We start from the raw sequence: 230,686 nt of genomic DNA, 5'->3' as shown, positions 1-230,686 counted from the left end.
GACGGCGCAGACTGACGCCAAGCTTCTCGTACGCAACCTCCGCGAATACCAGAAGATGCCGGGTATCCTGAAGATACGCCCGGTAAAACTCGTCCATAGCCGGATCGGTTTCGGTGTTCAGCTGCTCCAGAGAATGATGGTTTAAGAACAGCTCCATCTTGGCGGTGGCTTCCTTGAGCTTAACCCGGGTGGTCTCGCATAAATTCTTTACGTTGTCATTGGGCATAACAAAATGTCCTCCTAAATGGTAATCCGTCAATACTGCCAAGACTCGGCGAGGCAGCGCGTCTTCCAGCTCTATCGTACCACAAACGGCAGGGAATCGGAATCCGAAAAGCCGCGTTCTGCATAAAAAGCACCTCCGGTTCCAACCCTAAGTCTGGACTTCAACAAACCTACGGCCGTGCCCATGCTGGCGCAACGTTTAAGGAGGAATAGCATTGAGGAGGCAAATTGTAACCATTGCTGCGCTGGCTCTGCTGGCGGTGCTGCTGACCCCCCGTGACGGGGACAAAGGAACCAGACAGCAGCAGTTGGACGAGGGCAATGTTTCCCCGGCACATGAGCTGAACATCAAGCAGCTGCAGGTGGCGGATGATGTAGAGGCAACCAACATCCTGTGCCGGAAGCAGTGTGCCGTGGACCTGCGCAAGGCGGCGGCGGAGCTGGCGGCGGCCGGTCCCCGTGCTGCCGGAGCCCATTTGGCTGCCTTGCAGGCAGAGCATCCCCATATGGCAAGATTGTATGTCACGCTGGGCCCGGAAGATGTTCACATGGATGGTATGCTGGCAGGCGAGGTCGCCCCGGAGATTTTGGAGAAGGCCCAGCCCGAGCTGGATAAGGCCCTTCATATGGCGGCTATGGGCGGGGAATACCAATCTCCGGCCATTACCACCTCCGACGGAACCTATTTCGTCATGTCCGGCATGGATCCCGGCGGCAGCCGTTCGGTTGTGACCGCGCTGGTCCGCCAGAGCATCCTGGGCAAGGTGAAAGAACACCAAATCCGAAATCTGCGGGTGGTTCCGTATCCGGCAGAAGGCAACTGGAAGATCGAATCCGTAGATACGGATACGCTCACGGACGTTACCGTGGATCATCCGGAGGAAAATGAAGGCACCAGCCACTACCATAAGAATCAGGTGGTGGTGAAATTCGCCACACCTCCCACGGAGGAGGAGCTGAAGCGCATCGCCCGGGAGCTTCATGCGGGGCCTGCCCAAAAGCTGGGCTACACCTATGTGTTCGAATCCTCCGATATGGAGGCCCAGCAGATGATGGCCTATTTCAAGGGCTGGAATGTGGAATATGCGGAGCCCCATTATCTTTATTTGACCAATGACAGACTGCGCTTTACTAAATCCGCTGAGGTTACAGAGGGCGGCCGGAACAACGCCATGGACATGAACGGCGGCGTGCCCAATGACGCTCTCTATTCCCGTTACCAATGGAATCTGCCGCTAATTGAAACCCTTCAGGGCTGGAACATCGGCAGGGGCAGCCAGGACGTGAAGGTAGCGGTTGTGGATACGGGTGTGGACCTGAACCATCCGGATTTGAAGGAAAATCTGCTGGGGGGAACCAACATCGTGTCCCAAGGAACCACTCCGCCCCAGGACGACGTTGGGCATGGCACTCACGTCGCCGGGATTATCTCGGCTCTGGTCAATAACAACGAAGGGGTAGCGGGTATGACTTGGTTTAACCCCATTCTGCCCATCAAGGTCCTGGACGCCTCCGGCTCCGGCAGCACCTATGCGGTAGCCCAGGGTATTATCTGGGCGGCGGATCACGGAGCCAAGGTGATTAATTTAAGCCTAGGCAATTACGCCGACGCACAGTTTTTGCATGACGCCATCAAATACGCCTACGACAAAGACGTTGTGCTGATTGCCGCCAGCGGCAACGACAATACGGAGCGTCCGGGATATCCCGCCGCGTATGAGGAAGTATTTGCGGTGGCAGCCACCGACGCCAAGAAGAACAAAGCCAGCTTCTCCAATTACGGCAATTACATTGATGTGGCCGCTCCCGGCGTCAGCATTCCCAGCACCTATCCCGACAACCAGTATGCGGCGTTATCCGGCACCTCCATGGCCAGCCCTCATGTGTCCGCGCTGGCTGCGCTTATCCGCTCGGCCAACCCGCTGCTGAAAAACACCGAGGTTATGGAAATTATGCGCAAGTCGGCTTCGGATATCGGGGAACCGGGCAGAGACAAATATTTCGGCTACGGCTTGATCGATGTGGTTAAAGCGCTGGAAATGGCCGATACCAGCCGGAATTCCCTGAGCTATATGCCGGAATGGCTGTCCCGTCAGCTGGAACGCTGGGCAGGGGAGCAGCCGGTCCGGTAAAATCCGGAACCACCCCCTTCCTAATACCACTAAAGCCGCTTCCCGCCTGATGTAAGGAATCAGGTAAAGGAAGCGGCTTTTTGGGGCGGAAACTATGGGATTACTCCTTCACCCTCCGTACGGCCCCGTACGCCGCGGAGGAGGAGCTTGATGCATACAGACGAAGCAGCTTGCTGGCCTCTTGCCTGATAAACTCCAGATGTTTGGCCCGCTCCGCCAGCTCCTCCTCGGAAACCTCCAGATGGATTAGGCGCTTCTGGACGTCAATCACCACAGTATCCCCGTCACGGACCAGTGCGATAACCCCACCGTCTGCGGCCTCAGGGCTGGCATAGCCGATGGACAACCCTGCGCTGGCGCCGGAGAAACGTCCGTCTGTGACAAGCGCCACCCGCTTGAACTTGCCCAGAATCTCCGTACATCGGTGAAGCTCACGCATGCCGGGTCCGCCGCGGGGGCCTTCGTAACGGATGATCACCGCGTCACCCTCCTGGATTTTGCCTTCGTCATAGGCGTGGTCGAACTCCTCCTCGGAGTTGAATACCCGGGCAGGGCCGCTGAACTCGCGGAGCTCGGGGGCAACGGCAGACTGCTTGATGAGACAGCCGTCGGCCGCCAGATTCCCCGTCAGCACGGCGATACCGCCTTCGTTATCAATCGGCGAATCGATAAAATGGATTACATCGCGGTCCGTTACCTCGGCCTCCGCAATATTGCCGCTCATGGTGTGCCCTGTAACGGTAAGGGCCTCCCCGCGGATCAGTCCGCCAAGCTCCTTCATCAGCGCCGGCAGCCCGCCTGCTCGCTGCAGGTCATTGGTGGTGTATTCCTGGTTGTTCGGGGTAACTCCGGCCAGGAAGGGCACTCTGCGGCTGATCTCGTCAAACAGATCCAGAGGCAGGGACAAACCCAGCTCATGGGCAATCGCCGGCAGATGCAAGCAAGCATTCAGGGAGCCGCCCATGGCCAGCAGCACCGAAATCGCATTTTCGAAGGCAGCCTGAGTCATGATCTGGCTGGGGGTAATCCCCTGGCGCACTAGTTGGACCGCCTGGCGGCCCGCCTCCTCGGCGGCATCCAGCTGCTCGTCGGACAGCGCCTGCATCCATGAGGTGTAAGGAAGTGACATGCCGAGTGCCTCGGACATGCCCTGCATAGTATTGGCCGTACCCAGGAAGGGGCAGGCGCCGGGGCCGGGGTAATACTGGTTGGTGACCTCCACCAAACCTTGCTCATCCAGCTTGCCGTCCAAAAAAGCCCGCCGTGCGGCTTTGGATTCCTTGGGCTTGATGTGGTTGGGCATAACGCCTCCCAGCACCACTACGCTGGGCAGATTCAGCCGGGCAGCCGCCATCAGCATGCCGGGGACAATTTTATCGCAGGAGCTCAGCACTACCATACCGTCGAAGATCCCGTGACCGTTCACCATAATTTCCACACTGTCGGCGATGGTTTCCCGGCTGGGCAAGGAATATTTCATGCCTTGATGACCCTGGGCAATGCCGTCGCACACGGCGATGGTGTTGAATTCAAGAGCAACGCCTCCCGCCGCCTCCACGCCCTGCTTCACACGGTCTGCCAGCTGGCGCAGATGTACATGGCCGGGCACAATTTCATTCCAGGAGTTGGCGATGGCAATCACAGGCTTATCCAGACTTTTATAGTCGACTCCGCAGGAGCACAGATGCGCCTTCAGTATGGCGCGGGTGAAAGGAGCAATTTCCGAAATGCGGTTTTTCACAGCTTCTCCTCCTCGTGAAATTTTTCTCTTACTGCCATAATAAAAAAAATTTTTTCATTTTACAACAGCTAAAATGTGAATTTTTTTCTTTTTTCACACCTCCGGAAAGCACACAAAAAAACGCCTGTTAGCTTACAGGCGTTTCGTGGAGATAACCTCCCGGATTTTTTGCAGGTTGCCCAGCGTCTCCTCCTGCCTGGCCAGGGACAGCCCCACGTAGAGGCTATCGATGATACACAGCTGGGCGATTCGCGCGGAGATGGCTTCCGTCCGGAAGGAGGTTTCGCGGGTGGAACTGTACAGCTTCACGTCCGCCAGCTGAGCCAGGGAGGATTTGGTGTAGCTGGTGATGACGATGGTTTTGGCACCGGTTTTGCCAGCCGCCTTCACCACTTCGATGAGGTCCTTGCTGCTGCCCGAGTGGGAGATGGCCAGCACCACACTTTCCGGCCCCAACAATGCGGCTGTTGTCAGCTGCAGATGAGGATCGGAGTGCATGACGCAGCTGATGCCGGCCCGGATGAATTTGTTGTAGGCATCCATAGCGATAGGCGCCGAACCGCCTACGGCATAGATGCACACGTTGCGGGCGCTGTTCAAAAGCTGCACCGCCGCGATTAAGGACTGTGTGTCCAGAAGCTGGAGAGTATCCGTAATCCCGATAATATTGGAGGTGAACACCTTGCGGGCCACCTGGGCCATATCGTCCTCCGGCAGGACCTCCTCGTGGATATTCTGCACCGGCTGCTCCACCATTTCGCCGGCCAGGGAAATCTTGAGCTCTTGGTAGCCCTTCATGCCGATCAGGCGGCACAGCCGGAATATCGTGGCCTCTGCGCAGCGGGTAACCTCCGCCAGCTGGGTAATGGACAGGTGGACCACATCCTGAGGCTGGGCCAGAATATGGTCGGCCACTGTTTTGACCTTAGGCGGAAGATCTTTGTACACAGCCTGTATCCGGGCCAGGCCGCTGTTTGGGGTACGGGCTTTCACAGTCTTCACCGCCTACTATTATAGGAATAAGTTTTTTGTACCGTTGAGGATCATTATAAAAAAAATTTTTTCTTTCAGCAATATGGGAGTCTTCTATTCCTGTTCCTGCCGCAAAAAAGAAAACGGCTCCCGGCTGCAAATCGCCGAAAACCGTTTCCGAGATTCTCACATCAATGGAAAGCTTGCCGTAAGCCGGGTTCTGTACCTCGGGTGGTGATAACGGGGGTTAGCCCTCCCACCAATGAGGCGACAATCATCTATCTAGGCCGTACATTGCTGCATGGCTCAAGCGACCAACCCGAACGCGCCTCGGGCTAAGGCTGGGGCGCGAAGCCCCTGCGTTCCTCTAGGTCTTGCTCCGGATGGGGTTTACCAGGCGCTATGTCACCATAGCCCCTCGTGGTCTCTTACACCACGGTTCCACCCTTGCCTGTGCGCCATCCGCTTTACGAGAAAGCGGCTGCGCCATCGGCGGTCCGTTTCTGTGGCACTATCCTTCAACTCGCGCTGACTGGACGTTATCCAGCATCCTGCCCTATGGAGCCCGGACTTTCCTCCCGCGGCTTACGCCGCCGGCGATTGTCTGTCAAACTTTCCGTTGCATTCTGTAGTATACAGGCTTAGCCGCCGAAATTCAACCCGCAGAATTATGAAGCTGCGGGCACAGCAATTCGGAAGACATGCTCCGACAAGTATCCGGCCTTGCTCTCCGCTATCCCGGCCAATCTAACGGAAGCCACAGCCCTTATTTGGCCAAAAAGCCGCTTTTCAAAAATCTAACGGAAGTGAGCGCCGCTATTTGCCGCAACAATGGCCGGTTCAGGTCCATTTGCCGGAAATAACGGCCGCAGCCGCCGTTAGAAATCCGGCAGAGCCCTTTGAGGAGAAATAACGCCTCTCACCGCCGTTAGAATCCCCGCAGACCCACGGCCTTCGCCGGACTTGAAAATAAGGCTGCAAGGTCACTCCTGCAGCTTGCTGCCCCCTCCGGACGTTGTATCCCGGATATGGTCCAGCTCCTCCTTGGCATCCCGGACGATACACTTCAGCCCGATCCCCAGCACCACTGAAAACACCGAAGACAAAAAGAACATGGTGAACCAGATTCCGTTCCGTACATAGTTGCCGTTGCTGAACTCAAAAATCTGGTCTCCTACCGAACCCTTGAACAAAATCCCCAGAGAAATAACAAACAACAGCCCGCCGGCAATAAACAGAACATGGGCCATCCGGTTGGTCCGTTCAAAATACCGCATAGACATTCCCTCCCTAAGAGTTAATCTACACGAACCGGAACACCTCGGTGTCAACGGACGAGGCAACGGCCACCGTTTCCCACTTCTTCTCCTGAAAACGCCGGTTCAGAAAATCCGCCACACCCGGCTTCATAATCTTCTCCACGTTGTGGCCGGGATCAATTACAGCAAGCCCCGCCGCCAATGCGTCATGAGCCGCGTGGTAATCCACATCTCCCGTGATCAGCACATCAGCGCCCGCAAACAGCGCGTGGCGGATATACCGTCCGCCGCTGCCTCCAAGCACCGCAACCTTGCGGATTTCACGCTCAGGGTCTCCTACAAGCCGCAGCGCGGACACGCCGAACGCCTGCTTCACCCGCTCTGCCAGCTCACCCAGGGTGCAGCTATCCGGGAGTTTGCCCACCCGGCCCAAGCCGAAGGCACGTCCCTTCAGATCCATCGGATACAGATCGTAAGCCACTTCCTCATACGGATGAGCCTTGAGCATAGCGGTGACCACCCGCTTTTCCACCGTTTCGGGGACGATGGTTTCCAGCCGGATTTCCTCCACCTGCTCCAGCTTGCCTGCCTCCCCGATAAAGGGGTCCGCACCGTCCCGGGGCACGAAGGTACCCTGGCCTTCAATATTAAAAGAGCAATTGCTGTATTTGCCGATCCAGCCGGCTCCTGCACCGAACACCGCCTGCTGGACCTTCCCATGGTGATCCTTCGGGACAAATACCACCAGCTTTTTGAGCTTCTCCGTGTGGACCTCCTCCAGATGGGTAAGTCCCGTAAGCCCAAGAGCCTCTGCCAGCAGATCATTCACTCCGCCTTCCGCCACATCCAGATTGGTGTGCGCGATATACACAGCAATGTCATGCTTGATCAGCTTGGCATACAAGCTTCCCGCTGGCGTATCCGTGCGCAGATGGGCGATAGGCCTGAATATGATGGCATGATGGGCAATAATCAGCTCCGCTCCCTCACGGATGGCCTCGTCCACCACCTCGTGGGTCACATCCAGCGCCACCAGCACCTTGCGGATCTCCTTCTGCAATGTGCCCAATTGCAGTCCGATGCTGTCATTGGGCTGGGCATAATGCTTGGGCGCCAGCTCTTCCATCAGTTGAATAACGGTTTGTCCTTTTGCAAGCATGCCATCAGCTCCTTCAACCGGTTGATGTCCTCCAAGACCTTCAATCGCTTCAGGCGGGCCTCCTCCAGCTCCGAGCTTTCCATCGAACGGGCCACCCGCTCCAGCTTGGCGGTTTCCCGCCGCCATTTCTCCAGGAACACCGGCTCCGCCTGCTTCATCAGATACGGACCGAAGGCCAGCCAATCCGCCTCGCCCAGCACACCGAAACCCGCCAGCTCCCGCTCACGGTACAATTCCGCCTCCGCGGCGGCTCCGCCTTCAGTCTCATCCGCAGGGCATGCGGACAGAATCTCATATATTTTACCGTCTTCCTCCAAAATCTCCTCACCCAGCAGCAGCCACCCGTGCCGGCGAAGCCAGACGCGCACCTGCATCTCGCCTACATTGGGCTGCAGCAGCAGATGGCGTACGCCGGCCAGCTTGCCCTTCACACGGCCCGCCTCCAGAATCTCGGCGATCAGCGCTCCGCCCATTCCGGCGATGGTGACCGTATCCGCCTCCCCCGGCTCCAGCACATCCAGGCCGTTGCCCTGCCGCACCTCCACAACCGCGCCAAGACCCGCTGCGGCTATCTGGCGTTTGGCAGCTTCAAAAGGGCCTTTATTCAGCTCCCCAGCAATCCCACGGGCAATTCTGCCGCTTTGGGCAAGATGCGCCGGCAGCAGCGCATGGTCCGAGCCGATATCCGCCAGGCGGCAGCCCGGCTTCACCTGGGCGGCAATAGCCCCCAGGCGTTTTGACAGAAGTATCATCTACATAACCCACTCTACCCATTTTTTTCGCAAAGCGAACAGCACACCGCCGCCGACGGCCAGCTTTGCGCCCAGCAGGAGCTGCAGGACGTCCTTATCCAGACCGGTCCATACAAACCCGTACAGCTCCCCTCCAAACCAGCACAGCACACCGGTCAGGAAAAATACGGCGGAAATCTGCTTATTCACATGGTGCAGCAGCCATGCAAGCCAGCACAGCACCAAGCTTAGGGGGACCCAGGAGAGCTCCACCCCGATCCAATCGATATCCGTTATATTGTGCCGCAAAACAAAGGCATAAATCAAGAGCAGCAGCAGCCACCCGGCAAAATGGAACACCGGGAATTTGGCGGCGATGCCCGTCAAAATCCAGATCATCCCGCATAAAGCCACCACAAACACCAGAGGCACCGTGCCTGCTTCCCGCAAATGGAGAAGATAGATGCCGCCCAAGAGCAAAATGCCCGATGCACCGCCGAAGCAAAGGCAGGAAACCAGAGGCTGCTTGACCCGCTGTGCGGCCCCTACCAGATACAGGGTTACTGCCAGCACAGCCAGAACCCCGGTTTGCATCCAGAACGAAAAAGATGTAAAATGAAGACCAATAAAGGAAATGATTCCCGTAATTGCAATAATCGACATCCATGTTTTCCAGTTGCTGTTACTGACCGCCTTTTGTGAGATGCCCAGTACCGACGGGCCTTCCACCTCACGCTCATCCATATACAAATTCATAAGGAAATCACAATAATGCTCTGGCAGCAGCTTGCTTCTCCGCCACTTGTCGATTTCCGCCACAATGATCTGAACCTTGTCCTGATCCATCTCCCGTCACCTCAGCCGATTCCTGATACAATCCTTACCTTATATCGGCTCCTGCAGGCATTTTTTTTACAAAGAAAGCCCCGCCGCTTCAGGCAGGGCTAACATACACGAAAGAATATTGGTTTCACACCGGGGACAATTCTACTCCAGGAAGTCCTTCAGGCGTTTGCTGCGGCTGGGATGGCGAAGCTTGCGGAGAGCCTTGGCTTCAATCTGGCGGATCCGTTCCCGGGTTACGCCAAAGACCTTGCCCACTTCCTCCAGCGTCCGGGTCCGTCCGTCATCCAGGCCGAAACGAAGGCGGAGCACATTCTCCTCACGTTCGGTCAGGGTGTCCAGCACATCCTCCAGCTGCTCCTTCAAGAGCTCGTAAGCGGCAGCGTCCGCCGGCGCCAGAGCCTCCTGATCCTCAATGAAATCCCCCAGATGGGAATCATCTTCCTCACCGATGGGCGTTTCCAGGGATACCGGCTCCTGGGCGATTTTCATAATCTCCCGGACCTTATCCGTGGACAGCTCCATCTCCTTGGCGATTTCCTCTGGAGTCGGCTCACGTCCCAGCTCCTGCAGAAGCTGGCGGGAGACACGGATCAGCTTGTTGATGGTCTCCACCATATGTACCGGTATCCGGATGGTTCTTGCCTGGTCTGCGATGGCCCGGGTAATCGCTTGGCGGATCCACCAGGTGGCGTAGGTGCTGAACTTGTACCCCTTGGTATGGTCAAACTTCTCCACGGCTTTGATCAAGCCCATGTTCCCTTCCTGAATGAGGTCCAGAAACAGCATACCGCGGCCGACATAACGTTTGGCAATGCTGACTACCAGCCGGAGATTGGCTTCCGCCAGCCGGCGCTTGGCTTCCTCGTCGCCGTTCTCGATCCGTTTGGCCAACCCTACCTCATCTTCTGCGGAGAGCAGCGGCACGCGGCCGATTTCCTTCAGATACATCCGGACAGGGTCATTGATCTTGATGCCCGGGGGAAGGGACAGGTCATCGTCGAAATTAAATTCATCATGCTCCTGATCGTCGTGGGACATTGCCGGCATATCGTCCTCTTCGGATTCATTGCCTACCTCTATGCCCAGTTCGGAGAGCTGCTCGAAGAATTCGTCTATTTGTTCCGGGTCCTGATCGAAGGGCGACAGGCGCTCCATGATGTCCTTATACGTAAGTGATGAGCGCTTTTTGCCCAGTTCAATCAGTTGTTCCTTCACCTGGTCCAAGGTTAGTTCTGACTCGAGCTCTGTGTGTTGATCGTTCGCCATTTCTCCTACTCCCTCCTCCCTAGAATCATTCGCGTCAATAACCTTTGAACGAGTTCAATTGCTTTTCTAGGGCCTGAATATCTTTTTTCACTCTTGCGATTTCTTGCGCAATCCCGCCCAGCCTGCGTGCCGCCTCCAGAGGGTCATGCATGCTTTCGGCTTCCAGGCGTTCTTTCTCTAATTGCTTCAGACGCGGATAAAGCTTCAGATAACCGATATAATCAGGAAGCGCCCGCAGCGCAGGCTGCGAGTCGGTCATGGATAACGACGCTGCCGCGCGTTCCAGCGTCTCGTCCTCCAGGCCCGCCATAAACTTGCTGATGTCCGGCTCATTGCCTTGCGCATAATAGGCATATAAATAAGCGGCAAGAGCCGCGTGAAGCTCTGTGGAAAACCCGTCCCCCAGCTCCTCCTGGACCTGCTGGGCCGCCTCCCGGTCATTAAGCATAGCCGCAAGAATCGAAATCTCCGCATGCTCATGGGCGGGAAGAACAGACACTTTATTCCTGTTGTTTCCATTATTCCTAATATTATTCCACGATTGTTCCGGATTATCCCCAGGCTCCCGTTTTTTCAACAGATCCTGGCGGTATCCGTTCATCTGCTGGGTCAGATTGTCCGCTGCATAGGGGAATTCCGACGCCAGCTCCTGGATGTAGTGCTCACGCTGGTAAGGGGCATCCAGCTCCGCTACCAGCTTCAGGGCGGACTCTATGTATCGGAAACGTCCGTCCACATCCGTCAGATTGAAGTTTTTGCGGATGTATTGAAGCTTGAACTTGGTGGAGGTCAGCGCTCCTTCAATAATCTCCCGGCGGAAGCGCTCCCCGCCAAACTGGGTAATGAATTCGTCCGGGTCCTGCCCACCGGGCAGCCAGGCCACCTTCACGTGAAAACCTTCCTTCTCCAAAAGCTCAATGCTCTTGAAGGCCGCATTCTGTCCGGCCGGGTCTCCGTCATAACAAAGCAAGGCTTCATCGGCATTCCGGCGCAGCAGCAGGGCATGTTCACGGGTCAGGGCCGTTCCCATGGACGCCACACCGTTCTGAATACCCGCCTCCCATACCTTGATGGCATCCACATATCCCTCCAGCAGCACCACCGTGCGGGACTTGCGGATTTGGGGCCGGGCCTGGTGGAAATTGTACAAATTGCGGCTTTTATTGAAGAGCGGGGATTCCGGACTGTTCATGTACTTAGGCTGAATGTCCCCCATCGCCCGTCCGCCGAAGGCGATAATCCGCCCCTTCTGGTCATGGATGGGAAACATAATCCGGTCACGGAATTTGTCATAATAGCCCGAACCCTCACGGTGCGAAAGAAGGCCGCCCTTCTCCATCAGTGCCAGGTCGAAGCCGCGTTTCCCGAGAATCTCCGCCAGCTTGTCCCGCATATTGGGCGAGTAGCCCAGCTGGAAGGTCTCTATGATCCGGTCATTCATTCCCCGGCTCCGCAAGTAATCCAATGCGGGCCTGCCCTGCTCCGTATTCAGCATGATGTAATTATAGAACTTCGCTGTGAACTCATAGGCGTCATATAGTGCCTTGGCTTCCGCCTGCTCCTTGGTCTGCTCCGGCGTTACCGGAGCCCAATCCACCGGAATATGCGCTTCCTCCGCCATCTGACGGACCGCTTCGCCAAAGCTCAAACCCTCCACTCCCATGATGAAATGGATGGCATTGCCTCCCGCGTGGCAACCGAAGCAGTGATAAATCTGCTTCTCCGGCGTGACGGTAAAGGACGGGGATTTCTCCGAATGGAACGGGCACAGACCCTTGAGATAATGGCCCTGCTTCGACAAATGCACATGACGGCCTACTACATCCACAATATCGTAAGCCTTCAGAACAGCCTCGATCACCTCATCGGGGATACGTCGGTTCAAAGCATAACCACCTTCATTCCAATTGACAAGTATAACTTATTCGCGCTCCCCGTTAATTTTCCTGCAAGGATTGCAAAAGTTTTGTCAAAGAATGTAGAAATCGTTCCCGGTCTTCTGCGGTAAAAGGCTTAGGTCCTTTGCCGTAATGCCCGTTTCTGCGCTGTTTGGCGTGTTCATGCCGGGTTTCCAGCAGAAAATCAATGTTGCCGTTGGTGTATTCCTGCCCCCGGTTGGACAGCACATACGCGCGTTTCGCCAAGCCGATCGTCGCCAACCCAAAATCCTGTGTCACCAGAATGTTGCCCGGAGCCAGATGATTGGCAATATACAAATCTGCCGACTGATCAGACCGGTCTACCTGCACAACAGTTACGCCGGGCTCCTCCGTGAGCCGGTGATCCAGGGACGCCACCATCAGCACTTGCGCGTGAAACTGGCGGGCTGCCTTGATAATCTCCGGTTTGACGGGGCATGCGTCGGCGTCAACAATAATGGCAAGCGGCTTCGTCAATTCTCTCACCGCCCTTGTTACGGATTGGCAATACTTCCGTAATATTATATACGATGGGGAAATAAAAAATCCTGCCTATTCCGCAAAAAAAGCTTGACTAACGGAGCGGAATTTGTTCCATGATGATTCCCGCCGTTTCCTCCACCGCTTTATTGGACACGTCAATCACCAAACAGCCCAGCTTCTTCATAATCGTCTGAGCATGGGCCAATTCCTCGTTTATCCGCTGCACCTTGGCATAAATCGCCTCTTCCCCCAACCCCAGCGCCTTCAGCCGCTCCTTGCGGATTTCGTTGAGCTTGTCGGGATTAATAGTCAGGCCGATAATTTTGGCGGGATTCACGGTAAACAGCTCCCGGGGCGGAACCAGCTCCGGCACCAGGGGAACGTTGGCGACCTTATAGCTTTTGTGGGCCAAAAACATGGACAAGGGAGTTTTGGAGGTGCGGGATACTCCGGCCAGCACAATATCCGCCTTGATGACGCCGGTGGCATCTCTTCCGTCATCATACCGGACAGCGAATTCCACTGCCTCCACCTTGCGGAAATAATGCTCATCCAGCTTATGGATGATTCCCGGCTCGTGGCGGGAGCGCTGGTTGAGCGCTTTTTCCAGGCTGGCGATAATCGGCCCCAACAGATCGATGCAGATGACCTGATTTTCGGTGGCCCGTTCCAAGAGGTAATCCCGGAGCTGGGGAATCACCAAGGTGAACACGATTACGCCTCCGCAGGCAGCCGCATCCTTGATAATCCGGTCAATGCCTTCGGTTGTATGTATGAAGGGTCTGCGCTTTAATTCAATGGCTGCCGGCAAAAATTGGACAATCGCCGCTCGGACGACGGATTCTCCCGTTTCCCCCGCCGAGTCTGACACCACGTACACATACTGGATCTTTTTCCTGTCGGGCAATGGAAATCACCCTTCCTTTCCACATTCATCCTTTTTTCTCAGCCAAAAAAGGCTCCTGTTCCTGCGTCTGCCAGCAAGCTGCCAAGCACAGGAATAAGAGCCCGTTGTCTCACGGTTCCACCCTTATTTTGAAGAAAAAGCGGCATCGGCCAAGATCGTAACAAATTCCCGGTTTCCTGTCAAACTCCTTTATTCCATCCCGTACTTCTCCATTTGGTCAAGGAAGCTCCGGGATTTCCATTTGGTTTCCATGTACATGTCCATCATGCCGCGCATACATCGCTTTAATTGAGCCTGAGTTACGGGTTTGACGTCAATCTCCCCCAACCGCCGCAAATCCATGGTACGGAACAGACGGAGCAGCTTCAATGTTCCCGCTCCCAGCACAATTCCCTGGGGATCCTTAAGTCTACAGCGCGGACAAAGAATGCCTCCCGCCGCAATGCTCAACGCCATTTCCCCTTCCTTGCTGCCGCAGGATACACATTGGTCCAGCTCCGGCATGTAACCGGACAGCACCAGCATATGCATTTCCATAATGTGGGCAATGATATGGGGCGGCTTGTCTCCGGCAATTCCCTTCAAGGCGGCCAGCAGCTGTTCAAAAAGCGGTGCATTGGGCTCCATTTCTCCGGTGAGCTTCTCCACCATTTCTACTATATATGCCGCGTAAGCCCCTTTCATGAGATCTTCCCGCAGCTTATGGAAGGAGTCCGTTATTTCCGCAGCATTCAGTGTTCCCATGTGGGCGTTTTTGTAGATCACAAATTCCCCGTATGTAAAAAGCTGCGTGACGGCCCCGTGGCGGCTTTTCAGCTTTTTGGCCCCCCTGACCATCACGCTCATTTTCCCCGCTTCGCGGGTGTATACGGATATGATTTTATGCCCTTCCCCGTAGTCCATGCTCCGGGTGACAATTCCTTCAACCTTATACAGCATGGGCATCTACTCCTCACGAGCTGTCGGGAAACATTCGCGACAGTCTCTAACGCTTGGCTGCCCGTATTAGACCACCGCTTCTCCCTCTTCCTGCTCCTGCAGCTCCTCTGTCGGCGCCGCGGTTTCCTCAGGTGTCAGGCTCTCCTTGTACAGCAGGTACGCATTCACATCTCCCGTTTTCGAAAAATAGTTCCACGAGAAGTCTCTCATCTGTACCATCCTCTCCTACCGTCTGTGAATTGCCCACAGTTGTAGGATTGGAGAAAAGCGGTGAGTCTATCCGAAGCAAGTATTGGGTATTCGAATCCCCCCTTCCCCCTTTGGCCAAAGGGGGAGACTTGGGCGCTGCCGCCCCAAGACCTCGGCAAGGGTTTTCGGAGTGTCGCGGGTGGGCCGTCTTCGATGGGGGTGTGGGCGGGAGGAGCGCTTCCGTTCCCGTTTGGTAAGGTTTGCCCGCCCATGGGTTGGGGCGGGCAAATCTTACTTGGGCGGGAACACGCTGGAAGTTGGCGTTCTTCCGCGGCGTTTTGCCCGTGGGGGGTGCAGCGGCAGGCGGGTGGGAGGGGCGGTGGAGGAGGGAGCCGCCTCACGCTGCCGCGTGACGCTCAGGGGTTTAGACCCTTAAAACCCTAAAACCTTAAAATTCAAACCCTTTTCGCTCACATCGTTTTGCTGGTTCGCTCTCCGGCTGCTCCCCGCTCCGCTCTTGGCCGGACCTCAAACCCCTTAAACCCTAAACCCCAAACCCCAAACCCTAAACCCTAAACCCTAAACCCTAAACCCTAAACCCTAAACCCTAAACCCTAAACCCTAAACCCTAAACCCCAAACCCCAAACCCACAAACCTTAAACCTTTCGCTCACATCGCTTTGCTGGTTCGCTCACCGCCTTTTCCTAACGGCGGTGAGAGACGCTATTTGCCCCAAAACTTGGGGTTGCGAAATCTAACGGAAGCAGGAGCCTTTATTGGGCCAATAATGGGCTTGCGACGCGGCTTTCGGCCCATATAACGGCTGTGGCCGCCGTTAGATTTTCTCAAACGACATTTTCGCCTAAATAAAGGCTTTCACCGCCGTTAGATGCGGCCGATAGACTCACGCCCATCACCAGCAAGGAAAAGCCGGGGACAGACGTCGCCCGTCGCCCGTCGCCCGCTGCTCCCCTGTTCCGCCCGGTCCCCCGCTTCCGCCCTGCGGCCTCTCCACTGCTTCGGCTCTGGCCGGTCGCTTTAGCTCATATCGCCACCACTGCTTCGGCCTCCGGCCGGTCGCTATCGCGCCTACCGACATCACCGTCTGTCCTTTGGCCAATTCGGCAAAAGCCGCCGCTTCGGTTACTCTTTAATCACAGGGTACCAAAGCTCATACGTATATTTTTCTTTGGGGAAATCATAATCAAAATACACTTCCACATCCGGAATGGAGTTATCCGCACGCCTGTAGCCGGAGGAGGGAAACCATTCCTGCCATACACGGTTTACCAGCTCCATCAATCCGCCTTCGGCCTCGAAGATGGCCCAGGTCGCCTCAGGGATTTCTATTGTCTCCAAGTCCCCAACATTGTCATTGACCGTTGAGACGGCGATGTAATAATTGAACTGGTGCCCCCCATCGAAATCGGCGCACAACCCCATCATCCCCTCTGGTTTACCGCCGGATTGGGCAATGATTTTGTTGTACGTTTCCCGGGGAAGCTCCCCCCAAAAAGCAGGAACCCGATTTTCCACTGCATTCGTTTGGAATGTCTTCTTTACCCCTGCAACCTTAAACGCCGGCTTCTTTTCAATCCTGCACTTCATATTAATCTCTCCCTTAATAGTAATTTGGAAGGAGATTCGCGGATAGGCAGCAATAAAGATGTTCCGGCTTCTTGCATATTGGGGGGACGCTTTATGTTGATTTTGAAAAGCACGGTTAAATGCTGTTGGCGAAGAATAGCCGTATTTCATGCCAATGTCGATGATTTTCTCATTGCTGGTCTGCAGCTCCAGAGCCGCCAGCGAAAGACGCCGACGTCTGATGTATTCGTTGAGCGTAATTCCGGCCACAATGCTGAACATGCCTGACAAATCATTACGGCTGCAAAACGCCAGCTTAGCCGCTTGATCCAGATCCATGTCCTGATCCAGATGCATCTCAATATAATCAATGGCCCGATTCAACCGAATGCTCCAATCCACTCCTCTCACCTCCTGATTACAATTTTAGGAAAGTGAGGATGGAATGTCCTCTCCTCTGCCACTTAAAAAAGAGAGGATTCCGGTGTATCCGTTCGCTGGCTTTAATCGTGTCGGAAGCCCAAATCCTTCAGCACCCGGTCCTGGTTGCGCCAATCCTTTTTCACCTTGACCCAAAGCTCCAGGAAGCATTTGTTGCCCAGCAGCTTCTCGATATCCAGACGGGCCAGCTTGCCGATTTCCTTCAACAAAGCGCCGTTTTTGCCGATGATGATGCCCTTCTGGGAGTCCCGTTCCACGAAGATAACCGCGGAGATATGAACCAGTCCGTTGTCCTGCACCTTCATATCCTCAATGGTGACGGCGATGGAGTGAGGGATTTCCTCACGGGTCAGGTTGAGAATTTTTTCCCGTACCAGCTCGGCGCACACGAACTGCTCCGGATGATCGGTAACCTGGTCTGCGGGGTAATACATCGGCCCTTCATCCAGATAACGCGTTGCCTGCTCCAACAGGATGTTGACGCTGGTGCCCTGTTTGGCGGAAATCGGCACGATTTCGGTAAAGGGATAAAGATCCTTGTACTGCACGATAATGGGCAGCAGTTCTTCGGGCTGCACCTTGTCGATTTTGTTCATCACGAGGATAACAGGGGTTTTGACCTGCTTCAGCCGTTCGATAATGTACCGGTCTCCGCCGCCCAATCCTTCGCTTACATCCACCAGGAAAAGAATGGCGTCCACCTCATTTAAGGTGCCCTCCGCGACCTGCATCATATAGTTGCCCAGCTTGGACTGGGGCTTGTGGATACCCGGCGTGTCCAGGAACACGATCTGGGCAGTGTCGGTGGTATACACACCGTGAATTTTGTTGCGGGTAGTTTGAGGTTTGTCCGACATGATGGCAACCTTCTGTCCCACCACCCGGTTCAACAGGGTGGATTTGCCCACGTTGGGGCGCCCGATAATAGCGACAAACCCGGATTTAAAGCCTTTTGGCATATATTTGATTCCTCTCATGGTGAAATTTCGGTGTATGGTGTAACAGGTGAAACAGCTTTCTTACTCGGCTTCCTTAAAGTCGCGGGAGGTGAAGGCACCTGGCAGCAGCGCCGCCACGGTGGTCTCCTGGATGTCACCCTTCAAATTGGTGAGATATACGGGCATATCCGGCCCGCACAGCTCACTCATCACTTGGCGGCAAATGCCGCAGGGGGACACCGGGTCCTCCGTATCCGCAATGACGGCTATAGCCTTGAAGCTGCGCGGGGCATGCCCGTCGGCCACCGCCCGGAAAACCGCCGTGCGTTCCGCACAGTTGGTGGGACCATATGCGGCATTTTCGATGTTGCAGCCATGATGAATATGTCCGTCTGCATCCAGCAGTGCCGCCCCCACCCCAAAGTGTGAATATGGGACGTATGCTTTTTTGCGGGCCGCCGCCGCTTCTTCAATAAGCTTGTGCACAAACTCAGGAACTGCCATATCTTCATCCCTCCGTCATTGGTTTATTGCTTATCAGCTATCCGAAATGCAAATCTGCAGTTATTTTCTCCCGGAATCTCCGTTTTGTCCATTCATCCTGCAAATCTGCAGTTATTTTCGTTCTTATGGCCTACAACAAGGGTTTTTGCGGAAAATAACTGCACTTTTGCAGGATAGGCAGCTCCAGCCGCGCCATATCGGTTACCGGACTGCACTTATGCATTTGGGGCGCCACGCACCATCCTATCCCCCCAGAAAAAAGGCCAGCACCGTCAGCACCGCTCCCAGCAGCCCGCCTGCCAGAATTCCGGCCAGGGAGCGCCCCTGTTTTTCATAAAGCATCACCAGGAACATGCCGCACATCACCAGGGCCAGCAATCCCACCAGGGTGTCCCCGCTTTTGAGGGTAATCAGGGTGCCCAGGGATACCGCCAGGGCCATCCACAGGCTGGGCTTCAGCTGTCCGCTGGCCCGGAAGCGGGTGCGCACCACGATCACTGCCAAGGCTACCAGCGCCAGATACAGCCAGACGGAGCCGATGGACAGCGGCACATCGGGATGTTCCCGGTGCCGCACCCACCGCTCCACCGGGGAGTAGAATACCGCCACTCCCACAGCGGCGGCAAAAACCGCCGTCACCAGCACCGCGGCGGCTGCCACATCCTTGGCAATTTTGGCCAGGGGGTGCAGGTCGGGCATGGCGAGATCGACGGTTTTTTCGATTCCGGTATTAATCAGCTCAGTCACAATAACAAGAGTGATAGCCAACAGCAGCAGCAGCACATCGGTCCGCGGCAGCCGGAAAAACAAGGCCGACACCAGCACGGCAAAGGACGCAAAAAAGTGGAACTTCATATTGGGCTGCGTCGACAGGGCGTACTGGATGCCCTCGTAGGCATGGCGCATGCTTTTTAACCAGCGGACCAAAGGATTCAACGGGTGATCCCTGCCTTCGCCAGAATCTCTTCCTGCTTTCCGAACATGATTTTTTCGTCTTCCTCGGTCATATGGTCATAGCCGATGAGATGCAGGAAACCGTGGACGAACAAAAATCCGATTTCCCGCTCTGCCGAATGTCCATACTCCTCCGCCTGGGCCAACGCTTTCGGAATGGAGATAACAATGTCACCCAGGGGTTCGGCCAGCAGATTCTCCGGCTCCTCCTCAAACTCCTCCAGCGTCTCCTTCCCGCCGTCGAGAAGCCCCAGCTCCGACATTTCCTGCAGCTGCTCCAGCTCTACATCCTCGAGGTTCTCATCGTCATAATAGATGGGAAGCTCATCCTCTGTGGATTCGGTCATGGCGAAGGACAGCACGTCCGTAGCCTTGTCGATGCCCCGGTAATCCTTATTCAGCTGGCGGATGGTTTCATCGTCCACAAAGGACAGCGCCACCTCGCCGGAATCCACCTGCTCCAACTCCCCCGCCAACCGGAGCAGCTCATTCAGCATATCCATTAAAGCAGGTGTAATCTCATAGGCTTCCTGATCATTGTTGCATTCCAGATATAGGTTCAAGGGTATCATCCTTTTTCTCTAAATGTTCTTTATGTTAGCCAGCCCTTAATGGGGGCTCCCCCAAAAGTAATCGGAATACGCTACAAAGCAAAACGTCACTTTTGGGGGTAATTTATCGGGGGCTCCCCCAAAAGTAATCGGAATACGCTACAAAGCATCACGTCACTTTTGGGGGACTATTTGGAATGTCCGCCGGATACTCAATACGGGAGTGGAAAATGCCCAGCAGCGTTTCGTTCAGGGCCTTCGCTACCGTATCCAGCTCCTTCAAGGTCATATCGCACTCATTAAACTGGCCGTCATCCAGCCGGCTTTTGATGATTTTCTGGACCAGGGAATCGATCTGCTCCACCGTCGGGTTGCGCAAGGACCGCACGGCAGCCTCCACACTGTCGGCAATGCCCACAATCGCCGATTCCTTGGACTGGGCCTTAGGGCCGGGATAGCGGAAATCCTCCTCGCGGATTTTGGCCTTTCCTTCCTCATCCGCCTGCTGCATGGCTTTATGGTAAAAGTATTTCAGCAGGGTCGTACCGTGGTGCTGCTCGGCGATATCCCGGATCTGCTTGGGCATCTTATGCTCCTTCAGCATTTCCACCCCGTCCCGCGCATGGGCCACAATGATGGAGGTGCTTAAGGATGGCGCGATGCTGTCATGGGGATTCTCGATATTCTGCTGGTTCTCAATGAAATAGCTGGGCCGTTTGGTTTTGCCGATATCATGATAATACGAGCCTACCCGGCACAGCAGTCCGTCGGCCTTGACCGCCTCGGCTGCCGCTTCCGCCAGATTGCCCACCATAATGCTGTGATGGTAGGTGCCCGGTGTTTCCGTCAGCAGCTTCCGCAGAAGCGGGTGGTTCGGATTGGACAGCTCCACCAGCTTCAGGGGCGACAGAATGCCAAAGGCCGTTTCGAACACCGGCATCAGCCCGATAACGAAGATGGCCGTAATCAGGCCACCCGCAATGGTGAAGGCACTGGCAAAGGCGATATCCTTCACCGTATAATGGCTGTCCAGCAGGAACAGGATCAGCATCCCCACCAGTCCGAAGAGGGAAACAATCGTACCCGCCTTCAGAATGGAGGAGCGCTGGCTGGCCTTATGCAGGGAATAAACGGCTGCAAAACAGATCACAATGGACAAAAACCCGTACCGGAAATCAAACAGAAACTCCGGCTGGTTGTTGAAGATCACACTGGCGACGATACTGGTCAGAATGGAAACCACAAAAGCCAGACGGTCGTTCATCAACAGCACCAGCAGCATGGTTCCCAGAGATACCGGCGCCAGGAAGCCGATAAACGGATAATCCAGGGTTTGCCCCAGCGCAACCAGCTTCATGACCAGATAATTGACAAACATGATGGCACCCAGCATCAGAAGCTGCGCATTGTTGCGGCCTGCCAAAGAGCCTGTGTGCTCCAGGTATGCGTACAACCCCACCATAATCAGGGCGACCATAAGCCAAAGTCCGATTTGCGGCCAATGGGTTCCCTTATCCTTCAACAAATCCAGCTTGGCCAGACGCTGGTAGATCTCCTCGGATATCATATCCCCCTCGGCCACAATCACATTCCCCTTCTCAATCACAACCTGGGGAGTGGCTTCTCTGGCCTCTGCCTTGGCCTTATCCGTGGCATCCGCATCAAAGAAGGAATTTGGGGTGATAGAAAAGCGGGCGATCTCCTGGACCAGTTCCCGCTGTGTATTCTTCGTCAGGTTAGAGGAATTGACCAGCTCCGTTACCTTGGAGCGTGCTGTAGCCGCATCCAAAATTTGTTCGTTCATCAGCTTCTGAACGATTTCCAGGGTAACCGGCTGCATGGCGGCCAGATCCTCTTTGGACAGAAGAGGCAGCTTGTAATACGCCTCCTCGGGAATTTTGTAGATCTGCTCCTTCATTTTGGCGCCGGTTTCCTCCTGGAGCTTGGCGCCGTACAGGCTGTTGCGGCCCATGCCGCTTACGGTCTGCTGGATAAAATCGCTCATCACCGATGGAAACACATCCTTATACAGGCTGGTTTTGGTTTCCTGGGCTAAGCTGGAATTGGCATTGTTGGCGATCAGCTTCTCGTACAGCGCATCGATCAGCGTGTCATTGCGCAGGGAAATCATTTTGTAGACGGGCGTCACCTTGGCCGCCGCCTCGTCCCTGGCTTTTTGGGTTTCCTTCTCCAACGGGAACTGCTGGGGCGCCCGGATAGTGCTGCTTGCCGGGGTATTGGGCACGATATCATAGGTTTTGGGCACCAGCTTGTCGGCCAAAATCAGATACAAAAGCACCGCAAACAACGCGAACAGCAGGAAGCGCACGCTTCCCGCCTGCTTCCACCCTCCCGGGCGGCTGCTGAAATTCGCCTTGGCTTTCATACTGTTACGCATCATGAATAGTGTCATTCCCTTCCTTATCGAAGAAGTCCTTGAAGCAGGGCAAGGCCCGCTTCAAGGCTTCCGGAACATGACCCGACCCAGTTTTAGGGCGCGTTTTTTTCCGCATCCTCCGTGTAAGCGACGATGATCTTCTGCACCAGCGAGTGGCGCACTACATCCTGCTCGTCAAAATAGATAAACCCGATCTCCTCCACCTGCTTCAATATCCGGTCCGCTTCCATCAGGCCGGACTTCTTGCCACGGGGAAGGTCGATCTGGGTTACGTCCCCTGTTATTACCATCTTGGACCCGAAACCTAACCGGGTCAAGAACATTTTCATCTGCTCGGGAGTGGAGTTCTGGGCCTCATCCATAATGATGAACGAATCGTCCAGAGTCCGTCCCCGCATGTACGCCAAGGGGGCAATTTCGATGGTTCCCCGCTCCAGGGACTTGGCCACCTGCTCGGGTCCGAGAACATCGTTTAACGCATCGTACAAGGGGCGCAGATAGGGGTCCACCTTCTCCTGAAGATCCCCGGGCAGGAAGCCCAGATTTTCACCGGCCTCCACCGCAGGACGGGTCAGCACGATCCGCTTCACGGAGCCTTCCTTCAGAGCCACCACCGCCAGCACCACAGCCAGATAGGTTTTGCCTGTACCGGCAGGGCCGATGCCGAAGACGATGTCCCGTTTTTTGATCAGATTCACATACTTCTTCTGGCCGATGGTTTTGACACGGATGGGCTTGCCCCGGTGGGTCACCGTAATTTCACCCTTGAACAGCTCCAGAAGCTGATCGGCCATCATCTGCTTGGACAATTCCACCGCGTAGGAGACATCCCGCTCTGTCACGGCATAATTGTTGCGGACCAAAGCAAGCAGCACCTCGAACAGCTGCCGAAGGGACTCCAGCTCCTTCACCGGCCCTTGAATGGTAATCTCCGCCTCCCGGGAGAAAATCCGGGCGTTGGTTTCCTGCTCGATAATATGAAGAAATTTATCCTGGGGCCCGAACAGGGCCAATGCCTCTTGAGCATCCTTTACCTGAATTCTAATGGTGTCTTCCTGCTTGTTGTGTTCTGTCAAATGTCTCATTCTCCTTGGACGATAGCTAATTCTTCCGAAATGGTTTCCTCCACCTGGAAAAGCACATTCATATACACTTTACCATTGTCGGTCTTCTCTTGCAAAACATTGTAAGAAACGAACCGGGCATCCTTGCCGGCATGCATTAAAATATCTGCCTTGGCCCGTTCCATTCCTGCCGCCCTGGCCGCTTCAGGCCCTTGTGTCCCGCCGTCCACACGGGTTTCCAGAACCTTCTCCTTGATCCAGCCGAAGGGCAGGCTGTAGCTTTTCCACCCCAGCGCCGTACGGGCCTCCCGCTTGTCCGACGACGCATAATCCTCCTTGCCGTAGCCGGTGAGCTGGAGGGCCCGTCCACCCAGAACCAGATAGAAGCGGCTGAAGCTCTCTCCGGTGTACACCATATATTGCGGGGCAATAGGAATCTCCAGCTTGGATTCGTACCATACAATGCCGCGGACGCTGCCCTCCGCCGGCACCACCTGCCGGTTCACCTCGTCGCCGATGATCCCGGAGATGAGGATGTCCCCTTTTTTCACATAGCGGTTGGGCTCCACAACGGGTTTGCCCTTGGTGGAACGCACCTCGGTCACCACAGCACTTTTGGACGCCACCAGATGGCGCGGGCTTAAGAGCTCATGCTTTTCCGGCTTGGCGGCCTCCACCACCTTAATGACAATGCGGGTGCCCTGCCGTTCGATCCCGATCCAGGAGATATCCGGCAGCTCTCTGTGCAGGTCCCGGGCCATTTCGTCCATGGGCGGGAGCCGGAAGGTCCATTGGTACGGTTTGATGCCCTGGAGCTTGGCAGCCTGCAGAATTTCATAGGTGGGCACGGTGTCATTGCCCTCCACCTCCACCTGCCACACCAGGGAGGACAGCAGGTAGATGCCAATGAAGAAGCCGATAATCCCCACTGCAAAAAATTTCCGCCTCTCCAGGCGCCCCAGCATAAAGGGCACACCCTCCCGCTTTTCTACGTGAACCCGGCAGCCTGTCTCCTTCAGAAGCGGCCGCATTCGAAAAAAATCCTTCAACACCAGATTAGCGGTGGCCGTCCGGGGGCCAGTGAGGCGGATATCCCAGATCTGGAATTCCAACCCTGCCGCTTTGTTCAGGAAGAGCTCAATCTCCCCTCCTCTGATGGTAACCCTCACATAACCGCGAAGCTTTCGGATAAAAAGCGGCTGCATGTCTCACACAACTCCTTACGTTTAGGGAATGTATTCCAACCCGCGGATGATGCCCTCCACCAGCACTTCCTCCGCCATAATGGTCCGGATGCTCAAGTTGCTCCCGGTGATTTCCACCTTTCCCCGGGACAGGGCCAACAGCAGGCGATCTTCGGAAAAATGAAGCACACCCCGGTGATTCTCGATTAGCAGTCTGAGATTACCGATCATGGTCAAGCGGGGTATATCCTGGGCGATATCCTCCGGAATATCCAGGATTCCGGCGGTCCATTGATCAAGCTTTTTGCGGATGCGGCGCATGGGCGTGGTTCTCCCTCCTAAGCTGGTGCAGCTGTCTCGTAAACACAATCGTATCGTTACAGCCTATGCGCGGTCCCGCGGGATTATGAAGCCCGGGGCCTGTCCGGGCAATCTATCGGCGAAGGTGTTTTTCAAGGAGGGGAGGCTGGCGGTTCACAATGGTTGGAATGCAAAACGCTCACCAGTGGGATGGGAAGTGGCCGCAATGCAGAAGAACGGAGTTGTGGAGGTGGCGTATTGAATTATGAAGAGTGGAGTTGTGGCGGTGGGGAGAGCGACAGTGTGAGTGACGGTAGAGAGTGACGGTGGGGAGTCATGGAGGGTGCCCGTGGGCAGTGGCGGAGGTATAAAGCCTAACGGACTATGGTTCCGCTATTTGGCGGAAAATCGGTATTTCCCGACGCAAACGGACAGAGAATCCGCTATTTGGCCAACAACAGGCTTTTTCCTAGCCCGCTTGGTCAAATAAAGGCTCCTCTGTCCGATAAGTCTGCAAAAAAGCAAATATGGGCAAAATAGCGGAACGTGTGTCCGTAACGCCCGCCCTGGCTCCAGAACGCGGGTAGGCAGAGCTGCCGGATACTGCCAGCCCGAAACAGGCTGCGGCAGCGCTCCTAGGCGCGCGAGATCTCACCAGTTGGCAGCAGGCAGCCGCAAAAGCCTTACACCCAGCCGAACAGCCTTGCCGCTGTGGCGGTGAGGAACGTGACCCCGATGGCAATAGCCAGGGGAAGCGCGGCGGACACGAAGGTCCATTTTTTGCTCTTGGTTTCTTTGTAAATATTGTACAGCGTGGTGCCGCACGGGTAGTGGAGCAGGGAAAACAGCATCATATTCAGCGCCGTCAGCCAGGTCCAGCCATGCTGCAGCAGAATGTCCTTGATATTGCCGATGCCGTCGGCATCCACCATAGCCCCCGAGGAGAGATACCCCATCAGCAGAATGGGGATCACCACTTCATTGGCGGGCAGGCCCAGAATGAAGGCCATTACAATGAAGCCGTCCATTCCCAGCAGCTGGGCAAAAGGGTCAAAAAACGCCGCCATATGGTCCAACACGCTGGTTCCGCCCACGAACACATTGCCAAGAATCCAGGTGATGACACCTGCAGGTGCTGCCACCACCAAAGCGCGGGTCAGCACGTTCAGGGATTTATCCCGAGAGCTCAGCAGGATGGTTTTCCAAATTTGCGGTCTGCGGTAAGGCGGCAGCTCCAGCGTGTAGTGGGAGGGCACACCCTTCAGCGCTGTTTTGGACAAGGCCCACGACACGGTCAGCGTAATGGCGATGCCGAACAGCACCATGCCCATCACCACCATCGCGGTGGCCAGGGATTGCAGCCCGCTTGCCGCCCCCGCCGCCATAAATAAGGAGGACAGCAGGATCAGCGTCGGCCAACGCCCGTTACAGGGCACAAAATTATTGGTCAGAATAGCCAGCATCCGCTCCCGGGGCGATTCGATAATCCGGGTGGACATAATTGCCGCTGCGTTGCAGCCGAAGCCCATGGACATGGTCAGGGCCTGCTTGCCGTGGCCGCCGGATTTTTTGAAGAGACGGTCCATGTTGAAGGCCACCCGGGGCAAATATCCGAAGTTCTCCAACAGGGCGAACACCGGGAAGAAAATAGCCATCGGAGGAAGCATCACGCTGACCACCCAGGAGGAACCGCGGAAGAAGCCCAATACCAAGAGACCATGCAGCCATTCAGGTGCATGCACCGCCTGGAAGCCCCGGGTCAGATACCCTTCGATCCAACCGAAGAAATCCGCCAGAAGCCCGGAGGGAACATTGGCCCCGGCAATAGTGATCCAGAACACCAGGCCCAGCATGGCGAACATGATGGGATAACCCCAGAGCTTGGAGGTGACGATCCGGTCCAGCTTATAGGTGCTTTGCAGCTTTTTCTTATCCTCGTAGCGGACCGTCTCACCAACCAGCTCTTTGGTGGTCCGGTAGATATCGCTGACGATGGCGTCCCGGACAGGCTCCCCGCCAGAGACAGACCGGGCCAGCTTAACAAGACCGTCCAGCGGGTCAGGCGAGGTTATGGCATGCGGATCGGCCATGGTTGACATCTCCTTTGCGCGGGACAAACTCCCCGCCTTTCATTTTTTGCCGAAGTGTTTCGAGAAGTCCTGTGTCCTCATCCAGCAGCCGCAGGGCCAGCCATCTGGAGGAAAACCGCAGCCCCAGGGTATCCCGTACAACAGGCTCCAGCACCGCCAGCTTGCGCTCCAGCTCCTCCTGATACCTTACTCGGACCGGCTCCGGGACAATCTCACCTGTGGCCACCGACGCCACCATGGACAGAAGTCCGGATATGCCGATTTTGTTGCGGGCGGAAATGGCCGCTACCGGGACGCCCAGCTTGCGGCTGAGCAGCGCCGTATCCACATGGATGCCGAGACGCTTGGCTTCGTCGATGAGATTGATGCAGACCACCACCCGGTTGGTCATTTCCAGCACCTGCAGCGCCAGATTCATGTTCCGTTCCAGCGAAGTGGCGTCCAGTACCACAATGGTCACATCGGGTTCCTCGAATACAATGAAGTCCCTGGTGACCTCCTCGTCCTTGGAGTTGGAGAACAACGAATAAGTGCCGGGCAGATCAATCATGCGGAATTCATGCCCATTGTGGGTAAAATCCCCTTGAGCCAGGTCAACGGTTTTGCCCGCCCAGTTGCCAGTATGCTGCCGGAGGCCCGTAAGCAGGTTGAATAAGGTGCTTTTGCCTGTATTGGGATTGCCGGCCAATGCCACAGTGTAAACCGCCATTATTCCCCACCTCCCGTAATGGTTCCGTAAATCAGCGAGCTTTCTTCTTTCCGGAGGGCGATTGTGGTGTTGTTGACACGGAAGGCGATAGGATCGCCCAATGGGCTTCTCTGCAGCACCTCCACCTCATTTTCGGGGACGAATCCCAAATCGAGAAGTCTTCTGCGCATTACGCCCTGAACCTCTATCCGCGTCAAAAGCAGGATGCTGCCCGTTTTTGCCTCTGACAGTGGTATGTTTGTTGTTGTCATGCCAATTCCTCACTTTCCGCTGGGACAAAGAGTTTGCCTCGTGCAACATTTATGATAAAAAAAACCGGACTTGAAATTGGTATTTGCATACACGGCCTAAAAAAGGCTACCAGCAGTATATGATCTACCCCGATTATATGCCACACTTTTGTTTTCCGCAACTAAAAAACTTGCCTATGCGCAATATTTGAATAACTTTTATAATCTAGGCTTGTCTACAAATTAAATGAAAGCGGTGCCACTAAAAAGCCCTTGGCAGTGTGCGCCAAAACCGCAAAAACCACTGGACAGAACAAGGTACTTCGGCGTATGCTTGTGCTGTGAAAAAAATAACAACATACAAGATCTTCGGGGTGAGGTGAAATTCCTGACCGGCGGTAAAGGCTCCTTCAAAGCCCAAGCCCGCGACTCCCGGCGGTTCGGCAGACGGACCACGGGACTGATCTGGTGCAATTCCAGAGCCGACGGTAAAGTCCGGATGGAAGAGGATCAAAGAGAAACACGCTTGGCGAAGCTTGAGCCGGCCCTTATTAAGGGATGGACTCTTGACGTATGCGCGGTTCAGCCCACCCCCTTTTGGCCTGTCTCAGGCAAACGGGGGTTTTTTGATCTTGTTTCGGAGTATGAAACACCTTCTAAGGATTTTGGAAAAGGAGCTTACAATGAGCACTGTTTTTGCTTCTCTGTCAGGCAAATCCTTCCGCGGCGGTTTCTGGCTGGTATTGCTGGGAGCGGCGCTGTGGGGCGTGGATCCGCTGTTCCGGATCATTCTGCTGAAGTCTATGACCTCCTCCCAGATTGTGCTGCTGGAGCATGCCGTATTGTTCCTGGCGGCCGCACCGGTGCTGTGGAAGCGCCGTTCGGAGCTCCGGGCCCTCCGGCTCCGGCATATAGGGGCCCTGCTGGTGGTTTCCTGGGGCGGTTCGGCTGTAGCCACGATTCTGTTCACCAAGGCTCTGGTCTCCGGCGATCTGAACATGGTACTGCTGCTGCAGAAGCTGCAGCCGCTGTTCGCCATCGGCTTGGCTGCGGTAGTTCTGAAGGAACGCCTTCCGCGGAACTTCGGATTCCTGCTCTTGGTGGCACTGGTGGGCACCTATCTGCTTACCTTTGGCTGGACGCTGCCCCTTGGGCACACCGGTACCTTCATCGGCTGGAGCAGCCTGATGGCCTTGGGCGCCGCCGCTTTATGGGGAGGCTCCACCGTAATGGGCCGGTATCTGCTGGGGACACTGCAATATGAAACGGTCACCTCCCTGCGCTTCGTTATGGCACTGCCCCTCCTGTTTGTTATTGCCCAGGTTGAAGCGCAGCCTTGGCAGTTGAACAACGGCTACGGCGGCTGGGGACTGGTAGCGCTGAATCTGCTCCTGCAGGCCCTGCTGCCCGGATTACTCAGCATGCTGCTGTATTACAAGGGTCTGGAGACCACCAAGGCCTCCTATGCCACTCTGGCCGAGCTCAGTTTCCCCATGACCGGCGTATTGATCAACTGGGTGGTCTACAGCCAGGTAATTACGCCCGCCCAGCTGCTGGGCTTCATCCTGATTTGGGTGACGCTGTTCATCATATCCAATCAGCGGAACCAGTTGGAGCTGCCGGCCAAGGTGCAAACCAAAGCCGCCTAAACCTTTAGCGCTTCTTCTCTGGTGCAAAACAAAAAACCGGGCCTGCGCCTTGCGGCGGCAGCTGCCCGGTTTTTTATTTTACAGTTCCTTGTCTTGCCATCATGTCTCTTATGGAATCATCCCGTTATCTGCCGTAAGGCCGTTTCGATCTGGGCGCACCCAGAATTTCCGACCACACCACTGCTTTGGCAAGATCCTCACCCTCCGGCGTCCATCCATCCGCTGTTTTGGCAATTGTTGTTTCCCTGACGCCGATCTTGCGGGAATCGGATTGGGGAATCAGACGGGTGCCTGCCGTGCTGCCTGCTCCTGTTGACTGGAAGGGGCTGCTCCGTTTGGAAGCAGGTTTTTGCTGTCCAGCACCCGAAGCCGCGAAGGCTCTCCGGGAGGATTCTTCTTCCTCCCACTGGGCTTTACGCTCAGCCTCGGCGCGTTCCTCCCGGCGCCATTCCACCTGCTCGCGTTCCAGCTCCTCCTGCCGCCTTTTCAGCTCATGATCCGCTTCCCACGGATTAGGCGCCGCTTTGCGGACAGTCTTCTTCATCTCGCCCGGCCCGCCGCCGAAGGTCGGCATCCGGTTTAACGGTCTAGGCTGCCCAGGTTTCTTCTGCTGGGGACCAGCCGGAGTGCTGAACTTTTTGAACAAGGAGAAAAGCCCTGCCAGTACGACAATTAGAAACGGCAGATTGCCTGCAAGAGTTGACAAAAAGTCCATGTCCCCACCTCACTTCCCGGCCTCATCTTACTCCTTCTCCGGCTTGGAGGAATCATTGACCTTGCCAATGGAACTCCTCATCTGGGTATCTGCATCCAGGTTCTTCAGGTTCATGTAATCCATAACACCCAGTTTACCGCTTTTTAGGGCATCCGCCATGGCAAGGGGCACCTGGGACTCGGATTCCACCACCCGGGCCCGCATTTCCACAACCTTAGCCCGCATCTCCTGCTCCTGGGCCACCGCCATAGCCCGGCGTTCTTCTGCTTTAGCCTGGGCAATTTGCTTATCTGCTTCCGCCTGCTCCGTTTGCAACTGCGCACCGATATTCTTGCCGATATCCACGTCCGCAATATCGATGGACAGAATTTCAAAGGCCGTTCCCGCATCCAGACCCTTGCCCAATACGGTTCTCGAGATCATATCGGGATTTTCCAGAACATCCTTATGGGAATTGGAGGAGCCGACAGTTGTTACAATCCCTTCGCCGACACGGGCGATAATGGTTTCCTCGCCGGCGCCGCCCACCAGACGGTCGATGTTGGCGCGCACCGTTACCCGTGCCTTTACTTTTACTTCAATGCCATCCTTTGCGACAGCAGCCACAATCGGGGTTTCAATAACCCGGGGGTTAACGCTCATCTGTACTGCCTGGAGCACGTCCCGGCCTGCCAGGTCGATGGCTGCCGCCCGTTCGAAGCCAAGGGGAATATCGGCCCGCTGGGCCGCAATCAGGGCGTTGACTACCCGATCCACGTTACCGCCCGCCAGATAATGGCTTTCCAACTGGTTAATGTTCAGTCCCAAACCTGCCTTGTTGGCTTTAATCTGGGGATTGACGATCCGGCTGGGGGTAACCCGTCGCAGACGCATGGCGACCAGGGTGAAAATCCCCACCCGGACTCCCGACGCCAGCGCCGAAATCCACAGCATAAAGGGGAAAAAGCTGAAAAACACGGAAAGCACGATAATGGCCAGTGCAATGACCACAACACTCATTACCATTGGATCCAGACCCATAAGGTAAAGCCTCCTAAATTGTATGTTTTTTGAGAATGCTCTGTACGACGTTTTTTCATTCGGGGGACTCTACTCTTCCTTCCCGCTGACCACAATACGCCCGCCTTCCACCAGAACCACCTTCACCAATTGGCCCTGTTGGATGAATTCTCCGGCGGTAACCACATCCACCCGTTCGCCGTCAAAAACAGCTGTTCCTGCTGGGCGAAGCGAAGTCATAGCCTTGCCTGTTTTGCCAAGAAGATATTCCTTCACGGGCTGGGATACATACCCGAGCTCCGTCTTCAGCTCATCCTTCAGGATAAACTTGTTCCAGATCCCCCGTTTCCTGAAGGCGTAAATGACAAAGCCCGCCAGCACCATAGCCAGAATAAAGCCGATTCCCAGCGAAAGAGCTGCTGCAGACGAATCATACGCGGCCATAATCACCCCGCTCATCAGACAGATGATGCCGATGATGGCCCATATTCCGAAGCCTGGGACGAATATTTCGATCACCAGCAGGATGATCCCGATGATAAACAGCACCACATCCTCCACCCCCGCAAAGCCTGCCACATATTGGCCGAAAAAGTACAATACAAAGCTGGCTGCGCCGATAAAGCCAGGAATGCCAAAGCCCGGTACGAACAGCTCAATGGCAATTCCCGCCAGCCCCAGGATAAACAGGATGGTGGTCACAACAGGATTAAGCAGAAAACGCGCCAAATTTTCCGAGAAGGAAGGATTAAACACCTCCACTTGAGCGCCTTCCAGTCCCAGTGCCTTCAGCACCTCTTCCTGGCTGCCGGCGATCCCTTCCGCATACCCTACCTTCAGAGCTTCCTCGGAGGTCAGGGAAATCAGCTCCCCCTGACGGAACTCCTTGTTCAGCTGAGGCACCGCCAAGGTCCGGTTTTTGTTGACCATTCCTTCGGCGATAGCGGGGTTGCGGCCGTTCTGCTCGGCCGCGGAGCGCATGGCGCTGGACCAGGCTGCCACCGTTTTGGCGTTGGTGTCCAGCTCCTCCCCCGTCCCATCCACAACCGCTGCGGCACCGATGGTGCTTCCCGGCTCCATGTAAATTTGTTTGGCGTTTAAGGCGATGAAGCTTCCCGCCGAGAATGCTTTGCCGCGGACGAAGGCGGCTGTCGGCACCTTGCTGTTTTTAATCAGCTCGCCGATCTCCATAGCCGCATCCACCCGGCCGCCCAGGGTATTCACATCAAGCACGATGTAGCTGGCCTGATGCTCCTCCGCATCCTTATAGGCGCGCTGCAGGAAACGCTGAAGCCCGCTTTCGATGGTTCGTTCAGCGGGTATGTAATACACCAGCTTGGCGCCGTTCTGGGTCTCTCCAGCCGCCTTGACGCTGCCTGCGGCCGTTATCCCCGCCGGGATCAGCATCAGCACCGCCAATAACCCCATAAGCCATGCCTTCAACCGGATGTTCGTGTTCACCAACCCCTTTCTATTCCTTTAGCTTACCATGAATACGCAAAATTATGGAAAGCGTTTCAAAAAATTCGCAACAGATGCACAACAAAAAACACCCCGGCTCGGTTACCCGAGATCCGGAGTGTTTATTGAAAAGAGGCAACGGCCTTCTTAAGCCAGTAGCTGCGAAACGATCTGATTGACGAGCTTGCCGTCGGCCAGCCCTTTCACTTTAGGCATTAATGCGCCCATAACCTTACCCATATCTGCTTTTGAGGAAGCACCGACTTCTTGGATGGTCTGTTGTACAATCACTTTGACTTCATCTTCACTCAATTGCTTGGGCATGTATGCGGAGAGGATATCCAGCTCTTGCTTTAACTGGTCAACCAAATCCTGCCGGCCTGCTTTTTCGAATTCCTGGAGGGAATCTCTACGCTGCTTGATTTCACGATTCAGTACGTCAAGGACATCCTGATCATCCAAAGTCTTTCGTTGATCGATTTCTATATTCTTGATCGACGAACGAACCATCCGGATCACGGAAAGTCTGAACTTATCCTGGCTCCTCATCGCCTGCTTCATATCTTCGTTCAATCGGTCGTTTAAGGTCATGAGTTTAGGCTCCTCCTAGAACTTCCGCTTGCGAGCAGCCTCGGATTTCAACTTCCGCTTAACGCTAGGCTTCTCATAGTGCTTGCGCTTCTTAACTTCCGCCAATACGCCATCCTTCGCGATGGATTTCTTAAAGCGGCGAAGTGCTGCATCGATTGTTTCATTCTTACGTACTCGAGTTTCTGACACCAGATTTCCCTCCCTCCGAACAGACCGTGTCCAAAAAACAGACGGTTATCAAACTACATTATAGGGTAAAGGGAAAGGGTGTGTCAACCCGTGATTACATCTATCTGCAATCCTCGCGCCAATCGCTTACACAGCCTGTCAGCCTTAGCCCACATAACCTTCCGCAAGACCCTATTACTTAGCAAACAGCGGACCCAATTTGGAGCCGCCCATGAGATGGTAATGAAGGTGGAATACCTCCTGCCCGCCGTCCTTGTTGCAGTTGTTGGAGAGGCGGTAGCCGCTTTGGGCAATGCCGGTTTCTTGAGCCACCTGCTGGGCCGCGGCATGGATCTCCCCGATCACCTGCAGATCCTCGGCCGTAACATCGTTCATGGTCGGAATATGCTTTTTGGGAATCAGCAGCACATGGACCGGCGCACCCGGATTGATATCGTGGAAAGCCAGCACATGCTCGTTTTCGAAAGCCTTTTTGGAGGGGATATCCCCCTTCACAATTTTGCAGAAAATACAGTCTTCCATTTTGCGCTACCTCCGTTAATGGATAAGAATTACATTCATCATACCAAAAAAACGGTGCCCGTCCAATTCGGGCTTGCGTCTGTATCTCCTTTACCCGCGGTAACGGAACTTTAACGCTCTTAGCGGGCAAAAATAGATGTTCTTACTTTGTTACGGAACTAAGAGGTCCTTACAAGGGGGCGGGCAGCCTGGAACTGGCTTTTTCGGCGGCTAACGGTCTCACAGTTCCGTTATTCCGGGGAATATTCGGAAATCGACCTCTAAGGGACTCACAGTTCCGTTATGGCCGCCCCTCCGCCTTACCACCTCCATCTGGCCGCCCTCACTCCCAGAAAAAAAACCGGCTCCTCAGGGAGCCGGCACAGCCGTTTTAGATCCAGTACGGAAACAGGGACAATGCGGCCAGACCCGCCAGAGGCAGCCCATAACGGCGGAAACGGGGATACGGCCAGTACCCGGGGCCAAACCATGGGCCGGGGCCTACCCACGGTCCAGGGCCCCACGGACCGGGTCCCCATGGTCCGGGACCCCAAGGACCCGGTCTGGGACCCGGACCCCAAGGGCCGGGTCCGCCGAATCCCGGGCCGCCAGGACCAAAGCCCGGTCCTCCAGGGCCAACTCCCCCGCCGATACCAGGATAAGGCGCCCGCATAGCCTCCTCTTCCTCCATCACCGGAGCCGCAATATACACATGCTCCTCGTCCACCTTTTCGATGATGCCGTCATACACTGCCCCGTCCTGCATGTGCAGGCGGACGTACTTGTTCATGTGCTCCTGGCACAGGTTAAAGGCCTCATGATGCTGCATGCCGCATTCCTCCCGTTGATTGCCGGCTGCAGGAAGGCTCCCCTCCACCGCACCGGCTGGTCATAGAGCATGATATGCGCCCGGTTCCTGGGCGGACACCCGGTATGCATAAAATAGGCGGTTGCCCAGAGCACTCCACCCCCTTTTACCCAAATTAGACTGATAGTCTATTTTCGGCTGGACGGATGCTTGCCGGAGTTTTATAATAGAGATGGAATAAGCTGATGGGTGTGATGACCATTACGTTCATGAGGGAATCCACGCGAAAGAAGCGGGAGGCGGTTATCGAAGCCGCTCTGAATCTGTTCATGCAAAAAGGGTACGAGAATGTCTCGGTTGACGAGATCATCGCGGCCACCCATACCTCCAAGGGCACCTTCTACCATTACTTCAAGGGGAAAGAGGAAATTTTGCTGGAGGTGGGACGCCGCCAGGAAGACCTGATTAAAGCTTGGGCCCGGACGCCTGTCCTTCAGGTAACATCGCTGGAGGCGCATATCAACCGGTTGTTTCTGGAGCTAGCCGCCAATATCGGCAAGTACCGGGTGCTGATCCGCTCCATTACCACCGTATCCCAAGAAACCGATCCGGTTTTATCCATGCTTCAGCCTTTTGATCTGCTGCACAAGCAGCTTCTGGTTTGGCTTCCCGAGCCGGAGAAGGTCAATGCGCTGGTGACCATCTACGTGGGCACCGTGATCGGCTGGAGCGTCAAGGACGACGCGGAGCTGCTTCCCCTTTTGGAGAACAATCTGTCCATTGTCTGGAACGGCATCCGCCATGAAACCGGCAGCACCGCCCCCAAGCAGCTTGCCCCGTATACTAAACATATGCTTCCGCGAAGCAAACAGGAGGAGACCACAATGAGAGTAGCCATTATTGGAGGAGGCCTGGCGGGTTTGACCGCCGCCGCATATCTGTCCGAAACCGAGCATATCGAGGGTGTTCTTTTCGAGCGCAGCCCGCAGCTGGGCGGACGTGCCTTTACCTACGAGAAGGAAGGCTTTACGCTGAACTACGGTGCCCACGCCATCTACGGCATCGACCGCCACAACATCACCACCATGGAAAAAGAGCTGGGCATGTCCTTCAGCAGCAAGCAGGTGGATAAGCGCAAGGTGGTCTACTCCAAAAACGGCCAGCTGACTCCGGCTCCTCTGGATTTTGTCAATATCGTCAAGACCGACCTGCTGACTGCCGTGCAGAAGGTGCGTTTTGTCGGCGAGGTTGCCGCTATCATCGCGCAGATCCATACCATCAAAAACTACGACACGCTGGGCGACTATCTGGACCAGTCGGATGCCGACGACGATCTGAAGGAGCTGTGGGAGCATCTGGTGTGCTCCAACTTCTTCATCTCTCCGGAGGATGCACGCAAGGTATCCGGCTCCGTCGTCAGCGAATATTACCATAACCTGTTCCTCTCCAGCCGTCCGGTAAACTACGTGCTGGGAAGCTGGGCAGTCATCACCAACCAGCTGCATGACAAGATCTCCGGCTCGGGCCGTTGGGAAGTGGCCATGCAGGAGGGCGTGGATGAAATCCGCTACGAAAACCGCAAGTTTGTCCTGAAAACCAAAAAACGTGAGGAAGCCTTCGACAATGTAGTGTTCGCCATGCCGGTGCAGCAGGTCGTCAAGCTCCTCCGCGGCACACCGTGGGAGCCGTTTATGGATAAATACCAGGACAGCAAACCCACCGAGGTTATGGTGTACGACATCGGCCTGAACCAAGTGGTGGCCCGTCCGTTCAGCTATATCAGTGACATGGACCAAAAGATGTTCATCACCGATGTTTCTGCTACCGACCATACCCTGGTGCCGGACAACGGCCAGCTCCTGCAGGGAGTCGCGTATCTGAACGATGAGTTCGAAAGCGATCAAAGCCGCAAGCTTTATCTGGACCAGAAGCAGGAAGCCATGGAATCCCTCTTCGACAAGCATTATCCGGGCTGGCGCGATGCCTTGACCGTCAAGCGTGTGTCCAAGAAGGCTATGGTGTCCAGTGTCAAGAACATTGAAGGCAACGAGCTGCTCCCCAACCGGGTGGAAAATGTGCCCTTCTACTTCTGCGGAGACGGCTGTGTCGGCAAAGGGGAATTGGCGGAGCGCTCCTTCTCCAGCGCCCGCAATGTAGCCCGTCTGCTCCAACAGGAAACACGGGTGCTCCAACAAAAATAAGCCGCCCTTCAGCAAGCGGCCAAACGCAAAAAAGCTCCTTTGTCTGCACCTGGCAGGCAAAGGAGCTTTTTTCGCATATCCGATTTTGTATACGGGAAGCGGAACGGGCCGAGCATTGGAATTTATTTGGCTACGCGGACGTCGCGAGCAGCAGCAGCGGGTTTGACAGCAGCAGGCTTCACTTCAGCAGCCTCTTGGCTCTTTTTCAGATAAGCCATAAAATAGATGCCCGCTACGAAGATGGCGCCGCCAACCAGATTGCCCAGCCAAACCGGGAAGAAATTGTGGAAATAATCGCCCCAGGTCAGGTGGCCGGCGAAGATGGCTGCCGGGATGAGGAACATGTTGGCTACAACGTGCTGGAAGCCGATGGCGACGAAGGCCATTGTGGGGAACCAGATGCCCAGAATCTTGCCGCCGATATCCTTGGCCCCGTAGGAAAGCCATACGGCCAGGGCAACCAGCCAGTTACAGCCGATACCGGAAACGAAGGCCTGCAGGAAGGTGTCATGGACCTTATGCTCGGCCATATCCACTGTTTTGGCCAGGAATGCGCCGGTTTCCGTCAAGCCTACTACGTGACCGAAGAAATATGCGACGAAGATCGCACCGGCGAAGTTGCTCAATGTAATCAGGATCAGATTGCGGATGGCCTGCCAGGTGGTAATTCTTCCTGCATAACGGGCCAAGGGAACAGCCATCATGTTGCCGGTCAACAGTTCACCGCCGCCGATCAGAACCAGAATCAGCCCAACGGGGAACACCGCGGCTCCGATGAAGGTCGCGAAGCTTCCCCATGCGGCAGGGGCACTTGCGGTAACGCGGATCGCTAGCAAAAACCCGAGAGATATGAAAGCCCCCGCTGCAAAGCCCAGTGTAAGCACGGTCAGCAAGGGCGAGGTTGCTTTTTTGTAGCCGGATTCGATGGTGTATTCGGCAATTTCTTTTGGAGTCAAATATGACGCCATTGGTATAGCCTCCTTCAGGATTTCTTGAATGTGGTTGTCTTCTTGTTGTTCCGCCAACAAAATGGACATTCTGTCTTGCAATGATTCTAATTAGGCTATAACTCATTTTACCTTCATGTCCGTCCGGGGGGTAGTGAACATTTCTTTAACATAGCCAGTAATCGTTTCCAATTTACAGACAATGTTCACAAAATCGTTAAACCTGGCTCCACAAACAGGAAAAACCCCCGGGAGGTTCCATCCCCGGGGTTGAAGACAGCTTATTAGTCCCACTATAAAGTTTCATATACGATGCGGCTGCCCGCACCCGCCGCTTCCGCCGGATGAACCACAAGCCGCCGGGGAAGTCTGGACTTCAGCTCCGGCACGTGGCTGATCACCCCTACCGTAAGCTGCTCCATATGAAGCTTCTCCAGGGCATGGACCACCGTTTCCAGCAGCTCCGGATCCAGCGTTCCAAAGCCTTCATCCAGGAAGAAAAACTCCAAGGGATGGGTGCCGTTCAGCTGAATCTGGGCGGATAGAGCCAAGGCCAACGATAGGGAGGTCAGGAAGGTTTCCCCGCCGGACAGGGTGCTCACCGGTCTGCGCAATCCCCCGTTGGCATCGTCCCGGATAATGAAGCCGCCTGTGGAATCCGTTTCCAGGGCATACCGGCGCCGCGTCAGCTGGCTCAGCCGTTCGGACGCCGCCCGGCTTACCTGGAGCAGCTGCTCCATGGCCATAAATTCCACGAAGGCATTGCCCCGGAGCACGGTCTGCAGCTTTTGGAGATTCCGCAGACGCCCCAATGCCCCTTGGCGTTCTTCCTCGATAGCCAGCCAACGGGCATGGCGCCGGTTCAGCTCCTCCATGTCGCGGACGGCCCTCGCTTTTTGCTCCAAGGCCGCTTCATCCGCCTGCCTGGCCTCTGCAAGTGCCGCCTCGCACTGCTCCCACTCCGCTTCCGTCATCTGACGCTCGCCGATTTGTGCATTCAGCGTATCGATGGCGCTTTTGAGCTTCAGCTGCGCTTCCTTGTAACCAGTTATGCGGGCCTCCAGTGTCCGGATAGCTTCATCGGACAGGATAGCGGCTGATGCCTGCTCTGCGGTTGCAAATCCAGAGGAGGCCAGCTCCCGCTCGCCGTGGCTTTGGGCTCTGTCCAAGGCGGAATCAGCGGAAAGCCTGGCTTGGCGGGCGCCGGCCAGCCTGCGGTCGGCTTCGTTCAGCTCGGCTTGGCGCAGCTCCAGCTCCCGGCGCAGCTCCGCCTCCCGCTCCTTCATCTGCCGGAGCCGGGCGGTCAGGCTGTCCAGCAGCTCTGCGGTTTCCTGGCGGCTCTGCTCTACTCCCAGCAGTTGGAGCAGCTTCGCCCGTTTTTCCTCCGTGCCGGAGACAAAACCCTGTACGCGGGCAGCGGCGGCGATTCGCTCGCGTTCATGTCCCGCCGCTTCCTCCTGCAGCCGCTTGAGCTTCGCGGCCATCTCCTCCAGCACCGGGTCCGCCTTGGCCAGACGGGCCATCAGCTCCTCCTGCAGCCGCAGCCCCTCCTGGAGCTGGTCCCATAGGGCTTGCGCCTCCTCCGGATGCAGCTCCGGGAAGGACAAACGCCAGCTGTGTTCTTCCTCCGCCACAAGCTTACGCAATGTGTCCACTCTTCCAGATACCGTCTCCGCGGCACTTGCTGCAGCAGTCTGGCGCGCCAGCTCCTCCGCCAGGGCGGTTTCTTTCTGGCGAAGGAGGGCTGCAGCACTCCGCAGGTCTTGGCTCCACCGCTCCGTCTCTTGCTGGAGCCGGGCTATTCCACCGCGGCAGCTGCCCACCCGTTCTTCCATTTCTTTGAGCGGAGGGACCAGGGTAGAGGCGATTTGAAGCTGGATCGCAGCGGCTACCTCAGTTTGCGTCTTGCTTACATCCGCTGTGGAATCGGCAGTATGCTGATCCAGCTCTGCCTGAAGTGTTTCGCTTTTGGCATGTGCGGAGAGCCCCAAATCCTTGGCCTCCATCAGCAAGCTGCGCCAACGGGCAGCTTCTGCACCGGAGGATTTCCCATCGTCTTGAGCAGATGCGGAAGAAGCGTCCGCTTCCTGCCCCGTGGAAGCATGGACCGGATGGGATATGGAGCCGCATACCGGGCAAGGCTCCCCGTCCTTCAGATCCCGGGCCAGCTGCCCGGCCAGATTCCGCCGGAGCTCAGCAAGTCCTCGCTGCTGCTCCTCTTCCTCCCCGGCGGCAGCCAGCCGCCCCAGCTCATCTGCAGCGGAGGCCAGCTCCGCCAAACGGCGGATCAGCACAGCACCTTGACCGGTCAGCTCCGCCAGCCGGCGGCGGCTTTGATCCAGCGCCTCCCGTGCATGATGTCCCGCTTGAAGAAGTGTCTCGCTTCGTTGCTTGGCAGCTTGAAGCTCCTCTTCTGCTGAGGCGGTTTGCTTTTTGGCATTCTCCAGCTTGTGCACGGCCAGGACCGCCTGCTGCAGCTGCTCCCGCCGTCCAGGCGGGATAGAGAGCCCGGCCAGCTTGGCCTTCAGCTCCTGCTGCAGCGCCAGTGCCTTGCCGTACCGTTCCTGATCCCGGTCCAGCAGCTCCGCCGCCTCTTGTTCCTTTCGGGCCAATTCGGCGGCAGTCCGGGCTGCCTCCTCCAAGCTCTGTTTCACCGCGGCCAGCTCCCCATGGAGGGTTAGAGCCTGCCGGACATTGGACATCCGTTCCGCCAAAGGGCCTTCCTCTTCGGCCAGACGTTTTTGCGCTGCTGCATAATCCTCCCGGATCAAGGCGCAGCGCTCCGTCTTTAGGGCGTGCTGCCGCTCCGCCTCCTCCAGCATCCGAACGGTCTGCTCCCGCTCCTTGGCCGCTTCCGACCATTCCTTCAGAAAATGGGAGACCCGCCGGGCCTGCACCGCCAGCTGGAGCCGCGCTTCCTCGGCTTCCATAACGCTCCCGTCAAAGGATAAGCGCCGGGTCTCCTGCTCCAGTCCCTCCCGTTCCTGCAGAAGCTTCCACAAGGCCCGTTTGTCATTGGCTTCCCGCTCCGCAGATTGGAGGGAGATACGGGCTGAAGCACTGCCGGCTTCTGCCTGTGCCAGGTTTAGGGCAGCTTCCTTCAATGCCTCCTCCGAGGCATTCCCCAGACCCAGCTGCTCCGCTTCCGCCTGCTTTACCGCCATATCCGCTTCCCGGACGCCCGCTCCCACGCGGGCGCCAAGGGCATCGCCATATTGCTCCAGGTGAAACAGCCGCTCCAGCATATGCCGCCGCTCCACACCCTTCAGGGACAGAAATTCTGCAAACTTGCCCTGAGGCAGCACCACCGCCCTAGTAAAATCCTGCATGGACAACCCCAGAATTTGCTGAATCCGGGCATCCACCTCCTTGGCCTTATCGGCCAGCACAACGGGACCGGAAGCCTCCACCTGCACCAGCCGCGTGATGCTCTGGGTGACCGAAGCGTCGCCGGAGCGTTTGTACGTGCGCTCCACCCGGTAACGGTCCGTCCGGCCCGCACCCGACAGCTCGAAGGTAAAGGTTACGCTGCAGGACGCTTCCATTTGGTTAATAATTCCCAGCGTACCGCCGGGTGCCCGCTCCACCTTACCGTAGAGAGCCAGCGTCATGGCATCCAGAATAGAGGATTTGCCGCTGCCGGTAGGTCCGAAAATTCCAAAAACCCCCGCGTCCGACAGTTTGGCGAAATCCACCTCCTGCTTCTCTCTGTAGCTTTGCAGTCCCGCCAGGGACAAATACACCGGCCTCATGACGGCTCCTCCCCGGCTGCGGCGGCCTCACTGGGCCCCTGCTGCTGCAGCATGGACAGGAACAGCCGCACCAGCTCCTCGTCGGGCTGGGCGCCTCCCGTCTGCCTGCTGTAGAACCGCCGGAACAGCTCATCCACCGGCAGTCTGCGGTCCATCTCCTCTTCCTCCCGCTGCATCTCCGGATAAACAGGCCGGATATGGATGATGCCCTCATGAGCCTTGCGCAAATGCTGCAGTTGGTCCATGGAAAGCGCCTCATCCATGTACAGGGTCAGATCAATCCAGGCCCGGGCGTCCCGGCATTCCTCCAGCCACTCATATACCTGGGCCAGCCCCCCCTTGGCTGTCCACTCCGCAAGAGGTCTGCCCGAGGATAGGGGCAGCTCCGTAATCACCGGCTTACAACCAGGGGTAATATCCGCGATGGTGACCGACTTGGCCTGGCCTGCTTCGGAGAAGCTGTAGGCCAGGGGCGAGCCGGAGTAACGGACAGGCGCCGGAGCTTTTATGTACTGCGGGCGGTGCAGATGCCCTAATGCGATATAATCGGCTCCGGCGCATAAAGCAGCGGCATCCACGGTATAAGCACCGCCTACCTGGATGGGACGTTCCGAACCTTCGGATTCGGCGCCGCCCAGCACATACAGATGGCTCATCAGCAGGTTTACCGTGTCCTTGCGGAATTCACTGCAGGCCTGCCGGACCAGCGCGCCGATCCGCTCCGAATACGCTCTGCGGAGAACGGTTTCCTCCGCCTCCTGGCTCAACAGCTCCCCTAACCGCGATTCCGATGGGTAGGGGAGGGCATATAGCACCACCTCCTCCCCTGTGGAGGGGATACCCAGCCGGAGTGAGGCATTCGCCGGAAGCCCCCGGAGGACAATACCCTGGCGGGAAGCCAGCGGTTCTGCCGCCGCCAGGCGCTCAGGACTGTCATGGTTACCGGCGATTACCGCCACATAGCGTCGCCCGCCCTCAGCCAGCCTGGACAAGGCATCGTAAAACAGTTTTTCCGCTGCGGACGGCGGATTGACACTGTCATACACATCTCCCGCAATCAGCACCAGATCTACGGCTTCCTGACGGACAATGGATACCAGCTCATCCACAAAAGCCTCCTGTTCCGCTTGGCGGCTCCGGCCCTCCAGCGTCCGGCCCAAATGCCAGTCCGCCGTATGCAATATTCGCACAATCATTTCCTCCCTACGTTTGGCCTTGCGGATAAGCCAGCCTCACCTTAAAATTGCCTATCGTCGGCGGAAGCGCGGGCTGTTTCTCCCACCCCGCCACGATCAACCCAAAGCAGTATCGGCCGTCCCGGTGGTGGAGCCAGGCTAACGGAAGCCACAGCCGTTATTCCGCAAAAACAGCCCCTTCCAAAATCTAACGGCGGCCAGCGCCACTATTCGGCCCATTTTGCCCAGCTGCCGCATCATTGGGGCAAAATAACGACCGCTGCTTCCGTTAGAATTTCAGCAGGGGCATTTTACCCGAAATAGCGGCTCCTGCCGCCGTTAGATTCGCAACAGGGTGCAATCGAGTGGAAGTAGGTTTGCACCTTGAAACGTCGAACTATTGCTTAGCTACCCGCCAGCACCCTGCTTCCCAGCTCATGCCTTCTACAGCCGGATCAGCCGGGACTCGTCGAAAAAATACACTGCCAGCTCATCTGGCTTCCGGCCCCATATATCCGTCACCGCCCGTTCGTACAGCTTCAGCTGTACCCGGTAGCGCTCCGCCAGCTCCTTGTTGGTCCGGCCTTTGGTGCGGTCCGTCTTGTAATCCAGAAGCACCAGGCGGCCGTCGCCGTCCTCGAATAAACAGTCAATAATCCCTTGGAGCAGCACCAGCTCCCCTGCCGCCTCCGGCGCACAATCCGGGTAGAGCTCCCCCGCTGCCATCCCCAGGGTAAAAGCCAGCTCCCGCCGGACCTCCTTGGACAAGGACAGCCTGCGGCCAACATCCGTAGCGAAGAAGGCAGCGATAACGCCTCCGTCCAGCACCTCCCGGTCGGAGGGGGTGATAAAACCCGCCTCCGCCAAACGGTTAAGCTCCCCCTCGATGTCCGGAGGCGGCCCTGAGCCGTCCAACGGCATATGCTGCATGGCCGTATGATACAAGACACCCGTCTCTGCTGCAGACAGCTTGCGGGATTTGCGGAAGCGCGGGGTCCGGTACAGAAGTGACTCCCCGCTGCCGGTTTCCACACCAGTTCCACCAGCAGGCGCCCATCCCCCGCCCTCTTGCAGCGGAAGCCACAGACCTAAGCCGGCGGCCCCCTCCTCCGCATCCGTTATACTAAGAATTCTCTTCGCCTCCAGCCGCTTCAGTTCGGTCACAGAGGTTTTGGTGAGTATCGATCCGGCAGCCGGGTTAGGGTATTTCCATTCCAGCCGGCGTCCAAGTTCCTCACGCAAGGCCCCATCCGGCACTGGCACCGGCATCGGCTCCAGCGTCCGCACAGCCTCCATCAGCTTGTCTGCAAACCCGCCTGCAGTTTCGTCCACAGCCGCATGAGTACCGCTCAAGGTCTCCGCATGAACCGCTGAAATCCTCCAGGGAGCGATAACCGCTCCCCCAGTCACAACAGCGGGCAGCACCCAATCGAGATAGGAGCGTGCGGACGCCAGCACATAATCCGACAATGGAGGGATGACACCGGCTGATGCATCAATCTCCCCATTCGCCCCCGGTAATCCAACATCTTCCCCGCCAACCATCAAGCCGCCTACGGCTTCAAGTCGCTTGGACGCAGAAGGCACCGTGCCCACCAGCACCAGCTTTTCCTTGGCCCGGGTCAGGGCCACATACAGCACACGCATTTCCTCCGCCAGTGTTTCCATGCGCAGCCGTCTGCGGATGGCTAGCTGGGGCAGAGTAGGATAGACCGCCTGCAGCTCCTCATCCTTATAGCGCGGGCCAAAACCCAGCTCCTTATGGATCAGGAAAGCCCCGTTCAGATCCATCATGTTAAAACCCTTGGCCGTACCTCCCACAAACACCACCGGAAATTCCAGGCCTTTGCTTTTGTGGATGGACATAATCCGGACAATATCCTCCTGCTCGCCAAGGGTCCGGGCCGTACCCAAATCCCCGCCGCTTTCCCGCATCCGCTCCACAAAACGAAGGAAACGGAACAGGCCGCGGAAGGAGGTTTTTTCATACTGCCTTGCCCGGTCGTACAGCGCCCGGAGATTGGCCTGGCGCTGGGTGCCTCCCGGCAGGCCTCCTACGTAATCAAAATAGCCGGTTTCCCGGTAAATGTCTGCGATCAGTGCAGACAGCTCCCCCTGCACCGCATCCCGGCGCCAGACGGAGAGGCGTTTGCGGAACTGCTCCAGCTTCCCTAACAGCCCCTCCATATTCCGGCGCTCCGTGGCAGAAGCGGCCGTTTCCCGATAGGCCGTCCCGCCTGCGGATACACCGTAGGGCAGCAGGATGGGTGAAGGCGCGGACCTTTCATCCGCCGCCTGGGACCGGTGCTCTTCTTCCTCCACCTGCTTGAACCAAGCCTCCATCGCCCCGTAATAATCTCCCTGCCGCTCAGCCAGCCGGACTTGCGCCAGCTCGTCTGCCGACAGCCCTACCATGGGAGAACGGAGCACCGCCGCCAGAGGGATATCCTGCCTGGGGTTGTCGATCACCTTCAGCAGAGACAGCATGGTCTCCACTTCAGTAGCGGAAAAATAGCCGGTATCAATATCCGCGTAAGCGGGAATCCCCATCAGGGCCAGTTCCTCCATAAACACCGGAGCCCAGCCCCGGGTAGCCCGCAGCAAAATTACCACATCCCGGAAGCGGGTGGGCCTGCGGCTCCCGTCCCGCTCCGCCACGGAAAAGGTCGCTCCGCCGTCCATTCCCGTCAGCGCCCGGATCCGGCTGCCTATGTAACGCGCCTCCAGTTGGGCCGTCTCCAGCTCCTCCCGTTCGGTTTCCCAGGGATTCCTGGCTGCACCGCCGTCCGTTCCTTCTCCTCCCGCGGCACCTCCGGAAAAATCTTCCTCCCCGTCGCTAAACGAATCGGCCTCCATATTCCCGCCGGCGGCACCTTCCGCTGCAGGCCCGGACTTGTCCACCAGAACCAGCTCCGCAGCATAATCCGGGCGGGCTGCACCAGCCAATAAACCGGCTGAAGTCTCCTCATGCTCGGCAAAGCCTGCGCCGTACACCAGCTCGGCGTCCCGGTCATAATCCATCTCTGCCACAGCAGCCCGCATCATCCGGCGGAACAGCACATTCACCCCATCCACCACCTGCCGGCGGCTGCGGAAATTCCGGGCCAGATCAATCCGCTCCCCTGGAGCGGACGCTTCCGTCTCTCCCGAACGGTATTCCTTATACTTGGCCAGGAATAATCCGGGCTCCGCCAAGCGGAAGCGGTAGATGCTCTGCTTCACGTCTCCTACCATAAACCGGTTGCCCGGCAGCGGGCGGCTGATCAGCCCGACGATAGTTTCCTGCACAAGATTGGTATCCTGGTACTCGTCCAGCATCACTTCCACAAACTGTTCTCTATAGGCCAGCGCAGCAGCCGTAGGAATCAATTCTGCGCCATCCCCGTCTGCCGGTTTCCCCAAAATAGAAAGACACATATGCTCCAGGTCGGCGAAATCCAGCAGTCCCTTTTCCCGCTTAGCCGCACTGTACCGCTCCGCAAACTCCGTGGTCAGCTTGCACAACTCCTCCACCACGGGAGCCAGCCGCACCAGCTCAGCCATATACTCCTGCGGCATACGTACAAAAAGCTCCTCCCGCAGCCGCTGGAGCTTATCCTTGGCAGCGCTGCGCAGCTCCTTGACCCGCTCCTGAAGCTCCTTGTCCACCATGTCTCCCTTAACAGGCTTCAGCCGGCCAAAGGCTACCGCACCGAAGGCTTCGTACAACGCCGTCCAGCCCTCCTGCCCGGCAGCAGCCGCAGCCGAAACCATCCGCAGCTCCTCCTCCAGATTGGAGGCATATGGGCCGGGACCGCCGGACTGCCCGCACAGCTCCAAGGCTTCCCCCAGCAAGGCCGCCGCCCCATCAAGCTCCAAGGCCACGTCTTTCAGAAGGGAGACAAACCATGGATGTCCCTCCAGCCTCTCCAGCCCCTCTTCATCGCTCTTCCCGCCTGTCTTTACGCTATCCCTGTCCCCGGTCATAGCACCGCTCTCCGCCCGGAACATGCCGCACATATCCGCCAACCAGCGGTCCGGGAAGGGATGGCTGCGGGAAGCCTCATAGAGCCTCTCCACCAATGCCAAAAGTGCCGCGTCGCTGCGGTCCCCCCCATACCAATCCGCCAGCGTCCAAAAGGGATGTCCCTCCGGCGCTTCCCCGTACCGCTCCTCCAGAAGCGATTCCAGCTCCTCCTGGCGTATCAAGGCGGCCTCCGTATCATCCGCTACCCGGAAACCCGGGTCCAGATTAATGGTATGGAAGTACCGCCGGATCACCTCCATGCAGAAGGAGTGCAAGGTGGTAATGGATGCCCTGTTCAACAGGGACAGCTGGCGCTTCAGGTGGGCGGAATCAGGCATGCCGTAAAGAGCCTTCTCCAGCGCCTCACCGATCCGCTGCCGCATTTCCGCCGCTGCCGCCTTGGTGAAGGTAGCTACGAGAAGCCGGTCCACATCTACCGGATCCTCCTCATCGGACACCCGGCGGATGATCCGTTCCACCAGCACCGCCGTTTTGCCGGAGCCGGCCGCCGCCGCTACCAGCAGGTTCCGCCCCCGTCTGACCACAGCCCGCCATTGGCTGTCCGTCCATTTGCTGCCGGGAGGTTTCTCCGGGAGCCCGGTGAGAGCCTCCGGGAGGCTGCCGCCCGCCGCAAGGCCCTTATTTGCCGAATCCGTCATGGGTGCCCCCTCCTTTCCCGTTTCCTTGTTCCCCTGGAGCCGTTTCCTCCAGAGCCAGCCAGATATCGTTTTTGCCGTATTGGCGCATAGTCCGTTCTTTATTACCCGACAGCTGCGGGTCAAAGCTGCAAACCGGACGGTACGGGCAAAAGGCGCAGGCGGTTTTTTTGCCCAGACGGTAAGGCTCCGCCTCCACTCTTCCTCCGAGAATATCCGTGCCGATCTGCCGCACGGCTCCCCGCACATGGGTGCGCAGCTTCTCCCAGCCCGCTTCCGTGGCTACCGAGGCGCTTTTGTAGAAGGTGCCGTCGGCTTTCATGGCTACGGGGATAAGGTCGGAATGCCCGCCCTTTTCCTTTAAGCTTTTGTCCATGAGAAATACCGTTTCTGCATCGGCCGTAACCAGGCCACGGGTCTTATACTGCTTGCGTGCCGCCGCTTGGGCTTCCCCCTGCTCCGGCTTGTTCCGGCAGGCCAAAAGCGGGTTATGCACATGAAAATACAGCACCCCCGCCGGATGGGCAGGCTCTCCTAACCACATGGGGGCATGGGTCAGCACCACATCCAGATAGGTCAGCATCTGCAGGGACAGCCCGTGATACACCTCCGGCAGCCGGAGCATGGTGGGGCTTGACTTGTAGTCCATAATCCGCAGCAGCAATCCCTTGTCGCTGTAGGCCCGGTCCACCCGGTCGATGCGTCCCACCAGCTCCATGGCATGTCCTCCGGGCAGAGGCAGCACCAGCGCCGGCAGCTCTTCCCCGGGTCCGAAGCCCACCTCCAGCCCCACCGGCACAAACGCGCCCCTGCGGGCATGCTCAGCCAGAGCCGAGGAGGTTTTGGACAAAATCCCTTTGAGGCGGTGGGCCATATACTTGTAACGGGAGGTGCTGGACAAAATTTCGTTCTGCAGCTTGGGGGATAAAAAGTCCACCAGCCCGTTGACCCGGAGGATAATTTCCTCCTCCGTCAGCGAGCCCCAGTCCAGCTGCTCCGCAGAGAGCTGCCGGGCAAAGCCGCTTAAGGCCGCATGGTACAGCTGCCCGATATCGGGTGCCTCCAGCCGGTAAATCTTCCGCTCCCGCAGCCTCAGTCCATACGCCGCAAAATGGGAAAACGGACAGGCGGCAAACCGCTCCATCCGCGACACGCTAGCCCGGAGATTGTCACCGAACAGAAGCAGGGATGTATCTGCAGAAAGCGGCTCCTCCCGGTTGAAATAAAACAGTGAACGGGAGGACGTATGGAGCTTGCTCCTCCATTCCCGGCGGCCCAAAAGCCAGTTGTACGCCAATACCCACACGGGGGATACGTTCTTCCCCTGTTTGGCCTCCCGCAGCTGGGCCACAGCATCCGCAACCGCCTTGCCGGGCGTTGCCACAAACTCCAGCTGCTCGGCGTCCGTCATAGCCGCATGGGGCCGTGCTTCCGCCAGGACCGGCTTAACCGTCGGCAGCAGCCATCCGATCTGCTTCACCACCTCGGAGGGAAGCAGGGTTTTGCCCTCTTCGTCAGCCAGGGCATAGCTCAGATACAACAGGTCCGCAGGAGCGCACAGCACCGTATAGATGAGATACTGCTCGTCCAACAGCCGCCTGCGCCCGCTGTCGGCCATGGGCACACCCTGGTTCAGCAGGAACTCCCGCTCATTTTCGGCAATAATGCCATCGTCGTTGATCTTTTGGGGAAGCACGCCGTCATTGGCTCCCAGCACAAACACCGCTTTTACCTGGGAGGAGCGGGTGCGGTCGATGGTCCCCACCAGCACCTGATCCACCGCCGGCGGAACCAGGCCCATACGCAGGCTGTCCAGCCCTGTCTCCACAAGACGGGCAAACAGCTGCGGCTTCATGGTCTCCTGATCCAAAAGCTCTGCCAGCTGGTCCAGCACATCCATACACAGCTCCCAAATCTGGGAATGCTCCCTGGCCTTCTCCGGACGGCCGTCAGCCACCGCCTGCTGCATCCACAGCTCCAGGCGTTCCGGCACACGCAGCTCCTCCAGCAGTTGGAACAAGGCCTCCGCCATTTCCGGCGCACCTCCGGCCTTCTCCAGTCGCTTTTGCAGCCGTTCCAGGGGCTCGATCGCCCTATGGGCACAAGCCGCAATCACCGGATCAGCCTGTCCGGCTTCCTCCCCCGCAGCCTCTCCGCCAGCCTCGTCAGCAGCCTCCGGTACGGTATCCTCCAAGGGAGCCAGCTTCCGGAGCCTCCAGCTCCGTTCATCGGTAAACCGCCTGCCGTGTATACCATACATCAGCACATAATTCTCGAAGGCATCCCAATCCTCTTGGCACGGGGCATCGTCCTCTCCCGGCAGCGGAAGGAAAAACCCGGTTTTGATGCACCGGAACACCGCCTCGTACGGCCAATAGCCGTTCACCGCCTCCAGGGAGGAGCGGATCAGCTCCACAAGAGGATGATGCAGCACCTGGCGCTTATGGTCCATAAAATACGGAATCCCATATTCGGAAAATACCGTCTCCAGCAGATCCGCATATACCTCCAGACTGCGCAGCCGGAGCGCTATATCCTGCCAGCGGTAGCCCTTATCCCGCACCAGCGCGACCATCTGCCGGGCAGCCACTTCCACCTCTGCCCGGCGGTTCACCGCCGCACGGACAACAACCTGCGGGGCAGCGGACGGCACCGGTGCATAAGTCCTCCTGGCAGAGGACAGCCGGTGCTCATACTGCCGCTCCAGATGAGCCAGCATGGGGCTATGGGTAAACCGGGACGGCACCTGTTTATCCAAAACCTGCACATCCGCACCGTGAACCCCTTTTTCCTCCAAGGCTTCCTGAAGCTTGCGCATAGCGCTGGCGGCCGGATGGAACAGGTCCAGCTCACCGGGGAACTCCCCTGCCGAATACGGCCGGTCCAGGGTAAGGGTCAGAGTCACATTCCGGCTGTGTTGGGCCAAAACCGCAACCGCTGTCCGCTCCTGGGGGGTAAATCCATTAAAGCCGTCGATCCAGATTTCCGCCTCCGCTAACCAGCCGCATTGCCCGGCACGCTCCGCCAGACGGGTCAGAAATGAATCCCCATCCAGATATCCCCGCGCCAACTCAGCTTCATAATGCTTATAGACCAGGATGAGATCATGCAGCTTATTATCCAAAGCGGCTGCCGAATCGGGAAGGCTTTTGCCGATGCGGCGGTAATACCCCTCGAGATCCTCCGGGGTGAGATTATGCCGCTTCCATTCCCCTACCAGACCGTGAAGCTGGTCCACAAAACCCGTTTTATCATATGCCTGCCGGAACAGGCGCAGCTCTTGATTATATTTATGTAAAAGCTTATGCAGCAGCATTTTTTTGCCGAGGTCATCAATGGGGGTCCCTGCGGTCCCTCCGGTTTCCTGCATGACCCGCCACCCCAGGCGGCGGAAGCTCAGAATCTGCGCCCGGATCAGCCCCTTTACACCCGGTGCGGAAACCAAGGCCTGCTCCGTTTGAAAGGTAGCCTGCTCCGGCACCAGCAGCACCAGGGGATGCCCGTCCGGGCTCTCCTGCAGCCTGCTTTTGATCTCCTCCAGACATAGGGTGCTTTTCCCGCTGCCCGCTCTGCCGATCACAAACCGCATGCCCATGCTTCAACGCTCCTTTAGCCGTAACATCTCCCCCCATTGTACCACATCTGTCACCATGGGAACATATGTGTGGAATCTGCCAATATTTTTCAGCCGGAAACATCTTGACTTTCAGGAAAGTCATGGTACACTGCTTTTTGAAATGCGGAGGCCTGATTCAGGCTTTCCGCATTCTTTTTTTATTTCAAAAAGGAGCGTGATCCTGATGTCCCAATCTCTCCCTTTCGCCCCCGAAGCCATCCGGCTGATCATTCATGCCGATGACTGGGGACACCACCCGGCGGTGAACCGCGCCATTCACTCCCTGATCCGGCTGGACGCCATTACCTCTGCTTCTCTCTTGGCAGGGGGCCAGGCCGTTGAGGAAGCCTGCCGATTTGCCGCCGTACATCCCAGCTTCTGCACAGGCGCCCATTTGTCGTTGTCTAATGGTCATTCCCCTCTCGCCTCCACCCGGTCGATTATTAGCCTTATCGGTGGAGAAGAAACCTTTTTAAGCTCATTGTCCGTTTTGGAAAAGGAGGGGGAGCCCGCTGACATTCTGCTGGAGACAAGCGCACAAATCCGGTTTCTTCTGGCCGCCGGCATTCGGCTGACTCATGTGGATACCCACCAAGGCTGTCTGCTGGGTATCCACTCGGGGGATGAACGTCTTTTCCCCGTTATCCGGCAGCTATGCCTGGAGTACCGTTTGCCCTTCAAGCTGCCCCGGCAAATCAAATATGCCCCTGGTCTTCCTCCTGAGGCGCGGACGCAGCTGGCAAACTTGGTGGAATGGCTGGAGCTGCAGGACATTCCCCTGATCGACGACCTGATTGTTCCCGACTACAGCATGGTTCCCGGCGAGGACTATTCCTTGTTTAAAAACCGCATCCTTGACGCACTGTCCGCGCTAAAGCCTGGGACTACAACCGAGCTAACCCTCCATCCCGCTTTGCCCGGCGGGCAGCTGAAGGTGGCCGGAAGCCATTGGATCAAACGGGAATGGGAATACCATCTCCCGCTGGACCCGGATTTCCGCGAGATGCTGCGGAGTCGGAGCATCGTCCTAACCTCCTGGAGAGATCTGCTTCCCTCAAGGCAGCATGAGTAATGGACTTGTTGGTTAGAGGGAGGGGCTGGACTCGGTAAAGAGCGGGGGGCAACCGGGGCGGTTCGCGAAGGTAGGTGGAGCATTGGACTACAGGAGAGAGTGGCGGGGACGGCGGACTAAGCGAGCTTGGACAGCAGGGTTGAATAGCTGGATGAGATGGGCGTCCAGCGGCGAGATTGGACAGCAAGAACGGCGACTGGAGCGAAATCACGGTTTAATGACAATGGTGCGTTCAGCGGGGACAGTCAGCGGATTGCGGTAAGTTTAAGCTGCCGGTAATGAAATCAACGGTAAAGCCGGAGCGGGATCGGTTGACGGAGTTGGGCAGTTGTTTACAAAAAGTTGGTTGCGGGGGGTGCAGTTGGTGAGCACAGCGCTAACGGAACTCAGCGACTCTTAGAAGCCACATTCGTCACTTTTGGCGCGCTAACGGAACTGAGACGCTCTTAGCGGGCAAAACCAGACTAATTAACTGTAATTCCATCCGCTAACGGTCGCTGAGTTCCGTTAAAATTGGCACACCCCCATTTTTGACCTGTAAGTGTCGCGGAGTTCCGTTAGAGCTCCGGGCTCATCAGTCCGGCTCCATTATCCGGTAAATTACACTCGAGCGCGTGCATTCAGAACGGTGTTTTTTTCCCTGATGCCCAAAAGCTCTAATTTGTTCACAAGTTCTCCCCCATTCCAACTCCTGCCCCTTTCCCGCTGCCTCCTGAGTGAAAGGGATAATGGACGACAAGGGGCCGCAAACTCATATCTCACCCCTCGCACCGTCATACTTTAACGCGATAAACCATTAAAAAAGAAACAACCCTCCGCCAATATAGCGAAGGGCTGTCCCCGTTCTATCCGTTTATGCAGCCTTGAGTCAGGAATTAGGCATTGGCCGGGGGAGTGAATACCCGTGTGGCCAGCTCCTGCTCCAAGGCATAAAAAGCGCTGCTGTCCTTGTCGATGCGCTTCAGCTTTTGGATCAGTTTCTCGAAGGTGTCCTCTTCCTCCACCTGCTCGTCAATAAACCACTTCAGGAAACCAATGGTCGCATGCTCCCGCTCCTCCATGGCAATATCCATGAGCTTGTAGAAGCGCCGGGTGTTTTCCTTCTCATGCTTCAGGCCCTTCTTGTAGCAGTCCAGGACCGATTCATACCCGTTGAAAACGTCGCCCATCCCGCTGATGGTGGCTCTCGCCCCCACTGCATTGATGTAGTTGTAGATCTTCATGGCATGGAACCGTTCTTCCTCCGCCTGGACAAGGAAGAAGTTGGCAAAGCCGTCCAGATTCTCCGACGAACAGTAGGCGGCCATGGCCACATACACGTGTGCGGAGTAAAACTCGAAATTCAACTGCTCATTCAATTCCTTCAACAGATTGTCGCTAACCATTTTCCATTCCCCTTTCAAAAAATGAATTTTAAATTTGGGGTTCTTTTTCTACTTCCAATGATGAACCAACTCGTCTGTTTTTGTCAAATTGAACACCCAACTTTATCCTTCGCCTGGTCAGTTGCCGCTTAAACCAGCCGCTCCCGGCTGCTACCGGCCGCTTCCATCCGCCGCACCGGCCTTCATCCTACTTCCGGCTGTGCACCTGAAAAATGGCGAACTTCAGATAATTGCCCTCGTCCACCCCGAGAATCTGGGGATGGTCCTTGCCTGCGCCGCGGAACTCCAGAAGCCGCAGCACCTTGCCTGCATCCTTGGCTGCTTCGTGGATGGTCTCCAGAAACAGGTCCGGCCGGACATGGTAGCTGCAGCTGGCCGTAACCAAAAACCCGCCTTCATTGACCAGCTTTAGCCCATGCAGGTTAATATCCTTATACCCGCGGCAGGCACCTTCAACCGCATTCCGGGTTTTGGCAAAGGCCGGAGGATCAAGGATCACCACATCCCAGGTCCGGCCCCCTTGTGCCAGCTTGGCGGAGGTATCCACCTTCTTTTCTGCCGCAGCGGCACGCTCCTTGCGGTCGTCAAGCCCCTTCACCTGGGCCCGCAAATATTCGAATGCATCGGCCACCACGAATTCCACCCGGTCCTGAAAGCCGTTCAGCTCCACATTCCGCCGTGCAGACTCCACCGCCAGCTCCGATATATCCAGGCAGGTGACCTTCTTCGCTCCGAATTTGCAGGCATTCAGTGTAAAGCTCCCCGTATGGGAAAAACATTCCAGCACCGTGGCTCCGTCCCAGTAGGGGAAGGTAACCACCTTGCCGTTGGGGTTAACAGGGACGGTTTCCCTGCCGTTCTCCGTCTCCCGCTCCTCCAGGCGGATGCCGCTTCTGGCTCCCCAGCCCTTCACCAATGGAGCGAGCAGAGCCCGGTTAGCTTGCTGGTCGAAGAAATACCCCGTTTTTTGGCCGTGGACAATGTCCACCTCCAGCAGCAGGCCGTTTTCCGTAATCTGCACCTTTTCCGGGCAATCCCCGTACAGGACGCCCGTGCGCTGGCTCAATCCTTCCAGCTCGCGGACAGACACATCGCTGCGCTCATAAATCCCCGCCGGCCCAAACACCTCAACCAGCGCGTCCACAATGAGCTCCCGGCGCAAATCCATACCCAAGGTGAGGATCTGTACTACCAGGATATCGCCGAAGCGGTCCACCACCAGCCCCGGCAGGAAATCCGCTTCTCCGTACACTGCCCGATATGCGGACGCCTCAGGCAGAAACCGCTCCCGCAGCTCCCGGCAGCGGAGCAGCCGTTCCGTCAGAAGCTCACGGGTCAGCTCCTCCATGGGCTCGTATCCCACTACCCGGACCCGGATCTGCGAGGCTTCGTTATAATAGCCTGAAGCCAGGAATTGCCCCGCATGGCTGCGCACATGGACAATCTCTCCCGGTGCCGGCTCCCCTTCCACCCGCTCAATCTCGTTGGCGAATATCCAGGGATGCCCTTCCTCCAGCCGCTTCTTGCGTTTCCGTATCAAAAAAACAGACGCAACCATCCAAACCTCTCCTGTCCCTTGTTCCAATTTATGTACCAACGGCGGACAAACCAACATGTCCGGCCCCGGCTTGTCATACATATACAATACATCTTCCATCACCTGAAGCAATCAGGCAGAAAGGAGCAGGATTCCGTTGTTCTCACTCATTATTCTGCCGATGGCGGCGGGGCTGGCGATTTTCCTCTTTGGCATGAAGGCCATGGAATGGGCCTTGCACAGCTGGGCCGGGCGCTACCTTCAGGTGATTCTGGAACGCTTCACCCGGACTCCCGCCAGGGGACTTGTGGCCGCAACGGGAATAACGGCCGTTCTGCAGAGCAGCACCGCCGTCACCGTCATCACCATCGGTCTGGTCAACGCCGGGGTAATGAGATTCCCCCAGACCCTGGGCATTATTCTGGGCAGCAATATCGGCACCTGCATGACCACCGAGCTGGTCGGCCTGGATTTGACCCGGCTGGCGCTACCGATCCTGCTGGGAGCCGCCGTGCTGTGGTTCACGGCCCTTAGCCTGCCGGACAGCAGCTACCCTGCCCGCAAGCTCCGCTCCCTGCGGCTGGTTCCTATCGCCGTCATGGGTTTTGCCTGTGTGCTGCTTGGGATGCAGGTGATGCAGAGCATCACACCCGCCCTGCAATCCATGGGCATGCTGGGCTGGTTCGTCCAGAAGGCCCAGGAGAGCCTGTTCTGGGGTGTGATGGCCGGCGCCGCCGTTACCGCCCTTCTTCACAGCGGAGCCGTCACCATCGCCATGACCATGGGGCTGGCCTCCATCCAGGCCATCACCCCGGAGCTGGGCATCGCCATCGTCATCGGCGCCAACATCGGTACCTGCGTCACCGCATTGATCGCCAGCATCGGCGGCTCCCGCTTCGGCCTCTACGTGGCCTGGGCGCATATCCTGCTGAACGCGGGAGGCGCGCTATTATTCTTCCCCCTCACCGGTGTCCTGGAGCAGATGACCGCCATTATCACCACCGACCCGGGCGCCCAAATTGCCCATGCCCAGACCATTTTCAACATCGTCTGCTCCCTGGTGGCACTGCCGCTTTGTTACCTGCCCGGCTTGCGCCGCATCCAGCTTGACGCTTCGTAACAGTGCCGCAGCTCCTTAATAACCGCTGCCGCCTGCTGCACCCGATACAATCGCCACACCGGAGCTGGTACCCAGACGGGTTGCACCCGCTTCGATCATCAGGAGGGCTGCCGCTCTATCCCGCACGCCGCCTGACGCCTTCACGCCGATATGGGGCGAAACGGAGGCACGCATCAGACGGATATCCTCCACTGTCGCTCCTCCCGGACCGAAGCCGGTGGAGGTTTTTACGTAATGGGCCCCGGCCTGCTCCGAAAGCCGGCAAGCCGTTTCCTTTTGCTTATCATTGAGGAAGCCCGTTTCGAAGATTACCTTCACGATGGCGCTTCCTTCCACAGCCTTCACCACCTGGCGGATATCATCCTCCACCTGGTCCAGACGCCCCTCCAGCAGCTGGCCGATCTGCAGCACCATGTCAATTTCATTGGCGCCGTTCTCCACGGCATCCGCCGCCTCCGCTGCTTTGGCTTTGGGTGTGTTCGCTCCAAGTGGGAATCCGCACACCACACTGATTTTAACCTCCGAACCCTTCAGAAGCTCCTTGCAGTACGGCACCCAAACCCCGTTGACGCAAACGCTGTAAAATTGATGCTCCACCGCTTCCCGGCACAGCTTCTCGATAGCCTGCGACGTAGCATCCGCCTTTAACAGCGTATGGTCGATAAATCCGCCCAAATTAATGGTTTCCATCGTTTCGCTTCATCCCCTTCTCGTCATATCCCAATTCCCACAACGCCTTGTGCAGGATGGAATCATTATTGGCATAGCCGTTTTTGCGCTGTCGGTAAGCCGCATCCGGCACCTCCAGCCATTCCACTCCCCGGATTTCCTCCACCTGGGGCTTAAGCGTTCCGCCTTCCGCCTCTACCAGATAATAATGGACCTCCTTGTGGACAAGCCCCACCCGCGGAAGATGATATTGGTAACGGATCACATCCAGCGGCTTGATAATGCGCCCCGTAATCCCCGTCTCCTCCCGGATTTCCCGGAGCGCGGTTTCCTTGACGGTTTCACCGGTCTCCATCTTTCCTTTGGGAAGCGTAATTTTTCCGTACCGGTCCTGAATCAGCTGAATTTGCTGCCGTCCTTCGAAGTTCCGGTACACCACTCCTCCGGCGGATATTTCCTTCACGCTTTTATTCATCCCCTTACTGAAGACTTTAAAACCTGCTCTTAACGGGAAAACCCGGACATTACTGTCTCATTGAGCCTAACACCCCGGCAATAGGGGACTCCCGCCTCTGTCATACGAACCTGAACCATCCGCCCTGCCAGCTCCTTGGGTCCGGAGAAGGCAATATGCAGATAATTGTCCGAATGTCCGATCAGCTCCACATCCCCGTCGCCTTCGTAGGCGCCCATCTCCGGGATGACCTCCAGGATCTGTCCGGCGAAGCGCTTGGAATACTCCAGCCGCATCCGGGAGGACAGCTCCATCAGCAGGCTGACCCGGCGGTTCTTCTCCTCCTCCGGAATCTGCCCGTCCATCCTGGCGGCAGGTGTGCCCGTCCGTTTCGAATAAGGGAAGATATGCATATCCGCAAACTGCATCCGTTCCATAAAATGCAGGCCGCTCTCAAACATCTCCACGGTTTCGCCGGGAAAACCGGTAATCACATCCGTGGTTACCGCCACATCCGGCATGGTTCTGTGGATCAGTTCCAGCTTGCGGCCAAATTCCGCCGTGGTATACTTCCGGCGCATGGCAGCCAGCACCGTATCATCCCCGGCCTGCAGGGGAATGTGCAAATGGCGGCACATTTTGGAGGAGGAGCCCAGCACGTCCAGAATCTGCTCGTCAATTTGGCTGGCTTCAATGGAGCTGATGCGGATTCGCTTGAGACCGTCCACCTTGTCCAAATCCCGCAGCAGCATGGCCAGATTGTAGCCGTCCAGATCCTCCCCGTACCCGCCGGTATGAATACCCGCCAGCACAATTTCCTCATAGCCTGTCTCCACCAGCTGTCTGGCCTGGGCCAGCACACTTTCCGGCTTGCGGCTGCGGATAAGCCCTCTGGACCAAGGAATGATGCAGAAGGTGCAGAAGTTATTGCAGCCCTCCTGGATTTTCAGGAACGCCCGGGTATGGCCGGTAAATTCGGGAACATCCAGCTCCTCGAATTCCCGGGTTTTCATGATATTGCGGACGGCGTTGATTGGCGCTCTTTCCGCCTGATACTTGTGGACCAGGTCCATCATCTTGTCCCGGTCCTGGGTGCCGATGACAATATCCACGCCGGGGATGGCGGCAATCTCCGCAGGCGCAGTCTGGGCATAACATCCGGTAACGGCAATAATCGCCTCCGGATTGCGGCGGATGGCGCGGCGGATAGCCTGGCGGCTTTTTTTGTCCCCTGTATTGGTGACCGTGCAGGTGTTAATCACATACACATCCGCCTTTTCTTCAAACTCCGCCTTTTCGTAGCCCTCGTTGCGGAAGAGCTGCCAGATCCCTTCCGTCTCATAAAAATTCACCTTGCAGCCCAAGGTATGAAACGCAACCCTTGCCATCAGCTCTTCCCTCCCATTTCTCCCGATTCATACATAATGCAAGCCAACGCCGCCATTGCGGCAGTTTCCGTACGCAAAATCCGTTTGCCTAGACTGATGCTCCTGCAGCCGGCAGCCTCCGCCTCCAGGGCCTCCTGCTCCGTAAAGCCCCCTTCCGGGCCTACCAGAACCAGGATTCTCGGGCGGCGCCCGTCAGCCGCAGGGGAGCTCAATTGCTCCGCCAGCCGCTCCCGCAGGGTGAGCCCGCTTTCCAGCTCATAACAGAACAAGGCCAGATCCGTTTCCTTCACCAGCTCCAAAAGCCGCTTCCAGCTTACCGGTGTTTCCACAGCCGGAACCCGGTTCCGGTGCGCCTGCTCCGCCGCTTCCTTGGCAATTTTGGACCAACGCTCCACACGTTTGGCCTCTTTTTTGTCATCATATTGCACAACCGTCCGTTTGGACAAAAAGGGAATAAACCGGTCTGCCCCAAGCTCCGTACACTTCTGGATGACCGTCTCCAGCTTGTCCCCCTTGGGCAGGCTTTGGGCGATCCACACCTCTACGGTCGCCTCTTTATCCATCGGAAGCTCCCGGACTACCTCCGCCTCTACCAGCCCTTTGCCGATGTCAGACACCCGGGCCAGCACCTCCCGGTCCAAGCCGTTGCTTATAATAATTTCCTCGCCGGGTTCAGCGCGCATCACCTTCACCAGATGATGGGCGTCGTCGCCAGTTAACCTCGCCAGATTGCCTTCCAATTGCTCCGGCGGCACAAAATAACGTTGCATGGCCTACGCCAACCTTTCTTGTTGAGAGCTTACGGCCATCTGCAGGCCTGCAATAACGATGTACTCCTTCTACCCGCCAAAAACGCCTCGAAGTTAAGCCCGGTTGAACGGCCCCGGCTAACGGCGCCATTTCCAACGGACTTAACTCCCGGAGCGACTCTACAGCATCAGAATCCCGATTTTGGACAGCTGCTCGTGACTCCCGAACAGCATAACAAACAGCTGGTTAATCCCCCGCAGCAGATCCCACCGCAAATCCAGGACCGGTCCCAGGGTCACACTATACAGCGGATGAATCAGCACAATCACAAGAAAAACCAAAACCGCATACTGTTCAAAGGTCCGCATCCGCTCCCGCCATTGCACCGGGAGGAATTCATAAATAATCCGGTAACCGTCCAAGGGCGGCAGCGGCAGAAGATTAAAGATAAACAACCCCAAATTCAAGAGAATATGCATTTGCAAAAAGATGGAAACCGCCCGGAACACCCCAACCGACATTGCCTCGTAGGCATTGAAGTGGGACAGCAGAAAAGCCGTCAATACCCCCACCACAGCCAGAACCAGGTTGGACAAGGGTCCCGCTACAGAAACCAGCACACTCATCAGCCGCGGCTTTTTGAAGAAGCTGGAGCGGATCAGAACCGGACGCGCCCAGCCGAAACCTGCCAGAAAGACTAACAGAATGCCCATGATATCAATATGAACACGAGGATTCAAGGTCAGTCGGCCCATGGACCGGGGAGTGGGATCGCCGAAGCGGTCCGCCACATAGGCATGGGCAAATTCATGCAACGTAAACGCCAACACTATTACAATCAGATAGAACGGCAATACATCAAACTGAATGCCGAACAGATTATTCATGCATCACCTATGGCTTTCTGGCAACAATCGCCACCCAATCTGTCTCCTCGTAACGGTCTTCCACCCGGAAGCCGGCCTCGGTTAAGGCCCGTTCCACCTCCGCCTGCTTTTGCTTGATGATGCCCGACGCGATATAGGTGCCTCCGCTTTGCAGCGCTTCGAACACATCGGCGACGAACAGAAGAATAATTTCAGCCAGAATATTGGCGACTACGACCTGTACCGGAAGGGTAACTCCCAACCCCTCTTTTCCTTCGGCCTGAGTCCGGATGGCCTTCAGCAGATCGCTTTCCACAACTGTAATTGTCTCTTCCAGGCCGTTCAAACGGGTATTCTCCGTGGCGCTGGAGACGGCTACCGGGTCCAAATCCAGGGCAAGCACATGGCTTGCGCCCAGCTTGGCGGCGGCAATGGACAGAATGCCTGAGCCGGTGCCCACATCAATGACCTCATCCCCAAGCTTCACAACACTCTCCAAGGTGCGCAGACAAAGGGCGGTTGTGGCATGGGTGCCGGTGCCGAAGGCCATACCCGGATCCAGCTCCAGAATGATTTCCTCCGGGCCTGCCTCGTACTCCTCCCAGGTCGGTTTGATGGTGAGGCGGTCAGACACGCGCAATGGCTTAAAATACTGCTTCCAGGCTGTGGCCCAATCCTCCTCGTCCACTTCCTTCATGCTGAACTGGGGATTGCCCGTATCGATGTCATAGTCCGAAAGCTCCGCCACCGATTCCTTCAGCTGAGCCAGAATGTCATCCATTCCGGTGCCCTGGGGAAAATACCCCTGAATCACCGCGCGGCCTTCGGGAATATCGTTCAACGGTTTTTCGTACCATTGGCCGAGTGATGTGTCCCGCTGCTTGTTCAGCGTGCCCGATTCCTCGATGGTGACGCCGCCTGCGCCCAGCTCATGGAGAAAGTTGGAGATCATTTCAATTGCTTCTTCCGTGGTGTGAACCGTAATTTCGTACCAACGCATATCCGTAAATCCTCCCGGTCGATTCTCATAGGTAAAGCGGCAATTTGGCCGCACGTCCCTCTATTCTACTACAACCGAAACGATATAGGCAAAATTCGCGTATTTAACAAGAGAAACAAATTGAACGGAGGATGGCCGATGTTTGAGGAATGGAACCGGAGACATGCAGAGTGCAAGGAAAACATCCGCAACAAAGAAAGGTGGGAGCAGCAGCTTTCAGCTGTGAATAAACGCTGCCGGGATTTGGAGAAGCAAACCTTTTTATGGCGGGCAGTGGTTGCGCAGGAGGAGGAGGATGTGGAGCGCCTTTTGTCCATGAGTGTTTCCAATCTATGGTACACCCTTACCGGACAGAAGGACGAGAAGCTGGGCCAGGAGGAAAAGGAGGTGCTGGAGGCCCGGCTCAAATATGATCAGGCCGCGGCATTGCTGGAGGAGGCTGAGCTTGAGAAGGCCGAGCTTAAGGAAAAGCTGCTGGCCACCGGCTCTGCGGAAATGCTTCTTGCTGAGCTGATGCGGGAAAAGGAGCAGCTGATACACCGGTTCAAGCCTGAGCTCGCAGGAGAGCTGGTCCGGCTATCCGAGGAGATGTCCGATGCCAGGACCAGGCTGACGGAGCTTAAGGAAGCGGCAGCAGCGGGACGGGATGCTCTGGCCGCATTGGAGATTGCCGATTCCAGTTTGAACTCCGCGGAAAACTGGAGCACCTTCGATATTCTCGGCGGGGGCTTCATTGCCACACATATGAAGCACAGCCGGCTTCAAGCCGCTCAAACCTATGCAAAGGAAGCCGGCAAGAAGCTGCTGCGGCTGCGCGATGAGCTGGACGATGTCAAGATGCAGCTGACCGCCTTTGATACAGATATCAGCGATACGCTGCGTTTGGGCGATTATTTTATGGACGGCTGGATTACCGACTTTCTTGTCCAGGAGCGGATTGAGAAGGCGGACCAGAAGCTGCACAGCTATATCCGCCAGGTTGACGGAATCACCCACGCCCTGGAGCAGCAGGCTTCGGAAACGGAGATTCAATGGCGCAGACTGAAAGACCAGTGCGATTCTTTAGTGGAGAACGCCTAAGCCTAATCAAAAGCAAAAAGCAGGAGCCCTTTTGGACGGGAACTCCTGCTTTTCTTTTACACCATTCCACCCGCCTGCTCCACCAGATGAAGCACCTGATGATGGATGGACTCGTTCACGATGGCAGTTAAGAGAATATCCCTGCCGGTCACACCGTTGCCGCCTCCGTCGCTTAGCCCGCTGGCGGCAGGGTCGGCAGCCATCAGAACGCCGGCATCACGGGAGTTTACCTCTGCCTCCTGGGTCAGTTCACCCAGACTGGAGACATTGCCGGTAGCCGGATTAATCTGGATTTCCCGGGCCTCCTGGGGATACTTGGCCACATGGTCAATCCGGGCGTCCTCCACCCGGAGCGCCTTCAGCTTGTTCAGCACTTCCTGCGCTTCATCCCGCGTTTTGAAATAAGCCAATACGTTCTTTTCCATCAGAATTCATTCTGCCGCTTCTCCGCGGCCTCAGCACGCTCCATAGCCTCCAGATCTTCCGCATCCGCCTCGTCCATGGAAAACTCCACATCCTGAGCTTTTACAATGGGGAGCCGCTTAGCGGTTTTGGGCAAGGAGAAATTCTTTTTATCCATGTGATAGGCCTCCTTATTTGAGAACACTTTGCTGGAAAAAGGGATTTTTGGGGACACCTGCTACAAATCGGAACCGGCATCCGTCATATAAACACAAGGGTAACGGCGGCACCCATAGGTTAAGCCGGGGCGGCGATTCTTATGCAGCGTTTGATTTACTATCCTTGTCCCTAGCGTATATAATGGGGGTTGCACGCGCCGCGGTACCGTATCCCGCAATTTTACTCTATCAAAAGGAAGATGCTACAATGACAAGTTTGGATTGGCTGGAGCTTTTGAAAGTGATTTTTCTCGGTATTGTCCAGGGAATAACCGAATGGCTGCCCATCAGCAGTACCGGGCACATGATTCTGGTGGACGAATTTCTGTCCCTGCATGCCAGCGCCGCATTTATGGAGATGTTCCTGGTAGTGATCCAGTTCGGCTCCATACTGGCGGTTGTAGTCATCTATTGGAGCAAGCTGGTCCCGTTTACGTTCAAGGGCGGGCTGACGGTGAAGAAGGATGTTCTCTCCATGTGGCCCAAAATTGTCGTTGGCTGTATTCCGGCCGGGATTTATGCCGTCACTCTGGATGACAAACTGAATCCCATCTTTTACAACTACGGGACCGTTGCCGTGATGCTGGTTCTGGTGGGCATTCTGTTTATCATCATCGAAAACAACAACAAGGGCCGCATTGCCTCCGTCACCGATATCGGCGGGCTGACCTACCGGATTGTGTTCCTGATCGGGATTTTCCAGCTTATCGCCGCCATTTTCCCCGGCACCTCCCGTTCGGGAGCAACCATCGTGGGAGCATTGGTGCTGGGCGTTTCGCGGACCATTGCGGCAGAGTTCACCTTTTTCCTGGCGGTGCCCACCATGCTTGGGGCAAGCCTGCTGAAGCTGATGAAATTCGGCTTTAACTTCTCGTCTGAGGAGCTGGTCTGGCTGATCGTCGGGATGGCCGTAGCGTTTGTGGTATCGTTGGTCATTATCCGTTTCCTGATGAATTACATCCGGAAGCATGACTTTAAGGTATTCGGCTGGTACCGGATTATACTGGGTTTGCTGGTGCTCGTTATCTTTTGGCTCCGGTAAATAAGTACATAGCCTGATTCGCTTGGCTCATTGGCTGCGTCCGCAGCCGCCATTATCACTGCCTCTTATACCGCCAAAAAAGCCGGCTTCCCCTTTGGGAAACCGGCTTTTTGCTTGTTGAAAACAGCTGCTGCTATTCGCCTAAAAATGCTTTTTTCATCCGCTCGAACAAGGACTGCTGCTTCTCATGCATAAACTCCCCGTTGAGACCGGAGAACTGGCGGAGGAGCTCCTTCTGCTCGTCAGTGAGGTTGGAGGGGGTTACCACCACCACCTTCACGTGCTGGTCCCCTTGGCCGTAACCCCGGAGGCGCGGCACTCCTTTTCCTTTGAGCCGGAAGAAGGTGCCGGTTTGAGTGCCGGCGGGAATCTTCAGCTTCACCTTTTCGGTCAGCGTAGGAATTTCGATTTCATCCCCCAGAGCAGCCTGGGCAAAGGTGAGAGGCACCTCGCAGTAGATATCGTCACCTTCGCGCTCGAAGAAATCATGGGATTTCACACGGATGACGATGTACAGATCGCCGGAGGGGCCGCCCTTGGTGCCGGCTTCCCCTTCGCCGGATACCCGCAGCTGGGCTCCGTCATCTACACCTGCGGGAATCTTCACATGAATCTTCCGCTGTTTCTTCACCTTGCCGGTGCCGTGGCAATCATTACACTTATCCTTGATCAGCGTGCCTTGGCCGTTACACGCGGAGCAAACTCTGCGGTTGACAATCCGGCCGAAAGCGGTGTTCTGCACCACTTCCTGCTGGCCGCTGCCTTTGCAGACATTACAGGTTTCCGCTTTGGTGCCGGGTTTTGCCCCGTTGCCGTGGCAGGTTTCGCAGGTTTCCGTCCGGGGAATGGTAATATCCATTTCCTTGCCGAACACCGCTTCCTTAAACTCTATGGTCATGGAATATTGCAGGTCGTTGCCCCGTTGGGGCGCATTGGGATTGCGGCGCTGGCCGCCTCCCCCGCCGAAAAACATATCGAAAATATCGCCGAAGCCGCCGAAGTCCTGGCCGTTGAAGCCGCCTCCGCCGCCCATACCCTGGTTCGGGTCCACATGGCCATACCGGTCATAGGTGGCGCGCTTCTGGTCGTCGCTCAGCACGTCGTATGCTTCCTTCGCTTCCTTGAACTTCTCTTCCGCGTCGGCGGCTTTGTTCACGTCCGGATGATACTGGCGTGCCGCCTTGCGGAAAGCCTTCTTGATATCCTCCGCATTGGCGCCCTTTTCCACGCCAAGCACCTCGTAATAATCCCGCTTGCTCACTGTTCCACCGCCTTATTCATTTCCCCACAAAGTGAAGCCTGCCCTCGAAGCAGATTCCGGGTACTTTGCGGGGACCCCAAAATATACAAACCACTTCCGGTCCCGGATATGTTATGGAGCCTCGAAATTGGCACAGCCAATTTGAGGGCTATCTACATTTCCCCAAATTACTATATCATGTCTGGCCGCTGTCTGACAGCAGGTCAAACTGTTAAAAAGCCCCACCGGCATTCTAACGGAAGTGAGAGCCGTTGTTTGGCCTACAATCCGCATTTGCAAAATCTAACGGAAGCCAGCGCCGTTATTTCGGCCAATTCAGCCGGATTCCGCCTGCCGTACGGCAAATAGCGACTCTCACCGCCGTTAGAATCAAACCGGCGTCTCCAGAAGGCAAATAGCGGCTTCTACCGCCGTTAGCTTCCACGGCAGGCAGCTGGCGGGTAAGCAGGGACGCAAGGATGCAACAACCTGCATCTCGTTGTCCTCGTACTCCCACATGTACCGCCTCCACCATCGCAGAAGCGTTGCCGCAGCTTCGTTAACGCCAAGCCGCAGCACCCGTCACCATTAACACCGCCGCGGACCTCACGCCGGCATCAGCCACCGGCCCCGCCTTCCGGCGAGTCCCCATCCGCGTCCAGCGCAAAGCCAAAGCCGGTAAAAACCGGCTTTGGCCCGCCTGCACTGTATATTGCCTGCTCTTTTATCAGCAGCTTATTTCTTGTCTTCGTCCACTACCGTGTAGTCGGCGTCGACCACATTGTCGGCCTTCGGACCAGCGTTGCCGGCAGCTTCGCCTGCGCCTTCAGCTTGCTGCTGGGCTGCCATTTGCTCATACATCTTCACGGACAGCTGCTGCACAACCTCGGACAGCTCGTCAGTAGCCTTCTTGATGGCGTCCACGTCATCGCCTTCCAGAGCCTGCTTAACGGCTTCCTTGGCGGCGTTGGCCTTTTCCACTTCACCGGCGTCTACCTTGTCGCCAAGATCCTTAATGGTCTTCTCGACGGTGTAAACCAGTTGGTCCGCATTGTTCTTGGCTTCCACCAGCTCCTTGCGCTTGCGGTCTTCCTCAGCGTGAGCCTCGGCATCCTTCATCATGCGGTCAATCTCTTCGTCGGACAGGCCGCTTGAGGAGGTGATGGTGATCTTTTGGCTTTTGCCTGTACCCTTATCGGTTGCGGACACGTTGACAATACCGTTGGAGTCAATGTTGAAGGTAACCTCAATTTGCGGTACGCCGCGGGGTGCCGGGGGAATATCATTCAGCATAAACCGGCCCAGCGTTTTGTTGCCGTTAGCCATCGCACGCTCGCCCTGAAGCACGTGGATTTCCACGCTGGTTTGCATGTCGGCATAGGTGGAGTACACCTGCGACTTGCTGGTGGGGATCGTAGTGTTACGGTCGATCATCTTGGTGAATACGCCGCCTGCAGTTTCGATACCCAGGGACAGCGGAGTAACGTCCAGCAGGACAACGTCCTTCACGTCACCGGTCAATACGCCGGCTTGGATAGCGGCGCCCAAAGCAACCACTTCGTCAGGGTTAACGCCCTTGTGGGGTTCCTTGCCCAGGAGCTTCTTGATGGCTTCTTGAACGGCAGGGATACGGGTGGAGCCGCCTACCAGGACCACCTTGTTGATTTCGCTGATGGACAGTCCGGAGTCGCTCAGCGCTTGACGGGTCGGACCCATGGTGCGCTCTACCAGATCAGCAGTGAGCTCTTCGAACTTGGCGCGGGTCAGGTTCAGCTCCAAATGCTGCGGTACGCCGTCAGCCATGGTGATAAACGGCAGGGAGATGGTGGTGGTCAGTACGCCGGAAAGCTCCTTCTTGGCTTTTTCCGCGGCATCCTTCAGACGTTGTACGGCAGCCTTGTCCTTGGACAGGTCCACACCTTGCTCCTTCTTGAATTCAGCAACCAGCCAGTCGATGATCTTCTGGTCGAAGTCGTCGCCGCCCAGACGGTTGTCGCCGCTTGTGGCCAGCACTTGGAAGGTGCCGTCGCCCAATTCCAGAATGGATACGTCAAAGGTACCGCCGCCAAGGTCATAAACCAGGATGGTTTCGTCGCTGTCTTTTTCCAGACCGTATGCCAAAGCGGCAGCCGTCGGCTCGTTGACGATCCGCAGCACTTCAAGGCCTGCGATTTGGCCGGCATCCTTGGTGGCTTGACGCTGGCTATCGTTGAAATAAGCTGGAACGGTAATAACGGCTTGGGTAACGGGCTGGCCCAGATAGGCTTCCGCGTCGGCCTTCAGCTTCTGAAGAATCATCGCCGAAATTTCCTGCGGGGTATAGTTGTTGTCGTCGATCTTTTCCTTATGGTTCGTGCCCATATGGCGCTTGATGGAGATAATAGTGCGCTCCGGATTGGTGATGGCTTGGCGCTTGGCGGTTTCGCCGACGATACGCTCGCCGTCCTTCTTGAAGCCTACAACGGAGGGAGTGGTGCGCGCTCCTTCCGGATTGGGGATTACAACCGCTTCGCCGCCTTCCATAACGGCTACGCAGGAGTTGGTGGTACCCAGGTCAATACCGATTACTTTACCCATGATTATGGTTCCTCCCATATCGAATATATTCTTACTTGGACACCTTCACCATCGCCGGGCGAAGCACTTTGTCCTTAAACACATAACCCTTCTGCAGCTCTTCAACCACAATGCCCTCTTCATGCTCGTCGGACTCCACCTGCATAACCGCTTGATGGAAATCCGGATTAAAAGCCTCGCCTACAGCTTCCATCGCCTTGAGGCCTTCCTGCTCCAACGTCTGCCCAAGCTGTCGCTGGATCATGTCAATTCCCTTCAGAAGGGAATCTAAATCCTTGGAATCCTTGCTGGCCGCAACGGCCCGCTCGAAATTGTCCAGTACGGGCAACAACTGCTCCACCAGCTTGGAGGAGGCGTACTTGGCGAAGTCCTCCTTCTCAACCCGGGAACGGCGTCTGAAGTTATCGAAATCCGCTTGGGTACGCAGGTACCTCTCCTGGGCTTCCTCCGCTTGTCTGCGCAATGCGTCAAGCTCTGCGGCAGCCTCCCCTTCCGGAGCCGCGTGCTCTTCACCAATGCCTTCGGCTTCTGTATATGTAGCGGTCTCTTCCGCCGTTTGTTCATTCAAGTCCTGCTTTTCTGTCTGTTCACTCACCTGAATATCACCTCCTTGATAGAATAACCCTCCGCCCGGATTCCCCACATGTAGAATCACCGCATACCAGGCTTCTTACCCAGACCCAAAAGCGGCGCAATGGCCGCTTTCGGCTCCGCAATGCATATTGTATGGCTTACTTGTACCAGCGCTGCATAATTTGGGTCATGTCCTGTGAAAAATGGTTCAGAATACCGATGACCTTGCCGTATTCCATCCGGGTGGGCCCCAATATGCCGATGGTGCCCAGCGTCTTGCCGTCCACAGCGTAGGTTGCCGTGATCAGACTGCAATTATTGATGGCGGCTATCGTATTTTCGCTGCCGATCCGTACCTGCAGCCCCTCCGGCGCCGAGCCGATAATCTTGAACAGGGTGGGCGTTTCCTCCAGCAGATCCAGGAAGCTCTTAACCCGCTCCACATCCTTAAACTCCGGCTGCACCAGAAGATTAGTCGAACCCGCCAGGAAAATCCGGTCCTGCTTGTCGCTGACCACCACTTCCTCGAACACCTTCAAAAGATCGTCATAGCCGCTGACATGCTTGGACAGCTCCTCGCTAATCTCCGTATAAATCTTGGAGCGGAGCTGGAACAGCGGAACTCCCTTCAGGCGTTCATTCAGAATGCGGACGAATTTCTCAATTTCCTCCATCCGCACGCCCGGGGGAATCCGGAACACCTTGTTTTCCACCTGGCCGGTGCTGGTGACGATAATAGCCACGGCACTGACCTCATCCAGCGGCACCACTTGAATCATCCGCAGGGTTGTATTAAAAACCTCCGGCCCCAGAACAATGGAGGTATAGTTGGTCAATCCGGACAGCATGGAAGCCACCTGCTGGATCACCTGCTCCATCTCCTGCAGCCTTTCGGCGAAAAACGTCTTCATCAGGTTTAAATCCGGCCGGGTGACGGCCCCTTGGGCAAGCAGATGGTCCACATAATAGCGGTACCCCTTCTCCGAGGGAATCCGTCCTGCCGAGGTATGGGGCTGCTCCAGGTAGCCAAGCTCCTCCAGATCGGACATTTCGTTGCGGATGGTGGCGGGACTGAAGGCCACATCCCCCCGTTTGGAAATACTGCGGGAGCCCACCGGCTCAGCCGAACGGATATAATCATCTACTATAGCGCTCAAAATCATCTTCTGACGTTCCGATAACATCCTTGCCCGACCTCCCCTATAACCTCCCGTCCGCAGGAACGGGGTATCTTCTTTCCGTGAATCGTTAGCACTCATTCGAGACGAGTGCTAACCGTTATTACAAAAATATCAAAGAAAAACGCCTGTGTCAAGTGATCACAGGCGTCTTTGGACGGCTATTTCGTCGCAGCAATGCTGCTTTTTGCAATGGATGCAGTCTCTCCAGACCTTCTCCGGAAAAATCTCCTTGGGCACGACCTCAAAGCCGTTCTTCTCGAAGAACTTCACCTCGTAGGTTAATGCCATAATGGTGGGGATGCCTTGTTTCTTCGCTTCCTCCACCAGCATACCCACGATCAGGGACCCGATTCCCTGACCCTTGTAGCCTTCTGTCATTCCCAGAGAGCGGATCTCCACCAGATCCTTGCCCAGCTTGCTTAAGGAGCCGCAGCCGATCAGCTTGCCATCCGCCTCCGCGATCACGAAGGTGTCGATGATGGCCCGCAGGGTTTCCCGGGTCCGGTACAGCATAATTCCCTTCTCCGCATATCCCTTGATTAACGTGTACAGGGCTTCAACGTCTTGCTCCGCCGCCCTTCTGCAGGTTACCGCCATGGTTGCCATCAACATCCCACCCATATCATTTGATATGAATAAATATACAACATGACGTATAATGTTACAAGTGAAATTTATACGGTAAGGTGCCCAATAAATGCGCCGAATACAACATTGCCGTACATAACGGCTTGCTGGGGCAGCTTATAGCCCTCTGCTGTTTTATCCAAAAGCTTGTCTCCGATCAGCTTCTCCAGCACCGGACCGAAGGCCTCTTCAATGGAAGTGCCGAATTGCTGTATAAAGTCCCGGCTTCTCACACCCTCCAGCAGCCGGAGCCCTACCATCATAAAGTCCTCCATAGCCTCCTCCCGTGTGACGGGATCGGTGGAGAGCCGTGGCAGCCCGGTTTTGCAGGCTTCGATATAAGGACGGATGCCCTTCAGGTTCATATGCCTCTCCCGGTTGGTATAACCATGCGCCCCCGCACCCAGCCCGTAATAGGCCCGGTTCCGCCAATACATGGAGTTGTGGCGGCTTTCGAAGCCCGGCTTGGCGAAATTGCTGATTTCGTACTGCCGGAAGCCCTCCTGCTCCAGCCGGCGCATGATGATCCGGAACATCTCCGCCTCCGTTTCCTCCTCGGGCAGGAGCAGCTGGTTCTTCATATAAAGGCTGTGGAACAGCGTGTTCTCCTCCACCTTCAGACCGTAGATGGAATAATGCTGCAGGGATAACGCCAGCGCTTTGTCCAGAGTATCCTCCAGCATATGCAGCGTTTGGCCCGGCAGGCCGAACATCAGGTCAATGGTGAGATTCCGGAACCCCGCTTGTTTTGCATATTCCAGACTCCGGTATACATCGTCGGTCTGATGGATCCGCCCGATGCCGGATAGGAGGCCGTTGTCGAAGGACTGTACGCCGAAGCTCACCCGGTTAACTCCCCCCGCCTTCATCACAGCCAGCTTGTCGGGGTCGGTGGTGCCGGGGTTGGCCTCCATGGTGAACTCCAGGTCTTCTGCCCGGTCCGGAAAGTAATCCCGGGTCATCCGCAGGAACCGCTCCATCTGCGGGGGCGTAAGCACCGTAGGTGTGCCGCCTCCCACAAAGATGGTTTCTACCCGGGGTGGTACCAGCAGCGACACTGTGCGCTCCATCTCCCGCTCCAAGGCATCCAGATATTCATCCACCGGCTGGCCTTGGACCACGTAGGAGGTAAAGTCGCAATAATGGCATTTGTTCGAGCAAAACGGGATATGAATATACACCGCCGTTGGCGGGTCCAACCGATAGTCCGTCATAAGCGGCTCCTTTCTGTATGGAAAATAGTTTCTACCCTACCCCAGCATCTCTTCCTGCAAAAGTGCATCTATTTCCCAGCCTTAAGCTATCCAGCCTGCCCATCCTGCAAAAGTGCAGTTATTTCAGCCCTTGAGCGGACTGAAGGGTACTTTCCCGAGAAATTAACTGCACTTTTGCAGGGAAACCGGGCCAAACTGCACTTTTGCCGGAAAATAACTGCACTTTTGCATTTAGGCTAAGCGGCGCGGGCGGTGGGCGGCGACCGAAGACTTTCCCCACCTCACTCCACCCGCTAACAAAAACAGCAGCCATTGTTGGAAACGGCTACTGTTTGATCACTTAGAGACTGCGGCGCAGTCCTTTATTCGTCGATTTTTAGGACGGCCATGAAGGCTTCTTGAGGAACCTCCACGCTGCCAACCTGCTTCATGCGCTTTTTGCCTTCCTTTTGCTTCTCCAGGAGCTTCCGCTTCCGGGAGATGTCCCCGCCGTAGCACTTGGCAAGCACGTTTTTCCGCATGGCCTTGATGGTTTCCCGGGAAATAATCTTCTGCCCGATGGCTGCCTGGATCGGCACCTCGAACATTTGCTGGGGAATGATCTCCTTCAGCTTTTCGCAGATCGCCTTGCCGCGGGCATAGGCCCGGTCTCTATGGACAATCACGGATAATGCATCCACTTGCTCGCTGTTCAGAAGAATATCCATTTTGACCAAATTGGATTGTTTGTAGCCCGACATCTCGTAGTCGAAGGAAGCATAACCCCGCGTGCTGGACTTCAATTGGTCGAAAAAGTCATACACAATCTCGGACAGCGGCATTTCGTAGGTAAGCGTGACCCGGTTGGCGTCCAGATATTCCATATTCACAAAGTCGCCGCGTTTGTTCTGGCACAGCTCCATCACTACGCCTACATAATCCTTGGGCACAATGATGCCAGCCTTCACATACGGCTCTTCCACATAATCGATCTTGCCCACCTCCGGATAGTTGGAGGGGTTGTCGATGGTCAGCACGTCGCCGTTGGTCAAGGTCACCTTGAACACAACGCTGGGGGCGGTGGTGATCAGGGCAATATTAAATTCCCGTTCGATCCGTTCCTGGATGATCTCCATGTGCAGGAGGCCCAGGAAGCCGCAGCGGAAGCCGAAGCCCAAGGCAGTGGAGGACTCTGGCTCGAACTTCAGGGAAGCGTCATTCAGCACCAGCTTCTCCAGGGCGTCCCGCAAATCATTGTATTCCGTGGATTCAATCGGGTATAACCCGCAGTAAACCATGGGGTTGATCTTCCGATAGCCGGGTAGCGGTTCAGTGGCCGGGTTGCGGGCATCCGTCACCGTATCGCCCACGCGGGTATCCTTCACGTTTTTGATGCCGGCCACAATAAAGCCTACATCGCCCACCTGAAGCTCGTCCACAATCCCCATCCGGGGCATAAACGCACCCACCTCGATAACCTCGAAAACAGCGCCTGTAGCCATAAACTTGATTTTGGAGCCTGAACGGATGGAGCCGTCCACCACCCGCACGTACACAATAACCCCTTTGTACGGATCATAATGGGAGTCAAAAATCAGCGCCTTCAAGGGCTGCTCCGGATTGCCTGTAGGTGCCGGCACATTGCGCACCACCTGCTCCAGTATCTCCTTGATGCCGATGCCCGCCTTAGCGGAGGCCAGCACCGCATTGCTGCAGTCCAGGCCGATGACGTCCTCGATCTCCTGCTTCACCCGTTCCGGCTCCGCACTGGGCAGATCGATTTTGTTGATGACCGGGACGATCTCCAGGTTGTTATCCAACGCCAGGTACACATTGGCCAGCGTCTGCGCCTCAATGCCCTGGGCGGCGTCCACCACCAGCAAGGCGCCTTCGCAGGCCGCCAGGCTCCGGGATACCTCATAGGTAAAATCCACGTGTCCCGGGGTGTCAATCAGATTGAGGATATACATTTCCCCGTCGTCTGCGCGGTATTGCAGTCGGACCGCCTGGAGCTTGATGGTGATGCCCCGTTCCCGCTCCAGGTCCATTTGGTCCAGCACCTGCTCCTGCATTTCCCGTTGGGAGAGCGCCCCTGTATATTCAAGTATCCGATCCGCCAACGTGGACTTGCCGTGGTCGATGTGGGCGATAATCGAAAAGTTGCGGATTTTTTCCTGCCTAGCCTGTACGTCCTTCATGAGTCCCTCCCGAGTAAATACAACTGAACAATAGATCAATTATAGCAGTTAGGAGGGGCCGCATCAATGGAGGCGGGGCTTTGGACAGTGCAATCAGGAAATCAGCGAGTTAAAAAGGGAGACGATCATGCTCATCAGCCCTCTGGCCAGATTGCGCAAAGCATCACCCAGGCGGTTGGATAGGTGGTTCATGAAGGATTCCTTGACCTTTGCCGGAGGTGCGGCTTGTTCGGTGCCGGCGGCCTCGGCGGTTTTGGCTCCTGCCGGGACGGCGCCATTCTTGGCGCCGGCAGCTCCCGCCGCGGGACTTGCCTTCGCTGCTGCCGGAACCGCCTGCCGGCTGTTGTCAGCCCCCGCCTTTACGGGAGCTGAAGCTGCCGGTTTGACGGCGGCTGCCGCAGGCTTCACCGCAGCCACAGGCGGCTCCGCTGCCGGGACGGCACTGCTCCGGCTCACCAGATCGATGCCGAAGAACAGGCAAAACCCCAGTACAAATATGGTCAACAACACCCTGCCCGGGCGGATTCTTCCCATGTGTGCTCCCCTTTCCTTCTCGTAGCTTAGTTACGGCTGCCTGCCGATGCCGCCGGCGCATCCACCTTGGCCGCATCCCAATATAGATCCGCAATGACCTCAGCAAGCACACCGGCTGTCCGCTTGCATTCCTCCAGCGTGTTATACACCCCGCCGATTTCGATCAGCACGCTGTTGGGGGACAAGGACTGGTTATATTCCGCGTTACCGTCATGCGCTTCCTTGGCCCAAATTCCCCGTGACAGTCCGGGAACCTTTTTCTCCAGCTTCTCCTGGATTTGCGAGGCGAACTTTTCGTTCTGCTGCCACTTGGGATTCTTTTGGCCCAGGATCAGGAATACCTTGGCATAATTTTTCCCGTCCACGGTCAAAGTGGATTTTTCCTTGGAGGAATCATCCCGGTGAAGGTCAAACACGAACTTGATCTCCGGATTGGCCGCAAAGGCCTCCTTCACCGTTTTGTTGGAATATTTATACGAATAATACCAATTGTACTTTTCGACGCTGCTGGCATAATCCGTTGCGTAATGGACCGCTCCTACACCCTTGTCCTCCAGACGATCAGCAAGCTCCTTGCCAACCAGGGTGATATTCGTCTTGGCATCCTGGGCCAGATTGGCGTCCTTGGCGGACAGTCCCAGCTCCGGTACCCACGATTCCCGGTTGTGGGAGTGGTAGATCAGCACCACCTTGTCCCCGTTTGTTGAAGGATGCCCGATGGTCGGCTGCGGTGTGGGTGCCGCACTGGTTGACGGAGCAGCTGGAGAGGCGGAGGGCGCCGTTACAGGCTGGCTGTCCGGCCCCCCGGAACCGGAGGGAGTGCCGCCATCAGAAGGCGCATTGCCCGGCGGATACTCCAGCGGGCCGGCAATTTGTTGGGAGCCGGGAGGCTTGCGGATCAGGTACGAGGTGTCCAGGCCCATGCCGGGGAGCTCCCGGGCCAGAAGGGTTTTGGGGTCCCGCGGATTAATATCGGTAATGAACCGGAAGATAAAACTCAGCACATTTTCCTGTGAAAAGGTGGAGGGCACCTGACGGGCTTCCGCCAGATGAGGCACCTCCAGGCCCAGCATATCCATAAAAAACCCATCGGAGACGGAAGCGGCCAGTCCCTTCATTGAGGATACAGGGGTCATGCCCGGCCGCTGGTGGCCGAAGCCGATGAACCCTACCAGAACGAAAATCAGAAAGGTGCAGCCAGTCAGCACCAAGTAGGTTTTGGCGAAAAAGCCTGCGGTTTGGGACAGCTTGCGGAGTTTGCTCAGGTCCAGTGTGAACATCGACCGTTTCATCATCCATTCCTCCATTCGAAGATGCTCTCTTGCAGGGGTTGTTTTACTACCAATCTATGAATGGAGGTAGAAGACTAGAACCAAAAAAAGAAGCCCCGCGAATAAAATCGCGAGACTTCTTTGGTAGGTTGCTAGGAAGGAGGTTGCATCAGCTGGCGGCGCTTTCGATGGAGCGGGCGATGGCATCCGGCACGGATTCCAGCGTGGGCAGCTCCAGGAACAGTCCCTTGGGCGTTTCGTTGATTTCCACAATGTTATACTCCCACTCCGTAATGGCCGGGATGTGGATACAGTTAATGCCTGCCCGTAGAGCAGGGACAATATCCGTCCGGATGGAGTTGCCGATCATCCAGGTGCGGGAACGGTCAAAGCCGTTTTGCTGCAGGATTTCCTCCAGCGCTTCCGCGGTTTTGTGTTGGCGTACGAACACCTGCTCACCGAAGAAACGGTCCAGCTTGACGGAACGGATTTTCTTCTGCTGGTGGGTGACGATGCCGCCTGTATATAAATAAAGATCGTGGCCGTCCGCCTTCAGGCGTTCGAGGGTAGCCTCCATGTCGGGATACGGCTCCACCTGCAATTCGTACACGGATTTGCCCAGCTCGATCAGTTCCTCTTCCTCCATGACCGAGGTGGCCCGGCCGAACAAATCGGAGAAATACCGGTACGTATCTACCAGAGAAGCGGGGAAGTGGTCCATGGAAAACCCATGAATATGTACCCCGGCGATATCAATCTCAAGCTGCTTCATCTTAACGGTTTCGTCTGTCAAAGGATAAGCCGCGAACCAGGTCCGCAGCAGATCCGAAAACTGCTCCAGTACGATATCAAAATATTTATTGCAGTGAATTAAGGTATCATCCAGATCAAATAGAATGATTTGCGGTTTTGGTTGATTCATAGAGCTCTCCTCCCGTTCTGGCTATAGTCTGGCGCCCGCGGAGCCTTAGCGCGTCATCTGGCAATGGAACCGGATATGAAATATGATAGCGCATTTGGCGCGGATTGTAAAAAAACTGTTATATTGATGAACATTCGATGAAGCGGATTCGTCCTTTAGGTGAAGCGGGTTCGTTCCTCCGCGGAAGCTTTTATGGGCTGTATATGATTTTTCGAGTATAATCTTCCGGTTCAGCCCATTTTTACGCGTTAAGTATGAAATTTCATATATAATCCCATCCTAAACTCTCATCCACTAGATTCATATATGAAATTTCATATACAACACCCTCCTGAAGCACTTTCCCGAAATTAAAGCTGATTTTTCGCATACACCCACCGTTCCCAGCCTCCCTCTCAGGATCCACAAGAAAGAAGCTTCCGGTCAAGCGCCGGCAAACACACGCCTCAACCGGAAGCCCGGCAAACCTCCTATTAGGGCCTGTCTGAAAACCCGTTTGAGGGCATCTTATCCCGTTTTTTCGCCCATGCTGCGTTACTTTTGCTTGATGACCCCCGGTACGCCTTCACAAAAGTGCCTTGCCTGGAACGAAATTTCAGGATAATCTGCTTCCCTCGGAGTTTTCAGACACACCCTAGTGGGTATACGCCCCTGCATTATCCGGCTCCACTGCTTCGTGCAGCGCAGAATTCAGACCGCTGGCGATAATGTTGGCGATGTCCTCAATAAACTGGTCGATCTCCTTCGGCGTCACCAGAAGATCATGTCCCACCGGATTAAGCACCTCCTTCACCAGCTCCAGCCGCTCCTGCTCCTGCAGATTGTCCAAGAGCCCCATAATTTCCTTGGTATTGGAGGTTTGCCGGGAGAAGTGGTGATGCATCAGGTCGATGGCATTGTTTACAATGGTCGAGGCATATACAACCGTCGGCACACCGATGGCAATCACAGGCACACCCAGAATTTCCTTGGTTAGCCCCTTGCGCTTATTGCCGATCCCCGAGCCGGGATGGATACCCGTATCGGCAATCTGGATGGTAGAGTTCACCCGGTCCAGGGAACGGGAGGCGAGGGCGTCTATGGCGATAACCAGATCCGGCTTGGACTTCTCCACAATGCCTTGGACAATCTCGCTGCTTTCAATCCCCGTGGTGCCCAATACTCCGGGAGCCACAGCGCTGACCTGCCGGTAGCCGGGGCTGACATGATCGGGCATCAACTCAAAATAATGCCGGGTTACCATCACATTTTCCACCACAATCGGGCCCAGCGCATCAGGTGTCACATTCCAGTTGCCCAGGCCGATGACCAGCACCTTGGCGTCCTTGGCGATACCGGCATCAGCGAGAAAATCCTCGAACACCTCGGCGAATTTACCGGCTACCCGGTCCTGGAGCTGCGAGTCCTTATGGCGGAGACCGGGTACTTCGATAGTGATATAGTTACCGGGCAGTTTGCCGATTTGCCGTCCAGCCTCAGCGTTTTCAACCCGGATGCGGGTAATCTTGATTTCGCCGTCTTCCTCCACATGGCTGAGCAAACCCTCTATTCCATGTCCGCCCGTTTCCTTCGACGCCAGATCCCGCGCCTCCAGCGCCAGGTCTGCGTGGGATGCAGACAGCAGGTTATCGTTAAATTGTTCCTCCACATCGAAATCTGTTGCCCGCCGGCGCATATCCATGCGTCTCTCCATTGATTCCGCTCCCTTCCTTCACAGATTGCCGCTATAGTTTGCCAAGAAAGGCAATGGCTTATGCGTTTCCCCTTGATGGAAGGCCGCTTGAGATTTTCATCCCGCAGTCCCCGGTAAGCTCTTGCAATTTCAAAATTGCCGTGATAGAATGTTTAAAGTTGTCTATAATAGACGCAGCCCGGAAGGTTCTGCCAACGGCACGAACCGGCAGGATGTACAGTAGTGTAGGAGGTGAACGATATGCCGAATATTAAGTCCGCAATCAAGCGCGTGAAGGTCAGCGAAAAGCGTCGTCTGCAAAACGCTTCCCAAAAATCCGCACTTCGCACCGCGGTCAAATCCGCAGAGAGTGCTCTGAATAATCAAAACGTTGATTCTGCGAAGGAATTGCTGCTTGTTGCTACCAAGAAGCTGGACAAGGCCGCTACCAAGGGTCTGATCCACAAGAACGCAGCAAACCGCAAAAAGTCCCGTTTGGCCAAAAAGCTGAACGCGCTGACCAAAGCCTAAGATGATGAAACAAAGCCCGGAGCGTACATCCGTAAGGATGCGCCTCCGGGCTTTTGACGTTTAAAGCGGCCGGCCGCTACACAGCCAGCTTCAGAATGAAAAGCTCCATCCCCAGCGTTTTCTCCACCCGGCCTGTTTTCATGCCATAATCCAGATCGGCCAGGCTTGCCAGAATAGACGCCAGCTGCTCGAAGCTGAAGCGTTTTCCCTGCTCGGACGCAATTTTGATGCCGTAGGGATGGCCGCCCAGCTGGGAAGCCATCTGCTGCTGGGAATAACCCTGGCGCTCCAGCTCCTTCACCTGCAGCAGCATACGGAACTGCCGCGTCATCAAAGCGGCAATCTTGATAGGCTCTTCTTTTTTGAGGAGAAGCTCGTGGAACACGGTCATGGCCTTTTCCTTGCGCAGCCGGACAATGTGGTCGATGAGCATAAACACATCCTGCTCCGTGGTCCGGGCCACCATACCGTCCACATCCTCCACGGACACCGTGCCGCCGCTTCCGGCATATAGCGACAGCTTCTCCAGCTCGGACCGGAGAGCCTGGAGGTCCGTGCCTGCAGACAGCAGCAGCGCCTCCGCTGCCCCTGTGCCCAACCGGAAGGAAAAGGCATCCGCCTGGCGCTTCACCCATTGCAGCAGATCGTCCGCCGACAGAGGGACAAAAGGAGCCATGCTCCCGTTGTCCTTCAGCAGCTTGACGATTTTTTTGCGTTCATCCAGCTTGTCCGCATCCACGGTGAGAATCACAACGGAAAAATCCGCGGGAGACTTCATATAATCGAGAAGCCGCTCAGGCCGGTGCTCCACCTTGGTGCTTTCCTTGGCACCGGTCAAAAAGGCCGCATTGGAGGCGAGAATCACCTTGCGCTCCGCCATAAACGGCATGGTTAAAGCATCCTCCAGCACATCGTCCAGGGACGTTTCACTCAAATCGTATTTGGTCACCGCAAATTCCCGCAGGTCATCTGGCACACATTTGCGGAACACATAGTCAATAAACTCCCGCATCCGGTATTTCTCCGGACCATAACAAATATATAACGGCCGGACGGTTCCCTTGTCCAGCTCCTTCATCCACGTTCTGGCATCCATCTGTCAACACCTCGGTTACCATCTTACCAGACCCCCGGCCAAAAAACAAAAAGACAAGTGCACAAGGCATCTTGTCTTTTTGTCCGGCAATCCAAATCGGTATATGTGAACGCTGGGGCAAGGGCTCTAGAAACCTCCACCCGGGCGGCATACCCTTGAAGCCGATTCATAGGTCTACCCTTCTATTCTATGCCTGCGGGGCAAAACTTGTTCCAGTCGAAATCCGGCTTATTTCTTCCATTCTTTTCCTTGGACAGCCGAGATGACATAGACGGTTTCCGTGCCGGAAACAGTCTTGACGGCGTAGGAGAAGGTATGCGCATCCGTCCATTCCACAAACCTCACCTGCACCTCCGGACCAAGATGGATGGATGAGACAAACACAGCTTTGCCATCCTTATCCGTGATGGTCACCTTGCCCTCCGCCACGGAGGCGGTATACATCCCGTCCGGGGAAGGCAGCGGCTGCGGAGCCCCGCCGGCCGTCGGGCCTGCAAGCGTGAATCCCATCTGCTTGGCATCTCCCACCGGTGGAAGGGAAGCTGCCCCTCCCCTTTGATCCACTTCAGGGGATGCTGCACTGTCCCCGGCCTTTTCCATGATGGCTAAAGGAAGATGGCCTTCCTCCTGCGTCCCATCAGGCTGGCTCTCCACAGCGGAACCGGCAGCCGCCTCTGGACTTTGATCTGCCTGCTTCTGATAGGCATCTGCAGCTTCGCCAGACGGTCCGGAGGCTGTTTCCTGGTCCTCTGCCGTTGATGTCCTCAGAGCCGTCCCGAACTGGTCCTTCACAGAGGAATCCGTCGGCGAGGCCATGGTAACCCGTCCGGAAATATCCTTCTGCTCGGCGCTCCCTTCCGGGGCTGCCGCCGGTGTTGACGGCGGAACCGCTGAAGTTGTTCCGGCCGCACCCGTTTGGGTGGGCACCACGAACAGATCTTGAGTGGCGCTGTCCGCCGCAGACTGGTCCTGCTTGCCTTTAGCTCCAGTAGAGGCTCCCAAATTGGAAGCAGCTTGGGGCGCGCTCATCCGGTTCTGCATAGCAGCGCTCTCCGATGCGGTCTTGTTCATGTGAAGGTTGTCCTGATTGGACATGAACAACCCGATAATAATGCCGGCAGCCGCCACCCCGGAGAAAATCTTCCATGAAATCAGACCGCGCCTGTTATTGCGGGCTTTTGCCGGAGGGAATGCAACCACCTGCTCCTTGGCAGCGGCAGAGGTTTCGGGGCCTTCAGCGGAATCCGCATTCCACAACGGGATCTCCTCCAGCTGCGGCAGAATGGCATCCACAATACTGTAAGCGGGCTTCACCTTGGGAAGCTGAGCCAATTCGTCATGGAGCAGCTTCAGCCGGACATACAGGTCAGAACAGCCGGGGCATTGCTTGAGATGAGCCAGCATCACAAGCTCCTCTTCGGCCGTCAAATCCTGATCCAGGCTTTGTTGCATCAGATTCATCATCTCCTCGCATTTCATCCCCGCACCCCTCCTTTCTGATAGTCCGCTAGCATTCCCTGAAGCTGGTGTCTGGCCCGAAACAGGTACGATTTCACCGTGTTGATGGGAAGATTAAGGGTATCGGCAATCTCATTGTACGAAAAATCATTCAAATAACGCAGTACAACCACTGCCCGGTGATGCTCCGGCAGCCGTTCGATGGCTTCGTGAATGTCCTTGGCCGCATCCTTGCGGAGAACGGCAGCTTCCACATCCTGCTCCGAGGCAAAAACCATCTCATGCTCATCGATAGACACCGAGGGTTTGGTTCTTCTGAACTTGTCGATACAGATGTTAGTGACAATCCGCTGAACCCAGGTTTTGAACAACGCTTTCTCCTCGTATGATGTAATTTTGGTATAAATCCGAATCAGTGCTTCCTGTGAGGCGTCCATTGCATCCTGCTCATTGCCCAGAATATAATAGGCCGTCCGGTACACATGTGATTCTATATCTCGCAAAAGGGCAATTAAGGCCTCACGGTCCCCTGCTTGGGCAGCCTTAATGGTTTCGATCGATACCACGGGAACCCCCTTTCTTGCAACCTTATAAACGGTCCAGGCTGCAGAAATGTTGCATAGCTCTCAAGAAAAGTTTATACGCCGGGACTGGGTAAAAGTTCCGTACACCGTTTTAGGGGCTGTCTTCAAACTCCGAGGGGAGCAGATTTTGCCGGATTTTCGTTCCAGGCAAGGCACTTTTGTGCAGGCGTACCGGGGGTACGTCAAGCGAAAGTAACGAAGCAAGGGACGAAAAGATGGTGAAAGCCTGCCCTTAAGTGGGTTTGAAGACAGGTCCTAGACAAGCTCTGTAATTTGACGGCGCTTTCCTTCATTATGTTCATTTTATAGCAAATCGGCTTTAACTTCATCCCCCAACCCAAACTTTCTACTATTTCCCATAACGTCCAGTTAATCTGGTCCTGACAAACAGGCTGTTTCGGCGCACGGAAAACTCCACCTCGCCCTGAAGGTCCGTCCTGTAAACGGACGTATCCGTTTCCGCCAGGCGCTCCAGCGTCAAGGGGCTGGGGTGTCCGTAGCTGTTATTCTTACCTGAGGAAATCACAGCGAGCCGCGGGCTCCAGTACCATAACCAGTCTCCGGAGGAGGAATACCGGCTGCCGTGGTGGGCCACCTTCATCACATCCAGGGTGGGTGCATCCTCTTCTTCAGATAAACGGGACAGCAGCACCTTCTCCTGCTCTCCGCTGATGTCCCCCGTAAATAAAAACCGCTTCCCCAGCATGGTTAAGAGCATGACCACCGATTCATCATTTTGCTCCTCCAAAAGGCGAACTTGAGCCCCTCTCTCCTCCTGCAGCGGGGACAGAACGGACCACACGGCAGAACGGCCCACGGTATATATATCTCCCTGCTGTACCGGAATAAGCGGAATACCGCGATCCAACGCTGTTTGAAAAAGCTTCACCGCCCCCGGGCTGGATTTCAGCGTGCCGTTGAACAGGATCCGGCCTACTTGCATTTCCTCCAGCACCGCCTGCAATCCCCCGATATGATCCGTGTCCGCATGGGAAATAATGAGGGTATCCAGCTTATGGACCCCCCGTTTTTTGAGCAGCGGCACAACGGTTTTCCGTCCCACCTCAAAAGGCTCCCGCCGCTCCTTCCATTCCTCCCCGGCCTTGCGGAAGGAAACCGTACCTCCGCCGTCGATCAGAATATGTTTGCCATCCGGTGTCCGCACCCAGGCACAATCCCCTTGCCCTACATCCAAAAAAGAGACCGTTCCCGTGTCCCGTTCCGTCCAGATAGCCGGAGCATAACCGTACAGAAGGCAGCCTGCCCACAGAACGGCGGCAAGCGCCGTCATCCTGACACCTCTGCGGCGGAAGCCTGCCCCATCCGGAACCAGGTAAATCCGCTGCCGCTCCAGCTCCCGGTGCTGCTTCAACACACCCGCCTGCAGGAGGATCCAGGCCAACAGAATATAATAGGCCGCTATCCACAAAAATGTGGGCGTAGGCCAGCTGAGATGCATGGAGGGAAGCCATTCCGACAAATCGATGGTGTAGAAGGTGAAACGGTTGAGGAATGAAATGAAAGCTGCCGCCCCTTTGGCTGCCCAGGGCCAGAGAAAGGAAAGCAGCAAAGCCCCATAACCCAGGGGAGTCACCACAAAGCTGATCAGGGGTACCAGCAGGAGATTGGCAGGCAGGGAAAGCAGGGAAAATTGGTTGAAATAATAGACCGAAACGGGGAAGGATACCAGCTGCGCCGTCAGAGCTACGGCAATGCTGCTTTTCCAGAGGGGATGAATGCCCTGCAGGAGTCTGGTAATAGCAGGCACCCCCGCCAACAAACCTGCGGTGACGAGAAAGGACAGCTGAAAGCCTACATCGGTGATAAAAAGAGGGTTCCACAGCAGCATCCCCAACAGGGCCAAAGCAAGCAAAGACAGGCCGTCCTTCAGCCAGCCCTTGCGCGCTGCGTACAGCCCCGCCATAGCCGTTAATCCGGAGCGCACCACCGACGGCGAGGATCCGGTAAATACCACGTACAGGGGAATGGTCCAAAAGCCCAACCGCGCCGCCGATTCCCTGGTGACGCCCAGCCGCCGGCACAATGCTGTGACCGCCCACAAAAAAACACCTACATGCAGACCGGATATGGCCAGAATATGGGTCAAGCCCAAACGGGAAAAATTCCGGAAACGCTCCGGGTCCAAATCCTCGCGGAGCCCGATGAGAAGCCCCTTCATATAACCCGCCTCGTCCCCGGGAAAAAGCGACGCCAGCCGGCTCCCCGCCCCTTCCCGGATATGATCGTTCCAGCGGAGGAGTCTGGCCGCATCCCATCGGCCGGGCGGGGATACCCGCACGGCGGAGGCGCCTTTGACGGTAACCATCCAGTGCACATCCTTCTTCCGCAGGTATTCGCGGAAATCGAAGCCCCCGAAGTTCCGGGCGGGTTCAGGCGTTTTGACCGTACCCGTTAATTGCACCCGGTCCCCTCTTCTCCAGGTTGCCGCTACCTCCTGCTCCGGCTGCTCCCGAAGACGGACGGTCACATAAACCCGCTCCCCCTCAGGCCGGACCGCTGCTCCATCCGCCCAGCTCCATTCCTCCGTCTGCATATAAAATACCGCCCGGTCCCCGTCCACCTCCACAGGGGTGTCCAGCCGGCCGGAGAGCTCCGCTCCTGCTTCGTCCGCAGCCGGATTCCAATTGGCTGAAGGCGGGGCCACCACACTGGCCAGCCGGGCATCCGCCCAGGCGTAGCAGCCGTTGCCCGCAAGGAGAGCCAGGCTCAGCCAAACCAGCTGAAGAGCCATTCTTCTGCGCCCCGCCAAAACCGCACTGATCCATATCAGCCCGATTACAGCCCAGCCCCAAAAATACGGCCGGTACCCGGCTGCCGCCAGCCCGGCCCCCGCCGTAAACAAAGCTGCCGTTAGTATCGCTGTTCTGTTCATCACACTGCCCCTTCAAAAGTTATAAAAAAAGCACCCCGCCACGCCGGTTTGGCGCAGCAGAGTGCTCCCCTGCTTTCAATTATTCGGTTAGTTTTGAACCGGCTCCACACACCCGCCGGGCGGTTCATATGCTTCCAGACTGCGGAAGACCAGCCCCCGCTCCTGCAGCAGCTTGGCTACCTTGGCGGTGTCCTTGGGATAAGGGCGGTGGTACACAATCTCCTTCACCCCGCTGTTGGCCAGCATATTGGCGCAGGTCCAGCACGGCTCATCCGTTACATATACCGTTGAGCCCTCCCGGTCCTTACGGTCGGTGAAGAGAATCAGGTTCTGTTCGGCATGGATGGTGCGGATGCAGCGCTGCTTTCGGACCAGCTCCTCCTTGCCGTCCACCACCCGGGCTTCGAATTCTTCTACAATCATACAGCCTGCTTCGCCGCAATCGGCCACTCCCATTGGCGCCCCGTTGTAGGCGCTGCCCAGAAGTTTTTTGCCCTGCACCAGAACGGCTCCTACATGCCTTCTGGAGCATTGGGAGCGGGTGGAGGCCATATAGGCAATGTCCATAAAATAGGTATCCCAGTCCTTGCGAATGCTCATGGTAACGCGGCTGTGCCGCCCTCGCTTTCCCGGCGTGACACGGTGGTCCCGTATCTCCGTTGGTTATGGCCTACATTATATCACCGGCTCCCGTATTCGCCAATGCCCCGTGTCCGGGTGCAGCTTCGGCCACCGGCGCCCTTCAGCCTGCCTTAAGGCGCCACGGATGCCGTAATCCGGTCCTTTAAGCCGTCATAGGTTTTCTGGCCGATGCCCTTCACATTCTTCAGGTCCTCCGGGGTGCGGAAGGGGCCTTTCGACTGCCTGTACTCCACAATGGCCTGGGCCTTGCCCGGCCCGATGCCCGGCAGCTCATCCAGGCGTGAGGCCGACGCCGTATTAATGTCAATCAAGCCTTTTGCTGCGGCTGTTCCCGCCGGGGACTGGGCGGGTGCTGCGGTAGCCTCTGCCTGCACCGGAGCAGTTGCTGATGGTGCCGGCAGTGTTGGCGCACCCGGGACTGCTTCCTGAGCTGTGGCCTGATCCTTCGGCTGTGCGGAAGCACCTTGCCCGGATGAGGAAGCCTGAGTTGTGCCCCCGTTCCGCCCGGAGGCATTCAACAGGGACTGCACCTCCCCGTTCACTTCGCTCCATTCCGACGTGACCCGCTCCTCCACTGCCTTGCGTACAAATCCAAATCCAGCCGCCCCCAGCAGCAGTGCCACAAACATAAGCTTTTTCCAATGAAGCCGAAGCCAGTTGGCCATCACTTGATTCTCCTTTAAGGGTGCGGCTCTTCTCCACAACAAAAAACCGCCGTCACATAGCCTTCCGGCTTGTAAACGGCGGTGCTTCCGCGCCCATGTTCAGTTGTGCCCATTATAGCGCAAACGGCCGGCTGCGGGCAAGAGCTTCTCTGCGCTTGTCCGGCATAATCAGCAGTACTTCGGCATATACATGCACAAAACGTCCCTGGGCTTAAGCCTAGAGGACCTTCACCTACCCGAAAGCGAGGAGGAGAGCTTCATGAAGGTCGGCTTTATCGGAACCGGCAGTATGGGCAGCATTTTGATCGAAGCCCTGATCCGGTCCGGCGCTTTGGCCCCCTCTGCCATCATTGCCGCCAACCGTACCCGTGAGAAGGTATTGGCCCTGGCCGAAAGGCACCCCGGTCTCTTGGCTGCCCGTTCCAATATTGAAGTAGTTTTGGAGGCGGACCTGATCTTTATCTGCGTCAAACCTGCCGAATACAAGCGGGTGCTGGACGAAATCAGGAAGCTCACCATGCCGGAGCAAATCATCGTCTCCATCACTTCCCCCGTGCTGATCCGCCACCTGGAGGAGCAGCTGAATTGCAAAATCGCCAAGGTTATTCCCAGCATCACCAACTTCGTCCAAAACGGCGCAGCCTTGTGCATGTACGGAACTCGGATGGAGGAAGAGGATAAAACAGCCCTGGAGGAGCTTCTGGCCCCCATCAGCGAGCCTATCCGCATTGACGAAAAACACACACGGATCACCTCGGATCTGTCCAGCTGCGGACCGGCTTTTTTTGCGCTGCTGGTTCAGCGGTTTGTGGATGCTGCTGCGGTGGAAACGGGCATCCCCTACGAGGAAGCCACCCGCATGGCGTCCCGGATGCTCTTGGGCACCGGCCTTCTGTTAACGGAAGGCGGCTTTACCCCGGAGACGCTGCAAAAGCGGGTGGCGGTGCCAGGAGGCATTACAGCAGAAGGCCTGAAACTCATGGACCATGAGCTGGACGGCATGTTCAATCGGCTGATTCGCATCACCCACGCCAAATTTTATGAGGACCTGGCCAAGGTGGACGCAGCTTTTCTGAACGCCATTGAATAGAGGCGGGAATAAAAAAGAGGGCGTTACGCCCTCTTTTTTGCGTGGCAGGAAACGGATAAGCCTCCCCAGCCCCAGCTCGTGTCAGCAGGCAAGACCGTTCTGCTGCAAATAACGGAGCACCGACTCCCGCTCTGCCTGCTCCTCCCGGCGCAGCTCACCCAGCCGTGCCGCAGCCGTCACCATCAGCCAGCCCGACAGCTCCTCCCGGGTTACGCCCATTTGGTCTAGATACAGATCAGCGGCTCTCTTCTTCAGCTGCAGCAAAAACTCCGTTTGATCCCCTGCCTCAGCCGGCACCGGAGTCATTTCGGTCAAATACACGGTTCTGGCAATATCTCCATATGTATGCCCGCGGCAGATGTTCATATAATCGATGACCGTATGCCCTTGCGGTCCCGCCATAACATTGCCGAAGTGAAAGTCCCCATGGCAAAAATAGTCCCCCTCCGGCAGCTCCTCCAACAAAACGAGCAGCTTCTCTTTGTGGGCATCGTCCAGGTCCTTGCTCCGGCCAATATACTGCCGCAGGATCTCCTTCAGGCTCAAGGCCTCCGGCAGCCGGCAGGCCAGCATCGTCCGGTGCAGGGCCGCCAGGGCGGACACGCCTGATTCCAGCCTGGAAGGATCCGCCATGAGCGAATCCAGCAGCGAGTCGCCCTCTACCCGGTCATAAATGATCCCGTGGCGTTCCCCGTGCTGCACCATTCCGTAGCTATGCGCCACCGGAAGCCCAAGGCCATGGAGCAGCCGGGAATTTTCGTACTCCTTCATCATGCTCGACTCCGGGTACCCCTTTACAAACAGCTTGACCACCCTGCCCTGGCCCGCCTCAAAAATCTCAGCTGTGTTGCCGATGCCGATCCGTGCCCCAAGCTCCATCTGTTTATTGCTCCTCTCGGGAAAATAAAACCCGGGAACCTGAAACGTCCCCGGGTCTCCAAAAGCAGACCGTTTATTGGAGAAACGGTCTGAACCTTATCCTTAATTGGCTACGATATTGACCAGCTTGCCTTTTACCCGGATCACCTTGCGTACGGTTTTGCCCTCGATGGCCGCCTGCACCTTTTCCAAAGCACGGGCTGCTTCCTCCATGGCCTCCTCGGACAAGTCGGCTGCAATCTTCAAGCGCTCCACAATCTTGCCGTTGACCTGCACCACGATTTCCACCTCGCTGTCCACCGTCCAGGCTTCATCCGCCTGCGGCCAAGCCGCGTAAGTGATGCCTTCGGAGCCGCCGAGGCGCTCCCACAGCTCCTCGGCAATATGCGGTGCAATGGGCGCCATCAGTTGGGCGAACTCCCGCATGGCCTGAAGCGGCAGCACATCGGTTTTGTACGCTTCGTTGACGAAGATCATCATTTGGCTGATGGCGGTGTTGAAGCGCAGCCCCTCATAGTCCTCGCCGATTTTCTTGATGGACTTGTGCCACACCTTTTTGAACGCGTCGGTGGTTTCGCCGTCCTTCACGATCTTCTCCTGAAGCTGTCCGTTCTCGCCGATGAACAAGCGCCATACCCGGTTCAGGAAGCGGTAGATGCCCTCCACGCCGGTGATGCTCCAGGGCTTAGTCGCCTCCAGCGGGCCCATGAACATTTCGTACATGCGCAGGGTATCCGCACCGAACTGGCCTACAATATCGTCAGGGTTCACCACGTTGCCTCTGGACTTGGACATCTTCTCATTGTTCTCGCCCAGGATCATGCCCTGGTTGACCAGCTTGTAGAAGGGCTCCTTGGTAGGCACCACGCCCAGATCGTACAGCACTTTGTGCCAGAAGCGGGCATACAGCAGGTGAAGCACCGCATGCTCGGCGCCGCCGATGTAGAGGTCCACAGGCAGCCATTTGTCAGCCAGCTCCTTGGAAATCAGGGCGTCGCTGTTCTTCGGGTCGATATAACGCAGGTAGTACCAGCAGCTGCCTGCCCATTGGGGCATGGTGTTGGTTTCCCGGCGGGCCTTCAAGCCTGTTTCCGGATCTACGGTATTTACCCAGTCCTCCAGGTTGGCCAAGGGGGATTCTCCTGTGCCTGAGGGGCGGATGGCATCCGTGTGGGGCAGCACCAGCGGCAGCTCCGACTCGGGAACCGGCTTCATGGTGCCGTCCTCCAGATGCAGGATCGGGATCGGTTCGCCCCAATACCGCTGACGGCTGAACAGCCAATCCCGCAGGCGGTAGGTAACCTTGCCCTTGCCTTTGCCGTTCTCCTCCAGCCAACTGATCATCTTGGCGATAGCCGCTTCGTTGGCCAGGCCGTCCAGGAAGCCGGAGTTCACATGGGCGCCGTCCCCAGCGTAGGCCGCTTCCTCCAGGCTGCCGCCCTGTACCACTTCCACAATGGGCAGGCCGAACTGCTTGGCGAAGGCGTAGTCCCGCTCATCATGGCCAGGAACCGCCATAATGGCGCCGGTGCCGTAGCCGGCCAGCACGTAGTCGGCAATCCAGACGGGCACCTTGCGTCCGTCTGCCGGGTTAACGGCATAGGCGCCGGTGAACACGCCGGTTTTGTCCTTGGCCAGATCCGTCCGCTCCAGATCGCTTTTGCGGGCGGCCTTGTCCTGGTACTCCTTCACCGCTGCTTCCTGCGACGGTGTGGTAATCCTGGCAACCAGCTCATGCTCGGGAGCCAGCACACAATAGGTGGCGCCGAACAGGGTATCCGGGCGGGTGGTGAAGACCGTCAGCTCGGCACCGGCCACGTCGTCGATAGCAAACCGCACCTCGGCTCCCTTGGACTTGCCGATCCAGTTGCGCTGCATGTCCTTGATGCTTTCCGTCCAGTCCAGCTCCTCCAGATCCTCCAGGAGACGCTCCGCGTAGGCGGTAATACGCAGCACCCATTGGCGCATGGGCTTGCGGATGACCGGGTGGCCGCCACGTTCGCTTTTGCCGTCGATGACCTCCTCGTTGGCCAGCACCGTGCCCAAGGCAGGGCACCAGTTTACAGGCACTTCGTCTACATAGGCCAGGCCCATCTTATACAGTTGGATAAAGATCCACTGGGTCCACTTGTAGTAATCCGGATCGGTGGTGCTGATTTCCCGGTCCCAGTCGTAGGAGAAGCCCAGGGACTTGATCTGCCGCTTGAAGGTTTCGATATTCTTCTTGGTGAAATCCCGGGGGTCGTTCCCCGTGTCCAGCGCATATTGCTCCGCCGGCAAACCGAAGGCGTCCCAGCCCATGGGATGGAGCACGTTGAAGCCCTTCATCCGCTTGTAGCGGGAAACGATGTCGGTAGCCGTGTATCCTTCCGGATGGCCCACATGCAGCCCGGCTCCGGACGGATAGGGGAACATATCCAGCGCATAAAATTTTGGCTTAGGGCTGTTCTCCAGCACCTTGAAGGTTTTTTCCTGATCCCACTTCGCCTGCCACTTGGGCTCCAGCACCTGGGGGTTATATCCCGTTTCCTTGCTCTCTTTCACTTCTTCTGCCATAGCCAACTTCCTCCCGCTTTTCATTCCGTGGACAATCCTTGTTTTCAACCATTCTTGCGCAAAAAAGCCCCCGCCTCCAGCATAAAAAACCTGCTAGGGACGAGAGCATCGGCTTCCCGCGGTACCACCCTGCTTGATGGGCCCGGCTGTCGGCTTATCCGCCGCAAACCCTTGCCCACCCACTTCATCAGCCCTTAACGCGGGCTTACTTCGGTCGGACTTAAGGCGCCGGACAACAAACAATCTGTCGTTAGCCGTTCCCCTCATCCTCCAGGCTCCAAGGCGAGTTCGCCAGAGGCGCGACATGCCGGATTCCACCGCTTCCGGCTCTCTGTAATGTCTCCCCGTACGCTACTATTCCTTTTCCAAGCCTTTTTTTCAGCAAATTGTGCATATATGGTGAAATTATATGATTGTTGGACCATCATTGTCAAGAAGCAGGGCGCACGTCACCCCCCGTGCAGCTCTGCCAGCCTCGCAGCCTTGACGGCGATGTCCCGCACAAGCTCCGCCGGCTCCACCGCCCTCACCGCCCCTTGCAGGCCCAACACAATGGAGGCGGCAGATTCCATTGTGTTGAACTCCACCTGCGCCAGGAGCCGCCCGCCCTCAGCAGCCTCCGTCCGCAGAAGCCGGACATAGCGGGTTTCCCCAAGCTGCCGGATGCCCTCCGGCTCCCCCTCCACAACGGCGGGATATACCGGAAGCTGCTCCCGGAACCGCACCAGGGAGGCCTCCCAATAGGCGGCCAGGTTAAAATCCGGCGGAATCTCCGCCGCGGCCCGCTCCGTCATACGAACCTCCCGGATGCGGGACACCCGGTATGTGCGCAGTGACTCTGCAGCCACAGGGCCGCCCTGACCTTCACCGCCAACGCCCTCGCTGCCCCTATCATCCCCAGCCTGCTCCGGTGCGGCTACCAGGTACCAGACGGTGCCTTTAACCACCAGGCCGCAGGGGCTGACGATCCGGTCCGCCATCTCTTCCCCACCGCCAGTGGCTCCATAGCGGAACGATGTCTTTTTGCCGGCCCACAAAGCATCCTGCAGAACGGCAAGCACGGCTTCCTGGGCATCGGGGGTCCGGGCATACCAGCCTGCGCCGTCTACCAGAATCCGGCGCCTGACCAGCTCCGCCTGCTCCCTCCAGCCTTGCGGCAGCGCCATCAGCAGCTTTTGGGATACCCGCCGGAACGCCTCCCCCCACCGGGAGTCTCCCCCTCTTGCCGCAAGCTCCGGCATAAGCAGCACCTCAATGTCGCTGCGGCTCATCCCCGTTAAGAGACTTCTGTAGCCCTCCTGCAGGTACCATCCGCCGTTGGCGCCACGGTCCGCCAATACAGGAAAGCCTGCCATCGACAAAGCCTCCATATCCCGCTGCACCGTACGCTCGGAAACCTCCAGTTTGACTGCCAGCTCCTTGGCCGTCCATTTCCCTGATTGCTGGAGAAGCACCAGCAGCTGAATCAACCGGTCTGCCCGCATAGAATGAACCTCCCGCCATCCGCACATGATTTCCTTTAAGGATACCACATTAATATGACAAAGGATGTCTTAATTGGTGTGGTAGCATAAACTTCGAAGGTACCAACAAAGGAAAGGATTGGATCCGAATGGGCACATTAGAGGGAAAAATTGCAGTAGTAGCCGGAGGCACCCGCGGCGCAGGACGCGCCATCGCCTTGGCGTTAGGGGAGCAAGGAGCCACCGTATATGTGGCAGGCAGAAGCACCAGAGGGAATCCATCCCCCATGCAGCGGCCGGAGACCATTGAGGAAACGGCGGAGGGGGTTACCGCCCGGGGCGGGCTTGGCATTCCGGTGCGGGTCGACCTTACAGTGCCTGAGGAAACGCAAGCCTTGTTCGCCAGGGTGAAGCAGGAGCAGTTCGGGCGGCTGGATATCCTTATCAATGATATTTGGGGCGGTGATATGCTGATGGAATGGAGCAGACCCTTCTGGGAGCAAAGCCTGACTCATGGGCTCCAAATGCAGAAGCAAGCCGTTTCCGCACACCTGATATCCGCCTATTACGGCGCCCCTTTGTTGGCTGCAGCAGGCAGCGGGCTGCTGATCGAAATTACAGATGGCGTAGGCTACAAATTCCGGGGCAGCCTCTTTTACAGCCTGGCCAAAATTTCCGGCGTCCACATTGCCGAAGGGCTGGCGGAAGAGCTGAAGCCCTACGGAGTAACAGCACTCTCCCTTACCCCGGGCTTCCTGCGCTCCGAGGCCATGCTGGACCATTTTGGCGTCACGGAAGCCAACTGGCGGGATGCGGCCGCCCAGGACCCTCATTTTATCGCCTCGGAAACTCCGGCGTATATCGGCAGGGCAGTGGCCGCGTTAGCCTCCGATCCCCAGGTTGCCCGGAAAAACGGCCGCTCCTTAAGCACCTGGGAGCTGTCGGAGGAATACGATTTTACCGATGCCGACGGCAGCCGCCCCCACTGGGGCCGTTATTTCGCCGCTGCTTTCCCGGACCAGGCAGACCAGGCTTAACCCACACCCACATCTTTTACCCGCACAAAAAAGCCGCCCCTGCACAGCACTCCCCCTGACGAAAAAAAGAGGGTCAGTGCCGCAACAGAGGCGGCTTTATCAGGTTTCATTAAACCGGCTTCACTGCAACAAAAAACGCCCGCGTGGCCGATTCGTCCGCTTCCTGCCACGAGAAATCGGCGCATACCCGGATATCGGCAAATCCGGCAGCAGCCAACTGGCTGCGGAGCAGCTTAAGCGGGTAAGCCCGCTGCTCATGCGTCTCGTCAAAGCGGCTGTAAAGACAGCCTTGCGGCTCCTTCACAAAAAACGCCAGATCATGCCGGATCAGCCGAAGCTCCTCATCCAGCTCACACTCCCAGATATACGACAGATCCTCTTCGTTATACACAAAAGGCTGATTCTCTGCGTAATCCAGCAATGTTTTTTCTGTGTGCACATCGAACAGAAACACTCCGCCCGGCTTCAACCCGGCGAATGTCCGGCTGAACACAGCAGCTACATCCTCTTCCTCCGTCAAGTAATTCAGGCAGTCGCAAAAGGAAACCACCGCATCCGCCTTTTCGTCCAGCTCCCACTCCCGCATATCCTGAGCCAGCCAAACCGGCCCAGGCACGGAACCACGGGGACCGGACAGCAGCTCCCGGCTTTTGTCCTCGGCAATGGAGAGCATCTCCTCCGACAGATCGATGCCGTAAACCCGGCAGCCCTGCAGAGCCAAGGGAATGGCGATGCTGCCTGTTCCGCAGCCCAAATCCACTACAACCGGGCTTGCCCCATTGCTCCCGGCTCCTCCGGGCTCCGTCATTCCATTCCGGCTGAAGGCCTCCAGGGCAAAGGCGATCCAATCCCCGTAGGGCATATCCTCCATCAGCCGGTCATAAACAAACGCAAATTTGCCGTAGCTCATGCCTCGTCAGGACCTTTCTCGGCTTCCTGCTTCAAGTAGGTCCAGTTTTCCTTCTGGTAAACCAGCCCTTCCTTCATCAGCTTGCCCAAGGCCCGTTTGAAGGCCGCTTTGCTGATGCCGAAGCGCTTGGCAATAATATCCGCCGGCGTCTGGTCCGAATAGGGCATACCGCCGCCTTCCCGCTGCCGGAGCATATCCATAATCCGCTCCGAATCCTCATCTCGGCCGATTTGCTTCAACTGCTTCATCGACAGATTCACCCGCCCGTCCTCGCGGACGTGGGTCACCCGGACCTTTACCTCCTCGCCAACCCGCAAAAGCCGCGGACGCTCAGAAGCATGGATCATGCCAAAGGCTCCGAAACCCAGCACACCACCCTCCACAATAACGAAGGTTCCGTCCTGCAAGGGCTTGTACACCCGGGCGTCCATCCACTGGTTCATCCAGGACTCGGGTGCACGGAACACCAGCTCCGCGAACTCCCGCTCTCCGGCCATGCGGCCCAGCATCCGGCCCTGCTTATCATGGTCCAGCACCACGTAGAGTTTGTCCCCTACCTGGGGACGCAGCTCTTGAAGATCAGGCAGCTCCCGGAACGGCAGCAGCAGGTTGCGGCCAATACCGATGTCCAGGAAGCAGCCGAAACGGGGATGGATATCAGTTACTTCCAGTAGACCCATTTCCCCCAGCAGCAGCCGGGGCCGGCGCATGGTTGCCGCCAGCCGGTCCTCCGTATCGTGGAACAGATACACCTCAAGCTGCTCTCCCTGCTTGATGGTGCCGACAACCTCCGTATAATGGAGCAGCACATCTTGGCTGCCGTCTGTCAGAAAATAACCGTAAGGCGCCTTTTCCCTGGCCACTTGAAGCGTAACCGCCGTTCCGGCCTGAAAGTTCACGGTCATACCCGCTCAACCACTTTCGCGTCGGACCACAGACGTTCGATATTGTAATATTCACGGTCCTCCCTATGGAAAACATGGGCCACTACATCACCCAGATCCACGAGCACCCATCTGGCTGTATTCACACCTTCGATCCCCCGAACCGTAACACCCTTCTCATCGGCCCGTTTGCGGATTTCGGTGGCAATGGCTTGAACCTGGGTTTCCGAATTGCCGTGGCAGATTACGAAATAATCCGTCACCATCGACAGCCCCTCCAGATTCAACGCAACCAGATTCATCGCTTTTTTATCCTCCGCAGCATCCATTACCAAGGACATCACGGCTTCCGGCTGTAAACTCATTCATTTATTCCTCCCCTGTGTTTATCAATCATGCAATAAGGCATTGCGGGACAAAACCGTCAACGGATAGATCGGCTGCCCCTTCTCCAGTAAAAATGAAATCGTAGAATCGAACCCGGCCACCAGCGCCTTCTCAAGACTATGTTCAGCCAATTGCCGGATCTTATTCACACCGGGAAAATCCCGGTTAGGTTCGATATAATCCGCCAAACAGACGATCTTGTCCAAAAGGGTCATCTGCTCCCGGCCGGAGGTATGCCACCGCACGGCGTCCAGTACCTCCGCATCCGTAACTCCTGTCTCCGCAGGAAGTACAACCGCGGCTGCCGGTCCATGCCACAATGCAGCTTCGTAATCCAGCAAATCTCCCGCTGCATCATGATCCAGCAAAGCCTGCTTCTGCTTGTTCACCGGCCAATATTTGCAATAGTCATGCAGCAATGCCGCCAGCTCCGCTTTTTCCCGGTCGGCGCCAAAACGCTCAGCCAATATACAAGCGGACTCCATGACACCCAAGGTATGGGACCACCGTTTGGCGGGCATTTGGCTTTTGACCTGTTCCATCAGTTGATCGTTAGGCATAAAGTCCTTTTCCCTCCATATACAGCCGCACTGGTTCAGGCACCATATACCGGACTGTCTGTCCGACACTCAGCCGCCTGCGGATTTCCGTTGAAGACAGCTCCATCAGCGGCATTGGCGCTAACGTCACCCGGCTTGCGATCGCTTCCGGGAGCTCCTCCAAAGCCAGGGTGTAACCCGGCCTTGCCAGTCCCACAAAACGGATAAGACGGACAATCTCGTCAATCCGCCGCCAATGAGGCAAATACATGACCATATCAGCACCGATGATAAAACAGAAGCTGTCCTCCGGATACTGCGAGGTTAGCAGCTCCACCGTATCAATCGTATAAGACGTATCATGCTTGGCAATTTCAATATCCGTCACCCTAAAATGGGGATTCCCCTCCACAGCCAGCCGGGACATGGCCAGCCTGTCCTCCGCTTCCGCCACAGCTCCATTCTGCTTGTGGGGTGGAACAAAGGCGGGCATAAACCATACCTCATCCAGCTGCTCCGCCTCTCTGGCCAGCTCAGCCGCCAGTAAGTGTCCCATATGGATAGGGTCGAAGGTGCCGCCCATAATGCCGATCCGCATGCCGGATTCCCCCTCGGATTACCGCGGAAGCACGATGCGCTTGTTTTCCGCGGATTCCTTGTACAAAATAACGGTTTTGCCGATAAGCTGAACAAGCTCCGCTCCCGTTCCTTGTGCCAGCTCCTCTGCCACCTCATGCTTGTCATCCGTATTGTTGGTGAGGATGGATACCTTCAGAAGCTCCCGGACCTCCAGCGCCTCACTGATGCTTTTCAGCATGTGGTCGTTGACGCCGCCCTTCCCAACCTGAAAGATCGGGTCCAAATGATGGGCTTCCGACCGCAAATACCTTTTTTGTTTTCCTGTAAGCATGCTTGCTCCTCCACATTCTCATATCAAATGATTTCGTTTATTATTTCAACTTCCAAAAGCCTCTTCCACTGCAGCCCGCATAGCCCCTACAGGCGCGGGCCGACCAGTCCAATATTCAAAGGCGTACGCCCCTTGATAAACAAACATGCCCAAGCCGCTGTGAATCTGCGCCCCTGTATTTGCCGCATGCTTCAGGAGAGCAGTAATTCGCGGATTGTAGACAAGATCACTTACAGTAAGCTCCCGATGCAGAAGGGAGGGATCAAGGTCCATTGGCAGCTCATCCACATTGGGATGCATTCCCGCGGCGGTTGTATTAATCACCAGCTGCGTCCGGTCCATAAAGGCTTCAATTTCACTGATGCCGATCCCCTCTGTAGCCACATGAGTAGCCATATCCCGTGCCAGCTCCAGGGCGCGCTCCTTCGTCCGGTTGGCGATAACAATCTTCGCCACCCCTTCTTTTGCCAAGGCATAGACAATCCCCCGGGCAGCCCCACCTGCACCGAGCAGCAAAACCTCCTTGCCTGCCAGGGACACGCCGGTTTCCTCCTTCAGAGACCGGACATATCCGATCCCGTCCGTATTGTAGCCGGTCAGCACGCCGTTCTCATTGACTATGGTGTTCACTGCACCGATGGCCTGTGCAGCCTCATCAATTCGGTCCAGATATTTCATCACCTCTACCTTGTGGGGAATGGTTACATTCACCCCGCGGAACCCCAAAGCGCGAATCCCTTCTACCGCAGCCTGCAGCGTTCCCGGCAGAATATGAAAGGCCCCGTAAGACCCGTTGATGCCGGCCTCACGGAATGCCCGGTTCAGCATCAATGGGGATTTGGAATGGCCCACCGGGTCGCCGAAGACGCCGAATAGAATTGTTTTCGTATTGAGAATCCCCTCTGCCCAGCCTGTTCTCTCTTCTCCCATGAGCCAACCCTCTCTTAGCTGCAGATTCTTACAAAACCGGAGTGCGGACGGCGATTTTAACCCCCCGCGGGGCATGAACCACCAGATCTGCGCCGTTTTTATTGTTCACTGTGATCCAGCCAAGCCCGGAGATAAGCACTTCCGTCTCCGCACCGGCTTTAGCCCGGATATTATGCTTTACCCAGGTGGGAAGGGCTTCCACATCCTCCAGCACGGGAGGAGTCAACAGTTCGCCCTTATGCTCGGCATACAGCTCGTCCGCCCGGTCCAGCTTCGTACGGTGAATTTTGACGCCAGAAGAAACATAACAGGTAAAGGACTGCCGTTCCCCAGCGACAAAATCAAACCGGGCCAATGCTCCAAAGAACAGCGTCTGTCCCTCGTTCAGCTGGTAAATCATCGGCTTCAGAGGTTTGTCCGGCAGCACTGTTTTCAAATACTGCTTGGGCAGCAGCTCCGTCAGCCTGTGCCGGTATACAATGCCCGGTGTATCGATAACGGACTTGCCATCCTCCAAAGGAATTTCCACCAGATCCAGAGTTGTACCCGGATACTGGGATACCGTCAACTCGGACCCCAAATCGCTGTAATCCCGAATCAGCCGGTTAATAAAGGTAGATTTGCCCACATTGGTGGCGCCTACCACATAGACATCCCGACCTTCACGCAAACGTCCCACCAACTCAATCACCCGGTCGAACCCCTGGTTGTTCCTGGCACTGACCAATACAGTCTCCGCCACCTTCAGGCCGTTTTCCTTGACCTGCTTTTGCACCCAGTTGCGGATGCGGTTCCAGTTGCTGACCTTGGGCAGCAAATCAATCTTGTTGACCACCAGCAGCACGGGATTGTTCCCGATAAAACGCTGGAGCCCGCCAATAAGACTGCCTTCGAAGTCGAATACATCCACAATGTGGACCACCAGCGCCTTTTTGTTGGCAATGGAGCCCAGCATCTTCAGAAAATCATCCTGATTCAGTGTAACACTGGACATTTCATTATAGTTCTTGATCCGGAAGCATCTTTGGCAAACCACCGGAATCTTGTTCAAGGCCGCCTCCGGGATATACCCGATGGCCCCCGGGTCCTCCACCTGCAGGGCAGCTCCGCACCCTTCGCAGCGTAAGACTTCATCTGTGTCGAACATACCGTTCCCCCAATATTCTTATTGCTTCATGAAGCGGACGACCACTCGCTCAATTACCCGGTTCACTCTGGTAAAAAAGCCCTCATCGGCAGCCGCAACCGGCGCCACCAGAATCGTGTACAGCCCCAGGCGGTTGCCTCCCAGCACGTCCGTCAGCATCTGATCCCCCACCACTGCAGTCGCTTCCGGACCAAGCTGCATCAGCTTCATGGCCCGGACGAAGGCGGCATTCATCGGCTTCTTCGCACTGGATATATACGGAACAACAATAGGGTCAGCAAAAGCGCTCACCCGCAGCTTGTTGTTATTGGAGACAATCACCACTTGAAAGCCTCTGTCCTGCACCTTTTTCAACCAGTCCACCAGCTCCGGAGTAGCCAGCGGCACCTTGGCCCCCACCAGCGTATTGTCCAGATCAGTGATAATTCCCCGGATTCCCCTTTTCCACAATTCCTCCAGCGGAACTTCGAAAATGGAATTGGCCGCAAGCTGCGGCTTCAACTTGTTAAACAACCGATAATCACCTCAAAATTCCATACAAGCTATAGGAGAAACTATACCATAATTCTTCAATTTGATGCAAAAAGGATTCTCCTGATCATGGAAAAAACAGCGCAGTACCCATATTCATGTCGCAGCTGAACCTTGCTGTACCCGGATTTTTGTATGCTGGGGCACTCCCTTAGTGCCTATTCCAGCCCTTGTCGTCTATTATCCCCTTCCCTCAGGATTACCTTAATTTCACACCATACTACTTAACACCTATTTCTACCGATCCCGCTCACAAAAAAAGAGCTTGAAACAAGAACGTATGTTTGGTATAATAGGAACATAAGTTCTCTGGTTGGGGAGGAAAATAGCATGCAATCGGGCATGATAATGAAAAACGATTTGGAGTTAAAATTCAGCACTGCCCCCTCCCCAGTAACAACGGAAGAAAATGAATGGTTAGATTTGCTCCAATCCTCCGAACAAGCATGTTTGGACTATCTGTACCAACTTAAATGGCCCAACGGGTTTGTGTGCCCATACTGCGGGCATGGCCATGCTTATACCATTACCACCCGGCGTCAGCCTCTATTCGAATGTGCCTGCTGCAGACATCAAACCTCTTTAACCGCAGGCACCATTATGGAGCGGAGTCGTACGCCTTTAACCAAATGGTTTACTGCCATTCGCTGTATTTCCAACCCTGCGGTTGGCATCAACGCGGTTTCCTTACAGCGGCTGCTTCACGTTACCTACAAAACTGCCTGGAGTATGCTTCATGCTATCCGTGAGGCTATGTCTCATGATGAAGGGATGCTGCGCCTTTCTGGACATGTGCTTGCCCACAGCGCTACGTTAGCCAGTTGGGACGTTGCTGTCGGTTACTTTACACCTCCCTCTACCGCGTCCGTGCTCGTTGGCGTTTCATTGACCGAGGAGAGCGGAATTTCCCGTGTTCAAATGCAAGTTTTGGATGCTTCCGATTACCAAGGGGCTGAGCCATCCATGGAAGTGATCACAGATTTCTGCGACTACATAACTGTACAGGGGAACCCGGCAGCTTCCCGTGAAATTAGACGTTACGGTCCCCGTAAGCATAAAAAAGGATGGTCCATTGTCAAACAAGCCGGCACTTGGATAAATAGCACCTTCTTTGGTATTGGCGCCAAGTACCGGCAGCAATACTTGAACGAATTCTGCTGCCGTATGAATCTGATACTTGCTGGTTTATCTCCCTTCCGGGAAATCAGTCTCATGTGTGCCCGCCCTGCAAGCTTTTATTGATAATTTTCCTTGCTCAATTATTACTCCTTTTCAGTCCTGGGCCACCTGCCAACGGTCTCCCAGTTTTGTACATAGGTTTCCCCCGTTTTATCCCTTTCTCCTCCATCTTCGCGGCCCAAATTTTTTCTGATTCTTCCTGCCCGTTTTCTACACCCCTGCTTCCTTGCGCTGCTCCACTCTACTTTTGACTCCTCCCACTCCCTAAGCTCTTTTTTTTGTTTTCATATCCCCCTGAACCTCCGTTTCTTCGCTTTAGCCTTTTTCTTATGATTAATTACCGATTCTCCTGCAGATGCGAAATTGCGCTACAGCTTTTGTTGTTAAAGACATTTTCGTCACACTTCCTGAGTAAAGGGGAGAGTAGACGACAAGGAGGTGAAAGCAAAGTAAGTCCGTGTCCCTGGGAAGAGGAAAGGCTTACGGATTTGGGGGTGTCCAAATGTGAGACACTGAATTACCACAGGTTGAATACGCTTAGCGATGAGCCGGGGCGATGAGCCGGGGTGTGTGGTAATGGTGTACACCCGTCATTGGAATAAAAAGCCGCTTTCATTTCCCTGGCGGGATGAAAGCGGCTGCCTATGGTCATCTGCTGGCTTTTTGTTTGAGTAACGCTGATAGTGTAGAGAAACAGGGTAGGTACTCTCGTGATTGCTGATGGGAAAGTGTATCAGGTGGCTTTTTTTAGTTTGTCGACGATGCGGATGGCACGGCCGCTTTCCTCGTCGGTGACCCGGCGTGGGCTGTATTTGGCTTTTTCGAAAAGCGTCAGCAGGTCATCCAGATCCTTGGACAGCCATACGTCCTTGCGCTTCAGCCGCTCGATGGTTTCTCTTGCTGTTTCATACTCGTGGATGGGGACTCCTCTGCGTCGGTAGACCTTAAGCATCCGGGCGTATTCGCTGACAATCCGCTGATCCGGATTGTAGGAGCGTTTTACACCCAGCAGCCTGCTTTTTTTCGCCCAGACGAGAATTTTCTTGCGGTACCACCAACCTGCTGCGCCGGTCAGAAGAACAACTGCTGCCACGATAGCGGCAACAAGGTAGGGATTGCCTTTGTTTGCTGCCGGGGTTGCTTCTGTTTCGCCTGCAGCTGTGCCATCAACCGGATCTGCAGCCAGATCAGGCAGTGCGGTTTCCGAAGCCGGCGTAAAGGCCGGCAAAGCGAAGCCTGACGTGGCCTCAAAAGGAATCCAACCATAGCCGGGGAAGTACAGCTCTACCCAAGAGTGGGCATCCGAGTTTCTTACGGTGTATAAGCCCGAACCGGTTCCATCGTCCGTCCCGTCCACCGGAAATTCCCCGAAGGACGGATCCTGGATATCCTGCTGGCCCGCAGTGTAGCCTTTCACCCAACGGGACGGAATGCCCAGGGTCCTGCTCATTACCGCCATTGCCGAGGAGAAGTAGTCGCAGTAGCCCTCTTTAATTTCAAACAGGAACCGGTCTACGAAGTCACCGCTTTTCCCCAGCTCGGTGGGAGGCTCATTGGTATACGGGAAGGAGGTCTGCAAATACTGCACCAGCAGCATGGCTTTGTCGTAAGGGGTGGCTCCCGTTGCAGTAATTTGCTGCGCCATTTGCCGGACTCTCTGAGGCAGATCCCGGGGCAATTGGAGATACTCCGAAAATTGAGCCGGATTGGGCAAGGCGCCTGCAGAACGAAGCTCATCTCCGGTTGAAACGGGCATCTCCGATTCAATCGTATAAGAAGTGGGATAATTATCCCGGCGCGAATTGTTCCAACGAAGCTCCATCTGCCGCGGCGCCCACCTGAGACGCTCGGCCCCGGAGGTTTCATTGTTGATGGTCCCCACCTTGTTGACAGCATAAGCGCCAAACAGGACCGGGTAGGCATCATCCTCATTGAGCCGCTCCACCGTCTGCTTTACGGTAACAGTTTTCAGCTTGCTTACATTAAACCGTTGATCCTTAGCCAGGGGATTGCCCGGCACCACAGGGCCGTTAACCGCCTGTTTGTCCCCGTCGCTCATTTCCCAGCCGTTTCCGTTGTAGTAGGAACGGGTCTCACCCCGCATATATGCCCGGTGAGAGGTATCCACACTGAACACCGGCGAATAATCAAAAGTGAAGCTGCCTCCCAGACTGCTGTCGTCCCTGCTGTAGCCTGAGGATGAATTGGCTGAGGAGCCGATCGTGAGACCGGCAATGGTTTTGCCGTACGCCGGAACCTCCTCTCCCTTCCACTGCTTATAGGCCGTATAGGGATCCGTAAGAATGGGGCGGATTGTAGGCATTGCCGTACCCGGAATCATCGTAATCCCCAGCAAAAGCAGGATAGTGGCGATAAGAGTAGCGGGATATTCCATCAGATAAGCCCAGCCATACGGATTTTTGCGTTTGACCTCGGCAAAGTGGCTAATGACCAAAAGCATCAATCCGCAAAAGATGACCAGTGCGGTTTCTTCCCACAAGTGCAGGGTAGAGAAGGAATCTCGTACGGCGAAAACCAGAACGGACAAAATTACGGTTATGCCGATTCTCCACCGGGATTTCAGCCACCATGATGTGGCCCAATAGACGGCCCATGCCCCGAGGCTGAACCAGATGTAGGGGTGGAGCTGCCAGAAATTATCATACACCCAGTTGCCAAAATCCTGCCTGGAATGCAGCTTATACATTACAGGCTCATAACCGCTGTATATGCCGTTTACAATAATCAGCGCCCAGAGCTGCACACATCTGCGCAGCCACATGTTCACTCCCGGAATAATGTCGATGGCAAAGCTGATCCAAAGGGATACTTGCACCATGGCAACTGTCTCCGGCCACCACATATTTTCCTCGGCTGCAAACCAGGAAACAAACTGGAGCAGAAAAAGCACAGTAAACAAGCATGTCAGCTTGCGGTGCCAATCCTGGGTCAGTAACACACGAAGGGATACTCTGCCTCCGCTGGTGCTGTTTTGTGCCTGTGTATTGGCTTCATCCATTGGACACACCCCTTAATGCCGTCGGCAGCTCATCCAGCGTGCGGACCGCATAGCCCATGTGGCCCATAGTCCGCAGCTGCCTGCACCACTCCGCCCCCTCTTCCGCATGGGGAGTCAGCCAGATATGGCAGGGCACCATTTGGCGCTGGTGAAGCCAGGCCATGGTCTTGAGAATACCCTCCCCCTTCTCGGGGCTGATAATAATCATACAGGTTCCCGGCTCAAACAGTCTCACCCGGTCCTCTAGAACACGGAGCATGGGGTAGCTGCCGTCGGCTGAAACTTCGATAAGATGGTGGATCATATTTTTGGTGCCATTCTGAAAGCCCTTGGGTTCGAAATAAACGGAATCCGTTCCTACGGAGAGTAAACCCAGGTTAATCTCGCGGTTTTTGCCGTATTGAAAGAGAGACGCCGCTACCGACACGGCCAGCTCGAACTGGTCGGCATTCATATAGCTTTTGGTCTGGCGGTCCAGGAGAACCACGGTTTTAGGCAGGGATTCCTTCTCGAATTCCTTGGACTTCAAGGTCCCGGTACGGGCAGTGGCATTCCAGTGGATCCGGGACAGCCGGTCACCGTAGCTGTATTCGCGGACACCGTTGATCTGCGTGGTTTCCCGGTTGGCCCTGGTGGTAACTGTATGATGGTTGGCCCCCTTCATCAACCGGTGCAGCTGCTTCCATTCCTTGATGCGGGCAGTCTGAGGATACACCTTGAAGGAAACGGGCAGCTCCAGGGTTCCGGTATGCTCGAACAAACCGAACACATCCTTGGTGGAGCAGGCGGTTTCTCCGAATTTGTAGAAGCCCCGCTTCAGGGGAGGTGTTACGTATTCCAGCTCTCCTTTGCGGCTCCAATCGGGAATCAATGATGCCTCGAAGTCGTATTCGCTTCCGTTTTTGCGGAGGAGCCTATCCCGGACAAGCACGTATGGAACCGGCCAGAAGCCGGGAATTTGCACCTTCAGCTTAACCTTCACGGGGTTCCCTGCTTCAATCCCCTCATCGGCATGTTCGGAGCTGAGGGACCGCTGTCCCTTGACCCGGCGGATGCCGCTCCATCTGCCCAGAACCAGATAGATGTTCAATACGAGAACGATTACAAAAACCATCAGCGCCAGCTTGCCTCCCTGAAACAGGACAAACATCAGACTGGCCGCGAAGCAGCTAAGCATGACCAGAATTTTGTACGGGGACCGATCCGGCTGGCGGACACTGGCTGGCGCGCGGGCGTTCATCTTCAACGCTCCAGCCGGACAGGCGCACGGACCTGCTGCATAACGGATTCCAGCACAGTGGTAACTGTGGCTCCCTCCATCCGGGCTTCCGCATGAAGGAGTATCCGGTGTCCCAGCACATACGGCACCAGCCTTTTTACGTCATCGGGAATGCAGAAATCTCGTCCCTGCAAGAAGGCATAAGCCTTGGCAGCCTGTACCAATGCGATGGCAGCACGGGGACTGGCGCCCAAAAAGACGGACGGATGCTCACGGGTTTTGCGTACGATGGAGACGGCATATTCCCCAACGGCCTGATCCAGATGGAGCTCCCGCACCTTCTGCTGCAGCTCGAGGATTTTATCGGCAGTGGCAACAGGCTTCAGGGTCTCCAGCGGGTGTCCGCCCGTTTGAGCAAAAATCATCCTGACCTCGGTTTCTTCATTGGGATAACCCAGGCTGAATTTCATCATAAACCGGTCCAGCTGTGCTTCCGGAAGCACATAGGTTCCTTCAAAGTCAATGGGATTCTGGGTGGCCAGTAGCAGGAAAGGCTGCGGCAGCATGTATTGCTCGCCGTCCACTGTAATGTGGCGCTCCTCCATGGCTTCCAGCAAAGCGGATTGGGTTTTGGTAGTGGCGCGGTTAATTTCATCCGTCAGCAGAATATTGGTCATAATGGGGCCGGGGCGGAATAAAAAGGTTTCATTCCTGGGGTGAAAAATAGAAACGCCGGTAATATCGGTAGGCAGCAGGTCCGGGTTGCACTGGACCCGTCTGTATTCCCCGTCAATGGATTTGGCCAGCGCTTTGATCAAAACCGTTTTGCCGGTACCGGGAACGTCCTCCAAGAGCACATGTCCTCCGGCAAGAAGTGCGGTAATCAATAGGCCGATCTCTTCGCTCTTTCCCATTATGCATGCTTCCAAATTGGATATGAGTCCTTGAAGTACGGACCGGTCATCTTGCAGAACAGCCTCCATGTGTACCCTCCCGTTGGTTTATATCGGTGAAAAGCGCCGTATCATACCCTAATTATATCATTTTTTTCTATTAGAGGTGGACTTCTAGTGTTTCATTCACATTACAAGTATAAGGAATCGTCTCCTCCTCTGGCAAACGTTAGGACACCCGGACAAGACAACAAAAAAAATTCCCGCTTCAGCGGGAATTTCGGGTGGTACGAGACGAATGCCGACCGGCACAGGTCAGTATATTGCTTTTTCAAACATGCTGTATGAGGTCGGTACCACCACACTGCGTCCCAGCCTGGATTTCACCACGGGATAAACCTCGCTGTCCACCTCGCACAAAAGCCCGCGCCGCCTGACCAGAAGAACGGCTCCTGATTCAATCAATTCCTCCAAGGTTGGCGCGTCATCCTTGTGCAAGACAATCCCCAGTTTCATTTCTGATCCTCCCCGCGATCTTTTTATGGTCGTGTTAACAAACACGGCCTTGTAAACCCGTGCCTCCTAAATTTATTATATGCAGGGAATATTCATGTTTGCAAGCGTTTACATGTTAATTTGAGGTAAAGTTTATGGCTGCGGAACGGATCGACAAAAAGACCGCAGCACCAGCAAAATACGGGCTGCGGCCTTCGACAGCTTTTATCCCTTGGGGCGGAAAAACAGGGCTGCCAGGAATGAAAAAATGATCGCCGCCGAGATGCCGGCACTGGTCAGCTCGAAGATCCCCATTACTATCCCGATGAAGCCGTGCTTGTCCGCATGCTCCAAGGCGCCATGCACCAGAGAATTACCGAAGCTGGTGATCGGCACCGTTGCTCCTGCTCCGGCGAATTTGACGAAGGGGTCATACCAGCCGAGACCGTCCACAATGGCGCCCAGCACCACCAGCGCGCTCATGGTATGGGCGGGTGTCAGCTTCATGGCATCCATCATGATCTGCCCCAGCACACAGATGGCTCCCCCTACCAGGAAAGCCTTGAGAAACATCATTGCATCCACATTAATCCCCCCTTCCGCCTTCGATGGCTACAGCATGGGCGATACACGGGATGCTTTCTCCCTGCTGGTAGGATAACGGGGACAAAAGCGCACCTGTAGCCACCACCAGAATCTTATTGAGCTTCCCTTCCGCCAATTGCTTGAGCAGATAGCCGTAGGTGACGGTGGCACTGCAGCCGCAGCCGCTTCCCCCTGCCTGGACATCCTGCTTCTCCCGGTCATAAATGAGAATGCCGCAATCCTGAAAGTTTATCTTATCAATAGGAAATGCATGCTGGGCAAACAGCTCCACCGCAATCTGATGGCCCACTGTAGCCAAATCCCCGGTAATCACCAAGTCATATTCATCCGGCTGCAGGTTGAACTCGCGGAAATGGGTTTCGATGGTGTTTACCGCCGCAGGAGCCATAGCGGCCCCCATGTTGAAGGGGTCCTTGATTCCCATGTCCACCACCTTGCCGATTGTGGCCCGAGTGACCCGCGGCCCTTTGCCCTGGGGAGCCAGTACGGAGGCTCCTGCGCCGGTTACTGTAAACTGCGCTGTAGGCGGCTTCTGCGAGCCGTATTCGGTGGGATAGCGGAACTGCTTCTCCACTGTACAGTTATGGCTGCAGGTGCCGGCTACCACGTACTGCGCGGAGCCTGTGGATACCAGCATGGCTCCCAACGCCAGTCCTTCCATCGCCGTGGAGCAGGCCCCGAATATGCCCAGATAGGGAATTTCCAGAGTCCGTGCCGCAAAGCTGGAGCTGATAATCTGATTCATCAGATCTCCGCCAACAAAGAAGTTAACGCTTTGCCCGTCTACACCCGCTTTTTTTAAGGCTTCTTCGGCGGCCGTTTCCATCAGCTTCTTCTCCGCCTTCTCCCAGGTTTTTTCCCCCAGCCGGTTATCGGGAAAAGCAATATCGAAGTGTTTGCCCAAGGGCCCGGCCGCTTCATCCGGACCAACAGCCGTAGCCGCTCCGATAATGACCGGAGGCTTGTCAAAAATCCAGCTTTGCCGACCCACAAGCATCGCGCTCAACCTCCATACGTAAAGATCCAGTGTAATAAGCCCACAAAAAAGGCTGCCACGGTGCCAAACACAATAACCGAACCGGCCAGCTTGAACATGTTGCCGCCCACACCCAGCACAAGCCCCTCACTCCGGTGCTCCAGTGCCGCGGAGCACATGGAGTTGGCAAAGCCCGTTACCGGCACCGCGGAGCCTGCGCCGGCCCATTGGGCGATTTTGTCGTATACGCCGAAGCTGGTCAGGATTACTGAAATCAGAATCATAGTGGCAACCGTCGGGTTGCCTGAGGTTTCCTTGTCGAAGTGGAGCCATTTCTCATAGATGAAGGTAAAGCATTGTCCGATTACACAAACCAGGCCCCCTACAAAAAAGGCACGCACACAGTTTTTGCCGATCGGCCGTTTAGGCGCAACCTGCCCGGCGAGCTTCTGGTAATCCTGCTGCTTCTTGGCCTTTTTCTCGGCATCATATGTCTGATTGGCCATTCTAACCCCTCCTTCTGTTAATTCCGCCCGCGCCACTTGCGCCGTTTGACGGGAGGCTTAAAATTGTCCTTGTAAAAATCCGTATACATGCCCCCGTTTTCATCCGCCACAGCCAGGAATACATCATCCACCTTGGTACCGGACTGCTGCAGACGCTGTTCCAGCCATTGGCGGTTAAAGCCCAAGGCATTCAGCCCTTCATCCTGCACCGTACCATCCATGATCACCGCCTGGGGCGGCCGGATTCGTTTGGGATGCTGACCGATATCCTTGGGTGTTAGCGGCTGATTCTCCTCCTTAAGCATGACGCTTAAATCCCCGCTGGCCTCCAGAATGGCAAACTCCACATCCGCAGGATTAAATACACTTTTGGTACGCAGCTGCTCCAGAAGCTCGTCTGTAGTGTAACGCTCCTTGCGGAGATTGCGCTCCAGGACTTTGCCGGACTTAATAAATACCGTCCCCTTCCCTTCCAAAAGGTTTCGGACCACCTTGCTCTTCATGGCCAGCAGTTCCGCCAATAACGGAATAGAGAACCAAACGATCATGGCAATAACGCCATGCATGTAGTCCGCCTCTACATCTGTGGAGAGAAAACCGGCTAAATCACCAATGACGATCCCCGTTATATACTCGAAGAAGGTGAGCTGCGAAATCTGCTTTTTTCCCAGAATGCGGGTCAACACAAAGAGCATGATCAGAGCGCCCACTGCTCGAATTGTAATTTGGCCCCACCCCAACATGTGTACCTCCTCCATTCCAAGCCTTGAGCTTCAAGACAAATTATGTGTCAATCCGCCGCAAAATATGAGAAAAAAACAAAAACCCCCGGAAACCGGACAGGCTAACCTGTCGGTCTCCAGGGGCAACGCATAGTTGATTTACATAAAAAGAAGCAATACCAGCACCAGCAAAATAAATAAAACCAAGATAAAAATCATGGAATCCGAAGCTGCCATATGCAATGCTCCCATCTATACCGGAATACATCATATCCTATGCCGGGCGAATGGGAAGGGGAACCGATCAGGCTAATCGAACGGATACGGAATCCTGCTGCCGCGCCCGCAGCTGGGCACGCTGAATGCTGACGATCAATCCATCCATCTCTTGGCTGACGGCAATAACGCCAGGGTCAACCAGATTGCCATTCTTCTCGTCCACCAGACGGTACAGCCGAGTGGTGAGAGCTTCCAGGCGCTGGTGAATATCGTGATCCGGCATACACTCACATCCTTTGTCGCATTGTCCAACCCGTTCCTGCTAAGGACAGTATATGATGAAAGGAAAATGGACAACCGTGACGCATCTCACATTTGCCGAATGATCGGGAAACGGAGGAGGAAACGTATATTTTTTGTCACAATTCATCCATATTTTTGAAGCCAATGTCGATGCCACTTTTTTCCTGAAAATAAAAGAGGATTGCCTGGCCAGCGGAGATCCGCTTCCGGCAATCCTTGTATGGGTGTTCACTCTAAATTACTGCTGCTGCAAAAGCTTGATCCGGTACGCTTCTGTTTCCAAGGCGCGGATTTCGTCCAATTCCTCCTGGGTCAGCACCTTCGGTGTCCCGGCAGCTTTGGCCAGAAGATAAATCCGTGCACTCTCCTCCACAACCTCCGTCCGGTAATACGCCTCCCGCAGATTGCGGCCAACGGCCACCAAACCGTGGTTGCCCAGCAGCAGGGTGGTATATTCATTGATTTTTTCTTTCACGGCGTTGGCCAGCAGTGCTGTAGTGGGCACCACATACGGCACAAACCCGGTTTCACCCGTCAGGGCCGCCTGGTCGGGAAACATGATCGGCAGCTTTTCCCCGATGAGTCCGAAGGCAATGGAGTTGGCGGGATGGGTATGGATCATGGCCCCAATGGATGGATTAGCCTGATATCCGTAGAGATGCATCAGCACCTCGGAGGAAGGACGCAGACCGGGGGCGGCTTGAACGGAACCGTCCGCTATGGATACGGCTACCCATTGCTCCGGGAGAATTTCCTCCAAGGCGAAGCCGCTGGGGGAAACCAGCATGGTGTCCCCGTCACGGGCGGAGATATTGCCGCCTGGCCCCACGACCATTCCCTTCTCGACAATTTTCCGGGCATACTTGCACAGCTCCTCGCGAACCGATACAGCTTGAGACATGCGGCACCTCCTAAAGTGTTGTTGGTTTTAAAACTAGTCAAGCTTGCTTCCAATACGACAAGTGCCGGGCAGTCGGAGATTCCTTTCGAAGCGCTACGAAATGCAAAAGTGCAGTTATTCTCCTGGTAGGGCTCCGCTACGTACAGCCAACTGCAAAAATGCAGTTATTTTACTGAGCCAGGCCTATTGGGGAGTTTTTTGCACGAAATAACTGCACTTTTGCAGGATAGCTGCCCATTTAAACTAATTTGGTCGAATTTAGCTGCACTTTTGCAGTTGGGTATTTCTCTGCGCCAGCTAGGACCCTTCCTCTACAGCTTGAGGCTCCTGCATTCAGCTGCGCCAACGCAGCGGACGGTATTGCGAGTTACTTATACAGCGGACCGAAGTTCTGGCAGGCACGGTAGTCTGCGCCTTCCTTATCTGAGGTTCCGTGCAGGCCCCATACCTTGGGACGGTAGATCTTCTCTTCCGGCACGTTGTGCATGTTAACCGGAATACGCAGCATGGAGGCCAGAGTAATCAGATCTGCGCCTACGTGGCCATAGCTGAGAACACCGTGGTTGGCGCCCCAGTTATCCATTACGTCATATACGGTTTTGAACGAACCCTCTCCGGTCAGCACAGGAGTAAACCAGGTGGTAGGCCAGGTGGGGTCAGTCCGCTTATCCAGCGCATCATGCACCGCTTCCGGCAGATCCACGGTATATCCTTCGGCAATCTGAAGCACCGGTCCAAGACCCTTCACCAGATTGATCCGGGCCATGGTCACAGGCATGCCGCCCTTGGTCAGGAAGTCGCTGGAGAAGCCGCCCCCCCGGAAATACCCGGTCGAAGCAGGACGCCAGGAAGTCGCAGCCAGACAATTGTCGGCTTCGTCCTGGGTAATCTCCCAATGGGGTTTCATAACCGGTTGGCCGTTTTGGGTTTGCTCGCCGGAGCCGTCCAGAGCCGCTGCCCCGGAGTTGATCAAGTGGATGATCCCTTCGGCTGCTTTGCCCTCCAGGGTATAGCCGGTAACCCGCTTCACCGCATCCGGGCTCCAATAGGTGCGCACGTCGGCAAAAATTTGGGCGGAATGCGTCAACAGGTAGCCGAACAGCATGGTTACGCCGTTCAGGCTATCGTTTTCAGTCGCCACGATATACGGGGAGCGGATGCCGTTCCAGTCGAAGGAGCTGTTAAGCATGGCCTCCATAAAGTCCCCGTTGGGGAAATGGTCCGTCCATTGACGCTGCCCTTGGAAGCCGGAGGCGATGGCATTGTGGCCGTTGGCCTCCTCTTCAAAACCAAGCTCGGCAAGCCTCGGATTGCCGATCATCAGGTCGCGGGCGATCAGCGCCATCTTGACCACGGTTTCCCAATCCTTGTCCTTGGCTTCGCGGCTCTTCTGCCCTTCCGGCTCGTTGTTGTCGGGGCCTTCCTTGCAATATTCCTTCACCCAGGCCAAGGCCTTCTCATATTCGGCAGTGTCGTAAATCACTTCATCCATCCGGCGGACAAATTCGCTCATGTCCACATATTCATTGCGCATGCCCAGGTAATCCTGGAAGAAGGTTTCGTTGACGACGGAGCCGGCGATCCCCATGGATACCGAACCCATGGACAGATAGGATTTGCCTCTCAGGTTAGCAACGGCCAGACCTGACTTGGCAAATGCCAGCAGCTTCTCCTGCACATCCTGCGGAATGCTGTTGTCGGCCAGATCCTGCACATCATGTCCATAGATGCCAAAAGCGGGAATACCTTTCTGGGCATAACCGGCCAGCACAGCGGCCAGATAGACGGCGCCGGGGCGTTCGGTGCCGTTGAAGCCCCACACCGCCTGGGGAATAGAGGCGTCCATATCCATGGTTTCGGTGCCGTAACACCAGCAGGGAGTCACCGTTACCGATAACCCGACATTTTCCTTCGCGAACTTCTTGGCTGCTGCGGAGGCTTCCGCCACACCGCCGATGCAAGTATCCGCAATGACGCATTCCACCGGGCTTCCGTCCGGATTGCGAAGCGTGGAGCTGAAGAATTCGGCCACATTCCGGGCCATGGTCATGGTTTTCTCTTCCAGAGACTCCCGAACCCCCCGGCGTCTGCCGTCAATTGTAGGGCGGATGCCGATTTTGGGGAAGCCGCCTTGCCATCTGTATTGTTCGATCATTGCAATATCCCTCCGTATAAATTATTGAGTTACCGATAACTCCAAATTAGCAGTTTCCCCTCTTGCTGTCAATCCTTTTGTTCAGTACAATAAGTGTCATATCCATATCGTCCGGAGATGGACGCACGCAGGCTTTTGCTGCGGATGTTAGGCGTTTTCCCGGAAACCGGATTGGCTTGACTCATGTGAAAGGAGGAGCACCATGGTAACCATCTACGATATAGCCAAAAAAGCGAATGTATCCGCCATGACCGTGTCCCGGGTAATCAACAATAAGGGACGGATTAGCGAAAAAACCCGCAGCAAGGTGAAGCGGATCATGGAGGAATTGAATTATGTACCCAACGAAATGGCGCGCAGCCTGGTGTTGCGAGAAACCCAGGTGCTGTTTCTGCTGGTTACCGATATCACCAACCCCTTCTTCACCACCTTGGCCAGAGGGGCGGAGGACGCCGCCAACAAACTGGGCTACCGGGTGCTGTTCGGGAACAGCGATGAAAGCCTGGAGAAGGAACGGGAATATATTGACACCATACTGAAATCCCGGGTGGACGGGGTGCTGGTGGCCCCTGCAGGAGATGGCTCCCTGCCCCATCTGGAAAGCCTGCGGGCCCATAGTGTGCCGTTTGTGCTGCTGGACCGGGAGGTGCCGGGCATCGGCAGCGATGTGGTGCTGGGGGACAGCCGCGAGGGCACCCGGATGCTCATGGAGCATATGATGGGGCTGGGACATAAGGAAATCGCTCTGGTGAACGGCACGCCGGATGTATCCAGCGCCCGCCTGAGAGCTACCGCCTACAAGGAAGCGCTGAAGCTGAACGATCTGCCGGCCCCTGCGGAGCGGATTCTGGAGCTGGGGTATGCGCCGCGGAGCAGCCTAGCCCGGATCGGAGAGTGGCTGGACGGGCTTCAGCCCCTGCCTACCGCCATTCTGTGCGGCAATAACATGATGGCCATCCAGACCATCCAGGCGATCCGGAAGAAAGGCCTGCGGGTGCCGGAGGATATCTCCGTCTGCTGCTTCGATGATCTGGGCCCGGTAGGCGAAATCGACCCGTTCCTGACCGTCGCCGCGCAGCAGGCTTACCAGTTCGGCTACAAGGGGATGCAGCTGCTCACCGGGCGTATTGCCGACAAGGAAAATGAGGACGGCGAGGATGCCTGGACACGGATTCTGCTGCCGGCGGAGCTGGTGGTCCGGCGCTCGGTAGCGGATTTGCATTAAAGCGGTTATGAGAGGCTGGAACGGTGGGACTGGAATGTTTGGACTAGTGGAGACGAAAAACGGTGGGACTAGTGAGAGGCGGCTGGTTCTGATTTGTCTAACCGCGCTCCTGTCCACCCCCGGGTCCCTGGCGCTTTCCCGCCCCACAGGATTCCCCCTTGAAAAATCCCGCCTTTTCCTCCATGATTAAGGGATACATTGTTCTATTGGAGGAGGCCTGTTACCCGTGAGTTCCCGATTCGATCAAGTACCAGACCGCAGAAATACCCACTCCTACAAGTGGGACCAGTCGGAGAAACTGTTCGGCAACCCGGATATACTGCCGCTATGGGTAGCGGACATGGATTTTGAGAGCCCGCCTGCCATCAAAAAAGCCATTGAAGGCCGCGCCGCGCAAGGCATATACGGCTATACTGTGATGCCCGACGAAGCCTGGGACGCCATTACCAACTGGTTCACCCGGCGCCATCAATGGCCCATCCAAAAAAGCTGGCTGTCCACCGTTACCGGCGTGGTCACCGCCCTGAGCCTGGCTGTGGAGCTGTTCACAGAACCCGGCGGCGCCGTGATTCTGCAATCGCCGGTGTATTACCCGTTCTATGATGTCATCAAAATGAACGGCCGCCAGGTGGCAGCCAACCCGCTTTTGCACCACAACGGCCGGTACGAAATGGACTACGCCCACCTGGAAAAGCTAATGCAGGACGGCGCCAAGCTGCTTTTATTGTGCAGCCCCCACAACCCCGGCGGACGGGTTTGGGAGCGGGAGGAGCTGGTGAAGCTCGGCGAGCTGTGCCGCAAGTACGGCGTTATAATCGTATCCGACGAAATTCATGCGGATATGGCTTATCCCGGACACAAGCATATTCCCATTGCCTCCATTTCGCCGGAGCTGGCGGAGATTACGGTTACCACTATTGCGCCTACCAAAACCTTCAACCTGCCCGGTTTGCCGGCCGCTTATATGGTTACCCCAAACCCGGAATTGAAGCGGAAAATCGATTACCGGATCAAGGCACTATCCTTGCATATGACGGGATTTTTCAGCCCGGACATGATTCTGGCCGCCTATAACGAAAGCGAAGCCTGGCTGGACGAGCTGCTGGTATACCTGAAGGGCAATCTGGAGTTTGCAGTGGACTACCTCAACCGGGAGCTGCCCGCTGTCAAACCCATGGTGCCCGAAAGCACCTATCTCCTGTGGGTGGACTGCAGGGGGCTCGGGCTGGACGTAACCGGCCTGAAGGAACTGATGTATCACAAGGCCCAGGTGGCCTTTAATGAAGGCTCCACTTATGGCCCAGAAGGCAAAGGTTTCCTGCGGATCAACCTGGCATGCTCCCGCTCCACATTGCAGGAGGGGTTGGCCCGGTTTGTAAAGGCGGCCAGCGCCTTGGCCGGAAGCAAAACGGAGTAGAAGGTTCCTCCTCCTCCCCAAAAACAGCAAAAAGGCAGAGTAACGGAAATCCGTTATTCTGCTTTTTTTGATTAGACGCTGCCCAGAAATAACATGGTCCTAGCTGCAGGCGTGATGTGTTATGCAAGCCCCGAAATCTGCGAAGCCGATTTGAGGGCTTTTTCATCTGTTCATGGCTCCACGGTATAGCTGGCCTCCGGAATCCAGTCTCCCGCCGTGAAGTTGCGCCCCTTGATCTGCACGCGGTTGCCGGTTACCTCCACCACCAGCCCCTCGCTTTTCCGCTCCTCTGCGGCAATGGGGTTGTCCGTAGTATCGTAAGGCGTCAGCACCGACGAGGTATTCACCATGGTAAATTCGTCTTGGATAAACGTTCCGGGTGAACCCAGCTCCCAATGGGAATGCCCCGAGAAGAAAACGGTCTGGGGATAACGGGAGAGGATTTCCTTCAGTCGGTCATGCTGGACCACCGCCCGGCTGTTGAAATCCGTGTAGCTTCCGGCCACCGTATAAGGAAGGGGCTGGTGCAGAAAAACGAAGATGGGTTTGCCCTCCTCCGCCCCCTCCGCCATGACGCCCTCCAGCCAATTCAGCTGGTTCTCCGACAGCCAGGCATCTTCAGCGAAGCTGTCATCGGTCTGACGGTAGCTTTCCGAACCGAGGAATACAAAGTGATATCCGTCGATCCATGAATCATGATACACCTTCTCATAGCCGGTGAACTGGAGGAACCGGTTAATGGAGGCTTCCGCTGTTTCCCCGTTAGGGAAATTCGCCTCATTCCATTTGCCCGAAGCATCCGTCCAGGCCTTGTAGAATTCATGGTTGCCGATGGTGTACACCACCTGTCCCGGGTAAGGATTCTCCTGCATAAGCTTTCCCAATGTCTCATAATCCTTGGGCAGTCCGTTGCCCAGATCGCCGTTAATCACCAGCGCCTGGCCGGGAGCATGGGTGCCCAGATCGGTTAAGGCTTTGCGGAGCTTGGTGTGGGACTCCTTATTCCATGCTTCCACATGAATATCGCTGATGACGGCAAAGCGGAAAACCGGACCTGCTCCTCCAGAGGGCACTGCCGCAAGAGCCGACACTGCCGAGCCCGCCGCATCTACCGCAGGGAGTGCAGCTCCTTCCTGGACAGCGGGAACAGCCGCTGCTGCGATAGGCTGAAGGGCCGCCAAGGGAACGGCAGCGGCAGCCACAGGTTCGAGGGCCGCCAAGGACACCTCGTCCGGCTTTGGCGAACCCAGGGGCCGGACCAGCTTAGGAGCTGCGGGATCCGAAGCATTTATGAGAGAAGAAGGCACCACCGTGCCCTGTGTAGCCGTACCTGCAGCCTCCGTTTGAGCGGGAGGCTCTGCATCCATGCCGATTGAAGCGAGTACCAGCACGGCAGCGAGAATGACTTGCCAAGCGGCGATATGCAATTTCATAGAGAAAGCCTCCTTTTTGTATAATGAATAAAGATTCATTGAGAATACCAGGTTGTTTTGCAAAGCCGCCTCAGGGGCTGCCTCAAGGTATTTTTAAATCTTTTACCCATAAAAATTCAGCTTCTCTCAATTTTGTGCAGGATTTTGTCCGAATTGTGTCATACTCCTGAGAAATCCGCCTCATTTCTGGGACAAACGCCAAAAAAAGCCTGCGGACGATTCCGCAAGCTTTGCACGGGATAAAACTATGAAAACGGCCTACAGCTGCTGCAAAAAGGCATAAATCTTGTCGTTCATTCCGGGCAGCCCCTCATGGCCAAAATCCGGGTAAATCTCCAGCTCCACAGGAGCGGTCATTTTGTTAATGGCGGCGAATTGGGTGGACGGCGGGCAGATGTTATCCATCAGGCCCACGCCGATCAAGGTTTGGGCCTGAATCCGGGGAGCCAGGTGCTGAATGTCGATATAGCCCAGACGGGTAAAAATTTCGTCCTCCCGCTTATGCTGGGGATCGAAGTGGCGGAAGAAGGTTCTGAGCTCCGCATACGCATCCTTGGCCAGGTCCATCTCCCAAACGCGCTTGTAGTCGCTTAAGAAGGGATAAACCGGCGCCGCCAGCTTGATCTCCGGCACCAGCGCCGCACAGGCCATGGTCAGGGCGCCACCCTGGGACCAGCCTGTAACGCCGACACGGCCGGCATCCACCTCATCGAAGCCCATCACAATCTTGGCAAGCAGCGCGGTATCCAGGAAAATATGGCGGAACAGCAGGTTATCCGGCTTGTCGTCCAAGCCGCGGATGAAGTGCCCGTGGTGGGTGTTGCCCTTCACGCTCCCCGTATCCTCGGACAAACCCCCTTGACCGCGCACATCCAGCGCCGCGAAGGAGTAGCCCAAAGCGGCAAACTGCAGCTTGTCCTGCCAATCCCCGGAATGGCCCGTGTAGCCGTGGAAGTGGAGCACCGCCGGGTGGGGCGTATCCGTGTGCTTCGGGCGAATATATTTGGCATGCACTCTGGCGCCGCGCACGCCCGTGAAGAACAGGTGAAAGCATTCGGCGAAGGGAGTGGTGAAGACTGCCGGCACCAGCTCCACCTGCGGGTCAACCGCATTCATTTCCTCCAGGGCTTTCTCCCAATAAGCATCAAAATCCTCCGGCTTCGGCGTCATTCCTTGGTAGCGCTTCAGTTTGTCCAGAGGCATATCCAGCATAGGCACAAAAATCATTCCTTTACAGGTGTAATGGGGTCATATTCCACCTTACTGTACAGGCATCCCTGCCAAGTTTCAATATGATATTTCAACAGGACCACAAAAAAAGCACCCCGCCTGAACCGGACAGGGTGCTTCCCACGGAAAAAGTCTCCGCAGCTTATTTCAATTTAAACGCAATATCATTCCACAGCAGCTCGTTGCGGAAGGCGCGCAGCTTCGTATCGTTGTCGATGATGACGCATTCGATGCCCATCATATCGGCGAAATCGGCCAGCTGTTCCGCAGTTACCACATAGGAGAAGCCGGTGTGGTGGGCGCCGCCTGCATAAATCCAGGCTTCGGTCGCCACCTGCAGGGAAGGCTGGGTTTTCCACAGCACCCGGGCTACGGGCAGCTTCGGCATTGCATGCTCCTGCTTCACTGCATCCACCACATTCACAATCATCCGGAACCGGTTGCCCAGGTCCACGATAGTGGCGTTCAACGCGGCGCCTTCCCGGCTGTCGAAGACCATCCGGGCCGGATCGGCCTTGCCGCCAATTCCCAGCGCATGCACCTCCAGGCGGGGTTTGGTGGAGGCGATGGTGGGACAGATTTCCAGCATGTGGGAGCCCAGCACCATTTCATTTGCCTCGTCCATATGATAGGTGTAGTCCTCCATAAAGGAGGTGCCCACGTTGCCTGCCATAATCTTCATCAAACGAACCAGCGCGGAGGTTTTCCAGTCGCCTTCGCCGCCGAAGCCGTAACCGTCCTCCATCAGCCGTTGAACGGCAAGTCCGGGAAGCTGCTTCAAGCCGTGCAGGTCTTCGAAGGTGGTGGTGAAGGCGGTAAAGCCGCCCTCCTCCAGGAAGCTGCGCATGCCCAGCTCAATCCGGGCCTGATACTTGATGGAATCCTGGTAAGCACCGGGAGTTTGGGCTTCGGCTGGCAGCTCGTATTGCTCGTTGTACTTCGCGAACAATTCCTCAACCGCTTCCTCGGAGACCGCATTCACCCGCTCCACCAAATCGCCTACGCCATACCCGTTGACGGACCAGCCGAACTTGATCTGCGCTTCTACCTTGTCGCCTTCGGTTACCGCCACCTGGCGCATATTATCGCCGAAGCGGGCTACCTTGAGACGGCGGCTTTCGATGACGGCAATCGCCGTTCTCATCCAGGCGCCGATCCGCTCCTGGGTAGAGGTATGCTCCCAATACCCGTTTACGACCTTGCGGGCTACACCCATACGGGTGTTGATAAAGCCGTATTCCCGGTCGCCATGGGCAGCCTGGTTCAGGTTCATGAAGTCCATGTCGATGGAATCCCACGGAATATCTCGGTTAAATTGCGTGTGCAAATGGAGCAGGGGCTTCTGCAGAATGGACAGGCCGGCAATCCACATTTTGGCCGGAGAGAAGGTGTGCATCCAGGTGATCAAACCGGCGCAGTTGGGATCATTGTTAGCCTCAGCCAAAAGATCGCGGATTTCCTCCGGTGTTTTGACAACCGGCTTAAATACCACCTTGCCCGAGATGGCGTCGGAAGCGTCCAGCTTCTCGGCGATGATGCGGGAGTGGCGGGCTACCTCCTCCAGCGTTTCCGGACCGTACAGATGCTGGCTTCCGGTGACAAACCAAAACTCATAGGTTTTCATATTCAACATGTTTCTGCCTCTTTTCTACGGATTAGTTGATTCCTTCAAATGCTCCACAGCCGCACGCTCAATGGCCAAACCCTGCTTATAACGCTGCATAAAGGCCTCGAAGCCTTCCACATCCTTGGGATCGGGGGAAATGGAGGAAACCGCCTTGCCGGCGAATACCTTACTGCCCAGATACGCCTCCAGCGTTTCCTGCTTCGCCTTACGGTTCATATAGGAGGCCAAAAGCGCAATCCCCCAGGCTCCGCCTTCCCCTGCCGTTTCCATGACGGAAACGGGAACAGCCAGGGCACCAGCCATCAGCTTTTGGCCGACAACCGGAGTTTTGAACAACCCGCCGTGGCCCAGAATTTCATCCAGCTGAACGGATTCCTGCTTCAAAAGAAGGTCCATGCCGATTTTCAGCGCGCCCATAGCCGTAAACAAATGGACACGCATGAAGTTGGCGAGACTGAAATGGCTGCCCGGGGTCCGGACAAACAACGGCCGGCCTTCCTCAAAATGGGTCATATGCTCGCCGGACAAATAGCCGTAAGCTAATAAACCGCCGCCGTCCGGATCGCCCTGAAGGGCCAGATTGTACAACGTCCCGTACAGCTGGTCGGGATTGGCTTGCAGGCCCATAGCCTTGGCAAACTCGTCGAACAGCCCCACCCAGGCATTCAGATCCGAGGAGCAATTGTTGGAATGGGCCATGGCCACAGGACTGCCTGACGGCGTGGTCACCAGATCGATTTCCTCGTATGGCCGGGAAAGCTCCTTTTCCAAGACAACCATAGCAAACACCGAGGTGCCGGCGGAAACATTACCGGTCCGTGGCGCAACGCTGTTGGTGGCCACCATCCCTGTCCCCGCATCCCCCTCCGGCGGACAGAACGGAATTCCCGCAGCAAGCTCTCCGGTTACATCAAGAAGCTTGGCTCCTTCCTCCGTCAGGGCACCGGCTTGCTCTCCTGCAACCAGTACCTCCGGGAGGATATCCTCCAGCTTCCAGGTGTACTGCTTCGGGGCAATCAGGGCATTGAACCGCTCCACCATACCCGCATTGTAAGTCTTCGTGTGCATATCGATGGGAAACATGCCCGACGCTTCGCCCACGCCCAGCACCTTCCGCCCCGTGAGCTTCCAGTGAATGTACCCTGCCAATGTAGTTAAATAATGAATCCGGCCTACATGCTCTTCCCCGTTCAGCACCGCCTGATACAGATGGGCAATGCTCCAGCGTTGGGGAATGTGGAAGTGGAAGCTATCGCTCAGCGCCTCTGACGCCTGCCCGGTGATGTTATTGCGCCACGTGCGAAAAGGGACCAGCAGCTCCCCGGCCTGATCGAAGGCCATATAACCGTGCATCATGCCGCTGAAGCCGATGGCTCCGACGTTGTGCAGAGTGACACCGTAGCGGGTTTTCACCTCTTCGGCCATTTTCCGGTAGCTGTCCTGCACACCTTTCCAAACCGCCTCCAGACCGTAGGTCCAGATTTGGTTCACGTAGCTGTTCTCCCAATCATGGCTGCCGGATGCGATGGATTCGCCATCTTCTCCGATCAGGACTGCTTTAATGCGGGTGGAGCCAAGCTCGATTCCAAGAGCGGTTTGGCCGCTTAGAATCCGGTTTTTCAGATCATCGTTCATGAGCATTCCTCCTGGGTGGTTGGTACTCGAGAAGTCTGTTGGTAAATCCATATTCATTGTGCGGTACTCGCTAACGGGAAAGGGTGGCTTGGATGCTCAAACACGTTTTGTTGGCCTTGATTTTATTGGGGTTATTAAGGTATCAAGACCAACAAAAAACTCGCCCTCAAGCCACTCCTTTCCCTCCCGCTCCTAACGCAGAATATAGATTTACTCTGTTGTTTTCGTCGCATAGGCTCCTAAATCATCCCGGTTTGCCCGTAATAAGCGTTGGCTCCGTGCTTCCGCAGAAAGTGGCGGTCCAACAGCGTCTGGTCCATGGGCTCGACACCGGGGTTCAACTGGAAGGTATGGAAGGCCATTTTGGCCACCTCCTCCAGCACAACGGCGTTGTGTACAGCATTATGGGCATCCTTGCCCCAGGTGAAGGGCGCATGGCAGTTCACCAGCACACCCGGAACCTGCAGCGGGTCCAGCCCCAGGCTTTGGAAGGTTTCGATAATAACGTTGCCGGTTTCCAGCTCATATGCGCCTTTAATCTCAGCCTCTGTCATAGGGCGGGTACAGGGAACCTTGCCGTAGAAATAATCCGCATGGGTGGTGCCCAGTGCCGGAATCCCCCGTCCTGCCTGAGCCCAGGCTGTAGCCCACGGGGAATGGGTATGGACAATGCCGCCGATTCCCGGAAAAGCCTTGTACAGCGCCACATGTGTGGCTGTATCCGAGGAGGGTTTATACTCTCCCTCCACCGTTTTGCCGTCCAAATCCACAACCACCATATGCTCCGCTTTCATCACATCGTAGGATACGCCGCTGGGTTTAATGACCACCAGGCCGCTCTCCCGGTCGATACCGCTTACATTCCCCCACGTAAAGGTAACCAAGCCGTGCTTGGGCAGGTCCAAATTGGCCTCCAGCACCTCTTCCTTCAGCTTTTCAAGCAACTCTCCCACTCCTATCCAGGGCCTGACTGAAAATCCGCTTGAGGGCATCTTGCATCGCCTTTTCGCCCCATGCTGCGTTACTTTTGCTTGACGTACCCCCGGTACGCCTTCACAAAAATGCCTTGCCTAGAACGAAAATTCAATATAATCTGCTCCCCTTGGAGTTTTCAGCCACACCCTAAAAAATTCCCGCAAGGTAACGCAGGCCTTTCAGTCATTTTTTATTATACAATTGTACGTACAAGTTTGCTATAGTTTTGGCTATTTTTTTGTGGAGGACCGTACAATTAATTCGGGGGTATAGAGCTTCCCCTTGGGTTTGGCCGACTTGCCTCCGATCATCCGCAGAAGCAGCTCCACCGCCTCCTGACCCATCAGGGATTTGGGGTGGGTCAGGGTGGTCAGCTTGGTTTCTGTAGCGGTGGCAAGGCTGGAATCGTCGAAGCCCACCACAGCCACATCCTCCGGTACGGACAAGCCGGACTGCCGGATGATCTCCATCAGCTGGACCGCCAGCTCGTCATTGTAACAGACAAAAGCCGTAGGCCGGCCGGCTTCCCGGGACAGGAGCTGCATAGCCGCCTCCAAGGGTTTGGTCCCTTTTTCCTCCGTGGCATATTGAACTACAAGCTCAGGCTGAATGGCCAGGCCCTTCTCCCGGTAAGCCTGGCGGAACCCCTTCAGCCGGTTCACCCCCTGCATATCGTCCATTTTGAAAAAGCCGGCAATCCGCTCATGACCCAATCCCAGCAGATGCCGCACCGACAGGGCACCGCCAAGGACATCGTCGGTTTTCAGGCAGGGGCCATCCAGTTCCGGGTACTGCTCGTTCAGCATAATATACGGAATCCCGCGGTATTCCAGCGCCAGGTACAAGTCCAGATTGGGGTTGCCCTCCGCGCTTTTGGTCGGTTCGATAATGAGTCCGCTCAAGGGCTGGCCCAGCATCATCTCCAATGCCTCCCGCTCCCGCAGCTTGTCGTTGTCCGTGCTGGACAGGAGAAGCCGGTAGCCCTTGCTGCGCAGGGCCGCCTCCGCGCCGCGGACGATATGGGGGAAGATGTAGTCGGAGATATAGGTGGTAATCAGGCCCACCGTCCGGACAGATTCGGAATAGCCAGTCTGGGGTGCGGACACAAAGGTTCCTTTACCCTGGATGCGAGCCAGCCAGCCTTCCCCCTCCAGCTCGCCGAAGGCCTGCCTCACGGTTTGGCGGCTGACGCCGAAACGCTCCGCCAATTCATTCTCCGAGGGCATCAGATCCCCGGGCTTCATCAATCCGCTGTGAAACCAGGCCTGGATTTCCTGCTTGACCTGCATATATTTAGGTACTGTTTTTTCCTTCAAATCATAAACCTCCAATGGCTTGGCTAAATCTCCCTATGGCATTTCCACACCGTGCAGTTGTATGGTAAACAGTATATCATCTTTTGATGTTGTATGTACATGTTGTTGCCTGTATCCTGCTGTACTAAAAAGTAATTCTCCCGCTCACTTGAAATACCAATAATTCCGAGTATAATACTAAGTATATAAACAAAGCTAAATGAAGGAGCGTGGCGCAGATGAATGTGACGCATCCCCAATACACCAATCAATGGATCAACGACCATTTGGACTTATATAACTATGCGGGAGAGCATGGTGACCCGGAGTGGCAGCGGGAGATTCTGCAGGCCCTGGAGGAAAAGGAGCAGCGTATCGCCTCCGAATGGAAGGCGAAAACAAAGGATGAGCTTTGGCGCCAGTATGATGAAGTGAACGGGCTATTGCTGGATTTGTACGCCGAGCTCCGGGGACGCGACAAAAAGGAGCAGGAAGAGCTGATTGAGCGGCTTCTTCTCCTCAAGCAGCAGCGGCTGGAGATATCCCGGCAGCTGGCCATTATCAGCTGATTGAGCGGGCACATCTTTGTCCCTCGGGACATCAAACAAGGAACTGCACACGATGGAGGGGTTTGTATGGAGCTTCAGCGTATCGTCAAAACAGAACAAGCAGACCTGGCCGTTACCATGCACTATCCGTCTGGCGGGGGCAAAGGGGAAACCCTGCCCCTGATTGTGTTCTGCCATGGCTTTACCGGCAGCCGGATCGGCATGGACCGTCTGTTCGTCCAGGCAGCTCGCTATTTCAGCGACGCCGGCTACCTGGTAGTCCGCTTCGATTACGGCGGCTGCGGCGAAAGCACCGGAAGCTACGGAGACGGCGGCATGGAGCAGCTGGTGAAGGAAACCCGCATTATGCTGGACTATACCCTCTCCTTCGATTGTGTGGATCTGTCCCGGGTCACCCTTCTGGGCCACAGCCTGGGCGGCGCCGTTGCCGTACAAACCGCCTTCCGCGACAGAAGGGTGAAGCATCTGGTGCTGTGGGCTCCCGTTGCCCATCCTTTGGCGGATATTGTCCGGATCATCGGCCAGGAAGCCCACCGGAACATCATCGCCGCAGGGCAAACAGACTATCTGGGCTATACCCTGACCGACCGTTTCCTTCAATCCCTGGCAAACGCCCATCCGCTGCAAGAAACCCGACAGATCCGCGGCGATGTATTGGTACTCCATGGTGCGGAGGATGAGGTGATTGCCAGCGACGCCGCCCATCTCTATCAGAAGGCCTTCTGGCTGCGGAGCGACGGCATGAGCGACAAGGAGATTCTGCCGTACGCAGACCACTCCTTCACAGGACAGGAAATCCGGGAGCGGCTGTTCGGTCTGACTGTAGACTGGCTGCGCATTCATGACCCCAAGCGCGGCGAGTGGAACCACTACGTCATTTAAGGCAGAATACTGATTTCCTGGAAATCCGCCGTATGGACCTAAGGGTTTGAAGCATAATAGGTACTGGCATCCTCCCGGGTTCGGCTTGGGAGGTTATTCTTTTATTCGCAAAAAAAATGTTTGAAATGTTCATTAAGGTTTATTTACGTTCATTTGGAAGTGTGATATAGTATATTCAAACATCGATGTTTGCCGGGGGAGAGCGGATTTTGTTGCTTCCCCGATTCTCTCCTCGGAGGCAAGCTTATGTCCACCATCAAGCGTCACGAGCAAATTCTGGAAATCCTCATTACCGAGAAGGAAGCCACCGTGTCCAGGCTCAGCGAGGAATTAGGCGTATCCGGCAAGACCATCCGCGAGGATCTGGAGAAGCTGGAGAAGAAGGGCCTGCTGCGGAGATTCCACGGCGGGGCGGCATTGGCCAATGAAGGCTTTGCCGGGCTGTTTCCCGACTCCCTGCCTAATTCGAAGAACGAGGATGCCAAGGCACAGGCGGCCAGGCGGGGGCTAGAGCTAGTGAATACGGGAGAGGTTATCGCATTGGACGGCGGCAGTACGACGCTGGCTATGGCGAAGCTCCTGGATAACATTCCTATCACCGTCGTCACCAACGACCTGTTTATTATCGGGGAGCTGGTAAAGAAGGACAAGGTAAGACTGGTGGTCCCTGGCGGCTACCGCAACCGCAACCAGCTGATTAACGAAAATTTCGCCTCCATCATTAGCAACATGAACATCCAGAAGGCGTTTATTTCCGCAACCGGCATTCATGAGGAATACGGGCTTACGGTATTTACCCAGGCCATTGTGGGCCAAAAGCGTGCTATTATGCAGGCTGCTGCGGAATGCTATTGTGTAGCGGACCACACGAAGTTCAACCAATGCGCCCTGCTCACCTTCGCCAAACCGGAGGAGCTGACGGCCATTGTGACGGACCCCGGGCTCCCGGGCGAAACCGTCCAGCGTTATACGGCTAGAGGGATACAGCTCATCCGCTGATTCCATACATTTTACACAATCCCTATCCAATTTAAAGGAGATGTCTTAATGAGCGCGTTTGATCTCACAGGAAAAGTAGCATTAGTCACAGGCGGTACAGTAGGTCTCGGAGCCGGCATGTCCTTGGCCCTTGCCAACGCAGGAGCAGATTTGGTATTGGTTACCTATACCGATAACGATGACACTGTATTGAACGAGTGCAATAAAATCGGCCGCCGCTGCCACGTTATCACCGCTGACCTGAGCAAGGAAGAAGAGCTTCCGGGTGTTGTTGAGAAGGCGGTCGCTGCTTTCGGACACATCGACATTCTGGTTAACAACGCGGGTATTATCCGCCGCGCTCCTATCGCCGAGCACTCTGCCAAGGACTGGCATGATGTTATCAACCTGAACCTGAACACTGTGTTCTTCCTGACCCAACTGGTAGGCCGTCACATGATCGAACGCGGATCCGGCAAAATCATCAGCGTTGCTTCCATGTTGTCCTACGAGGGCGGTATCCTGGTTCCTGGCTACGCAGCCTCCAAGCATGGCGTTGCCGGTTTGACCAAGGCGTTTGCTAACGAGTGGGCTTCCAAGGGCGTTAATGTTAACGCCATCGCTCCCGGATACTTCGAAACCCGCAACACTGCTCCGATCCGTCAGGATGCCGAGCGCACCGATACCATCACTGCACGTATCCCGGCCGGCCGTTGGGGCCAACCGGAAGACCTGGGCGGCCCTGCCGTATTCCTGGCTTCCTCCGCTTCCGACTACCTGCATGGCCATATCCTGAACGTGGACGGCGGCTGGCAAGCACGCTAATCCCCGCGTTTCATTGAGCTTACAGGCTGCCGAGGCAGCATTCAGACCGGCCCCGCAAAAGCGGGGCCGGTTTTTTTGCGCAGTTGGAGCAGGCTGCTAAGTCTTCCAACCTGCCAACACACCGCTGTCCCCATCAAAATTTGCCGTTCTACGATGACGGGTTGAACTCGCGGACCGTACGGCCGTTATTTTCCTCATTTGGGCTACTTTTCATTTTTGCGCGGACAGACGATCCCTTATTTGACCCCCACGGCATGAAATCCCCTTGGTTTTACACAAATAGCGCCCCCTGTGTCCGGTTCGGTGAAAAAAAGGCGTTTTCCAGCGCAATAACGGATCTGCAGTCCGTTAAAAAGGGAGACAGTATGGGCGCCGGGCAGCAAAACGCTAACACAGCCGCAGCTCCCCTGATTTTTTGAGACTCCCCCCTGTTCGAGACCTCTAACCGCGCCTTCTCATTCAAGACACTAATCGTGCTATCCTATTCGAGACCTCTAACCGTGCTATCCTATTAGAGACCTCTAACCATGCCATCCTGTTCGAAACCTCCTTTAGTTTTCAGGGGGTATCCTGCGGGGAGCCAGGATTTTAAGAGAACATTAAGCAGGCGCTCAGACGGGTTTAAGGTTGGGGTTTTATGCTGGAGGAGCAAGATAAACCTCATTAGGGAAGGATGATTCCGTTATGAAAAAATCCGCAAACAAAACCATCATCTCCGGTGTATTGGCAGCAGCCGTTCTCGTAGGCGGGGCAGGTCTGGTACATAATCAGGTTTTTGCCGCAGCCTCCGGCGACACCTCCCCCTCCATTACCGATACCACCCGTGAGAACCGTCCCGGCGGACATGGGGAAGCCGGCTTCCGCGGCGGCGATTTCGGCAAACGCGGCAGCGGTCTGGCGGGCTTCGGCAAAACCGATCTGCTGAAGCAAACCGCGACCCTTCTCAATGTGGAGGAATCCGCTGTTTCCGCCCAGTTGGAGCAGGGCCTGACCTGGGCACAAATCGCAGCGGCCGCCGGACTGACCGAGGAGGACTATCTGGCGAAGCTGGTGTCTGCCCAAACCGCAGCCATCGGCGAGGCGGTCACAGCGGGCAAGCTGACCCAGGAGCAGGCGGACAAGCTCACAACCAGCCTGTCTGACCATTTGAAGAAACAGATTGAACGCACCGGCCCGAAGCAAAAGGATGCCGCCGGCACCGATTCCAACGGCCAGAAGATCGGAAAAGGCATCAGAGGGGAGCATGGCTTACGGGGCGGCTTTGCCAGCAATGTGGATCTGGCCGCTATTCTGGGCATCACCGAGGATGAACTGAGCACCCTTCTGCAGGAGGGCAAATCCCTGGCGGAGATTGCTGAAAGCAAGGGGATCACCTCTGACGACATGATCGCCAAAATCAAGGACAGCCTGACCGATGAGCTGAAAACCTTCATCGACCGCAAGGGAACGGACCACCCGGCTAAGGGCAAAATCAAAGCTCCTGCCGCATCTGCTTCCCCCTCAGCAGGCGCAAGCGTAGAATCCGCCTCCTGATCCGCTATGCATAGAAAAAAGCCGGAGCAATCCGGCTTTTTTGACGTTTTTCCTTAGGCATCCGAGCCGATCTGCTCCATCATCCCGGCATACAGCCGTTCTACCGCCGGCTTCGGAGGCAGCCCCAGCTCCGATAGCAAAACCTTTTTGAGCAGCTCATACTGGTGCTTCAAGGCCATTCTGTCTTTTTTGCAAAAGTGGACCTCCAGCATCATCTCATGGGCTTCTTCATCGATTTCGGATTGGGCCAAAAGCTGGCTTGCGGCTTTCGCCGCGGCCTCCGGCTCCCCCTTGTCCAAATAATAACGGCTCAGGCGGATACAGGACTGCCTGAACAGGCCAAAGCACATTTCCCGGATGGGACCGCTCCAGGGATAATCCAGCCGGGCGAACAGCTCCCCCTGATATAGAGTGGTAAGGGCTTGGTATTGCCCCAGAGCCTCTTCCGCAAGCGGCGGGCGGCTCCGTTCAAAATCCCGGAATACCCGTAGCGGGCTGGCAATATCCCCGAAGCTGGCGTGGTACTGCCCGGACACATAATGGATCTGGCTGCTGCTGCCGGCTTCCTTCAGAGCTTTTTTCAGATTATAAAGAGTGGTATGGAGATAAGTGCGGCTCTGCTCCTCATTCAGCTCGGGCCATAAATCGGCCATCAGCTCCCACTTGGATACAGGCTGGCCTTCCTTCGCCAGAAAATAAGCCATGATTTCCTTGGTTTTCAGAGTCCGCCATTTTACAGGCTGGCCTGCGGCATCCAACAGGTCGAAGCCGCCGAACAGAACGGCCTTCATCTCTCCCTGGCGGGCAGACTCCGGCAGCGGGGCCTGCGGCTGGCGTCTTTTGTAGAGGCGGCTGACCGTTTCGGAGACGGCCTCCGGGGTCAGAGGCTTCAGCAGGTAATCCAGGGCATTGCGCCGGAATGCCTCAATAGCGTATTGGGCATAGGCGGTAACGAATACAATTTCCACCGCTTCCTGACGCTCATGAATCCGCCTGGCCAGCTCCAGCCCGTTCATCTGCGGCATGTCCACATCCAGGAAAGCCACATCCGGCCCTGCCTCCTCCAGTGCAGCCAGAGCTTCGGACGGCTTCCTGTACGCGCCGCTCAGACGGATTCTGCCATCCCGCTCCAGGAGCAGCCTAAGCAGATCCAGGGACGGCTGCTCGTCGTCCACGATGATGGCTTTCATGTAGCCCTCCGGGCAGCTTCCATAATCAGGCCGGCGGTTTCCTCAATGGCCCGGTTAGTCACGTCGATGATGCGGCAGCCCAGAGCTTTCATCAGCTCATCCGCGTGGCGCAGCTCCTCCTGCACCCGCTCCGGCGAAGCATACCGCGATCCGCCCGGGAGGCCTACGGCCTTCAGCCGCTCCTCACGGATATGCTGCATATGCTCGGGCTTCATGGTCAAACCGAAGATCCGGGAGGGATCGGTCCGGAACAGCTCGGAAGGAGGTTTTACCTCGGGAATCACCGGCAGGTTGGCGGCCTTGATCCCCTTGTGGGCCAGGAAAATGCACAGCGGGGTTTTGGAGGTGCGGGATACCCCCACCAGCACCACATCCGCCAGCAGGAGGCCTGCGGCATCCTTGCCGTCGTCATATTTCACCGCAAATTCCATAGCGTCCACTCTGCGGAAATAATCATCATCCAGCTCATGCAGAAGCCCCGGCTTCCACTGGGGGGAATCGTTGAACGTATCTGCGTAGGCCTGCATCATCGGGCCGAGGATATCCACAATCCTGACCTCCAGCCGGATAGATTCCGCTTTAATCATTTCCCGCAGCTCCGGCTGGACCAGCGTATACCCCACAAAGCCGCCCACTGCGGCCGCTTCCTCCATCATCCTGCGAATTTCATCCTCATGACGGATCTGGCCGAAGCGTTTGATCCTCGCTTCTCCCCCCTGAAATTGCCGCAAGGTTGCCTTGGCTACCGCCTCCGCCGTTTCGCCTACGGCATCCGAGCATATATAAATCCACTGCTGCTTCTCTCTCACCTTACTCTCCCCTTCCGATCCGTTCCGCCCAATCCACCAGAATCCGGGTCATGGTGGAATTGCTCACTCTGCCGATTACTTCAATTTCGCTCTTGTCCGGCACGGCCACCACCACCGGCAAGCTCTCCACCTCATGGCGGATCATCATGCGGGCCGCATCCAGCGCCGGCTCCTCCGGCCCAACGGTAACCAGATTGGCCTTGCGGGTCATCACCAGACTCACCGGCATCGCCGCGCTGCCCGGATTGCCCAATATCACCTTCAGGAGATCCTTACGGGACACAATCCCCTGCAGCCAATTCTGCTCGTCGGTGACGAAGATGCTTCCGGTATTCTCCAAAAACATGGCCACTACCGCATCCTGCACGGTGGAAGCCTCCCTGATGTTGACGGGGCGGGATTGGATATCCTTAACCTTCAGGTCCAGGAGCATTCTCCGCACCTCGCCCTGGGGCTGTGCCGCCGCGCCGGGAAAATACCCCACCTTGGGCTTGGCATCCAGAAGCCCCAGCATAATCAGCACCGCCAAATCCGAGCGGATCGTGGGGCGGCTTAAGCCCAATTGTTCGGCAATCTGCTCGCCGGTGACAGGAGCGGATTTGCGCACCAGCGCCAAAATTTCCTTTTGCCGGGATGTCAGTTCGATAGGTCACTCACCTCTCGCCAGGTTCCATTGTTATATCTAATTGATACCATAATTAAAAATAGGTTTCAATATCGCTTGAAATGTTGATATATAGTATGTCATAATTAAAATATAAGACGTTCTAAACATCGGAAATCAAGACAATTAGACACACTCTTATTCAGAGAAAAAGGAGCGGATTGGATATGGAGAGAGAATTGGCATTGGAAATGGTACGGGTAACGGAGCTGGCGGCTTTGGCCTCCTCCAAGTGGATGGGGCGCGGCTCCAAAACCGAAGCGGACGGAGCGGCTACAGCCGCCATGCGTTCCATGTTCAATTCCGTCTCCATCCAGGGCACCGTCGTCATCGGCGAAGGCGAGATGGATGAGGCCCCCATGCTGTTTATCGGTGAAAAAGTCGGGAACCGCCAAGGTCCCGAGGTGGATGTGGCGGTAGACCCGCTGGAAGGAACGGATCTGGCCGCCAAGGGCCTGCCCGGCGCTTTGGCGGTCATGGCCGTAGCCCCCAAGGGAAATTTCCTCCATGCCCCGGATATGTATATGGAGAAGCTGGCTGTAGGGCCTGAGCTGAAGGGCAAGGTTTCCCTGGCGGATCCCCTGGACGTGACCATTCAGAAGGCGGCGCGGATTCTGCGCAGAGCCGTTTCGGATTTGACCGTATCCATTCTGGAGCGGGAGCGCCATGCCGATAAGATCGCAATTCTCCGGGCCATGGGCGTGCGTGTGAAGCTGCTGCCCGGCGGAGATGTGGCGGGAGCTATGGCCCCTGCATTTGCCGAATCAGGGATCGATATGTATGTAGGGTCCGGTGGTGCGCCGGAGGGTGTTATTGCCGCAGCGGCGCTGAAGTGCCTGGAGGGCGATTTCCAGGGCCGGCTGATGCCGGCGGACGAAGGAGAGTTCGACCGCTGCCGGTCCATGGGCATCGCCGATCCCCGCAAGATTCTCACCATGGACGATCTGGTGGGCAAGGGCGATGTGCTGTTTGCCGCCACCGGCATCACGCCGGGTGAATTCCTGAAGGGAGTTCGCTTCCTGCCCGGCTACCGGGCGGAGACGGAATCCGTGGTGATGCGGGCCAAAACCGGCACCGTCCGCACCATCCAGGCCAACCACTACCTGCCCGGCAAACCCTTCCTGCAAGCCATGGGCGGCTACTGGGCGGATGAGCCGGAGGCGGCTTCCGGCTTGTAGGGTTTGCCAACCAAACCTGCCAGCCTAAGATCAGCCTAACATTAACAGCTCCTTCCCCCGTCCGGGGAGGAGCTGTTTTTTTGCGGGTGCTGGTGGTTGGACGCCGATCCGGTTCTCCCCCTACCTGGGAAAACCGCCGGAGTGCCTAGCCGTTCCGGCGGCTTCAATCGGGGCTGAATGAGACGATTGGTTTTCCCGTTCCTTTGTTAATAAGGCCTGGCACCGCTGTCCGACATGATTTTATCTGCTGCATTTTTGATGAGAGAACAGCTGACCAAAACCGGCTTGGATTCGCATACAAGTACCAGGGTTCCGGACCGCACATCCCAGGAATACGAAAATCCGACCTGGATTCCCCCCACCTTCAGCGAAAATCGCCCGGATGGGGTGCCTGGTATTGCAGCGCCGTACTGTCTGCCCAGGTTTTGCAACGACTGATACACCGACGGGGTCACATTTCTGTATTTCCATGCGCCGCATGCTGCCATTTTTGCTCACTCCTTGTAAGAGGCTTCTCTTCAAGTGTATGAGCTTCGGCTTGGCCATCGTGACACCCAAATTTTTGTGGAAGGGGAAACCTGACCTGCAGCCACCCGGGAGTCGGGCGGTTAGTGCAGCGAAGGGAGTCCTTCGCTCCGTGCAGGGCGGGGGAGTTCTTCGCTCCAACAGCGTGGGGAGTCCTGCGAGTCAATGCAGCACAAGCCAGATGCCGGCAGCCAGGCCGAGAACAGCCATAATTATCTCCACCGCTCTGGCGGAGGAATCCAGCGGGCGTTTTCCGCTCATGGCTAACACCGTTTCCTTTCCCTGGGGAATCCGGAAATGCAAAAAACACAGCAAAATGCCTTGTGAAGGCCAGCTGTGTTTCCGGTGGTCCGGTCAACATTCACATTATTCCGTTCGGTTAAATTGGAATTTATTCTACCATGTTAGGCAGGGCCAGTCAATAGGTGTGGGGGTTGTGGGGGGCCATCACACCGCTCACACGACCATCGGACTGACCACAGGCGTTATTCTGTTCACTCGAGTGTCGGCCGGACCACGGGTGTTACTCGGACTCTTGGCCATCACTCCACCCTAACGATCATCCTGGTTCCTTAACCTCGCCCCTTCCCCTGGGCGCCACCTCTGCTGCTGAGGCTGAAATTTCGAGTATAATTTGCACTCAGCGCCCTATTTAGGTGGTTAAGTATGATTTTTCGAGTATAAAACCTCACATTGGCTCATGGTGCACTGATTAGATATGAAATTTCGAGTACAATGCCCCATTTAGCGGGTCGTGCCACCAAATATATATGAAATTTCAGCTACGATGGTTACTTTGGCCACATTGGCTCCGATTACATTGGCTACTTTGGTTACTTTGGCCACATTGGCCACTTTGGTTACTTTGGCTACTTTGGCCACTTTGGTTACTTTGGTTACTTTGGTTACTTTGGCTACTTTGGCTCCAATGGCCCGTTGGCCTTAAGTCTGCGCATCGCTCCCATGTTGTTCGTCGCTCCCTCCCGCCTCTGCCCCAAACAGCTGCGGCCACAGTCCGCGGATATGGCTCTCCACCGTGTCCAACACCAGCTCCAGGTTGGACTCGCCTCCGGCAGTGCGCAGATGGCCCCGGAAGTAATCCGGGTGCCGGCCGGCGATGGGCAGCGCAACCAGCTGCCCCGGCAACAACAGGCGGCCAAGGCCCAGCCGGCCGCCCCTACCCCGTGCCGCCCGCCAGCTGCCCAGGCGGCACACCGGGTCCCGGCCCCGACCGCCGGGGCCGCAGGCAAAGCAATAGACCGTCGCCTCCCGCAGCCCGGGAGGCACAGGGCTGCGCGGCGAGCCGATCTGGACGACGGCTACGGGCCGCTCCGGCGCCGCCGCACGCAGCATGGCGGCGGCATGCACAGCGGCGGTGCCTCCGCCGCTATGCCCCACCAGCACCACCGGCCCGCTGCCCCGGGCCGCAGGCTCAAGCTCCCGGCGGACGGCCGCCACACCGAGGGAGCCCTCCCATGCCCCGGCGGGCAGGCGGATATCCCGCCACACCTCCCAGATCTGCCTGCGGACGGAACGGCTCCACTCCCCGTACGGGTACAGCAATCCGCCCTCCACCGGGAGACCCGTTGCAGCAGCAATCCGTCCCGCCAGCTCCTGGTGAAACTCCCCCATAAAGCCGGGAGCGGTGCCAATGCCGGCCAGCGCGCACAGGTATATTCCATTATTTTCCGAAGCTGCGGGAAAATTGGTCGGCATCATGAATTCTCTCCATTGCGGAAGGATGGGTGTCCCGGAACAGGCGCACCAATAAAGGCGAATGCACATCGTCGAAGGTGGTTGCAGCCAGCTTCTGATTCATGCTCACCACCCCGTCGGGGGTGTGTGCCAGGGTGAGCGCATAAGCATCCGCCGCCCGCTCCGCCTGCCGGGATACCGCATTGGAGAAGGGCAGAGAGGCGAAGCCCAGCACTGACAACAGCAGCAATAACGCCGCAGCGGCAGCAGGATCCCCCAGGCTGCGGAGCCCCCAGGCTTCCCCCCAGCGGCGGTACGCATAACGGTACAGCCCTTGACCCAGATACAGCATCACCAGGGCTGAGCCGATCAGTCCAAGGGTGCTCCACTCCAGATGATGCAGCACATAATGCCCGATTTCATGGGCCACAATGGGCAGAATTTCATTTTCATCCAGCCGGTACAGCGTATCCCAGACCACAATCCGCAGGGTAGGTCCAATGCCGTTGACGTAGGCGTTGTAGGCGTTGGTTTTGACGGACATATTGGCTTCATAAACCCGATCCGCCGGTATGCCCGCCTCATCGGCCATACTGAGAATATGTGCCTCCAGCACCGGGTCGGACAGACGGCTATATTGATTATACAGAGGATCAATAAACACCGGCTGCACAACCATCATGAAGAGTATGAACGGAATGGAAATCAGCCACAGCTTCAGCCACCACCGCCCTCCCCGCCGGATCATCCAAAGGGCCAAGGCCAGCCCCAGTGCCAGGGGAATAGCGCCAACCGAAAACTCCACCAGCTTGTCCCGGAGCCAGCCAACCAGCCCCTGGGTGGATATTCCATAGAAGCGCGACATCCGGTAGCCGATAAACCGCAGCGGCAGACAGCCGACGAAAACAACCGCCTGCACCATCAGCGCATACACCATAAACGCGGGAAACGAAGGCCAGCGGCGCTCCTCCAGCCTGCTGTACAACCGTTTGCCCCAGCCGGAATAAAGAATAAGCACATACAGCCCCCATTCCAAGGGTGTAAGCAAAAAGAACAGCCAATTCCGCCAAGCCGGGTAAAATTCGCTGACACGGAGCTGCTCGCCGCTCATAAAGGTTGCCGGATCCGCAGCCGTCCCCCTGTATGCTTCGGACACACCATTGCCCCGGGTCAGGTACAGATACACTCCCATGGCGGCCGCATACACGGCAAACCATATCCAGTAACGGCGAATCGCTGACACTCCCGGCTTTGGCACAACATCCACTCCCGCTCTTCCATAAATTTTCCTATAGAGCCATGATAGCATACCGCCGGGCCAAGTTCATCCTGCCCCCCTGCAGGCCTGCATCCCCCTGAACGCAAAAAAACGGCCCCTGAACCGGGGCCGCCGTAAGCTTACTTATTTTTGGCGAGGTATGCGTCGAACTGCTTTTGCTTCTCGGCGATAATTTCATCTACCGCGGAGGATTTCATCTTGGCAGTGTACTCGGGCAGAACCTTCTCAGGATCTACAGAGCCGGTATCCAGCGCCGGGTCATATTGCTTGCGGATGGTGATGGAAGCAGCTACCTTGTTCTTAATGGCTTCATTTACATCGAAGGTAAAGCCCAAGCCCTTGGAATAATGGGAGCCTTCGTTGAACTTCTTGAATTGATCCCACTTGTCGGCGGGTTCACCCTTCCAGATGTAGTTCAGGAATTGGCTGCCGAACATCCATGCGGCGCCGGGGCTGTAATCGCCGGTTTTGTCGGAGGGCTCAACTGTGTTATCGCCGGTTTTCTTATAGTGGGTGCCTTCAATACCGAAGTTAAGCAGGTTGTTCAGATATTTGTCGGAATACAGCAGGTTAATTACCATCATGGCCCGCTCCGGATCGGAGGAGGTGCTGCTGACGGCCAGCATGGAGCCAGCGGTTTCACTGGTTGCAGTGGTTTTGGTGTTCAAGGCCAGCTGCTTCAGGTTGCCCACCAGACCAACCGTGGAGGCGATTTCTGTATCCTTGCCGGGCTTCAGCGGACATACGATCATAAATACCTTGCCGGATTTCATGGCATCATTGGTGGACAATTGAGTGGTGGAGGCATCCTTATTGATCAGATCCTTGGTGAACATCTCCCGGGTAATCTTCAGAGTGCTCTTGTAGCGATCCTGCTCCAGGCGGTTCAAGACCTTGGTTTCCTCTCCGTCCTTGAAGATAACGCCTTCAATGTTGCCGTCTCCCAAATAGTCATAGTTGGCGAAATAGTGGGCGTTGAAGTTTTCGCCGTCACGCAGGAACAAGGGGGTGAAGTCGGGTTTTTTGGCCTTGACGGTTTCCAGAATCGGAATCAGGTCGCTGATGTTTTTCACAGCCTGGATTTTTTCTTCCAGTCCCAGCTCCTTGGCGATATCCGAGCGGTATACAATGCCGCCTTGGGAAGCCATTTCCTTCAATGCAGGTACACCGTAGTTCTTGCCGTCAATTTGGGAGCCCTTCAGAATTTTCTCTTCAAAAGACTTGAGAATGTCCGGGCCTTGTTTTTTCAGCAGGTTGCCGTATTTGCCGGAATCGTCATTGAGGGCCAGGAAGGCGCCTTTGCCTGCATTCACGGCATATTGGGACCATTGGGCGGTAAACATAATGTCCACTGCTTCACGGGAGGCCACCATCAGGTTGACCTTGTTATCCCATTGCCCCCACTGGAAGGACTCAATTGTAAGGGTCGTATTCAGCTTCTTCTGAAGATACTTGTTGATTTCCTCCGTTACTGCGGCCTGGTCCTTTTGAGGGGAACCGGGGTACACCAGTCTCAGCTTGGCAGGTTTCAGGGAGCTTGCCGGGTCTGCCGCCGCCGTAGCGGTTGCAGCTACACTTGCTGCAGGTGAAGCTTTTGCTGCATCGGTTGGGGAAGCGCTTGCACCAGATTCCGAATCACTGCCGCAGCCGGCCAGGCCTGCCGTCATCGCTAGTGTTGCTGCTGCCATCACTGCCAATCCTGCTTTTTTCCATTTGGCCATTTTTTTCTTATCCTCCCTTATATGTCCAACTATATGCTAACCGGATTTTCCGGATATAGCTACTGCCAATTTGCAAAAATGTTGATTTTACCGGAGCAGCCGTAATTGGAAACCAAGGTTCTGTTACGGATACTCCGGCATGGTTTGGTGGACGTTATCCCTTCACGGCTCCAATGGTCAAACCCTGGATAAAATACCGCTGGAAGAATGGATATGCGATGACGATAGGACCAATACCTACTACTGCCATGGCCATCCGGACAGTCTCTGTCGGGACATTGACCAGACCGCCGCTTTGACTTAACCCCTGCGCCGCCGTTGTATTAGAGGACAGGAACTGGATATCCAGCATAGTCCGGTACATCAGGAATTGCAGGCTGACCATTCCTTTGCCGCCTTCTCCGGAAATGAACACCAGACTCAGGAACCAGTCATTCCAGTAGTTAACGGTCTGAAACAGAGCCACTGTAGCCAGCACCGGCAAGGACAAGGGCAGCACAATCTGGGCAAAAACCCTGCTTTCACTGGCTCCGTCAATAGTGGCCGCCTCCAGCAGCTCCATGGGAATGGTGGTGCTGAAGAAGGTCCGCATCATCAGAACGAAGAAGCCTTGTACCAATAGGGGCAGAATCAGACTGGCAAGCGTATTCTTCATGTCGGCTACCTGGGTATAGACCAGATACCAGGGCACCAGGCCGCCGTTGAACAGCATCGTAAAAAAGATGAAGAAGCTGAATATATTCCGGTGCGGAAAATCCTTTCGCGAGATGGGATATGCATAAAGCGCCATTATGAGCAAGCTGATAGCCGTTCCCACAATCGTCACGAACATGGAGACACCGAAGGATTTGGTAATCTGTGCCCAATCCTCAAGCAGGAATTGGTATGCCGCCAAGCTGAATTTTTCCGGGAAAAAGCTGTACCCGTTGGTAAGTACGGTTTTTTCATCGGTGAAGGAAATCATGATGATCAACACAAGCGGCAGCAAGCATAAAACCGAATATATCCAGAAGAAAATATTGATGGCAATATTGGAGCCTTTGGAAATGGCCAAGGGGCCGGTTGTATAGTTGGGCGCTTTTTGCGCCCTTGGATTATTGACAGACGTTGCAGCCTGCGCATCCATGTGCATCCACTCCTAGAGGTTGGTTTAAAATAAGGCGTCTTCCTTGCTGATTCTGCGGATAATGAGGTTTGTGAGCAGTACCAGCACGAACCCGATCACTGCCTGGAACAAACCTGCCGCCGAGGACATCCCGATATCGCCCATTACCATGAAGGTCTGATACACATACGTATCGATAACCTGTGTTACCGGGTACAACGCGCCGGCATTCTGGGTCACCTGGAAGAACAAACCGAAGTCTGCATAGAAGATCCGGCCGATCTGGAGCATGGTCATGATGATAATGACGGGACGCACCAGAGGGATCGTAATCATCTGGATTTGATGGCGTTTGGTAGCACCGTCAATAACGGCCGCTTCATAATATTCAGGATCGATGCCCAGCATGGAAGCCAGATATATAACAGCGAAGTAACCGACATTGCGCCAGGTATTGACAATAGGCAGGATTATAGGCCAGTAGGACTTATCCGTATACCACTCCACCGGATTCCAGCCCAGCTTGGGGAACAGCCAGGTGTTGAGCAGCCCGTGCTCCATACCCAGGAAGGCAAACACCAGATAACCAATGACGACCCAAGAGAGCAGGTACGGGAGAAACATGGCGCTTTGGTGAAGCTTGGCCGCCCGTTTATTGCGCATTTCCGAGAACAAGATGGCCAACCCCACGCCCATCACCAGGTTCATCAGAATGAACACGGTATTGTACAAAAGCGTGTTGCGGATCAGCTCCCAGGCTACGTTGGTATCAAACAGAAACTTGAAGTTGTTGAAGCCGCTCCAGGGGCTATGGATGTAACCATCTGTGTAATTGATGTTCTTGAAGGCAATCAGTACACCAATCATGGGCAGATAATTGTTGAACAGCAGGATCAGGATTCCCGGCAGCATCATGAAGTAGAAGATCTTGTATTTCTTCAGAATGTGCAGGGTTCTCCGTTTCGCCGTTTGGGATACGGGAGCCGGGGTGACACCTGCGGGTGTCTTGAGCTCCATGGCCATGGGGAACCACTCCTTGTCTCTATTTGTTTTTTATGCGAAAATGCACAACTGCCGCATCTTCATTCGGTGCCTCCAAAGATACCCGGAATTTTGCTTCGAAGCGTTTTGTCACGTTTGGGGGATGCTTTGGTTTGTAGCTTTATTGTATGGCTCTTCCGAATCGCAAACTATATACTGGCAGCACCTAAGCATCACTATTGTGACTTCGTGGAACGAAATGGAAAAGTTCCCAGTATCAACATGACACATTCCGACAATTCCCGCCCCAATCCCCTCGTTGGGGAAGATTTTTGTCAGGAACACCACCCTCCAATTCTCCTCACCCCCCTGCTCCTCTTCCCGTTTTACTCGGTTCTTGCTCCTCTATTCCTCTATCCCATTGCCCGCTCTTCCCTCGTTTTCTCGGACCACCAACCTGCGGCTGGACACAACAAAAAACCGCCTCCCTCCTGTTCAGGAGCGGAAGCGGCGCAGGCCTTAGAGACTGCGACGAAATAAGCTTATGCTTACGAAGTGGCGTTTGCTTTCGCAAACGCTCAAGTACCGCTAATTTCCTCGCAGCTCCTTACGGCAAACGGCGGTGCTTTTTGCGGTATTCGTGGGGGGACATGCCGGTCATTTTTTTGAACAGCTTGGCAAAATAAGAGAAATGGGTGTACCCGATAGCCTCGGCTACCGCCCCTACCTTAAGGTTGGATTCTTCCAGCAGGCGGCGGGCATATCCGATCTTCACCTCCAGCACATATTCCGTCAGGGACTGGCCGGTTTCCTTGCGGAACAGCCGGGACAGATAAGCCGGATTCAAAAATACATATGATGCCAGCTGCTCCCTCCCCAGCTCCTCCTGGGGATGCTGCTGGGCGTATTCCTTGATTTTGGCGATGATGGAGGATTGCTGCTGGGGCTCTCCGTGAACGGCCGTTCCGGTCCAATATTGCTCCAGGAGGCGGGCGCACCATTGCCGCAGGGCTGCCAGGGACTTCACAGGCGACAGGGTCATGGTCTCCTCCCGGCTATCCAGCGCCTCGCTCAGGGAAACCCCTTTTTTTACCGCGGAATCCAGACACAGGTGGGCAAGCCCGAAATAAACGGCCTGCAGCGTTTCAACGGATAGCTCCTCCCGCTCCAAACGGCTGAAATAACGGTTCAGCTGCTCCGTCAGCTCCCCTCGGCGCCCATTGTCCAGCAGCAGCCCCCACTCGGCCAGAGGCGGCGGCGGAGCGGGACGGGTTGCAGGTTTGCTCTCCGTGCTGGGAAGAATCACACTATTGGTCCGGGTGACATTGGCCCGTTCCGCCTCCAGAAGGCGCTGGTAGGCCTCCTCCAGACCGGTTATGCCTACCTCGCCGCCGATATAGCAGGACAGCCGGCAATGAAAATATTCATTGCAGGATTGAATGAAGGCCCCGCATTTCTCCGCAAGGGGCACCCCGTTATCCACCGCCGCATCCCCTGCATCAGCCCGGTAAAACAAAATCAGCCCGCTGCCGTTCCGCTCCCCCACGACAATGCCGGGGCTTCCGTCCAGCACCAGCTCCTCGGCAGCCTTACGGATGGCGTATTCCATAATTTCCTCATCCCGCGCGCCGAAATCCTGCTGCCACTGCTCAATGCTGATCAGCACCGGGAACAGCCGGTCCTCCGAGCCGAGAGGGATGTCATACTGGCGGAGGGCGGCATCCAGCTTCCCGCTCAGGAAGGCCGTGCGCCCTTGAATCACCTCCTGCCAGAAGCGCTCCACCAGAAGCGGCTTTTGGCTCTCCCAGAGGCTGTAATACTTCCGGTAAACACTCTGGTAGTCCTGAAGCTCCCGTTCGGAGCGGATCTTGTCCAGCAGCTGCAGGATAATCTCCGACAGCCTGTCATGGTCCACCGGCTTCAAGAGATAGCGGAAGGCCCCCATGGACAGCGCCTTTTGGGCGTAATTGAAGTTGGCATGGCCGGTAAGAAAAATCACCTCCGCATGGGGATGCTGCTCCCGGAGCCACTCTGCCAGGTCCAGACCGGACTGGCCCGGCATTTCGATATCCAGAATGACGATATCCGCCTCCCGCTCGGACAGCAGCTCCTTGGCCTGGCCCACATCATACGCCTCCAGGACCACCGATATCCCCAGCGCCTCCCAATCCATTCCCGCCGCCAGCCCTTTGACTGCATATTTCTCATCATCCACCAGTAGAACGTTGTACATGGTCTTCCCCGCCTTTTTCCAGTCTGGACTCCAAGGGCAGTATAATCAGCACCTCGGCGCCGCCGCCCTCTGCATTCTGCAGCACCACTTTTGCCTGGTCATCTGTAAAAATGGAAAGCCGCCGGATCACATTCCATATCCCCACATGCTCATCCTGAATAATCCGCCAATCGGCTCCGGCGAATTCATCCAGCCACTCTGCGGAGAATCCCACACCCGTATCCCGGATGGAGATGCGGGCCTCCCGTTCCTGACCTTGCCCGGTAATTTGGGCTTGGATGTATAAGTGAAACGGCTGATTCCGGTTTTTGAAGCCGTGGATCACCGCATTTTCGGCGAAGGGCTGGATGGTTAATGGAGGGATAGCCGCTGCCTTCAGCTCATCGCTGACGCTGATGTCAAAGACCAGATTATCCGGGTAACGGAGCCGCTGAATCTCCATATAGTTGGCCACATGCTGGAGCTCCTCGTCCAAGGTGATATGGGGCCGGTTGCTGTGGACGGTGAAGCGGAAGTAGTCCGCCAGATGGAGAGCCAGCTTCTTCAGAGTCTGGTAGTCCTTCAGCACCGCCAGGTTATACACGATGTTCAGGCTGTTCATATAAAAATGCGGGTTGATCTGCACCTGCAAATGCTTGTATTCCGCCTGCTGCACCCGCAGCTTTTCCTCGTAGACATTGATCTTGAGGGAGCGGATCTGGTCTGCCATATCGTTGAAAACAGCCATCACGTACGCGAACTCCCCCTTGCGGGCGGTGGGCAGCCGGGTATCCAGCTTGCCCTGGCCGATGCGACGCATCCCCTTGACCAATGCGGAGAAGGGTCCCACCAGGATGCGTTGAAGGATCAGGAAGTAGATGAACAGCACGATGAGCACACCGAAGGGTGTCACATAGATCGCTTTTTGGAAAAAGGGCAGTCCTCTGAGAATCGTAGTCTCGGGTATCGCCAGCATAAGCCGGAGGCCGGTAGCCAGGGAATCCGCCTTCACCAATAACATCTTTTCGCTGAGGCGTTCATCGTCGATCAGGAGATAGTTTCCCTTCTGGGTGGGGTTTTTCTCTGCATAACGGCCCCAGATATCGGCGCTGATCCGGGTATTGGACAGAAGGGTGTGGCTATTGTCCATAGCGGCAACCTCTCCTCCCGGACCCAGATTCCAGTTGCGCAGAGGGGCAATCAGCTTGTCCGGATGCACCAGAACCCCGGCGATGAGCTCGGAGGAAATGGATGCAATGATCACCATGGCATAACCGTCGGGGGTTTGCACCAGCTGCCATCTGCCGTCGCCATTTTGCGCCAGGGCATCGGCCATCAGTGTAATATTGCGGGTCTGGCGGTTATGGTCATCGGAGCTGGCCAGAAGCAGATCCTTATATACCGGCGAATAAATAAAGATGGAGCTGGTAACGTTGAAATAGCCGATGCCCGAGGTGAGCTTGCTCATGATGCGGATTTTGGTCAGGTAATATTCATTAGAGGAGGTCCCGAAGGCATAGAGGGTGGTGAAGTCCGGATCATTAACAAACCGGTACAAAAAAAGGCTGGTTTCATTCAGCATCTGGTCCGTGCTTTGGACATATTGTTGAAGCAAATTGTCATAGTTGCTGGAAATCTGCTCCCGCACGATCCGGATCGAGTACATGTTATTGTAGAACAGGAACACCACAATGGGCACGATGACAATGGCAAAGCCCAGAATAATTTTCAGCCTGACGGAATGATACCATTTCATGGACGGTCCTCCCTTGGTGAATGGAGCCGGAGCGTTGTTTCTGGACACAGATACAGATCCAGGCGGTTGGGAACGGAAACGGCAATGGGTTTGACGGCTCGGATGTCTACATCGGGAAACCTGAGAGCTCACCGCGGTATTGTATGCGTTCTCAAGCGGTCTGCCAAGCTTGGCCGCCGTTCCTGGTATCATCATGCCACGGTTTCCCAAAAACGTCCAGATGGCAATTTTATGCCGGGCAGGATGCCGCTGCGGGGATTTGCGAAGAATCTCTGGCCGCAGTAAGAGGCTCAGGCAGATTCACCACGTGTCTGAAAAAAATGTTGCCAGCGCTACCGGCAGCGGTTACAATATCCTTGTAAACGCGCGTTCACGAAAGGAGCTTTCCAGCACATGCGCAGTGAGGATATCGCCAGACTGGCGGGTGTGTCCAGAAGCACCGTCTCCCGTGTCATCAACAATTATTCCAACGTGCCGGAGGAAACCCGGCAGCGGGTGCTGAAGGTAATTGAGGAGCATCATTACGAGCCCAACACCTCCGCCCGTGTTCTGGCAGGCAAAGGAACGGACACCATCGGCCTGTTTGTGGTAAGCACCGCCGAACGGCCCGAGGTGAACCGGATTTATGACAACAGCTATTTCGCCCGGTTCGTGGATGCGGTGACGGATCATGCCAATGCCAAGGGCAGCTATGTGCTGATCCATACGGTTTATTCACCGGAGGACTTCCTCCGGGTGAAGCAGGCTTTCCTGCAAAAGCGCATCGACGGCGGGGTGATTGTCGGCTCCGGGCGGGATCCGCAGATGGTCAGCGAGCTGGCGGAGCTTCAGGCGCCGATTGTGCTCATCGACTACGATATTGCCGAGATCATCGGCAGCCGCCTGAACAAAAACAGACTGGCCGTAGTGAACTCCATGGATTACGAAGGCACCATGGCGGTGATGGAGCATCTCATCGGCCTGGGCCACAGGGAAATCGGTATCCTGGCCGGGCGGCTGGACACCTATTCTGGCCGGGAGCGCTTCAAGGCATATGAAATGGCGCTTCAGCACCACGGGTTGCCCATGCGGGAGGACTTTATCCTGCAGGGCCAGTTTCTGAAGGAAAAGGCCTATGCGGAGGCCGAGCGGCTGGCACGCTCTGACAAGCTGCCCACGGCGCTGTTCTGCGCCAATGATGATATGGCCATTTCGGCGCTGCAGGCCTTTACCCGCCACGGCATCCGGGTGCCGGAAGACATTTCGCTGGCAGGTTATGATGACGTGCCGTCCGCATCTCTGCTGTCTCCGGGTCTGACCACTGTCCGGCTGCCCATCTACGAGATGGCGCGGGCCGCCGTGGAGTCCATCAGCCGGATGCAGCAGAAAAAAAGCGGCTCCAGCTTCGAAACCGTGAGCTTCCCTGCGGAGTTCATCCAGCGCGGCTCCTGCCGGAGCATCGGGCCGTGAAGCCGCGGCGGCAACTGCGCCGGTTTGTCCTGTAATCCGGTCGTGTCGGACGGGGCAGCGGGGCTGACACCTTATTTAGCTCCCGGTTCTCTGAACAAATGGAGCGTTTGAACCCGATTTAACAAAATGCCGAGAGTATGGCAATTCAGTAAGCTATAGCGGCGCTCAGCTCCTTCAGCAGAGGTGGACTCTGCCGGTGCAGGGCTGGTGTAGGTCGGTGCAGGCCGGTTTAAGGCCGATGCGGCCTCCACTTTCCTGAAATAACTGCAAAAGTGCAGTTATTCCAGGCGGGGAGGGCCCTCCAGCACCACTTATCCTGCAAAAATACATTTATTTTTGAAAAGGCGGCCTTTTTGTCGGGGATGGGCAGGAAATAACTGCATTTTTGCAGGTAAAGCCGCTCAATGACCCCTACAGCCCAAAAATAACTGCACTTTTGCAGGATAGGACCACGTAGAGGAGGTTCGCTCGCCGTCGTAATCCCGTGGGGATGAGCGTGGAAGACGTGTCCAAGTTCTACCAATAGCGGAAGCCAATTTCCGCTATGGCCAGTACCAGCAGCAATAACCTAGGGTTAGCGGAACCCTTTTTCCGCTATTTCATTTGAGGAAACCATATTCTTCACTCCCGCGGGAGGATAGCGGAAAAATCGTTCCACTATTTAGCCGCGTACGCTGGAGGATCCGCCATTAGCGGAATTTTGCTTCCGTTATTTTTCTTACAACCTGACTCATGCTTCGCCTGGCACAGCCAGCTTCATGCCTGAATTACAGTTCCCGTGCTTGCCTGCGCTTAGCCCAATGCTTCGCCCAGGCCTGGCAGCGGGAGCTATACCCCAAAATAAACGCGCGTTCATAAAACGCCCGTTTATCATAAAATCTTCCTATCCGAAAGGAGTCGACCCCTTTGAAATTCGGCCATTTTGACGACCAGCGCAAAGAATACGTAATTACAACCCCTCAAACCCCCTATCCCTGGATTAATTACCTGGGCAACGAGAGCTTTTTCGGCCTCATTTCTAACACCTCCGGCGGCTATTGCTTTTACCGGGACGCGCGTTTACGGAGGCTGACCCGCTACCGCTACAACAATGTCCCCCTGGACAACGGCGGGCGGTACTTCTATCTGCATGATAACGGCGACTTCTGGACGCCTGGTTGGATGCCGGTAAAACGGGAACTGGATTTTTATGAATGCCGCCATGGTCTGGGCTATACCTCCATCACCGGTGAACGGAACGGCATCCGCGTCAGCCAGCTGGCCTTCATTCCCCTGGGCTTCAATGGAGAAGTGTACCAGGTCAAGGTGAAGAATACCGGCGACACCTCCAAAACCGTCACTCTTTTCTCCTTCATTGAGTTCTGTCTCTGGAACGCCTATGACGATATGACCAACTTCCAGCGGAACCTGAGCATCGGCGAGGTGGAGGTGGAGGATAACGCCATCTACCATAAGACGGAATACCGGGAACGCCGCAATCACTTCTCCTTTTTCTCGGTGAACCGTCCCTTCGACGGCTTCGACACCGACCGGGATACCTTCCTGGGCGCATACAACGGCTTTGATCGTCCCGATGTGGTAGCGGCCGGAGAATCCTCCAATTCCGTAGCCAGCGGCTGGTGCCCGGTAGGCTCCCACTCCTTCAAGCTGAGCCTTGCTCCCGGAGAAGAGCAGTCCCTGGTGTTTGTGCTGGGGTATGTGGAGAATCCCGAGGAGGAGAAATGGGAAAAGCCGGGTGTCATCAACAAATCCCGGGCCTATGAAATGATGAGCCGTTTCCCCGGCGACGGAGCCGTAGACCGTGCCCTGGCCGACCTGGCCGCTTATTGGGACCGCCTCCTGGGCAAATACGCCCTCGACACCAGCGACGACAAGCTGGCCCGGATGGTCAACATTTGGAACCCGTATCAATGTATGGTGACCTTTAATATGTCCCGCTCCGCCTCCTATTTCGAATCGGGCATCGGCCGGGGGATGGGCTTCCGGGACTCCAACCAGGATCTCCTGGGCTTCGTGCACCAGATTCCGGAACGCGCCAGAGAGCGGATTATCGACATTGCCTCCACCCAGTTCGAGGACGGCAGCGCCTACCACCAATATCAGCCTCTGACCAAAAAAGGCAACAACGAGGTGGGCGGCGGCTTCAACGATGATCCCCTGTGGCTGATTGTCGGCACGGCGGCGTACGTGAAGGAAACGGGGGATTTCAGCATCCTGGATGAGCAGGTTCCCTTCGATTGCAACCCGGACAATACGGCAACCCTGTTCGAGCATCTGAAGCGTTCCTTCTATCATGTCATCCACAACTTGGGCCCTCATGGCCTGCCGCTGATCGGCCGAGCGGACTGGAATGACTGCCTGAACCTGAACTGCTTCTCCAAGGAGCCAGGCGAGTCCTTCCAAACCACCGGCAACATCGACGGCCGTGTGGCTGAATCCGTGTTTATCGCAGGATTGTTCGTATTCACCGGGCCGGACTTCGCCGCTATATGCCGGCTGCGCGGGCTGGACGGGGAAGCCGAAGCCGCTGAGGCCGCTATTGAGGAAATGCGCAAAACCACCATGGACCACGGCTTTGACGGCGATTGGTTCCTGCGGGCCTACGATCATTTTGGCGATAAGGTGGGAAGCAAGGAAAATGCCGAGGGCCAGATTTTTATCGAGCCCCAAGGTATATGCGTCATGGCCGGCATCGGTGCGGAGGACGGCTCTGCCCTGAAGGCACTGGAGTCCGTGAAGGAGCGTCTGGAAACGCCGTACGGCATCGTGCTGCAAAATCCGCCCTACTCCACCTACTATCTCAACCTGGGCGAAATCTCCTCCTATCCGCCGGGCTACAAGGAAAATGCGGGGATTTTCTGCCACAATAATCCTTGGATCATGATCGCTGAAACCGTGCTGGGCCGGGGAGACAGAGCCTTCGAGATATACCGGAAGATCGCCCCCGCTTACCTGGAGGAGATCAGCGAAGTCCACAAGATGGAGCCGTATGTCTACTCCCAAATGATTGCCGGCAAGGACGCCGTACGCCACGGCGAAGCCAAAAACTCCTGGCTGACCGGAACCGCTGCCTGGAACTACATCGCCATTACACAAGCGATTCTCGGCATTAAGCCGGACTTCGGCGGCTTGCAGGTGGACCCCTGCATCCCTGCGGAGTGGGACGGCTACACCATTACCCGTGAATTCCGTGGAAGCACCTACGTCATCGCCGTCAAAAATCCGGAGCATGTATCCTGCGGCGTTAGCAGCGTCACCGTGGACGGACGGCCGGTGGAGGGTAATATTCTGCCTGTATTCCCGGAAGGCGGCGTCCATCAGGTGGAGGTTGTGCTGGGATAAAGTGGAGTCACCAGGCGCAACAGTTTTAAGCTGATATTCAGGTTTCATTCATCTGTTCTTAAGCTTTCTCCGGTAAACTGCCATCATAGACGTACCTTAGAGAGCAACAGCAGGAGAATAAGAAGGAAACGCAAGGCAAAAGCAAGAGCCCTTATCCGTTTTGGCCGCTGAGGCGACGGGTAAGGGCTTTTCGATATGCGGGGAGTTGGCGGCGCGGCGATTGTCGATAGATGGTGTGCAGCGGTTGACGGCAGATGGAGTGCGGTGGTTGGCGGCAGGCAGTGTGCGGCGGTTGTGGATGACGGTGCGCAGCGGTTGACGGCAGATGGAGTGCGGTGGTTGGCGGCAGGCAGTGTGCGGCGGTTGTGGATGACGGTGCGCAGCGGTTGACGGCAGATGGAGTGCGGTGGTTGGCGGCAGGCAGTGTGCGGCGGTTGTGGATGACGGTGCGCAGCGGTTGGCGGCAGATGGTGATACAGCTCCAGAATGATGGCGGTGTGACGGCTGCCAATCCAGGTTCCCGATCCTTATTTTTTAACGGAAGTGAGAGCCTTTATTTGCTCCAAAACACAGGTTTGGAAAATCTAACGGAAGCCAGAGACGTTATTGGTCCAAAATGAGGCTTCCCAGAGGCCTTTTGGTCCAAATAGCGGCTGTGGCCGCCGTTAGATTTTCAAACGCAGCAAATTCGCGGCAATAGCGGCTTGTACTTCCGTTAGAATCCCCCACGGCCTGGCGCTCTATCGTCCACAGCATAAAATGCCGGGTAAAATGCTAAGTTACACAACCGGGTGTGACAATTTTCCGTATAGATCGCTCCATGGCCTTGCCGAACGTCACCGGTGAACTTGACCAGCCCAAAAAAGCATCGGACGGTTCCCCTCAAGGAACCGCACCGATGCCCACACGCAAGTGTAATCCTTCTCACGCACTTCACGCCGCTTTAAGCCAGCGCTTTCTCCAATAGGGACTGGGCGGAAGCCGTCTGATAGCCATATTTGCGAAAAAAACCAACATTGACAAGGCGTCCGGAAACGCTCATCCGTTTGGCTCCAAGCTCGCCTGCGCGTTTCTCAGCGGTTTCGATTAAAAGCTCGCCGATCCCCTGCCCGTGAAACTCGGGGGCTACGCACAGCGCTTCAATGCAGGAGATGCCCGCTTCCCCCTGGGACAGCATAACCACACCCACCACTTTATGGCGCAGTACGGCCACATAGCTCAATCTCTCCGGCATATCCCGGATCACCCGCTCCCAGCTGAACTCCCCGGGATTCTCCAGACCGGCCGTCCGCCATGCCTCCTGTACCAGCTCCGCTACCGCTTCCGCATGCGCATTCGCGCAGCAGGTGACAACCACTTCTTGCTCCAGTCTCATGCTCAGGATCACCCATTTCCAATTGATTGTATGTTGTACTTATTATAAAACAGCCAACAGAAAATGGGAATAAAGTTTGTTGTATTTTTCACAAGCGCAGGAGCGATTGGCACAAATCCGCCATACTCCCGGACCTGCGAGACTCCCAGATTCGCTAAACTCACAAAGCGCTGCCACGAAATAAACCCCCGGCTTATCAGCCGGAGGCACATTATTGCATAAGCTGCCCGACAGAGAGGGCGGACGAATCTTCGTTCCATCTTATTGTCTTGCGTCCAAAAAAGCGGTCAACGCCCCGCGGATCTCCTCCGGTGTCTCCAGCTCCAGAACCTGCTCCGCCAGCTCCACACAATCGGTATGGCTGCATCCGGAGACGGTTTCCTTCACCTTATGGATGGACCCGGGGGACATGCTCCACTCATGGAGCCCCAGCCCCAGAAGCAGCGGCGCTGCCAGCCGGTCACCGGCCATGCTGCCGCACATACCCGCCCATTTGCCGTGGGCATTGGCCGCGTCAATCACATTCTTGATCAGCCGGATGACCGCCGGATGGAAATAATCATAGAGATAAGAGACCTTTTCGTTCATCCGGTCTACCGCTACCGTATACTGCACCAGGTCATTGGTGCCAATGCTGAAGAAGTCCACTTCCTTGGCGAAGCTGTGGGCCATTACCGCGGCAGACGGAATCTCCACCATGATGCCCAGCTCTACCTTCTCCGCCATGGGAGCCCCTTCCGCCTCCAGCTGCGTGCGAACCTCCGTATAGATGGCCTTCGCCTGCCGCCATTCCCCCAGCCCCGAGATCATGGGAAACATGATCTTCAAATTGCCGTAGGCGCTGGCCCGCAGCACTGCCCGAAGCTGGGTGCGCAGCAGCTCCTGCCGGTCCAGGCAAAGCCGGATGGCCCTGTAGCCCAGGAACGGGTTCATCTCCTTGGGGAGCTCCAGATACGGCAGCTCCTTGTCGCCGCCGATATCCAGCGTCCGGATCACCACCGGCTTGCCTTCCATGGATTCCGCCACCGTTTTGTATGCCTCAAACTGCAGCTGTTCGCCGGGCATAGACGGGCTGCCCATAAACAGGAACTCCGTGCGGTAAAGACCAACGGCCTCCGCTCCTTTGGCCAGCAGCCCCTCGGCTTCCGCCGGTGTTCCGATGTTGGCGGCGATCTCCACCCGGAAGCCGTCGGTGGTAGCAGCCGGGCGAGCGGCAAAACCTGCCAGACGCTCCCGTTCAGCCCGCTCCGAATCCATCAGCCGCAAAAATTCCTCCCGCACCTTCTCCTCAGGCCGCACATAACACTCTCCTGTGGAGCCGTTCAGGATCACCCAATCCCCATTGCGGATTTCGTCCAGCCCCGCACCTACCCCCAGCACTGCGGCAATCCCAAGGGATTGAGCCAAAATGGCCGTATGGGAGGTTTTGCCGCCGATGCGGGTCACAAACCCTTGCACGAGCGAACGGTCCAACTGCACCGTATCCGAGGGGGTCAGATCGTCGGCGATGAGCACCACTTCTCCATGGATATCGGCGAGACGAGCTCCTTGATGGTCCAGCACCTGGGCCAGCAGGCGGCTGCCCACATCCTTGATGTCCGCCGCCCGCTCCTGCATATAGGCGTTATCCATCTTTTCGAGGATACCCGCAATTTGCAGGGCAATCCGGCAAACGGCGGTTTCCGCGCTCCAGCCTTCTTTTATAATCAGCTGCTCCATGGGTGGGAAGAAAGTCGGGTCATTCAAAAAGCTGATCTGCCCCTTCAGAATACCCGCCTTCTCCTCACCCAGCTTCAGCTTGGTCTGTTCAATCAGCTCCGCCAGCTCCTCCAGACAACGTTCCTTAGCCTGGCGGAGTTTCTCCAGCTCCGTATCCGGAGCATCCGTTTTGCGCTCGGGTCTGCCTGCCAGCTTCAGGGGGGCATAAACAAAGGCAGTGCCCATCCGGACGCCTTCAGAGACACCAATGCCCTTAATGATTGTGGATGTCATGACATTTCCCTCCCGTCCTTCGGTTTATGCTTCGCCGAAGCCTTCCTCTACCAGCCTGGCCAGGGTTTCCACAGCCGGTTCCTCATCCGGGCCATCTGCCGTAATGGTCATCATAGCTCCTTTGGACAGCCCCAGCGTCATCAAACCGAGGATGCTTTTGGCATCGATGGCTGCGTCCTGCCCCTCCGGCTTCACGGTGATAGCCGATTGGAATGAACCTGCTTTTTCCGAAAACAGCTGGGCGGGACGGATATGAAAGCCCGCTTCGTTTCGGATGGTCACTTGTCTCTGCAGCATGGGAATCCTCCTCTATCCGGAAAAATTAGATATCAGCCAGCAACGCGGCCAATTCATCGTAATTAGCAACGGCCAAAAGCTTGCCCCGGAACTCCTCATCAATGAGCTTGCGGGAAATGGCGATAAGAATTTTCAGATGTTCGTTGCCTGCCGCCTCCTGAGGCACGGCGATCATAAACACCGCTTGGACAGGCTTGCCGTCCAGCGAAGCCCATTCCAGCGGCTGGTCCAGCTTGGCGAAGGCGATACCCGCCTTGGCTACGCCGGGGGACTTGCCGTGGGGAATGGCCACACCGAAGCCAATGCCTGTGGAGCCGGTGGCCTCCCGCTGCAGGACCGCCTCCAGATAGGCGGCTTTGTCGCTTAGACTGCCTGCTTCGGCAAGGCTGTCCACCAGGAGGCGGATCGCCTCCTCCTTGGACGGGGCGGATAGGGGGATCTTTACTGATTTTGCGTCTAACAGCTCGTTTACGGTCATGGCAATACCCTCCTGGTCGGATCATGGGATTGGTTGAATTTCAACTATTGAACAATTCAGCTACAGATTGTATGTCCGGCTTAGTGTTTCTCTATACCTAGGGTGTATCTGAAAACTCCGAGGGGAGGTTTTCAGACACGCCCTAACTTTTGGGTTGGAGAGGCTTCTTCAGCACAGCCAGCAGCAGCGCCGATACCAGCGTGCCAACGACGATGGACAAGGCATACCAGGCCACATGGTTAACGGCGTTGGGAATGGCCAGGACAAAGGCGCCGCCATGGGGTGCACGCAGGGTAATATCGAACATCATGGACATGGCACCGGTTACGGCAGAGCCGGCAATAATCGAAGGAATAACCCGGAAGGGATCACCTGCCGCAAAAGGGATGGCGCCTTCCGTAATGAAGGCCAAACCCAGCACGGAGGCGGCTTTGCCCGCATCACGCTCCTCGGTGGTAAATTTGTTCTTGGCAATCAGTGTAGCCAGCCACAAAGCCAGGGGAGGCGTCATGCCCGCGGCCATAACGGCAGCCATCGGGCCGTACACATTGCTGGCCAACAGGCCAACAGAGAAGGTATAAGCGGTTTTGTTCAGGGGGCCGCCCATATCGAAGGCCATCATACCGCCTAGAATGAGCCCTAGCAGAATAGCGTTGGTGGTGCCCAGTGCTTGCAGCCAATTGGTCAGGCCATCCATGACATATTTAATCGGTTCGCCGATCACATAAATCATCATAAGTCCGGTTACGGCGGTGGCCAGGAGAGGAATAATCAGAATGGGCTTCAATCCCTCCAGATTCCGCGGCATCTTGATGTGCTGCTTCATCCATTTGGCCACATATCCGGCCAGGAAACCGGCGATAATGCCGCCCAGGAAACCTGCGCCGATCTGGGAGGCCAGCATGCCTCCCACCAAACCGGGAGCCATACCAGGTTTTTCGGCAATGGAGAAGGCTATGAAGCCGGCCAGAATAGGCACCATCATCTGGAAGGCAGCACCTTTGCCGATATTCATCAAGGCTGCGGCCAATGTGCCCTCCTCCTTGAAGGCTTCAATCCCGAATACAAAGGACAAGGCGATCAGAAGTCCTCCCGCGACGACCAGAGGCAGCATGGCGGATACACCGGTCATCAGATGCTTGTAGGCGCCCTTCCGGGCCGCTCCCCGCTCAGCCTTCGCTTTTTCCACCTGACCGGCCAGGCCGGAGTTGGAGCTTTGGGGGGCTGCAGCAGGTTTATCCAGCGCTTCTTCAATCAGCCCCGCCGGATTCTTGATGGCTTGGGCAACGGGCACCTTCACCACCGGCTTGCCTGCGAAACGGCCCTCCAGCACATCCGTATCTGCAGCGATAATAATGGCATGGGCTTCAGCAATTTCCGTGTCAGACAGCTCATTCTCCACACCTACAGCGCCGCGGGTTTCCACCTTGATGTCGATCCCCTTCTCCCGGGCGGTCTTCAACAGGGATTCGGCAGCCATGTAGGTATGGGCGACGCCGGTGGGGCAAGCGGTGACAGCCAACAGCTTTTTCATATATCATTCATCCCCTTTTCTTAATCGTCTCTTAATCGTGTACTAAATGGAGAACAGGCTAACCTGATCCAATTTGGCTTCCACTTCATCGATGGTACATACCTGGGTGCCCGGTTTGGAGGCGGTGATGGTTCCCGCAGCCGAGGTGATCCGGGCCATCTCCTCCAGCGTCCGCCCGCCCAGCAGGCTGTAGACCATAGCCGCTACCATGGAATCTCCAGCCCCGACGGTGCTGACCGGCTGGATGGGAAAGGGCCTTGCCCGGTATGCCTCCGTTTCGCTGATGAGGATGGAACCATCTCCGCCCATAGATACCAGCACCAGCTTTACACCTTTATTCCGGATCAGCTCCCGGGCGGCCGACACCAGCTCTTCGTCCTCCTTCAATTGCCGTCCAAAATATAGCTCCAGCTCGTGAAGATTGGGTTTGATGGCGAAGGGTTTCGCCTCCACCCCCTCAGCAAAGGCCGGACCGTCCGCATCCAGAATTACCGGAACGTTCCGCTTGTGAGCCTCCTCAATCAGTGTCCGGTAATAGCCCGCAGATGCGCCCGGCGGAAGACTTCCCCCGATAACGGCATACCGAGCGCCTTCCAGGGCTGCCGCAAACCGGGCTGTAAACCGCTCCAGCACCCCTTCATCCACCTGGATGCCCCGTTCATTAAATTCGGTGGTTTGCCGGGTGCTTTCGTCCACCACCTTCAGGTTAACCCGGGTTTCTCCCTGCGCTTCCTCAAAGCCGCAGGCTATGCCTGCCTGCTCCAGCTTGTCCCGGAGCAGCCTGCTTTGGTAGCCGCCGGCCACAGCCAACGCGGCTGCGCTTACACCGAAGCCCGCTAACACCTTGGCCACGTTAATTCCCTTGCCGCCCGCGTCGATCCGGACCTCCTTGATCCGGTTCAATCCGGCCAGCTCAATTTTGTCCACATGGACGGTTTTATCTACAGCAGGGTTCATGGTTACAGTAACGACTGCAGGGTTCATGGGTCATTCTCCTTTTTCTGCCGCAATAGTCAGCTGTACGCCTGCTTCCTCCAACTCCTTCATGGCCGTTTCCGGCAGAAGGGGATCGGCGATCAGACGGTCAATATCCTTCAGATCCGCCACCTTGGCAAAAACGGATTTACCGTATTTACTGTGGTCCGCCAGCAGAATCACCTCGCGGCCGGCGTGGATCATCTTCCGCTTCATTTCCGCCTCGGTAATACTCGGTGTGGTCAACCCTGCAGCGGGGTCGATGCCGTTGATCGCCAAAAAGGTTTTGTCCACCCGCAGCTGCTCCAGCGCCCGCTCTGCCATGGGGCCGACCATCGCCAGTGTTTCATAGCGCACTGTACCGCCTGTCAGCACCAGGCTGATGTTGGACTGCTGGGCCAGCTCCTGGGCAACCACGATAGAATTGGTCACGACCGTCAGCCGGGGAATGGATTTGATGGCTTTGGCCAAATAATAAGTGGTAGTACCCGAGTCGAGGATGAGGGTGTCCCCTTCCCTGACCAACGCCGCGGCCTCCCGGGCAATGGCCTCCTTCTGGAGGCGGAAACGGTCCTCCTTCTCCACATAAGACGGTTCGGCATTATCTGCCTGGATAAGGGCCACAGCACCTCCATGGGTACGGCGGACCATCCCGCTTTCCTCCAGATCCTTCAGATCCCGTCTCACCGTGGATTCCGACACCTGAAAAGTCAGGGCCAGCTCCTGCACGGAAGCTCGTCCGGTATTTTGTATATGATCGCTTATCTGCTGCTTGCGTTCTTCTTCAAATAACAAGGGGGCTTCACCTCCTGAGCTAGCTTGCCCATTTGCAGTCATTTTATAAATGATAGGGTATAAACTGTGATTGTTTGCTCTCACTTATGATATTATATGATCATTATCGTTTTGTAAAGCGCTTTATTCAAAATAATCGTTCACAAATAATCACACATGCGCACAATCTTCCCTGATTCATGCACAAAAAAACGCCCGAGCCATATTTGGCTCAAGCGCCTCTATTCTCCTGATTTATTTATTCCCCCGCCTCCATCAAAAGCGCCTCCGCCAGCTCCACATGCTCTAGAGACGGCGCCAAGCGACTTTCCACATTCCAGCTTTCCGCCATGGCTGTTTCGATATAGAACAGCTGGCGGAGATCAGCCTCCGGCACCCCAAGCCGTTCCGCCAGACTGATTATGATCGTATTCATCCTTCTATATGTATCGGGCGTAATGATGTCGCCAACTTCATTCAGGATAAACCGCGGCAGTTCAAATACAGGGTCACCAATCACACCCTTGGGGTCGATGATCCGGTAAGTTCCGTTCTGCTCCAATAGGATATTGTCATGATGCAAATCGCCATGCAGCAAAACCCGCCGGGGATAGGTGTCCCATAATGCCTTGCAGAGCTTCTCCGCTTTTTGCATATGCCCGCACAGTCTGCGGTTCCCTTCTCTCTCACGCATATAACGTGCGATCCGCGTAACCCAACCCAGATAAGAAGGATATGCTTCGGCATCAGCTGGGGCAATATGCAATCCGGCAACCAAACCGGAAAATACGGACATTCTTTTGTCTAAAGAAGGCTCGTCCCGCAGGGGGGTTCCCGGAAGAAGCCGTTCCTCCAGCAGGGCTCCCTCCGCCGCATCCGCGGCAAACAACCGGCAAAACAGCTTGCCGTTATATTCCTCCAGAGCCTTTGCCTCCGTAGCCCGTTCCCGTTCGGGAGGACCCAGCTTTAGGACCGCCTTTCCGAATAGAGAGGACTCACCGGTAAATACACAGTTGGCCGAAAAGGAGTGCAGCAGCTCAAGCCCGCTTAGTCCCCATCTCTCTGAACATGTGGACAGCTTCTCTCCCAACCCTTCCCAGAATACCCTGCCAAAACGGCCTATAATTTGATCTGCTTCCTCAGCTGTAAAGCTGTACATAAGCATTGCCTCCAGTTTCCGACCTTACCATTTATTGTACTGTACAGCCTGTCCGGCACTCAACCGGAGAATGCTCCGGGTCTTTACATCCCCGGCCGCTGCCCCTACAATATCCATGAGGTGAAGCCGCTCTAATGAAAAAATACATAAGAATTGTCCTCCTGCTGCTTGTTGTGGGCGCTCTCTACTATGCCCAGGTGAACGGATATATCGATATCCGCTTTGATGAAGAAACAGGTACAGGCGAAACTGTGACGCTTCATTTCCCGGCGGACCGTTACCCGGAAACGGCCCTCCATATTAAAGAGGCTATCGCCGCCGGAGAGTCCCCGACCTGCACCCTGGACAGAAAAGGCGCCGACGAAAACCGCAAGGAATCCCTGAAGGGTATTCCCACCAAAACCGGCTATGACCGGGATGAATGGCCGATGGCCATGTGCGCGGAGGGCGGTGCGGGTGCGGATATCAAATATATCGACCCCTCCGACAACCGGGGAGCAGGAAGCTGGGTCAGCAACCAGCTGGAGCAATACCCGGACGGCACCCGCGTACAATTTGTCGTTCCGTGAGCATTTTTTGGGGAAGATGAGCATGTGCGGCATCATATGAAAAATCCTTGTTTTCCGGAGGCTTAGAATGAACCTGCCCGGTATGCTGACAGGAATCTGCAGCGGCTGCGGCAGGTTTTCTTTTGTAAACTACTTTATCTGTCGTAGTAATTATGCTACAATGTTTTTACTACGACAGACGAAGTACGTTAGACGTAGTAATAAAGCGGAAAACAACCGGCTAAACCGGAAAGGAGGCCCGGCGTGTGATCAGCAGCGATGTAATCCGGGGTTATAACGACACCATGATTCTGTATATGCTCCTCGACGGAGAGTCATATGGCTATGAAATCTCCAAGAACATCAAGAAGCTTTCCGAGGAGAAATACATTATGAAGGAAACCACGCTTTATTCCGCTTTTACGCGGCTGGAGAATAACGGCTATATCGAATCGTTCCATAAGGACGAAACCTTGGGCAAAAGACGGACCTATTACCGCATGACACCGGCGGGTTTCGCTTATTATCAGGACAAATGCAGAGAATGGCTGGTTACCCAAGAGGTTGTCAATAAATTTATAAAGGAGCTGTGACGGCATGGACACAATCGCCAGTTATCTGGATAACATGTTCGCTTCCCTCCCCCGTACAAGGCAGATGCTCACTCTGAAGGAAGAAATGCTTGCCACCATGGAGGAGAAATATCAGGAGCTGAAGCAGGAGGGCAAAACGGAAAACGAAGCGGTGGGCATCGTCATTTCCGAGTTCGGCAACATCGATGAGTTAATGGCGGAGCTGAATATCCCCTTGGCTTCTGAGGAGGTGGTTCTACCCGTTGTTACAGAGGAAGAAATCCACAGCTTTTTGAAGCTAAAGAAAACCTCAGGGCTGCTGATCGGAATCGGTGTTTTTATGTGTCTGGCGGGGGTTGCCCTGCTGGTCTTCATCTCGACTCTGGTTGAGAACAGCCAGCCCGGCGGTCTGCTGTCGGAGGATTCCGGTTATATGGTGGGGCTTGCCGGCTTGTTCGCCCTTATGGTGCCGGCTATCGGCATCTTCATCTATACGGGTATGAAGCTGGAGAAGTACAAACATCTGCAGGGGGACTTCGTCATTGCCCCCTCCCTGAAGGCTATGCTGGAGAGCAGGAAGGCCGCCTTCGCTCCCACATACACCTTTTCTCTTATCACCGGGGTTTGTTTGGCCGTGATTTCCCCGGTTGCCATCTTCATCGCATCCGCGGTGGGAGAGCAATCCGCCACCTATGGCGTATCCGTCATGCTGATCCTTGTGGGGATTGCCGTGATCCTGTTTATTTATTTCGGGTCCATCCGGGAGAGCTACAACATGCTGCTCCAGCAGGAGGATTTTACGAAGGAGAAAAAGGAGGTCAACCGCGTGATCGGTGCAGTTGCCTCCATTGTGTGGCCGGTGGCCACCTGTATTTTCCTGATTAGCGGCTTCGTCTATGGCATGTGGCATATCAATTGGGTGGTATTCCCTGTCACCGGCATCCTCTTCGGCACCTTCTGCGGCGCCTACAGCATCCTCAAGGAGCGCGGGCGGGCGTAAACCGGCATTATTTAGCCGCAGCTGTTTTGAATTGCTTTCTCACTTCCACATACATTTCATTGGCTTCCGGGTCTGTGCCGTCCGGCCCAAAAGCGAATCCAACCTTACCGTCCATCAATAAGATGACGGTTTCTTTTTTCTCATCCCCTTGTACAAGCACCGCTTCAGCGGTTTGGCCATCCTCCACGATCTTAATCGTTTCAGCTGCCTTGGGATTTTTTATTGCCTCGTAGGTGGGAGTCATCGGATTCTTCTCCCCATTATCCATCAGTTCATAGAGCGGCTTTGCATCATCATGTACGTTTTCGGCGATGAATTTTTTGCGGGCCTCCGCATCCGTCCCGTTCATCATCACGTTGACGAAGTCCAGCGCCATTTTTTCCGTGGGCTTCAAATCCTTCCCGGTGCTTTTTGCAGCGGCGGATGCTGCCGGTGCGGACGCAGCCGGAGCAGATGCCGCCGGAGCAGAAGCGGCTGGTGCCGATACAGCAGGCGAGCTGGCGCCCGCGCTGTTTGATGTGTCTCCGCAGGCCGTAAAGAACAAGGCGGAGGCGGCAAGAAGCCCGATTGTTGTTGCTGCCTTCATAGTTTTTGCTGTTTTCACGTTAGTTCCCTCACTTTGAATTGTTCTCCATCGGCTGGAGGAGTTACTCTGTCAGTCATCTTTTTACAATTCATTGCAACTTTATATACATCGCATTGCAACCCACATATCTCCAGAATTATACAATAATTCGACCTATTCCACTATATTTTTCTAAAATCTTATTAGATTTTTACTTGAATTATGATAATTTGTCGAACTTTAACTTTTAAAATGAAAATAAGATTATAATTAGATATTTTACCTATAGAAGGAATTTTTTCGCGCCGCGCAGGATGTTCCCAAAAAATCAAAAGCAGCCAAGAAGGTTATCCTTGGCTGCTTCTGCGGCCGTGCCTTGCCTTATTCTATAACTGCGCTTTCAAAAATGTTGATACTTTACAATAATTCAAATCCTTTGGGTATAAAAAACGAAAGAAGACATAAGGCCATTGTTAACCTCATGTCTTCTTGTGCTTCATACTGTGAATCTTACAACGGATACGCCATCGTAGTCATCAGGCTGTTCTCGGCCTGGGTGGAATCCAGCCGGCTGTATTGGACGATAACCGGCACATTGCTCTCTACTTCCATGGCATAGGGAACGCCTACCGGAATGCCCACGCCGTCCTTGATCAGGGAGCTTGTCCGGATATGCTTGGTTCGTTTGGCAGGGCAGACAGCCGGCACCTTCTCCAGCGGAGCTTGATCCTCGTAATAAACGGTCACCAGAATGTGCGCGTCCTCGTCGCCGCAATTCAATACGCAAATGGATTCGTGGCTCAACAGCTCGCCCTTGCTCACCGGAGGGATGAAGCCGTCCGGAATATACCAATTCAATGCACCCTTGCCCATGTTCAAAAAGCACCTCCGCAGGTTGTGGTCATTCTCGTTATCAATGCATTTCCCCTCTATCATAACGGTCCCGGGAAAGTGAAGCAATAGCCTGCCGGAAGTTTTCACAGAAAAACAAATTAATTCGGAAGTAAAAACAGATCACTGTAAAAAAGCAGGATATTGCGGTAAAAAAGCAGCTTTGGTTATGTTCGTCCCATTTTTCCCGTGATAAGGTAAGGGTATTCCAAGGTATAAGGAGCCATATGCCATGACTGAGCTGAAGATTGACGCCGCCAAAACCGCCGGCACCATTAACCGCAATATTTACGGCCATTTTGCCGAGCATCTGGGTAGGTGCATCTATGAAGGAATCTGGGTGGGAGAGGATTCCCCCATTCCCAATACCAAGGGGCTTCGCAACGATGTGACTGCCGCCTTGAAAGGGCTGAATATTCCTGTACTCCGTTGGCCGGGGGGCTGCTTCGCCGACGAATACCACTGGATGGACGGCATCGGACCGAAGGAAAACCGGCCGCGGATGGTGAATACGCATTGGGGCGGTACGGTGGAGAACAACCATTTTGGCACCCACGAGTTTATGGAGCTGTGTGAGCAGTTGGGTACGGAGCCGTATATCAACGGCAATGTAGGCAGCGGCACTGTCTACGAAATGCAGCAATGGATGGAGTACCTGACCTTTGACGGAGAGTCCCCTATGGCCAATCTGCGAAAGCTTAATGGCCGGGAAGAGCCCTGGAAGGTCAAATATTTCGGCGTGGGCAATGAAAGCTGGGGCTGCGGCGGCAATATGCGTCCGGAATATTATGCGGATGAGTACCGCCGCTACGGCACTTATGTACGGAACTACGGGGACAATAAGGTATACAAAATTGCCTGCGGAGCCAGCGAAGGGGATTATCACTGGACCGAGGTGCTGATGCGCGAAGCCGGCCGGCATATGCATGGCCTGAGCCTCCACTACTATACGCTGCCCACAGGAAATTGGCAGAACAAGGGCTCCGCCACCGAATTTGACTCCACCGCATGGTTCGAAACCCTGCGCCGCACCCTGTACATGGAGGAGCTGTTAACGAAACACTCCGCCATTATGGATAAATACGATCCCGAAAAACGCGTGGGGCTGATTGTGGACGAATGGGGTACCTGGTACAATGTGGAGCCGGGCACCAACCCGGGTTTCCTGTACCAGCAGAACTCCCTGCGCGACGCTCTGGTGGCGGGCATCAACCTGAATCTGTTTCACCAGCATTGCGACCGTGTCCAAATGGCCAATATTGCACAGACCGTTAACGTGCTGCAGGCGATGATCCTGACCGAAGGGGAAAAAATGGTGCTCACCCCCACCTACCATGTGTTCGAAATGTTCAAGGTCCATCAGGACGCCGAGCTAGTGCCGGTTGAGCTGGAGAGCCCTTCTTATACGCTGGGAGCCGTCTCTATTCCGCAGTTGTCGGTTTCCTGCTCCCGCAATGCCGAAGGCAAGCTGCATCTTTCCCTGTGCAATCTGCACCATGCCGAAGCAGCTCCCGTGCAAGTGAAGCTGTCCGGTTTAACTGACGCAGCTCCCGAGCTGAGCGGCCGGATTCTGGCCCATGATTCCCTGCAGGCCCATAATACCTTTGCCGATCCGGAGAAGGTGAAGCCTGCGGCGTTTACAGCTCTGGAGTGGAAGGATGGAGTGCTGTCGGCTACCCTGCCTCCTGCCTCCGTTGCTGTTATTGCCATCGGCTAACGGTCCAGTTTGTCCGAAAGGAGCGCGGTAAACCATGAGGCCCGGCTGCAAAGGCTGTATGGAAGTGGATACTGAAGCGGAGGTGGAACGCCTGTGGAAGCGGATGAAGCTGCGAGAGGGCGAAGCGGTGAGTGATGCGGTGTACGAAGCGCGTGTAGCCGCTTGCGAATCCTGCGAGGCCTTGCTGGGCGGCTCCACCTGCCGCCATTGCGGCTGTCTGGTCCGCTACCGGGCCCGGCTGACAGACGGGGTATGTCCTTGTCCGGGCGGCTCCATGTGGGAGGAGCTTGTAAAGAAAGGAATTCCATAGTCATGATTCTTGTAAAGCTGTTTGCTTCGGCAAACAGTTTTTTTATATGCTGTAACAAAATGAAGGAATATGACACTAATCCAATGAAGGGGGAGCGTATGGCCAAAATAAATATGAAAACCATTTATGAACAATATAAACATGATGTGTATTCCTACCTATTGAGCCTTACGCATAACAAATCCCTTTCAGAGGATTTGACGTCGGAGGTTTTTCTTGGAGCAATCAAAGCATTGCCAGCATTCAGAGGTACTTCGAGTATAAAAACCTGGCTGTTTTCGATTGCCCGGAACAAATGGTATGAGCATCTGAGAAAAAGCAAAAAAGAGCTAGTCTCTATGGATTTCATGAGATTCTATTTATTGGAAGACACAAGCTTGGAAGCTGCCTTGATAACAAATGAACTCGCAGACAGGATCTATGCACTTTTAGAGCAAGAGCTGGCCATAAGCAAGGATATCGTATTTATGCGGGTGCATGGATATTCTTATTATGAAATTGCACAGAAACACAACGTTTCAGAGAGTTCAGCAAGAGTAATTCATTTTCGTACCTTAGGCAGAATCCGGGCGCATCTGTTGAAGGAGGGATACATCAATGAATCAGATTTCTTGTGATGTTTGCTTGGATTTAATGCCGCTCGTAAAGGATGGCATTGCCAGTGAAGAGAGTTGTTCTTTGGTATTGAGCCATATTGAGGGGTGCGAACATTGTGCCAAGGCCTATGGCCGAACAAAAGCGACAAATGCAGGTATGGATGATGCCGTAGTTTTGACTAAACTCAAAAAGCAAATCACACTAATTTTACTGAGTGTTATTTTTGCCGGAACATTAATCGGGATGGCCCTCTCCGACGGTATGGGTATGTTCTACAATGCGATTATAATGCCCGTGATTGGCGGATTTGGGTACATGCTACTTCGAAAAAAAGCCTATTTGGTCCCTTTAGGTTTGTTCCTGTTTTCATTTATTTGGGTATCCATCCGGGAGATTGCTAAAGGTTCTTTGACTTACTCACCCACGTCTAACTTACTCCTTATGTCAGCCTGGTGGTCTGCTTTCTTTGCTGTATTTACTGCAATAGGTGCTTTGATTGGCTATCTTTTACATTACGCATTTAAGAAAGAGGTATAAGGAAATGAAAAGAAGAACCAAAAAGATACTAGCCGGAATAACCGGTATTGGACTAATCGTATTATTGCTTTCTTTTGTAAACAGCTTTGTAGGCAATCCCGTATCCAAGGTGTTAGCGAAAAAAGCCGCTCAACAATACATAGAGACAAATTATAATAGCCTGAATCTGGAGATCCAAAAGTCCAATTACAATTTCAAATTCAACTCTTATTATGTATTCGTACAGTCCAGCACAAGCATGGATACTGCTTTTAATATCTATGTGGACAGTTATGGAAATGTCATTCGTGATGATTATGAATTTGAGGTTGCCAATCACTTCACCACCTTCCGAAGATTGGATGATGAGCTCCGGAAGCTTGGTAACGAAATACTTGGCGGCAAGCTGGATTATGATTTTGACCATATCTCACTTCCTTTTGTCAAGGAAGGCACTTTCGAAACGCTTGAGCGCGATATGAAGTTGGATATCCACAATCCTCCACTGCCGCTTATGGTAAATGTGGTATTGTTTAGTCATGATGTTTCCTACAGTAAAATTGCTGAGGTTGCAAAAGCGGTAGAAGCGGTTTTACAAGAGGAGGATATTCCTGTCCGGGAATACAACATCCGTATTTTGCCGCTAGCTGATAAACCACAAAGTGATAAACAGGCAGTATCATGGGTCAATTCACTTTCTATTTCTTCTTATCCTGCAGACCGAATGGATAAGGAGAATTTACCGTTGGCAATGGAGCAGTTTGAAACAGGACGGGTTGCCGAGATGAATGAAAAAGGTAAAAAATGAGGTTGCATTCCTCAGCGGCCAGCTCTATAATGTTCATTAATTCGGATTGACGCGAGGAGTTATGTTATGACCAGCGCCACATTCATCTGCAGGAGCAGCCATTATTATCACAAAAAGCGTTAGCACCCCTGAGGGTAAACATCAGGGAGGGCTAACGCTTAACGCGTTGGCCTCCCTGCGGCATGCAAACGCGCAGGACCAAGAGGTCCTGCGCGTTTTTTGTTTGCTCCGGCAAATCCAAAACCGGGAGGGGTTCACACATGCAAAACGTCAAAGGAACGGCTGACTTTGTTGGAAGCAAGGAGCTGGAACGCAAACAAGTACGGGAATGGCTTACGGAGCTGTTCCGGATTTATGATTTTGCACCAATGGAAACAACAATGCTGAATGAGATGGAGCTGCTGGAGGCCAAATACGGAGGCGGCGAGGAAATTCTGAAGGAGGTCTACCGCCTAAGCGATCAGGGCGGGCGCAGCCTGGGACTGCGCTATGATTTGACTCTGCCCTTCGCCAAGGTGCTGGCACTCCAGCCGGGCCTCCCTCTTCCGGTCAAGCGGTATGAGATCGGTAAGGTGTTTCGGGACGGTCCGGTAAAAAAGGGGCGCCTCCGGGAGTTCACCCAATGTGATGCGGATATTGCCGGAGTAGCCGGACCGGCTGCGGAGCTGGAGCTTTTTGGGCTGGCCCGGGACGTGTTCAGCCGGGTCAATCTTCCGGTTATCATCCGGTGGAATAATCGCAGGCTGCTCCAGGAAATGCTGGCCGTGCTTCAGGTTCCCATGGAGGATATGCCCGGTGTTATGCTTGCCATGGACAAATTGGGCAAAACCGGCATTTCCGGGGTGAGGCAGGAGCTTCGGCAAAAGGGACTGGACGAAGCTATGGCAGATAGGCTGCTGAGTCTTGCGGAGGCCGGGGAATGGACTCCGAGGCAGCTTGCCGCCCGCTTCGGGCTGGAGAACTCTCCAGGAGTGGAGGAAGCATCGGCGCTTCTGGAGATGTTGGAAGCCTCCGGTCTTGGGGCCATGTGCCGATTCGAGCCTTTCCTGACCCGGGGACTCTCCTTCTATACCGGCACCGTATTCGAAGTATTCGATGCCACCGGCAGCTACACCTCCAGCCTGGCGGCAGGCGGCCGTTATGATGCCATAGCCGGGAAGCTGGCCGGGAATGCGGAGCGGGCTTGCCCGACGGTAGGCATCTCCTTCGGCCTGGACGCCATGATGGCTATGTTGGGCGAGGAGGAAAACGCTGGGTTGGGCATGCCTGCGGCCATCGTGCTGCCTGTAGGCAGCGAAGCCTTGCCTGCTGCAGCCCGGGCAGCGGATATGCTGCGCCGGAACGGGATTTGTACACGGGTGGATTACAGCGGCAGGAAGCTGGCCAAGGCGCTTTCCTCCATCGCCAAAACCGGCATCCGGTATGTGCTGCTTATCGGACCGGATGAAATTGCTGCGGAGCAGGTCAGATTGAAGGATTTGTCTGACCGCTCGGAGTTGTCCATACCCTTGGACAAGGCGGTATACCTCATCGAAAAAACAGGAGACCGGCGGCTTTTTGCCTGGTAAAAGGAGGGCTTGGAGGAGGGGATGTTAGCTGACACCATTAGTGTGGCTTCCGGGCGGCAATCATCCGCAGCTTGTATTCTTTGGTGCCGCCGCCCTCCCCATAATGTAATGTCTCACCTATATGCCCTGTGGACAGAACGGTAAAGGTGCGGAAATGCTCCAGCATATCCTCCTCCGAAAAAAAGTGGGCGGATTTCCCCGGCATATATTCATACGTTCCGGGCTCAGGGCTGGGCCCTGTTCCACAATGGGGGTCTTCATCCGATAAGCAAGTGGCATAAACCAGCCCGCCGGGCTCCAGCCACTTCAGAAGATTGGCGATAAAACGCCGCCTGTCTTCCTCCAGGAACAGGTGCAGAACATCATAAGCAAATATCCCGTCTATTCCGCCTTCCATGGCTTCCGGATCCAAAACCGATCCTATATGAAAGGTGGTTTTCGGGTCCCACCTGCGCCCCAGCTCTACAGCCTCCGGGGAAAGCTCCAGGGCTTCCGTTTGGAAATCCCCGGAGAAGGCTTTGGTATTGCGGCCGTAGCCCGCGCCGGGCACCAGCACCCTCCGGACTCCGGCCTGCCGGAATAGAGCCGCTGCAGTTAAGGCCGTCGGACTCGGGACGGTGCCCCAAATTTGTCCCTGTGTGCGGAAACGTTCATCCCAATAATGCTGCATTCAGCAACCGCTCCTAAGTAAAATTGATTTTCTTCCATACATGTAATCGAAATGTAACAATGCCTTCATGTTGCATTAATACAAGCCGGGTAATATATAAGCAACCCCCCTTTTTGAATATAATATATCTTAGACCCGCAGCCCCGTGGCTAGCGGGTCCTTTTTTGTATTCCGTAAGATGACCAAAAAACCCGAAAACCGCAAAATAGCAAAACCACAGTCCGTTAGCTAACCCACCACCAGGGGCCAGGTGTTATGCCATGGAGACGCTGGCGCTTGTCCGGCCCCAAGAGTGCCGGGTGAGTATGCCCATGGCATGCCGCCATGGCCCTCACACTCACCAGTTCCCCTCGGACCTGCCCGCACCCTACCTCCCCCGGTAAGCCCGTTCGTGAAAGCCGGTGATGGCCTTGAACAGCTCCCGTCCATCCCCACTCAGCGCCTCCCGGCCCGGAAATGACAGAGCCAGGGCACGATAAGGCTCCGGCACCCAGATGTATTGGTGCACATAATCTGTCAGCTGGAAGCCGCAGGTTTCCCAGAAACGGATACGCGCCCGGTTGACCTCCGTTTCCTCCGCTTCCGCCTCCACAACAATGCCGCGGCACCAGGGAAACGCCTCCGCCTCCTTGCGGATGTCCGCCAAAAAACGGCTGCCCAGCCCCTTCCCCCGCTGCTCCTCCGCAACCGCCAAATAATCAATGATCCAAATGCCCCGCGCTTCATCCGGCCCGGATAACGCCATGGCCGCAGGCTTGCCGCCCAGCCTGGCCAGATGAAGCCGGCCCATGCCCTTGCGGAACATGGCGCGGATGATTCGCTCTGGCTTGCGGCCATGTTCTGGGAATGCCGCGGCGTAGACCGGCTCAGCCGCCCTCCACAAGTCCTCCTCCCACTCACCAGAGGAGTAATAGGAATATTCCGCTCTTTCAACCGTTATTTCCTCCGCCAACCCAACCACCGCCCATTCAGAATCCAACTGGCCAGAAGCCCAGCGATCAGCCCCCAGAAAGCAGAGCCCACTCCCCCGATAGTCAAACCCGACACTGTCACCAGAAAGGTAATCAGCGCGCTGTCCCGGTGTACGGGATCGCTCATGGCCCCCGTCAGGCTTGATCCCATGGAAGCCAACAGCGCCACACCGGCGATTACGGCTACCAGCTCGGCCGGAAAAACCGAGAAGACCGAGACAATGGCCGCCCCCATCAGGCCAAACCCTACATAGAATAAACCGCAGGCAATACCGGCCACATACCGTTTGCCGGGGTCATCATGGCTCTCCTTGCCCGTGCAGATGGCTGCTGTTATGGCAGCCAGGTTAATCCCGTGGGAGCCCAAGGGAGCTAACAGAATAGACATGAAGCCCGTCGCCGTAACCAATGGCGTGGCCGGAAGCTCATAGCCGTCGGCACGGAGCACCCCCATGCCCGTAGCATTCTGGGAGGCCATGGCTACGATGGCCAGAGGAATGCCAAGCCCAATCACAGCGTTCCAGGAAAAAGACGGTGTAGTCCACACCGGATAAGCCATGCTGAAGGCTACACCGCCGAAATCCAGCCGCCCCATTGCATAGGCAATACCCAATCCCGCGAACAGAGTCAGCATGGTGGCGTAGCGGGGCAGCACCCTTTTGCCAACCAGGAAAATCACGATAAGGGGCAGCACCAGCAGCGGCAGCTGCTTCATGGAGATGAACATATCCACACCGAATTTCATCAGAATGCCTGCCAGCATAGCGGATATAATCCCCTCGGGCACCTGCTTCATCAGATAGGAAAACACCCCTGTCAGGCCAAACAGCGTGACGATCACCGCCGCCACAACAAAGGCGCCGATGGATTCCGCATAGGAATAGGCGCTCCAGCCGGAAACCAGCAGCACCGCTCCCGGCGTGGACCAGGCCAGGATGACGGGAGCGCGGAAAAAGGCGGACAACGCCATGCCCGTTAAGCCGCTCCCGACGGCTATCGCCCAGACCCATGAGGATAACTGGGTCTCCGACAGCCCGATCAGCTTCGCCGCTTGAAAGATAATCAGAAGCGGACCGGTAAAAGACACGGTCACGGCGATTAAACCGGCTACAATGGCGGAAACCGATACATCCCCCTTGGCCGGCCAAACACGCTTGACGGTACGAACTTGCGCCTGTTCCACTGTTATTTCCCCCTTAATTTGAAACTAATTGTACTGGTTTAGCCGGAGGAGTTCAATTCCTTTCTTCCCCCGGTTAACTTGCTTCGGGGGCTTGGTTCTCGGTATACTAGAATTCAATAACCTTTTTTATTGGAGGCGATACCACGTTATGGACGATGACCCCGAGCCCCGAGAGGTGTACAGTACACTTCTTGCTTCCCGGCTTCGTCAGAGGATTGTTTATGTAGGCTTCAGGACAAGATATTACATAAGGATCTGATGCCTCATTTGAGGGCAGTGATTAAGTATCGCAACTTTCAAATGATGGAGGAGGATTTATTCATGGCTGTTGAAATCATCATATTGGTGCTTCTGATTATTCTGAATTCCTTTTTTGCCGCATCCGAAATGGCCCTTATCTCCCTAAACGATAATCGCATCAGGGCAATGGCTGACAGCGGCCACAAGAAGGCCATCAAGCTGCAGGCCTTGCTTTCGGAACCGACCCGGTTTTTGTCCACTATCCAAATCGGCATTACCCTGGTGGGTTTTCTGGCCAGTGCCTTTGCCGCGGAGCGTTTTGCCGGACAACTGGGGCAGGCCTTGTTCAATTGGGGGCTTCCGCTTCCGCTTCCCGTTCTGTCCACCTTATCTGTAGTGGTGATTACCCTGGTACTGTCCTACTTCACCCTGGTAATCGGGGAGCTTGTGCCCAAACGGATTGCCATGCAAAAGGCGGAGCCTATCGCCATGTTCGCTGTTGGGCCGTTGACGGTTTTGTCCAAGATTACGCTGCCCTTCGTGAAGCTGCTCACCGCTTCCACGAATGTGCTGCTGCGTGCCTTCGGCATTGATCCTAACGCCAACAAGGAAGAGGTCACCGAGGAAGAAATCCGGATGATGGTGGATGTGGGTAACGAAAACGGCAGCATTCAGGAATCCGAACGGATGATGATCAACAATATCTTCGAGTTCAACAATAAAGTGGTTTCGGATATAATGACCCACCGCACTCACGTGGTTGCCATCCCGCATTTTATCCCGCTACCCCAACTGGTGGAACTGGCCTCTGCGGAAAAGTACAGCCGTTTCCCGGTTTATGAGAATGACTTCGACAATATCATCGGTGTTCTTCATACCAAGGACCTGCTTCCGTACCTGAATCCGGTTACCCAAGAGGACTTTAAGCTGGATAAGCTGCTGCGCCTCCCTTACTTTGTTCCGGCGGCCAAGCGGATTGATGAGCTGTACCGGGATATGCAGAAGAACAAAGTTCATATCGCCATTGCCATCGATGAATACGGCGGAACCACAGGCATTGTGACCATCGAGGACTTGCTGGAGGAAATTGTGGGCAATATCTTCGACGAGCACGATGAAGAGGAGCGGGAGTATGAGAAGCTGGATGACAATACCTTCGTCTTCGACGCCCTGTCCAACATCCGTGATGTGAACCGTTGGCTGGGGAGCAAGCTGCCTGAGGACGATCATGATACCCTAAGCGGCTTCATTATCGGAGAGCTGGGGCGTATCCCCAAAACCGATGAGCGACCGGTGATTGAATTTGAGGATCTGGTTATCAAGGTGGAGGAGGTTGTGGAAAACCGCATCGGCCAGGTGAAGGTTTACATTACCCCCGATAAAAGCGACGTGGTGCAAGAAGCGGATTAACATATACTTATCCCCCGAATGAATTGAAAACACCCGGAGGACAGCGGTCAGCTGCCTTCCGGGGTATTTTTTTGCGTCTGGCGTTTTTACATGGAAAAGCTTATTTCGCCCGTTTGGCTCTGGCCTTGCGGATAAGGGCCAGGATTTCGCCGTAGTTGTTGGGCACTTCCCGGGCGTTCTGGATATCGGTGATATCCTGATTCGAAAGGTTCGTGTTGGCCATGATGAAGGAGGACGCGGTATTCTCAAAGTTCTGGTCGGCCAGATCACTTATATTGCGGTTGCCTCTGATGATAAGGGTTCTTCCTTGGTAGTTGCGGTCCGCAAACAGCACCAGCGTGGCATTGGCTGTGGTGGCGGAAGCAAACTGGAGGCTCTCCACGTCATTGTCCAAACCAACGACGCCCAGGTTGCGGACACCCAGGTTGCCGCGGAAGCGTTGGCGGGTACCCCCGAAGTCCGTATCGGAAAACAGGGACAAAGCGGGATTGGCTTGCTTAACAACCGGTTTGCTTACTTTTTTCGGGGCAACGGATTTCTTGGGGGCGGCTTTTTTGACTGCGGGTTTCTTTGAAAGACTCATAGAATATAACCTCCTTTGGGTTTTGCTAGGACGTGTTTGCTAACTCCGAGGGGAGCAGATTTGGCCGATTTTTCGTTCCAAGCAAGGCACTTTCCCGAAGGCGTACCGGGGGTACGTCAAGGGGAAGTAACGAAGCAGGGGGCGAAAAGGCGGTGAAAGATGCCCTCAAGCGGGTTTGCAAACAAGTCCTTGTATTCTATGAGCCGGCTCAGGTAAATTCTTGTATTAGAATCTATTTCTTGAGAGTTCAACTCTAGCACAAAAAAACTCTCCTGCTAGAAAAGCCTTATGGCTTCCAGCAGGAGAGTTTAATGTATGTTTAGAACTTCATCAGGTCGGAGACTCTGACGGGCAAGCCGGTTTTGATTGCTTGATTGGCGGCAATGCCGGTCATAATCGAGCGGGCGCCATCAACATGGTCAGCCGCGCGGTTATAGATATCCTCGTCCGGCTCGCCGAAGAGGTCATTCAGGAGCACAGGGTCACCGCCGCCGTGTCCGCCTGCCTTCTCCTCCACTTGCACCTCATAAGGAGCATCGAACATGGGGTGAACCACCAGGTGTTTGCCAACGATGGCGCCTTCCAGCGCACGGTCGCCGCCGGCATTCACATAAGAGGCCTCCACAATGTTCATTTCGATCCGGCCCTTGGAGCCGTTGAAGGCGATGCGGTAGCCCTCCCAAGGCATGTAGGCGTTCAAGGAATAGGTGAGAATGGCCTTGTTCTTGTAACGGACCATTACGCCCATAGTGTCCTCGATGTTGATGCCGTCGCCGAAAACGCTTTGGTCGCGTTGATAGCCATCATCCTTTTCCGCGTCCAGATACATGGCCTTCAGGTTTTCGTTTTCGTCCATATGCAGAGCGAAGGGATCATCCTTGGCATTGGCGCTGCCGGTAGCCCGTTGATAGAAGGAGGTCACGCCGCGTTTTTCTGCATTTTCACGTCCGTAGAACATCAGGTCGCCGAAGGCAAAAACTGTTTCCGGCTCGGAGCCGATCCAGAAATTCACCAGGTCGAAGTGATGGGTGGATTTGTGGACCAGAAGGCCCCCGCTGTTCCGCTTGTCCCGGTGCCAGCGGCGGAAGTAGTCGGCGCCGTGTTTGGTGTTCAGGAGCCATTCGAAGTGGATGGAATGCACATCACCGATAACACCACTTGCAATCAGCTCACGGGCCTTAGTGTGGTGGGGGGCATACCGGTAGTTGAAGGTTACGCGCACCTTGCGGCCGGTCCGTTCAACAGCATCGTAGATTTCCTTGCATTTTTCCACGTCTACGGTCATGGGCTTCTCGGTGATAACATCGCAGCCCAGCTCAAGAGCACGGATGATATAACGGTGATGGGTACGGTCCACGCTGGTGACAATAACCACATCGGGCTTTTCAGCTTCAATCATCTGGTCGAACTCTTCGGTTTTGTACGTGTTAACGGTATGGTAATTATATTTCTCCTGCAGCAGCTTGTTGGCATAGTCCATGCGGGTCTGGTTGATATCGCAGAATGCAGTCAGCTCCGAGGTTTCCCGGTAATTCTCGGCAATAGCCCCATAGAAAAACTGCGCTCTTCCGCCAATGCCAACCTGCACATATTTCTTCTTCGCCATGAAAATAACCCTCCTAATGGTTTGCTTTATGCTTGCTTTGGCTTCGTATTATGATAACGTTCACAAGTTCATCCTATCATATTGAAATCATAATATCTCCGCATTTCAGGCGGATTATTGATTAAAACCCGCATATTTTGCTATGATAAAAGCAATCATTAGAACAATCATGAAAATCCCAAAAAAGGAGTCCCCCTTCCATGGAACTCTCCAAACTGCCCGATAGCTTAAGCTTCGGCAAAAAACCGGACACGCGCCCGGTTCAGGTTGAATTTGACCGCCGGTCCATGTACTACACCATGACGGCTAACCATTTCCACAGCGAGTATGAGCTCTATTATCTGTTTACCGGCGAACGCTATTATTTTATTAAGGACCGGAATTATACTATCTTGGCCGGCGACCTGGTGCTGATCGATTCGGAGGAGGTCCACAAAACCGCCAACCGCAATGACCTCATCCATGAACGTATTGTCCTTTATTATCAGCCCGCTTTTTTTGCGGCTTTGCCCGCTGAGGAACGGGAGCTGCTGCTGTCCGTATTCCGGCGCGACTACCCTGTTCTCCGCTTGAATCTGCAGGAGCGCCTGACCGTGGAAGGGCTACTGCTGAGCCTGTTGGAGGAGCTGATGGAGAAACCTCCCGGGTTCAGCCTGAGAGTGGAGCAGATCGGAGCCGAGCTTCTGGTGCTCACGGCCCGGATTCTCCTGAAGAAGGAAGCGGTGGCTGCCGAAGTGCCTTCCCCTTCTCAATTGAAATTAACAGAAATTGTCCGATATATTAACACCCATTACAACGAGCCGCTGGATCTGGAGGGTCTGTCCGCCCGTTTTTTCATCAGCAAAAGCCATTTAAGCCGGACCTTCAAGGAGTTTACCGGCTTCGGCTTCAGCGAATATCTGACTCTGACCCGGATCAAAGAAGCCCAGCAGATGCTGCGGGGCTCCACCCAAACCATTACGGAAATTTCTGAAGCGGCGGGCTTCGATAACTTCTCCCACTTCGGCAAAACCTTCAAAAAAGCCTCCGGCATGTCCCCGCGGCAGTACCGGGCCATCCATCAGAACGGCAAAACAAACGGAGGATAAGGGGACTTCATCCCTTCCCTCCAACTTCCCGTATTCAATCCTGCCGGCATATGCTATAATTTGCTCGTTTTATAACCATTCATGATCCCATACTGACGAAGGAAGTATCCCCTACATGACGAAACCTGCTATTCGCTCTTTACCCGCACCGGCCCCCAAATCCGCTTTATGGCCTATTCTCAAGCAAGAAGCGGTGCTGGTGACCGCTTTTCTCTGCGCTGTGCTGACTATGTTTTTCGTCCCGCCTTCCTCTGCCTACCTGGACTATATCGATTTCCGTGTGCTAGCGCTGCTGTTTTGCCTGATGGTGGTGGTAGCCGGTGCACAAAGCTGCGGATTATTCGAGGTATTGGCCCAACGGCTTTTGTCCGGCTCCAAATCTGTCCGTTATTTATGCCTGCTGCTGATCCTTATGCCCTTTTTCGGCTCCATGCTGATCACCAACGACGTGGCACTGCTGGCTTTTGTGCCCTTTGCCATTGTGGTGCTAAATTTAATCGGCCGTCCGCAAGACCTTATTCTGGTTATCACCGCCCAGACCCTTGCGGCCAACCTGGGCAGTATGGCCACACCTATCGGTAATCCGCAGAATTTATTTTTGTATTCAAAGTTCCATATTTCCATCTCTTCGTTCCTTGCCGCCATGCTGCCTTATACGCTGCTTAGCCTTGTTGGGCTGGCGCTGATGGTGCTTCTGTTCAAGAAGGAATCCACCGAGGTCCACTTCGATACCCTGAAAACTATCAGTAATCCGCGCCAGGTGGTTCTGATGTCCGTGCTCTTCCTGTTATGTCTGCTCTCCGTGCTGCATCTGGTCCATTCCGGCATTGTGCTGGCGGTGGTTTTAGCGTCTATGGTGCTTTTTGCAAAAGAGCTTTTCCGCAAAGCGGATTACAGTCTGTTGGCCACCTTCGTATTTTTCTTTATTTGTGCCGGCAATATCGGGCAGATGGACCTGATCCGCAATTTCCTTACCTCCATGATGGACAAAAGCAGTCTGGTCTCCTCGGTGCTGGCCAGCCAGTTCATCAGCAACGTGCCTGCCGCGGTGCTGCTTTCGGGCTTTACGGAGCAGTGGAAGGAGCTTCTGATTGGCGTGAATGTGGGTGGATTGGGCACCCTGATTGCCTCCTTGGCCAGTCTCATCTCCTTCAAGCTGTACCTGAAAACACCGGATGCCCGGCCTCTCAAGTATCTGGGCGTATTCACAGTGGCCAACGCCGCGGGACTCTTGGTGCTGATGGCAGCAGCCATAATGTTGGATTAATCTTCTGTTGTGAACGTAAATAAACGCCCCTGCAAAAGCCGGTAAAGGCCTTTGGCAGGGGCGTTTCGTTTTTGTTTTATTGCTTCAGGCCGCTGGTGCTGATGCCGTCTACAATGTACTTTTGGAAGATGAAGAAGATGGTACAGATGGGCAGCAGGGAGAGGGTCGCCATGGCGAACATTCCGCCCCAGTTGTTAACGGATTCGGCATCCAGGAACAGCTTCAGAGCCAGGGAAACCGGATAGTTCTCCGGACGGTTCAGGTACAGAAGCGGTGTCAGGAAGTCATCCCATCTCCAGTAGAAGGAGAAGATGGTGGCGGTGATCATGGCCGGCACAATCAGCGGGAGGATAATCCGGAAGAAGATGCTGTATTTGGTGCAGCCGTCAATCTTAGCGGCCTCATCCAGTTCCCGCGGAATGGTGCGGATAAACTGCATGATCAGGAAGATAAAGAACGGTGTGGCGAAATAATGGGGCAGGATTACCGGCTTGAAGGTGGACAGCCAGCCCAGCTTGGAATACATGATGTACTGCGGAATCACAACCACGTCGTTGGGCAGCATCATTACGCCCATGACACAGGTGAACAGAATGGCGCTTCCCTTGAAGGGAATCCGGGCCAGACCGTAAGCAACCAAAGCGGAGGAGCAAACCGCCCCGATGGTGGCAAAGGAAGCGATAAACAGCGAGTTTTTGAAGAAGGTGGCAAAGGTGGTATTGGCGAAGCCCTTCCAGCCCGTCACATAGTTGTTGAATTCCAGATGGCTGGGAATTAAGGAGAAGGCATTGCCAAATATTTCATCATTGGGCTTCAAGGAGCTGGAAATCAGCCACAGGATGGGGTAAATCATGACGATGGCGATGGCGCCGACGATAATATGATACAGGTACGGTTGTATTTTTTTGTATGTCATGGCTTCTTCCCCCTCTTATTCGTAATGGACCCACAGCTTGGACAGCCTGAACAGGGTGAATGTGATCAACGCGATAATAATCAGCATTACCCATGCCATTGCTGAGGCATAACCCATGTCGAAGAAGCGGAATGCCTTTTGGTACAGGTACAGCGAGTAAAGCAGGGTGTTGTCCAGTGGACCGCCTTCACCTCTGGAGATGATGTATGCCGGCGTAAAGGTCATAAACGCGGAAATGGTCTGCATGATCAGGTTGAACAGAATGATCGGGCTCAGAAGCGGCAAGGTGATATTGAAGAACTGGCGCACCTTGTTGGCTCCGTCAACGGATGCCGCTTCGTAGTAGGAGGCGGGGATATTCTTCAGGCCTGCCAGGAAGATCAGCATGGAGGAGCCGAACTGCCAGACGGACAAGGCGATGAGCGTATACAATGCGGTGCCGGGATTACCGATCCAGTTGGTGGTGACATCAATACCGATAGCGCCCAATGCCGAGTTGACCAGGCCTTTGTCACCGAAAATTTGCGACCACATAATCGCAACGGCTACGCTGCCGCCGATCAGGGAAGGCAGGTAATACGCGGAGCGGTAAAAGCCAATGCCCTTGATGGCGTTTTTCAGAAGCATCGCGACAATCAAAGCGAAGGTTAAACGGAACGGAACACTGAGGAATACATACGTGAATGTAACCTGGAACGATTTCATGATCTTTTCGTCATTGGTGAAGATCTTCTGGTAATTGTCGAACCCTACCCAGGTTGGGGAGGAAAGCAAGTCATAGTTCGTAAAGGAGTAATAAAGGGAGGATAAAATGGGATACAGGGTGAAAATCAGGAAACCGAGAATAAAGGGAGCCGCGAATACGTATCCGACTACATTATCGTTATCCAGAAACCTGGTCAGGCGGCCAGTTTTGCGAGCACCCGCTTTCAGCTGCCCGGCATCTGCTGTTTTCATGTGACTCAACTCCTTTAGTGGTATGTCAGCTTGCATGTTTTGCTTGGCTTCATGCTTTTATTATCCGCTAAAAGAGGCATTGTTAGAATTCAAAAAACCGTTTACTTTGTACAAAAAACAGAGAAATCTCCGTATAAAAACAGACTGTCCAAAAAAGAAAAACCGTATCCCCGGGGCTTGCGGGAATACGGATTTCTCTGGTGCTTTACGGCTATGCCTGCAATTGCTTTAATTGGTAAAACTCGCCCTGCCGCTCCATCAGCTCCTGGTAGGTGCCCACCTCGGCTACCCGGCCGTTTTTCATGACGACGATCCGGTCGGCGTCACGGATGGTAGACAGACGGTGCGCCACGATAAAGGTGGTGCGTCCGCGGATCAGCTCCTGCATGGCCTTCTGGACCACATGCTCCGAGATATTATCCAAGGCCGAGGTAGCTTCATCCAGCAGGATAATCTCGGGATTGCGGATCATAGCCCGGGCAATGGCGATCCGCTGCCGCTGGCCGCCGGACAGCTTGCCGCCGTGTTCGCCGATCAAGGTATCCAGGCCGTCGGGCATTTCAGCGATGACATCCTGCAGATTGGCCATGCGGACAACCTCCATCACCCGCTCCTCCGGCACATTGTCCAAGCCAAAGGTAATATTGCTGCGGATGCTTCCGGAGAAGAGCACGGTGGTCTGGGGCACAACGGCCAGCTTTTGCCGATAGAGACGCATATCCAGCTCATCCATGGGAACACCGTCAATCAGGATGTGGCCCGCATTAGGCCTATAGAAGCCTACTACCATACTAAGAACAGTGGATTTGCCGGCCCCCGACTCTCCTACGAAGGCAATGCACTCACCCGGATTGACACTCAGATTGAACTCCGAGAGCACATGCTTGTCCGTATCCTTGTAGCTGAATTGGACATTCTGGAATTCGAAGGCCCCGCGGAACGACTCCACCTTCCGGGTTCCCTGATATTCCTCCACCTGATTGGAGGTCAGCACCTCCGAGATAGAATGAATCGATTCGAAGCCTCTTGCGAATTGGGGATACACACTCAGAATGGCGTTCAGCGACGAAAGAATGGTGGCGAAGAAGCCCTGGTACATGACCACATCCCCTACCGGAATCTTGCCGTTGTAGGCCATCACACAGGTAAAACCGAGGCACAACGCTTGGAAGAGCGTGAACACAACCCAGCTGGAAGCGCCGAACAAGGCCTCGGTAATGTCCAGCCTGTAGCCCTTGCCCTTCAGCTCGTGAAGGGTATTGTCCACCTTCTCGATTTCGAACTCGTCCAGCCCATGGGCACGGGTAACGGGAATCATCTCCACCGTTTCCGCCACCTGGCCGGACATGTGCTCGATGTGGCGGCGGAATTCCCGGTTGCGGCTGCGGATTTTTTTGCGGAAGGAGGTGATCAGGATGGCACCGAAGGGGATGACCATAATAAAGAAGGCCGATACGGTCAGACTCTTCGTCAGCGTCAAAACAATTGCGATCAGGACATTGGTAATAGCAGGGATGAAGGAATACATCATCTGCTTGGATAAGGTTTCAATCGCTTCCACGTCACGCAGCACCTTGGACTGAAGCTTTCCGGAGCGCAGATCTGAATGGTACGACATGGACAGATGCTGCAGCTTGCGGATCAGCGTCCCCCGCAGTCCCGCCTCTACCTGCCGCGAGGACCGGCTCATAAAGCTAACGTGGATTACGGCAGAGGGGATATTCTGGATAATAACTACAGCCAGCAGCGCCAGGTCAATCCACAGCCAGTTCAAATTCTCCGGCTTCGGGCCGCTCAAGCGGTTGATCATATCTGCTGTTACGATGGGGATGACCCAGGTAGGCGCATGCTTCAGAATGTAAAACACCAGAGACAACAGCAAATTCATCCGCAGCCCCTTGTACAACAGCATCAGGATGTGAAACGGGCGGTCCTTGCGCAAGCACCCGTCCATGAATAATTGCTCAAAATCCAGCGGCTTTCCCAAGTTGGCCATCTTCTCTTTTTCTCTCCCGTCCTTTTTGTGATCGGTAACAACACACCTTCACCATATTAGGGCCGCTTCAGGCGGGAGTCAATGGTCCTTCAACTTGCTGAGAGGGCAAAAAAACAGAAAAAACCCCCGGATATGCACCCGGAGGCAGTTAAATCTTATTTATTCTTGGCAAGCACTGCGTTAGCATCCTTACGGAACTTGGCGGCAGCATCAGCTATCGAAATCTTCTTGTAGATGATTTGCTCGCTGATATCCTTCAGCAGCTTTTCCACTTCTACGGAGCCGACAGGGTTCGGGGGATCCATCGGGCTGCTGTTTTGCTCAGCCCAAGCCACGAAATCGAATACCTTTACTTCTGCCGGAGTCAGGAGTGGCTTCAGGGCTTCCTTCACCTTGGAGGATACAGGTACGCCGCGTTCGCCCTTGATAATCTTGTTGGCTTCAATGTCGTTGATCCAGAAATTGATGAACTTAGCCGCTTCTTCCTTTTGCTTCGAGTTCTTGGTGACGGAGAAGTACATGCTGGGCTTCAGGAACAGACCTTTGTTGGCATTGGGGCCCGGCATCGGCTGCAGCTCCAGGTCACGCTTGGCAGTGCTTTGCAGCAGCACGAATTGGTTGGACCAGCCTACTGTGGAGATGGAGTTGCCCATAACCATTTCGTCTTCTTCCGGTGTGCCCTTCTTGGTGGCTTCCTTGTCCAGAGTCAGGAGCATGCCGGCATCATACCATTTTTGGTACATGGTGAAGTAGTCTACAAACGGCTTGTCATCAGCATAGCTGAGTCCGGTGCCGTCTTCCTTGTACATCTTCATGCCCAAGGTACGCAGATAGTACGGGAAGTATACGTCATGACGGAAGCCGCCCATAATCTTGCCTTTACCCTTTGCTGCTTCACCGATTTTGGTCAGGTCATCCCAGGTCCAATCCTTCTTGGGGGCTTCGATGCCCAGGGTTTTCAGCATGTTGAAGTCCATGGTGATGCCCAAAGCGTTCACACCCAGGTTCATGGCTACCAGCTTATCCTTAACCTTGCCGCCGTCCACCGCATTGGCACTGACGCTGGAGATATCCAGGATGCCGTTTTTGGTGTAGGGGGTCAGATCCTCAAGCTGGTCACGCCCGCCGTATTGGGTCAGGTAGGAAATGTCCATCTGGATGATGTCGGGAAGCTGATTGGCAGCAGCTTGGGGAGCCAGCTTCTTCCAGTAGTCATCAAAAGGCGCATATTCCGATTCGATGGTCACATGCGGGTTTGCTTTTTGGTACATCTCGATAACCTTCAGGGTGTAATCATGTCTGGCTTGGCCGCCCCACCAGGCGATCCGCAGCTTCACCGGATCTTTTTTGGCGCCGGTTGTAGCTCCTGCAGAAGCGCCCGCTGTAGGCGCTGCACTTGCTCCGGAATCCTTCTTGTCTCCACCGCCGCCGCAACCGGCTGCAGTCACAAGCAGAGCAGCGGATAAAACTGCTGTAATTGTCTTTTTCACGTGTATTCCTCCCCTTTATGATTAAGCGAGCTTGGAAGTGCTTTCATTCCTTACACTGTTATTATCCGTTATTTTGACCCGACTTTTAATCCAAAAATCCGTCATCCTTGTTTAAAAAACCGAGTTGTGTGGGAGATTTCATATATTCGGAGGGGGTACATCCCACCACTTTTTTAAAAACCTGGCTGAAATATTGCGGGTTATCCCCGAACCCCAGCTGCTCCGCCAGCTCAAAAATCTTCACATCCTCATTCTGGGCGATACGTTCGGCCGCTTTTTTGACCCGCAGCTTTATTACATAGTTGGAGAATTTATCTCCTGTTTCTTTCTTGAATAGCTTGCCCAAATAGTCGGCATTCATGTACAGCATCTGGTTGGCCACCCAATTCAGCGATAATTCCGGATCGGAGATATGACTGTTTATGATATCCAGCACCTTTCCGATAATGGCCGAATGCTTTTGTTTGTTTTGCTCGTAATGCTTTTTGGCGATTTCCCTGGCCACCTGGAGGAAGGTCTGCTGGATTCCGGGCAGGGTGTTGGTCTCCAGAAGCTGCACCAGCTTGTTCATGTAGCCGGTAATATCCTCCTTGCCGCCCTGGCGGATCATGGCCATATAGCTTTGGATAATGTAGGACTTGGAGGTGTGCAGGTCCTGACGCATCTCCGCCACCTGCTTGAACAGCCGCTGGATGGTTTCCTCGGCATGCTCGATCTGGCCGGATTTGATCTGCAGCAGGAAGCTGTCCTCATCAAACGGCAGCTCGGCAATAACCGGCGTCTCCGGAGCCTGGATGTCCCGTAGGGTGATCAGGCTTCCTTCACCCAGATAGAAGCGGTGGTTGAGGCATTCAAGCGTTTGTTTATACAGGAGCCTGGCCTGGGCCATATCCCCCGGCTCGCTCAGCGCGATGGTCAGGCCCATCTTATAGAAGCCCTGGAAGGTCTGCCGGATATCCGTCATCCGCTGGAAGGTTCCCTCCGGATGCCCGTCATCCTCAATCAGGAGCAGCACTTGATGGCCCACTGTGGAGCTCAGCAGCGGTCTGTCGAGAATCTCCTCGGCAATGTTCTTTACGGCAAAAAGATGCTCAAATTCAAAAGGGCCTTCCAGTTGGAACAATATCAGCCGCACCGGCCGGTTCTCCCAATGCAGGTCGAACAGCTTGCAGTAATAGTCCCAGTCCTGGCTGCCGTACATTTTGTTGGTGACGAATTCCTTGAGGAACTGCTCCTTCACATGAGGCATCACCTTGTCCAGGCGGTGCTTCAAGTTTTGGACAAACTGTTCCCTACCCTCAGATTGCTGAAGGTCCTCCACCAGCTCCCTTAGGGAATCCTCGATGACCGATTCATTGCAGGGTTTGAGCAGGTAATGCTTAACGCCGTACTGCATGGCGGTTTTGGCATAATCGAATTCACTGAAGCCGGACAGCAGGATGAAGCGGATATCGGGGTTGATGGCCTTCACCTTGGCCACCAGTTCCAGACCGTCCATGCCGGGCATACGGATATCGCTGATGATGATGTCAGGCGGGGTTGCCACAATAAAATCCAGCGCCTCCAGCCCGTTGCGGGCTGTTCCTGCCAGCTCTGTGCCGCAGGCCTGCCAATTGACTATTTGGGAAATGCCCGTCAGGATGATGCGTTCGTCATCCACCAGCAGAACCTTATACATGCAGATCATCCCTTTCCAGCGGAATATGAACCAGGATACGCGTGCCCCGCTGCGGCTCGCTCTGGATCTCCAGTCCGTAATGCTCCCCAAAAGCCAGCACAATCCGTTCCCGGATATTCGACAGTCCGATGCCGTTGCCCTTGGACTGCACCTCACCGCGGCGCACCCGCTCCAGCATCTCGGGAACCATACCAGGCCCGTTATCCTCTACCGTCACCACCAGGTGGTCCAACTCCTCCCAAGCGCGGATGGTGATGTGGCACGGATTCACCATCGGCTCGAGGGCATGATGAATGGCATTTTCCACCAGGGGCTGCAGGGTCAGCTTAGGGATAGGACAGGAATAAAAATGCGGCGGCACATCCTGGGTAAATACCAGTCGCTCCTCAAACCGGGTTTGCTGGATGGTCAGATAATGGCGGATTATATCCAATTCCTGACCCAGCGTAACAATGGATTCCTTTTGGCTGATGGAGTTGCGCAGCAGAAACCCGAGGGATTCCACCATCCGGGAAATTTGCACCTGCCCCCCCATTTTGGCCTCCCAATTGATGGATTCCAGGGTATTGTACAAAAAATGCGGATTAATCTGGGCCTGAAGCGCCTTAAATTGAGTTTCCTTAATGGTCAGCTGTTTGGCGTAATTTTCGTGGATCAGCTCATCAATCTGCTGGATCATAATCCGGAAGGTGCGGTGCAACTGCCCAATCTCATCCTTGTTCAGGTTGTTGCCCACTGTCAGATCAGCAATCCCCTCAGTGGAGAAATCCCCCTTCTGCACCTGCTTCATTCTGCCGATGAGCTCTTCAATGGGGCCAGTTATCCCCTGAGCCACCCGGAAGGCAACCAGAATGATCACAAACATGCTGGCGGAAAAAACCGCAATCAGCAAATTTTTCATCCAAGAAATCCGCTCGAAGATCGTATCAAAGGGAATGATGCTGGAGTAAATCCAGCCGGTATAGCCGGAAATCATCTGGGACACGAAGATCTTGTGACCGTTTTCATTCCGCACCTCATAATCGTGGGTCAAAGGTGTATGTAGGTAGTCCCGCTGGGAGCCTACAACGGAGTCCGTTCCGGAAAAAATCAGTCCCTTATCCGTCGAAATTAATAGCTCACCGGAAGCCAGCTCTGATCCGGCGGCAATATCATGAACAATTTCGTTCATGCGGATGCGGACCACCAGTACCCCTAGTGTCTCCAGATCCAGTCTCAGATTGGAGTTATAGGAACGGATGAGCCGGGTCGCCACCAGGTATGGGTCCCCTTGCATGGACAGCATCCAGCGCAGCCCGCCTTCTCCTTCGTTGGCTTCGTTCCATATGCCGCGTTTGTATTCCTCGGTCCAAACCGCTTCCCGGCCGGCCGAAATAATGTTGCCCGACAAATCCATAATATCGGCCGTGGCGACATATTTTTCGGACCCGGCAAACTGGACCAGGCGGAGGATCATGTCATCGCGGATTTTGTGGCGCTCGTAATTCATTTCGGAGGGGTCAGCCCTCAGGGCATTCAGCTTGCTTTGGATTGTGGGGTCGGTGGCAATATTGAAGCTGGTATTTTCAATGCCTCTCAGCTCATTCTCAATGCTGTTGGCCGTCAAATTCAACACCTGCGAGGACCGTTCGTAAATCTGCCGGTCATAAATCGAATAGGCATACTGAAGCACGCCATAGGTTAGCATGATGCAGCCGATCATAATGGAGAACAGCATAATGAACAGCTTCAGCTTAATCCGCAGATTACGGTAGAATTGTGTGACGGAATGGAATAGCCTTCTCATGATCCACCCCTTTTCCGGATGCTTATCCATAGATATTCCCATTTTCATTATACCGGAACCATACGGCTGTCCAAAGGGAAAAAGCAGTGCTGATTGTTAAAAAAGCCGACTCGGAGCATCCGTACGGATGTCGAGCGGCTTGAACCATGGCCGTGGGGCCTGCAAAATATTCGTACGTCACCAACCGATGACGGAGCCGTCGCTGCGCGGGTCTGTCCCTCCGGACAGGCAGCCGTTTTCCATGATCCGGATGGCATGGGCATGGCCCATCAGCCCGTCGACGGGCTTCACCATTTTCACCTGATGTCCCGCCTGCCTCAGCTTGTCGATGGTATCAGTGGTTATCCGTTTTTCCAGCCTCAGCTCCGCAGCCAGCTCTCCCCGGCTTCTTCCCCACACCCACCGGGGCTCATGGATTGCCTGTTGGGGATCCATCCCGTAATCAATCATCCGGGTGAGAATCGCGGTTTGGGTTTGAGCTTGGCCGTCGCCCCCCTGGGCGCCGTAAAGTATGGCCGGTTTTCCTTCCCGCAGAGCCATTGCGGGCATCAAGGAATGGAGGCTGCGTTTCCCCGGCTCCAGGGCATTGGGATGCGTTGGGTCCAAGCTGAATTGGGCACCCTGGTTATGCAGCAGGATACCCGTATCCCCCGCCGTGACCAAGGAGCCAAATTCCATTGAGAGTCCCTGCATGAAGGAAACGGCATTGCCTTCCTTGTCGGTCACTGCAGCATATACCGAATCCTCCGCCAAGGCGTTTGGCTTCAGATCTGCAGCCCGGTTCTTGCCGATATCGGCGAATTGGGTGAGGCCATACTCCTTCGCCAACAGCCGGTCCAGCGGAACGGGATGGAAGACGGGATCTGTAAAATACAGGTCACGGTCCCGGATACCTGCCTTTACGGCTTCCACCAACAGATGATAATACTCATACGAGCCATGGGGAATAGTGCTTATGTCCTTGTGTTCAAGAATGTGCAGCGCCAAAATCCCGGCAATGCCCTGGGAGTTGGGCGGGGCCTGGCAGATCTCATAACCTCTGTAGCTGCCCGTAACAGGTGTTGTCCATTCCCCGCTATGGGCGGCGAAATCCTCCATGGTCAACAGACCGCCTTGGGTCTGCAAGGATTCCGTTATGGTCCGGGCCAGCTCACCTTTATAAAAATCCTCTATCCCGCCAACCGCCAGCTTCCGCAGGCTTTCTCCCAGCTGGCGCTGGACCAGCTTCGTGCCGGTCTGGGGAATCTTACCGCCGGGCAGGTAAACCCGGGCTGTGCCGCTGTGCATGGACAGCATCAGTGCCCGTTCCGTCAGCGACCCGTGCAGATGCGGAGCCACAGGCATACCGTTGAGGGCGTAACCGATAGCCGGCTCCAGCACCTCCGCCAGCGTCATGGTGCCGTACTCCCGAAGCAATGCCTGCCAGCCGTCTGCCATTCCTGGCACCGTTAAGACGCTTTTAGGACCTTGTGAGGGAATGAGGGTCTGCCCTGCAAATTGCTCGCGGGTAACCAGATGGCCGGAACGGCCGCTTGCATTGTACACCCGGGGAGCTCCGTCTCCCCAGGAATAGGCCATCCAAAAGGCGTCTCCACCCAACCCGGCCAGATGCGGATAGACCACCGCCAGACAGGCGCTTACAGCCACCGCAGCATCAAACGCATTGCCGCCCCGCATCAGCATTTTCGCTCCGGCGGCAGAGGCCAGATGATGAGGACTTACAACCATCGCTTCCGTGCCCGACACAGCTTTAAGGCTCATCATTTGACCAACTCCTTGCAATATTTCTTATTTAAAATAATAATCGTTGTTCAAGCTTTTTTCATCTTTTTGAGGAGAAAATCTGGAAAAAAACGGCGTTTCGGCAGCCGATAGGGGGATTTCCCCTCCTTGTCGTCCATTATCCCCTTTGCTCAGGAGCGCTCCCTGACTCTTCTCTGGTCTCTTCTCTTTTCTCTTTTCTCTCTTCTCTCTTCTTTCTTCTTTTTTCTTTCTGCTTTCTGCTCTCTGCTTTCTGCTCTCTTCTCTCTGCTCTCTGCTCTCTGATCTCTGCTCTCTTCTCTCTGCTGTCTTTTGTACTCTCTTCTATATTCTCTTCTGCACTATTTTCTATTTTCATCTGTATACTCTTCTCTACTTTCTTCTTTACCCAATACCAATTCCCTATTCGCGCGACAGCTTTCCTCGGCCAGCCCCTTTTTATTTGCCTCCTGATTCTACATCCTGATTACCTTACCTTGTGACAAACCTGAGCGAAGGGGAGAGTAGGCAACAAGGGGGTAATGTAAGGTAATGTACCCTATATACAGCACAAAAACACCGCCAGCAGCTTCCCGAAGGAGGCGCAAACGGTGTTTCGCGTGCCCTGTGTAGTCCGTATGAGAATGAAGCCTGCTATTCTACCAAAGCCTTGTAGGCTGCAAGTTCCAGCAGACCGCCAACGGCCGCCGCGGCTCCGTCCACCTGGATTTCAGCAATCCATCCGCCTTCGTAGGGTTCCGCATTTACCAGCTCCGGCTGATCCAGCAGAGCTTCGTTCACCTTAACCACCTTGCCGCTCACCGGGCTGTAGAGGTCGGATACTGTTTTTACCGATTCAATGGAGCCTAGGCTGTCCCCCTGTGCAACAGCTGCACCGATTTCCGGCAGCTCCACAAATACGATGTCCCCCAGCTGGATTTGGGCATAATCCGTAATTCCGACGCGCACAGTGTTTTCGTCAGCAGCCAGCGCCCATTCATGCTCTTCCGTATAACCCAATCCTTCTCTAATCTCACTCATTTTCCTACGCGCCTCCTCGTTTCGCCTTGCTTTGTCTATTCTCTTCGCCGCCGGACACCTGATTCCCTGCCAGCAAGCTTCTGATGCACCACCAAAAGCGCACTCCGCATTCTTACGGACTCAGCGTCCCTTATTCAGCACAAAATCACCGTTTTCAAAATGTAACGGACCGGAGCGCCGCTATTTGCTCCGAAAACCCCTGAATGGTGACAATTCGACGCCAATAGCGGCTCTGGTGTCCGTAAGATTTTCCCCACAGCACTCTCGCGTGAAATAAAGGCTGTGCGGTCCGTTAGATCAACGGTCGATCAACGGCTTAATCAATGGTTCGATAGCCTGTCACCCGCAGGTGCAGTTCAGCACAGGCTTCCGGGCTGCCGTAGTTTCGTCCAGCCGCTTCACCACGGTTTCGTATGGGGCATTTTTGACCAGATCAGGGTCATGGGCGGCTTCCTCCACAATTTGAATCATGGTGTCGATAAAACCGTCCAGCGTCTCCTTGCTCTCCGTCTCTGTGGGCTCAATCATAATGCATTCCTCCACATTAAGCGGAAAATAAATGGTCGGTGGATGATAGCCGAAATCCAGCAGCCGTTTGGCCACATCCAGCGTGCGGACGCCGTATTGCTTCAGATTTTTGCCGGAGAGGACAAATTCATGCTTGCACACACCCGGATACGGCACATGGAAATACGGCTCCAGACGCTTGCGCATATAATTAGCGTTCAGCACCGCACATTCGGATACCCGCTTGAGCCCTTCCGGCCCGTAGGAGCGGATGTAGGCATAGGCCCGCACCAGAATGCCGAAATTGCCATAATAGGATTTCACCCGGCCGATGGATGCCGGACGGTCCCAATCCCAGAAGTAGGTGCCATCCTCTGCACGGCGGCCAACAACCGGCTTCGGCAAAAAGGGAACCAGCTTCTCCTTCACGCCAACGGGCCCCGCACCGGGGCCTCCGCCGCCATGGGGAGTGCTCATGGTTTTGTGCAAATTGAGATGCACCACATCAAAGCCCATGTCCCCCGGCCGCGTGATTCCCATGATAGCGTTGGAGTTGGCCCCGTCGTAATACAGCAGACCGCCCGCCTCATGGACAATTTCCGCAATCTCCACAATATGGCGCTCGAACAGCCCCAGGGTACTGGGGTTGGTCAGCATCAGCGCAGCGGTGTCGGAGCCGACCGCAGCCCGCAGCGCCTCCAAGTCCACCATCCCGCCGGCGTCGGAGGGAATGGTCAGCGTCTCGAAGCCTGCCGTGGTGGCGCTGGCCGGATTGGTCCCGTGGGACGAATCGGGCACCAGCACCTTGGTGCGGCGTTCGCCGCGGCTTTCGTGGTAGGCGCGGATAAGCATCAGCCCCGTCCATTCACCATGGGCGCCCGCTGCAGGCTGCAGAGTCACCGCATCCATGCCGGTGAGCGCGGCCAAATCCTGCTGCAGCGTATAGAGCAGCTCCAGCGCTCCTTGGACGGAGGACTCCGGCTGGTACGGGTGGATCCGGGCAAAGCCGGGCAACCGTGCGGCGTCCTCATTCAGCTTGGGGTTATACTTCATGGTGCAGGAGCCCAACGGGTAGAAGCCGTTGTCCACACCGAAGTTCCGCCGGGACAGCTCTGTATAATGACGAACCACATCCACCTCCGACACCTCCGGCAGCACGGCGGGGGCTGTGCGCAGCAGACCGGAGGGAATCCCCTCGGCCGGGTCCGCCTCGGGGACGTCGCATTCCGGCAGCGAATAGGCGGTTCTGCCCGGCTTGCTCAACTCAAAGATCAGCGCTTTTTCCGGTTTCATAGACAAGCCTCCAGTTCCCGCATGAATGCGTCGATTTCTTCCTTGGTCCGCTGCTCGGTAACAGCCACCAGCATGTGTCCGGACAGCTCCGGGTAAGCCCATCCCAGATCGTACCCGCCGAGAAAGCCTTTTTCCAGCAGCTTGGTATTCACCGCTTGGATATCCGCACCTTCCGGCAGGCGGAGCACAAATTCATTAAAGAAGGGAGCGGCAAAGGCGAGCCGCGTCTTACTCCCGGCAGCCTCCGCCAATCCAGCGGCATACCGGGCTTTGCGGTAGTTCAGAAGTGCCGCCTCGCGGAAGCCCTCTTTGCCCATGACGGACATATATACCGATGCGCACAGTGCCAGGAGCGCCTGGTTGGAGCAAATATTCGAGGTGGCCTTCTCCCGGCGGATATGCTGCTCCCGTGCTTGAAGGGTCAGCACAAAGCCGCGTTTGCCGTCCTTGTCCACCGTCTGGCCTACGATCCGCCCGGGCATCCGGCGCATCAGCGCCTCCGTCACCGCGAAGAAGCCGCAGGTGGGGCCGCCGAAGGAGGCGGGAATCCCTAAAGGCTGGGCATCGCCAACCACCACATCGGCTCTCAGCTTGCCAGGGGATTCCAGCAAGCCCAGGGATAGCGGGTTTACACTCATAACCAGCAGGCCCTTGGCTTCGTGGATCAAGGCCTCGATGGCCGGAATATCCTCCAGATGGCCCAGGAAATTGGGGGTTTGCACCAATACCGCAGCAGTGTCACCGTCAATTGAGGCTGCCAGCTTTTGCAGATCGGTAACCCCGTCCTTGAAGTCCACCTCCACGATCTCCAGATCAAGGCCGCGGGCCGTAGTGCGGACAATCTCCCGGGCTTCGGGGTGCACCGTCCGGGACACGATGATTTTGCGCCGCTTAACCGCTCCTGCCGTAAGGGCTGCCGCTTCAGCCAGCGCCGTCGCCCCGTCGTACATGCTGGCGTTGGCCACCTTCATACCGGTCAGCTCGCAGATATAGGACTGGAATTCGAAGATGGCCTGAAGCTCGCCTTGGCTAATTTCCGGCTGATAAGGGGTGTAAGCCGTATAAAACTCGGAGCGGGAGATAAGATGCTGGATCACTACGGGAATTTGGTGGTCGTACAGCCCCGCCCCCAAAAAGGAGGTATACCGTTCAAAGTCGGCATTCCGGGAGGCAAGCCCCTTAAGATGCTTCATTAATGCCGGCTCGCTTAAAGCCCCGGACATGGGCAGAGTTCCAGAATATTTCACCGCTTCGGGAATGTCTGCGAACAGCTCCGCCACGGATTGCGCGCCAATCACCTCCAGCATTTGCTGTTCGTCCTCCGGCGTCATAGGCAAGTACCGATGCTTCATATGGTTAACTCCTCCTGTCTCCTGGTTCCTTGTTCCTGTTTCATGCCACTAACCTCTTAACTCTCCTTGCTCCTCCGGTAAAACGGGGTTTTGACCACCTTGGCCTTCAGCCGTTTGCCGCGGATTTCTACCCACACCTCCGTATCCGGCGTGGTGTACTCCCGCTTCAGCAGGGCCAGCCCCACATTCCGTTTCAGGGTAGGGGATTGGGTGCCTGTGGTGATTTCGCCGATAAGCTCTCCTTCGGGCCCGGCGTACACCGGATAATGGCTGCGTGGAATACCTCTGTCCAGCATCTCGATACCCGCCAGCTTCCGGGGCAGTCCTGCCTCCTTTTGCTTCAACAAAGCCTCCCGGCCAATAAACTCCCCTTTATCCAGCTTCACAAAGATCCCCAGTCCCGCCTCCAAAGGGGTAATCTCCCTGGAAAGCTCCTGGCCGTAGAGTGGCAGCCTCGCCTCAAAACGCAGCGTATCCCTGGCTCCCAATCCGACGGGGACCAAACCGTCGTCTTTGCCGGCGGCCAACAGTCCGCGCCACACGGTGGCTGCATCCTCTGCCCGCAGATACAGCTCAAAGCCATCCTCCCCGGTGTAGCCGGTGTGGGAGACCAAGGCTTGCACACCGCAGACATGAGCCTCCTCCAAGAACCTGAATGGCCCCAGCTCCCCAACGGGAGCATCCGTCACCTTGCCCAAAATCCGTGCCGCCGCAGGCCCTTGCAGCGCCAGAAGCGAAGTGGCGTCGGAGCAATCCGTCAGCTCCACGGCGGGAACTGTCCCTTCACCTGCTGCAGGCAGATGGCTCTCCAGCCATTGAAAGTCCTTGGCGATGTTGGAGGCGTTCACCACCAGCATAAAACGCTCCTCACCCATGCGGTAGATCAGCAGATCGTCCACCACACCGCCCTCCGGGTAACACAGCAGCGAATACTGGGCTTGCCCCGGCGCCAGCTTGGAAACATCATTCACGGTCATCCGCTGGAGGAAAGCTTCCGCCTCCGGCCCCGCCACAAGGAACTCTCCCATGTGGGACACATCGAACAGCCCGGCCCGCTGCCGGACCGCATCATGCTCCGCCTGGATGCCGGCAAATTGCACCGGCAGCTCCCAGCCGCCGAAATCAATACAGCGCGCCCCTTCCGTTTCCCCGTAACAAGGGAACAACGGCGTCCGCTTCAATCCCTCCATGCCGCCACCTCCAAAAAAATATAAAAAAGGACAGGCGAAAAGGCTCAAATAGGAAACCATCCGTGTTTTTCACGAATAGCTCCGGTAGCCTTCCGCTCTGTCCCTTGTACCTGAGAGTTGCCTTGCCTGTTGAACAGTTCAAGTTTCCCCTTGGGTGATCCCGGGTTATATCCTTATGATACGACAATATCCCGTGATGCTCTCCAGAGTTGCGTCCGGCAGAGGTCCTTTTGCCTGAGAGATTCACCTGCTGCCAGGTTTACTCCTTCGGCGCCGCCACTTTCATTCACAGGCGATCTCTCCCGCTGCCATCATCCGCCTATTCAGTTGTAGTTTACCATCGTTAGCCCCATTATAAACGCCCGGCCAAGGCAGGTGCAATGAAACTTTCACCGAATTTTCACCATTTTGACAAAAGCACCGATTTCCCTTATGATGATGCCAATTCCAGCCAAAATGACAAACTTCAAAATGGCGGACAAACCGCCTTCAAGGAGAACCGCACCATGATGAAAAACCTTGCCAGCAGGCTGAGCCCGGTCAGACGGAATTACGAACGGATGGACCTTTTTCTGAACCGGATCAAAAATAGAATCAGCCCGCCCCAATTGGTTACAGCCATCTTTATTATTCTTATTCTTGCGGGTGCTGTTCTGCTCTCCCTTCCCCATGCTGCCGAAAACGGGGAGTCGGTGGGGTTTTTGAATGCCTTTTTTACCGCTACCTCCGCTGTGTGCGTAAACGGCCTGATTGTCATCGATACCAGCGGCTCATTTTCCCATCTGGGGGAAATTGTAATCATGGTCCTGATTCAGGTGGGGGGCCTCGGTTTTATGACCATGGGTGTGATGGTAGCCATTATCCTGGGCCGCAAAATCGGGCTGAAGCAGCGGCTGATCCTGCAGCAGACCACCCAATCCACTTCGGTGCAGGGACTTGTCCGCCTGTCCTTGCATATGGTGGCCATTTCCTTCGTCCTGGAAACGGTAGCGGCAATTATTTTGGCCCTGCGGTGGCAGGGGGAAATGGGCTGGGCCCGGGCTTCCTATTACGGCATCTTTCATGCCATATCGGCCTTTAACAATGCGGGCTTTTCCCTGTGGCACGACAGCCTCTCCCGGCATATCGGCGATCCGGTGGTGAACCTGACCATTACCGTGTTGTTCCTGATCGGGGGATTGGGCTTTATCGTTGTGGTAGAGGTACTGCGCAAACGGTCCTGGCGGAAGCTGTCCCTGCATTCCAAGGTGGTGCTGCTGGGTTCGGCTATCCTGACCTTCCTTGGTTTCCTGCTGGTATTCCTGCTGGAGAGCTGGAACCCGGCTACCTTCGGCAACCTGACCTGGTCAGAACGGCTGCTGGCTGCTTTTTTCCAAGGGTCCGCCCCTCGAAGCGCCGGCTTCAACTCCATCGAAATCGGGAGCATGCTGTCCGCCACCCAATTTCTCATGATTATCCTGATGTTTATCGGCGCCGCATCGGGCGGTACAGGGGGCGGCATCAAAATCAACACCTTCATTGTACTGGTGCTGGCCACCTTCAACACCTTCCGGGGAGGCGGCCAAATCCACGCCTTCGGGCGGAAGATTAACCAGGAAACGGTGATGCGGGCTTTGGCCGTCACCATGAGCGCCATTGCCGGGGTGTTGATCGTCACCATGGCCTTGACCATTACCGAGGATTTGATGCACGAGCAGTTTCTATCCATTTTATTTGAAGCGGTCTCTGCGTTTAGCACCACCGGCATGTCCATGGGGCTGACACCGGATCTTTCACCCGCCGGCAAGGTGATCGTAACCATTACCATGTTTGCCGGAAGGTTGGGCCCCTTAACACTGGCGTACGCCCTGTCCCAAAAGAAACGGGTCTCCAAAATCGGTTACCCGGAGGACAACATTCTTATCGGCTGAGTGCACCGATAGACAGACTCGAGAAAACGTTTTCCTTGACGCTTACAGCTAACACTCCTAGACTGAAGAAAACAACGCTTTGGTTTGCTTAATAAGGGAGGAAAAAGGAATGTTACCAGGCCTTAAAGACCGTAAATATTGGGTGGAATCACTGACGGCCATCGCCCGGCCCGTGTTGGAGCACCTGGCCCGCAGAGAGCTGAAGGCGGTCATGCCCGTGGAATGTGCAGCCGGATGTGAAAGCGACCGGGCTCACTTTTCCCATCTGGAGGCCTTCGCCCGCACCATGACCGGACTGGCCCCCTGGCTGGAGACGCCTGCGGAAGACCCGGAGGAGGAGCAGCTGAGACGGGAATTCGCCAGGCTTGCCCGGTCATGCCTCGATGCCGCTACAGATCCGGAATCACCGGATTACCTGAACTTCAGCTACGAATACCAGCCCATTGTGGATGCGGCCTTCCTGGCTCATGCCATCTTGCGGGCTCCCGGCGAGCTGTGGGACAAGCTGGAGCTCCGTGTCCGGCAAAATGTGGCGGCGGCGCTGAAGCAAACCCGCACCCGGAAGCCATTCTTCTGCAATTGGCTGCTGTTTTCGGCCATGATCGAAGCAGCGCTGCGGCATATGGGTGAGGAAGACTGGGACCCCATGCGCATCGACTATGCCCTGCGGCAGCATGAGCAATGGTATGCAGGCGACGGGGCATACGGGGACGGACCGGACTTCCATTGGGACTACTATAACAGCTTCGTGATCCAGCCCATGCTGGTGGATATCATCCGTTCCGTCGGCAGCGCCTCCAACGAATGGGCGGCTATGGCCCCGGCTATTCAACGGCGGGCTGTACGCTACGGTGAAATTCTGGAGCGTTTCATTGCACCGGACGGCACCTTCCCGCCTATTGGCCGCTCCTTGGCCTACCGCTTCGGCGCCATGCAGCATCTCTCCCAGATGGCGCTGCAGCATACCCTTCCGGCTGGAGTATGTCCCGCTCAGGTCCGCTGCGCTCTGACGGCCGTCATCCGGCGGACGTTGGCTGTACCGGGAACCTTCGACGGCAGCGGCTGGCTGCGCATCGGCTTTACCGGAAGCCAGCCGGATGTGGCCGAGCGGTATATTTCAACAGGCAGCCTGTATCTGTGTTCAGCCGTATTCCTGCCTCTGGGCCTTCCCGCAGGAGACGAGTTCTGGTCGGGTGAACCCCGGGAATGGACCTCTGTGAGAATGTGGTCCGGCCAGCCGGCTGTATGTGACCATGCGTTAGGGGAATAATGGGAAAAACCAATTTCCAAATAACAAACCGCTCCGCGGCAGCAATTGCCGGAAGCGGTTTTTATTTTTAAGCGGATGGTCAGGCCTTGGGTTCATCCAGAACCGGCACATCAAGAATATCCAGAATGAAGATGAAGATGGGAATGCCGATAATGAAGCCCCAAACACCCAGATAATGCTCCGAGAACAGCAGAATCACGAAGGTATAGAATACGGGCAGGTTGGTTTTGGAGGACATCAGCTTGGGATTCAGGAAATAACCTTCGATGAAGTGCAGAACGGTTATCATGATAACCACATACACCACCATCAGAATTCCGTCCAGGGTATATCCGATAATTCCCAGCGGAATCAGCGAGATCATAACCCCCGCCACCGGGATCAGACTCAGCACAAACACCATAATCCCCAGTGCAAACAGGTACGGGAATCCCAGCAGAGACAAGCCGACCACGGTGAACACCGTATTGAACAGGGCAATCATAAATTGCGCCTCAATCACCTTGCCGAAGGAACGTACGAATTTGCGGCCGAAATACTCCATTTCCTGGTAGAGCCACGCAATTTTGCTGACGCGCAGCTTATTGGTGAATTTCACAATCCGGTTCTTCTCCAGAATGAAGAAAAGGCTTAGGATCAGCGCCATCAAAAAGGTGGTACCCCAGTTGCTGATGATCAGGATGTAGTCAAACCCATGCTGAAGATAGGATTGGAAGTTCATCTGCTTCAAGGCATCGGCAATATACTGGGAAATTTGCGTGTTGCCCGGCGGATTGCCTGCGATCTTGATCAGGTAATCGGAAAGCTGTCTGATCTGGGATACGATCTTGGGGGAGTACATGACGATCCCCAGGGTCACCAGACCCACAACCCCCAGATAGAGCAGAATGACCACCACATGATAAGGCACCTTGAAAAACCGGTTCAGCCATGCGGTAATGTGGGACTGAAGGCTGTTCATGATGAAGGTGAACAAAAACACCAGCAGCACCAGATTCAGCATATCCCTCATAAAGTACAAGAGGATACAGATCAGTCCCAGAATGGAAAAGCGCTTTACTGTGGGATTCGAAAAAACATTCCTGAAATAATCCATTGCCACTGCTCCTGTTCACCAGCCGCTGGGAAAACGGGCACACCCTCGGGGCTTAATCTGTCTTCATTTATTATACATGAATCCGCTGCTTAATAAAAACCGGCGTTTTCCAGCATTCCGGGTGTTACGGCTGGAACAAGTCCTTCCTCTGCAGCTCTAGTCAGCAAGGCGCGGACGGCTCCGTAACCCTGCTCCCCCAAATTGCGGGTAAACTCATTCACGTACAGGCCGATATGGGCATCCGCCACCTGGGGCGACATCTCCTGGGCATGCTCCAGCACGTAGGAGCGGGAGGCCTGCGGGTTAGCCCATGCATATTCCACCGAAGCGCGGACCCATCCGGCCACCTGCGCCGGGTCCAGATCCTTGCGGGCGATTATCGCCCCTAAGGGGATAGGCAAGCCGGTGTCTTCCTCCCACCAGGCCCCCATGTCCGCAAGCATGGTCAGCCCGTAGTTGGGGTAGGTGAACCGGGCTTCATGAATAACCAGCCCGGCGTCGATTTCCCCCTTCTGCACGGCAGGCATGATCTTATGAAACGGCATCACCACCACCTCACCGATGCCTCCCGGCACCTGCTTCGCCGCCCAAAGCCGGAACAGCAGATAAGCGGTGGAGCGTTCGCTGGGGACGGCTACACGTTTACCGGACAAAACGGACGGGCCTTGCTCCGCCGAAGCCGGGTCAGCCGTCAGCACCAAGGGACCACAGCCGCGTCCCAAGGCTCCGCCGCAGGGCAAAAGATGGTAACGGTCCAGCATCCACGGCAGGGCTGCATAAGAGATCTTCAGCACCTCGGGGCCTTCGCCTCGGGCGGCCAGGCCGTTGGTTATATCAATATCGGCGTAGGTCACCTGAAGCTCCGGCGCTCCCGGCACCAGCCCGTGGGCCCACGCATGAAATACAAAGGTATCGTTGGGACAGGGTGAAAATGCGATATTCATCAATGCTGCACCTCCTGTATGTATGTAAGTTCTGCTGCGTCCGGCCCCAGCCGGTCCAACAGCTCTCGGAAGGCGGCGAAGGCCTCCTCCAGCGCCTGCAGGGCCTCCCCGATGCGCCATGCCGTCCTGTCACGGGGTCCTACCGCATTGGAGATGCCCCGCACCTCCATACAGGGGAGCCCGAACAGGCTGGCGGCGCAGGCCACGCCGTAGCCCTCCATGGCTTCGGCGGCAGCGCCGGGATGCCTGCGCTCCCAAGCCGCTGCAGTAGGGGCTGTGCCGGTGGCGGTGGACACGGTTAGCACCGGTCCGGTGAGCACCCTGCGGCCGGGAAACCGTTCCGCCAGCACGGCTTGGAGCTTCGCCCCCAGCTCCGCCTGGGCGGGCAGACGATTGCTGCCGAAGCCCAGCTCCCGGGCGGTCCGGAAACCCTCCGGGGTTTCCGCCCCCAGGTCGGCGGCGATGATGGCATCGGCGATGACCACGCTTCCCACCGGGGCTTGTCCGGGGAAGCCGCCGCCGATCCCGGCGCTGACCGCTAGCGTGTACCCGCCGGCGGCCAAGGCAGCTCCTGCTGTGGCCGCTGCCATACCTACGCCCGCTCCGGACGCCCGGACATCAAAACGGGAATCGCCGCCTAAGCCCTTTACGATAGCCTCGCGTTCCGCGTCCACGGCGGCAATCACGAGAATGCGGACATGTTTGGTGTGTTGTGCCTCCATCATTAATCATCCTTTGCCTTCATGACGTCGCAATACCTATCTACTTAGTATACGTGAATCCGGCGTTGAAAAAAACTCTGGAGAGGCTGAGGGCAGGGACACATGCCCTGCTCCCACGGGCTAACGGAAGTGAGAGCCCCTATTGGTGCAAAATGGTAGGCTGCGGAATTCTAACGGGAGCCAGCGCCGCTATTTGGCCTGATTGGAGTTATTTCCGGCAGTTTTGTTTCTAATAGCGGCGTTCACCGCCGTTAGCCTCCAGCCGGGCACTGGCTGGACAGAAAAGAGCCTTCCGCCGGTAAGCGGGAGGCTCCGTTTCTTTTATTGGTTCCGGGATAGCTCCCGGTTACACATTCGACTGTTGTTGTTTGTAGCCGGGGCCGGGCTTCAGGCGCAGCCACTTTCTGATGTAAGGCAGAACGTAGTAGTCAGCACCGAACTTGCCTGCATTTGCACCAGCCACCATGATGATGATGCCCCAGAGAATCAGCCAGGGGTTGGAGGAAACCGTACCTGCCAGAAGGAACATGAAGTTCATCATTACGCCGAAGAAGGCAGCAGCGGTAGTCAGGCAGCCCAGAATCAGGCCCACACCTACCAGGAATTCTCCCCATGGAATCAGGACTTTGAAGATTCCTGCGTTGGGCAGGGCAAAGTTATCAAGGAATGCGACATACGTGGGATAAAGTTTGTTTGTTGTTCCGGTTTCGAGCACCGGCTTGGCGATGGCATTCTTCAGGAAGCCCGATGCGTCGAAGGTGCCGCCTGTGATTTTTTCCCAGCCGTGATGCATCCAATCCCAGCCGATGTACAGTCTGATCAGCAAAAGTGCTCCAGCTGCATACACATTTTCTCTCAAGAATTTGACGATCATATCCGATCTCTCCCTTTGAATAGGTTGTATTCCCTATGTGACAATATTAACATCATGTGAAATGAATCACAACAACTAAAATCAAATGTTCAAATTTTGATAATAAAGATGTGTCAGTATATTGAACAGTTCTCTAAAAGTATTCTTTTTTAGCACATAGTGATTTTTAAACAGTTTTCATTGTTATGACGCTGGGTAGTATCAGCAGATACGGGGCAGCATGCTTCCTGCCAGCCTATACAGCCGCCTGGTAGAGCCAAAGGGTGTCCGGATGAGGAGCTGGCCCTTTTCCCGGCCGGTGACCATTCCGACCAAACAGGCATTCCTCCCCTCAGGAAAATACCGCAGGGCATCCAGCACCGCAGGGACATCCCGGGCAGGCAGGATCAGAACGGCCTTGCCCTCATTGGCCAAATACAGCGGGTCAAAGCCCATCAGCTCACAGGCTCCCTCCACCTCGGGCTTTACCGGAAGCAGCTCCTCCTCCAGCTCCACCGTCAGCCTGTAGTCCTCGCAGATTTCCGCCAGGGCTGTAGCCAACCCGCCCCGGGTAGGATCCCGAAGGATGCGGATATCCGCCGAAACCTCCCTGGCCTTCTTCAGCATGGGAAAAAGGGTCGCACAGTCGGAGGGAATCTCCGACATCAGCCCCAGCTCCTCCCTGGCCGTCAGGACGGCGATGCCATGATCCCCGAGAGTGCCGGTAACCACTACGGCATCCCCCTCCTCGATGAGCTGCGGCCGAAGCTCAGCGCCGGGCTCCACCACCCCGATGCCGGTGGTGTTGATAAACAAACCGTCGCAATCTCCTTTTCCCACCACCTTCGTATCGCCTGCCGCCACCCTGATGCCGGAGACGGCGGCTTCCTTGGCCATGGACCTGCAGATGGTCCGGAGGTGCTCTACAGGAAGCCCCTCCTCCAAAATAAAGGACACGGTCAAATACAAGGGCACCGCGCCGCTGACCGCCAAATCATTGACAGTTCCCGCCACTGCCAGCTTGCCGATATCCCCCCCGGGGAAAAACAGCGGCTTGATCACAAAGCTGTCTGTGGTGACAGCCAGCTTACCCGCAGACGGGAAAGGCAGCAGCGCTGCGTCTCCCAAGGGCTCCCGGCTTTCCGTTCCCGTGAGGGCGGGAAGAATCACGCCGTTAAGCAGCCTGTGGGCGGACTCTCCTCCGTCCCCGTGGGACATATTGATGCGTTGTTCTGCTTCCATGTTGCTCACCCCTCCCGGCTGTATGCATATTCCGCAGCGCAAGCGCCCTCTGCCGATACCATACACGGCCCGACGGGCTGATACGGCGTGCAGCTTCTGCCGAACAGCCCGCAGCGCGACGGGGTGATCAGCCCGCGGATCACATCCCCGCAGCGGCAGCCGGTTGGTTTGGGCGCAGGTCCCGGCGGGACCGGGAAACGCTCGGCGGCATCCAAACCGGCGAATTCAGGGCGGATGGACATGCCGCTGTCCGCAATTGGCCCGATTCCCCGCCACAGGGCCGCAGAGGGCCGGAAGTAGCGGTCCATCACGGCCAGGGCTGCAGGATTGCCGCCGGCCGTTACAACGGAAGCATAGTCATTGTGGATCGCGGCTTTGCCCTCTGCCGCCAGCTCCAGCAGCCGGAGGATGCCGCCGGCCAGCTCCAGGGGCTCGAAGCCGCTGATGACTCCGGGCAGGCCGTATTCTTCGGCCAGGAAGCCGAAGGCGTGGCTTCCCGTCACCATCGCCACATGGCCGGGAAGCAGGAAACCGTCCAGCTGTATCTCCTTCAGCTCCAGCAGATGCCGCAGCACCGGCTCCACCCGCTTGGCGGATACCCGCATGCTGAAGTTGGCCAGCCCGCGCCTCTCCGCCTCCATCAGCGCCGCCCCCAAAACCGGCAGGGTGGTTTCAAAGCCGATACCCAGGAAAATAATCTCCCGGCCGGGTTGGGCAGCGGCCAGCTCTACCGCAGCCATCGGCCCGTAAACCACCCGCACATCCATTCCTTCGGCCCGTGCCGCCAGTAGGGTGCCGCTTGATCCCGGAACCCGCATCATATCGCCGAAGGTGCATACCGTGCGGTTGTCCCCGCGGGCAACCGCGATCATGGCGTCAATATCCGCTTGATCCGTCACGCACACGGGACAGCCGGGACCCGAGAGAAGCCGGACATGGCCCTGAAGGCTTTTGCGGAGGCCCGACTTGGCCAAGGCCATGGTATGGGAGCCGCAGACCTCCATTAGCACGGGCTCGCGGCCATGTTCGGCGGCGAAGGTGTCCGCCAGGGAGAGAATCCCCTTCAGCAGTCCTTCATGGAGGGTTCTGCCGGAGGAGGCGCCTGGGGAAGATCCGGCCTGCGGATCACAGGGAAGCATCTGCCGCATCTCGCGCATCAACGATCCGCCTCCATTCCTCCAGACTTTCCTCCGCTGCCTGGCGGTCTATGATACTCATGGCCTGCCCGGCATGGACGATGACGAATTCCCCCGGCTTGACCTCCGGGACGAAGATAATCCCCACCTTCATCCGGGTTCCCATACAATCCACAATGGCGGCATAGCCGTCTATCTCCACAATTTGAGCGGGTACGCCCACACACATCGGTTTTCCCTCCTTGTCACCACTTTCGGCAGGCAGAATGCTCCGGCTGCATGGTGTGTTTTCCGCGCACAAACGGATCGTTTTGTCCAACGCTTCAGTCTGTGCCTCTACCGTTCCTGTTTGCGCCGGCTCCCGCATAAGCCGCAACCAGCAGCTGCCCCAGGGCTAACCCGCCGTCCCCCGCAGGCACCTGCCGATGCCGGTAAGGCTCGAGCCCCCGATCCTTCAGGAGAGCAGGAATCCTCCGCAGCAGATACGGGTTATGGAAGGAGCCTCCGGAGAGCATCACCTTGGGAATACACGCCGCGGTCAGTCCATCCTTTTCCAGGCACCGCTGCAAAAGCTCCACAGCGGCCCGGGCTGCTGTTTCGTGAAACCGGAGCGCCAAGTCTTCGGGCGGCGAACCTGCCAGCCTCTTCTCTACAATCTGGAGGAGAGCCTCCGACATATCCAGCTCCAGTGCCTCGGTTTCCCCTTTGTCCCGGATGGCATAGCCGAAGGGCTTGACGGTGTTGAATCCGTCCGCATCAGCAAAGGCCGCCATCTCGGAGAGCCGGATAGCCGCTTCACCGTCATAGCCGGACACCGCAACTAGACCCAGGATGGCGGACACAGCGTCAAACAGTCTGCCGCAGGTGCCGGCCCATGGGCTGTTCATCCCGGTGGCGGCCATTCTGCCGAGCACCGCCAGCTCCATACTTTTGCCGGGGAACAGCTGCGCTGCCCAAGCAGGCCCTTGTTTGGGAAAAAGCGCCGTCAGCATCCCTGCGGCATTCCGCCAGGGCTCCCGCACCGCCTTTTCCCCGCCGGGCAGAGGGGTATAGCGCAGATGGCCCAGCCTCCTCCAGCCGGAGGCGCTGCCGGTTAGAATCTCGAAGCCCCAGATGCTGCCGTCCGGGCCGTAGCCCGTACCATCCAGAATAATGCCGTAGACTTCTTCCTCCGGGGACAATCCGTTGTCTGCCATACATGAAACCAGATGGGCATGATGATGCTGGACCCCCACGGGCTCAAGGCCCATCTCCCGGCTTAGCCGTCCGGTTTCATAACCGGGATGCAGGTCCGCCGCCGTTTGCTGCGGGTCAGTTCCCAGCAGACTGGAGAAGTGGGCCAGCTCCTTCTTCCAATGCTCCTGGGTCTCCACACTGCCCATGTCCCCGATGTGGGGGCCGATAAAAATCTGATTGCCTCTGCCTAGGGCGAAAGTGTTCTTCTGCTGCCCGCCCAAGGCGGCCCGCCCGGTTAGATCAACGGGAGCCGCCAGCGGATCAGGCGCGTAACCTCTGGACCGGCGGAGGATATCCGTTTGCCCCTCCACCACCTGAATGACGGAGTCGTCCAGCGGGTGAAGAATTTCACGATCATGGGCAAGCACATAATCGGCGATGCCCCCCAGGTAGTCGAAGGCTTCCTCATCCCGGTACAAAATGGGCTGGCCGGATGGGTTGGCGCTGGTCATCACAAGAAAGGGCAGCTCCTCCATCAGCAGCACATGCAGCGGGGTGTAGGGCAGCATCAGCCCTACAGTAGCCATTCCCGGCGCCACGCTGTCCGCCAAAGGCCACGCCTCCGCCTTGCGGGCGATGACGATGGGCGCCTCGGGCGAGCGGAGCAGCCGCAGCTCTTGGCTGCCCAGCACGGCTGCCCGGCGGGCGTTCTCCGCATCCGCCGCCATGACCGCAAGCGGCCGCGTGGGCCGCCGCTTGCGCTGCCGCAGGCGGGCGACCGCCGCTTCGTTTTCGGCGTCGCAGGCCAAGTGATAGCCGCCGATGCCCTTCACGGCGACAATGGCGCCCTGGCGCAGCAGCTTGGCGCACCGACGGACCGCCTCGTCGGCCTCCGCCAGAGGCCGACGCGCCCCATGCTGCCCGGCACTAGCGATGCCTAGGCCCGCCGGTTCGGCTGCCTTTGCTCCTGCCATCCCCACTGGCTTCTTGGTCGCCTCGTCCATGGCGTACAGCGCAAGGCGCGGTCCGCACTCCGGGCAGGCGATAGGCTGGGCGTGGTGGCGCCGGTCCGCCACATTCCCGTACTCCTCCCGGCAGGCGGGACACATGGGGAACCCGCTCATGGAGGTATACGGCCGGTCATAAGGCAGCTCCCGGATGATGGTATAACGGGGACCGCATTGGGTGCAGGTGATAAACGGGTACCGGTAGCGCCGGTTGGCCGGGTCCTTCAGCTCCGCCAGGCAAGCGGGGCATATGCCTGCATCCACAGGAATCACCAGGGAGGAGGCTCCCTCCCGGCTGCTCTCCACGATGCGGAAGCCCAAGCGCCCTTCCACCGGCAGCGGCACCGCCCGGATTTCATCCACCCGGGCCAGCCGGGGAGCCTCCCGGCGGATGGCCGCCAGGAGCTCCTGCAGCGCAGAGGCCGCTCCTTCCGCCTCCAAACGGATGCCGTCCATATTGTTCTGGACGGTGCCGCTTATGGCGTAACGCTCCGCCAGACTGAACAGGAAAGGCCGGAAGCCAACACCCTGAACTCTGCCCTTCACGGTAATGAGCAGCGCCGCTGTTGAGTTATGGTCATTTTCGTCCGAAGCCGACGCAGTTGCTTTCCCTAATACCCCGGCAGAATACTCGGCTCCCGGCTTCAGCCCGGCTGCTCCACCCCTGCCTCTGTTTCCGCCTGAACACCCCTGAGCTCCGCAAGCCTGGCCTCGATCCATGCCGTCCACAGCTCCATTCCTTCCCCGGTGCGGGCCGACAACGGGATCAGCGCCGAATCCGGGTTCATTTGAGACAGATCCTCACGGGCCGCCTCCACGCTGAAATCCACATACGGGAGAAGATCAATTTTGTTCAGGAGCACCAAACCGGTCCGCATAAACATGGTGGGGTATTTGGGTATCTTGTCATTGCCTTCGGGAACGCTGAGCACCGCCACCTTATGGTTTTGCCCCAGGTCATAACCTGACGGGCAGACCAGATTGCCCACATTCTCAATAAAGAGAATATCCGTCTCCTCCAGCTCAAACCGGGAGAGAATCTTGGTGACCATACGCGCATCCAGGTGGCAGCCGCCGCCGGTATTGATCTGCACCGCATTGACGCCCAAGGCGCGGATGCGGTCGGCATCCTTTTCCGTAGCCAGATCGCCTTCAATAACGCCCACCCGGTAACGCCCGCACAGCTGCCGGATGGTAGCCTCCAGCAGAGTGGTTTTGCCTGCGCCGGGGGAGCTCATCAGATTGATGGCCAACACCTTATGGCGTCCCAGCTGCTCCCTTATATAAGCCGCTGCGGTATTGTTGTCCTTCAGCACATCCTCATTCAATACAATTTCCATTGCCGGAACGGAACCTGCCTGCAGAAGTCCGACGGAGTTGGTTAAGGCAAATCCATATTCATAAGGTTGTATTCCCTCCCGGGAAAGGTGTGACTTGGCGGCTCAAACACGTTTTGCCGGCCTTGATGAATAAAATATGTAAGGGTTCAAAGCCGTCAAAAAACTCGCCCTCAAGTCACCCCTTCCCTCACAGTCATTCAACATGAATATGGATTCGCGCCTGTCTGTCCGACTCCTAGGCCGTGTTTGCAAACACGCCCTAGCAGGTTCCTACCTCCCTTCATAGGATATCACTCTGAATTCCTCGCCCCCGGTGATCCGGCCGCTGGGGAATCGGCACACGGGGCACATGGCTGCAGCCGCATGCTGCTCCGGCTCATATTCCAGCCCGCACAGCACACAGGATGCCCGGGCCGGCTGCAGCTCCATCGTAAGCCCCGCCTCCCGGGCAAGCATCGCCGCCCCGTCCGCCTTGTACATATCGAAGGCCATCTCGAGGGCATCCGGCAGAGCGTTGCTCAAGGCCCCGACCAAAAGCCGCACTTGTGTAACCTCCGCAAAGCCGCGTGCTTCCGCATCCCGTCTCACCAGGTCAAGCACATCCCCCATCAGCGACAGCTCATGCATCAATATTCCTCCCTGGCAGGAAGTCCGATCTGGAGAAGCGTATTGGCCCGCCTCACAGGAAGCTGCGTAAGCCGTGTATCCTCACCCAGACTGTACTGGCTGTCACAGGCAAAACATTTCATTTCGCCGGAATAGGACAAATAGTGCAAATGCTGCTTGCAGAACGGGCACAATGCGCTGTACGCTCTCCATTCACCGGCCTCCCGGTTAAGCAGGAACGGATGCCCTGCCGACTGCTCCATCACAGGCCACATCCGGGGAGGAGCAATCGTATGGTAGGCATATCCGCTCAGCTTATCGGCAAGTTTGGTCAGCTTCCTCACATCCCGCTCCACCAAAGGTCCCGCCGCTTCCCGGATCGCCCCGGCCACGCCCTTTTTCAGCTCCCTCATAAAATCCCTTCGGTCCAAGAGGCAGCCCTCCATTCCCGGATTTGCCCGTGCACCAGCTCCGTTAATGCAGCCAGACGCTCACGCACTGTATCTGACAAGCCAATGCCGAATTCCAGCGAAGCGGGCTGCACTCCGAACAGCACCATTTTGGCAGGCACCCGCTCCCTGATTCGTGCAGCGAACAGCACCTCCTGGAAGCCCAACTGGTGCACCGACATTTTCACATTGCAATACGCCGGTATATCCTCCCGCTCCACCGTGTACACAAACCCCGGCAGCTCCGGACCGTTGATGGAATCCAGCAGGATCAGCTGATCCGTGTCCTCCACCGGCCCCAGCAGCCTGATGCCGTCCGTAGAGCCTTCAATGATTTCCACATTTTCCACACCGGCCAGAGCCTCCTCCAAAAAGGGCAGCACATGAATGCCTACTCCCTCATCGGTATAGAGGGTGTTGCCCAGTCCGATGACCGTGATCTTCTCCGGTCCGGCACGGTTCAAGGTGTTTCCCGCCTCCAAGCCGCCGCTCATGCTCAGGCTTTCCATACGTCCGCTACTCATGCTCCGCATCCTTTTGAGCCGCCCCTGCCATGGGCTGTATTTCCCCTCCGTGGGTTTCCACCTTATCCTTTTTTTCCGTTTTGAACCCGGTGAAGATGGAGCTCATGGTGCCGTTTTTCTCCAGCCAATCCTCCCGGAAGGACAGGTACACATGGATGACGATAAAAATGATGAAAACCCAGGCCATCAGATGGTGCCAGGAACGGACCGAGAAGCTGCCCCCGAAGAGGAAGGGCACCCAAGCAAACAGCTTGCCGAAGAAGGATTCCGGCTGCGGCTCGAAATACAGATAGAACCCGGTAAACATCGCCACAATGGAGCCGCCGCCCATCAGCACCAGATAGGTGAGCTGCGCCAGCGGGTTATGTCCGGTATAGTGCGGCTTGCGGTTTTTCATTAACAGGTAAAATTTAACAGTCTGAAAGATTTCTTTCCAGAAGGCCAGCCTCAACACATTGGTGGTGACGAAGGAATTGCCTTTGAACACCCAATAGAGGCGGAAGATCATATTGGCGGTAAACAGGAAGGCCGCAAAAAAGTGGATGTACCTGACCCAGCCCATTAGGAAGGTATAATAGGCCTCTTCCCCGGTGGTGGAGCCTACAATGGGCTTGCCGATGTACAAGCCGGTCAGGATCAGCAGCATAATGGCACCGGCATTGATCCAGTGGAAAATCCGCACCGGCAGCTCCCAGACGTACACCTTAACCACATCCTTGGAAAGCTGCTCCATCTTCACCTTCCGTTTGCCCTTCAGCACAATTTCTGACCGGGGGTGATCCGCTTCATGCTTCGGGTCGGCAGTAGGCTGCCCGGCAACGGGGGAATGCAGCGGCGGCTCGCTCATGCTCATAGCTCTTCCCCCTAACCGATCCGTATGTCTACGGCAGATTGATTTTGCAGGTCTGTCATGTGCACCGCACAGGCCAGGCACGGATCGAAGGAGTGGATAATCCGCAGAATCTCCAGCGGCTGGTGCTTATCTGCCACAGGTGTACCCGTAAGCGCCGCCTCATAGGCGCCCTTCTGGTTTTTGCCGTCCCGCGGGGAGGCGTTCCAGGTGGAGGGCACCACAGCCTGGTAATTGGCGGTTTTGCCGTTTTCGATGTTGATCCAGTGTCCTAATGCGCCGCGTGGTGCTTCGATCCAGCCTACTCCCTGTGCCTTCTTCGGCCAGGTGGAGGGCTCCCATTTGGCCTTGTTGAAGGTGGTCTGGTCCCCATGTTTGATATTCTTCAACAGCTCATCCATATCATTGCGCATCCAGCCGCCGACAATCTGCGCCTCCAGCCCCCGGGCCAAGGTCCGGCCCAATGCGGACTTCAACGCGGTAAGCGGCACGTTCAGCTTTCGCAGACTGTCATCCACACTCTGGACGAATTCCGGCTTTTTCGCAGCGTACCCCAGCAGCACCCGGGCCAACGGCCCTGTTTCCATGGGCTTTTCCTTCCACCGGGGGGTCTTGAGCCAGCTGTACTTGTCGTTGGTGTTCAGCGTATCGTAGCGGCCCTTGGGCCCCGTATAGTGGAAGGTGGTTTCCCCCTCCCAGGGATGGCGGCCGCCTGTGGTTTTGCCGTCATAGGTGTACCATGAGAAGTCGATCCATTCCTTGATCTGCTCCGGGTCCTTGGGGTTCACATCGTGGATCTCGTTGAGGTTGCCGCCAAGGATGATCCCACGGGGCATCCGGTACATGTTGATGTCGCGGATATCTCCCGTGGAGAAGTCGCCATAACACAGGTAATTGTCCAGCCCGCCGCCATAGGTCCAATCCTTATAAAAGGATCCGATCGCCTGCAGATCAGGCAGGTACACCTGCTCCACAAACTCGATAGCCTGATCAATCAGCTGGGATACATGCATCAGGCGTTCGGCATGGATGCCGTTGTCGCTGTTGATGTCGATGGGAGTAGCCATTCCGCCCACCAGATAGTGGGGATGGGGATTTTTCCCGCCGAATATAGTGTGGATCTTCACAATTTCCTTCTGCCAGTCCAGCGCTTCGAGATAATGGGCTACAGCCAGCAGGTTGACCTCCGGCGGAAGTCTGTAGCCCGGATGCCCCCAATAGCCGTTAGCAAAAATCCCCAGCTGCCCGCTGTCCACGATTTTTTTCACCTTGTCCTGAATGTCCTTGAAGTAGCCGGGTGAGGACTTGGGCCACTTGGAGAGGGACTGGGCCAGGGTGCTGGTGGCCTTGGGATCAGCCTTCAGAGCATTGACCACATCCACCCAATCGAAGGCATGGAGGTGATAAAAATGGACCACATGATCGTGCAGCATGATGGTGGCGTTCATAATTTCCCGGATCAGATGGGCGTTCCGGGGGATCTTGATGTCCAGGGCGTCCTCCACGGAACGCACGGCTGCCAGGGCATGAGTGGTGGTGCATACGCCGCAGATGCGCTGCACATACGCCCATACGTCCCGGGGGTCCCGGTCCTTCACAATCAGCTCCAGGCCGCGGATGGCTGTACCGGAGCTGAAGGCGTCCTTGATGACGCCGTTGTCTATGTCCGCCTCTATCCGCAGATGGCCCTCTATCCGTGTAACCGGGTCGACTACTATCCGTTCGCTCATACCGATGCGCCGCCTCCTATCCCGCTATTCGGGCCCTGTCCCGGAGGAGGGCCGCTCTTCTTCGGTTTATCATCATGGTGGCTTGCCGTTTCATCATGGCTGTCTGCCGCTGCGTGTTTCTTCCCGTCCATCATCTTTTTGACGGCTGTAGCTCCGGCATGGATGGCTACGCCGCCCACAGTACCGCCCAGGAGCCCCAAGCCCACCAAATCCGGATTGATGGTGGTCTGGGTCCCGGGAATCTGGGATACCCGTGTGGTGAACGGCCCCATATCCCAGAAGGCATTTTCCGAGCAGCCGATGCAGGGGTTACCGGACTGAATGGGATAACTCACACCGCCGTTCCAGCGCATTTCCGCACAGGAATTGTAGGTGGTGGGCCCCTTGCAGCCGACCTTATACAGGCAGTATCCCTGCTTCAGCCCCTCATCGTCGAAGGATTCCACAAACAGCCCGGAATCGAAATACGCGCGCCGGTTGCACTTGTCATGGATACGGTGCCGGTAAAAGGCCTTCGGACGGCCTTGGGCGTCCAGCTCCGGAACCGTCCCGAAGGTCAGCACATGGGCTATGACGCCGGTCATGACTTCCGCGATGGGCGGACAGCCCGGCACCCGGATCACCGGCTTATCCTTGATGATATCGGTGATGGGCATAGCCCCTGTGGGATTGGGGCCTGCTGCGGCGATACCTCCCCAGGAGGAGCAGCTGCCGTAAGCGAGAATCAGCTTGGCCTTGGCCGCCGTTTCCAGCAGCACATCCTTGGCGGGTACGCCACCTACCATCAGATATTCGGCGTTTTTGGGCACACTGCCCTCCACCGCCAGCACATATTCCCCGGCATACTCCTCGATGACCTTCCGGCGCGCCTCCTCCACCTGATGTCCGGAGGCGGCGGACAGCACCTCGCTGTACTCCAGCGAGATCATATCGAACAACACGCTCTCCAGCTTCGGATGTGTCGTCCGGATAAAGGACTCCGAGCAGCCTGTGCAATCCTGCATCTGCAGCCAAATCACCGGAACCCGCTTGGCCGATTCCACCGCCTTGACCACCTTCTCTTCAAGGGTGATATCCAGCCCCATCACTGCCGTAAGCACCGTGCACATCTTCAGAAAATCCCGCCGGGTAACCCCTCTTTCCATTGCCGTTTCATAAATGGTCTTCCTGCCGGCCACCTTGCTCACCCCCATGTTGCTTCTCGTTCAACATTTGTAAGCCTTTACATCATCATCGCACATGAAACCGGGTTGCGGTATCGGAAAAACCGGCAGTCCTTGCCGGGAATTTCCCTACACGGAAAGCTGGGAAGAATGCCGACCTCAGACTTTTGGCAAAAAAATAGACCGTTTCCCCGGATGTTGGACGGAGCGGTCTATTCGTTGTTTCCTATAAGTAGCAGGTGCCTCAAGCGGCGGCATTCCCGTGGCGTCCCCGTTCTAACGGCGGCTACAGCCGCTATTTGCCCTCATAATGCCCATTTCAAAATCTAACGGCGCCCAGGGCCGCTATTATGGCTAAACAGCTTGCGGGAAGCCTGATTTCCTTAATATAGCGGCTCATGCTTCCGTTAGAATTTCGGCACCCCTGTTTTGGGGCAAATAAGGTCTCCTGCTTCCGTTAGCCGCCGCCTCCCTGATTAACCTGATCTCCCGCCTCAGGCCCCGGTCACATACACCAGTCACAGGCCCCGGTTACATGCACCCGTCACATGCCTTTACCTATTTACTCCCCTTCAGCATCTCCCCGATGGCGCCGATGCTGCCCAGGGTTTCCACCGCCTTGGTGGGAATAAACACCTTGTTGGCCGCTCCATTGGCCACCTCGCCCAGCGCCTCCAGGGCTCGGTAGGTCAGCACATGCTCATCAAGCCCGGCCTCCCGCAGCAGTTGGATGCGGAGCTTCTCGGCGTCGGCGATGGACTGGATCGCCTTGGCTTCGCCCAATGCCTCCAGCTCCTTGGCCTGCCGGACACCCTCTGCCTGCCGGATGCGGGCCTCCTTCTCACCCTCTGCCTTCAGGATCTGGCTTTGTTTGTTGCCCTCGGCACGCAGAATCATGTCCTGCTTGGCTGCCTCAGCCTCCAGAACCATGGCCCGTTTGCTGCGCTCCGCCTTCATTTGTTTGTCCATGGCTTCCTGGATATCACCGGGCGGCTGGATGTCGATGACCTCCACCCGTTCGATCCGCACACCCCACTTTTCCGTTGCCTCATCCAAGGCCACCCGGATGTCGGTGGAGATTTTTTCCCGGCCGGACAGGGTTTCATCCAGCTCCATATTGCCGATAATCTGCCGCATGGTGGCGGTGGTGATGTTCCGCACCCCGTACACATAATCGGAAATTCCGTATGTAGCCTGCTCCGGACCCGTCACCTGGTAGAAGATGATGGTGTCGATTTGGACCTGGACATTATCCTTGGTAATGACCGTTTGCGGCGGTACATTAGCCTGTTGAACCCGCAAATCATGATAGGTCCGCACATGGTCGATAATCGGAATCAGGATATTGATGCCGGGTGTGAGCAGGTGATTGAACTTACCCAGCCGTTCCACCACACCCACCTTCTGCTGCGGGATGATCTTGACCGACAGCGAGATAAAGACCACGGCCAGCACCACGATCAGAATAGGAATTGCGTAAATCATTTCTTCATCCTCCTCTTTTGGCCACCTGCAGTAAAGCGCTTCCACGTTCTACTACCACAACCGTCTCGCCCTTCTTCAGAATTTCCTCCGATTCCGCGCTCCACAGCTCGCCGCCCACCTTCACAATTCCTCGTTGGCCGGCGCTGATCTCCTCGATGACCATTCCTTCCTTGCCAATAAGCTCGTCAACGGCATCCTTAAAGCCTTTTGCCTTCACAAGCCTCCGGGTTAACGGTTTGGTGAACACCGTCAGAAGCAGCGCAACCACACAACCCACCACCACCTCCGCCACCCATGCTCCCGGAACAATAAAATCCACGATCATAGCCGCCAATGCGCCTGTCCCCAGCCACAGCAGATAAAAGGTCAGCGTGAGCATTTCCGCTAACACCAGGAGACCGGCCACGATCAGCCATACCAGCCACAAGTCCATTTTTTCACCTGCCCTTCAGCACTAAATGTATTCGCTGCGCAGCAGACAAAGACCTAATTCTGACGGGTGTTAACGGAACTCACCATCCCGTAGAAGCCGAAAACCCGACTTTTTCCAGGCTAACGGAACTAAGACGCTCTTAGAGAGGTTAAAGTCATCAAAATAGGCAGAATACGCCGGCTAAGGTACTCCAAGTTCCGTTAGCCATTCCCAACGCCAATTATTGGCCGCTAAGCGTCTCTCCGTTCCGCAAGAGCCCATCCACAGGTATCCGTCATTGAGCTTTCCACAAAAAAACCGCGCCGGAGCTTTAGCCCCTACACGGTTTTATCGGAAATAATATTATGCTTCAGCGCGTACCGGACCATGTCCGACCGTTTGGTAAGATTGAGCTTCTCGCGGATCCGGGTTTTGTAGGAATCCACCGTTTTGATGCTGACCGCCAGCTGCTCGGCGATTTCCTGCTGGGTATGCCCCAGGGCAATCAGCAGCAGCACCTCCTGCTCCCGCGGGCTCAGCACCTCCTCCTGCAGTTCATCGGCAGCCGCTTTGCCCCCCGGCTTGTGGAAACCGCCCAGCAGAGTGGGGTAAATATAACGCTCCCCCTCCATTACCGCCCGGATGGCGATAATCAACTCCGTATCCACCGCCCGCTTCAGTACGTACCCGGATGCTCCGGCCTCCATACTTTCCTGCCAATAGGCATCATCGGAATAGGTGGAGAGCATCAGCACTTTAATGGAAGGATCATGCTCCTTCAGCTGCCGGGTGCATTCGATGCCATCCATAACCGGCATGCTCACATCCATGATCACCAGATCAGGCTTGCAGCCGCGGGCCAGGAGCAGCGCTTCATCACCACGGCTGGCTTCCCCGATAATATTGAAGGCCGGATCTGCCTGAAGCACATTCTTAAGACCCGAGCGGAACAGCGGATGGTCGTCCGCCAACAAAACACGTATGGGTTGCATGGTGACACTCCTTTTCCCGCAGGCCCATTAGCCCGCATAGGTTTCCTTACCGGCAAACAACGGGAGGTTGACAAATACAGTCGTTCCCGATCCGAAGCCGGATTCGATTTTTAGGGACCCGTTCAATAACACTGCACGCTCCTGCATCCCGCGCAGCCCCAGATTGGACCGCGTAGGCTCCCGCCCCAGCACCTGCTCCACGTCGAAGCCTGCCCCGTCATCCTCCACAATAACCGAAAGCTGGCACTGCTTGCGGCTGATGATTACACTGACATTACTCGCTCTGGCATACCTGGCCACATTGGTCAGCGCCTCCTGGATAATCCGGTAGACGGAGATTTCGATCTCCATGGGCAGCCTGATTTCATCCAATCCCAGCATGCACAAATCCGCATCAATCCCGTATTTGCTCCGGTATTGCTCCATATACCGTTCCAGCGCAGTGGCAAGCCCGTATTTATCCAGAACACTGGGCCGCAGCTGCCAGGCCAGATCATGTACCTCCTCCAGGGTTTCCTGCACCAGCTGGCGAAGCCCGCGGAGCTGCTCATGCCGCTCCAATTCGTTTTTTTTGTCCGCCAGCACGCTTAAGCCCAGCAGAATGGAGGTCAGGGATTGGCTGGTTTCATCATGAAGCTCCCTGGCAATCCGTTTCCGCTCCTCCTCCTGAGCTTGGATGACCTTATCCAGCAGCTGCAGCCGGAGAGCTTCCTTTTGCTTCAGCTCATGCCAAAGACGCAGATTCTCTGCCGTCACGTAAATCTGATTGGCCAGGGACTGGAGAACATTGACGGATTGAGTGTTCAGCGGCAGATAGCTGCATACGGCCAACTGGCCGATCCGGTTGTCCACTCTCCCCACGGGAAACACCAGATAATGAATGGACACAATCGAGCAATAACATTCGCGCCCCTGGAGGCGCTCGCAGCGGTCGCAGGGGCATTCCACAATCTTGTACGGCAAATCCAGATATTCGCCCACAACGTTAATCTGGATCACGGCGGAATGGAGTTGAAGATCCGATACCGCCCGCTTCAAAAACTGCTCCAGCATGGTCTGCATCTCCGGAATGGAGCGGACCTGGCCACTCAGCTCATTCAATAAAGAAAGCTCCCGGTTCTGCAGGAGAATTTCCTGCCGCTCCTCCAGCTGTTTGTTGCCCATCAGCAATTTGGCAAACAGGCTGCGGAGAATATCCAGGCTTCTCCGTTTTATCAACAGCAGCCATTTGCGGAGGGAGATTTTGCGGATAAATTTAAAAAGCTCCGGAATGTTCAAAATCCATGCTTTTACGCGCATGCCGTTATCCCTCCACAGTCTGTAGTGCTGTCTGCTTTGCCGATCGTTCCGCTAGTTTGTCGCTCAAATTATACCATGGGGGCATAAAAGGCAACAAGACACCAATGGATTTTCCGGAATTGCCACTCATTGGAGAAAACCCGAATTTCCGACTTAGCAGAAAGCAGGAATGTATATATTTATGTAAATAAAAAGCTTGTATACCCGATTTTTGGAAAAAATCAGATGTACAAGCCTTCTCAATAATGGTAAAATATAGAATGTCTCTACCACCAAACTCCTTGCAGTTCTTTCTTATCCTTAAGCGCGTTCAAGACATGTTTCTTTTCCGTTTCGCTGATCTCAGCGGCTGCAGAAATTTCCACATCCTGATTCATTTGAGCTTGCAATTTTTCTTTCAAATCTCTGACAGTTGCATAAAGCCCGGGAGATAAAGATATTGCTTGCATACTATCACCTCGTTTTTTTTGTCGTTTTCACTTCCATTATATCACGTAAATTCCAAATTTAAATAGAAAGGTGCAAAATTTTGTCATGAAAAGGACTGTTTTTGCGCGGTTAATGCTATTATTTTTTATGATCTATCAAATTTGGGCTCTTATCCTCATTTTCCGCTACCCGCTGACCGGTATTAACCTTCAAAAAAATGCTGCCCAAGAATGGACGATTGCAAGCTTTGAAGCTTACAGCATCGCCTCCCAACTGGATTTCAGGATTGGGGATGTAATTAATGAAGTCAACGGGGTCGCCCCTGACCAGCATGAATCCGTCCGGCTCTTCAAAAGCATCGACCAGGCGGACACCATTAGGGCCAGCCGGGGAAACATACCGGTTGATATCAATCTGCGCAGCATCTCTTCCATTTCGGCCTATGATATTGTTGCACTGCTGGCTGAGATATCCAGCTTCTTAATTGCCGGACTTCTGGCAGGGAAGGTTAAACACTCGCCATCATCCTTCTATCTCTCCGGAATCTTCCTCAATATAGCAGCCATATTCATGAGTCTGACCACCTCGGTCAGAGGAGACCCTTCAGGCAAGTTGCTGATCGGAACTTTCATCATGTTTTTGCCGGTCATCTTCTATAAATTCCTGCATGAATATCTGATTGAAAAGGGCACCCCCGGCTTTCCTTATCACTGGGGGAAATGGTATTGCATGCTGCTGGCCGTTCCCGTTTTGATCCAAATGTTTTACATTTTGGGCTTGACCGGCTCCGTGCAATTATACGAATGGGTCAGCAATATGATCCTGGGTGTCAGCATCCTGGGGATTTCGGGAGACTTGGTGCTGCTCTTTTACTTTTACCGGAAATATAAAAAAGACAACCCGCATATTGCCGTTCTGATCCGGATCGTTTTTTGCTCCTTATTTCTTTCCGTTTCGCCAATTATGCTCCTATCCTTTTTGCCCCGCTTTCTATTTGGGCATGAGTGGCTAAACTCACTGCAGATGAGCTGGTTTATCTTCCTGTTCCCTTTGACCTTCGTGTATTTGCTGGCCACACGGCGTTTGTATGATATTGATTTGATTACCCGCCGCATTCTGTTCACGGTAGTCATCGCCATCATTCCCAGTCTGATTTTCACCGGGACGGCCAGGCTGCTTTTTGGGGAAGCCGCCAACGGGGAGCGGCTGGCTCTGGCCTTTTTCATTCAGCTGATAGGCATCTCCTTCGTTCTATATATTCTCGAAAATCTCACAACGCGCTTGGAACCGGCCTTATTCCCCAGGAAATACAGGCTGCAGCTGGCCCTCAAGAGCATCTCCCGGAACCTGGGCACCATCTCCACCTTCCAGGAAATGCGGGAAATAATTCTGAAGGATATTGTAGATACCCTGGAGGTATCCGGAGCAGCCATCATGCTTCTGGAGGAGGGCAAGGAAGAGCTTATTGCCGTAGGGGTGGCGGAGCATGGGCATATTCTCCGGTTGATTCAGGAGAAAAAACAGGAGGATGGCGGCTATGTCTGCTTTGCCATCACCCGTCAGGAGGAATACACCGCCTACCTGGCCGTTTCCCCCAAACGCTCCGGCACTATGCTGGGTCATGAGGAGATGCACTGGCTCCAGCTGATACTGACCTACCTGGCGGTTTCCCTGGAGAATGTGCAGCTGATCCGCAAGCTGGACAACAAGATCCAAACCCTCTCCTCCGTGGTGCCCAAGGAAGAGGAGGCCGGCAATCTGCAGTGGTTCCGGAAGCTGATGTTCGGGCTCCAGGAGAAGGAGCGGGTCCGGATTGCCATGGATATCCATGACAGCACCATGCAGGATCTGTTCTTCCTGAAGCGGAGGCTGGAAACGGTGCAGGACGAGCATATGCTGACCGCCGAAGGGACGAAGGCCCTGGGGCAGGCGGCACGTTACATCGATATGATCAATGCAGGTTTACGGCAAAGCTGCTTCGAGCTCCATCCATATTTGCTGCGGGATATCGGACTGGTGGCTACTTTGGGGAAGCTGCTGCAGATGGAGCGTGCTTCCAGTGATTTCCGCATTGACTTCTCAACTACGGATATCCCCCCCATCGAGGAGGTGGATTTGGAGGTTAAGCAGCATGTGTTCCGCATGATTCAGGAGCTTCTGAACAATGCCAAGAAATATTCCCGCGCCTCTGTGGTCTGCATCTCCCTGCAGCTTCATACGGGAGCTCTGAGTGTGGAATATGCCGACGACGGGGTGGGGTTTGAGGAAAAACGCCCGGTGGTCAGGGAAATCGGTTCCTCCGGGCGAGGCATTGAACAGATGAAAAGCCGGGTATTGTCCATGAACGGCAGCTACGGGCTTTCCACCTCTCCGGGCAAAGGTGTAACCTTCTGGGCGCGGTTTCCGGCGGGATCCCAGCTCAATAGAGCATAAGAAAACGGCATCCCTTACATAAGAGATTGTTGGGCTGATTATTGCAATCAACCGAACAATCTCTTTTTCTATTGGTGAATGCGAAAGAAGATGATATTCTTGTGGGAGCATACTAACAGAAGGCAGGAAATGGACGATGTGGAAGCGCAATATCATGCGGGCAGTGATGATTTTTTTTATAGCGTATCAAGTCTGGGCTTTGTTCATCGTGTTCAGGTATCCCTATATCGGTATAAACCTGGAGCAGGACAGCAGCGGCCATTGGATTATAGAAAGCTTAAATGAAGGAAACATCGCCAAAAACACAGAGATTCAAGCAGGAGACCGGATCATCTCCATTAACGGCAAAGAGCCGGATTCCCATCCGTTCGTTCATCTCTGGCGTACCATGGACCAAGTCGATGATTTCGTTGTCAACCGGGATGGAAGCCTCCTGACAGTGAATGTGCGAGACATGCCGCTTCTTTCCTCGGATGATACCATAAGTTTTCTTGCGGAATTTGTTAGTCTGCTGCTTGCGGTCATTATTTATAAACGTGTGCGCAATTCGCCATCCGCCGTGTACTTGTCAGCGGTTTTTTTGGATATTGCCTTCATTTTCATGAGTCTCGCCACCTCCATCCGGGGAGAGCCCTCAGGCAAGTTTTTAATCACTACTTTTATGATGCTGATGCCAGCCCTTTTTCTTCATTTCTTCAATGCATTCTTGCAGGAGAAAGGCTCTTACGGATTTCCGAACAGCTTGGTAAGGGTGTATCTTTATATCATTGTCCTTCCTGTTGTTCTCAATGCCTTAACTTTATTTACAACTATGCACACGGTAGAACTGTATCTTTTCAGTAGAATTTCCACACTGGTCATCAGCGGACTTGGCGTCATCGGCTGCCTGACGCTTCTGATCCGCTCCTATGTTAAGCACCGTAGGGAAAAAAGCCCGCTGGCCTTTATTGTAAAAGCGGTTTTTTGGGCGTTGTTCTGCTCCGTGGCTCCGGTCATTCTGCTTTCCTTTACACCCATGGTGCTATTGGGCTATGAATTGGCAAATTCCCTTCTAATGAGCTGCTTTATCTTCATATTCCCGTTGACCTTTGTGTACCTGCTGGCTACACGGAGGCTCTACGATATTGATCTCATCAGCAGACGCATGTATTTCACTACGGCTATCGCTTTCCTGCCCAGCCTTTTGTTTATGGGGCTGATCAAGCTTTTGTTTGACGAGACTGCTACCGGGGAACAGCTGGCTTTGGTGTTTTTTATCCTGCTGACCGGGACCTCGTTCATCCTGTATTCTCTGGAAAATCTGACAGCCAAACTGGAGCCCACCCTGTTTCCGCGCAAGTACCGGCTGCAAATGGCGTTAAAAAAGATATCCCGCAATCTGGGGACCATCTCCAGCTTCCAGGAAATGCGGGAGATTATACTGAAGGATATCGCTGAGACACTGGAGGTGCGGGGAGCAGCCATTATGCTCCGTTCCCAGAGGGAGACGGAAATGATCACAGTGGGGAATGTGGATGAAAAACTGGCGGAAAAGCTGATCGAGGAGGATTTGCCGGAAAACGGCCCCTATACCTGCTTTGAGATTACACAGCAGGAGGATTTCACCGCTTATCTGATTGTAACCGAAAAAAATACCGGCACCATACTTGGGCTGGAGGAGGTCCATTGGCTTCAGTTGATTCTCACCTACCTGGCTGTTTCCCTGGAGAATGTGCAGCTGATCCGCATGCTGGACAATAAAATCCAAACCCTCTCCTCCCTGGTTCCCAAGGAGGAGGACGCGGAGAACATCCGGTGGTTCCGCAAGCTGATGTTCAGTCTTCAGGAAAAGGAACGGGTCCGCATTGCCATGGATATTCATGACAGCACCATGCAGGATCTGTTCTTTCTGAAACGCAGGCTCCAGACGATCCACTCCCAGCATATGCTTACGCCTGAGGTGCAAACCTCCTTGGATGCCGCCGCCGATTTTATTGATATGATCAACGCGGGCTTGCGGCAAAGCTGCTTCGAGCTTCACCCATATATGCTCCGGGATATCGGGCTGGTGGAAGCGTTGAACAAGCTGTTCCATGTGGAGCGGGCAACCGCTGAATTTAAAATCGAGTTTTCCGTTATGGGCACCCAGTTGATCGAGAAGCAGGGGCTGGAGATGAAGCAGCATCTATTCCGGATGATCCAGGAGCTTTTGAATAACGCCAAAAAGTATTCACGCGCCTCCGAAATTGAGTTTGTGCTGCAATACCGTGAGAGTTTTGTTGAATTGGAATATTCCGATGACGGAGTGGGATTTGAGGAACGGCAGCCAACCGTCCGGGAAATCGGCTCCTCCGGCCAAGGCTTAGAACAGTTGAAAAGCAGAGTGCTGTCCCTGGACGGCAGCTACGAGCTATCCACCTCTCCGGGCAAGGGGGTCCGCTTCAGCGCCCAAATACCCGTGAGCGCTGCATAAAGTGCCAAGCAGACAGGGCCATCACCGGTGCAAAATACACGCACCATCCCATCAGAGCATAAATCCCTCCGTTGCCGCCGCTGCCTTCCGGGAAAACATCAAGTGTCGGCATTACCACACAGACCGGGAAAAAGAGGCCGTGGAGCATCAGCATCCACTTCAGTGCTTTATCCCCGGGGGCTATTGGCATCATGGAGAGCCCGATCAGGAAAGTGGACAGCGCCATTAGTCCGTATCCGAGAAGATCCAAACCAAACATCCAGCTTCCCTGCTGGAAACGAAACACCCGGAGCACCTCCTGGCCTGCCGCATCCTGCGCCACGGTAGTCAGCTGAGTATAATAAACCAGGTTGGTCAGCAGAGAATACACAGCCGCAATAGCAATCCCTGCTCCTGCAACACCTTTCCGGTCTGCCGGAGCCTCCTGGGCAAGTGCACAGGCCGTGCAGATATAGGCCCAGCTCAGCACCAGGCAGGACCAATAATTCAAGCCGTCGTTTACGATGACGAGTCCTATCAGGAACAATACCGTGCAGACCAGTGCAGACAACGATGAAATCAACCCGAATTTATGATTCATGGACATCACTCCTAAATAAGCGTTCCGCCATCCAGCCGATAAAGCGGTCGCGCTCCTCTTTGTTTTCCATATCATATCCGAACAGCTCCCGGCTCTGTTCCTTCCTCAAAAAAGCCGACTGGATAAGGGCGGTTAAGGCAAAAACCGCTGTTTTTACGTTCAGAGCCGCTGGGTTGCCGCTGCTGCTTTTTCCCCCTTGCCAGGCAGCAGAAAATCCCGCCATGGTCAAGGCGGTATTATCCTGCAGTGCAGGCTGGGTCAAGTCGCCAAGAATCGAAATCCGCGAGATAGCCGGATTGGCCGCGAGGAAATCGGCGACCTGTCGCGCCACAGCCGTGATCCGTACAAGCGGGCTGTCAGCCGCGGCCACGGAAGGCCGGAAATTCTCAATAACACCGGTAATGATCCGCTGGACACAAAGCTCCACCAGTCTTTCCTTGGTCTGAAAATGATAATGAATCAGACTAATACCGATTCCCGTCTTTTCGGCGATCATCCGGGTGGTAATCTCTCCGATATCACCGCTTCCCTGCTCAATAAGCTCAATAGTGCTCCGGATAATCCGTTCCTTCATTTCCTCCGCTTTTTTCATCTTCCTCTCCTTTCCCAAAAAACTGATCATTGATCAGTTTTAGAGTAACATGAAAAGCCCTCCTTGTTCAAGAGGGCTTTAAGCCGGGGGCCGAATTTTGCTACAGCGTCTCAATAAACCGCTCCAGCTCATTGGCCACGGCATACAGGCTGGCCCGGTTCTCGAATTCGTCCCGGGTTACCGGCATGGGGAGCAGCTTATGGAATTCCCGGATGCTGCGGAGCTTCTCTCCGAGATGGGGCGAAGGAATCCCGCCGCTCATATGCGCGTTCATTTCTTCGATGAGCTCCCCGATCCGGTGGCCCTGCTCCATCTGGATGGAGATGCCGGAGACAGCAGGCAGCATCCGGTCGAGAATTTCGTACTGCCGACGCTTCAGGCCGAAATAATGCCGGTAGGAATTGTCCTTGCGGTGCAGGCTGTTTTCGTCGTCGAGGACAGCCAGCTCGGAGGCTTTGCGCAGGGTGTCCCCCAGAAGCAGCAGTTCCTTGCCGTCCCAGGAGGTTTGCCCTTCCTTCAGATACAGGGAAATTTCCTTCAGAATAGCGGCAATAAGACCGTCCACCTGGTCCTTATGCCGGTTCAGCTCCTTGTCGATGCTGGGCATATACCAGTTCACGGCCAAGGCCACGCCGAGACCGATGAGAATGACGCAAATTTCGTTCAGGAAAAAGCTCCATTCCCATTGCCCATGCATGTAAACATGCATCACGATAACGATGCTGCTGGCAATTCCCTGGTGGATGCCAAGGCGCACCGTCAGCGGGATAAAGAACAGCAGCAGAACCAGAAAAGTATACGCCCCGTACCCGATGGCTTCAAACAACAGCGTAGAGGCGAACAGGGAAATTAAGCAAGCAAAGAGGCGGCTCAGGGCCGCCTGAAAGGATTGTTTGCGGGATTTCTGGATGCAGAGCAGGGTCAGGATTCCCGCCGCGGTAAAATATTGCAAGCCCAGCGATTGGGCGATAAAGACGGATAAGGCTACGCCAATGGCCGTTTTTAAGGTGCGAAAGCCGATTTTCATATGCTCCCCCGGTGGTGTTGTGGGTTGTCAGACACGCCTAATTGTACACGTGCTGATCAGGGCGGTCAAACAAAACCTCCTGCCCGCCGCCGGTTCGGAAGCCCGTCTGCGAAGGAAACGGCCGCGCTGCTTAAGCCTAAAGTGGCGGCCACACTTGGGAGTCCGCGGAGCTGCTCATCCCTCCCGCAGCAGCCTCACGGAGAGTCCTCCGCCGCTTCCTTCCGCAACTGGAAGAAACAGCGGCCGCTCCTCCGGTGTCCGGTTAGGCGCATGCAGCGCCAGCATCAGCTCTCCGCCGAAGGTGCGGAACAGCATGCCGTGCCCCCCGTTTTCCCGGTACAGCGGCTCCGGCTGATGGACCCAAGGGCCCATAATTCCGCCGCCGGGAGATACGGCCACCCCTTGGGCATACCGGTTGCCGGAGAAGCTGGCCCACAGCATCAATAGCCTTCCCTCCTCGTCCCGGTGCAGAAACGGACCGTCCGTCACATACACCGCCCGCTCCGGTGTGGATTTGGAGGCCAGCCGCTCCGTCCAAGGAGCCTGGGAGGCGCTGAACAGCCGCACCGGCTCCCCGGCTGCACCCCTCAGATCGGGATTCAGCCGCATGGCGCAGATCTCCCCGTCTCCCGTTTGCGTCCATTCATGGCAGAAAACCATCCACGGCTCTCCGACCGCATCCACATGAAGAGTTCCGTCCAGACAGGCCCACTCCGCAGGTGTAACAGGTCCGCTGCTGTGGGGCAAATACGGTCCTTCCACCCGGTCGGCAGCCAGAATGGCGGTGCCCAACAGCTCATTATCCGTCCTGCGGAAGGTGGCCAGCATATAGAAGCTTCCCTTGTAGGAATGCACCTCTGGTGCCCAGAAATTACGTTTGGCGAAGAAGTTCTCATCCGGGCGGAAAGCGGGGAACGGCCCCTCCCACTCCTCCAAATCCCGGCTGGTGTACAGATCGAAGCCGGTTCCTTCTCCCCAGATATTCTTGTCCGTGCTTCCAAATAAGTAATATAATTGCTTTTCCTGAACCGGAAACACAAACGGGTCGCGAATTTGCAGGTCCTTATTCTTCATGGTCCTCTCCTCTTCTACTGATTCGGCTTGGTGGTGGCAGCCGGCTTATGGGGAGTTATACGTTGGCGCTGCCCCCATAGGCAGGTGTGCCCGGTATTTTCACTTTGGCGATGACTGTTTGGTTATGCCGGATTCTAACGGAACTCAGAAGCCCTTAGCCGTTGAAAACGGGATTGCTCGGATTCTAACGGAACTCAGAAGCCCTTAGCCGGGCTGCAGACATGCTGGATGGCCCGATTATGCTTCTAAGAGCCGCTCAGTTCCGTTGCAGGGAAAAACACCGGATTTTTCGTCTTTAAGAGTCGCTGAGTTCCGTTAGCGCTGGGCGGTCGTCGGTAGCGGGTCGGTACTCTGTATTCGATGCCAGCGGTCGGCACTTGGCGGACAGCCCACACGAAGTGCGATGCCAACATTAGCCGCCCTGCGCTCCAGCGGGCCGCAGGCAATCCTGCTGCCCGCTGAACGTCCTCGTGCCAGACTAGGCTCAAAATACCGGTGCAACCGCACCGGGGCTTCTGACGCTGATGAACCGCCCCTCTTTAAAAGCCAAAACCTCATTGGGGCCTGCGGATACGGGGAACCGCCTCCCTTGGTATACCACCTCCCCGGACACGGGAGCATGAAGCAGTCCTGCCACTTCCACCAGCTCCCCCGACCGGTCCGTCACCACCCGGATCCCGAAGGGGAACCGGATCAGTTCCCGGCCATTACGGCAAACCAGCGCTTCCTCCCGGGTCACGGCCAATTCAAACTCAGCGCCGTCCACCGTCCGGCTGTACCCGGTTTCCCCCGCCACCTCCTCCCCATGGTCCAGAGGATAGGGCAATAAGCCGTTAAACCACAGGTTCCCCTCCGGCCGGGGAACAATCCCGCACAGCCGCTCCACAAAATCCAGCACACCCAGGATCGCCGGGGAATAGGCTTCCGTATAACCCTCCGCCCCCGTCCAGGGGCTGAGCACCTGGGGAAACCGCTCCATCCGGGCCATAGCCGACACAATCGGCTGCAGCACCCAGGTCAGCTCCACATAACGTCCGTGATGCTCGAAGGCGTGGGGGGCGCGGATAATCGCCAGAAAGTTGGACGGTCCCGCCCAGCTGTTATAGCTGGAGAAGGGATCAAAGCGGGGATCATCCATCGCCACGGCCGTGAACGGGTATTTGGCGAAGAATTTGCGGGTATTCAGGAGATACCCCTTCAGCGCTTCTTGGAAGAAGGCGTCATCTCCCACCTCACAGGCCAGCACCCGGAGCAGCACATCGGATTGAACCCGGATGAAAGCGCCGCTTTGATCCACATCATAGAAGAATTGGTCCCCGCCGTCATAACAATGCCGGAACAGGCTGTCCAGGGTCTCTTTCGCCTTGGCCCGCCACCTCTCCGCCTGCTCGCTATCCCCCAGCTCCTCGGCCATCCGGGCCAGATACAGCCGCTGGCAGTAGGTATGGGACGTCATGTCCGGGGCCAGCAGAGGCAGAAGCGGAGAAGCGGGATCATATTGCTTGGGATCACCCTGATGGGGAGTGTCCGGGATATGCCAGAAGCGGGGAGACAGATCATGCCCAGTATCAAAAGCACAGAAGGCCTCCACGCAGCCACTGCCCCGGGTATTGCGCCAATCCGCCAGCCATTGGTCGAAGCGGGCCAAGGCCGTCATCATTTTGCGCAGAAAATCGGAGGGACGTCCGTTAAGCTGATAATGATTCCACACGGAACGCGCCAAAGGCGTCACCAGCTGAATCTGCCGGAATACGGGACCGGCCTCGGTTATTTTGTAGGGGATCAGTCCGTCCTCCCGCTGGCCGTCGGCGAAGGCTTCATAGGTTCGCCCGGATACCGAGGGCAAAAACCGGGACAAGAGTTCGGCATTGATGGTGCCGGTGCTCTCCAGCCAGCAGCCCCGGTACACACCGCCCTCGTGAAGAATCGGCCCGCGATCCCAGGTCGGGACAATACAGTCCAGCAGCTTGCGGAGGGCATGGTAATAGACCTCCTCCAGCCTGCCTGTCGAAGCGGCAAATTTCACCCCGCCCCGCTTCCATTCCTCTACCGCCTCCACATCCGAGGGTTTGCCCGGCTCACCCAGCCGCTCCTCCACATTTATCGCCCGCAACCGCTCCAAAACGGACTCCACACCCATGCCTCACGCCTCCTCCAGCTTTTTTCTCGTACAAACAAGGGCCGCAGCCAGCCGCCGCAGCCCCGTTGTCCACCACCGCCGAAGACTCTGCGGGGTTACTTGGTATTATTATTGAAGATCTTGACCGCCCCGTTGTAGAAATCCTCTACACCCTTCTTCACATCCTTGCGGCCAAAGGCAATTTCCTGCACAGTCGTATCCACCAGCTTGGAATATTCCGTGAAGCCCGGAGGGTTATAGCTGATCTTGGCAGGCTCTTTTTTGCTGGCCTCGGATACCCGGTTGCAATAGTCATAGATGATTTGCTCCACAGGGGACGCAGTGGTCTTGAGCAGATCCCGCATGGCCGTCGTAACCGGAACACCACGGTCATTGCCAAGAATCTTGGCGGCATCGGGGTCATTGATCCAGAAGTTCATCAGCAGCGCCACTTCCTTGGGATATTTGGTTTTGGCATAACCCGACAGACCCTGGCTGGATTCGAATACCACACCGGTCCCTTTATCCCCACGGGGCACTTGAACCAGAGTCAGAGCATCCTTGGTCAGATTCTGATGGGCCACCAATTGGTTGGAGGCAGTCAGCCCCATAGCTACCTTGCCGGTAACGATCAGGGATTTGCTGGTATCTCCCGGAGGATTAGATACTTGCAGCTCGGGGGTGACAAGACCTCCCGCCTTGCGCAGATCGCTCCAGTAGCCAAACCACTTTTCCACATCCGCCTTTTCGAAGCCCAGAGCGCCCTTATCCATATCGTACAAAATCTTGCCGTTCTGCTTCAGGTAAATATCCATGCCTTCATTGGTATAATCATAGGTACCGTAATAATCCTTGCCGAGCTTGGCGGCAATTTCCTTGGAGATACGAGCATAATCATCCCACGTCCAGCCGTCCTTAGGGATATCCAGCCCCGCTTTTTTGAAGGCTTCCGTGTTAACGATAATTCCCCGGGCATTGGCCCCGGCAGAAACGTGCAGCAGCTTGTTTTTGAAGGTGCCGTAGGTAATCATGGAAGGGTCCATATCCGTTGTATTCAATTCCTTGCCTACATAAGGGGTCAAATCCAGGAGGACATCCTTATTCACATAATCCACCACATTGCCGCCCAGGAAGAAAACATCCGGTGCCGTTCCCGAAGCAATCTGGGTATTCAGCTTGTCGAAATAGCCGGAGCTGGGGGCAAACTCGCCCACCACCTTGATATTCGGATTCTTCTCCTCGAATTTGCGCAGGGCTTCATTGGTTTTGTCGGCCCGCTTCTGATCGCCCCACCACATAATCCGCAGCTCAACCTTTTCTGCCGGTTTCCCGCCGGCTGCAGCCGTACCTGCCGGTGCCTGGGATGCGCCGGAGCCGCTGCTGTTGCCCCCGCATGCCGTCATAACCAAGGCCAATGCCGTCAATCCGCTGATTGCCAAAGCTTTTTTCATGATGGTGTTCCCCCTATTAAAATAGTGTATACCATTCTTGCCGGCTTTACTTGCCCAACCCCTGCGCACTTCTTTATGGGTGACTCATTTGAGCCCTGTAGTGGCGATTCCCTCCAGAAAATACCGCTGGAAGGAAAAGAAGATGGTTAATACGGGTACCAGGGACAGCACGGACATGGCCAGCAGCGCACCCCAATCGGATTCGCCGGACGGATCGAACAAGGAACGGATACCCAACTGTACGGTAAACAGATCAATTTTGTTCAGATAGATCATTTGGCTGAAAAAATCATCCCAAGACCACATAAAGGTAAAAATCGAGGTGGTGATCAAAGCCGGAACCAAAAGCGGCAACACAATCCGGAAATAGATTTGCCCCTGTCCGCATCCGTCAATGGTGGCGCTTTCGTCCAGCTCCTTGGGAATTCCCCGGATGAACTGAACCATCAGCAGAATAAAAAAGGAATCATGCGCCAGCCACTTGGGGACAATAAGCGGCAAATAGGAATTGATCCAGCCGAAGTAGTTGTAAATGATATACTGGGGCACCAGCGTAACATGATAGGGCAGCATGATGGTGATGAGCATCAGGCCGAACCACAGCCCCTTCAGCTTAAAATCCAGTCTGCCGAAGGCATACGCAGCCAACGAGCAGGTGATCACATTGCCCAGCACCGCCATAATGGAGATGAAGGCCGAATTGGCGAAGAATCTTCCGAAGGAGACGCCCTGCAGCCCCCGCCAGCCGTTTCGGTAATGCTCCAGCGTAAATTCCTTGGGCCAAAGACTGGTGTCGGTGAAAATCATACTGTTGGGCTTGAAGGAGCTGGAGAGCAGCCACACGACCGGATACAGCATCAGCAGGCCCAGCGCGATAATCACAAGATGCCGAATAGCTTTGGAATAAACCGTTTGATAGGCCATGTTCAATGCCCCTCCTTGCCGTCGCCGTAGAACACCCAATACTTGGAGGTTATGAACACAATCGCCGTAAACAGACCGATAATGGCCAGCAGAATCCAAGCCAGGGCGGATGCATAACCCATGTCGAAATACGAGAAGCCCTTCAGATACAGATACAGCGTGTAGAACAGAGTGGAATCAATGGGTCCGCCCCGCCCGTCGCCGATAACATAACCGGGAGTGAAGACCTGGAAGGAATTGATAATGGTCATCAGCAGATTGAAGAAAATCACCGGCGACAAAAGCGGCAGGGTAATCCTAAAAAATTGCCGTGTTTTCCCCGCTCCATCCACCTCGGCAGCCTCGTACAAATCCGCCGGAATTTGCTTTAATCCCGCCAGGAAAATCACCATGGCCGAGCCAAATTGCCATACCGCCAGGGCTACAATCGCATAAATCACATAACTCGGATGGGCAATCCACGAAGGCCCCTTGATCCCGAAAACACTCAGAAAAAGGTTCACCAGCCCGTCGCCGTCGAACATTTTCCTCCACACAATGGCAATCGCCACGCTGCCTCCCAATAGGGAGGGCACATAATACACCGTACGGTAAACCCCTAGGAGCTTCAGCCCTTTGTTCAAGGCCATGGCCACCGCAAGAGCGAAGGCCAACCGAAGCGGAATCGCCATCAGCACATACTTGAAGGTCAATACAATGGAATTGACGAAGGACTGGTCGTCGGTAAAAATGGTTTTGTAATTGTCCAAGCCGTTCCACACAGGCGCATTCAGCAGATTGTATTTGGTAAAGGATAAGTACAAGGAGCCCAGCATGGGTCCCAGAGTCAGACAGAAAAATCCCAGCAGCCATGGAAGCAAAAACAGATATGCTGTGCGGTTCTGGCGCCAGATCGAGGACTTTGCCGACGCTTTCACATTCGCCACCTCTTTCTCGAAAAAAGCCGTATGCTGTTTACATAACCAGCATACGGCTTTTGCAGAGGAAGCTGAATCTCATTTTTTCGGCTGTTGATCTTCACTTTTTTCATGTTGCCGGGCCTGCCGGTAATCGGAAGGAGATACTCCGTATTGACGCTTGAATTTAGTGCTGAAGTAGCTGGCATTGGCAAAACCCGTCAGCTCGGCAATATCCCACAGGGATAAGGGGGTCTCCTCCAGCAGCCGGACCGCCTGGGAGAGCCGCACCTCGGTTACGTATTGGACGAAGCTCTTGCCCATCTTGGACTTGAACAGCTCGGAAAAATACGAAGGGTGATAATTGAAGTGTTCGGCCAGCATGGTCAGCGTCAAGTCATACATATAGTTATCCCGGATAAACTGCTCCACCGCCCGCACCAGCTTCCGGTCGGGATCGGCACTCTCCTCCTTGGGCTGGTTCTGTGTGAACCGGGCCAAATCCGCCAGGAACTGCTCCGCCTTGTCGATGGTGCGCAGGCCCAGAGCCAGCTCCGGGCTGACCCATAGAGCATTGCCCGTTTCGTTATGGACGCCGGCCTGCACGGCCACGGCTTCGATGAGCATATAAATCTGGAAGATCGTTTTGACAAAAGCGGACCGGGAAACAGAGAAGGACTGGGACAGCTCCTTCTTCACCGTTTCCCCGAACACCCTCTCCTCCCCCTTCAGCAAATATTGGCGGAGAAGAGCCGCCGTTTCCTCCGACAAGGAGGCGCTTGTGTCCCCGGCGGCGGTTTGTTGGCCTGCCGGCTGCGTGTCCTGGAGATTCCAGTCCAGAAGAGCCGACAGGTATCCTTCCCGCCATTCCTTCAGCCCCTCTGCCGGCTGTCCGGTGCCCGCCACCGGCTCCACCCGCAGATGCTGCCGCAGGCAAAGCTTCAGCCCCTCCACAAACCGGGCACAGTCCTCCCCGGTTCCCGGCACAATAAAGTGCATCAGACCGGGATAACCGGCATCGAAAAATACCAGCGCCTCCTCCTCTTGCCCGCCTCCGTATTCCCGGCATAACAGCTGAAAGGGCAGGCTCAGCTTCTCCGGAGAACGCTCCCGGGAGACCTCGGTCTGCTGGCGCTCCCTCATTCCTGCCGAGACGAACCGGACCGGACGGTTCTCCCAGGTGTCCAGCTCGAAGAGCTTGGCCCTGTCCCTGACAGCTGCCCCCGGCATTCCCTCAGCCTTGACCGCTTGTAGAATGTAATGCTCCCGCATCTCGGCATAATATTGGGAGAGCTTCCACTCCAGCAGCGCCTTCTGGCTGGTGGTTCTGCTGGACTCCTCCAGCTCACCCGCCACTCTGGCCAATGCCCCGTTCAGCTCATCTCTTGCCACCGGCTTCAGGAGATAGTCCTTGGCCTGGCTCTGAATGGCCGCTTTGGCATAGTGAAAATCCTCATACCCGGTTATGACAATCAGCTTCAGCTCAGGATACTGCTCCCGGCATTCCTTTAGGAAGGTAACCCCGTTCATCATGGGCATATTCATATCGGTGATGACAATATCCACTTCGCCGGCAGCCAGCCACTCCATAGCCTCCGCCCCGTTGCCCGCCTCTCCGGCCAGCTCCAGTCCAAGCTGCTGCCAATCAATCTTCATATTTAAGCCAAGCCGGATATCCGGCTCATCGTCCACGATCAGCACCCGGTACATCAGGCCATTCCCCCCTCTTCCGTTTGCATGGCGCCCTCTCCCGCCGGCAGGCACAGCTCAATTACCGTACCCTGCTCAGGCTGTGACTCAATCCGGTAGATAAACCCGGAGCCGTAATATAGGCTGCAGCGGGCCAACACATTGCGCAGGCCGATCTGCCCACTGTTGTTCAGCACATCGTTCAGCCGGGAGCGGGTGGCTTCCTCCTCCAGTTGGGCGGCGAGCCCGTCGGGCAGACCGGGGCCGTTGTCCGCCACCATAAGCCGCAGCCGTCCGCCCTCCACCTGAACGCGGATGCGGACATGAGCTTGAGCCTGGCTGGCGAAGCTGTATTTTACCGCATTTTCCACCAGAGGCTGCAGCAGAAACTTGACGATAAACCGTCCCTCCGGCTTTCCTTCCACCTCCAGCTGAAGATCCAGACGCTCCCGGAAACGGATGGAGAGGATGGAGATATAATGGCGCAGACAGGAAAGCTCCTCCGTCAGCGGAATTAAATCCTCCTTGCTGTTCAGGGAAAACCGCAGCATTTTGCCTAGCGATTCAATCACCTGCACACTGTCCTCTGTCCGCTTCTGCATGGAGAGGCTGCTCAGCAGCTCCAGTGTATTAAAGAGAAAATGAGGGTTCATCTGCATCAGCAGCGCCTTGTACTCCGCTTGCTGGCGCAGGAGCTTCAGCTCAAATTCGGTTTTGATGTGCTGGCGCAGCTGCAGCACCATGTTGCGGAAGCTGGACACCACAAAGCCTACCTCATTGCGCACCGTATTCTCCTCCGGAATGCGGCTTTCCGCCAGGGCAAAATCTCCCGTCTGGACATACCGCATGGCCGACGTCAATCGGGAGAGGGGTTTGGTAATGCCAACCGATAACCAGGTAGCCAGAAGAATGGCGGCAATCAGCAAAAAGGAGGAGAAAATGATAACCGTAGTGCGCAGGGTGTACAGCTGGGCATACAGATCCCGTTCAGGGACCAGCCCCATCAGGAGCCAGCCGCTTTGCTTCAGCTTTTTGTAGACCAGAATATCCGTATCGCCCTGATCGTTCTTCAGATAAACGACACCCTCCGTAGGACCCCCGGTATTCTGGCGGATGGCTTCAACCTGGCGGAGCGCCGTTTTTTTGCTCTCGTACAGCTCCTGGGATAGAATCGGGCTGCCCTCCCCGTCCAGCAGGAAGATGGTGCCGGTTTCACCCAAGTGAATCCGGCTCAGCGGCTCCAGGAAAAAATCCTCGCTGACATTAACCTTCATCACCGTTCTGGCCTTGGAGGGCTCCAGCACCCCAACCGGCAGAAGCAGGCTCAGCACCTGATAAGGCCGGTCGCGCCGAATCTCCACCTGGTCCGTATGGGCGGACACCCAATGCCTGCCGCGGCCCATAAAGTCCTTGTACCAGGCGGTCTGCACAAAGCTGCGGTCCCAAACCACCTCATTGTCCTCGCTGACGATCAGCCCCTCCTCCCTATACAGGGAGACGGAGGAGATGCCGGAGTAGCTGTTGACGGCGTGGGTCAAAAATTTGCTCAGGCTGATATTGGCCAGCATCTTCTCCCCTTCCGAAAGGGTGGGATCGGTGAGGGATGAATTCCAGTTTTTCGTTTCCTCGCTGTTAAAAACCAGGGAGGAAATATCATAGACCTGCAGCGCCGCCATGCTGATGAAGGAGCCGTATTCGTCCATCTTCTCCAATGCCGAGGTTTCGATATAGGAGCGAATAATCGCCCGGGACTGGCTGAACAAAAGCAGGGACATGGTGCCGAAGGACAGCACCAGCAGCAGCACAAAAAAAGCGATCAGTCTGTTTTTAAGGGAATAGAACAATGCTGTACCCCCTCTCCGGGCTGTGAAATCGCTTACCACTTCAGGTGCAAGCCCATATTTAGCCATAGGATGCCCGCCTCAAGCAGGAATCTTCCGCCTGTTCTCCTATTATAAAAGATTGGCCGCGGTATTCAAGGCTTATTGGAGGGGGCGAGGAGTGCAGGAGAAGCGCTAACGTATCTGTAAGGCGTTATTTGACTATAAGTGGGCATAGTTAAAATCTAGCTAAGATGAACGTAAACAAAGGGCAGCCCTCCAAATTGCTACTGTCGTAGGTTAAAATGGAAAGTGACCACCACCCATTTCAGAGCTACATAGCAAAGGAGAGCTGTTACTATGCATTCTACCACAAAATTTATCGGTTTGGATGTCTCGAAAGAAACCATCGCCGTCGCCATTGCTGAAGTCGGCCAAGAAGCTCCCCGGTATTATGGAAGTATTGCGCATACGCCTGCTGCGTTACGAAAACTCATCCGTGCTCTGGGCTCCGTCGAAACCCTTTCTTTTTGTTATGAGGCG

General features: G+C 55.7%; 200 protein-coding genes, 1 other RNA gene, 1 pseudogene and 3 riboswitches (1 of these 205 cut by a window edge). Of the genes and pseudogenes, 39 read left to right on the top strand and 163 right to left on the bottom strand.

Going from position 1 to position 230,686, the window contains the following annotated elements; genetic code table 11:
* Positions 1-226, bottom strand: partial view of a YpuI family protein gene (locus ACI1P1_RS15625; protein ID WP_416217341.1) — the 5' portion only. 275 nt of this gene lie to the left of the window's left edge; 226 of the gene's 501 nt are visible here — the first part of the coding sequence; it begins with the start codon at positions 224-226; its stop codon lies off the left edge, out of view.
* A 214-nt stretch (positions 227-440) separates the two neighbouring features.
* On the opposite strand from ACI1P1_RS15625, the gene ACI1P1_RS15620 reads away from it, so the two are divergent.
* Complete coding sequence (locus ACI1P1_RS15620) at positions 441-2,357, top strand: S8 family peptidase (RefSeq protein ID WP_416217340.1); 1,917 nt, start codon at positions 441-443, stop codon at positions 2,355-2,357.
* A gap of 100 nt (positions 2,358-2,457) precedes the next feature.
* Here the strand turns inward: ACI1P1_RS15620 and ilvD are convergent, their stop codons facing one another.
* The 25 genes from ilvD to ACI1P1_RS15495 all read right to left on the bottom strand — a co-directional run bounded on the left by ilvD (position 2,458) and on the right by ACI1P1_RS15495 (position 27,740).
* The gene (gene ilvD, locus ACI1P1_RS15615; RefSeq protein ID WP_416217339.1) at positions 2,458-4,098 is read right to left on the bottom strand and encodes a dihydroxy-acid dehydratase; all 1,641 of its coding nucleotides are present in this window, start codon (positions 4,096-4,098) and stop codon (positions 2,458-2,460) included.
* A gap of 132 nt (positions 4,099-4,230) precedes the next feature.
* A complete protein-coding gene (locus ACI1P1_RS15610; RefSeq protein WP_416217338.1) occupies positions 4,231-5,091 on the bottom strand; it encodes a MurR/RpiR family transcriptional regulator in 861 nt (286 codons plus the stop codon).
* Positions 5,092-5,264: 173 nt separating this feature from the next.
* An RNA gene (gene rnpB, locus ACI1P1_RS15605) (RNase P RNA component class A) lies at positions 5,265-5,686 on the bottom strand.
* Positions 5,687-6,053: 367 nt separating this feature from the next.
* Positions 6,054-6,347 carry a hypothetical protein gene (locus ACI1P1_RS15600; protein ID WP_416217337.1) on the bottom strand — a complete coding sequence of 98 codons (294 nt, stop codon included), beginning with the start codon at positions 6,345-6,347 and terminating at the stop codon, positions 6,054-6,056.
* A 25-nt stretch (positions 6,348-6,372) separates the two neighbouring features.
* On the bottom strand, positions 6,373-7,488 hold the full coding sequence (locus ACI1P1_RS15595) for a Nif3-like dinuclear metal center hexameric protein (RefSeq protein WP_416217336.1): 1,116 nt from the start codon (positions 7,486-7,488) through the stop codon (positions 6,373-6,375).
* Complete coding sequence (locus ACI1P1_RS15590; RefSeq protein WP_416217335.1) at positions 7,455-8,240, bottom strand: tRNA (adenine(22)-N(1))-methyltransferase; 786 nt, start codon at positions 8,238-8,240, stop codon at positions 7,455-7,457. Before ACI1P1_RS15590 ends, ACI1P1_RS15595 begins: the two co-directional genes overlap by 34 nt.
* Positions 8,241-9,065 carry a hypothetical protein gene (locus tag ACI1P1_RS15585; RefSeq protein WP_416217334.1) on the bottom strand — a complete coding sequence of 275 codons (825 nt, stop codon included), beginning with the start codon at positions 9,063-9,065 and terminating at the stop codon, positions 8,241-8,243. It abuts the gene before it with no gap.
* A 141-nt stretch (positions 9,066-9,206) separates the two neighbouring features.
* A complete protein-coding gene (gene rpoD, locus ACI1P1_RS15580; RefSeq protein WP_416217333.1) occupies positions 9,207-10,331 on the bottom strand; it encodes an RNA polymerase sigma factor RpoD in 1,125 nt (374 codons plus the stop codon).
* A gap of 34 nt (positions 10,332-10,365) precedes the next feature.
* The gene (gene dnaG, locus ACI1P1_RS15575) at positions 10,366-12,216 is read right to left on the bottom strand and encodes a DNA primase (RefSeq protein ID WP_416217332.1); all 1,851 of its coding nucleotides are present in this window, start codon (positions 12,214-12,216) and stop codon (positions 10,366-10,368) included.
* Positions 12,217-12,268: 52 nt separating this feature from the next.
* Complete coding sequence (locus ACI1P1_RS15570; protein ID WP_416217331.1) at positions 12,269-12,727, bottom strand: YaiI/YqxD family protein; 459 nt, start codon at positions 12,725-12,727, stop codon at positions 12,269-12,271.
* 97 nt (positions 12,728-12,824) lie between these two features.
* Positions 12,825-13,640, bottom strand: a complete 816-nt coding sequence (locus ACI1P1_RS15565) for a pyruvate, water dikinase regulatory protein (RefSeq protein ID WP_416217330.1) — start codon at positions 13,638-13,640, stop codon at positions 12,825-12,827.
* A gap of 189 nt (positions 13,641-13,829) precedes the next feature.
* A complete protein-coding gene (gene recO / locus ACI1P1_RS15560; RefSeq protein WP_416217329.1) occupies positions 13,830-14,579 on the bottom strand; it encodes a DNA repair protein RecO in 750 nt (249 codons plus the stop codon).
* Positions 14,580-14,645: 66 nt separating this feature from the next.
* Positions 14,646-14,789, bottom strand: a complete 144-nt coding sequence (locus tag ACI1P1_RS15555; protein ID WP_416217328.1) for a YqzL family protein — start codon at positions 14,787-14,789, stop codon at positions 14,646-14,648.
* 1,123 nt (positions 14,790-15,912) lie between these two features.
* Complete coding sequence (locus ACI1P1_RS15550) at positions 15,913-16,758, bottom strand: AraC family transcriptional regulator (RefSeq protein WP_416217326.1); 846 nt, start codon at positions 16,756-16,758, stop codon at positions 15,913-15,915.
* A 101-nt stretch (positions 16,759-16,859) separates the two neighbouring features.
* The gene (era, locus tag ACI1P1_RS15545; RefSeq protein ID WP_416217325.1) at positions 16,860-17,756 is read right to left on the bottom strand and encodes a GTPase Era; all 897 of its coding nucleotides are present in this window, start codon (positions 17,754-17,756) and stop codon (positions 16,860-16,862) included.
* A 60-nt stretch (positions 17,757-17,816) separates the two neighbouring features.
* Positions 17,817-18,239 carry a cytidine deaminase gene (cdd, locus tag ACI1P1_RS15540; RefSeq protein ID WP_416217324.1) on the bottom strand — a complete coding sequence of 141 codons (423 nt, stop codon included), beginning with the start codon at positions 18,237-18,239 and terminating at the stop codon, positions 17,817-17,819.
* Positions 18,240-18,482: 243 nt separating this feature from the next.
* Positions 18,483-19,175 carry a diacylglycerol kinase family protein gene (locus ACI1P1_RS15535; RefSeq protein ID WP_416217323.1) on the bottom strand — a complete coding sequence of 231 codons (693 nt, stop codon included), beginning with the start codon at positions 19,173-19,175 and terminating at the stop codon, positions 18,483-18,485.
* Positions 19,172-19,756, bottom strand: coding sequence for an rRNA maturation RNase YbeY (ybeY, locus tag ACI1P1_RS15530; protein WP_416217322.1), 585 nt, complete (start codon positions 19,754-19,756; stop codon positions 19,172-19,174). The genes ACI1P1_RS15535 and ybeY overlap by 4 nt, the downstream gene beginning before the upstream one ends.
* Before the next feature lie 157 nt (positions 19,757-19,913).
* Positions 19,914-22,145: an HD family phosphohydrolase gene (locus tag ACI1P1_RS15525; RefSeq protein ID WP_416217321.1), complete on the bottom strand. Its 2,232-nt coding sequence runs from the start codon at positions 22,143-22,145 to the stop codon at positions 19,914-19,916.
* Positions 22,146-22,234: 89 nt separating this feature from the next.
* Positions 22,235-23,218 carry a PhoH family protein gene (locus ACI1P1_RS15520; protein ID WP_416217320.1) on the bottom strand — a complete coding sequence of 328 codons (984 nt, stop codon included), beginning with the start codon at positions 23,216-23,218 and terminating at the stop codon, positions 22,235-22,237.
* A 5-nt stretch (positions 23,219-23,223) separates the two neighbouring features.
* Positions 23,224-24,411 carry a sporulation protein YqfD gene (gene yqfD / locus ACI1P1_RS15515; protein ID WP_416217319.1) on the bottom strand — a complete coding sequence of 396 codons (1,188 nt, stop codon included), beginning with the start codon at positions 24,409-24,411 and terminating at the stop codon, positions 23,224-23,226.
* Between the two features lie 21 nt (positions 24,412-24,432).
* Positions 24,433-24,711, bottom strand: coding sequence for a sporulation protein YqfC (yqfC, locus tag ACI1P1_RS15510; RefSeq protein ID WP_416217318.1), 279 nt, complete (start codon positions 24,709-24,711; stop codon positions 24,433-24,435).
* A gap of 662 nt (positions 24,712-25,373) precedes the next feature.
* Positions 25,374-26,780 carry a nucleoside recognition domain-containing protein gene (locus tag ACI1P1_RS15505; protein ID WP_416217317.1) on the bottom strand — a complete coding sequence of 469 codons (1,407 nt, stop codon included), beginning with the start codon at positions 26,778-26,780 and terminating at the stop codon, positions 25,374-25,376.
* Entirely contained in the window at positions 26,749-27,489 is a 741-nt protein-coding gene (locus ACI1P1_RS15500; RefSeq protein ID WP_416217316.1) for a FeoB small GTPase domain-containing protein, read from the bottom strand. Before ACI1P1_RS15500 ends, ACI1P1_RS15505 begins: the two co-directional genes overlap by 32 nt.
* Positions 27,489-27,740, bottom strand: coding sequence for a FeoA family protein (locus ACI1P1_RS15495; protein WP_416217315.1), 252 nt, complete (start codon positions 27,738-27,740; stop codon positions 27,489-27,491). Before ACI1P1_RS15495 ends, ACI1P1_RS15500 begins: the two co-directional genes overlap by 1 nt.
* A gap of 340 nt (positions 27,741-28,080) precedes the next feature.
* A riboswitch (FMN riboswitch) is annotated at positions 28,081-28,234 on the top strand.
* Positions 28,235-28,402: 168 nt separating this feature from the next.
* Here ACI1P1_RS15495 and ACI1P1_RS15490 point away from each other — a divergent pair.
* Positions 28,403-29,368: a DMT family transporter gene (locus ACI1P1_RS15490; protein ID WP_416217314.1), complete on the top strand. Its 966-nt coding sequence runs from the start codon at positions 28,403-28,405 to the stop codon at positions 29,366-29,368.
* A 124-nt stretch (positions 29,369-29,492) separates the two neighbouring features.
* Here the strand turns inward: ACI1P1_RS15490 and ACI1P1_RS15485 are convergent, their stop codons facing one another.
* The 7 genes from ACI1P1_RS15485 to ACI1P1_RS15455 all read right to left on the bottom strand — a co-directional run bounded on the left by ACI1P1_RS15485 (position 29,493) and on the right by ACI1P1_RS15455 (position 34,653).
* Positions 29,493-30,083, bottom strand: a complete 591-nt coding sequence (locus tag ACI1P1_RS15485; protein ID WP_416217313.1) for a hypothetical protein — start codon at positions 30,081-30,083, stop codon at positions 29,493-29,495.
* Between the two features lie 27 nt (positions 30,084-30,110).
* On the bottom strand, positions 30,111-31,103 hold the full coding sequence (gene floA / locus ACI1P1_RS15480; protein WP_416217312.1) for a flotillin-like protein FloA: 993 nt from the start codon (positions 31,101-31,103) through the stop codon (positions 30,111-30,113).
* A 69-nt stretch (positions 31,104-31,172) separates the two neighbouring features.
* Entirely contained in the window at positions 31,173-32,543 is a 1,371-nt protein-coding gene (locus ACI1P1_RS15475; RefSeq protein WP_416217311.1) for an NfeD family protein, read from the bottom strand.
* Between the two features lie 147 nt (positions 32,544-32,690).
* Positions 32,691-33,134, bottom strand: coding sequence for a GatB/YqeY domain-containing protein (locus ACI1P1_RS15470; protein WP_416217310.1), 444 nt, complete (start codon positions 33,132-33,134; stop codon positions 32,691-32,693).
* A 15-nt stretch (positions 33,135-33,149) separates the two neighbouring features.
* Entirely contained in the window at positions 33,150-33,323 is a 174-nt protein-coding gene (rpsU, locus tag ACI1P1_RS15465) for a 30S ribosomal protein S21 (protein WP_113020895.1), read from the bottom strand.
* Positions 33,324-33,497: 174 nt separating this feature from the next.
* Positions 33,498-33,845, bottom strand: coding sequence for a histidine triad nucleotide-binding protein (locus tag ACI1P1_RS15460; RefSeq protein WP_416217309.1), 348 nt, complete (start codon positions 33,843-33,845; stop codon positions 33,498-33,500).
* A gap of 370 nt (positions 33,846-34,215) precedes the next feature.
* Entirely contained in the window at positions 34,216-34,653 is a 438-nt protein-coding gene (locus ACI1P1_RS15455) for a hypothetical protein (RefSeq protein WP_416217308.1), read from the bottom strand.
* A 224-nt stretch (positions 34,654-34,877) separates the two neighbouring features.
* Between ACI1P1_RS15455 and ACI1P1_RS15450 the strand changes: the two genes are divergently transcribed.
* Positions 34,878-36,833: an FAD-dependent oxidoreductase gene (locus ACI1P1_RS15450; protein WP_416217307.1), complete on the top strand. Its 1,956-nt coding sequence runs from the start codon at positions 34,878-34,880 to the stop codon at positions 36,831-36,833.
* Positions 36,834-36,955: 122 nt separating this feature from the next.
* On the opposite strand, the gene ACI1P1_RS15445 is transcribed toward ACI1P1_RS15450, so the two are convergent.
* From ACI1P1_RS15445 to addB, 5 genes are all read right to left on the bottom strand, one after another.
* Positions 36,956-37,801, bottom strand: a complete 846-nt coding sequence (locus ACI1P1_RS15445; protein WP_416217306.1) for a formate/nitrite transporter family protein — start codon at positions 37,799-37,801, stop codon at positions 36,956-36,958.
* Between the two features lie 272 nt (positions 37,802-38,073).
* Complete coding sequence (locus ACI1P1_RS15440; RefSeq protein WP_416217305.1) at positions 38,074-41,532, bottom strand: AAA family ATPase; 3,459 nt, start codon at positions 41,530-41,532, stop codon at positions 38,074-38,076.
* Positions 41,529-42,722, bottom strand: coding sequence for an exonuclease SbcCD subunit D (locus ACI1P1_RS15435; RefSeq protein WP_416217304.1), 1,194 nt, complete (start codon positions 42,720-42,722; stop codon positions 41,529-41,531). Before ACI1P1_RS15435 ends, ACI1P1_RS15440 begins: the two co-directional genes overlap by 4 nt.
* A 429-nt stretch (positions 42,723-43,151) precedes the next feature.
* Positions 43,152-47,372 (bottom strand): UvrD-helicase domain-containing protein, encoded by a 4,221-nt coding sequence (locus ACI1P1_RS15430; RefSeq protein WP_416217303.1) that lies wholly within the window; start codon positions 47,370-47,372, stop codon positions 43,152-43,154.
* On the bottom strand, positions 47,353-50,964 hold the full coding sequence (addB, locus tag ACI1P1_RS15425) for a helicase-exonuclease AddAB subunit AddB (RefSeq protein ID WP_416217302.1): 3,612 nt from the start codon (positions 50,962-50,964) through the stop codon (positions 47,353-47,355). Before addB ends, ACI1P1_RS15430 begins: the two co-directional genes overlap by 20 nt.
* A 205-nt stretch (positions 50,965-51,169) precedes the next feature.
* Between addB and ACI1P1_RS15420 the strand changes: the two genes are divergently transcribed.
* Positions 51,170-52,057, top strand: a complete 888-nt coding sequence (locus tag ACI1P1_RS15420) for a carbohydrate deacetylase (protein WP_416217301.1) — start codon at positions 51,170-51,172, stop codon at positions 52,055-52,057.
* An 875-nt stretch (positions 52,058-52,932) separates the two neighbouring features.
* Here the strand turns inward: ACI1P1_RS15420 and ACI1P1_RS15415 are convergent.
* Together ACI1P1_RS15415 and ACI1P1_RS15410 are read right to left on the bottom strand one after the other, a co-directional pair.
* Positions 52,933-53,442: a ferritin gene (locus tag ACI1P1_RS15415; protein WP_416217300.1), complete on the bottom strand. Its 510-nt coding sequence runs from the start codon at positions 53,440-53,442 to the stop codon at positions 52,933-52,935.
* Between the two features lie 187 nt (positions 53,443-53,629).
* Positions 53,630-55,000, bottom strand: a complete 1,371-nt coding sequence (locus tag ACI1P1_RS15410; protein WP_416217299.1) for a class I SAM-dependent rRNA methyltransferase — start codon at positions 54,998-55,000, stop codon at positions 53,630-53,632.
* Between the two features lie 136 nt (positions 55,001-55,136).
* Here ACI1P1_RS15410 and ACI1P1_RS15405 point away from each other — a divergent pair, with 136 nt between their 5' ends.
* Entirely contained in the window at positions 55,137-56,099 is a 963-nt protein-coding gene (locus ACI1P1_RS15405; RefSeq protein WP_416217298.1) for a Na/Pi cotransporter family protein, read from the top strand.
* A gap of 15 nt (positions 56,100-56,114) precedes the next feature.
* On the opposite strand, the gene deoC is transcribed toward ACI1P1_RS15405, so the two are convergent.
* The 6 genes from deoC to prmA form a co-directional block, all read right to left on the bottom strand.
* Positions 56,115-56,789, bottom strand: a complete 675-nt coding sequence (deoC, locus tag ACI1P1_RS15400) for a deoxyribose-phosphate aldolase (RefSeq protein WP_416217297.1) — start codon at positions 56,787-56,789, stop codon at positions 56,115-56,117.
* Positions 56,776-57,243 carry an NUDIX hydrolase gene (locus ACI1P1_RS15395; protein WP_416217296.1) on the bottom strand — a complete coding sequence of 156 codons (468 nt, stop codon included), beginning with the start codon at positions 57,241-57,243 and terminating at the stop codon, positions 56,776-56,778. The genes deoC and ACI1P1_RS15395 overlap by 14 nt, the downstream gene beginning before the upstream one ends.
* Positions 57,244-57,272: 29 nt before the next feature.
* Positions 57,273-58,610, bottom strand: a complete 1,338-nt coding sequence (gene mtaB, locus ACI1P1_RS15390) for a tRNA (N(6)-L-threonylcarbamoyladenosine(37)-C(2))-methylthiotransferase MtaB (RefSeq protein WP_416217295.1) — start codon at positions 58,608-58,610, stop codon at positions 57,273-57,275.
* Positions 58,610-59,380, bottom strand: coding sequence for a 16S rRNA (uracil(1498)-N(3))-methyltransferase (locus ACI1P1_RS15385; RefSeq protein WP_416217294.1), 771 nt, complete (start codon positions 59,378-59,380; stop codon positions 58,610-58,612). Before ACI1P1_RS15385 ends, mtaB begins: the two co-directional genes overlap by 1 nt.
* A 159-nt stretch (positions 59,381-59,539) precedes the next feature.
* Positions 59,540-60,247: a site-2 protease family protein gene (locus ACI1P1_RS15380; protein WP_416217293.1), complete on the bottom strand. Its 708-nt coding sequence runs from the start codon at positions 60,245-60,247 to the stop codon at positions 59,540-59,542.
* A gap of 7 nt (positions 60,248-60,254) precedes the next feature.
* Positions 60,255-61,226, bottom strand: a complete 972-nt coding sequence (prmA, locus tag ACI1P1_RS15375; RefSeq protein WP_416217292.1) for a 50S ribosomal protein L11 methyltransferase — start codon at positions 61,224-61,226, stop codon at positions 60,255-60,257.
* A 138-nt stretch (positions 61,227-61,364) separates the two neighbouring features.
* Here prmA and ACI1P1_RS15370 point away from each other — a divergent pair, with 138 nt between their 5' ends.
* Positions 61,365-62,306, top strand: a complete 942-nt coding sequence (locus ACI1P1_RS15370; RefSeq protein WP_416217291.1) for a hypothetical protein — start codon at positions 61,365-61,367, stop codon at positions 62,304-62,306.
* A 56-nt stretch (positions 62,307-62,362) separates the two neighbouring features.
* Here ACI1P1_RS15370 and ACI1P1_RS15365 read toward each other — a convergent pair whose 3' ends face one another.
* Both ACI1P1_RS15365 and ACI1P1_RS15360 read right to left on the bottom strand, forming a co-directional pair.
* Positions 62,363-62,731 (bottom strand): hypothetical protein, encoded by a 369-nt coding sequence (locus ACI1P1_RS15365; RefSeq protein WP_416217290.1) that lies wholly within the window; start codon positions 62,729-62,731, stop codon positions 62,363-62,365.
* On the bottom strand, positions 62,731-62,886 hold the full coding sequence (locus ACI1P1_RS15360) for a YfhD family protein (RefSeq protein ID WP_416217289.1): 156 nt from the start codon (positions 62,884-62,886) through the stop codon (positions 62,731-62,733). Before ACI1P1_RS15360 ends, ACI1P1_RS15365 begins: the two co-directional genes overlap by 1 nt.
* A 248-nt stretch (positions 62,887-63,134) precedes the next feature.
* Between ACI1P1_RS15360 and ACI1P1_RS15355 the strand changes: the two genes are divergently transcribed.
* Entirely contained in the window at positions 63,135-63,968 is an 834-nt protein-coding gene (locus ACI1P1_RS15355) for an undecaprenyl-diphosphate phosphatase (protein WP_416217288.1), read from the top strand.
* Positions 63,969-64,101: 133 nt separating this feature from the next.
* On the opposite strand, the gene dnaJ is transcribed toward ACI1P1_RS15355, so the two are convergent.
* From dnaJ to gpr, 12 genes are all read right to left on the bottom strand, one after another.
* On the bottom strand, positions 64,102-65,229 hold the full coding sequence (gene dnaJ, locus ACI1P1_RS15350) for a molecular chaperone DnaJ (protein WP_416217287.1): 1,128 nt from the start codon (positions 65,227-65,229) through the stop codon (positions 64,102-64,104).
* Between the two features lie 369 nt (positions 65,230-65,598).
* Entirely contained in the window at positions 65,599-65,727 is a 129-nt protein-coding gene (locus ACI1P1_RS15345) for a hypothetical protein (RefSeq protein WP_416217286.1), read from the bottom strand.
* Between the two features lie 216 nt (positions 65,728-65,943).
* The gene (gene dnaK / locus ACI1P1_RS15340) at positions 65,944-67,785 is read right to left on the bottom strand and encodes a molecular chaperone DnaK (RefSeq protein ID WP_416217285.1); all 1,842 of its coding nucleotides are present in this window, start codon (positions 67,783-67,785) and stop codon (positions 65,944-65,946) included.
* 31 nt (positions 67,786-67,816) lie between these two features.
* Positions 67,817-68,380 carry a nucleotide exchange factor GrpE gene (gene grpE, locus ACI1P1_RS15335; protein ID WP_416217284.1) on the bottom strand — a complete coding sequence of 188 codons (564 nt, stop codon included), beginning with the start codon at positions 68,378-68,380 and terminating at the stop codon, positions 67,817-67,819.
* 136 nt (positions 68,381-68,516) lie between these two features.
* The gene (gene hrcA, locus ACI1P1_RS15330) at positions 68,517-69,542 is read right to left on the bottom strand and encodes a heat-inducible transcriptional repressor HrcA (RefSeq protein ID WP_416217283.1); all 1,026 of its coding nucleotides are present in this window, start codon (positions 69,540-69,542) and stop codon (positions 68,517-68,519) included.
* Between the two features lie 135 nt (positions 69,543-69,677).
* Positions 69,678-70,136 (bottom strand): N-acetyltransferase, encoded by a 459-nt coding sequence (locus ACI1P1_RS15325; RefSeq protein ID WP_416217391.1) that lies wholly within the window; start codon positions 70,134-70,136, stop codon positions 69,678-69,680.
* Positions 70,137-70,213: 77 nt separating this feature from the next.
* Positions 70,214-71,380 (bottom strand): radical SAM family heme chaperone HemW, encoded by a 1,167-nt coding sequence (gene hemW / locus ACI1P1_RS15320; protein ID WP_416217282.1) that lies wholly within the window; start codon positions 71,378-71,380, stop codon positions 70,214-70,216.
* Positions 71,381-71,742: 362 nt separating this feature from the next.
* Positions 71,743-73,557 carry a translation elongation factor 4 gene (lepA, locus tag ACI1P1_RS15315; RefSeq protein WP_416217281.1) on the bottom strand — a complete coding sequence of 605 codons (1,815 nt, stop codon included), beginning with the start codon at positions 73,555-73,557 and terminating at the stop codon, positions 71,743-71,745.
* A 93-nt stretch (positions 73,558-73,650) separates the two neighbouring features.
* Positions 73,651-74,091 (bottom strand): hypothetical protein, encoded by a 441-nt coding sequence (locus tag ACI1P1_RS15310; RefSeq protein WP_416217280.1) that lies wholly within the window; start codon positions 74,089-74,091, stop codon positions 73,651-73,653.
* Between the two features lie 26 nt (positions 74,092-74,117).
* Positions 74,118-75,386 (bottom strand): stage II sporulation protein P, encoded by a 1,269-nt coding sequence (gene spoIIP / locus ACI1P1_RS15305; RefSeq protein ID WP_416217279.1) that lies wholly within the window; start codon positions 75,384-75,386, stop codon positions 74,118-74,120.
* 145 nt (positions 75,387-75,531) lie between these two features.
* Positions 75,532-76,284, bottom strand: coding sequence for an HAD family hydrolase (locus ACI1P1_RS15300; RefSeq protein WP_416217278.1), 753 nt, complete (start codon positions 76,282-76,284; stop codon positions 75,532-75,534).
* 634 nt (positions 76,285-76,918) lie between these two features.
* Positions 76,919-77,977, bottom strand: coding sequence for a GPR endopeptidase (gene gpr / locus ACI1P1_RS15295; RefSeq protein ID WP_416217277.1), 1,059 nt, complete (start codon positions 77,975-77,977; stop codon positions 76,919-76,921).
* A gap of 240 nt (positions 77,978-78,217) precedes the next feature.
* On the opposite strand from gpr, the gene rpsT reads away from it, so the two are divergent.
* Positions 78,218-78,487, top strand: a complete 270-nt coding sequence (gene rpsT / locus ACI1P1_RS15290) for a 30S ribosomal protein S20 (protein WP_416217276.1) — start codon at positions 78,218-78,220, stop codon at positions 78,485-78,487.
* A 76-nt stretch (positions 78,488-78,563) separates the two neighbouring features.
* Here the strand turns inward: rpsT and holA are convergent, their stop codons facing one another.
* The 6 genes from holA to ACI1P1_RS15260 form a co-directional block, all read right to left on the bottom strand.
* Positions 78,564-79,583 carry a DNA polymerase III subunit delta gene (gene holA / locus ACI1P1_RS15285; protein ID WP_416217275.1) on the bottom strand — a complete coding sequence of 340 codons (1,020 nt, stop codon included), beginning with the start codon at positions 79,581-79,583 and terminating at the stop codon, positions 78,564-78,566.
* A 228-nt stretch (positions 79,584-79,811) separates the two neighbouring features.
* Entirely contained in the window at positions 79,812-81,062 is a 1,251-nt protein-coding gene (locus tag ACI1P1_RS15280; protein WP_416217274.1) for a zf-HC2 domain-containing protein, read from the bottom strand.
* Positions 81,059-81,607: an RNA polymerase sigma factor gene (locus ACI1P1_RS15275; RefSeq protein WP_416217273.1), complete on the bottom strand. Its 549-nt coding sequence runs from the start codon at positions 81,605-81,607 to the stop codon at positions 81,059-81,061. The genes ACI1P1_RS15280 and ACI1P1_RS15275 overlap by 4 nt, the downstream gene beginning before the upstream one ends.
* 367 nt (positions 81,608-81,974) lie before the next feature.
* On the bottom strand, positions 81,975-84,518 hold the full coding sequence (locus tag ACI1P1_RS15270; protein WP_416217272.1) for a DNA internalization-related competence protein ComEC/Rec2: 2,544 nt from the start codon (positions 84,516-84,518) through the stop codon (positions 81,975-81,977).
* A gap of 87 nt (positions 84,519-84,605) precedes the next feature.
* Complete coding sequence (locus tag ACI1P1_RS15265; RefSeq protein ID WP_416217271.1) at positions 84,606-85,118, bottom strand: deoxycytidylate deaminase; 513 nt, start codon at positions 85,116-85,118, stop codon at positions 84,606-84,608.
* A gap of 152 nt (positions 85,119-85,270) precedes the next feature.
* Positions 85,271-85,825, bottom strand: coding sequence for a ComEA family DNA-binding protein (locus ACI1P1_RS15260; protein ID WP_416217270.1), 555 nt, complete (start codon positions 85,823-85,825; stop codon positions 85,271-85,273).
* Between the two features lie 259 nt (positions 85,826-86,084).
* Here ACI1P1_RS15260 and comER point away from each other — a divergent pair, with 259 nt between their 5' ends.
* Complete coding sequence (comER, locus tag ACI1P1_RS15255; protein ID WP_416217269.1) at positions 86,085-86,915, top strand: late competence protein ComER; 831 nt, start codon at positions 86,085-86,087, stop codon at positions 86,913-86,915.
* Between the two features lie 81 nt (positions 86,916-86,996).
* On the opposite strand, the gene ACI1P1_RS15250 is transcribed toward comER, so the two are convergent.
* The 3 genes from ACI1P1_RS15250 to ACI1P1_RS15240 form a co-directional block, all read right to left on the bottom strand.
* A complete protein-coding gene (locus ACI1P1_RS15250; RefSeq protein ID WP_416217268.1) occupies positions 86,997-87,794 on the bottom strand; it encodes a phosphotransferase in 798 nt (265 codons plus the stop codon).
* A gap of 102 nt (positions 87,795-87,896) precedes the next feature.
* Positions 87,897-90,350, bottom strand: coding sequence for a leucine--tRNA ligase (leuS, locus tag ACI1P1_RS15245; protein WP_416217266.1), 2,454 nt, complete (start codon positions 90,348-90,350; stop codon positions 87,897-87,899).
* 449 nt (positions 90,351-90,799) lie between these two features.
* Positions 90,800-91,834: a helix-turn-helix transcriptional regulator gene (locus tag ACI1P1_RS15240; protein WP_416217265.1), complete on the bottom strand. Its 1,035-nt coding sequence runs from the start codon at positions 91,832-91,834 to the stop codon at positions 90,800-90,802.
* A gap of 128 nt (positions 91,835-91,962) precedes the next feature.
* On the opposite strand from ACI1P1_RS15240, the gene ACI1P1_RS15235 reads away from it, so the two are divergent.
* The gene (locus ACI1P1_RS15235) at positions 91,963-92,850 is read left to right on the top strand and encodes an SDR family oxidoreductase (RefSeq protein ID WP_416217264.1); all 888 of its coding nucleotides are present in this window, start codon (positions 91,963-91,965) and stop codon (positions 92,848-92,850) included.
* Between the two features lie 109 nt (positions 92,851-92,959).
* Here the strand turns inward: ACI1P1_RS15235 and ACI1P1_RS15230 are convergent, their stop codons facing one another.
* Genes ACI1P1_RS15230 through ACI1P1_RS15190 form a run of 9 tightly spaced genes read right to left on the bottom strand, consistent with a single transcriptional unit; the run spans position 92,960 to position 99,070 of the window.
* Complete coding sequence (locus ACI1P1_RS15230; protein WP_416217263.1) at positions 92,960-93,760, bottom strand: class I SAM-dependent DNA methyltransferase; 801 nt, start codon at positions 93,758-93,760, stop codon at positions 92,960-92,962.
* A complete protein-coding gene (locus tag ACI1P1_RS15225; protein WP_416217390.1) occupies positions 93,757-94,659 on the bottom strand; it encodes a CvfB family protein in 903 nt (300 codons plus the stop codon). Before ACI1P1_RS15225 ends, ACI1P1_RS15230 begins: the two co-directional genes overlap by 4 nt.
* A 2-nt stretch (positions 94,660-94,661) precedes the next feature.
* Positions 94,662-95,009, bottom strand: a complete 348-nt coding sequence (rsfS, locus tag ACI1P1_RS15220) for a ribosome silencing factor (RefSeq protein WP_416217262.1) — start codon at positions 95,007-95,009, stop codon at positions 94,662-94,664.
* Between the two features lie 24 nt (positions 95,010-95,033).
* A complete protein-coding gene (gene yqeK / locus ACI1P1_RS15215) occupies positions 95,034-95,591 on the bottom strand; it encodes a bis(5'-nucleosyl)-tetraphosphatase (symmetrical) YqeK (protein WP_416217261.1) in 558 nt (185 codons plus the stop codon).
* The gene (locus tag ACI1P1_RS15210; RefSeq protein ID WP_416217260.1) at positions 95,584-96,168 is read right to left on the bottom strand and encodes a nicotinate-nucleotide adenylyltransferase; all 585 of its coding nucleotides are present in this window, start codon (positions 96,166-96,168) and stop codon (positions 95,584-95,586) included. The genes yqeK and ACI1P1_RS15210 overlap by 8 nt, the downstream gene beginning before the upstream one ends.
* An 18-nt stretch (positions 96,169-96,186) precedes the next feature.
* Positions 96,187-96,480, bottom strand: a complete 294-nt coding sequence (gene yhbY / locus ACI1P1_RS15205) for a ribosome assembly RNA-binding protein YhbY (protein WP_416217259.1) — start codon at positions 96,478-96,480, stop codon at positions 96,187-96,189.
* A gap of 45 nt (positions 96,481-96,525) precedes the next feature.
* Positions 96,526-97,410: a shikimate dehydrogenase gene (locus tag ACI1P1_RS15200; protein WP_416217258.1), complete on the bottom strand. Its 885-nt coding sequence runs from the start codon at positions 97,408-97,410 to the stop codon at positions 96,526-96,528.
* Positions 97,411-97,438: 28 nt separating this feature from the next.
* Positions 97,439-98,557, bottom strand: coding sequence for a ribosome biogenesis GTPase YqeH (yqeH, locus tag ACI1P1_RS15195; protein ID WP_416217257.1), 1,119 nt, complete (start codon positions 98,555-98,557; stop codon positions 97,439-97,441).
* 18 nt (positions 98,558-98,575) lie between these two features.
* Positions 98,576-99,070: a YqeG family HAD IIIA-type phosphatase gene (locus ACI1P1_RS15190; RefSeq protein WP_416217256.1), complete on the bottom strand. Its 495-nt coding sequence runs from the start codon at positions 99,068-99,070 to the stop codon at positions 98,576-98,578.
* 348 nt (positions 99,071-99,418) lie between these two features.
* Here ACI1P1_RS15190 and ACI1P1_RS15185 point away from each other — a divergent pair, with 348 nt between their 5' ends.
* Complete coding sequence (locus tag ACI1P1_RS15185; RefSeq protein WP_416217255.1) at positions 99,419-100,330, top strand: transposase; 912 nt, start codon at positions 99,419-99,421, stop codon at positions 100,328-100,330.
* 670 nt (positions 100,331-101,000) lie between these two features.
* On the opposite strand, the gene ACI1P1_RS15180 is transcribed toward ACI1P1_RS15185, so the two are convergent.
* The 11 genes from ACI1P1_RS15180 to ACI1P1_RS15130 all read right to left on the bottom strand — a co-directional run bounded on the left by ACI1P1_RS15180 (position 101,001) and on the right by ACI1P1_RS15130 (position 112,281).
* Positions 101,001-103,286 (bottom strand): DUF4129 domain-containing transglutaminase family protein, encoded by a 2,286-nt coding sequence (locus tag ACI1P1_RS15180; protein ID WP_416217254.1) that lies wholly within the window; start codon positions 103,284-103,286, stop codon positions 101,001-101,003.
* Complete coding sequence (locus tag ACI1P1_RS15175) at positions 103,279-104,526, bottom strand: DUF58 domain-containing protein (protein ID WP_416217253.1); 1,248 nt, start codon at positions 104,524-104,526, stop codon at positions 103,279-103,281. The genes ACI1P1_RS15180 and ACI1P1_RS15175 overlap by 8 nt, the downstream gene beginning before the upstream one ends.
* A 2-nt stretch (positions 104,527-104,528) precedes the next feature.
* Positions 104,529-105,488, bottom strand: coding sequence for an AAA family ATPase (locus ACI1P1_RS15170; RefSeq protein ID WP_416217252.1), 960 nt, complete (start codon positions 105,486-105,488; stop codon positions 104,529-104,531).
* Positions 105,489-105,713: 225 nt separating this feature from the next.
* Positions 105,714-105,914 carry a hypothetical protein gene (locus ACI1P1_RS15165; RefSeq protein ID WP_416217250.1) on the bottom strand — a complete coding sequence of 67 codons (201 nt, stop codon included), beginning with the start codon at positions 105,912-105,914 and terminating at the stop codon, positions 105,714-105,716.
* A gap of 204 nt (positions 105,915-106,118) precedes the next feature.
* Positions 106,119-106,469 carry a stage V sporulation protein AE gene (gene spoVAE, locus ACI1P1_RS15160; protein ID WP_416217389.1) on the bottom strand — a complete coding sequence of 117 codons (351 nt, stop codon included), beginning with the start codon at positions 106,467-106,469 and terminating at the stop codon, positions 106,119-106,121.
* A gap of 10 nt (positions 106,470-106,479) precedes the next feature.
* The gene (gene spoVAD, locus ACI1P1_RS15155) at positions 106,480-107,496 is read right to left on the bottom strand and encodes a stage V sporulation protein AD (protein WP_416217249.1); all 1,017 of its coding nucleotides are present in this window, start codon (positions 107,494-107,496) and stop codon (positions 106,480-106,482) included.
* Between the two features lie 5 nt (positions 107,497-107,501).
* Positions 107,502-107,981: a stage V sporulation protein AC gene (spoVAC, locus tag ACI1P1_RS15150; RefSeq protein ID WP_416217248.1), complete on the bottom strand. Its 480-nt coding sequence runs from the start codon at positions 107,979-107,981 to the stop codon at positions 107,502-107,504.
* A 17-nt stretch (positions 107,982-107,998) separates the two neighbouring features.
* Entirely contained in the window at positions 107,999-108,724 is a 726-nt protein-coding gene (locus ACI1P1_RS15145; protein ID WP_416217247.1) for a DUF421 domain-containing protein, read from the bottom strand.
* A gap of 283 nt (positions 108,725-109,007) precedes the next feature.
* The gene (locus tag ACI1P1_RS15140) at positions 109,008-109,205 is read right to left on the bottom strand and encodes a Spo0E family sporulation regulatory protein-aspartic acid phosphatase (RefSeq protein WP_416217246.1); all 198 of its coding nucleotides are present in this window, start codon (positions 109,203-109,205) and stop codon (positions 109,008-109,010) included.
* Between the two features lie 258 nt (positions 109,206-109,463).
* On the bottom strand, positions 109,464-110,126 hold the full coding sequence (locus ACI1P1_RS15135) for a class II aldolase/adducin family protein (protein ID WP_416217245.1): 663 nt from the start codon (positions 110,124-110,126) through the stop codon (positions 109,464-109,466).
* Between the two features lie 367 nt (positions 110,127-110,493).
* Positions 110,494-112,281: an L-fucose isomerase gene (locus ACI1P1_RS15130; protein WP_416217244.1), complete on the bottom strand. Its 1,788-nt coding sequence runs from the start codon at positions 112,279-112,281 to the stop codon at positions 110,494-110,496.
* A gap of 202 nt (positions 112,282-112,483) precedes the next feature.
* Here ACI1P1_RS15130 and ACI1P1_RS15125 point away from each other — a divergent pair, with 202 nt between their 5' ends.
* Both ACI1P1_RS15125 and ACI1P1_RS15120 read left to right on the top strand, forming a co-directional pair.
* Positions 112,484-113,506, top strand: a complete 1,023-nt coding sequence (locus tag ACI1P1_RS15125) for a LacI family DNA-binding transcriptional regulator (RefSeq protein ID WP_416217243.1) — start codon at positions 112,484-112,486, stop codon at positions 113,504-113,506.
* Positions 113,507-113,732: 226 nt separating this feature from the next.
* Positions 113,733-114,923 carry a MalY/PatB family protein gene (locus tag ACI1P1_RS15120; protein WP_416217242.1) on the top strand — a complete coding sequence of 397 codons (1,191 nt, stop codon included), beginning with the start codon at positions 113,733-113,735 and terminating at the stop codon, positions 114,921-114,923.
* A gap of 170 nt (positions 114,924-115,093) precedes the next feature.
* Here ACI1P1_RS15120 and ACI1P1_RS15115 read toward each other — a convergent pair whose 3' ends face one another.
* From ACI1P1_RS15115 to ACI1P1_RS15090, 6 genes are all read right to left on the bottom strand, one after another.
* Positions 115,094-116,356 carry a metallophosphoesterase family protein gene (locus ACI1P1_RS15115; RefSeq protein WP_416217241.1) on the bottom strand — a complete coding sequence of 421 codons (1,263 nt, stop codon included), beginning with the start codon at positions 116,354-116,356 and terminating at the stop codon, positions 115,094-115,096.
* 258 nt (positions 116,357-116,614) lie between these two features.
* Complete coding sequence (locus ACI1P1_RS15110) at positions 116,615-117,574, bottom strand: alpha/beta fold hydrolase (RefSeq protein ID WP_416217240.1); 960 nt, start codon at positions 117,572-117,574, stop codon at positions 116,615-116,617.
* A gap of 154 nt (positions 117,575-117,728) precedes the next feature.
* Positions 117,729-119,219: an L-arabinose isomerase gene (gene araA, locus ACI1P1_RS15105; RefSeq protein WP_416217239.1), complete on the bottom strand. Its 1,491-nt coding sequence runs from the start codon at positions 119,217-119,219 to the stop codon at positions 117,729-117,731.
* A 15-nt stretch (positions 119,220-119,234) separates the two neighbouring features.
* Positions 119,235-120,848: a xylulokinase gene (locus tag ACI1P1_RS15100; protein WP_416217238.1), complete on the bottom strand. Its 1,614-nt coding sequence runs from the start codon at positions 120,846-120,848 to the stop codon at positions 119,235-119,237.
* Between the two features lie 239 nt (positions 120,849-121,087).
* Positions 121,088-121,792, bottom strand: coding sequence for an L-ribulose-5-phosphate 4-epimerase (araD, locus tag ACI1P1_RS15095; RefSeq protein WP_416217237.1), 705 nt, complete (start codon positions 121,790-121,792; stop codon positions 121,088-121,090).
* Positions 121,793-122,053: 261 nt separating this feature from the next.
* On the bottom strand, positions 122,054-123,139 hold the full coding sequence (locus ACI1P1_RS15090; protein WP_416217236.1) for a GntR family transcriptional regulator: 1,086 nt from the start codon (positions 123,137-123,139) through the stop codon (positions 122,054-122,056).
* A 218-nt stretch (positions 123,140-123,357) separates the two neighbouring features.
* On the opposite strand from ACI1P1_RS15090, the gene ACI1P1_RS15085 reads away from it, so the two are divergent.
* From ACI1P1_RS15085 to ACI1P1_RS15065, 5 genes are all read left to right on the top strand, one after another.
* Positions 123,358-123,687 carry a hypothetical protein gene (locus ACI1P1_RS15085; RefSeq protein WP_416217235.1) on the top strand — a complete coding sequence of 110 codons (330 nt, stop codon included), beginning with the start codon at positions 123,358-123,360 and terminating at the stop codon, positions 123,685-123,687.
* A gap of 66 nt (positions 123,688-123,753) precedes the next feature.
* The gene (locus ACI1P1_RS15080; RefSeq protein ID WP_416217234.1) at positions 123,754-124,569 is read left to right on the top strand and encodes an alpha/beta hydrolase family protein; all 816 of its coding nucleotides are present in this window, start codon (positions 123,754-123,756) and stop codon (positions 124,567-124,569) included.
* A 246-nt stretch (positions 124,570-124,815) separates the two neighbouring features.
* Complete coding sequence (locus ACI1P1_RS15075) at positions 124,816-125,568, top strand: DeoR/GlpR family DNA-binding transcription regulator (protein ID WP_416217233.1); 753 nt, start codon at positions 124,816-124,818, stop codon at positions 125,566-125,568.
* Positions 125,569-125,616: 48 nt separating this feature from the next.
* Positions 125,617-126,372, top strand: coding sequence for a 2-dehydro-3-deoxy-D-gluconate 5-dehydrogenase KduD (kduD, locus tag ACI1P1_RS15070; RefSeq protein ID WP_416217232.1), 756 nt, complete (start codon positions 125,617-125,619; stop codon positions 126,370-126,372).
* A 684-nt stretch (positions 126,373-127,056) separates the two neighbouring features.
* A complete protein-coding gene (locus ACI1P1_RS15065) occupies positions 127,057-127,905 on the top strand; it encodes a hypothetical protein (protein WP_416217231.1) in 849 nt (282 codons plus the stop codon).
* 53 nt (positions 127,906-127,958) lie between these two features.
* Here the strand turns inward: ACI1P1_RS15065 and ACI1P1_RS15060 are convergent, their stop codons facing one another.
* From ACI1P1_RS15060 to ACI1P1_RS15050, 3 genes are read right to left on the bottom strand one after another with little or no spacing between them, the layout of a single operon-like run.
* On the bottom strand, positions 127,959-129,095 hold the full coding sequence (locus ACI1P1_RS15060) for a response regulator (RefSeq protein ID WP_416217230.1): 1,137 nt from the start codon (positions 129,093-129,095) through the stop codon (positions 127,959-127,961).
* Positions 129,092-129,904 carry a pyruvate, water dikinase regulatory protein gene (locus tag ACI1P1_RS15055; protein WP_416217229.1) on the bottom strand — a complete coding sequence of 271 codons (813 nt, stop codon included), beginning with the start codon at positions 129,902-129,904 and terminating at the stop codon, positions 129,092-129,094. Before ACI1P1_RS15055 ends, ACI1P1_RS15060 begins: the two co-directional genes overlap by 4 nt.
* A gap of 1 nt (position 129,905) precedes the next feature.
* The gene (locus ACI1P1_RS15050; protein WP_416217388.1) at positions 129,906-130,544 is read right to left on the bottom strand and encodes a helix-turn-helix transcriptional regulator; all 639 of its coding nucleotides are present in this window, start codon (positions 130,542-130,544) and stop codon (positions 129,906-129,908) included.
* Between the two features lie 191 nt (positions 130,545-130,735).
* Between ACI1P1_RS15050 and glpX the strand changes: the two genes are divergently transcribed.
* Positions 130,736-131,746, top strand: coding sequence for a class II fructose-bisphosphatase (gene glpX / locus ACI1P1_RS15045; RefSeq protein ID WP_416217228.1), 1,011 nt, complete (start codon positions 130,736-130,738; stop codon positions 131,744-131,746).
* Between the two features lie 206 nt (positions 131,747-131,952).
* Here glpX and ACI1P1_RS15040 read toward each other — a convergent pair whose 3' ends face one another.
* The 8 genes from ACI1P1_RS15040 to ACI1P1_RS15005 all read right to left on the bottom strand — a co-directional run bounded on the left by ACI1P1_RS15040 (position 131,953) and on the right by ACI1P1_RS15005 (position 143,020).
* Positions 131,953-132,234 carry a hypothetical protein gene (locus ACI1P1_RS15040; RefSeq protein ID WP_416217227.1) on the bottom strand — a complete coding sequence of 94 codons (282 nt, stop codon included), beginning with the start codon at positions 132,232-132,234 and terminating at the stop codon, positions 131,953-131,955.
* Between the two features lie 979 nt (positions 132,235-133,213).
* Entirely contained in the window at positions 133,214-133,990 is a 777-nt protein-coding gene (locus ACI1P1_RS15035) for a hypothetical protein (RefSeq protein ID WP_416217226.1), read from the bottom strand.
* On the bottom strand, positions 133,953-135,224 hold the full coding sequence (locus ACI1P1_RS15030) for a M48 family metalloprotease (RefSeq protein ID WP_416217225.1): 1,272 nt from the start codon (positions 135,222-135,224) through the stop codon (positions 133,953-133,955). The genes ACI1P1_RS15035 and ACI1P1_RS15030 overlap by 38 nt, the downstream gene beginning before the upstream one ends.
* 140 nt (positions 135,225-135,364) lie before the next feature.
* On the bottom strand, positions 135,365-136,966 hold the full coding sequence (locus ACI1P1_RS15025; protein ID WP_416217224.1) for an ABC transporter substrate-binding protein: 1,602 nt from the start codon (positions 136,964-136,966) through the stop codon (positions 135,365-135,367).
* A 154-nt stretch (positions 136,967-137,120) separates the two neighbouring features.
* On the bottom strand, positions 137,121-138,092 hold the full coding sequence (locus tag ACI1P1_RS15020) for a carbohydrate ABC transporter permease (RefSeq protein ID WP_416217223.1): 972 nt from the start codon (positions 138,090-138,092) through the stop codon (positions 137,121-137,123).
* Between the two features lie 24 nt (positions 138,093-138,116).
* Positions 138,117-139,094, bottom strand: coding sequence for an ABC transporter permease (locus ACI1P1_RS15015; protein WP_416217222.1), 978 nt, complete (start codon positions 139,092-139,094; stop codon positions 138,117-138,119).
* Positions 139,095-139,659: 565 nt separating this feature from the next.
* Entirely contained in the window at positions 139,660-141,285 is a 1,626-nt protein-coding gene (locus tag ACI1P1_RS15010; RefSeq protein WP_416217221.1) for a response regulator transcription factor, read from the bottom strand.
* Positions 141,260-143,020 (bottom strand): sensor histidine kinase, encoded by a 1,761-nt coding sequence (locus ACI1P1_RS15005; protein WP_416217220.1) that lies wholly within the window; start codon positions 143,018-143,020, stop codon positions 141,260-141,262. The genes ACI1P1_RS15010 and ACI1P1_RS15005 overlap by 26 nt, the downstream gene beginning before the upstream one ends.
* A gap of 393 nt (positions 143,021-143,413) precedes the next feature.
* Here ACI1P1_RS15005 and ACI1P1_RS15000 point away from each other — a divergent pair, with 393 nt between their 5' ends.
* The 3 genes from ACI1P1_RS15000 (at position 143,414) to ACI1P1_RS14990 (ending at position 148,201) form a co-directional block, all read left to right on the top strand.
* Positions 143,414-144,469 (top strand): LacI family DNA-binding transcriptional regulator, encoded by a 1,056-nt coding sequence (locus ACI1P1_RS15000; protein ID WP_416217219.1) that lies wholly within the window; start codon positions 143,414-143,416, stop codon positions 144,467-144,469.
* 906 nt (positions 144,470-145,375) lie between these two features.
* Positions 145,376-147,811 (top strand): glycoside hydrolase family 94 protein, encoded by a 2,436-nt coding sequence (locus tag ACI1P1_RS14995; protein ID WP_416217218.1) that lies wholly within the window; start codon positions 145,376-145,378, stop codon positions 147,809-147,811.
* A 195-nt stretch (positions 147,812-148,006) separates the two neighbouring features.
* Positions 148,007-148,201: a hypothetical protein gene (locus tag ACI1P1_RS14990; RefSeq protein ID WP_416217217.1), complete on the top strand. Its 195-nt coding sequence runs from the start codon at positions 148,007-148,009 to the stop codon at positions 148,199-148,201.
* 553 nt (positions 148,202-148,754) lie between these two features.
* Here ACI1P1_RS14990 and ACI1P1_RS14985 read toward each other — a convergent pair.
* From ACI1P1_RS14985 to ACI1P1_RS14950, 8 genes are all read right to left on the bottom strand, one after another.
* Positions 148,755-149,186, bottom strand: a complete 432-nt coding sequence (locus ACI1P1_RS14985) for a GNAT family N-acetyltransferase (RefSeq protein WP_416217216.1) — start codon at positions 149,184-149,186, stop codon at positions 148,755-148,757.
* 261 nt (positions 149,187-149,447) lie between these two features.
* Positions 149,448-151,178 (bottom strand): phosphoenolpyruvate--protein phosphotransferase, encoded by a 1,731-nt coding sequence (gene ptsP / locus ACI1P1_RS14980; protein WP_416217215.1) that lies wholly within the window; start codon positions 151,176-151,178, stop codon positions 149,448-149,450.
* A 24-nt stretch (positions 151,179-151,202) separates the two neighbouring features.
* Positions 151,203-151,475: an HPr family phosphocarrier protein gene (locus tag ACI1P1_RS14975; RefSeq protein WP_416217214.1), complete on the bottom strand. Its 273-nt coding sequence runs from the start codon at positions 151,473-151,475 to the stop codon at positions 151,203-151,205.
* A gap of 25 nt (positions 151,476-151,500) precedes the next feature.
* Positions 151,501-151,953: a PTS sugar transporter subunit IIA gene (locus ACI1P1_RS14970; protein ID WP_416217213.1), complete on the bottom strand. Its 453-nt coding sequence runs from the start codon at positions 151,951-151,953 to the stop codon at positions 151,501-151,503.
* A gap of 142 nt (positions 151,954-152,095) precedes the next feature.
* A complete protein-coding gene (locus tag ACI1P1_RS14965; RefSeq protein ID WP_416217212.1) occupies positions 152,096-153,487 on the bottom strand; it encodes a PTS fructose transporter subunit IIC in 1,392 nt (463 codons plus the stop codon).
* Between the two features lie 42 nt (positions 153,488-153,529).
* A complete protein-coding gene (pfkB, locus tag ACI1P1_RS14960; protein ID WP_416217211.1) occupies positions 153,530-154,471 on the bottom strand; it encodes a 1-phosphofructokinase in 942 nt (313 codons plus the stop codon).
* Positions 154,472-154,474: 3 nt separating this feature from the next.
* Complete coding sequence (locus ACI1P1_RS14955; protein ID WP_416217210.1) at positions 154,475-155,257, bottom strand: DeoR/GlpR family DNA-binding transcription regulator; 783 nt, start codon at positions 155,255-155,257, stop codon at positions 154,475-154,477.
* A gap of 238 nt (positions 155,258-155,495) precedes the next feature.
* Positions 155,496-156,395 carry an aminoglycoside phosphotransferase family protein gene (locus tag ACI1P1_RS14950; protein WP_416217209.1) on the bottom strand — a complete coding sequence of 300 codons (900 nt, stop codon included), beginning with the start codon at positions 156,393-156,395 and terminating at the stop codon, positions 155,496-155,498.
* 134 nt (positions 156,396-156,529) lie between these two features.
* Here ACI1P1_RS14950 and ACI1P1_RS14945 point away from each other — a divergent pair, with 134 nt between their 5' ends.
* From ACI1P1_RS14945 to ACI1P1_RS14935, 3 genes are all read left to right on the top strand, one after another.
* The gene (locus ACI1P1_RS14945) at positions 156,530-156,964 is read left to right on the top strand and encodes a NucA/NucB deoxyribonuclease domain-containing protein (protein WP_416217208.1); all 435 of its coding nucleotides are present in this window, start codon (positions 156,530-156,532) and stop codon (positions 156,962-156,964) included.
* Positions 156,965-157,209: 245 nt separating this feature from the next.
* A complete protein-coding gene (locus ACI1P1_RS14940; protein WP_416217207.1) occupies positions 157,210-157,536 on the top strand; it encodes a PadR family transcriptional regulator in 327 nt (108 codons plus the stop codon).
* A 4-nt stretch (positions 157,537-157,540) separates the two neighbouring features.
* The gene (locus ACI1P1_RS14935; RefSeq protein ID WP_416217206.1) at positions 157,541-158,515 is read left to right on the top strand and encodes a permease prefix domain 1-containing protein; all 975 of its coding nucleotides are present in this window, start codon (positions 157,541-157,543) and stop codon (positions 158,513-158,515) included.
* Positions 158,516-158,522: 7 nt separating this feature from the next.
* Here the strand turns inward: ACI1P1_RS14935 and ACI1P1_RS14930 are convergent, their stop codons facing one another.
* Together ACI1P1_RS14930 and ACI1P1_RS14925 are read right to left on the bottom strand one after the other, a co-directional pair.
* Positions 158,523-159,119, bottom strand: a complete 597-nt coding sequence (locus tag ACI1P1_RS14930) for a hypothetical protein (protein WP_416217205.1) — start codon at positions 159,117-159,119, stop codon at positions 158,523-158,525.
* 471 nt (positions 159,120-159,590) lie between these two features.
* Positions 159,591-159,953: a sensory rhodopsin transducer gene (locus ACI1P1_RS14925; protein WP_416217387.1), complete on the bottom strand. Its 363-nt coding sequence runs from the start codon at positions 159,951-159,953 to the stop codon at positions 159,591-159,593.
* 250 nt (positions 159,954-160,203) lie between these two features.
* Between ACI1P1_RS14925 and ACI1P1_RS14920 the strand changes: the two genes are divergently transcribed.
* From ACI1P1_RS14920 to hisS, 6 genes are all read left to right on the top strand, one after another.
* Positions 160,204-161,688 carry an alpha-N-arabinofuranosidase gene (locus ACI1P1_RS14920; RefSeq protein WP_416217204.1) on the top strand — a complete coding sequence of 495 codons (1,485 nt, stop codon included), beginning with the start codon at positions 160,204-160,206 and terminating at the stop codon, positions 161,686-161,688.
* Positions 161,689-161,722: 34 nt separating this feature from the next.
* Positions 161,723-161,998, top strand: coding sequence for a DUF6171 family protein (locus tag ACI1P1_RS14915; protein ID WP_416217203.1), 276 nt, complete (start codon positions 161,723-161,725; stop codon positions 161,996-161,998).
* Positions 161,999-162,000: 2 nt separating this feature from the next.
* Positions 162,001-162,615: an RNA polymerase sigma factor gene (locus ACI1P1_RS14910; protein ID WP_416217202.1), complete on the top strand. Its 615-nt coding sequence runs from the start codon at positions 162,001-162,003 to the stop codon at positions 162,613-162,615.
* Entirely contained in the window at positions 162,596-163,132 is a 537-nt protein-coding gene (locus ACI1P1_RS14905; RefSeq protein ID WP_416217201.1) for a zf-HC2 domain-containing protein, read from the top strand. The genes ACI1P1_RS14910 and ACI1P1_RS14905 overlap by 20 nt, the downstream gene beginning before the upstream one ends.
* A gap of 4 nt (positions 163,133-163,136) precedes the next feature.
* On the top strand, positions 163,137-163,919 hold the full coding sequence (locus ACI1P1_RS14900; protein WP_416217199.1) for a YfjL-like protein: 783 nt from the start codon (positions 163,137-163,139) through the stop codon (positions 163,917-163,919).
* Positions 163,920-164,179: 260 nt separating this feature from the next.
* A complete protein-coding gene (hisS, locus tag ACI1P1_RS14895; protein WP_416217198.1) occupies positions 164,180-165,487 on the top strand; it encodes a histidine--tRNA ligase in 1,308 nt (435 codons plus the stop codon).
* 37 nt (positions 165,488-165,524) lie between these two features.
* Here the strand turns inward: hisS and ACI1P1_RS14890 are convergent, their stop codons facing one another.
* From ACI1P1_RS14890 to ACI1P1_RS14880, 3 genes are all read right to left on the bottom strand, one after another.
* Entirely contained in the window at positions 165,525-166,157 is a 633-nt protein-coding gene (locus tag ACI1P1_RS14890) for a class I SAM-dependent methyltransferase (RefSeq protein ID WP_416217197.1), read from the bottom strand.
* Between the two features lie 367 nt (positions 166,158-166,524).
* The gene (locus ACI1P1_RS14885) at positions 166,525-167,109 is read right to left on the bottom strand and encodes a GNAT family N-acetyltransferase (RefSeq protein ID WP_416217196.1); all 585 of its coding nucleotides are present in this window, start codon (positions 167,107-167,109) and stop codon (positions 166,525-166,527) included.
* Positions 167,094-168,311, bottom strand: a complete 1,218-nt coding sequence (locus ACI1P1_RS14880; protein ID WP_416217194.1) for a benzoate/H(+) symporter BenE family transporter — start codon at positions 168,309-168,311, stop codon at positions 167,094-167,096. Before ACI1P1_RS14880 ends, ACI1P1_RS14885 begins: the two co-directional genes overlap by 16 nt.
* A gap of 321 nt (positions 168,312-168,632) precedes the next feature.
* Here ACI1P1_RS14880 and ACI1P1_RS14875 point away from each other — a divergent pair, with 321 nt between their 5' ends.
* Complete coding sequence (locus tag ACI1P1_RS14875; RefSeq protein WP_416217193.1) at positions 168,633-169,961, top strand: hemolysin family protein; 1,329 nt, start codon at positions 168,633-168,635, stop codon at positions 169,959-169,961.
* 100 nt (positions 169,962-170,061) lie between these two features.
* On the opposite strand, the gene ACI1P1_RS14870 is transcribed toward ACI1P1_RS14875, so the two are convergent.
* Both ACI1P1_RS14870 and ACI1P1_RS14865 read right to left on the bottom strand, forming a co-directional pair.
* Entirely contained in the window at positions 170,062-170,544 is a 483-nt protein-coding gene (locus ACI1P1_RS14870; RefSeq protein WP_416217192.1) for a hypothetical protein, read from the bottom strand.
* Between the two features lie 319 nt (positions 170,545-170,863).
* Positions 170,864-172,150, bottom strand: a complete 1,287-nt coding sequence (locus ACI1P1_RS14865; RefSeq protein ID WP_416217191.1) for a Gfo/Idh/MocA family oxidoreductase — start codon at positions 172,148-172,150, stop codon at positions 170,864-170,866.
* 200 nt (positions 172,151-172,350) lie between these two features.
* On the opposite strand from ACI1P1_RS14865, the gene ACI1P1_RS14860 reads away from it, so the two are divergent.
* Both ACI1P1_RS14860 and ACI1P1_RS14855 read left to right on the top strand, forming a co-directional pair.
* Positions 172,351-173,238 carry a helix-turn-helix transcriptional regulator gene (locus tag ACI1P1_RS14860; protein ID WP_416217190.1) on the top strand — a complete coding sequence of 296 codons (888 nt, stop codon included), beginning with the start codon at positions 172,351-172,353 and terminating at the stop codon, positions 173,236-173,238.
* A 115-nt stretch (positions 173,239-173,353) separates the two neighbouring features.
* Positions 173,354-174,505 carry an SLC13 family permease gene (locus tag ACI1P1_RS14855; protein WP_416217189.1) on the top strand — a complete coding sequence of 384 codons (1,152 nt, stop codon included), beginning with the start codon at positions 173,354-173,356 and terminating at the stop codon, positions 174,503-174,505.
* A gap of 76 nt (positions 174,506-174,581) precedes the next feature.
* On the opposite strand, the gene ACI1P1_RS14850 is transcribed toward ACI1P1_RS14855, so the two are convergent.
* The 12 genes from ACI1P1_RS14850 to gcvT all read right to left on the bottom strand — a co-directional run bounded on the left by ACI1P1_RS14850 (position 174,582) and on the right by gcvT (position 190,451).
* Positions 174,582-175,421, bottom strand: coding sequence for a carbohydrate ABC transporter permease (locus ACI1P1_RS14850; protein WP_416217188.1), 840 nt, complete (start codon positions 175,419-175,421; stop codon positions 174,582-174,584).
* Positions 175,422-175,436: 15 nt separating this feature from the next.
* Positions 175,437-176,378: a carbohydrate ABC transporter permease gene (locus ACI1P1_RS14845; protein WP_416217187.1), complete on the bottom strand. Its 942-nt coding sequence runs from the start codon at positions 176,376-176,378 to the stop codon at positions 175,437-175,439.
* A 211-nt stretch (positions 176,379-176,589) separates the two neighbouring features.
* On the bottom strand, positions 176,590-178,374 hold the full coding sequence (locus ACI1P1_RS14840; protein WP_416217186.1) for an ABC transporter ATP-binding protein: 1,785 nt from the start codon (positions 178,372-178,374) through the stop codon (positions 176,590-176,592).
* A gap of 155 nt (positions 178,375-178,529) precedes the next feature.
* The gene (locus tag ACI1P1_RS14835) at positions 178,530-179,864 is read right to left on the bottom strand and encodes an ABC transporter substrate-binding protein (RefSeq protein WP_416217185.1); all 1,335 of its coding nucleotides are present in this window, start codon (positions 179,862-179,864) and stop codon (positions 178,530-178,532) included.
* Between the two features lie 85 nt (positions 179,865-179,949).
* Complete coding sequence (locus tag ACI1P1_RS14830; protein WP_416217184.1) at positions 179,950-181,542, bottom strand: response regulator transcription factor; 1,593 nt, start codon at positions 181,540-181,542, stop codon at positions 179,950-179,952.
* Entirely contained in the window at positions 181,535-183,328 is a 1,794-nt protein-coding gene (locus ACI1P1_RS14825; protein WP_416217183.1) for a cache domain-containing sensor histidine kinase, read from the bottom strand. The genes ACI1P1_RS14830 and ACI1P1_RS14825 overlap by 8 nt, the downstream gene beginning before the upstream one ends.
* 177 nt (positions 183,329-183,505) lie before the next feature.
* On the bottom strand, positions 183,506-185,089 hold the full coding sequence (gene ggt / locus ACI1P1_RS14820; protein WP_416217386.1) for a gamma-glutamyltransferase: 1,584 nt from the start codon (positions 185,087-185,089) through the stop codon (positions 183,506-183,508).
* A gap of 139 nt (positions 185,090-185,228) precedes the next feature.
* Positions 185,229-185,447 carry a hypothetical protein gene (locus tag ACI1P1_RS14815; RefSeq protein ID WP_416217182.1) on the bottom strand — a complete coding sequence of 73 codons (219 nt, stop codon included), beginning with the start codon at positions 185,445-185,447 and terminating at the stop codon, positions 185,229-185,231.
* A gap of 275 nt (positions 185,448-185,722) precedes the next feature.
* Positions 185,723-186,109 (bottom strand): glycine cleavage system protein GcvH, encoded by a 387-nt coding sequence (gene gcvH / locus ACI1P1_RS14810; protein ID WP_416217181.1) that lies wholly within the window; start codon positions 186,107-186,109, stop codon positions 185,723-185,725.
* A 339-nt stretch (positions 186,110-186,448) separates the two neighbouring features.
* Positions 186,449-187,909, bottom strand: coding sequence for an aminomethyl-transferring glycine dehydrogenase subunit GcvPB (gene gcvPB, locus ACI1P1_RS14805; RefSeq protein WP_416217180.1), 1,461 nt, complete (start codon positions 187,907-187,909; stop codon positions 186,449-186,451).
* A complete protein-coding gene (gcvPA, locus tag ACI1P1_RS14800) occupies positions 187,906-189,261 on the bottom strand; it encodes an aminomethyl-transferring glycine dehydrogenase subunit GcvPA (RefSeq protein WP_416217179.1) in 1,356 nt (451 codons plus the stop codon). The genes gcvPB and gcvPA overlap by 4 nt, the downstream gene beginning before the upstream one ends.
* Before the next feature lie 56 nt (positions 189,262-189,317).
* Positions 189,318-190,451, bottom strand: a complete 1,134-nt coding sequence (gcvT, locus tag ACI1P1_RS14795) for a glycine cleavage system aminomethyltransferase GcvT (RefSeq protein WP_416217178.1) — start codon at positions 190,449-190,451, stop codon at positions 189,318-189,320.
* 90 nt (positions 190,452-190,541) lie between these two features.
* Positions 190,542-190,663, bottom strand: a riboswitch (glycine riboswitch).
* Positions 190,664-190,766, bottom strand: a riboswitch (glycine riboswitch). It abuts the riboswitch before it with no gap.
* A 191-nt stretch (positions 190,767-190,957) separates the two neighbouring features.
* On the opposite strand from gcvT, the gene ACI1P1_RS14790 reads away from it, so the two are divergent.
* Entirely contained in the window at positions 190,958-192,361 is a 1,404-nt protein-coding gene (locus ACI1P1_RS14790; RefSeq protein ID WP_416217177.1) for a TrkH family potassium uptake protein, read from the top strand.
* Positions 192,362-192,470: 109 nt separating this feature from the next.
* On the top strand, positions 192,471-193,631 hold the full coding sequence (locus ACI1P1_RS14785) for a DUF2264 domain-containing protein (protein ID WP_416217176.1): 1,161 nt from the start codon (positions 192,471-192,473) through the stop codon (positions 193,629-193,631).
* A 79-nt stretch (positions 193,632-193,710) separates the two neighbouring features.
* Here the strand turns inward: ACI1P1_RS14785 and ACI1P1_RS14780 are convergent, their stop codons facing one another.
* The 20 genes from ACI1P1_RS14780 to ACI1P1_RS14685 form a co-directional block, all read right to left on the bottom strand.
* Positions 193,711-194,727, bottom strand: a complete 1,017-nt coding sequence (locus tag ACI1P1_RS14780) for an AI-2E family transporter (RefSeq protein WP_416217175.1) — start codon at positions 194,725-194,727, stop codon at positions 193,711-193,713.
* Between the two features lie 89 nt (positions 194,728-194,816).
* The gene (locus ACI1P1_RS14775) at positions 194,817-195,671 is read right to left on the bottom strand and encodes a 1,4-dihydroxy-6-naphthoate synthase (protein WP_416217174.1); all 855 of its coding nucleotides are present in this window, start codon (positions 195,669-195,671) and stop codon (positions 194,817-194,819) included.
* Positions 195,671-196,396: a futalosine hydrolase gene (locus tag ACI1P1_RS14770; RefSeq protein ID WP_416217173.1), complete on the bottom strand. Its 726-nt coding sequence runs from the start codon at positions 196,394-196,396 to the stop codon at positions 195,671-195,673. The genes ACI1P1_RS14775 and ACI1P1_RS14770 overlap by 1 nt, the downstream gene beginning before the upstream one ends.
* Before the next feature lie 343 nt (positions 196,397-196,739).
* The gene (locus tag ACI1P1_RS14765; RefSeq protein WP_416217172.1) at positions 196,740-197,267 is read right to left on the bottom strand and encodes a DoxX family protein; all 528 of its coding nucleotides are present in this window, start codon (positions 197,265-197,267) and stop codon (positions 196,740-196,742) included.
* A 201-nt stretch (positions 197,268-197,468) separates the two neighbouring features.
* Positions 197,469-198,488, bottom strand: coding sequence for a hydrogenase expression/formation protein HypE (hypE, locus tag ACI1P1_RS14760; RefSeq protein WP_416217171.1), 1,020 nt, complete (start codon positions 198,486-198,488; stop codon positions 197,469-197,471).
* 5 nt (positions 198,489-198,493) lie between these two features.
* On the bottom strand, positions 198,494-199,627 hold the full coding sequence (gene hypD / locus ACI1P1_RS14755) for a hydrogenase formation protein HypD (RefSeq protein WP_416217385.1): 1,134 nt from the start codon (positions 199,625-199,627) through the stop codon (positions 198,494-198,496).
* Positions 199,614-199,853 carry a HypC/HybG/HupF family hydrogenase formation chaperone gene (locus tag ACI1P1_RS14750; RefSeq protein WP_416217170.1) on the bottom strand — a complete coding sequence of 80 codons (240 nt, stop codon included), beginning with the start codon at positions 199,851-199,853 and terminating at the stop codon, positions 199,614-199,616. The genes hypD and ACI1P1_RS14750 overlap by 14 nt, the downstream gene beginning before the upstream one ends.
* Before the next feature lie 94 nt (positions 199,854-199,947).
* On the bottom strand, positions 199,948-202,527 hold the full coding sequence (hypF, locus tag ACI1P1_RS14745; protein WP_416217169.1) for a carbamoyltransferase HypF: 2,580 nt from the start codon (positions 202,525-202,527) through the stop codon (positions 199,948-199,950).
* On the bottom strand, positions 202,452-203,147 hold the full coding sequence (gene hypB, locus ACI1P1_RS14740; RefSeq protein WP_416217168.1) for a hydrogenase nickel incorporation protein HypB: 696 nt from the start codon (positions 203,145-203,147) through the stop codon (positions 202,452-202,454). The genes hypF and hypB overlap by 76 nt, the downstream gene beginning before the upstream one ends.
* Positions 203,148-203,417: 270 nt before the next feature.
* Positions 203,418-203,774 carry a hydrogenase maturation nickel metallochaperone HypA/HybF gene (locus ACI1P1_RS14735; protein ID WP_416217167.1) on the bottom strand — a complete coding sequence of 119 codons (357 nt, stop codon included), beginning with the start codon at positions 203,772-203,774 and terminating at the stop codon, positions 203,418-203,420.
* On the bottom strand, positions 203,774-204,166 hold the full coding sequence (locus tag ACI1P1_RS14730) for a hypothetical protein (RefSeq protein ID WP_416217166.1): 393 nt from the start codon (positions 204,164-204,166) through the stop codon (positions 203,774-203,776). The genes ACI1P1_RS14735 and ACI1P1_RS14730 overlap by 1 nt, the downstream gene beginning before the upstream one ends.
* A complete protein-coding gene (locus ACI1P1_RS14725; RefSeq protein ID WP_416217384.1) occupies positions 204,163-204,696 on the bottom strand; it encodes a HyaD/HybD family hydrogenase maturation endopeptidase in 534 nt (177 codons plus the stop codon). The genes ACI1P1_RS14730 and ACI1P1_RS14725 overlap by 4 nt, the downstream gene beginning before the upstream one ends.
* A gap of 22 nt (positions 204,697-204,718) precedes the next feature.
* Positions 204,719-205,459, bottom strand: a complete 741-nt coding sequence (cybH, locus tag ACI1P1_RS14720) for a Ni/Fe-hydrogenase, b-type cytochrome subunit (RefSeq protein ID WP_416217383.1) — start codon at positions 205,457-205,459, stop codon at positions 204,719-204,721.
* 131 nt (positions 205,460-205,590) lie between these two features.
* Entirely contained in the window at positions 205,591-207,306 is a 1,716-nt protein-coding gene (locus tag ACI1P1_RS14715) for a nickel-dependent hydrogenase large subunit (RefSeq protein WP_416217165.1), read from the bottom strand.
* A complete protein-coding gene (locus ACI1P1_RS14710; RefSeq protein ID WP_416217164.1) occupies positions 207,303-208,499 on the bottom strand; it encodes a hydrogenase small subunit in 1,197 nt (398 codons plus the stop codon). Before ACI1P1_RS14710 ends, ACI1P1_RS14715 begins: the two co-directional genes overlap by 4 nt.
* A 528-nt stretch (positions 208,500-209,027) precedes the next feature.
* Positions 209,028-209,954, bottom strand: a complete 927-nt coding sequence (locus tag ACI1P1_RS14705) for an SPFH domain-containing protein (protein WP_416217163.1) — start codon at positions 209,952-209,954, stop codon at positions 209,028-209,030.
* A 4-nt stretch (positions 209,955-209,958) separates the two neighbouring features.
* A complete protein-coding gene (locus tag ACI1P1_RS14700; RefSeq protein ID WP_416217162.1) occupies positions 209,959-210,387 on the bottom strand; it encodes an NfeD family protein in 429 nt (142 codons plus the stop codon).
* A 317-nt stretch (positions 210,388-210,704) separates the two neighbouring features.
* Positions 210,705-211,358 (bottom strand): response regulator transcription factor, encoded by a 654-nt coding sequence (locus tag ACI1P1_RS14695; protein WP_416217161.1) that lies wholly within the window; start codon positions 211,356-211,358, stop codon positions 210,705-210,707.
* A gap of 27 nt (positions 211,359-211,385) precedes the next feature.
* Positions 211,386-212,657: a sensor histidine kinase gene (locus tag ACI1P1_RS14690; protein WP_416217160.1), complete on the bottom strand. Its 1,272-nt coding sequence runs from the start codon at positions 212,655-212,657 to the stop codon at positions 211,386-211,388.
* Positions 212,658-212,923: 266 nt separating this feature from the next.
* On the bottom strand, positions 212,924-213,106 hold the full coding sequence (locus ACI1P1_RS14685) for a hypothetical protein (protein WP_416217159.1): 183 nt from the start codon (positions 213,104-213,106) through the stop codon (positions 212,924-212,926).
* A gap of 85 nt (positions 213,107-213,191) precedes the next feature.
* On the opposite strand from ACI1P1_RS14685, the gene ACI1P1_RS14680 reads away from it, so the two are divergent.
* Entirely contained in the window at positions 213,192-215,519 is a 2,328-nt protein-coding gene (locus ACI1P1_RS14680) for a sensor histidine kinase (RefSeq protein WP_416217158.1), read from the top strand.
* A 136-nt stretch (positions 215,520-215,655) separates the two neighbouring features.
* Positions 215,656-217,971 carry an ATP-binding protein gene (locus tag ACI1P1_RS14675; RefSeq protein WP_416217157.1) on the top strand — a complete coding sequence of 772 codons (2,316 nt, stop codon included), beginning with the start codon at positions 215,656-215,658 and terminating at the stop codon, positions 217,969-217,971.
* On the opposite strand, the gene ACI1P1_RS14670 is transcribed toward ACI1P1_RS14675, so the two are convergent.
* From ACI1P1_RS14670 to ACI1P1_RS14625, 10 genes are all read right to left on the bottom strand, one after another.
* Entirely contained in the window at positions 217,940-218,551 is a 612-nt protein-coding gene (locus ACI1P1_RS14670) for a hypothetical protein (protein ID WP_416217156.1), read from the bottom strand. The genes ACI1P1_RS14675 and ACI1P1_RS14670 overlap by 32 nt on opposite strands.
* Entirely contained in the window at positions 218,541-219,143 is a 603-nt protein-coding gene (locus ACI1P1_RS14665) for a TetR/AcrR family transcriptional regulator (protein WP_416217155.1), read from the bottom strand. The genes ACI1P1_RS14670 and ACI1P1_RS14665 overlap by 11 nt, the downstream gene beginning before the upstream one ends.
* 100 nt (positions 219,144-219,243) lie before the next feature.
* Complete coding sequence (locus ACI1P1_RS14660; RefSeq protein ID WP_416217154.1) at positions 219,244-220,170, bottom strand: aromatic acid exporter family protein; 927 nt, start codon at positions 220,168-220,170, stop codon at positions 219,244-219,246.
* A 174-nt stretch (positions 220,171-220,344) separates the two neighbouring features.
* On the bottom strand, positions 220,345-221,244 hold the full coding sequence (locus ACI1P1_RS14655; protein ID WP_416217153.1) for a glycoside hydrolase family 43 protein: 900 nt from the start codon (positions 221,242-221,244) through the stop codon (positions 220,345-220,347).
* 484 nt (positions 221,245-221,728) lie between these two features.
* Positions 221,729-223,384, bottom strand: coding sequence for an MGH1-like glycoside hydrolase domain-containing protein (locus ACI1P1_RS14650; RefSeq protein ID WP_416217152.1), 1,656 nt, complete (start codon positions 223,382-223,384; stop codon positions 221,729-221,731).
* Positions 223,385-223,479: 95 nt separating this feature from the next.
* On the bottom strand, positions 223,480-224,814 hold the full coding sequence (locus ACI1P1_RS14645) for an ABC transporter substrate-binding protein (RefSeq protein WP_416217151.1): 1,335 nt from the start codon (positions 224,812-224,814) through the stop codon (positions 223,480-223,482).
* An 84-nt stretch (positions 224,815-224,898) separates the two neighbouring features.
* Positions 224,899-225,738, bottom strand: a complete 840-nt coding sequence (locus ACI1P1_RS14640) for a carbohydrate ABC transporter permease (RefSeq protein ID WP_416217150.1) — start codon at positions 225,736-225,738, stop codon at positions 224,899-224,901.
* A 2-nt stretch (positions 225,739-225,740) separates the two neighbouring features.
* Complete coding sequence (locus tag ACI1P1_RS14635) at positions 225,741-226,655, bottom strand: carbohydrate ABC transporter permease (protein ID WP_416217149.1); 915 nt, start codon at positions 226,653-226,655, stop codon at positions 225,741-225,743.
* Positions 226,656-226,733: 78 nt separating this feature from the next.
* On the bottom strand, positions 226,734-228,344 hold the full coding sequence (locus ACI1P1_RS14630; protein WP_416217148.1) for a response regulator transcription factor: 1,611 nt from the start codon (positions 228,342-228,344) through the stop codon (positions 226,734-226,736).
* Positions 228,344-230,167, bottom strand: coding sequence for a sensor histidine kinase (locus ACI1P1_RS14625; RefSeq protein ID WP_416217382.1), 1,824 nt, complete (start codon positions 230,165-230,167; stop codon positions 228,344-228,346). Before ACI1P1_RS14625 ends, ACI1P1_RS14630 begins: the two co-directional genes overlap by 1 nt.
* Positions 230,168-230,503: 336 nt before the next feature.
* Here ACI1P1_RS14625 and ACI1P1_RS14620 point away from each other — a divergent pair.
* Positions 230,504-230,686 (top strand): annotated as a pseudogene (locus tag ACI1P1_RS14620) (IS110 family RNA-guided transposase); the annotation flags it as partial.

It is taken from the genome of Paenibacillus mesotrionivorans, assembly GCF_046098205.1.
GTDB classification, from domain to species: domain Bacteria; phylum Bacillota; class Bacilli; order Paenibacillales; family NBRC-103111; genus Paenibacillus_AR; species Paenibacillus_AR mesotrionivorans.
This window is presented reverse-complemented; position numbering and strand designations above follow the sequence as displayed.

What these genes read in the sequence shown, in the direction of transcription:
- addB (WP_416217302.1), bottom strand. Translation starts at nt 50,964, where the DNA reads ATGGGCATGCGGTTTGTGATCGGCAGAGCGGGCAGCGGGAAAAGCACC.
- ACI1P1_RS15505 (WP_416217317.1), bottom strand. Translation starts at nt 26,780, where the DNA reads ATGGCCGATCCGCATGCCATAACCTCGCCTGACCCGCTGGACGGTCTT.
- ACI1P1_RS15230 (WP_416217263.1), bottom strand. Translation starts at nt 93,760, where the DNA reads ATGAGCTACGGCAAATTTGCGTTTGTTTATGACCGGCTGATGGAGGAT.
- ACI1P1_RS14700 (WP_416217162.1), bottom strand. Translation starts at nt 210,387, where the DNA reads ATGGACTTGTGGCTGGTATGGCTGATCGTGGCCGGTCTCCTGGTGTTA.
- ACI1P1_RS15430 (WP_416217303.1), bottom strand. Translation starts at nt 47,372, where the DNA reads ATGACGGATTCGGCAAATAAGGGCCTTGCGGCGGGCGGCAGCCTCCCG.
- ACI1P1_RS15410 (WP_416217299.1), bottom strand. Translation starts at nt 55,000, where the DNA reads ATGGTTGCGTCTGTTTTTTTGATACGGAAACGCAAGAAGCGGCTGGAG.
- ACI1P1_RS14750 (WP_416217170.1), bottom strand. Translation starts at nt 199,853, where the DNA reads ATGTGTGTGGGCGTACCCGCTCAAATTGTGGAGATAGACGGCTATGCC.
- ACI1P1_RS15595 (WP_416217336.1), bottom strand. Translation starts at nt 7,488, where the DNA reads ATGCTTGCAAAAGGACAAACCGTTATTCAACTGATGGAAGAGCTGGCG.
- ACI1P1_RS14985 (WP_416217216.1), bottom strand. Translation starts at nt 149,186, where the DNA reads ATGAGACTGGAGCAAGAAGTGGTTGTCACCTGCTGCGCGAATGCGCAT.
- hypE (WP_416217171.1), bottom strand. Translation starts at nt 198,488, where the DNA reads ATGGAAGCAGAACAACGCATCAATATGTCCCACGGGGACGGAGGAGAG.
- ACI1P1_RS15135 (WP_416217245.1), bottom strand. Translation starts at nt 110,126, where the DNA reads ATGTCTCAAGCTGTATCGGTTCGCGAGGAGCTGTGCAAGTATGCCCGG.
- ACI1P1_RS14915 (WP_416217203.1), top strand. Translation starts at nt 161,723, where the DNA reads ATGAGGCCCGGCTGCAAAGGCTGTATGGAAGTGGATACTGAAGCGGAG.
- ACI1P1_RS14630 (WP_416217148.1), bottom strand. Translation starts at nt 228,344, where the DNA reads ATGTACCGGGTGCTGATCGTGGACGATGAGCCGGATATCCGGCTTGGC.
- ACI1P1_RS15235 (WP_416217264.1), top strand. Translation starts at nt 91,963, where the DNA reads ATGGGCACATTAGAGGGAAAAATTGCAGTAGTAGCCGGAGGCACCCGC.
- ACI1P1_RS15130 (WP_416217244.1), bottom strand. Translation starts at nt 112,281, where the DNA reads ATGATCGAACAATACAGATGGCAAGGCGGCTTCCCCAAAATCGGCATC.
- ACI1P1_RS14965 (WP_416217212.1), bottom strand. Translation starts at nt 153,487, where the DNA reads ATGAAAAAGCTGTTGGCTGTCACCGCTTGCCCCACCGGCGTCGCCCAT.
- ACI1P1_RS15250 (WP_416217268.1), bottom strand. Translation starts at nt 87,794, where the DNA reads ATGGAGCTTGGGGCACGGATCGGCATCGGCAACACAGCTGAGATTTTT.
- spoVAD (WP_416217249.1), bottom strand. Translation starts at nt 107,496, where the DNA reads ATGCTTGTGGGTCGGCAAAGCTGGATTTTTGACAAGCCTCCGGTCATT.
- ACI1P1_RS14860 (WP_416217190.1), top strand. Translation starts at nt 172,351, where the DNA reads ATGGAACTCTCCAAACTGCCCGATAGCTTAAGCTTCGGCAAAAAACCG.
- ACI1P1_RS15300 (WP_416217278.1), bottom strand. Translation starts at nt 76,284, where the DNA reads ATGAATCAACCAAAACCGCAAATCATTCTATTTGATCTGGATGATACC.
- gcvPB (WP_416217180.1), bottom strand. Translation starts at nt 187,909, where the DNA reads ATGAAACCGGAAAAAGCGCTGATCTTTGAGTTGAGCAAGCCGGGCAGA.
- ptsP (WP_416217215.1), bottom strand. Translation starts at nt 151,178, where the DNA reads ATGACATCCACAATCATTAAGGGCATTGGTGTCTCTGAAGGCGTCCGG.
- ACI1P1_RS14770 (WP_416217173.1), bottom strand. Translation starts at nt 196,396, where the DNA reads ATGATGGAGGCACAACACACCAAACATGTCCGCATTCTCGTGATTGCC.
- yqeH (WP_416217257.1), bottom strand. Translation starts at nt 98,557, where the DNA reads ATGTTCGACACAGATGAAGTCTTACGCTGCGAAGGGTGCGGAGCTGCC.
- mtaB (WP_416217295.1), bottom strand. Translation starts at nt 58,610, where the DNA reads ATGGCAAGGGTTGCGTTTCATACCTTGGGCTGCAAGGTGAATTTTTAT.
- ACI1P1_RS15140 (WP_416217246.1), bottom strand. Translation starts at nt 109,205, where the DNA reads ATGCCGGATCACGATATTCACCAGCGCCTGGAAGCTCTCACCACTCGG.
- ACI1P1_RS14765 (WP_416217172.1), bottom strand. Translation starts at nt 197,267, where the DNA reads ATGATCGTCAAATTCTTGAGAGAAAATGTGTATGCAGCTGGAGCACTT.
- ACI1P1_RS14680 (WP_416217158.1), top strand. Translation starts at nt 213,192, where the DNA reads ATGAAAAGGACTGTTTTTGCGCGGTTAATGCTATTATTTTTTATGATC.
- ACI1P1_RS15385 (WP_416217294.1), bottom strand. Translation starts at nt 59,380, where the DNA reads ATGCAACGTTATTTTGTGCCGCCGGAGCAATTGGAAGGCAATCTGGCG.
- ACI1P1_RS15270 (WP_416217272.1), bottom strand. Translation starts at nt 84,518, where the DNA reads ATGAACAGAACAGCGATACTAACGGCAGCTTTGTTTACGGCGGGGGCC.
- ACI1P1_RS15005 (WP_416217220.1), bottom strand. Translation starts at nt 143,020, where the DNA reads ATGAAATGGTATCATTCCGTCAGGCTGAAAATTATTCTGGGCTTTGCC.
- gcvH (WP_416217181.1), bottom strand. Translation starts at nt 186,109, where the DNA reads ATGAGTGAGATTAGAGAAGGATTGGGTTATACGGAAGAGCATGAATGG.
- ACI1P1_RS14730 (WP_416217166.1), bottom strand. Translation starts at nt 204,166, where the DNA reads ATGAGGGAGCTGAAAAAGGGCGTGGCCGGGGCGATCCGGGAAGCGGCG.
- ACI1P1_RS15125 (WP_416217243.1), top strand. Translation starts at nt 112,484, where the DNA reads ATGGTAACCATCTACGATATAGCCAAAAAAGCGAATGTATCCGCCATG.
- ACI1P1_RS15100 (WP_416217238.1), bottom strand. Translation starts at nt 120,848, where the DNA reads ATGAACGATGATCTGAAAAACCGGATTCTAAGCGGCCAAACCGCTCTT.
- ACI1P1_RS15260 (WP_416217270.1), bottom strand. Translation starts at nt 85,825, where the DNA reads ATGGCCAACTGGCTTCGGCTTCATTGGAAAAAGCTTATGTTTGTGGCA.
- ACI1P1_RS14925 (WP_416217387.1), bottom strand. Translation starts at nt 159,953, where the DNA reads ATGGGCAAGGGTGCATTGAATTGGTATATTCCGGACGGCTTCATCCCT.
- ACI1P1_RS14825 (WP_416217183.1), bottom strand. Translation starts at nt 183,328, where the DNA reads ATGAGAAGGCTATTCCATTCCGTCACACAATTCTACCGTAATCTGCGG.
- leuS (WP_416217266.1), bottom strand. Translation starts at nt 90,350, where the DNA reads ATGGCAGAAGAAGTGAAAGAGAGCAAGGAAACGGGATATAACCCCCAG.
- ACI1P1_RS14660 (WP_416217154.1), bottom strand. Translation starts at nt 220,170, where the DNA reads ATGAAAATCGGCTTTCGCACCTTAAAAACGGCCATTGGCGTAGCCTTA.
- pfkB (WP_416217211.1), bottom strand. Translation starts at nt 154,471, where the DNA reads ATGAACCCTGCAGTCGTTACTGTAACCATGAACCCTGCTGTAGATAAA.
- hrcA (WP_416217283.1), bottom strand. Translation starts at nt 69,542, where the DNA reads ATGTTATCGGAACGTCAGAAGATGATTTTGAGCGCTATAGTAGATGAT.
- ACI1P1_RS14990 (WP_416217217.1), top strand. Translation starts at nt 148,007, where the DNA reads ATGCGGGGAGTTGGCGGCGCGGCGATTGTCGATAGATGGTGTGCAGCG.
- ACI1P1_RS15555 (WP_416217328.1), bottom strand. Translation starts at nt 14,789, where the DNA reads ATGAGAGACTTCTCGTGGAACTATTTTTCGAAAACGGGAGATGTGAAT.
- ACI1P1_RS15585 (WP_416217334.1), bottom strand. Translation starts at nt 9,065, where the DNA reads ATGGATCAGGACAAGGTTCAGATCATTGTGGCGGAAATCGACAAGTGG.
- yqfC (WP_416217318.1), bottom strand. Translation starts at nt 24,711, where the DNA reads ATGCGCCGCATCCGCAAAAAGCTTGATCAATGGACCGCCGGAATCCTG.
- ACI1P1_RS14690 (WP_416217160.1), bottom strand. Translation starts at nt 212,657, where the DNA reads ATGCGCGTAAAAGCATGGATTTTGAACATTCCGGAGCTTTTTAAATTT.
- ggt (WP_416217386.1), bottom strand. Translation starts at nt 185,089, where the DNA reads ATGAGCCTTAAAGCTGTGTCGGGCACGGAAGCGATGGTTGTAAGTCCT.
- ACI1P1_RS15180 (WP_416217254.1), bottom strand. Translation starts at nt 103,286, where the DNA reads ATGGATGAAGCCAATACACAGGCACAAAACAGCACCAGCGGAGGCAGA.
- ACI1P1_RS15395 (WP_416217296.1), bottom strand. Translation starts at nt 57,243, where the DNA reads ATGAATAAAAGCGTGAAGGAAATATCCGCCGGAGGAGTGGTGTACCGG.
- ACI1P1_RS15015 (WP_416217222.1), bottom strand. Translation starts at nt 139,094, where the DNA reads ATGGCCATGGAGCTCAAGACACCCGCAGGTGTCACCCCGGCTCCCGTA.
- era (WP_416217325.1), bottom strand. Translation starts at nt 17,756, where the DNA reads ATGCCAAAAGGCTTTAAATCCGGGTTTGTCGCTATTATCGGGCGCCCC.
- ACI1P1_RS14950 (WP_416217209.1), bottom strand. Translation starts at nt 156,395, where the DNA reads ATGTACAGCTTTACAGCTGAGGAAGCAGATCAAATTATAGGCCGTTTT.
- ACI1P1_RS15000 (WP_416217219.1), top strand. Translation starts at nt 143,414, where the DNA reads ATGCGCAGTGAGGATATCGCCAGACTGGCGGGTGTGTCCAGAAGCACC.
- yqfD (WP_416217319.1), bottom strand. Translation starts at nt 24,411, where the DNA reads ATGCAGCCGCTTTTTATCCGAAAGCTTCGCGGTTATGTGAGGGTTACC.
- hypB (WP_416217168.1), bottom strand. Translation starts at nt 203,147, where the DNA reads ATGGAAATTGTATTGAATGAGGATGTGCTGAAGGACAACAATACCGCA.
- ACI1P1_RS15065 (WP_416217231.1), top strand. Translation starts at nt 127,057, where the DNA reads ATGAAAAAATCCGCAAACAAAACCATCATCTCCGGTGTATTGGCAGCA.
- ACI1P1_RS15485 (WP_416217313.1), bottom strand. Translation starts at nt 30,083, where the DNA reads ATGGACTTTTTGTCAACTCTTGCAGGCAATCTGCCGTTTCTAATTGTC.
- ACI1P1_RS14790 (WP_416217177.1), top strand. Translation starts at nt 190,958, where the DNA reads ATGATGAAAAACCTTGCCAGCAGGCTGAGCCCGGTCAGACGGAATTAC.
- ACI1P1_RS15490 (WP_416217314.1), top strand. Translation starts at nt 28,403, where the DNA reads ATGAGCACTGTTTTTGCTTCTCTGTCAGGCAAATCCTTCCGCGGCGGT.
- ACI1P1_RS15115 (WP_416217241.1), bottom strand. Translation starts at nt 116,356, where the DNA reads ATGAAATTGCATATCGCCGCTTGGCAAGTCATTCTCGCTGCCGTGCTG.
- dnaK (WP_416217285.1), bottom strand. Translation starts at nt 67,785, where the DNA reads ATGGGTAAAGTAATCGGTATTGACCTGGGTACCACCAACTCCTGCGTA.
- ACI1P1_RS15455 (WP_416217308.1), bottom strand. Translation starts at nt 34,653, where the DNA reads ATGCAGCATCATGAGGCCTTTAACCTGTGCCAGGAGCACATGAACAAG.
- ACI1P1_RS15080 (WP_416217234.1), top strand. Translation starts at nt 123,754, where the DNA reads ATGGAGCTTCAGCGTATCGTCAAAACAGAACAAGCAGACCTGGCCGTT.
- ACI1P1_RS15310 (WP_416217280.1), bottom strand. Translation starts at nt 74,091, where the DNA reads ATGGGAAGAATCCGCCCGGGCAGGGTGTTGTTGACCATATTTGTACTG.
- ACI1P1_RS14645 (WP_416217151.1), bottom strand. Translation starts at nt 224,814, where the DNA reads ATGAAAAAAGCTTTGGCAATCAGCGGATTGACGGCATTGGCCTTGGTT.
- prmA (WP_416217292.1), bottom strand. Translation starts at nt 61,226, where the DNA reads ATGCGTTGGTACGAAATTACGGTTCACACCACGGAAGAAGCAATTGAA.
- ACI1P1_RS14785 (WP_416217176.1), top strand. Translation starts at nt 192,471, where the DNA reads ATGTTACCAGGCCTTAAAGACCGTAAATATTGGGTGGAATCACTGACG.
- yhbY (WP_416217259.1), bottom strand. Translation starts at nt 96,480, where the DNA reads ATGCTTACAGGAAAACAAAAAAGGTATTTGCGGTCGGAAGCCCATCAT.
- ACI1P1_RS15495 (WP_416217315.1), bottom strand. Translation starts at nt 27,740, where the DNA reads ATGACAACAACAAACATACCACTGTCAGAGGCAAAAACGGGCAGCATC.
- ACI1P1_RS15380 (WP_416217293.1), bottom strand. Translation starts at nt 60,247, where the DNA reads ATGAATAATCTGTTCGGCATTCAGTTTGATGTATTGCCGTTCTATCTG.
- floA (WP_416217312.1), bottom strand. Translation starts at nt 31,103, where the DNA reads ATGGGTCTGGATCCAATGGTAATGAGTGTTGTGGTCATTGCACTGGCC.
- ACI1P1_RS15145 (WP_416217247.1), bottom strand. Translation starts at nt 108,724, where the DNA reads ATGTTGGGGTGGGGCCAAATTACAATTCGAGCAGTGGGCGCTCTGATC.
- rpsT (WP_416217276.1), top strand. Translation starts at nt 78,218, where the DNA reads ATGCCGAATATTAAGTCCGCAATCAAGCGCGTGAAGGTCAGCGAAAAG.
- ACI1P1_RS14830 (WP_416217184.1), bottom strand. Translation starts at nt 181,542, where the DNA reads ATGTATAAGGTTCTGCTGGTGGATGACGAACGCATCATCCTGACGGGC.
- ACI1P1_RS14705 (WP_416217163.1), bottom strand. Translation starts at nt 209,954, where the DNA reads ATGATTTACGCAATTCCTATTCTGATCGTGGTGCTGGCCGTGGTCTTT.
- deoC (WP_416217297.1), bottom strand. Translation starts at nt 56,789, where the DNA reads ATGGAAACCATTAATTTGGGCGGATTTATCGACCATACGCTGTTAAAG.
- ACI1P1_RS14650 (WP_416217152.1), bottom strand. Translation starts at nt 223,384, where the DNA reads ATGGGTGTGGAGTCCGTTTTGGAGCGGTTGCGGGCGATAAATGTGGAG.
- spoVAC (WP_416217248.1), bottom strand. Translation starts at nt 107,981, where the DNA reads ATGGCCAATCAGACATATGATGCCGAGAAAAAGGCCAAGAAGCAGCAG.
- spoVAE (WP_416217389.1), bottom strand. Translation starts at nt 106,469, where the DNA reads ATGATGTTTCTCAAGGCTTTCCTGGTAGGGGGAGCCATCTGTGTGCTG.
- kduD (WP_416217232.1), top strand. Translation starts at nt 125,617, where the DNA reads ATGAGCGCGTTTGATCTCACAGGAAAAGTAGCATTAGTCACAGGCGGT.
- gpr (WP_416217277.1), bottom strand. Translation starts at nt 77,977, where the DNA reads ATGGAGAGACGCATGGATATGCGCCGGCGGGCAACAGATTTCGATGTG.
- ACI1P1_RS15020 (WP_416217223.1), bottom strand. Translation starts at nt 138,092, where the DNA reads ATGGATGCGCAGGCTGCAACGTCTGTCAATAATCCAAGGGCGCAAAAA.
- ACI1P1_RS14970 (WP_416217213.1), bottom strand. Translation starts at nt 151,953, where the DNA reads ATGACCGTAAACGAGCTGTTAGACGCAAAATCAGTAAAGATCCCCCTA.
- ACI1P1_RS15265 (WP_416217271.1), bottom strand. Translation starts at nt 85,118, where the DNA reads ATGAGCATTCGCAAGGACTGGGATACCTATTTTATGGACATTGCCTAT.
- ACI1P1_RS14845 (WP_416217187.1), bottom strand. Translation starts at nt 176,378, where the DNA reads ATGAAAACAGCAGATGCCGGGCAGCTGAAAGCGGGTGCTCGCAAAACT.
- ACI1P1_RS14900 (WP_416217199.1), top strand. Translation starts at nt 163,137, where the DNA reads ATGAAAAGAAGAACCAAAAAGATACTAGCCGGAATAACCGGTATTGGA.
- ACI1P1_RS15280 (WP_416217274.1), bottom strand. Translation starts at nt 81,062, where the DNA reads ATGAAATGCGAGGAGATGATGAATCTGATGCAACAAAGCCTGGATCAG.
- ACI1P1_RS15035 (WP_416217226.1), bottom strand. Translation starts at nt 133,990, where the DNA reads ATGATGCCGACCAATTTTCCCGCAGCTTCGGAAAATAATGGAATATAC.
- cdd (WP_416217324.1), bottom strand. Translation starts at nt 18,239, where the DNA reads ATGGCAGTTCCTGAGTTTGTGCACAAGCTTATTGAAGAAGCGGCGGCG.
- ACI1P1_RS15360 (WP_416217289.1), bottom strand. Translation starts at nt 62,886, where the DNA reads ATGGATAAAAAGAATTTCTCCTTGCCCAAAACCGCTAAGCGGCTCCCC.
- ACI1P1_RS15460 (WP_416217309.1), bottom strand. Translation starts at nt 33,845, where the DNA reads ATGGAAGACTGTATTTTCTGCAAAATTGTGAAGGGGGATATCCCCTCC.
- ACI1P1_RS15165 (WP_416217250.1), bottom strand. Translation starts at nt 105,914, where the DNA reads ATGAAACTGGGGATTGTCTTGCACAAGGATGACGCGCCAACCTTGGAG.
- hypD (WP_416217385.1), bottom strand. Translation starts at nt 199,627, where the DNA reads ATGCTTCCCTGTGATCCGCAGGCCGGATCTTCCCCAGGCGCCTCCTCC.
- ACI1P1_RS14655 (WP_416217153.1), bottom strand. Translation starts at nt 221,244, where the DNA reads ATGAAGAATAAGGACCTGCAAATTCGCGACCCGTTTGTGTTTCCGGTT.
- ACI1P1_RS14920 (WP_416217204.1), top strand. Translation starts at nt 160,204, where the DNA reads ATGACTGAGCTGAAGATTGACGCCGCCAAAACCGCCGGCACCATTAAC.
- recO (WP_416217329.1), bottom strand. Translation starts at nt 14,579, where the DNA reads ATGCTGTATAAGGTTGAAGGAATTGTCACCCGGAGCATGGACTACGGG.
- ACI1P1_RS14910 (WP_416217202.1), top strand. Translation starts at nt 162,001, where the DNA reads ATGATTCTTGTAAAGCTGTTTGCTTCGGCAAACAGTTTTTTTATATGC.
- ACI1P1_RS15600 (WP_416217337.1), bottom strand. Translation starts at nt 6,347, where the DNA reads ATGCGGTATTTTGAACGGACCAACCGGATGGCCCATGTTCTGTTTATT.
- ACI1P1_RS14675 (WP_416217157.1), top strand. Translation starts at nt 215,656, where the DNA reads ATGTGGAAGCGCAATATCATGCGGGCAGTGATGATTTTTTTTATAGCG.
- ACI1P1_RS14935 (WP_416217206.1), top strand. Translation starts at nt 157,541, where the DNA reads ATGGACACAATCGCCAGTTATCTGGATAACATGTTCGCTTCCCTCCCC.
- ACI1P1_RS15010 (WP_416217221.1), bottom strand. Translation starts at nt 141,285, where the DNA reads ATGTACAACGTTCTACTGGTGGATGATGAGAAATATGCAGTCAAAGGG.
- ACI1P1_RS15240 (WP_416217265.1), bottom strand. Translation starts at nt 91,834, where the DNA reads ATGCGGGCAGACCGGTTGATTCAGCTGCTGGTGCTTCTCCAGCAATCA.
- ACI1P1_RS15060 (WP_416217230.1), bottom strand. Translation starts at nt 129,095, where the DNA reads ATGAAAGCCATCATCGTGGACGACGAGCAGCCGTCCCTGGATCTGCTT.
- gcvT (WP_416217178.1), bottom strand. Translation starts at nt 190,451, where the DNA reads ATGGAGGGATTGAAGCGGACGCCGTTGTTCCCTTGTTACGGGGAAACG.
- hisS (WP_416217198.1), top strand. Translation starts at nt 164,180, where the DNA reads ATGCAAAACGTCAAAGGAACGGCTGACTTTGTTGGAAGCAAGGAGCTG.
- ACI1P1_RS14735 (WP_416217167.1), bottom strand. Translation starts at nt 203,774, where the DNA reads ATGCATGAGCTGTCGCTGATGGGGGATGTGCTTGACCTGGTGAGACGG.
- yqeK (WP_416217261.1), bottom strand. Translation starts at nt 95,591, where the DNA reads ATGCCTAACGATCAACTGATGGAACAGGTCAAAAGCCAAATGCCCGCC.
- ACI1P1_RS15450 (WP_416217307.1), top strand. Translation starts at nt 34,878, where the DNA reads ATGGGTGTGATGACCATTACGTTCATGAGGGAATCCACGCGAAAGAAG.
- ACI1P1_RS14840 (WP_416217186.1), bottom strand. Translation starts at nt 178,374, where the DNA reads ATGGCCAACTTGGGAAAGCCGCTGGATTTTGAGCAATTATTCATGGAC.
- ACI1P1_RS15420 (WP_416217301.1), top strand. Translation starts at nt 51,170, where the DNA reads ATGTCCCAATCTCTCCCTTTCGCCCCCGAAGCCATCCGGCTGATCATT.
- ACI1P1_RS14850 (WP_416217188.1), bottom strand. Translation starts at nt 175,421, where the DNA reads ATGACATACAAAAAAATACAACCGTACCTGTATCATATTATCGTCGGC.
- ACI1P1_RS14695 (WP_416217161.1), bottom strand. Translation starts at nt 211,358, where the DNA reads ATGCAACCCATACGTGTTTTGTTGGCGGACGACCATCCGCTGTTCCGC.
- ACI1P1_RS14640 (WP_416217150.1), bottom strand. Translation starts at nt 225,738, where the DNA reads ATGGCCTATCAAACGGTTTATTCCAAAGCTATTCGGCATCTTGTGATT.
- hemW (WP_416217282.1), bottom strand. Translation starts at nt 71,380, where the DNA reads ATGACGGACTATCGGTTGGACCCGCCAACGGCGGTGTATATTCATATC.
- ACI1P1_RS14780 (WP_416217175.1), bottom strand. Translation starts at nt 194,727, where the DNA reads ATGGATTATTTCAGGAATGTTTTTTCGAATCCCACAGTAAAGCGCTTT.
- ACI1P1_RS14870 (WP_416217192.1), bottom strand. Translation starts at nt 170,544, where the DNA reads ATGAGTCTTTCAAAGAAACCCGCAGTCAAAAAAGCCGCCCCCAAGAAA.
- glpX (WP_416217228.1), top strand. Translation starts at nt 130,736, where the DNA reads ATGGAGAGAGAATTGGCATTGGAAATGGTACGGGTAACGGAGCTGGCG.
- ACI1P1_RS15415 (WP_416217300.1), bottom strand. Translation starts at nt 53,442, where the DNA reads ATGGTTAGCGACAATCTGTTGAAGGAATTGAATGAGCAGTTGAATTTC.
- hypF (WP_416217169.1), bottom strand. Translation starts at nt 202,527, where the DNA reads ATGGATCGAGGCCAGGCTTGCGGAGCTCAGGGGTGTTCAGGCGGAAAC.
- araA (WP_416217239.1), bottom strand. Translation starts at nt 119,219, where the DNA reads ATGTTGAATATGAAAACCTATGAGTTTTGGTTTGTCACCGGAAGCCAG.
- ACI1P1_RS14875 (WP_416217193.1), top strand. Translation starts at nt 168,633, where the DNA reads ATGGCTGTTGAAATCATCATATTGGTGCTTCTGATTATTCTGAATTCC.
- comER (WP_416217269.1), top strand. Translation starts at nt 86,085, where the DNA reads ATGAAGGTCGGCTTTATCGGAACCGGCAGTATGGGCAGCATTTTGATC.
- ACI1P1_RS15075 (WP_416217233.1), top strand. Translation starts at nt 124,816, where the DNA reads ATGTCCACCATCAAGCGTCACGAGCAAATTCTGGAAATCCTCATTACC.
- ACI1P1_RS15025 (WP_416217224.1), bottom strand. Translation starts at nt 136,966, where the DNA reads ATGGCCAAATGGAAAAAAGCAGGATTGGCAGTGATGGCAGCAGCAACA.
- spoIIP (WP_416217279.1), bottom strand. Translation starts at nt 75,386, where the DNA reads ATGATGAAACGGTCGATGTTCACACTGGACCTGAGCAAACTCCGCAAG.
- ACI1P1_RS14975 (WP_416217214.1), bottom strand. Translation starts at nt 151,475, where the DNA reads ATGCTGCAGAGACAAGTGACCATCCGAAACGAAGCGGGCTTTCATATC.
- ACI1P1_RS14815 (WP_416217182.1), bottom strand. Translation starts at nt 185,447, where the DNA reads ATGAAAATAGAAAATAGTGCAGAAGAGAATATAGAAGAGAGTACAAAA.
- ACI1P1_RS15170 (WP_416217252.1), bottom strand. Translation starts at nt 105,488, where the DNA reads ATGGAGGCTGTTCTGCAAGATGACCGGTCCGTACTTCAAGGACTCATA.
- ACI1P1_RS15200 (WP_416217258.1), bottom strand. Translation starts at nt 97,410, where the DNA reads ATGGGAGAAGAGAGAACAGGCTGGGCAGAGGGGATTCTCAATACGAAA.
- ACI1P1_RS14890 (WP_416217197.1), bottom strand. Translation starts at nt 166,157, where the DNA reads ATGCAGCATTATTGGGATGAACGTTTCCGCACACAGGGACAAATTTGG.
- rsfS (WP_416217262.1), bottom strand. Translation starts at nt 95,009, where the DNA reads ATGAGTTTACAGCCGGAAGCCGTGATGTCCTTGGTAATGGATGCTGCG.
- ACI1P1_RS14715 (WP_416217165.1), bottom strand. Translation starts at nt 207,306, where the DNA reads ATGAGCGAACGGATAGTAGTCGACCCGGTTACACGGATAGAGGGCCAT.
- ACI1P1_RS15365 (WP_416217290.1), bottom strand. Translation starts at nt 62,731, where the DNA reads ATGGAAAAGAACGTATTGGCTTATTTCAAAACGCGGGATGAAGCGCAG.
- ACI1P1_RS14855 (WP_416217189.1), top strand. Translation starts at nt 173,354, where the DNA reads ATGACGAAACCTGCTATTCGCTCTTTACCCGCACCGGCCCCCAAATCC.
- ACI1P1_RS15445 (WP_416217306.1), bottom strand. Translation starts at nt 37,801, where the DNA reads ATGGCGTCATATTTGACTCCAAAAGAAATTGCCGAATACACCATCGAA.
- ACI1P1_RS14725 (WP_416217384.1), bottom strand. Translation starts at nt 204,696, where the DNA reads ATGAGCGGCGGCTTGGAGGCGGGAAACACCTTGAACCGTGCCGGACCG.
- ACI1P1_RS14775 (WP_416217174.1), bottom strand. Translation starts at nt 195,671, where the DNA reads ATGAATATCGCATTTTCACCCTGTCCCAACGATACCTTTGTATTTCAT.
- ACI1P1_RS14905 (WP_416217201.1), top strand. Translation starts at nt 162,596, where the DNA reads ATGAATCAGATTTCTTGTGATGTTTGCTTGGATTTAATGCCGCTCGTA.
- ACI1P1_RS14670 (WP_416217156.1), bottom strand. Translation starts at nt 218,551, where the DNA reads ATGAATCATAAATTCGGGTTGATTTCATCGTTGTCTGCACTGGTCTGC.
- ACI1P1_RS15175 (WP_416217253.1), bottom strand. Translation starts at nt 104,526, where the DNA reads ATGAACGCCCGCGCGCCAGCCAGTGTCCGCCAGCCGGATCGGTCCCCG.
- ACI1P1_RS15525 (WP_416217321.1), bottom strand. Translation starts at nt 22,145, where the DNA reads ATGATGCGTAACAGTATGAAAGCCAAGGCGAATTTCAGCAGCCGCCCG.
- ACI1P1_RS15500 (WP_416217316.1), bottom strand. Translation starts at nt 27,489, where the DNA reads ATGGCGGTTTACACTGTGGCATTGGCCGGCAATCCCAATACAGGCAAA.
- ACI1P1_RS15345 (WP_416217286.1), bottom strand. Translation starts at nt 65,727, where the DNA reads ATGTGGGAGTACGAGGACAACGAGATGCAGGTTGTTGCATCCTTGCGT.
- ACI1P1_RS14945 (WP_416217208.1), top strand. Translation starts at nt 156,530, where the DNA reads ATGAAAAAATACATAAGAATTGTCCTCCTGCTGCTTGTTGTGGGCGCT.
- lepA (WP_416217281.1), bottom strand. Translation starts at nt 73,557, where the DNA reads ATGAAGGACGTACAGGCTAGGCAGGAAAAAATCCGCAACTTTTCGATT.
- cybH (WP_416217383.1), bottom strand. Translation starts at nt 205,459, where the DNA reads ATGGAGCAGCTTTCCAAGGATGTGGTTAAGGTGTACGTCTGGGAGCTG.
- rpoD (WP_416217333.1), bottom strand. Translation starts at nt 10,331, where the DNA reads ATGGCGAACGATCAACACACAGAGCTCGAGTCAGAACTAACCTTGGAC.
- gcvPA (WP_416217179.1), bottom strand. Translation starts at nt 189,261, where the DNA reads ATGAAGCATCGGTACTTGCCTATGACGCCGGAGGACGAACAGCAAATG.
- ACI1P1_RS15370 (WP_416217291.1), top strand. Translation starts at nt 61,365, where the DNA reads ATGTTTGAGGAATGGAACCGGAGACATGCAGAGTGCAAGGAAAACATC.
- ACI1P1_RS14710 (WP_416217164.1), bottom strand. Translation starts at nt 208,499, where the DNA reads ATGGGGGTGAGCAAGGTGGCCGGCAGGAAGACCATTTATGAAACGGCA.
- ACI1P1_RS15185 (WP_416217255.1), top strand. Translation starts at nt 99,419, where the DNA reads ATGCAATCGGGCATGATAATGAAAAACGATTTGGAGTTAAAATTCAGC.
- ACI1P1_RS15470 (WP_416217310.1), bottom strand. Translation starts at nt 33,134, where the DNA reads ATGACCTTAAACGACCGATTGAACGAAGATATGAAGCAGGCGATGAGG.
- ACI1P1_RS14685 (WP_416217159.1), bottom strand. Translation starts at nt 213,106, where the DNA reads ATGCAAGCAATATCTTTATCTCCCGGGCTTTATGCAACTGTCAGAGAT.
- ACI1P1_RS15040 (WP_416217227.1), bottom strand. Translation starts at nt 132,234, where the DNA reads ATGGCAGCATGCGGCGCATGGAAATACAGAAATGTGACCCCGTCGGTG.
- ACI1P1_RS15440 (WP_416217305.1), bottom strand. Translation starts at nt 41,532, where the DNA reads ATGAGGCCGGTGTATTTGTCCCTGGCGGGACTGCAAAGCTACAGAGAG.
- ACI1P1_RS14865 (WP_416217191.1), bottom strand. Translation starts at nt 172,150, where the DNA reads ATGGCGAAGAAGAAATATGTGCAGGTTGGCATTGGCGGAAGAGCGCAG.
- ACI1P1_RS15355 (WP_416217288.1), top strand. Translation starts at nt 63,135, where the DNA reads ATGACAAGTTTGGATTGGCTGGAGCTTTTGAAAGTGATTTTTCTCGGT.
- ACI1P1_RS15325 (WP_416217391.1), bottom strand. Translation starts at nt 70,136, where the DNA reads ATGGCGGTAACCTGCAGAAGGGCGGCGGAGCAAGACGTTGAAGCCCTG.
- ACI1P1_RS15590 (WP_416217335.1), bottom strand. Translation starts at nt 8,240, where the DNA reads ATGATACTTCTGTCAAAACGCCTGGGGGCTATTGCCGCCCAGGTGAAG.
- ACI1P1_RS14665 (WP_416217155.1), bottom strand. Translation starts at nt 219,143, where the DNA reads ATGAAAAAAGCGGAGGAAATGAAGGAACGGATTATCCGGAGCACTATT.
- ACI1P1_RS15210 (WP_416217260.1), bottom strand. Translation starts at nt 96,168, where the DNA reads ATGCGGATCGGCATTATGGGCGGCACCTTCGACCCTATCCATATGGGA.
- ACI1P1_RS15085 (WP_416217235.1), top strand. Translation starts at nt 123,358, where the DNA reads ATGAATGTGACGCATCCCCAATACACCAATCAATGGATCAACGACCAT.
- holA (WP_416217275.1), bottom strand. Translation starts at nt 79,583, where the DNA reads ATGGATGCCAGAACGTGGATGAAGGAGCTGGACAAGGGAACCGTCCGG.